This is a genomic window from Streptomyces sp. NPDC053431, from assembly GCF_044544925.1.
Lineage (GTDB): Bacteria > Actinomycetota > Actinomycetes > Streptomycetales > Streptomycetaceae > Streptomyces.
Map to the genome: position 1 here is coordinate 120,858 of NZ_JBITXX010000011.1, position 172,471 is coordinate 293,328.

Annotated in this window: 164 protein-coding genes, 4 tRNA genes and 1 pseudogene; 93 read left to right on the forward strand and 76 right to left on the reverse strand. The window is 72.2% G+C overall.

Going from position 1 to position 172,471, the window contains the following annotated elements; all coding sequences use genetic code 11:
- Positions 1 to 515: pseudogene (locus tag ACIGXE_RS24400) on the forward strand (hypothetical protein); the annotation flags it as partial.
- A 125-nt stretch (positions 516 to 640) separates the two neighbouring features.
- On the opposite strand, the gene ACIGXE_RS24405 reads toward ACIGXE_RS24400, so the two are convergent.
- Positions 641 to 1,396 (reverse strand): SIS domain-containing protein, encoded by a 756-nt coding sequence (locus tag ACIGXE_RS24405; protein WP_399750777.1) that lies wholly within the window; start codon positions 1,394 to 1,396, stop codon positions 641 to 643.
- Positions 1,397 to 1,546: 150 nt separating this feature from the next.
- Between ACIGXE_RS24405 and ACIGXE_RS24410 the strand changes: the two genes are divergently transcribed.
- Together ACIGXE_RS24410 and ACIGXE_RS24415 are read left to right on the forward strand one after the other, a co-directional pair.
- The gene (locus ACIGXE_RS24410) at positions 1,547 to 2,239 is read left to right on the forward strand and encodes a metal-dependent transcriptional regulator (protein ID WP_128983937.1); all 693 of its coding nucleotides are present in this window, start codon (positions 1,547 to 1,549) and stop codon (positions 2,237 to 2,239) included.
- Positions 2,240 to 2,679: 440 nt separating this feature from the next.
- Entirely contained in the window at positions 2,680 to 3,531 is an 852-nt protein-coding gene (locus ACIGXE_RS24415) for an alpha/beta fold hydrolase (protein ID WP_399750780.1), read from the forward strand.
- Positions 3,532 to 3,672: 141 nt separating this feature from the next.
- On the opposite strand, the gene ACIGXE_RS24420 is transcribed toward ACIGXE_RS24415, so the two are convergent.
- From ACIGXE_RS24420 to ACIGXE_RS24435, 4 genes are all read right to left on the reverse strand, one after another.
- Positions 3,673 to 4,125, reverse strand: coding sequence for a subtilase-type protease inhibitor (locus tag ACIGXE_RS24420; protein WP_399750782.1), 453 nt, complete (start codon positions 4,123 to 4,125; stop codon positions 3,673 to 3,675).
- Between the two features lie 390 nt (positions 4,126 to 4,515).
- Positions 4,516 to 6,171 carry a transporter gene (locus ACIGXE_RS24425; protein WP_399750784.1) on the reverse strand — a complete coding sequence of 552 codons (1,656 nt, stop codon included), beginning with the start codon at positions 6,169 to 6,171 and terminating at the stop codon, positions 4,516 to 4,518.
- Positions 6,168 to 7,007: an ABC transporter ATP-binding protein gene (locus ACIGXE_RS24430; RefSeq protein ID WP_399751076.1), complete on the reverse strand. Its 840-nt coding sequence runs from the start codon at positions 7,005 to 7,007 to the stop codon at positions 6,168 to 6,170. The genes ACIGXE_RS24425 and ACIGXE_RS24430 overlap by 4 nt, the downstream gene beginning before the upstream one ends.
- A 103-nt stretch (positions 7,008 to 7,110) precedes the next feature.
- Positions 7,111 to 7,788, reverse strand: coding sequence for a bifunctional DNA primase/polymerase (locus tag ACIGXE_RS24435; protein ID WP_399750785.1), 678 nt, complete (start codon positions 7,786 to 7,788; stop codon positions 7,111 to 7,113).
- A gap of 319 nt (positions 7,789 to 8,107) precedes the next feature.
- Here ACIGXE_RS24435 and ACIGXE_RS24440 point away from each other — a divergent pair, with 319 nt between their 5' ends.
- A complete protein-coding gene (locus ACIGXE_RS24440; RefSeq protein ID WP_399750786.1) occupies positions 8,108 to 9,490 on the forward strand; it encodes a transcriptional regulator in 1,383 nt (460 codons plus the stop codon).
- A gap of 136 nt (positions 9,491 to 9,626) precedes the next feature.
- Positions 9,627 to 10,925, forward strand: a complete 1,299-nt coding sequence (locus tag ACIGXE_RS24445) for a hypothetical protein (RefSeq protein ID WP_399750788.1) — start codon at positions 9,627 to 9,629, stop codon at positions 10,923 to 10,925.
- An 18-nt stretch (positions 10,926 to 10,943) separates the two neighbouring features.
- Here the strand turns inward: ACIGXE_RS24445 and ACIGXE_RS24450 are convergent, their stop codons facing one another.
- Positions 10,944 to 12,206, reverse strand: coding sequence for an ABC transporter substrate-binding protein (locus tag ACIGXE_RS24450; protein ID WP_399750790.1), 1,263 nt, complete (start codon positions 12,204 to 12,206; stop codon positions 10,944 to 10,946).
- A 133-nt stretch (positions 12,207 to 12,339) separates the two neighbouring features.
- On the opposite strand from ACIGXE_RS24450, the gene ACIGXE_RS24455 reads away from it, so the two are divergent.
- Together ACIGXE_RS24455 and purU are read left to right on the forward strand one after the other, a co-directional pair.
- On the forward strand, positions 12,340 to 12,858 hold the full coding sequence (locus ACIGXE_RS24455) for a hypothetical protein (RefSeq protein ID WP_399750792.1): 519 nt from the start codon (positions 12,340 to 12,342) through the stop codon (positions 12,856 to 12,858).
- 68 nt (positions 12,859 to 12,926) lie between these two features.
- On the forward strand, positions 12,927 to 13,778 hold the full coding sequence (gene purU, locus ACIGXE_RS24460) for a formyltetrahydrofolate deformylase (protein ID WP_399750794.1): 852 nt from the start codon (positions 12,927 to 12,929) through the stop codon (positions 13,776 to 13,778).
- Positions 13,779 to 13,884: 106 nt separating this feature from the next.
- Here the strand turns inward: purU and ACIGXE_RS24465 are convergent, their stop codons facing one another.
- Together ACIGXE_RS24465 and ACIGXE_RS24470 are read right to left on the reverse strand one after the other, a co-directional pair.
- Positions 13,885 to 15,234, reverse strand: coding sequence for a zf-HC2 domain-containing protein (locus ACIGXE_RS24465; protein WP_399750796.1), 1,350 nt, complete (start codon positions 15,232 to 15,234; stop codon positions 13,885 to 13,887).
- Positions 15,231 to 15,824, reverse strand: coding sequence for a sigma-70 family RNA polymerase sigma factor (locus ACIGXE_RS24470; protein ID WP_399750798.1), 594 nt, complete (start codon positions 15,822 to 15,824; stop codon positions 15,231 to 15,233). The genes ACIGXE_RS24465 and ACIGXE_RS24470 overlap by 4 nt, the downstream gene beginning before the upstream one ends.
- Positions 15,825 to 16,047: 223 nt before the next feature.
- Between ACIGXE_RS24470 and ACIGXE_RS24475 the strand changes: the two genes are divergently transcribed.
- Entirely contained in the window at positions 16,048 to 16,422 is a 375-nt protein-coding gene (locus ACIGXE_RS24475) for an STAS domain-containing protein (RefSeq protein WP_399750800.1), read from the forward strand.
- Between the two features lie 107 nt (positions 16,423 to 16,529).
- On the opposite strand, the gene ACIGXE_RS24480 is transcribed toward ACIGXE_RS24475, so the two are convergent.
- Complete coding sequence (locus tag ACIGXE_RS24480) at positions 16,530 to 18,041, reverse strand: class I adenylate-forming enzyme family protein (protein ID WP_399751078.1); 1,512 nt, start codon at positions 18,039 to 18,041, stop codon at positions 16,530 to 16,532.
- A gap of 184 nt (positions 18,042 to 18,225) precedes the next feature.
- Here ACIGXE_RS24480 and ACIGXE_RS24485 point away from each other — a divergent pair, with 184 nt between their 5' ends.
- The 4 genes from ACIGXE_RS24485 to ACIGXE_RS24500 all read left to right on the forward strand — a co-directional run bounded on the left by ACIGXE_RS24485 (position 18,226) and on the right by ACIGXE_RS24500 (position 22,234).
- A complete protein-coding gene (locus ACIGXE_RS24485) occupies positions 18,226 to 19,416 on the forward strand; it encodes an amidohydrolase family protein (protein ID WP_399750802.1) in 1,191 nt (396 codons plus the stop codon).
- Entirely contained in the window at positions 19,416 to 20,549 is a 1,134-nt protein-coding gene (locus ACIGXE_RS24490; RefSeq protein ID WP_399750804.1) for an acyl-CoA dehydrogenase family protein, read from the forward strand. The genes ACIGXE_RS24485 and ACIGXE_RS24490 overlap by 1 nt, the downstream gene beginning before the upstream one ends.
- A gap of 8 nt (positions 20,550 to 20,557) precedes the next feature.
- Positions 20,558 to 21,421 carry an acyl-CoA dehydrogenase family protein gene (locus tag ACIGXE_RS24495; RefSeq protein WP_399750805.1) on the forward strand — a complete coding sequence of 288 codons (864 nt, stop codon included), beginning with the start codon at positions 20,558 to 20,560 and terminating at the stop codon, positions 21,419 to 21,421.
- 378 nt (positions 21,422 to 21,799) lie between these two features.
- A complete protein-coding gene (locus tag ACIGXE_RS24500) occupies positions 21,800 to 22,234 on the forward strand; it encodes an ATP-binding protein (protein WP_399750807.1) in 435 nt (144 codons plus the stop codon).
- Positions 22,235 to 22,392: 158 nt separating this feature from the next.
- Here the strand turns inward: ACIGXE_RS24500 and ACIGXE_RS24505 are convergent, their stop codons facing one another.
- Positions 22,393 to 23,343, reverse strand: a complete 951-nt coding sequence (locus ACIGXE_RS24505; protein WP_399750809.1) for a cyclase family protein — start codon at positions 23,341 to 23,343, stop codon at positions 22,393 to 22,395.
- A gap of 102 nt (positions 23,344 to 23,445) precedes the next feature.
- On the opposite strand from ACIGXE_RS24505, the gene ACIGXE_RS24510 reads away from it, so the two are divergent.
- Positions 23,446 to 24,378: an SDR family oxidoreductase gene (locus ACIGXE_RS24510; RefSeq protein WP_399750811.1), complete on the forward strand. Its 933-nt coding sequence runs from the start codon at positions 23,446 to 23,448 to the stop codon at positions 24,376 to 24,378.
- On the forward strand, positions 24,375 to 25,424 hold the full coding sequence (locus tag ACIGXE_RS24515) for a Zn-dependent alcohol dehydrogenase (RefSeq protein WP_399750813.1): 1,050 nt from the start codon (positions 24,375 to 24,377) through the stop codon (positions 25,422 to 25,424). The genes ACIGXE_RS24510 and ACIGXE_RS24515 overlap by 4 nt, the downstream gene beginning before the upstream one ends.
- A gap of 76 nt (positions 25,425 to 25,500) precedes the next feature.
- On the opposite strand, the gene ACIGXE_RS24520 is transcribed toward ACIGXE_RS24515, so the two are convergent.
- A complete protein-coding gene (locus ACIGXE_RS24520; protein ID WP_399750815.1) occupies positions 25,501 to 26,460 on the reverse strand; it encodes an NAD-dependent epimerase/dehydratase family protein in 960 nt (319 codons plus the stop codon).
- Entirely contained in the window at positions 26,457 to 27,056 is a 600-nt protein-coding gene (locus tag ACIGXE_RS24525; protein ID WP_399750817.1) for a hypothetical protein, read from the reverse strand. The genes ACIGXE_RS24520 and ACIGXE_RS24525 overlap by 4 nt, the downstream gene beginning before the upstream one ends.
- A gap of 100 nt (positions 27,057 to 27,156) precedes the next feature.
- On the opposite strand from ACIGXE_RS24525, the gene ACIGXE_RS24530 reads away from it, so the two are divergent.
- Positions 27,157 to 27,846, forward strand: a complete 690-nt coding sequence (locus ACIGXE_RS24530; RefSeq protein WP_399750819.1) for a TetR/AcrR family transcriptional regulator — start codon at positions 27,157 to 27,159, stop codon at positions 27,844 to 27,846.
- Positions 27,847 to 27,859: 13 nt separating this feature from the next.
- Here ACIGXE_RS24530 and ACIGXE_RS24535 read toward each other — a convergent pair whose 3' ends face one another.
- Positions 27,860 to 28,855: a GlxA family transcriptional regulator gene (locus ACIGXE_RS24535; RefSeq protein ID WP_399750821.1), complete on the reverse strand. Its 996-nt coding sequence runs from the start codon at positions 28,853 to 28,855 to the stop codon at positions 27,860 to 27,862.
- A gap of 55 nt (positions 28,856 to 28,910) precedes the next feature.
- On the opposite strand from ACIGXE_RS24535, the gene ACIGXE_RS24540 reads away from it, so the two are divergent.
- Both ACIGXE_RS24540 and ACIGXE_RS24545 read left to right on the forward strand, forming a co-directional pair.
- Positions 28,911 to 30,218: an MFS transporter gene (locus tag ACIGXE_RS24540; protein WP_399751080.1), complete on the forward strand. Its 1,308-nt coding sequence runs from the start codon at positions 28,911 to 28,913 to the stop codon at positions 30,216 to 30,218.
- A 136-nt stretch (positions 30,219 to 30,354) separates the two neighbouring features.
- Complete coding sequence (locus ACIGXE_RS24545) at positions 30,355 to 31,683, forward strand: MFS transporter (RefSeq protein ID WP_399750823.1); 1,329 nt, start codon at positions 30,355 to 30,357, stop codon at positions 31,681 to 31,683.
- 29 nt (positions 31,684 to 31,712) lie between these two features.
- On the opposite strand, the gene ACIGXE_RS24550 is transcribed toward ACIGXE_RS24545, so the two are convergent.
- From ACIGXE_RS24550 to ACIGXE_RS24570, 5 genes are all read right to left on the reverse strand, one after another.
- On the reverse strand, positions 31,713 to 32,297 hold the full coding sequence (locus tag ACIGXE_RS24550; RefSeq protein WP_399751082.1) for a flavin reductase family protein: 585 nt from the start codon (positions 32,295 to 32,297) through the stop codon (positions 31,713 to 31,715).
- 80 nt (positions 32,298 to 32,377) lie between these two features.
- On the reverse strand, positions 32,378 to 33,388 hold the full coding sequence (locus ACIGXE_RS24555) for a beta-propeller fold lactonase family protein (protein ID WP_399750825.1): 1,011 nt from the start codon (positions 33,386 to 33,388) through the stop codon (positions 32,378 to 32,380).
- A gap of 130 nt (positions 33,389 to 33,518) precedes the next feature.
- Positions 33,519 to 34,316, reverse strand: a complete 798-nt coding sequence (locus ACIGXE_RS24560) for an enoyl-CoA hydratase/isomerase family protein (RefSeq protein WP_399750827.1) — start codon at positions 34,314 to 34,316, stop codon at positions 33,519 to 33,521.
- A 14-nt stretch (positions 34,317 to 34,330) separates the two neighbouring features.
- A complete protein-coding gene (locus tag ACIGXE_RS24565) occupies positions 34,331 to 36,556 on the reverse strand; it encodes an acetate--CoA ligase family protein (RefSeq protein WP_399750829.1) in 2,226 nt (741 codons plus the stop codon).
- Positions 36,557 to 36,919: 363 nt separating this feature from the next.
- Entirely contained in the window at positions 36,920 to 38,320 is a 1,401-nt protein-coding gene (locus ACIGXE_RS24570) for an MFS transporter (RefSeq protein ID WP_399750830.1), read from the reverse strand.
- A 95-nt stretch (positions 38,321 to 38,415) separates the two neighbouring features.
- Here ACIGXE_RS24570 and ACIGXE_RS24575 point away from each other — a divergent pair, with 95 nt between their 5' ends.
- The gene (locus ACIGXE_RS24575; protein ID WP_399750832.1) at positions 38,416 to 39,027 is read left to right on the forward strand and encodes a helix-turn-helix domain-containing protein; all 612 of its coding nucleotides are present in this window, start codon (positions 38,416 to 38,418) and stop codon (positions 39,025 to 39,027) included.
- On the opposite strand, the gene ACIGXE_RS24580 is transcribed toward ACIGXE_RS24575, so the two are convergent.
- On the reverse strand, positions 39,017 to 40,204 hold the full coding sequence (locus ACIGXE_RS24580; protein WP_399750834.1) for a flavin-containing monooxygenase: 1,188 nt from the start codon (positions 40,202 to 40,204) through the stop codon (positions 39,017 to 39,019). The two genes, ACIGXE_RS24575 and ACIGXE_RS24580, sit on opposite strands and share 11 nt — an antisense overlap.
- Before the next feature lie 180 nt (positions 40,205 to 40,384).
- Here ACIGXE_RS24580 and ACIGXE_RS24585 point away from each other — a divergent pair, with 180 nt between their 5' ends.
- Both ACIGXE_RS24585 and ACIGXE_RS24590 read left to right on the forward strand, forming a co-directional pair.
- Positions 40,385 to 40,834, forward strand: coding sequence for a DoxX family protein (locus ACIGXE_RS24585; RefSeq protein WP_399750836.1), 450 nt, complete (start codon positions 40,385 to 40,387; stop codon positions 40,832 to 40,834).
- A complete protein-coding gene (locus tag ACIGXE_RS24590; RefSeq protein WP_399750838.1) occupies positions 40,834 to 41,247 on the forward strand; it encodes a Zn-ribbon domain-containing OB-fold protein in 414 nt (137 codons plus the stop codon). Before ACIGXE_RS24585 ends, ACIGXE_RS24590 begins: the two co-directional genes overlap by 1 nt.
- Here the strand turns inward: ACIGXE_RS24590 and ACIGXE_RS24595 are convergent.
- A complete protein-coding gene (locus tag ACIGXE_RS24595) occupies positions 41,225 to 42,118 on the reverse strand; it encodes a GyrI-like domain-containing protein (RefSeq protein ID WP_399750840.1) in 894 nt (297 codons plus the stop codon). The two genes, ACIGXE_RS24590 and ACIGXE_RS24595, sit on opposite strands and share 23 nt — an antisense overlap.
- A 201-nt stretch (positions 42,119 to 42,319) precedes the next feature.
- Between ACIGXE_RS24595 and ACIGXE_RS24600 the strand changes: the two genes are divergently transcribed.
- Positions 42,320 to 43,096 carry a MerR family transcriptional regulator gene (locus ACIGXE_RS24600; RefSeq protein ID WP_399750842.1) on the forward strand — a complete coding sequence of 259 codons (777 nt, stop codon included), beginning with the start codon at positions 42,320 to 42,322 and terminating at the stop codon, positions 43,094 to 43,096.
- A 304-nt stretch (positions 43,097 to 43,400) separates the two neighbouring features.
- Here ACIGXE_RS24600 and ACIGXE_RS24605 read toward each other — a convergent pair whose 3' ends face one another.
- A complete protein-coding gene (locus ACIGXE_RS24605; RefSeq protein ID WP_399750844.1) occupies positions 43,401 to 44,537 on the reverse strand; it encodes an alkene reductase in 1,137 nt (378 codons plus the stop codon).
- A gap of 70 nt (positions 44,538 to 44,607) precedes the next feature.
- On the opposite strand from ACIGXE_RS24605, the gene ACIGXE_RS24610 reads away from it, so the two are divergent.
- Positions 44,608 to 44,976 (forward strand): MerR family transcriptional regulator, encoded by a 369-nt coding sequence (locus ACIGXE_RS24610; RefSeq protein WP_399750846.1) that lies wholly within the window; start codon positions 44,608 to 44,610, stop codon positions 44,974 to 44,976.
- Here the strand turns inward: ACIGXE_RS24610 and ACIGXE_RS24615 are convergent.
- Genes ACIGXE_RS24615 through ACIGXE_RS24625 form a run of 3 tightly spaced genes read right to left on the reverse strand, consistent with a single transcriptional unit; the run spans position 44,966 to position 46,634 of the window.
- Positions 44,966 to 45,592 (reverse strand): HAD family hydrolase, encoded by a 627-nt coding sequence (locus ACIGXE_RS24615; protein WP_399750848.1) that lies wholly within the window; start codon positions 45,590 to 45,592, stop codon positions 44,966 to 44,968. The genes ACIGXE_RS24610 and ACIGXE_RS24615 overlap by 11 nt on opposite strands.
- On the reverse strand, positions 45,589 to 45,774 hold the full coding sequence (locus ACIGXE_RS24620; RefSeq protein ID WP_399750850.1) for a DUF397 domain-containing protein: 186 nt from the start codon (positions 45,772 to 45,774) through the stop codon (positions 45,589 to 45,591). Before ACIGXE_RS24620 ends, ACIGXE_RS24615 begins: the two co-directional genes overlap by 4 nt.
- Entirely contained in the window at positions 45,771 to 46,634 is an 864-nt protein-coding gene (locus ACIGXE_RS24625; RefSeq protein ID WP_399750852.1) for a helix-turn-helix domain-containing protein, read from the reverse strand. The genes ACIGXE_RS24620 and ACIGXE_RS24625 overlap by 4 nt, the downstream gene beginning before the upstream one ends.
- Before the next feature lie 103 nt (positions 46,635 to 46,737).
- Here ACIGXE_RS24625 and ACIGXE_RS24630 point away from each other — a divergent pair, with 103 nt between their 5' ends.
- The 4 genes from ACIGXE_RS24630 to ACIGXE_RS24645 all read left to right on the forward strand — a co-directional run bounded on the left by ACIGXE_RS24630 (position 46,738) and on the right by ACIGXE_RS24645 (position 49,392).
- Positions 46,738 to 47,148, forward strand: a complete 411-nt coding sequence (locus ACIGXE_RS24630) for an ATP-binding protein (protein WP_399750854.1) — start codon at positions 46,738 to 46,740, stop codon at positions 47,146 to 47,148.
- Positions 47,149 to 47,278: 130 nt separating this feature from the next.
- Entirely contained in the window at positions 47,279 to 48,085 is an 807-nt protein-coding gene (locus ACIGXE_RS24635; RefSeq protein ID WP_399750856.1) for an alpha/beta fold hydrolase, read from the forward strand.
- Positions 48,086 to 48,211: 126 nt separating this feature from the next.
- Positions 48,212 to 49,084, forward strand: a complete 873-nt coding sequence (locus ACIGXE_RS24640; RefSeq protein WP_399750858.1) for an oxaloacetate decarboxylase — start codon at positions 48,212 to 48,214, stop codon at positions 49,082 to 49,084.
- Positions 49,081 to 49,392 (forward strand): hypothetical protein, encoded by a 312-nt coding sequence (locus ACIGXE_RS24645; RefSeq protein ID WP_399750860.1) that lies wholly within the window; start codon positions 49,081 to 49,083, stop codon positions 49,390 to 49,392. The genes ACIGXE_RS24640 and ACIGXE_RS24645 overlap by 4 nt, the downstream gene beginning before the upstream one ends.
- 96 nt (positions 49,393 to 49,488) lie before the next feature.
- On the opposite strand, the gene ACIGXE_RS24650 is transcribed toward ACIGXE_RS24645, so the two are convergent.
- The 6 genes from ACIGXE_RS24650 to ACIGXE_RS24675 all read right to left on the reverse strand — a co-directional run bounded on the left by ACIGXE_RS24650 (position 49,489) and on the right by ACIGXE_RS24675 (position 54,658).
- Complete coding sequence (locus tag ACIGXE_RS24650) at positions 49,489 to 49,677, reverse strand: hypothetical protein (RefSeq protein WP_399750862.1); 189 nt, start codon at positions 49,675 to 49,677, stop codon at positions 49,489 to 49,491.
- A gap of 115 nt (positions 49,678 to 49,792) precedes the next feature.
- Positions 49,793 to 51,160, reverse strand: coding sequence for an RCC1-like domain-containing protein (locus ACIGXE_RS24655; protein WP_399750864.1), 1,368 nt, complete (start codon positions 51,158 to 51,160; stop codon positions 49,793 to 49,795).
- Between the two features lie 86 nt (positions 51,161 to 51,246).
- The gene (locus ACIGXE_RS24660; RefSeq protein WP_399750866.1) at positions 51,247 to 51,756 is read right to left on the reverse strand and encodes a DUF664 domain-containing protein; all 510 of its coding nucleotides are present in this window, start codon (positions 51,754 to 51,756) and stop codon (positions 51,247 to 51,249) included.
- 63 nt (positions 51,757 to 51,819) lie between these two features.
- Entirely contained in the window at positions 51,820 to 53,745 is a 1,926-nt protein-coding gene (locus tag ACIGXE_RS24665) for a protein kinase (protein WP_399750868.1), read from the reverse strand.
- A 156-nt stretch (positions 53,746 to 53,901) separates the two neighbouring features.
- Positions 53,902 to 54,306 carry a DUF1992 domain-containing protein gene (locus ACIGXE_RS24670; RefSeq protein ID WP_399750871.1) on the reverse strand — a complete coding sequence of 135 codons (405 nt, stop codon included), beginning with the start codon at positions 54,304 to 54,306 and terminating at the stop codon, positions 53,902 to 53,904.
- A 148-nt stretch (positions 54,307 to 54,454) separates the two neighbouring features.
- Entirely contained in the window at positions 54,455 to 54,658 is a 204-nt protein-coding gene (locus ACIGXE_RS24675; protein ID WP_046908818.1) for a cold-shock protein, read from the reverse strand.
- Positions 54,659 to 54,917: 259 nt separating this feature from the next.
- Between ACIGXE_RS24675 and ACIGXE_RS24680 the strand changes: the two genes are divergently transcribed.
- The gene (locus tag ACIGXE_RS24680) at positions 54,918 to 55,787 is read left to right on the forward strand and encodes a menaquinone biosynthetic enzyme MqnA/MqnD family protein (RefSeq protein ID WP_399750872.1); all 870 of its coding nucleotides are present in this window, start codon (positions 54,918 to 54,920) and stop codon (positions 55,785 to 55,787) included.
- 2 nt (positions 55,788 to 55,789) lie between these two features.
- Here the strand turns inward: ACIGXE_RS24680 and ACIGXE_RS24685 are convergent, their stop codons facing one another.
- Entirely contained in the window at positions 55,790 to 56,857 is a 1,068-nt protein-coding gene (locus tag ACIGXE_RS24685; RefSeq protein WP_399750874.1) for an alpha/beta hydrolase, read from the reverse strand.
- A 182-nt stretch (positions 56,858 to 57,039) separates the two neighbouring features.
- Between ACIGXE_RS24685 and mqnC the strand changes: the two genes are divergently transcribed.
- The 3 genes from mqnC to ACIGXE_RS24700 all read left to right on the forward strand — a co-directional run bounded on the left by mqnC (position 57,040) and on the right by ACIGXE_RS24700 (position 59,642).
- Positions 57,040 to 58,239 (forward strand): cyclic dehypoxanthinyl futalosine synthase, encoded by a 1,200-nt coding sequence (gene mqnC, locus ACIGXE_RS24690; protein WP_399750877.1) that lies wholly within the window; start codon positions 57,040 to 57,042, stop codon positions 58,237 to 58,239.
- A gap of 17 nt (positions 58,240 to 58,256) precedes the next feature.
- A complete protein-coding gene (locus ACIGXE_RS24695) occupies positions 58,257 to 58,856 on the forward strand; it encodes an imidazolonepropionase-like domain-containing protein (RefSeq protein WP_399750879.1) in 600 nt (199 codons plus the stop codon).
- A 90-nt stretch (positions 58,857 to 58,946) separates the two neighbouring features.
- Positions 58,947 to 59,642, forward strand: coding sequence for a demethylmenaquinone methyltransferase (locus tag ACIGXE_RS24700; RefSeq protein WP_399750881.1), 696 nt, complete (start codon positions 58,947 to 58,949; stop codon positions 59,640 to 59,642).
- A gap of 18 nt (positions 59,643 to 59,660) precedes the next feature.
- On the opposite strand, the gene ACIGXE_RS24705 is transcribed toward ACIGXE_RS24700, so the two are convergent.
- Both ACIGXE_RS24705 and ACIGXE_RS24710 read right to left on the reverse strand, forming a co-directional pair.
- Entirely contained in the window at positions 59,661 to 61,118 is a 1,458-nt protein-coding gene (locus tag ACIGXE_RS24705; RefSeq protein ID WP_399750883.1) for a phosphodiester glycosidase family protein, read from the reverse strand.
- Positions 61,115 to 61,837, reverse strand: coding sequence for a peptidase inhibitor family I36 protein (locus ACIGXE_RS24710; protein ID WP_399750885.1), 723 nt, complete (start codon positions 61,835 to 61,837; stop codon positions 61,115 to 61,117). The genes ACIGXE_RS24705 and ACIGXE_RS24710 overlap by 4 nt, the downstream gene beginning before the upstream one ends.
- 144 nt (positions 61,838 to 61,981) lie before the next feature.
- On the opposite strand from ACIGXE_RS24710, the gene ACIGXE_RS24715 reads away from it, so the two are divergent.
- Positions 61,982 to 63,268, forward strand: coding sequence for a geranylgeranyl reductase family protein (locus ACIGXE_RS24715; RefSeq protein WP_399750887.1), 1,287 nt, complete (start codon positions 61,982 to 61,984; stop codon positions 63,266 to 63,268).
- On the opposite strand, the gene ACIGXE_RS24720 is transcribed toward ACIGXE_RS24715, so the two are convergent.
- On the reverse strand, positions 63,234 to 64,211 hold the full coding sequence (locus ACIGXE_RS24720; protein WP_399750889.1) for a helix-turn-helix domain-containing protein: 978 nt from the start codon (positions 64,209 to 64,211) through the stop codon (positions 63,234 to 63,236). The genes ACIGXE_RS24715 and ACIGXE_RS24720 overlap by 35 nt on opposite strands.
- An 84-nt stretch (positions 64,212 to 64,295) precedes the next feature.
- On the opposite strand from ACIGXE_RS24720, the gene ACIGXE_RS24725 reads away from it, so the two are divergent.
- The gene (locus tag ACIGXE_RS24725; RefSeq protein ID WP_399750891.1) at positions 64,296 to 65,351 is read left to right on the forward strand and encodes an NAD(P)-dependent oxidoreductase; all 1,056 of its coding nucleotides are present in this window, start codon (positions 64,296 to 64,298) and stop codon (positions 65,349 to 65,351) included.
- Positions 65,352 to 65,419: 68 nt separating this feature from the next.
- Here the strand turns inward: ACIGXE_RS24725 and ACIGXE_RS24730 are convergent, their stop codons facing one another.
- Positions 65,420 to 66,238: a C40 family peptidase gene (locus ACIGXE_RS24730; protein ID WP_399750893.1), complete on the reverse strand. Its 819-nt coding sequence runs from the start codon at positions 66,236 to 66,238 to the stop codon at positions 65,420 to 65,422.
- 670 nt (positions 66,239 to 66,908) lie between these two features.
- On the opposite strand from ACIGXE_RS24730, the gene ACIGXE_RS24735 reads away from it, so the two are divergent.
- The 16 genes from ACIGXE_RS24735 (at position 66,909) to ACIGXE_RS24810 (ending at position 84,830) form a co-directional block, all read left to right on the forward strand.
- Positions 66,909 to 67,268: an NADH-quinone oxidoreductase subunit A gene (locus tag ACIGXE_RS24735; RefSeq protein WP_030494815.1), complete on the forward strand. Its 360-nt coding sequence runs from the start codon at positions 66,909 to 66,911 to the stop codon at positions 67,266 to 67,268.
- Positions 67,269 to 67,285: 17 nt separating this feature from the next.
- Positions 67,286 to 67,840 carry a NuoB/complex I 20 kDa subunit family protein gene (locus ACIGXE_RS24740; RefSeq protein ID WP_399750895.1) on the forward strand — a complete coding sequence of 185 codons (555 nt, stop codon included), beginning with the start codon at positions 67,286 to 67,288 and terminating at the stop codon, positions 67,838 to 67,840.
- 88 nt (positions 67,841 to 67,928) lie between these two features.
- Positions 67,929 to 68,660: an NADH-quinone oxidoreductase subunit C gene (locus ACIGXE_RS24745; protein WP_399750897.1), complete on the forward strand. Its 732-nt coding sequence runs from the start codon at positions 67,929 to 67,931 to the stop codon at positions 68,658 to 68,660.
- Positions 68,657 to 69,982 (forward strand): NADH-quinone oxidoreductase subunit D, encoded by a 1,326-nt coding sequence (locus ACIGXE_RS24750; protein WP_399750899.1) that lies wholly within the window; start codon positions 68,657 to 68,659, stop codon positions 69,980 to 69,982. Before ACIGXE_RS24745 ends, ACIGXE_RS24750 begins: the two co-directional genes overlap by 4 nt.
- On the forward strand, positions 69,979 to 70,722 hold the full coding sequence (nuoE, locus tag ACIGXE_RS24755) for an NADH-quinone oxidoreductase subunit NuoE (RefSeq protein WP_399750901.1): 744 nt from the start codon (positions 69,979 to 69,981) through the stop codon (positions 70,720 to 70,722). The genes ACIGXE_RS24750 and nuoE overlap by 4 nt, the downstream gene beginning before the upstream one ends.
- On the forward strand, positions 70,722 to 72,071 hold the full coding sequence (nuoF, locus tag ACIGXE_RS24760; RefSeq protein WP_399750903.1) for an NADH-quinone oxidoreductase subunit NuoF: 1,350 nt from the start codon (positions 70,722 to 70,724) through the stop codon (positions 72,069 to 72,071). Before nuoE ends, nuoF begins: the two co-directional genes overlap by 1 nt.
- A complete protein-coding gene (locus tag ACIGXE_RS24765) occupies positions 72,068 to 74,551 on the forward strand; it encodes an NADH-quinone oxidoreductase subunit G (RefSeq protein WP_399750905.1) in 2,484 nt (827 codons plus the stop codon). The genes nuoF and ACIGXE_RS24765 overlap by 4 nt, the downstream gene beginning before the upstream one ends.
- Positions 74,548 to 75,909 carry an NADH-quinone oxidoreductase subunit NuoH gene (gene nuoH / locus ACIGXE_RS24770; protein ID WP_399750907.1) on the forward strand — a complete coding sequence of 454 codons (1,362 nt, stop codon included), beginning with the start codon at positions 74,548 to 74,550 and terminating at the stop codon, positions 75,907 to 75,909. Before ACIGXE_RS24765 ends, nuoH begins: the two co-directional genes overlap by 4 nt.
- Positions 75,902 to 76,516 (forward strand): NADH-quinone oxidoreductase subunit NuoI, encoded by a 615-nt coding sequence (gene nuoI / locus ACIGXE_RS24775; RefSeq protein ID WP_399750908.1) that lies wholly within the window; start codon positions 75,902 to 75,904, stop codon positions 76,514 to 76,516. Before nuoH ends, nuoI begins: the two co-directional genes overlap by 8 nt.
- Positions 76,513 to 77,352, forward strand: coding sequence for an NADH-quinone oxidoreductase subunit J (locus ACIGXE_RS24780; RefSeq protein WP_399750910.1), 840 nt, complete (start codon positions 76,513 to 76,515; stop codon positions 77,350 to 77,352). The genes nuoI and ACIGXE_RS24780 overlap by 4 nt, the downstream gene beginning before the upstream one ends.
- Positions 77,349 to 77,648, forward strand: a complete 300-nt coding sequence (gene nuoK / locus ACIGXE_RS24785) for an NADH-quinone oxidoreductase subunit NuoK (RefSeq protein WP_399750911.1) — start codon at positions 77,349 to 77,351, stop codon at positions 77,646 to 77,648. The genes ACIGXE_RS24780 and nuoK (ACIGXE_RS24785) overlap by 4 nt, the downstream gene beginning before the upstream one ends.
- A gap of 11 nt (positions 77,649 to 77,659) precedes the next feature.
- Complete coding sequence (gene nuoL, locus ACIGXE_RS24790; protein ID WP_399750913.1) at positions 77,660 to 79,600, forward strand: NADH-quinone oxidoreductase subunit L; 1,941 nt, start codon at positions 77,660 to 77,662, stop codon at positions 79,598 to 79,600.
- 4 nt (positions 79,601 to 79,604) lie between these two features.
- Entirely contained in the window at positions 79,605 to 81,194 is a 1,590-nt protein-coding gene (locus ACIGXE_RS24795; RefSeq protein WP_399750914.1) for an NADH-quinone oxidoreductase subunit M, read from the forward strand.
- Complete coding sequence (nuoN, locus tag ACIGXE_RS24800; protein WP_399750916.1) at positions 81,191 to 82,855, forward strand: NADH-quinone oxidoreductase subunit NuoN; 1,665 nt, start codon at positions 81,191 to 81,193, stop codon at positions 82,853 to 82,855. Before ACIGXE_RS24795 ends, nuoN begins: the two co-directional genes overlap by 4 nt.
- A gap of 161 nt (positions 82,856 to 83,016) precedes the next feature.
- The gene (locus tag ACIGXE_RS24805; RefSeq protein WP_399750918.1) at positions 83,017 to 83,961 is read left to right on the forward strand and encodes an AraC family transcriptional regulator; all 945 of its coding nucleotides are present in this window, start codon (positions 83,017 to 83,019) and stop codon (positions 83,959 to 83,961) included.
- A gap of 41 nt (positions 83,962 to 84,002) precedes the next feature.
- Positions 84,003 to 84,830, forward strand: coding sequence for a carbohydrate-binding protein (locus ACIGXE_RS24810; RefSeq protein ID WP_399750920.1), 828 nt, complete (start codon positions 84,003 to 84,005; stop codon positions 84,828 to 84,830).
- 6 nt (positions 84,831 to 84,836) lie between these two features.
- Here the strand turns inward: ACIGXE_RS24810 and fahA are convergent, their stop codons facing one another.
- Positions 84,837 to 86,069 (reverse strand): fumarylacetoacetase, encoded by a 1,233-nt coding sequence (fahA, locus tag ACIGXE_RS24815; RefSeq protein ID WP_399750922.1) that lies wholly within the window; start codon positions 86,067 to 86,069, stop codon positions 84,837 to 84,839.
- A 319-nt stretch (positions 86,070 to 86,388) separates the two neighbouring features.
- Here fahA and ACIGXE_RS24820 point away from each other — a divergent pair, with 319 nt between their 5' ends.
- Positions 86,389 to 87,645 (forward strand): LPXTG cell wall anchor domain-containing protein, encoded by a 1,257-nt coding sequence (locus ACIGXE_RS24820; protein WP_399750924.1) that lies wholly within the window; start codon positions 86,389 to 86,391, stop codon positions 87,643 to 87,645.
- 81 nt (positions 87,646 to 87,726) lie between these two features.
- Here ACIGXE_RS24820 and ACIGXE_RS24825 read toward each other — a convergent pair whose 3' ends face one another.
- The gene (locus ACIGXE_RS24825; RefSeq protein ID WP_399750926.1) at positions 87,727 to 89,745 is read right to left on the reverse strand and encodes a CocE/NonD family hydrolase; all 2,019 of its coding nucleotides are present in this window, start codon (positions 89,743 to 89,745) and stop codon (positions 87,727 to 87,729) included.
- A gap of 394 nt (positions 89,746 to 90,139) precedes the next feature.
- Between ACIGXE_RS24825 and ACIGXE_RS24830 the strand changes: the two genes are divergently transcribed.
- Together ACIGXE_RS24830 and ACIGXE_RS24835 are read left to right on the forward strand one after the other, a co-directional pair.
- Positions 90,140 to 91,150 carry a polyprenyl synthetase family protein gene (locus ACIGXE_RS24830; protein WP_399750928.1) on the forward strand — a complete coding sequence of 337 codons (1,011 nt, stop codon included), beginning with the start codon at positions 90,140 to 90,142 and terminating at the stop codon, positions 91,148 to 91,150.
- A 255-nt stretch (positions 91,151 to 91,405) separates the two neighbouring features.
- Positions 91,406 to 92,620, forward strand: coding sequence for an outer membrane lipoprotein carrier protein LolA (locus ACIGXE_RS24835; RefSeq protein WP_399750930.1), 1,215 nt, complete (start codon positions 91,406 to 91,408; stop codon positions 92,618 to 92,620).
- Between the two features lie 92 nt (positions 92,621 to 92,712).
- On the opposite strand, the gene ACIGXE_RS24840 is transcribed toward ACIGXE_RS24835, so the two are convergent.
- From ACIGXE_RS24840 to ACIGXE_RS24850, 3 genes are all read right to left on the reverse strand, one after another.
- A complete protein-coding gene (locus tag ACIGXE_RS24840) occupies positions 92,713 to 94,026 on the reverse strand; it encodes a M28 family metallopeptidase (protein WP_399750932.1) in 1,314 nt (437 codons plus the stop codon).
- A gap of 149 nt (positions 94,027 to 94,175) precedes the next feature.
- Positions 94,176 to 95,555 (reverse strand): serine hydrolase domain-containing protein, encoded by a 1,380-nt coding sequence (locus ACIGXE_RS24845; protein ID WP_399750934.1) that lies wholly within the window; start codon positions 95,553 to 95,555, stop codon positions 94,176 to 94,178.
- 38 nt (positions 95,556 to 95,593) lie between these two features.
- The gene (locus tag ACIGXE_RS24850) at positions 95,594 to 96,490 is read right to left on the reverse strand and encodes an alpha/beta hydrolase (RefSeq protein WP_399750936.1); all 897 of its coding nucleotides are present in this window, start codon (positions 96,488 to 96,490) and stop codon (positions 95,594 to 95,596) included.
- A gap of 118 nt (positions 96,491 to 96,608) precedes the next feature.
- On the opposite strand from ACIGXE_RS24850, the gene ACIGXE_RS24855 reads away from it, so the two are divergent.
- The gene (locus ACIGXE_RS24855; RefSeq protein ID WP_399750938.1) at positions 96,609 to 97,658 is read left to right on the forward strand and encodes a helix-turn-helix domain-containing protein; all 1,050 of its coding nucleotides are present in this window, start codon (positions 96,609 to 96,611) and stop codon (positions 97,656 to 97,658) included.
- A 12-nt stretch (positions 97,659 to 97,670) separates the two neighbouring features.
- On the opposite strand, the gene ACIGXE_RS24860 is transcribed toward ACIGXE_RS24855, so the two are convergent.
- Positions 97,671 to 98,012, reverse strand: a complete 342-nt coding sequence (locus tag ACIGXE_RS24860; RefSeq protein ID WP_399750940.1) for an ArsR/SmtB family transcription factor — start codon at positions 98,010 to 98,012, stop codon at positions 97,671 to 97,673.
- 93 nt (positions 98,013 to 98,105) lie between these two features.
- Here ACIGXE_RS24860 and ACIGXE_RS24865 point away from each other — a divergent pair, with 93 nt between their 5' ends.
- Positions 98,106 to 99,299 carry an MFS transporter gene (locus ACIGXE_RS24865; RefSeq protein WP_399750942.1) on the forward strand — a complete coding sequence of 398 codons (1,194 nt, stop codon included), beginning with the start codon at positions 98,106 to 98,108 and terminating at the stop codon, positions 99,297 to 99,299.
- An 18-nt stretch (positions 99,300 to 99,317) separates the two neighbouring features.
- Here ACIGXE_RS24865 and ACIGXE_RS24870 read toward each other — a convergent pair whose 3' ends face one another.
- Positions 99,318 to 99,923, reverse strand: a complete 606-nt coding sequence (locus tag ACIGXE_RS24870; RefSeq protein WP_399750944.1) for a Uma2 family endonuclease — start codon at positions 99,921 to 99,923, stop codon at positions 99,318 to 99,320.
- A gap of 10 nt (positions 99,924 to 99,933) precedes the next feature.
- Positions 99,934 to 100,788 (reverse strand): helix-turn-helix domain-containing protein, encoded by an 855-nt coding sequence (locus tag ACIGXE_RS24875; protein WP_399750945.1) that lies wholly within the window; start codon positions 100,786 to 100,788, stop codon positions 99,934 to 99,936.
- 349 nt (positions 100,789 to 101,137) lie between these two features.
- Between ACIGXE_RS24875 and ACIGXE_RS24880 the strand changes: the two genes are divergently transcribed.
- Both ACIGXE_RS24880 and ACIGXE_RS24885 read left to right on the forward strand, forming a co-directional pair.
- Complete coding sequence (locus tag ACIGXE_RS24880; protein ID WP_399750947.1) at positions 101,138 to 101,653, forward strand: DUF1203 domain-containing protein; 516 nt, start codon at positions 101,138 to 101,140, stop codon at positions 101,651 to 101,653.
- A 30-nt stretch (positions 101,654 to 101,683) separates the two neighbouring features.
- Positions 101,684 to 102,382 carry a DUF6882 domain-containing protein gene (locus ACIGXE_RS24885; protein ID WP_399750949.1) on the forward strand — a complete coding sequence of 233 codons (699 nt, stop codon included), beginning with the start codon at positions 101,684 to 101,686 and terminating at the stop codon, positions 102,380 to 102,382.
- Here ACIGXE_RS24885 and ACIGXE_RS24890 read toward each other — a convergent pair.
- The 4 genes from ACIGXE_RS24890 to ACIGXE_RS24905 form a co-directional block, all read right to left on the reverse strand.
- Positions 102,379 to 102,861, reverse strand: a complete 483-nt coding sequence (locus ACIGXE_RS24890; RefSeq protein WP_399750951.1) for a nuclear transport factor 2 family protein — start codon at positions 102,859 to 102,861, stop codon at positions 102,379 to 102,381. The two genes, ACIGXE_RS24885 and ACIGXE_RS24890, sit on opposite strands and share 4 nt — an antisense overlap.
- Positions 102,862 to 102,951: 90 nt before the next feature.
- Complete coding sequence (locus ACIGXE_RS24895) at positions 102,952 to 103,896, reverse strand: hypothetical protein (protein ID WP_399750953.1); 945 nt, start codon at positions 103,894 to 103,896, stop codon at positions 102,952 to 102,954.
- A gap of 62 nt (positions 103,897 to 103,958) precedes the next feature.
- On the reverse strand, positions 103,959 to 104,792 hold the full coding sequence (gene dapB / locus ACIGXE_RS24900; RefSeq protein WP_399750955.1) for a 4-hydroxy-tetrahydrodipicolinate reductase: 834 nt from the start codon (positions 104,790 to 104,792) through the stop codon (positions 103,959 to 103,961).
- 4 nt (positions 104,793 to 104,796) lie between these two features.
- On the reverse strand, positions 104,797 to 105,249 hold the full coding sequence (locus ACIGXE_RS24905) for a VOC family protein (RefSeq protein ID WP_399750957.1): 453 nt from the start codon (positions 105,247 to 105,249) through the stop codon (positions 104,797 to 104,799).
- A gap of 127 nt (positions 105,250 to 105,376) precedes the next feature.
- On the opposite strand from ACIGXE_RS24905, the gene ACIGXE_RS24910 reads away from it, so the two are divergent.
- Positions 105,377 to 105,694, forward strand: a complete 318-nt coding sequence (locus ACIGXE_RS24910; protein ID WP_399750959.1) for a DUF6401 family natural product biosynthesis protein — start codon at positions 105,377 to 105,379, stop codon at positions 105,692 to 105,694.
- A 33-nt stretch (positions 105,695 to 105,727) separates the two neighbouring features.
- On the opposite strand, the gene rarD is transcribed toward ACIGXE_RS24910, so the two are convergent.
- The gene (rarD, locus tag ACIGXE_RS24915) at positions 105,728 to 106,930 is read right to left on the reverse strand and encodes an EamA family transporter RarD (protein WP_399750961.1); all 1,203 of its coding nucleotides are present in this window, start codon (positions 106,928 to 106,930) and stop codon (positions 105,728 to 105,730) included.
- Between the two features lie 126 nt (positions 106,931 to 107,056).
- Entirely contained in the window at positions 107,057 to 107,923 is an 867-nt protein-coding gene (locus tag ACIGXE_RS24920; protein ID WP_399750963.1) for an NAD(P)H-binding protein, read from the reverse strand.
- Between the two features lie 138 nt (positions 107,924 to 108,061).
- Here ACIGXE_RS24920 and ACIGXE_RS24925 point away from each other — a divergent pair, with 138 nt between their 5' ends.
- The 4 genes from ACIGXE_RS24925 to ACIGXE_RS24940 all read left to right on the forward strand — a co-directional run bounded on the left by ACIGXE_RS24925 (position 108,062) and on the right by ACIGXE_RS24940 (position 113,800).
- Positions 108,062 to 108,448 (forward strand): winged helix-turn-helix transcriptional regulator, encoded by a 387-nt coding sequence (locus ACIGXE_RS24925; RefSeq protein ID WP_399751084.1) that lies wholly within the window; start codon positions 108,062 to 108,064, stop codon positions 108,446 to 108,448.
- 92 nt (positions 108,449 to 108,540) lie between these two features.
- A complete protein-coding gene (locus ACIGXE_RS24930) occupies positions 108,541 to 109,383 on the forward strand; it encodes a hypothetical protein (RefSeq protein ID WP_399750965.1) in 843 nt (280 codons plus the stop codon).
- Positions 109,384 to 109,388: 5 nt separating this feature from the next.
- Positions 109,389 to 111,629 carry a bifunctional serine/threonine-protein kinase/ABC transporter substrate-binding protein gene (locus ACIGXE_RS24935; RefSeq protein ID WP_399751086.1) on the forward strand — a complete coding sequence of 747 codons (2,241 nt, stop codon included), beginning with the start codon at positions 109,389 to 109,391 and terminating at the stop codon, positions 111,627 to 111,629.
- Between the two features lie 2 nt (positions 111,630 to 111,631).
- A complete protein-coding gene (locus ACIGXE_RS24940; protein WP_399750967.1) occupies positions 111,632 to 113,800 on the forward strand; it encodes a bifunctional serine/threonine-protein kinase/ABC transporter substrate-binding protein in 2,169 nt (722 codons plus the stop codon).
- A gap of 12 nt (positions 113,801 to 113,812) precedes the next feature.
- On the opposite strand, the gene ACIGXE_RS24945 is transcribed toward ACIGXE_RS24940, so the two are convergent.
- The 5 genes from ACIGXE_RS24945 to ACIGXE_RS24965 all read right to left on the reverse strand — a co-directional run bounded on the left by ACIGXE_RS24945 (position 113,813) and on the right by ACIGXE_RS24965 (position 120,887).
- A complete protein-coding gene (locus tag ACIGXE_RS24945) occupies positions 113,813 to 114,892 on the reverse strand; it encodes a 2-oxoacid:ferredoxin oxidoreductase subunit beta (RefSeq protein ID WP_399750969.1) in 1,080 nt (359 codons plus the stop codon).
- Positions 114,885 to 116,822, reverse strand: a complete 1,938-nt coding sequence (locus ACIGXE_RS24950) for a 2-oxoacid:acceptor oxidoreductase subunit alpha (protein WP_399750971.1) — start codon at positions 116,820 to 116,822, stop codon at positions 114,885 to 114,887. The genes ACIGXE_RS24945 and ACIGXE_RS24950 overlap by 8 nt, the downstream gene beginning before the upstream one ends.
- A 313-nt stretch (positions 116,823 to 117,135) precedes the next feature.
- On the reverse strand, positions 117,136 to 117,795 hold the full coding sequence (locus tag ACIGXE_RS24955; RefSeq protein WP_399751088.1) for a LuxR C-terminal-related transcriptional regulator: 660 nt from the start codon (positions 117,793 to 117,795) through the stop codon (positions 117,136 to 117,138).
- Positions 117,796 to 117,939: 144 nt separating this feature from the next.
- A complete protein-coding gene (locus ACIGXE_RS24960; RefSeq protein WP_399750973.1) occupies positions 117,940 to 119,226 on the reverse strand; it encodes a sensor histidine kinase in 1,287 nt (428 codons plus the stop codon).
- A gap of 440 nt (positions 119,227 to 119,666) precedes the next feature.
- Complete coding sequence (locus tag ACIGXE_RS24965) at positions 119,667 to 120,887, reverse strand: sensor histidine kinase (RefSeq protein ID WP_399750975.1); 1,221 nt, start codon at positions 120,885 to 120,887, stop codon at positions 119,667 to 119,669.
- Positions 120,888 to 121,072: 185 nt separating this feature from the next.
- On the opposite strand from ACIGXE_RS24965, the gene ACIGXE_RS24970 reads away from it, so the two are divergent.
- The 13 genes from ACIGXE_RS24970 (at position 121,073) to ACIGXE_RS25030 (ending at position 133,536) form a co-directional block, all read left to right on the forward strand.
- Entirely contained in the window at positions 121,073 to 121,516 is a 444-nt protein-coding gene (locus ACIGXE_RS24970; RefSeq protein WP_399750976.1) for an NADH-quinone oxidoreductase subunit A, read from the forward strand.
- Positions 121,507 to 122,085 carry an NADH-quinone oxidoreductase subunit B gene (locus tag ACIGXE_RS24975; protein ID WP_399750978.1) on the forward strand — a complete coding sequence of 193 codons (579 nt, stop codon included), beginning with the start codon at positions 121,507 to 121,509 and terminating at the stop codon, positions 122,083 to 122,085. The genes ACIGXE_RS24970 and ACIGXE_RS24975 overlap by 10 nt, the downstream gene beginning before the upstream one ends.
- A complete protein-coding gene (locus ACIGXE_RS24980) occupies positions 122,082 to 123,923 on the forward strand; it encodes an NADH-quinone oxidoreductase subunit C (protein ID WP_399750980.1) in 1,842 nt (613 codons plus the stop codon). Before ACIGXE_RS24975 ends, ACIGXE_RS24980 begins: the two co-directional genes overlap by 4 nt.
- Positions 123,920 to 124,888 carry an NADH-quinone oxidoreductase subunit H gene (locus tag ACIGXE_RS24985; RefSeq protein ID WP_399750982.1) on the forward strand — a complete coding sequence of 323 codons (969 nt, stop codon included), beginning with the start codon at positions 123,920 to 123,922 and terminating at the stop codon, positions 124,886 to 124,888. The genes ACIGXE_RS24980 and ACIGXE_RS24985 overlap by 4 nt, the downstream gene beginning before the upstream one ends.
- A gap of 2 nt (positions 124,889 to 124,890) precedes the next feature.
- Positions 124,891 to 125,523 (forward strand): NuoI/complex I 23 kDa subunit family protein, encoded by a 633-nt coding sequence (locus ACIGXE_RS24990; protein ID WP_399750984.1) that lies wholly within the window; start codon positions 124,891 to 124,893, stop codon positions 125,521 to 125,523.
- The gene (locus ACIGXE_RS24995; RefSeq protein ID WP_399751090.1) at positions 125,523 to 126,119 is read left to right on the forward strand and encodes an NADH-quinone oxidoreductase subunit J; all 597 of its coding nucleotides are present in this window, start codon (positions 125,523 to 125,525) and stop codon (positions 126,117 to 126,119) included. The genes ACIGXE_RS24990 and ACIGXE_RS24995 overlap by 1 nt, the downstream gene beginning before the upstream one ends.
- Entirely contained in the window at positions 126,119 to 126,475 is a 357-nt protein-coding gene (gene nuoK / locus ACIGXE_RS25000; RefSeq protein ID WP_399750986.1) for an NADH-quinone oxidoreductase subunit NuoK, read from the forward strand. Before ACIGXE_RS24995 ends, nuoK (ACIGXE_RS25000) begins: the two co-directional genes overlap by 1 nt.
- The gene (locus tag ACIGXE_RS25005) at positions 126,472 to 128,511 is read left to right on the forward strand and encodes an NADH-quinone oxidoreductase subunit L (RefSeq protein ID WP_399750988.1); all 2,040 of its coding nucleotides are present in this window, start codon (positions 126,472 to 126,474) and stop codon (positions 128,509 to 128,511) included. Before nuoK (ACIGXE_RS25000) ends, ACIGXE_RS25005 begins: the two co-directional genes overlap by 4 nt.
- 27 nt (positions 128,512 to 128,538) lie before the next feature.
- A complete protein-coding gene (locus tag ACIGXE_RS25010) occupies positions 128,539 to 130,092 on the forward strand; it encodes a NuoM family protein (protein ID WP_399751092.1) in 1,554 nt (517 codons plus the stop codon).
- Positions 130,089 to 131,627: an NADH-quinone oxidoreductase subunit N gene (locus ACIGXE_RS25015; protein WP_399750990.1), complete on the forward strand. Its 1,539-nt coding sequence runs from the start codon at positions 130,089 to 130,091 to the stop codon at positions 131,625 to 131,627. The genes ACIGXE_RS25010 and ACIGXE_RS25015 overlap by 4 nt, the downstream gene beginning before the upstream one ends.
- Positions 131,628 to 131,665: 38 nt before the next feature.
- On the forward strand, positions 131,666 to 132,136 hold the full coding sequence (gene mscL / locus ACIGXE_RS25020) for a large conductance mechanosensitive channel protein MscL (RefSeq protein ID WP_399750992.1): 471 nt from the start codon (positions 131,666 to 131,668) through the stop codon (positions 132,134 to 132,136).
- Positions 132,137 to 132,268: 132 nt separating this feature from the next.
- Positions 132,269 to 133,132, forward strand: a complete 864-nt coding sequence (htpX, locus tag ACIGXE_RS25025) for a zinc metalloprotease HtpX (RefSeq protein WP_399750994.1) — start codon at positions 132,269 to 132,271, stop codon at positions 133,130 to 133,132.
- Positions 133,129 to 133,536 (forward strand): YccF domain-containing protein, encoded by a 408-nt coding sequence (locus ACIGXE_RS25030; RefSeq protein WP_399750996.1) that lies wholly within the window; start codon positions 133,129 to 133,131, stop codon positions 133,534 to 133,536. The genes htpX and ACIGXE_RS25030 overlap by 4 nt, the downstream gene beginning before the upstream one ends.
- Before the next feature lie 105 nt (positions 133,537 to 133,641).
- Here ACIGXE_RS25030 and ACIGXE_RS25035 read toward each other — a convergent pair whose 3' ends face one another.
- A complete protein-coding gene (locus tag ACIGXE_RS25035) occupies positions 133,642 to 134,874 on the reverse strand; it encodes an APC family permease (RefSeq protein WP_399750998.1) in 1,233 nt (410 codons plus the stop codon).
- 57 nt (positions 134,875 to 134,931) lie between these two features.
- Between ACIGXE_RS25035 and ACIGXE_RS25040 the strand changes: the two genes are divergently transcribed.
- Positions 134,932 to 135,201 carry a GlsB/YeaQ/YmgE family stress response membrane protein gene (locus ACIGXE_RS25040; RefSeq protein ID WP_365337464.1) on the forward strand — a complete coding sequence of 90 codons (270 nt, stop codon included), beginning with the start codon at positions 134,932 to 134,934 and terminating at the stop codon, positions 135,199 to 135,201.
- A gap of 18 nt (positions 135,202 to 135,219) precedes the next feature.
- On the opposite strand, the gene ACIGXE_RS25045 is transcribed toward ACIGXE_RS25040, so the two are convergent.
- From ACIGXE_RS25045 to ACIGXE_RS25055, 3 genes are all read right to left on the reverse strand, one after another.
- Positions 135,220 to 135,849, reverse strand: coding sequence for an alpha-ketoglutarate-dependent dioxygenase AlkB family protein (locus ACIGXE_RS25045; protein ID WP_399751001.1), 630 nt, complete (start codon positions 135,847 to 135,849; stop codon positions 135,220 to 135,222).
- Positions 135,846 to 136,358, reverse strand: a complete 513-nt coding sequence (locus ACIGXE_RS25050; RefSeq protein ID WP_399751003.1) for a methylated-DNA--[protein]-cysteine S-methyltransferase — start codon at positions 136,356 to 136,358, stop codon at positions 135,846 to 135,848. The genes ACIGXE_RS25045 and ACIGXE_RS25050 overlap by 4 nt, the downstream gene beginning before the upstream one ends.
- A 65-nt stretch (positions 136,359 to 136,423) precedes the next feature.
- On the reverse strand, positions 136,424 to 136,915 hold the full coding sequence (locus ACIGXE_RS25055; RefSeq protein WP_399751005.1) for a YajQ family cyclic di-GMP-binding protein: 492 nt from the start codon (positions 136,913 to 136,915) through the stop codon (positions 136,424 to 136,426).
- Between the two features lie 170 nt (positions 136,916 to 137,085).
- Here ACIGXE_RS25055 and ACIGXE_RS25060 point away from each other — a divergent pair.
- Both ACIGXE_RS25060 and ACIGXE_RS25065 read left to right on the forward strand, forming a co-directional pair.
- Positions 137,086 to 137,167 (forward strand) — tRNA-Tyr (locus ACIGXE_RS25060).
- Between the two features lie 148 nt (positions 137,168 to 137,315).
- Positions 137,316 to 138,026 (forward strand): hypothetical protein, encoded by a 711-nt coding sequence (locus ACIGXE_RS25065; protein ID WP_399751007.1) that lies wholly within the window; start codon positions 137,316 to 137,318, stop codon positions 138,024 to 138,026.
- A 9-nt stretch (positions 138,027 to 138,035) separates the two neighbouring features.
- On the opposite strand, the gene ACIGXE_RS25070 is transcribed toward ACIGXE_RS25065, so the two are convergent.
- Both ACIGXE_RS25070 and ACIGXE_RS25075 read right to left on the reverse strand, forming a co-directional pair.
- Entirely contained in the window at positions 138,036 to 138,692 is a 657-nt protein-coding gene (locus tag ACIGXE_RS25070; RefSeq protein WP_399751009.1) for an NAD(P)H-binding protein, read from the reverse strand.
- A gap of 2 nt (positions 138,693 to 138,694) precedes the next feature.
- A complete protein-coding gene (locus tag ACIGXE_RS25075) occupies positions 138,695 to 139,966 on the reverse strand; it encodes an amidohydrolase family protein (RefSeq protein ID WP_399751011.1) in 1,272 nt (423 codons plus the stop codon).
- 196 nt (positions 139,967 to 140,162) lie between these two features.
- Between ACIGXE_RS25075 and ACIGXE_RS25080 the strand changes: the two genes are divergently transcribed.
- From ACIGXE_RS25080 to ACIGXE_RS25105, 6 genes are all read left to right on the forward strand, one after another.
- Positions 140,163 to 140,235 (forward strand) — tRNA-Thr (locus ACIGXE_RS25080).
- Between the two features lie 43 nt (positions 140,236 to 140,278).
- Positions 140,279 to 140,351: transfer RNA gene (locus tag ACIGXE_RS25085), tRNA-Met, on the forward strand.
- Positions 140,352 to 140,439: 88 nt separating this feature from the next.
- A complete protein-coding gene (rpmG, locus tag ACIGXE_RS25090; RefSeq protein WP_003956487.1) occupies positions 140,440 to 140,604 on the forward strand; it encodes a 50S ribosomal protein L33 in 165 nt (54 codons plus the stop codon).
- Positions 140,605 to 140,686: 82 nt separating this feature from the next.
- Positions 140,687 to 141,139 (forward strand): MaoC family dehydratase N-terminal domain-containing protein, encoded by a 453-nt coding sequence (locus ACIGXE_RS25095; protein WP_399751013.1) that lies wholly within the window; start codon positions 140,687 to 140,689, stop codon positions 141,137 to 141,139.
- A 2-nt stretch (positions 141,140 to 141,141) separates the two neighbouring features.
- Positions 141,142 to 141,570: a MaoC family dehydratase gene (locus ACIGXE_RS25100; RefSeq protein WP_399751015.1), complete on the forward strand. Its 429-nt coding sequence runs from the start codon at positions 141,142 to 141,144 to the stop codon at positions 141,568 to 141,570.
- 54 nt (positions 141,571 to 141,624) lie between these two features.
- Complete coding sequence (locus tag ACIGXE_RS25105; RefSeq protein ID WP_399751016.1) at positions 141,625 to 142,683, forward strand: UDP-N-acetylmuramate dehydrogenase; 1,059 nt, start codon at positions 141,625 to 141,627, stop codon at positions 142,681 to 142,683.
- A 211-nt stretch (positions 142,684 to 142,894) separates the two neighbouring features.
- Here the strand turns inward: ACIGXE_RS25105 and ACIGXE_RS25110 are convergent, their stop codons facing one another.
- Complete coding sequence (locus ACIGXE_RS25110) at positions 142,895 to 143,533, reverse strand: NAD(P)-dependent oxidoreductase (RefSeq protein WP_399751017.1); 639 nt, start codon at positions 143,531 to 143,533, stop codon at positions 142,895 to 142,897.
- A 122-nt stretch (positions 143,534 to 143,655) separates the two neighbouring features.
- Here ACIGXE_RS25110 and ACIGXE_RS25115 point away from each other — a divergent pair, with 122 nt between their 5' ends.
- On the forward strand, positions 143,656 to 144,252 hold the full coding sequence (locus ACIGXE_RS25115) for a TetR/AcrR family transcriptional regulator (RefSeq protein ID WP_399751019.1): 597 nt from the start codon (positions 143,656 to 143,658) through the stop codon (positions 144,250 to 144,252).
- Positions 144,253 to 144,255: 3 nt separating this feature from the next.
- Here ACIGXE_RS25115 and ACIGXE_RS25120 read toward each other — a convergent pair whose 3' ends face one another.
- Both ACIGXE_RS25120 and ACIGXE_RS25125 read right to left on the reverse strand, forming a co-directional pair.
- Positions 144,256 to 145,287, reverse strand: a complete 1,032-nt coding sequence (locus ACIGXE_RS25120; protein ID WP_399751021.1) for an adenosine deaminase — start codon at positions 145,285 to 145,287, stop codon at positions 144,256 to 144,258.
- 127 nt (positions 145,288 to 145,414) lie between these two features.
- Positions 145,415 to 146,641: a pyridoxal phosphate-dependent aminotransferase gene (locus ACIGXE_RS25125; RefSeq protein WP_399751023.1), complete on the reverse strand. Its 1,227-nt coding sequence runs from the start codon at positions 146,639 to 146,641 to the stop codon at positions 145,415 to 145,417.
- 259 nt (positions 146,642 to 146,900) lie between these two features.
- On the opposite strand from ACIGXE_RS25125, the gene ACIGXE_RS25130 reads away from it, so the two are divergent.
- From ACIGXE_RS25130 to ACIGXE_RS25175, 10 genes are all read left to right on the forward strand, one after another.
- A tRNA-Trp gene (locus ACIGXE_RS25130) sits at positions 146,901 to 146,973 on the forward strand.
- 110 nt (positions 146,974 to 147,083) lie between these two features.
- Positions 147,084 to 147,371 carry a preprotein translocase subunit SecE gene (gene secE, locus ACIGXE_RS25135; protein ID WP_399751025.1) on the forward strand — a complete coding sequence of 96 codons (288 nt, stop codon included), beginning with the start codon at positions 147,084 to 147,086 and terminating at the stop codon, positions 147,369 to 147,371.
- Between the two features lie 44 nt (positions 147,372 to 147,415).
- The gene (nusG, locus tag ACIGXE_RS25140; protein ID WP_399751027.1) at positions 147,416 to 148,315 is read left to right on the forward strand and encodes a transcription termination/antitermination protein NusG; all 900 of its coding nucleotides are present in this window, start codon (positions 147,416 to 147,418) and stop codon (positions 148,313 to 148,315) included.
- 159 nt (positions 148,316 to 148,474) lie between these two features.
- Positions 148,475 to 148,909 carry a 50S ribosomal protein L11 gene (gene rplK / locus ACIGXE_RS25145; RefSeq protein WP_128980827.1) on the forward strand — a complete coding sequence of 145 codons (435 nt, stop codon included), beginning with the start codon at positions 148,475 to 148,477 and terminating at the stop codon, positions 148,907 to 148,909.
- A 103-nt stretch (positions 148,910 to 149,012) separates the two neighbouring features.
- Positions 149,013 to 149,741, forward strand: coding sequence for a 50S ribosomal protein L1 (rplA, locus tag ACIGXE_RS25150; RefSeq protein WP_356690850.1), 729 nt, complete (start codon positions 149,013 to 149,015; stop codon positions 149,739 to 149,741).
- Between the two features lie 163 nt (positions 149,742 to 149,904).
- Positions 149,905 to 150,834: a hypothetical protein gene (locus tag ACIGXE_RS25155; RefSeq protein WP_399751029.1), complete on the forward strand. Its 930-nt coding sequence runs from the start codon at positions 149,905 to 149,907 to the stop codon at positions 150,832 to 150,834.
- A gap of 252 nt (positions 150,835 to 151,086) precedes the next feature.
- Positions 151,087 to 151,617 carry a 50S ribosomal protein L10 gene (gene rplJ / locus ACIGXE_RS25160; RefSeq protein ID WP_399751031.1) on the forward strand — a complete coding sequence of 177 codons (531 nt, stop codon included), beginning with the start codon at positions 151,087 to 151,089 and terminating at the stop codon, positions 151,615 to 151,617.
- Between the two features lie 120 nt (positions 151,618 to 151,737).
- Positions 151,738 to 152,124 (forward strand): 50S ribosomal protein L7/L12, encoded by a 387-nt coding sequence (rplL, locus tag ACIGXE_RS25165; RefSeq protein ID WP_399751033.1) that lies wholly within the window; start codon positions 151,738 to 151,740, stop codon positions 152,122 to 152,124.
- Positions 152,125 to 152,668: 544 nt separating this feature from the next.
- The gene (gene rpoB / locus ACIGXE_RS25170) at positions 152,669 to 156,151 is read left to right on the forward strand and encodes a DNA-directed RNA polymerase subunit beta (protein ID WP_399751035.1); all 3,483 of its coding nucleotides are present in this window, start codon (positions 152,669 to 152,671) and stop codon (positions 156,149 to 156,151) included.
- Between the two features lie 107 nt (positions 156,152 to 156,258).
- On the forward strand, positions 156,259 to 160,158 hold the full coding sequence (locus tag ACIGXE_RS25175) for a DNA-directed RNA polymerase subunit beta' (RefSeq protein ID WP_399751037.1): 3,900 nt from the start codon (positions 156,259 to 156,261) through the stop codon (positions 160,156 to 160,158).
- Positions 160,159 to 160,270: 112 nt separating this feature from the next.
- On the opposite strand, the gene ACIGXE_RS25180 is transcribed toward ACIGXE_RS25175, so the two are convergent.
- The 13 genes from ACIGXE_RS25180 to ACIGXE_RS25240 form a co-directional block, all read right to left on the reverse strand.
- Positions 160,271 to 160,534, reverse strand: coding sequence for a hypothetical protein (locus tag ACIGXE_RS25180; protein ID WP_399751039.1), 264 nt, complete (start codon positions 160,532 to 160,534; stop codon positions 160,271 to 160,273).
- The gene (locus ACIGXE_RS25185) at positions 160,521 to 160,814 is read right to left on the reverse strand and encodes a hypothetical protein (protein ID WP_399751041.1); all 294 of its coding nucleotides are present in this window, start codon (positions 160,812 to 160,814) and stop codon (positions 160,521 to 160,523) included. Before ACIGXE_RS25185 ends, ACIGXE_RS25180 begins: the two co-directional genes overlap by 14 nt.
- 43 nt (positions 160,815 to 160,857) lie before the next feature.
- Positions 160,858 to 161,766, reverse strand: coding sequence for a peptidoglycan-binding protein (locus tag ACIGXE_RS25190; protein WP_399751043.1), 909 nt, complete (start codon positions 161,764 to 161,766; stop codon positions 160,858 to 160,860).
- Between the two features lie 152 nt (positions 161,767 to 161,918).
- Complete coding sequence (locus ACIGXE_RS25195; RefSeq protein ID WP_399751045.1) at positions 161,919 to 162,308, reverse strand: ATP-binding protein; 390 nt, start codon at positions 162,306 to 162,308, stop codon at positions 161,919 to 161,921.
- Between the two features lie 31 nt (positions 162,309 to 162,339).
- Complete coding sequence (locus ACIGXE_RS25200) at positions 162,340 to 162,912, reverse strand: hypothetical protein (protein ID WP_399751047.1); 573 nt, start codon at positions 162,910 to 162,912, stop codon at positions 162,340 to 162,342.
- Positions 162,912 to 164,003, reverse strand: a complete 1,092-nt coding sequence (locus ACIGXE_RS25205) for a hypothetical protein (protein ID WP_399751049.1) — start codon at positions 164,001 to 164,003, stop codon at positions 162,912 to 162,914. Before ACIGXE_RS25205 ends, ACIGXE_RS25200 begins: the two co-directional genes overlap by 1 nt.
- Positions 164,004 to 164,015: 12 nt before the next feature.
- Positions 164,016 to 165,155, reverse strand: coding sequence for a hypothetical protein (locus tag ACIGXE_RS25210; RefSeq protein ID WP_399751051.1), 1,140 nt, complete (start codon positions 165,153 to 165,155; stop codon positions 164,016 to 164,018).
- Positions 165,156 to 165,201: 46 nt separating this feature from the next.
- Positions 165,202 to 166,422 (reverse strand): hypothetical protein, encoded by a 1,221-nt coding sequence (locus ACIGXE_RS25215; RefSeq protein WP_399751053.1) that lies wholly within the window; start codon positions 166,420 to 166,422, stop codon positions 165,202 to 165,204.
- A 46-nt stretch (positions 166,423 to 166,468) separates the two neighbouring features.
- Positions 166,469 to 167,659 (reverse strand): hypothetical protein, encoded by a 1,191-nt coding sequence (locus tag ACIGXE_RS25220; RefSeq protein ID WP_399751055.1) that lies wholly within the window; start codon positions 167,657 to 167,659, stop codon positions 166,469 to 166,471.
- Positions 167,660 to 167,701: 42 nt separating this feature from the next.
- Positions 167,702 to 168,634, reverse strand: a complete 933-nt coding sequence (locus tag ACIGXE_RS25225) for a phage distal tail protein (protein WP_399751057.1) — start codon at positions 168,632 to 168,634, stop codon at positions 167,702 to 167,704.
- 46 nt (positions 168,635 to 168,680) lie between these two features.
- The gene (locus ACIGXE_RS25230) at positions 168,681 to 169,931 is read right to left on the reverse strand and encodes a tape-measure protein (protein WP_399751059.1); all 1,251 of its coding nucleotides are present in this window, start codon (positions 169,929 to 169,931) and stop codon (positions 168,681 to 168,683) included.
- Positions 169,928 to 171,130, reverse strand: coding sequence for a phage tail protein (locus tag ACIGXE_RS25235; RefSeq protein ID WP_399751061.1), 1,203 nt, complete (start codon positions 171,128 to 171,130; stop codon positions 169,928 to 169,930). Before ACIGXE_RS25235 ends, ACIGXE_RS25230 begins: the two co-directional genes overlap by 4 nt.
- Positions 171,131 to 171,162: 32 nt before the next feature.
- Positions 171,163 to 172,275: a hypothetical protein gene (locus tag ACIGXE_RS25240; protein ID WP_399751063.1), complete on the reverse strand. Its 1,113-nt coding sequence runs from the start codon at positions 172,273 to 172,275 to the stop codon at positions 171,163 to 171,165.
- Between the last annotated feature and the right edge of the window lie 196 nt (positions 172,276 to 172,471).

The following is a 172,471-nucleotide window of genomic DNA, read 5'->3' on the forward strand; positions in this document are numbered from 1 at the left end:
CGAATCTCAACTTCACCGCGGGGCGGACGATCCCGAACCTGGTCGTGGTGCCGGTGTCGGCGGACGGGAAGGTGAGCTTCTACAACCACAGCGGCTCCGTCGACCTGCTCGCCGACGTGGCCGGCTACTTCACCACGGACGGCACCGGTTCGGCCTTCCGGCCGATCGCCCCGACCCGGCTGATGAACACCATGGCCGGGCTGGGCGTCGCCCAGGGGAAGGTCGGTCCGGGGCAGACGGTCACCCTGCAGGTGGCCGGCGTGTCCGGGATCCCGGCCTCCGGGGTCACCGCGGTCGTCATGAACGTGACCGCCGTGGCGCCGACGGCCACCGGGTTCGTCTCGGTGTTCCCCGACGGGACGGCTCGTCCGGCGACGTCGAACCTCAACTTCACCGCCGGGACGACCATCCCCAACCTGGTCGTGGTGCCCGTGGTGAACGGAAGGGTGAGCTTCTACAACCACGCCGGGTCCGTCGACCTGCTGGCGGACGTCGCCGGTTACTACGTCTCCTAGGACCTGACAGAGAACGCGGGGGCCGCGGCGAGAAGTCGCCGCGGCCCCCGCGTTCGTTTTCGGTCCGCGTGGCCGGATCGGCCGGGACGGCCGGGACGGATCGGCCGTGGCCGGCCCGGCGGGGGTCAGTGGCGGTAGAAGATGCGGTCGGCGTACTCCGTCATCACGCGGCCGTTCCACTCGTGCCCGCCGTCCACGTTCCCCGAGCGCAGCAGCGGCGGCTCGATGCCGCGGCGGACCAGTTCCTCGGCCGCCGCCGCCATGGTCGCCTGCATCAGGGCGCTGGTGACGACCGTCGACGCGGGCGCGAAGGGGGCCTCGATGCCCTCGTGGGTGAGCTCCGCGTCGCCGATCGGGATCCTGGAGTCGAGGACGATGTCGCAGTGGTCCTTCAGATACGTGCCCGAGGCGTGCCGGGACTTCGTCTCGGTCGCGTACGCCACCGAGGTCACGCCGATCACGGTGAGGCCCAGGGCGCGCGCGTTCATCGCCATCTCGACCGGCAGGGCGTTGCGCCCGGACAGGGAGATGATGATCAGGACGTCGCCGGCCCGGGCGGGGGAGGAGTCCAGGACCGCGCCGGCCAGGCCGTCCACGCGCTCCAGGGCCGAGCCGAGGGTCGCGGGCATCACGTCGACGCCGACCGCGCCGGGGACGGCCAGCAGGTTCATCAGGGCGAGGCCGCCCGCGCGGTAGACCACGTCCTGGGCGGCGAGCGAGGAGTGACCGGCGCCGAACGCGAACAGCCGGTTGCCGTTCGCGACCGCCTCGGCGACGGCGGTCCCGGCGGCCGCGATCTCGTCCGCGTCCTCGTCCCGCACCTTCTGGAGCAGGCCGATCGCGGCGTCGAAGAACTGTCCGGCCAGCTTGCTCTCGCCCATGGCGGCGGCTCCTTCTCGTCGTGGTCGCGGATCACGGTGCGGTCTGGACCATTGCTCTGTCAATACCGCCTCGCCCCGGCGGACCCCGGTTGTCGGTGCGATGCGTAAGAATTGGTGCAGGGCCAGCGCACGACTCATCGAGGGGCACGTATGTCCGGACTGATCGACACCACGGAGATGTATCTCCGCACCATCCTTGAGCTGGAGGAGGAAGGTGTGGTCCCCATGCGCGCCCGGATCGCCGAACGGCTCGACCAGAGCGGTCCGACCGTGAGCCAGACGGTGGCCCGCATGGAGCGCGACGGCCTGGTGGCCGTCGCGAGCGACCGCCACCTGGAGCTCACGGAGGAGGGTCGTCGCCTGGCCACCCGCGTCATGCGCAAGCACCGGCTCGCCGAGTGCCTGCTCGTGGACGTGATCGGTCTGGAGTGGGAGCAGGTCCACGCCGAGGCCTGCCGCTGGGAGCACGTGATGAGCGAGGCCGTGGAGCGCCGCGTCCTGGAGCTCCTGCGGCACCCGACGGAGTCGCCGTACGGCAACCCGATCCCGGGCCTCGAGGAGCTGGGCGAGAAGGCCGAGGCGGAGTCGTTCCTGGACGACTCGATGGTCTCGCTCGCCGACCTGGATGCCGGCGGCGAGGGCAAGACCGTGATCGTCCGCCGGATCGGCGAGCCGATCCAGACGGACGCCCAGCTGATGTACACGCTGCGCCGTGCGGGGGTGCAGCCGGGCTCCGTGGTCTCGGTGACCGAGTCCCCGGGCGGTGTCCTGGTGGGCAGCAGCGGCGAGGCGGCCGAGCTGGACTCCGAGGTCGCGGCGCACGTCTTCGTCGCCAAGCGCTAGCGGCGACTCGGCCCGCCACCCGTCCGGTCGCCCGCCCTACGGCCGGCTCCTTTCGTGCCGGGCCCGTTTTACGGCGGAATCGCCACGCCCGCGCCCCCTCCCGTGCCACGCTGGGGGGATGAGGGCCACCCTTCATACGGAGAACCCCGGCGCCTTCCGGCGCCGGGGTCCGTCCTCCCCTGTGCTGACCCGGAGCCCCGAGCTCCCAGGGTCAATCCCCTCGGACCGTTTTCCCCGAGCGGTCCGCCTCCCGCTGAAGATCTCCCCTCGGCAGCAGCCGTCAATCCTTGAGCGCTGTCACTCGAACGTGGGGTGTTGAGTGGCAGAAGCGCATTTTCGAATACAGGTTCGATAGTCTGGCGCGGTTCCACGAGGCAGTTCCACGAGGCAGTTCCACGGGGTCAACCACGGGGCCATGGAAAGAGGGGGTGCCGAGCAGCATGGTGCGACGACTCGACGTCACGGGAGCCGACGGCGTACGCCTGGCGGCCTGGGACTTCACGGAACAGACCGCCCCGCAGTCGGGGCCCGGGGTGTTACTGCTCCACGGACTGATGGGCAGCGCCTCCCACTGGGCGTCCGCCGCCGGCCGGCTCGCGCCGCGCCACCGAACCGTCGCCCTGGACCAGCGCGGTCACGGCCACAGCGAGAAGCCCGCCGCCGGCCCCTTCACGCGCGAGGCGTACGTGGCCGACGCGGCCGCCGTCGTCGAGCGGCTCGGCCTCGGCCCCGTCACCCTCGTCGGGCACTCCATGGGCGCCCTCACCGCCTGGCAGCTCGCCGCCGAGCGCCCCGACCTCGTGCGCGCCCTCGTCATCTGCGACATGCGGGCCTCCGCCCTCGGTGCGGCCTCCCAGCGTGAGTGGCAGGACTGGTTCCGCCGCTGGCCCCTCCCCTTCGCCTCGCTCGACGCCGTCCGCCGCTGGTTCGGCGAGGACGACCCCTGGGTGGAGCGCCCCCGCCCGGCGCGCGGCGCGTTCTTCGCCGAGGTGATGGCCGAGCACCCGGACGGCTGGCGGCCCGTCTTCGACCCGGAGCAGATGCTGACCTCGCGCGAGACCTGGGTCCACGACGCCCACTGGGACTCCCTCGCCCAGGTCCGCTGCCCCACCCTCGTCGTCCGCGGTCTCGACGGCGAGCTGGGCCGGGCCGAGGCCCAGGAGATGGTCCGCGTTCTCCCGCACGGCGCGTACGCGGAGATCCCGGACGCGGGCCACCTCCTCCACTACGAGCACGCGGACGCCTGGTGGGAGGCGGTGGAGCCGTTCCTGAACGGCGCCCTCACCGCCTGACCGACGAGTCCGACCACGGGCCGGAAACGGCCGGGGCCGTCCCGGACCTGTCGTCCGGGACGGCCCCCCACGGGCGGACGGGGGCGCCGCCCGGGGTCGGGACGGGAACGCTGCCCGTGTCGGAACGGGGGCGCGCCCGCGTCAGAACGCGAAGACCGCGCTCTCGCCCGTACGCGCCCGCAGCTCGCACGTGTTGCCGTACGTGGCCGACCACCGCACGCGCTTGCCCTGCCAGACGCCGTCGCCCGTGACCGTGACCGGGTCCCACTCGCGCGTACAGGGGCGGCCGCCGTCGTCCGCTAAGGCCGTCAGGCGGGCGAAGTCGCCGTCCACGGCCGCGAGTTCGCCGCACGCCGAGGCGGGGTCGGGGTGACTGCCGGCGACGGTGGGGCCGCAGGTGAGGGTGGCCGCGCGGACGATCGTGGCCGTGGCGGGGCGCTGGCCCTTGCCGATGGTGAGGACGAGCGCGGACGGCGGGTACAGGCTCGTGGGAGCGGCCTGGGCCGTACCGGTACCGGCGATCGCGGTGCCGAGGAGGGCGAGGCCGCTCGCGGTGGCGAGCGCGGTGGCGCCGAATGCGCGGAAGTAACGCACGGAATTTCCCTTTCGCTTGTGGCTGCGGGTGCTGATGTGCACGCAGATGTGCATGCGCTGAGGAGTCTTGTCGACGCGCAGAGTGATCGCACATCCGTGCGCCGGTTTCCGGCCGGTCCGCTCGACGGGTGCGTACCGACTGGTCGTTCGGCCAGCTGAGATGGGGGAACCCATACCTCCGGACCGCCTGCCGGCCGCCCGTACGCGTCGGCGGTTCAAGCGTGAACGACCGATTGACCTGCAACTTCCCGAAAATTGTTCGCATTTGGAGTACTTGGGAGTGTGCTCGATCGGCCGGAAGGACCCCCGTTCGGTACCGTGCCCGCACAGGGGTGGGGCCCGGTCCGCGATTCCCGGACCGGGCCCCACCTCGCCTCCTGCGGCCGGCGATCAGCCCTTGCTGACCGCCGCCAGGATCTCCGGCAGCCGGCCCGCCACCCGCGGCGCCGCCAGCTTCAGACCGCCCTGGATCAGCAGCGCGCCGTAGAGCACACCGCCGGGGAGCAGCACCCACAGCAGGGACTCGTGGTCCGCGAGGTGGAGGAAGAGGGCCGCGCCGATCACCGGCAGGCACAGCAGCGCCGAGGCGAGCATGCCGCCGAAGATCGAGATCCAGGCGAGACCGGCCTGGCCCGGCGCCACGTTCTTGTAGCCGCTGTCCTGCGGTATCGAGTACGGGAACCTCGCCGAGGCCAGGGCGCCACTCGCCACCATCGCGCCGAGCAGCGCGAACGCGAGGCCCAGGGCCTCCGGCAGGCTGCCCCACCGGCCGAGGACGCCGGCCGTCGCCGCCGTCACCAGGGCCGTGTACGGCACCGTGATCGTCAGCAGGGCCAGGGCACGGGCCCGGAGTTCGGCGTAGGCGTCGGCCGCCGTCGAGATGGTCTGCGCCACCATCCAGAACGCGGAGGTGTCCTGGCCGAACTGGTTGTACATCTGGATGCCGAGCATGCCCGAGGCGAAGCAGGCGAAGTAGATCGAGCCGGTGCCCTGCAGGGCGTTGAAGAGGGGGACGATCGCGCCGATGGCGAGCGAGGTCACCCACGCCGCCTTGGTCTTCGGGTCGCGCCAGACGTAGCGCAGGCTGCGCTCCATCACCGTGCCCGTACGCCCGCCCGGCAGCAGCCGGCCGAGCCGCCCGGACGAGGCCGACAGGTCCTTGGCGCCCGCGTCCGAGGACGCGCCGATCGTGGAGCCGTCCGGCTCGGTCATCAGCCGCACCAGGCTGCGCTGCCACCAGTACAGGAGCCCCACCACCGCGGCCGCGGTGAGCAGCAGTTTGACGGCGGCGATCGCGTAGTCGCCGGCACCGGCCGCGTCGATCGCGGAGACCGCGGAGGCCGGCGGCAGCCAGCCCACCACCTCGGCGGCCGGCTCCAGCGAGGAGACGCCGCCGGCCCGGCCCAGCCGCTGCGCGCCGAAGTTGACCAGCTGCATGCCGACCGCGATCACCAGGCCGGACAGCACGGCCAGGTCGCGGCCCTTGCGCGAGGTGAGGAGCCGTACGTTCGCGGCGGCCACCGAGCGCGACAGCGCCACGCAGGTCAGCACGACGAGCGGCACGGCGAGGACGGCGACGACCGTCCCCGCCGCGCCCACCGCGAGCGCCAGGCCCGCGCCGACCGCGAGGATCGTCGTGAGGAGAGGGCCGACACCGACCAGCGAGGCCACCAGCAGCGCCCGGACCAGCGGCCGGGGACGCAGCGGCAGCATCACGAGCCGCGAGGGGTCGAGCGTCTCGTCGCCGCTCGGGACGAACAGCGGCATGACCGTCCACGAGAGCGCGATGACACCGGCGAGCAGGACGGTGACGACCGGCGCGGCCGCGTGCCCGCGCATCAGGACGAAGGCCAGCAGCATTCCGACGGCGAAGACCAGGGCGACGACGATCGACGCGACGAAGGCGGCGGTGCGGCCGCCCGACTGCTTCAGGCCGTTCCGCAGCAGCGCCAGCTTGAGCCGGACGAAGACGGAGGTGAGGGAGGGCGCGGCGGCCGCGGCCCCCGTGGCGGCCGGCGCCGGGGCCGGCGGGGTCGCGGTGGTCATCGGGCCCGACCGCCCAGCCAGTCCAGGGACTCCCCGGAGTCCCGCCCGTTCGCGCCGACCAGTTCCAGGAACGCGGCCTGCAGCGACGGCGCCGAGCCGCGCACCTGCTCCAGCGGGCCCTGGGCGCGGATCTGGCCGGCCGCCATCACGGCGACCCAGTCGCACAGCGACTCCACGAGCTCCATGACATGGCTGGAGAAGACCACGGTGGCGCCGGAGGAGGTGTAGCGCTCCAGGACGCCCCGGATGGTCTGGGCGGACACCGGGTCGACGCCCTCGAACGGCTCGTCCAGGAAGAGGACTTCCGGGTTGTGCAGCAGCGCGGCGGCCAGGCCGATCTTCTTGCGCATACCGGTCGAGTAGTCCACCACCAGCTTGTGCTGGGAGCCGGCGAGGTCGAGCACGTCGAGCAGCTGCGTGGCCCGCTTGTCGACCTCGGCGCCGGGCAGTCCGCGCAACCGTCCGCTGTACGCGAGGAGTTCACGGCCCGAGAGGCGCTCGAAGAGGCGCAGCCCCTCGGGCAGGATGCCGATCCTCGCCTTGACCTGGGCGACGGACTCGGGATCGGCCCACACGTCGTGCCCGGCGACCCGGATCCGGCCGGCGTCGGGGCGGAGCAGTCCCGTGATCATCGACAGAGTGGTGGTCTTGCCGGCGCCGTTGGGCCCGACGAGACCGATGAACTTGCCCGCGGGCAGGATCAGGTCGATCCCGTTGACCGCGATCTGCTGGCCGAAGCGCTTCCACAGCCCCTCGACGTGAACGGCGGGCGCCGCACCGGATCCCGATGCCCCGCCCGCCGTTTCGAACACTCCGTCAAATGCCTGGTCAGGCATCATGTTGCGTCAACCCTTCGGTTGTCCCCGTTTGTACGGGGACCACCTTACGGCTGGGCGCCTTTCGGCCACATTGCTCGATCCCGGCAGAAAGGCGGGCCGCTCACTGCCGACGCGACCGCGCGTCCGCCGCCTCCCGCCCGCACGCGTACGCGAGCGGGCTGATCAGCTCCTCGGCGTCCGGCAGCCAGCGGTTCGCCGGCGTGGGCTTGCGGGCCCACTGCACCGCGCCGAAGGCGCCGACGCGGGTCGGCGGCGCGGCCACGTAGTGCCCTTCGCCGCGCGTGGTGAGGTCGATCGAGGACGGCACCCAGCCCAGCTTGCGTACGAGGTCGGGCACCTTGACCGCGGCGCCGGGCAGCACGAAGAAGAACATCCGGCGGTCGGGCGTGCAGGTCACCGGGCCGAGCGTCAGCTCCATGCGCTCCATCCGGGCCAGGGCGAGGAAGCCGGCCGACTCGGGGACCTCGATCGCGTCGAAGGTGCGGCCGGTGGGCAGCAGGATCGACGCCTTCGGCTGCTTCGACCACATCCGCCGGGCCCCGACGGCGCTGCCCGTCGCCTGGGTCGACCAGTCGGGCCTGGCCGGGTGGGCGCCGGGCGCCGGACAGGCCTCGGCGCCGCAGGAGCAGCGCTCCCTGCCCTCGACCGCCTCCAGCCAGGTCCCGGGGAACACGTCCCAGTGCCGCTCTTCCGCGTACCGCACGGCGCTGTCCAGCAGCAGCTCGCCTCGCTGCTTGGGAATCTGTGCGGCTTCCGTGACTCCGATGGTCTCTTCCACGTCGAACTCAACTCCCGCCGTCACCTGGGGTTACGGGCGTGGCCGCGAGCGGGGTGGCGCATCGATCCTGCATACGGGGCGCACGGGTGCACGGGCGGGGGCGCGCATGGGGCCGGTGAGCGGCGGGCGGGTATCCACAGGTGGGGGGCGTCGGCGGCGTGCCGTACCGAGGGCCGTGGCCGACGTGTCCGGTTTCGCGTGTTCACATCTGCATTGACCGGATATCTGCCGGGCAAGGTGATCAACAGTCCCGTCGATCAACGGCCGTTGAGCAGCGGGACCGACGTGATCACCGCACCGGCCTCAGGGGGTAGTCATCATGGCAGCCAGGCCACTCGTCGCCCGCCAGCCCAACGAACGGCTGCAGGCGCTCATCCAGGAGGCCGGGTGCTCCAACGCCGGCCTCGCCCGCAGGGTCAACATGGTCGGGGCGGAGCGCGGACTCGACCTGCGGTACGACAAGACCTCGGTCGCCCGCTGGCTGCGCGGGCAGCAGCCGCGCGGCCGGGCGCCCGGCATCATCGCCGAGGCCCTGGGGCGCAAGCTGGGCCGTACGGTCACCATCGACGAGGTCGGCATGGCCAACGGCCGCAACCTCGCCTCGGGCGTCGGGCTCCAGTTCGCGCCGACCGTGCTCGGCGCCATCGAGCAGGTCTGCGAGCTGTGGCGCAGCGACGTGGGCCGGCGCGACTTCCTGTCCGGCTCGACGGTCGCCGCCTCCGCGCTGGTCGAGCCGAGCCGGGACTGGCTGATCACCGGCGCCGACCCGCAGGTGGCGCGGGCCGCCGGGGCGCGGGTCGGGGCCTCGGACGTCGCCGCGGTACGGGCCATGACCACCGCCCTGGTCGACCTGGACCGGCGGTTCGGCAGCGGGCACGTGCGGCCCGTCGTCGTCCACTACCTCAACAGCGTGGTGTCGGGCATGCTCTCCGGCTCGTACCGGGAGACGGTGGGCCGCGAGCTCTTCGCGGCGGTCGCCCGGCTGACCGAGCTCGCCGGGTACATGGCCGTGGACACCGGCCAGGCCGGGCTCGCCCAGCGCTACTACATCCAGGCCCTGCGGCTGGCGCAGGCCGCCGGCGACCGGGCGTACGGCGGCTACGTGCTCGCCGCGTCCATGAGCCACCTCGCGGCCCAGCTCGGCAACCCGCGGGAGATCGCGCAGCTCGCACGGGCCGCGCAGGAGGGCGCGCGGGGCCAGGTGTCGCCGCGGGCCGAGGCGATGTTCCTGGCGGCGGAGGCCCGCGGTCACGCGCTGCTCGGCGACGCGTACGCCTTCGAGCGCGTCGCCGGCCTCGCCGAGGAGGCGCTGGAGCGGGCCGACCCGGAGGCCGGCGACGACCCCACGTGGATCGCCCACTTCGACGAGGCGTACCTCGCGGACGAGCTGGCGCACTGCCACCGCGACCTCGGACAGGCCCGGGAGGCGGCCCGGGCGGCCGAGCGCTCCCTGGCCGGCCACCCGGAGACCCGGGCCCGGCGGCGGGCGATCGGCCTGGCGCTGCTCGCCTCGGCCCAGGTCCAGCAGCGGGAGGTCGAGCAGGCCTGCCACACCGGCACCCGCGCCCTGGAACTGCTGGCGACCCTGCGTTCCTCGCGCGGCGCGGAGTACCTCGGCGACCTGCGGGAGCGCCTCGAACCGTACGCGGGTGAGGCGGTGGTGCGGGAGTTCGGAGCGCGTCTCGACCTCTACGCGGCCTAGCCGGCGTCTCGCCGACCGGGCCGGATGCCCTACGTCACACCTCTGTCACACGTGTGTGCGGGGGGTCGCACGCACCGGGTAGCGTGAGCCGACGATTCCGTAGGTTCGGTCGAGCAGTCCATCAACAGGAGTCCCGGTGACGCACAGCGGACAGGGGCCGGAGCAGCAGTATCCGGCCGCTCAGCCCCTCCCCCCTGAGGTGACCCCTGGCGGCCCCTCGGACGCCCAGGCGACGCAGTACCTGCCGCCGGTCCCGGCCCAGCCGCCGACGGCCCCGCCGCAGCCCGGGTACGGCTACCCGCAGGCCGCCCCCGCGCCGCAGCAGGGTTACGGCTACCCGCAGCAGGCCGGCCGGCCGCCGCAGCCCGGGTACGGCTACCCGGGCCCGGACTCGCAGGCGACGCAGTACATCGCGCCCGTGCCGCCGCAGGCCCCGCCGTCGCACCAGGATGCCCAGGCGACGCAGTACCTGCCGCCGGTCGCGGGCGGGCCGGCGCCCGTGGACGGGCCCGACGCCCAGGCGACCCAGTACATGGCGTCCGTGCCGCCGCAGGCCCCGGCCCCGCAGGCACCGCCGGCGCCCGCGCCGCACCTGCAGCCGGAGCGGCCGCCGCTGGCCGACTTCGACAACCTGTTCCGCAGCGAGACCCCGCGGCCGGCCCCGGCGCCCCCGGTCGTGCCGCAGCAGCAGTACCAGCCGCCGCAGCCGCCGCCCGCGCAGCAGTACGGCTACCAGGACGCGTACCAGCAGGACGCCTACCAGGACGCGTACTACGACGACGAGCCCGAGCCGTCGCGCCGCAGGTCCCCGGCCGTGCTGATCGCGGCCGTGGTCATCGGCTGCGCCGTGGTCGGCCTCGGCGCCGGCGCGCTGCTCAGCGGGGGCGACGACAAGAAGGACGACACCGCCAAGGGCGGGCAGAACGTGGCCGCGAGCTCCGCCGCGCCCACCGGCGGAGCGACCGAGAAGGCCGCCGACCCGGTGGAGGCGCAGGCGAAGGCGCTGGACAAGCTGCTCGCCGACAGCAACAACAGCCGCGGCGCGGTGATCCGGTCCGTCGAGGCGATCAAGAACTGCACCGACCTCGACCGGGCGGCGAGCGATCTGCGCGGCGCCGCCGAGCAGCGCCGCGGCCTGATCACCCGGCTCCAGGGGCTCTCCGTGGACCAGCTGCCGAACAGCTCGGCGCTGACCGGGGCGCTCACCAGGGCGTGGCAGGCCTCGGCCTCCGCCGACGACCACTACGCGGCCTGGGCGGAGCAGGCGAAGGGCAAGAAGATCTGCAAGGGCGGCCACGCCCGGTCGACCTCGCAGACGGTCGAGGCCACCAAGAAGAGCGCCGAGGCTACGGCCGCCAAGAAGGAGGCGGCCGGGCTGTGGAACCCGACCGCCGAGAAGTACGGACTGTCGAAGCGCGAGCCCACCCAGCTGTAGGAGGGGCGGGCGGCGCCGCTACGGCGCGGCCAGGACCGTGCTGCCGACGTCGACGAAGCCGGGCTTCTGCGCCACGAGCCGCCCGTTCCGCACCACCTGGAACGTCACGTCGTGGTTGACGATCCGGGGGAAGTCACGGGCGCCGAGCAGGTCGTCGTAGCGCCAGCGCAGCCGCGGCGTGAGACCGCCGGTGTCGATCTCGGCGCCCTGGTCGAGGGCGTGGCTGATCTTCAGGGCGGTGACCTCGTCGGTGTCGAGGGACTCGACGACCTGCCGGAGCACGGTGTACGCGATCCAGGTCGTCTGCACGCCCGCGTCGGTGGGGTCGACCCGGTTGTCCACGAAGGCGTGTTCCTTGATCACCTTGCGCATCGGGTCCCAGGCCCGGTTGTCGGCGTCCGGGTACCAGCCGGTGACGTAGGCGCCCTCGAAGGGGCTGTGCGCACCGCCGGAGCGGTCGATGAGGGGCTGGCCGACGCTGCCGAGGACGGAGGAGATGCGCACGGCCCGGCCGTCCTCGTCCTTCCGGTCGGGGAGGCGGCGGAAGGAGTCGAAGAAGGTCTGGGTGCGCTCGCCGAGGACGGCGGTGACGCAGCCGTTCTCGCGGCCGGCCCGTTCGCGGGCCTTGTCGGCCTGCTCCGTGTACTCGGCGGCGTCCTCGACGGCCGGGATGTCGACCGCGCCGCGGTGGCTGGCGTCGCGCAGGCCGGTGTTGAGCAGGTCCGGCAGCTTGTCGCCGGTGATGGTGTCGGGGCGGACCAGGGAGACCTTGCGGCAGCTCGCGGCGAGCTGGATGCCGTGGCCGGCGATGAGGGAGGCCTGGCCGCCGTTGACGGGATAGGAGAGCGGGCTGGTGAACTCGTCCTCGGAGATGCCGTAGCCGCCGATGTAGGGGATGCCGGCGGCCTCCAGCGGGGCCATGAACGAGCGCCCGTACTGGCTGTAGGAGCCGACGACGGCGACGGCGCCCTCGTGGACCGCCCGGCGCGCGCAGGCGGCGGCGCCGGCGTTGGTGTTCTGTTCGTTGCAGGTAAGGACGCGCAGCTCGTGGCCGTCGATGCCGCCGTTGGCGTTCACCCAGCGGGCGTAGGCCTGGGCCATCGCGGGCATTCCGGGCATGTTGGTGGCGCGGGTCTGGTCGGGGGCCCAGGTCATCACGGTGACGGGCTCCCTGGAGCCCCCCGTGGCCCCAGGGAGAACGCCGCAGCCGGTGAGCAGCGACGCTGCGGCCGCCGCTGTCGAGACGTACGCGAGAAGTGTGGTCAGTCGCCTACCGGTCATGACCATGCACAATTCCGCCCCACGGGTAACGCGGGAGTGAGCGAGATTCAACGGCGAGTGACGTCAAGGTGAATTACGGGGGCCGGCCGGGGCCGGGACAAGCGCTGTCGGTGGGGAAACGTACGATCGAGCGATGTCCGGTAGCACCCCCACCCCCACCTCCGGTTCGGTGAACTCTTCCCGTCGCGGCCGTCGCTCCTCCACCATGGGCGGCATGCCGCTCAACGACATGCCGTGGTGGCGCTGGCGCGCCAATGTGCGCTCCGCGCTGCACATGCTCTCGGACCCGGAGTTCCACGAGACGACCTGGCTCGCCGGCCAGGACGGGTTCGGCGACGTCACCGACGCCGTCTACCGACTGGTCGAGGACACCTGGCTGGACAGCTGGTCCGCCGAGAAGTACGTGGGGACGATATTCCGCGATTCCGGCGAGGCCGCGCTCGTCGACGTGGCCGTGCTGCGGGTGCTGCGCATCATGCACCAGGTCGGCGCGGACGCCCCGGTCTCCGCGTACCTGGAGCACCACGCCTGGCCGGAGGCGGTACGGGCGGCCCGCGAGGCGCACGTACGGCTCGCGACGGCGGACGGGGAGGACCCGGACGTGCCTCCGCGCTCGCTGGAGGTGCTGCGCATCATGACGGGTTCCGCCTGAAGGACGCCGGGCGTCCGTCTGACGGACGAGGCGTCGGCCGGGGCCGCCGGGTGTGGCAGGCTGTCGGGATGACCGACCAGTACGTCCTCACTCTCTCGTGCCCGGACAAACAGGGCATCGTGCACGCCGTGTCGAGCTACCTCTTCATCACGGGATGCAACATCGAGGACAGTCAGCAGTTCGGAGACCGTGACACGGGTCTCTTCTTCATGCGGGTCCACTTCTCGGCCGAGGCCCCGGTCACGGTGGAGAAGCTGCGGGCGAGCTTCGCGGCGGTGGGCGACGCCTTCGAGATGGACTGGCAGATCAACCGGGCCGACGAGCGGATGCGCGTCGTGCTGATGGTGTCGAAGTTCGGCCACTGCCTGAACGACCTGCTGTTCCGCTCCCGGATCGGCGCGCTGCCGGTCGAGATCGTGGCGGTCGTCTCCAACCACACCGACTTCGCCGAGCTGGTCGGCTCGTACGGCATCCCCTTCCGCCACATCCCGGTGACGAAGGACACCAAGCCGGCGGCGGAGGCGGAGCTGCTGGCCCTGGTGGAGGAGCAGCGCGTCGAGCTGGTCGTCCTGGCCCGCTACATGCAGGTCCTCTCCGACGACCTGTGCAAGCGGCTCTCGGGCCGGATCATCAACATCCACCACTCCTTCCTCCCGAGCTTCAAGGGCGCCAAGCCCTACCACCAGGCGCACGCCCGCGGTGTGAAGCTGATCGGCGCGACGGCCCACTACGTGACGGCCGACCTCGACGAGGGCCCGATCATCGAGCAGGAGGTCGAGCGGGTCGGCCACGAGGTGACCCCGGACCAGCTGGTCGCCATCGGCCGCGACGTCGAGTGCCAGGCGCTGGCCCGCGCGGTGAAATGGCACGCGGAGCGCCGTATCCTCCTGAACGGGCGCCGCACGGTCGTCTTCGCCTAGCCGGACATCCCCGGGGAGGGCCCGGGCCGGCGGCTGCCGGCCCGGTTCGCGACGCCGGCCGCGGCAGCCGCCTGCGACCGGCCGCGACGCCCGACGCGGCAGCCGCCTACAACCGGCTCAGCGAGGCCGCCGCGAACAGCACGTCGCGGATGGCCTCGCGGTCGCCGTCCTGGCCCGCCGCGGCCTCCTCCGGGGGGACGTGGCCCGCGACCAGCTGGCAGAACTCGACCGCGTCCATCGCCACCTGGGCCACCGCGTGGTCACGCGAGCCGAGGGCCGCGGGAGAGTCCAGGGCGATGTACCAGTGGCCGCCGCCCGCGCCCTCGATCTCCAGATGGAGCGAACGGCCGGGCGCGCCGGCCGTCACGAGCTCGCGCGCCGGGGCGGCCAGGCCCGCGCGGCGCCGGCCGGCCAGGGCGGCCGGGAGCTGCCGGGCCGCCAGGTCGATCATGCCGTGCATATGGGCGCCGGCCGGCGGTTCGTACGGATAGGCCACCGCCTGCGCGATGTCCTCCGCGTGCACCCAGCACTCGAAGGCCCGCTCCAGCAGCGAGTCCCGCAGGGGCAGGGCGAAGTCCCCGTACGTCACCGTCAGGTCCGCCACGCCCCGGCCCGCGAAGGAGACCGTACGGATCAGGGTGTGGCTCTGTTCCCGCCACGGCTCGCGGATCGTGCGGGTGGGCGGGCGCGCCGAGGAGTTCCAGTAGCTGTCCGTGCGCTCGGCCGGCGACAGCTCTTCCGCGCCCGCGCCCAGCGGGTCGTCCAGGCCGAGGGAGGCGGCCACCAGGCCGTCCACCGCGAGGAGATGCCCGATCACCCCGGCGACCGTCGTCTTGCGGTTCACCCGGCGCTCGCCCTCGAACCACTTGAGGCGCACCGGCGCGTGCCACTCCGACTCGCCGATGTCCCGCAGCAGCGCGTCGAGCCGGGCGGTCTCCGCGTCGTACGGCGTCGCCCACGTGGGCACGGGGATCCGGGCCGGGCGCCGGCCCAGACAGTTCTCCAGGACCCGGGAGCGCAGCAGCGGGTCGAGGTCGAGATCGCGCTCGGCGTGCAGCAGCCCGACGGCGTCCCGCAGCCGCAGCGCCTCGTCCGCGCAGGGGGCGCACTCGGTGAGGTGGTTCTCGACCGCGCGCGTCTCCTCCGCCGAGCAGGCCGACAGCGCCCACGCGCCGAGCAGCGACTTGAGGACCCGGTGGGGGAGTTCGAGGACGGGCTCGGCGGCCTCGGCCGGCGGCGGCTCCGCGGACGGAACGCCGTCCCCCAGGTCCCGGGGGCCCGGGACGCCCTCGGCGCCCTGGAAGCCGCCGGCACCCGGGACGTCAGGATCGTCCTTGAGGTCCTGGAAGGCGGGGAAAGGGGAGGTCAGGTCCGCGTGGTCGTCCGCGGCGGGTCGCGGGCCCGGTATCCACGGGGCGCGTGCGACCTCCTCGGGGTCGTCGTCCGCCCGGCTCACAGCGCCCGTCCGTAGCCGCCGGGGCCGGGCGGCGAAGAGCCCTCCAGGGGGCGGGTGTTCGCGGTCGACAGCAGCTGCAGCCCGAGCCGCAGCCGGCGCCGCGCCTCGTCCTCGGTCACGCCGAGGTCCACCGCCGTCTGCCGGTAGTCCCGGCGCTGGAAGTAGGCCAGCTCCAGGGCCTGCCGCAGCGGCGTGGGCATGGACGTCACGATGTAGTCGGCGCGGGCCGCGACCGAGGCCCGGCGCACCTTCTGCTCCAGCTCCTCCGCCGAGCCCTCGCCGCGCTCCGCGTACGCCACGGCCTCCGACTGGCGCAGCCGGTACACGGCCTGGCGCTGGGTCAGCCGGGCCACCCACGCGCGCATGTTGCCCTGCTTGGGGTCGTACGCGTCGGGGTTCTCCCAGATGTAGCCGAAGACCTCGCGGGTGATCTGGTCGGCGGCCTCGTCGTCGTCGAGGACCCGGTGCGCGAGGCTGTGGACGAGGGAGGCGAAGCGGTCGTAGAGCTCGCCGAGCGCGGCTGCCTCACCGCGCGCCAGCCGCTGCTGCATTCTGCGGTCCCAGCGCGGTGGTGTGTCCTTCGCCGCCATTTCGATGCCCTCCCGACAGCCCTCCCGACCCGAGTTCACGTTCCAAAGTAATGCGCCCGGACCCGGCGCACCTCTCTTTGCGGCAAGTGCGCCCTTGACGGACCGCCGGATGGTAAGGAAAGCGTCAACCACGCCGTCGGGGGTTTCGATCAGGTCGCAGCGGGCAGCGGGAGGGGACAGGAAGCACCTCCTCCGCTTGCCCCCCGTTTGAAAGGCGCCGCTGGTGACGATCCGGGTCGACGAGGACGAGCAGGAAACGTGGACCGTGTTGCGCATCAGCGGGGAGCTGGATCTGGTCACCTCCCCGACGATCCGCAGACGCGTCCACGCGGCCGTGGCCGGCGGCCGCCACGACGTGGTCCTCGACCTGTCCGCCGTCCGTTTCTGCGACTCCAGCGGCGTGGGCGTCCTGGTCGCCGCCCGGCGGCTGATGCGCTCCTGCGGCGGCCGGCTGCGGCTGATCCTGCCCGCCCGCGGCGCCGAGGACGGCGCGCACGTCAACCGGGTCCTCGCCGCGCTCGGCGTCCGCCGCCTCTTCGAGGTGTACGAGGACGTGCCGGCCGCCCTCGACGAGCCGGCCCCGCCCCTCTCGGCCTGAACACCCGGCCCCGGCAACGCGGTCGGGCCGCCCGGCACCGGCGCTCCCGTCCGGCGCTCCCGCTCGGAGCCGCCGTCCGGGCAACGACGGGAGTTCGACGACAGGACCTAGGAGTCCGCGAACCGCTCCCGCAGCTTGTACTTGAGCACCTTCCGCAGCGTGTCGTTCCGGGGCAGCGCGTCCACCACCTCCAGCTGCTCGGGCAGCTTGAAGACGGACAGACCCGCCGCGCGCAGGAAGGCCGTCACCGCCTCCAGGGTCAGCGGCTCGGCGCCCGCGGGCTGTTCGACCACCGCGCAGACCCGCTCGCCGCGCTCGGGATCGGGCAGTCCGATGACGGCCGCGTCGCCGACGCCGGGGTGTTCGTGGAGGAGGTCCTCGATCTCCTTGGCCGAGATGTTCTCGCCCTTGCGGATGATGATGTCCTTGACCCGCCCGGTCAGCACGAGGTGTCCGCTCGCGGTCAGACGCCCCACGTCGCCGGTGACGAGGAAGCCGTCCTCGTCGAAGGCGGCGGCCGTCTGCGCCGGGTCGAGGTAGCCGCGGCAGACCGCCTCGCCGCGCAGCCGGACCTCGCCGCCCTCCGCGATGCGTATCTCCATGCCGGCGGGCGGCCGGCCCTCCGTCGTGGCGAGGTTCTCGGCGGTGTCGCCGGGGTCGCCCATGGTGATCATCGGCACCTCGGTCATGCCGTAGCCGTGGGTGAGCTGGCAGCCCATCTCCCGTACGACCGCGTGGTAGATCTCCGGCGGCTTGGGCGCGCCGCCGCCCGCGAGCAGCCGGAGGGTGGGGATGACCGGCTCGCCCGGCCGCTTGCGCTGCTCGGCGAGGAACATCGAGTAGAAGGCGGTGGACCCGCCGGCCACCGTGACCCCGTGCCTGCGGTACTCGTCCAGCGCGTCCGGCAGCGCGAAGTGCTCGAACATGACGGCGGGGAATCCGTACAGCAGCAGCATGACCGTGTAGTCGGGGCCCGCGATGTGCGCGTACGGGAAGGCCATCGAGCCGACGTCGGTCTCGCTCAGGTGCAGGGCGTGGGCCAGGCAGGAGCCGCCCGCGATGAGCGAACGGTCGGTGTGCAGCACGCCCTTGGGATCGGAGGTCGTGCCCGAGGTCCAGTAGATCCAGCGCACCGCGGTCCCGTCGGACGGCGGGGGCGGCAGCACGCCCGGGTCCCCGTCGGGCAGGGCGTCCGCCTCGTACGCCTCGAAGACGCCGCGCGCGCCGAGCCGGCGGGCCATCTCGGTGTGGTCGAAGCCGCGCCACACCCCGGGCACGGCGAAGAACTCGGCGCCGGACTCGCGCAGCGCGAAGCCGACCTCCTTGTCGCGGTAGAAGGGGATGACGGGCGACTGCACGGCCCCGAGCCGGGCGAGCGCGAAGGACAGCACCGCGGTCTCGATCCGGGTCGGCAGCTGCCAGGCGACGACGGTGCCGGGGCGCACGCCCTTGCCGTACAGCCCGGCGGCGCAGCGTTCGGCGCGGTCGCGGAGCTCGCCGAAGGTGAGGGCGCGGTCGCCCTGGAGCAGGACGGGCCGGTCCGGGGTGAGCGCGGCGCGGCGCGCGACGAGCTCCCAGAGCGTCCGGGAGGCGCCCAGGGCCTGTGCGGTCGCGGTCACGGCGGCGGTTGCGGCTGCGGTCTCGGCTTCGGTCACGACGTCTCCCCTGGCTGACGACTCCCGGAACTGACTGTCCGTCAGATCGTGCGGAGAGCGTAGAGGGCCGGTCCTTGTCGGTCCAGGGGGTCGGGGCTAGCCTGATGCCGGACCCGTATCTGACGGGTCATCAGAAATCGGAGGGGTCATGACGGAACTGCCCCGCATCATCAGCGTCGACGACCACGTGATCGAGCCCGCGCATCTCTTCGAGACCTGGCTGCCGGCCAGGTACCGGGACCGGGGCCCCCGGCCCCTGACGGCCGGCATCGGCGAGCTCGCGTACATCGGCGGCAAGTACCAGATCACGATGGACCCCGACGGACCGCCCACCGACTGGTGGATCTATGAGGACCTCAGGTTCCCGTACAAGCGCAACATCGCCGCCGTCGGCTTCGACCGCGACGACATGACCCTGGAGGGGATCACCCGCGAGGAGATGCGGCGCGGCTGCTGGGACCCCGCGGCGCGGCTCGCCGACATGGACCTCAACCACGTCGAGGCCTCGCTCTGCTTCCCGACCTTCCCGCGCTTCTGCGGGCAGACCTTCGCCGAGGCGAAGGACAAGGAGGTCGCCCTCGCCTGCGTCCGCGCCTACAACGACTGGATGGTCGAGGAGTGGTGCGGCGACAGCGCCGGACGCCTCATCCCGCTCTGCATCATCCCGCTGTGGGACATCGACCTGGCCGTCGCCGAGATCCGGCGCAACGCGGCCCGGGGGGTGAAGGCCGTGACCTTCTCCGAGATCCCGACCCACCTCGGCCTGCCGTCCATCCACTCCGGCTACTGGGACCCCTTCTTCGCGGTCTGCCAGGAGACCGGGACCGTGGTCAACATGCACATCGGCTCCTCCAGTCAGATGCCGGCCGCCTCCCCCGACGCGCCGCCCGCCGTCCAGGCCTCGCTGAGCTTCAACAACGCGATGGCCTCGATGATGGACTTCCTCTTCAGCGGGGTGCTGGTGAGGTTCCCGCGGCTCAAGCTCGCCTACAGCGAGGGACAGATGGGCTGGATCCCGTACGCGCTGGAACGCGCCGACGACGTCTGGGAGGAGCACCGCGCCTGGGGCGGCGTGCGCGACCTGATCCCCGAGCCCCCGTCCACCTACTACTACCGGCAGATCTTCTGCTGCTTCTTCCGCGACAAGCACGGCATCGCCTCGCTCGACGTCGTCGGCCGCGACAACGCCACCTTCGAGACCGACTACCCGCACGTCGACTCGACCTTCCCGCACACCAAGGAGGTCGCCCTCGACCACGTGAAGGGCCTCGACGACGAGACCGTCTACAAGCTGATGCGCGGCAACGCCATCCGCATGCTCGACCTCGGAATCGTCTGATGGACCTGGCCTTCACGGAGGAAGAGGAGGAGTTCCGGGCCCGGCTGAGGGAGTGGCTGGCCGCCGAGCTGCCCAGCCTGCCGGACCGGCCCGACCCGCTCGACTGGCCGACCCGGCGCGCCTACGACTGCGGCTGGCAGCGGCGGCTGTACGACGCCGGGTACGGGCACGTCCACTGGGACGCCTCCCCGACCCAGCGGCTGATCTTCCTGGAGGAGACCGAGCGCGCCGGAGCCCCGTACGTCGGCGCCAACTTCGTCGGGCTCCTGCACGCCGGACCCACGATCGCCGCCGAGGGCACCCCCGGGCAGCGGGCGCGCTGGCTGGAGCCGGTGCTGCGCGGCGACGAGGTCTGGTGCCAGGGCTTCAGCGAGCCCGAGGCCGGCTCCGACCTGGCCTCGCTGCGCACCCGGGCGGTACGGGACGGGGACGCGTACGTCGTCACCGGCCAGAAGATCTGGACCTCGCACGCCGAGGTCGCCGACTGGTGCGAACTCCTCGTACGCACCGACCCGGACGCGCCGAAGCACCGCGGCATCACCTGGCTCGCGATGCCCATGGACGCCCCCGGCCTCACGGTGCGGCCGCTGCGGACGCTCGCCGGGTCGGCCGAGTTCGCCGAGATGTTCCTCGACGAGGTGCGGGTGCCGGTGGCGAACCGGGTGGGGGAGGAGAACGACGGCTGGCGGGTCACCATGGTGACCCTGTCCTTCGAACGCGGCACCGCCTTCGTCGGCGAGGTCGTCGCCTGCCGGCGCGTCCTCGGCGAACTCGCCCGGACCGCCCGCAAGAACGGGCGCTGGGACGACCCCGTGCTGCGCCGCCGGCTCGGCCGGCTCGGCGCCGAGTTCCAGGCACTGTGGCGGCTCACCCAGTGGAACGTCAGCGAGGCCCAGGCCACCGGCGGCGTCCCCGGCGTCGGCGGCTCCGTCTTCAAGCTGCGCTACTCGCACGCCCGCCAGGAGCTGTACGACACGGCCGCCGCCGTCCTCGGTCCCGACGCGCTCGACCTGGGACGCGACTGGACCCTGGACCGGCTGTCCTCGCTGTCGTACACGATCGCCGCGGGCACCTCGCAGATCCAGCAGAACATCGTCGCCGAGCGCATCCTCGGCCTGCCGAAGGGCCGGTGAACCGCCGCATGGACTTCCGACTCACCGAGGACCAGCGGGCGCTGCGGCGCGGGGTGCGGGAGCTGCTCGACCGCCGCTTCCCCCGGGACGCGCTGCGGGCCGCGGTCGACGCGGGCGGCGTGCTCGACCGGGCGCTGTGGCGCGAGCTCGGCGCGGCCGGCTTCTTCGCGCTGCGGCTGCCCGAGGACGAGGGCGGCGTGGGGCTCGGGCTGCCCGAGGCGGTGCTCCTCTTCGAGGAGGCGGGCCGGGCGCTGCTGCCGGGACCGCTGCTCGCCACGCACCTGGCGGCGGGGCGGGTGGCCGGGGCGGCGGAGGGGGAGGTCGTGGTCGCCGGAGCCGACGGGGAGCTCGTCGAGTGGCTGGACGCGGCGGACGTGGTGCTGGGCCCGACCGCGGGGGCCGCTCCGATCCGGTCCGTGGATCCGCTGACGCCCCTGCACCGGCTGCCCCGGGCCGCCGCGCCGCTCGGCGACGAGGCGTCCCTGCTCACCGCCGCCGAGCAGCTCGGCAGCGCGGGCCGGACCACCGAGCTGGCCGTCGCCCACGCCCGGAGCCGCGAGCAGTTCGGACAGGTGATCGGCGCTTTCCAGGCCGTCAAGCACCTGTGCGCGCAGATGCTCGTACGAACGGAAGTCGCCCGCGCCGCCGTCTACGCGGCCGCCGTCACGGGCGATCCGGCCGAGATCGCCGGGGCGCGGCTGCTCGCCGACGAGGCCGCGGTCGACGGTGCCCGCGACTGCCTCCAGGTGCACGGGGGCATGGGCTTCACCTGGGAGGCCGACGTGCACCTGCATCTGAAACGGGCGTGGGTACGGGCCGGGCGCTCCGGGTCGGGGGCGGCGGCGGAGGAGCTGGTGGCGGCCGCGTTGTAGCCGCCGGGGTGCTCGCGGGGTCACGCAGCGTCGATATCGGGTTGTGTCCTCCGGCGGGGTCGTCACGGGCCGGAGTCACCCTCCGGCTCCGGTACGCTCCGTGAGATGCGAGTGCTTGTGGGACCGGATCGCGCCGGTGCCGCCCCTGCGGCGGCTCCGCGGTCGGGAATGCCCGCCGCTCGCGCCCCCGGGCGGCCTCAGGCGCGCCTCTGTTCGACTCCCCGCAACGTGCGTCGCACAGTATGGACCATGCGTACTCCTTCGCGCTGGAATATGCCCGAAGCGCTTGTTGCGGTGACTGTACGTCAACCATGCTGTCTCACAAGGGAATCACGTTCCGTTAGGTCGTCGAGGACGCCGGTTCGGATGGTGTGAACGGTGCAGGTGCTTCAGGTTCAGTTGGAGGTCGGGCCGGACCCGGCAGAGGTGGGGCGCGCCCGGCGGTGGGCGCGGTCACGGCTGGCCGGCTCGGGGATAGAGGACGACGAGTCGCTGGCCGAGACGCTGGTGCTGCTCATCTCCGAGCTCGTGACCAACGCCGTGGTGCACACGGGCTGTCCGGCCGTGCTGCGGATGCTGTTCGGCGGTGGCGGGGTGCGGGTCGAGGTCGCCGACCGGAGCGACCGCCCGCCGCAGCCCCGGCACGCGGCCGGCGAGGACACCAACGGGCGGGGCCTGGAGCTGGTGGACGGCCTGGCGGACCGCTGGGGCTGGCAGCGCGAGGGCACGGGCAAGAGCATCTGGTGCGAGGTGGACCGCGCGCCGGGCGCGGGGCCGGTCCCGCAGGTGTCACCCTCCCGGGTGCACTGTTGACGGTTCGTGGTGAATTGATCACCCTTGGGTGAGCGATTCGTTCTGTGAGGGGAGTCGAGGGGCGTGGCCCCTCGACGAGCGCGGGTCGTGACGGGTGGCGGCGGTCGTGCCGTGCTCGGGGCGCGCGCGAGTGCGCCGCCACCCGCGGTTCCTTCCGGTCAGAGCACGGCGACGGGGGCCACCGGCGTGCCCGTGCCGCCCACGAAGGGCTCGGGCATGGCGGAGAGCAGGAAGGCGTAGCGGCGCGCTTCCGCACAGGCTGTGGACAACTCTTCCAGGTTCCAGTTCTGCCCCTGGAGCATGCCCATCTCCACCAGGTCGAGGGCGTGCACCGGCAGCCACAGGTCCGCTATCTCCGGCGGGAAGATCTCGAAGGTCAGGGTGTCGTTGGCGACCGCCGCCACGTCCCGCGCGTGGAACCACTCGGGCGTACGGACGGACAGGCCGGGTGACGGGAACGCGTAGCCGTGCTTGTCGCCGGCCAGGCAGAGCCGGATCTGCCCGGTGCGTACGAGGACGACGTCACCGGCCCGCACGGTGACCCCGCCGAACTCGGCGGCCTCGTCCAGGTCCTCGGGGGTGACGGCGTGGTCGCCGGGCAGCCGGTCGACGCCCTTGGCGGCCGCCACGTCGAGCAGGACGCCGCGGCTGACGATGTGCCGTGCGGTGTGGATGCCGCTGAACTCGGAGCGCCCGTGCGGGGTGATGCTCGCGGCGGGACGTCCGTTGTAGATCCGGCCGGAGTGCGAGACATGGGTGAGGGCGTCCCAGTGGGTGCCCGCCTGGAGGCCCATGGTGACGGCGTCGTCGCTGGTGGCGACGGTACCGGGGCCGAAGAGCTCCTGGTTGATCTGGACCATGACGTGCAGCGGGTTGACCCGGCCGGGGATCATGCCGGTCTGCACGCCGTCCTGCTGGAGGGCGACGGCGAGCGGCACGCGGCGGCCGGAGCGGACGGTCGCGGCGGCCTCCCGCACCACCTCGTCGGTGATCAGGTTGAGCGTGCCGATCTCGTCGTCCTGCCCCCAGCGGCCCCAGTTGTTGACGCGCTTGGCGATGTCGTGGAACGCGGGGTGGAGTGCCTCGGGGTGAGGGGGTGGGAATGACATCGGGCGCCTCCGAGGTCTTGTTTTCCGGTATCTGACGGGTCGTAGAATCCTGTCGACGGTTGAATCTAACGGACCGTCAGAAACCGCGGGAAGGGGCCGGGCGTGGGGAACTTCTTGGCAGGGAAGGTCGTCGCCGTGACGGGCGCGGGCCGGGGGATCGGCCGCGCGGTCGCCCTCGCCTGCGCGGCGGAGGGCGCCAAGGTCGTCGTCAACGACTACGGCGTCTCCATCGAGGGCGGCGAGCCGACGAGCGAGATCGCCGAGTCCGTCGTCAAGGAGATCGAGGCGGCGGGCGGCGCGGCCGTGGCCGTGGCCGACGACATCTCGACGATGGCGGGCGGACAGCGCGTGGTGGACGTGGCGCTCGCCGAGTACGGGCGGGTCGACGGGGTCGTCTGCGTGGCGGGCATCCTGCGCGAGCGGATGCTCTTCAACATGTCCGAGGAGGAGTGGGACCCCGTCGTCGCCACCCATCTGAAGGGCACCTTCACCCTCTTCCGGGCCGCCTCCGCCGTGATGCGCCGGCAGGGTTCCGGCACGCTCATCGGCTTCACCAGCGGCAACCACCAGGGCTCGGTCGCCCAGGCCAACTACTCGGCGGCCAAGGGCGGCATCATCTCCCTGGTCCGCAGCGCGGCGCTCGGGCTGCACAAGTACGGCGTGACGGCCAACGCCGTCGCTCCGGTGGCCCGCACCCGGATGTCGGCCAACGTCCCGATGGAGCTCAAGGAGATCGGGGAGCCCGAGGACGTCGCCGCCCTCGTCGTCTACCTCCTCTCCGACCGGGCCAGGGCGGAGCGGATCACCGGCCAGGTGTACACGATCGCCGGCCCCAAGATCGCGGTGTGGGCGCAGCCGCGCGAGCTGCGCGCCGGCTATGCGGAGGGCGGCGCCTGGACGCCGGAGCGGATCGCGGACTTCCTGCCCGGGACGGTGGGCATCGACCCGATGCCGATGCTCCGGCAGCTGGAGGAGATGGCCCGTGCGGCGGCCGCCGGCGACCGCCCCAACTCCCGTAAGGAGAACGGATCATGAGGGGCGTCGTCTTCGACGGGAAGCGGGTCCGGGTGGTCGACGACCTGGAGGTCCGCGACCCCGGCCCGGGCGAGGTGCTCGTCGGCATCGCGGCCGCGGGGCTCTGCCACAGCGACCTGTCCGTCGTCGACGGCACGATCCCCTTCCCCCCGCCGGTGGTCCTCGGGCACGAGGGCGCCGGCGTCGTGGCGGCCGTCGGGCCCGGCGTCGGCCATGTCGCCCCCGGCGACCACGTCGCCCTGTCCACGCTCGCGAACTGCGGCGCCTGCGCCGACTGCGACCGCGGCCGCCCCACCATGTGCCGCAAGGCGATCGGCATGCCGCGACAGCCGTTCTCCCGGGCCGGCACGCCGCTGTTCCAGTTCGCGTCCAACTCCTCCTTCGCCGAGCGGACCGTCGTCAAGGCCGTCCAGGCCGTGAAGATCCCCGACACCATCCCCCTCACCTCGGCCGCCCTCATGGGCTGCGGCGTCCTCACCGGGGTCGGCGCCGTGCTCAACCGCGCCAGGGTCGACCACGGCGAGACCGTCGTCGTCATCGGCACCGGCGGTATCGGCCTCAACGTGCTCCAGGGCGCCCGCATCGCCGGCGCCACCACGATCGTCGCCGTCGACACCAACCCGGCCAAGGAGGGCCCGGCCCGGCAGTTCGGCGCCACGCACTTCCTGACGTCCACCGAGGCCGTACGGGAGATCCTGCCCACCGGAGCCGACCACGTCTTCGAGTGCGTCGGACACACCGCGCTCGTCCGCGCCGCCGTCGACCTGCTCGACCGGCACGGCCAGGCGATCCTGCTCGGCATGACCGCGCCGAAGGCCGAGGCGAGCTTCCTGCCCGCCGCGATGTTCCTCGACAAGTCGATCCTGGGCTGCCGCTACGGCTCCTCCCGGCCGCAGAAGGACATCGCGCTCTACGCCGAGCTCTACCGGACCGGCCGCCTCCTCCTCGACGAACTCGTCACCACCACCTACCCGGTGGAGGACTTCGCCCGGGCGGTGGAGGACATGGAGCAGGGGAAGGTGGCCCGCGGCGTGCTCACCTTCTGAGCACCCGCCTTCCCCAGGGCCGGCCTTCCCGGGGCCGGCTCCAGAGGGCTCCCCTCCCGCGGCCGGCCCCGAGGGCTCACCTCCCGCGGGCGCGGTAGGCCGCCACCGTCCGCTCCAGCGCCTCCTCGGCCGGGGTGGCGACGGCGCCGAGCCGGTCCCGGACGAGGCCGGAGTCGACGACGAACGGCTCGGCGAACTCGTAGCGCATCTCGATGAGTTCGCGCACCGTGGGGTTCACCGCGCCCATCGCGTACAGCGCGAAGGTCGGCAGCCGGCGCAGCCGGGCGGCGCCGGTCCGGCCGGTGGCGCGGTGGGCCAGGTCGACGAGCTCGCGGGTGGTGCGGGTGTGCGGGTCGTTGGGCAGGTGCCAGACGTGGCCCGGGGCGTCGGGGTGGCTGCCCAGCAGGGCCAGCGCCTCCCCGATGTCGGGGATGAAGGTGTACGTGTGCGGCTGGTCCGGATCGCCGAGGACGGTGGCGGTGCGGCCGGCGAGGAGGGCCGGGAAGACCAGGTCGCCGAGGTTGGACTGCTTGCCGCCGCGCGGCCCGAAGTAGTCGGAGGCGCGCCCGATCGCCACCTCCACGCGCCCGGCCCGGTGCGCGTCGAGCAGGTCCCGGGCCATCCGGCCGCGGAGCCGGCCCTTGCGGGTGGTCGCGGCCTCGGGGGTCTTCTCGGTGAACGGGCGGCCGTCGGGCGCCCCGTAGCTGTAGACGTTGTCCATCGACACCATCCGGGCGCCGGCCGCCTCGGCCGCGGCGAGCACCCCGGCCTGGAGTGCCGGGAACTCCTGTGGCCAGCGGTGGTAGGGCGGGTTGAGCGCCTGGTAGACGACGGCCGCGCCGGCCGCGACGGCGGTGGCGAAGGCGGGATCGGCCGCGTCGCCGGCGGCCACCTCGACCCCGTCGGGGACGTCCGCGCGTCCGGACCGGTTGACCACCCGCACGGACTCGCCGCGGCGGACCAGCGCCTCGGCGACGGCCGTGCCCACGGCGCCGGAGCCGAAGATCACGTGACGGGGCGTGCTGGTGTGCTTCATGCGTCGACCTCGCGGAGTGAGCCCGGACCGGTGGTCCGGCCGGGACGGGTGGCGGGCAGGAGTCCGTGGAGCAGGACGCCGGAGAGGGCGGAGAAGGTGAGCGCGCCGGTGGCGCCGAAGACCGTGAACCGCGCGTCCACCCCGACTCCGGCGAGGGTGGTCACCGTCCAGCCGGCGGCCCACAGGAACGGCGTCGCCGCCGCCCATAGCCACCGTAGCCGGGTGGCCCGCGGCAGGGCGCAGGCCTGGGCCAGGCCGAGCAGGACGCCTTCGACGGCGCCCATGAGCGCCAGCGAGCCGAGGTCGGTCCGGTGGTCCACCAGGGTGGAGCCGAGCAGCAGTCCGAGCCCGCTGCCGGCGGCGGTGGCGGCGGACCAGCGCGGCGGGCTCAGCCGGCCGGACGAGACGAGCGCCTGTCCGGCGCCGATCACCGCCCCGGTCACGACCCCGCCCACCAGGGCGCTCGTCGCGCCGTCGACCGGACCGGCCGCCGCGCGGCCGGCGAGACCGGCGATCGGGAACGCCAGGAAACCGGCCGTCCACCGGATCCAGGCCCGCGGTGCGGGCCGCTGGGGGACGCGGATGAGGACGCGCATCAGGGCCACCTCCAATTTCTGTACGCCGTGCAATTAATGTACGCCGTGCAAAAATGAGCCGTCAAGGTGTCGAGGCAGGACGGACGAGGAGGCGTTACGGATGGCACAGGACACGCCGTCGGCGAAGCGGGGCCGCAAGCGGGCGGTCGGCGAGGACGAGGTGGTCGCGGCGGCCATCCGGCTGCTCGGCGGCCGCGGCGCCGACGCGGTGAGCATCCGGGGGATCGCCGCCGAACTGGGACTCGCGCCGAACGCCGTCTACACCTACTTCCCGGACCGGGCCGCGGTGGTCGGCGCGGTGGTCGAGCACCTGCTCGGCGAGACCGACCTCGCGGCGCTCGCCGACCGCGACACGCCCTGGCGGGACCGCGTCCACGCCCTCGCCGCCGACCTGCGCCGCCGCCTGCTGGCCCACCCCGGAGCGGTCACCCTGCTGCTCTCCGGCCCGATGGACGGCCCGAACGCCCTCGCGCTCGGCGAAGCGCTCCTCACGGTCCTCGCGGACGCCGGCCTCGACCCGACCGAGGCCGCCCGCGCCTCCTACCTGCTGATCGTCCAGGTCCTCGGCGCGATCGCCCTGGAGGCCGCCGAACTCCCCACCCCCGCACCGGCCCCACCGGTCGAGGAGCGGGTCGCGGCCCGCCGCGAACAACTCCGCGCCGTCCCCGCCGGCCTCTACCCGCGCACCGCCGAAGCCGCGGACACGATCGCCGCGTACGTCTCGGACGAGCAGTTCACGTGGAACCTCGACCGGGTCCTGGACGGCGTCGCGGGGCGGGCGCGGGGCTGACCCCCGCCGGTGATCAGGCCGGTGAGCCCGCCGCGCGGAAGGTGCGCCGGTAGGCCGTCGGGGTCACCCCGATGGCGGTCTGCAGGTGCACCCGCAGCGACTGGGCGGTGCCGAAGCCGGAGTCGTGGGCGATCTGGTCGACCGGCAGGTCGGTCGACTCCAGGAGGTGCCGGGCCCGTTCCACGCGCTGCTGGGTGAGCCACTGGCCGGGGCTGACGCCGACCTCCTCGCGGAAGCGGCGGGTGAAGGTCCGCACGCTCATCGACTCCCGTACCGCCAGGTCCCGCAGCTGGATCGGCTCGTGCAGGTGGGCCAGTGCCCAGGCCCGGGCCGCGGTCGTGGTCGACGTCCCCGGCTCGGGCAGCGGCCGCGCGATGTACTGCGCCTGCCCGCCGTCCCGGTGCGGGGGCACGACGGTGCGCCGGGCCACCTCGTTGGCGACGCCCGTGCCGTGGTCGCGGCGCACGATGTGCAGACACAGGTCGATGCCCGCGGCGACACCGGCGGAGGTGAGCACGTCCCCGTCGTCCACGAACAGCACGTCCGCGTCCACCCGCACCTTCGGGAAGAGCCGCTGGAAGTGGTCGGCGGAGGCCCAGTGGGTGGTGGCCGGGCGCCCGTCCAGGAAGCCGGCGGCGGCCAGCACGTACCCGCCGGTGCAGATGGACACGAGCCGCGTGCCGGGCCGCACGTGCGCGAGGGCCGCCGCCAGCTCCCCGGTGAGCCGGCCCTCCTCGTACACCGGCCCGAGCTCGTACGAGGCGGGCACCACCACCGTGTCCGCGGTGGCCAGGATCTCGGGGCCGTGCTCGACGTGCACGGCGAAGTCCGCGTCGGTCGGCACCGGCCCGGGGGCGGTCCCGCAGGTCACGATCTCGTACAGCGGCCGCCCCTCGGGGTCCTTGGCGCGGCCGAAGATCCGGTGCGGGATGCCCAGTTCGAACGGCAGGAGGCCGGGGAGGGCGAGGACGGCGACGCGATGGGGCCGCAGGGGTCGCACGGATCGCACGGTGAGATCCCTCCGTAAAACAGTGGTGGTCCAGACCACGTGCTGGTACGTGTGTCTGTTCGTGACGGACAACACGTACAAGTCTGAGGCCGCCGAGCGGATTCCCGTACCGCGGCCGGCCCCCGCGGCCACGCCGGCCCCCGCATCGGCGCCGGCCGAGCCGCCCGCCCTGTGGAGTCGCAACTTCCGGCTCTTCTTCGTCGCCCGCGCGGTCGCCGTCCTCGGCGAGGGCATGGTCCCGGTCGCCTTCGCCGCCGGACTCATCGGCGCCGGGCACCCCGGCTCCTCCGTCGGCTACGCGCTCGGACTGTGGACTGCGGCCTTCGCCTGCTTCGTGCTCTTCGGCGGGGTGCTGGCCGACCGCTTCACCGCCCGCCGCATGATGATCGCCGCCGATCTGCTCCGGCTGCCCGGCACGGTGCTCCTCGCGGTCACCTTCGCGCTCGGCAGCCCGCCGCTGTGGGCCGTGTACGTGCTGTCCGTGGTCAGCGGCGTCGGCGCCGCGCTCTTCCAGCCCGGCGTCGCCTCCACGATCCCCCGCATCGCCTCCGACGTGCAGCGCGCCAACGCCGTCCTGCGGGTCGTCGAGGCCCTGATGACCATGGCGGGCCCGGCCCTCGCCGGTCTGCTCGTCGCCGTGTGGAACGCGGGCGCGGCCTGGGCCGTCAACGCCTCCGTCTTCGCGGTCAGCGCGGTCTGCTTCCTCCTCATGCGGATCGCCCCCGTCCCCTCCGACGGCATCCGACGCGGTTCGATGACCGCCGAACTGGCCCTCGGCTGGCGTGAGTTCCGCTCCCGGAGCTGGCTGTGGGGGGTCATCGCCATCTGGACGGTCTACGGGCTGACCGTGGCGGGCCCGATGGTGCCGCTCACCGCGAGCCTGGTGACCGAGGACCACGGCTCGGCCACGTACGGCGTGCTCATGGCGGTCAACGGCGCGGGCAGCGCGGTCGGCGGCCTGCTCGCGCTGCGGCTGCGCCCGGTCCGCCCGCTCGCGGCCGGTGCGATCGCCCTGCTCGGCCTGCCGGTGAACCTGCTGCTGCTCGGGACGGGCTCGCCGGTGCCGCTGCTCGGCGCGGGCCAGTTCGTCGGCGGCGCGGCCTTCGCCTTCTGGCTGGTCATGTGGTCGACCTCGGTCCAGACGCACGTCCCGCAGGACGCGCTGAACCGGATGCACGCGTACGACGTGGCCGGATCCCTGCTGATGATGGGCGTCGGCCGGGCCCTGTCCGGGCCGGTCGCGGCCCTGGTGGGCACGGAACGGCTGTTGCTGGCGGGGGCGGGCATCGCCGTGCTCGTGGTGGCGGCGCTGCTGGCGGTGCGCCCGATCAGGACGCTCCCGAGGGCGACGGCCGGGGCGTGACGGGGGGCCGGGCCGTGGGGGTAGGCAAGGCGGGGCCAGGTGGTCCCCGCCTGGCCGGCGCGCCCGGGCGGTCCCATGGCCTGATCCGTTGGAAAGCTGTCGTTCGGGCCAATGGTGGGTGAGGGCTCCGCTCGCCATGCTGAATGACGTGACCCAGACAACCGAGACGCCCGAGACGCCCGCCTCCTCCGCCCGTCCCCCCGCCGGCCCCCTCCGGACGCCGCGCGTGCACCGCGGGTGGTTCGTCGCCGCCGTCACCTTCGTCACGATCATCGGCGCGGCGGCCTTCGCGTCCCTGCCCGGCCTGCTCATCGAGCCGCTGCACGGCGAGTTCCACTGGTCGCGCGGCGCGATCGGCTTCGCGGTGTCGGTGAACCTGGCGCTGTACGGCCTGACGGCGCCCTTCGCCGCCGCCCTCATGGACCGGTTCGGCATCCGCCGGGTCGTCGCGGTGGCGCTGAGCGTCATCGCGCTCGGCTCGCTCCTCACGGTGTGGATGACGGCCACCTGGCAGCTGGTCCTCTACTGGGGCGTCCTCGTCGGCCTCGGCAGCGGCTCCATGGCCCTCGCCTTCGCGGCGACCGTCACCAACCGCTGGTTCGTGGCGAGGCGCGGTCTGGTGACCGGCATCCTCACGGCGGCCGGCGCCTCCGGCCAGCTGATCTTCCTGCCGCTGCTGTCCTGGCTGGTCGAGCACCACGGCTGGCGCCCGGCCGCCGTGACCGTCGCCCTGGCCGCGCTCGCCGTCGTCCCGTTCGTCTGGCTGCTGCTCCGCGACCACCCGGCGGACGTCGGCCTCGCCCCGTACGGCGGGGAGTACGCGGAGAAGCCCGCGCCCGTGACCGGCGCCGCCCGCCGCGCGGTCACCGTCCTTCTCAAGGCGGCCCGCACCGGCCCCTTCTGGCTGCTCGCCGGTACCTTCGCGATCTGCGGCGCCTCGACGAACGGCCTGGTCAAGACCCACTTCGTGCCCGCGGCCCATGACCACGGCATGCCCGTCCAGGCGGCGGCCGGACTCCTCGCGGTCATCGGGGTCTTCGACGTCGTCGGCACGATCGCCTCCGGCTGGTTCACCGACCGCTTCGCGCCGCGCCGGCTGCTCGCCGTCTACTACGCCCTGCGCGGCGTCTCGCTCCTCTTCCTGCCGATGCTCCTCGCCCCGGCCGTGCACCCTCCGATGATCTTCTTCATCGTCTTCTACGGCCTCGACTGGGTCGCCACCGTCCCGCCGACCATCGCGCTGTGCCGTGAGCACTACGGCGCCGACAGCGCCATCGTCTTCGGCTGGGTCCTCGCCTCCCACCAGGTCGGCGCCGCCGTCATCGCCTTCGCGGGCGGCGTCGCCCGCGACGTCTTCGGCTCCTACGACATCGTCTGGTACGCCTCGGGCGCCCTGTGCGCGGCGGCGGCCCTGATGGCCCTGGTGATCCGCCGACCGGGGGCCCGGGCACTTCCGGCGGTGTAGGGGGCGGGCTGGGGCGTCCCGGTGTGAGGTCAGCCGGCGAACCGGCCGAAGCGGCCCCGGTGGAAGAGCAGCGGGTCCCCGTCCTCCCCGGGGGCGCCCAGTGCCTCCACCCGGCCCACCACGATGAGGTGGTCGCCGCCCGTGTGGACCGCGGCGATCACGCAGTCCACCCAGGCCGGGGCGTCAGGGAGGCGGGGTGAGCCGGTCGACGGGGCCGGGACCCAGTCCACGCCCGCGAACTTGTCGGCGCCGCTCACCGCGAACGCCCGGCACAGGCCGCCCTGTCCCGCCCCCAGGATGTTGACGCAGAAGCGCCCGGCGCGGGCGATCCGGGGCCAGGTCGTGGACGTACGGGCGACCATGAAGGCGACCAGCGGCGGGTCGAGCGACAGCGAGGCGAAGGACTGGCAGGCGAAGCCCGCCGGTCCGTCGGCGTCGAGCGCGGTCACGATCGTGACGCCGCTCGCGAAGTGCCCGAGCACGCGGCGGAACTCGGCCGGATCGACGGGCAGCCGCTCGTCGTCCCGGACCGCCCGGAGCGCGGGGCGGGGCAGGGCTTCCACGGCCGTGGGCGCTCCGGCCGACCTGAGGTATCGGACGGCGGTGGCCGCCATCCCAGCGTGTCCCATCACACCGTCATTGAAGCTGACGGGGCGTCAGATGAGAACCCCCGCGGGTCGGTCCGTCGCGCCGGTCAGAGGTCGAGCACCCGGACGGCATCACTGGAGGAGATCGTGACGTAGGCGCGGTGGCCGTCCCGGGTCAGCGCGACCCGGTCGGGGAAGCCGCCGACCCCGATCGTCCCGACCACCTTGTCGGTGCTCGTGTCGATCACGGACAGCGTCTTCGACTGGACGTTCGCGACGTAGACGCGTCCGCCGTCGGCGCTCATCACGATGTCGGTGGGCTTCAGCCCCACCGGGATCGGCCCGGCGGTCACCTTTCCGGTGCCCGTGTCGACCACGGACACGGTGCCCCCCTGGTCGGTGACGTAGAGACGCTGCCCGTCCGGCGTCACGGCCACCCCGGCCGTGAAGTTCCCGATGCGGCCCGGCCATCCGACGACCCTGTCCGTCGCCGTGTCGATCACCGACAGGGAGGCGGGCGTCCCGTAACCGTTGTTGGTGACGTACACCCGCCGCCCGTCGGGAGAGACCGCCACGTCGACGGGTGTGCTGCCGACCTTGATGTCGGCGGTCTTCCTGCCCGTCGTCGTGTCGATCACGGAGACGGAGTTCGAGAACGCGTCGGCGACATAGGCGCGCCGGCCGTCGGCGCTGATCGCCAGCCCCCGCGGTTCCTCGCCGACGCGGATGTCGGCGACCCGCGTGCCGCTCGCCGTGTCGACCACCGACACGTCGTCCGACCCGGCGTTGGAGACGTAGGCGCGCCGGCCGTCGGGCGTGAGCGCCACGTCGACCGGTCGGAGGCCGACGGGGATACGGGCGACGACCTTCCGGGCAGCCGTGTCGACCACCGTCACGCGGGCCTCCTCGTACGCGGTGACGTAGGCGTGACTCCCGTCGGACGTCAGCGCGATGCCGTACGGGCGGCCGGGGACGGTGACGTACGGCCGCGCGGGTGGGGGAGTCGGCGACGTCACGGACGTCGCCGTCGTCGGGGCCACCAGCGCGCCCGCGAGGGCGAGAAGGACGGCCGACGCGAGCCGGGCCGCACGATGCCGACGGGAAGAGCGGGTGCTCATGGCGCCTCCTGCCCCTCTCCCAGGATCGCGCGTCCGCCCCCACCCGCAACCGCGGTGCCTCCGGCCCCAAGACCGCAACCGCGGTGCCTCCGGCCCCCCACCCGCAACCGCGGCGCCCTCCGCCCCCGCCTCACCGTCCCTCGTACACCGGCGTCCGCCGTTCCACGAACGCCGCCACCCCCTCCTGCGCGTCCCGCGACGCCATGCAGATCTCCTGGGCCGTCGCCTCCGCGGCGAAGGCGGTGGCGCGGTCGGACTCCAGGGAGGCGTTGACCAGTTGCTTGGTGAGGGCCAGGGCCCGGGTCGGGCCCTGGGCGAGGCGTTCCGCCCACTCGCGGGCCGTCTTCTCCAGGTCCTCCGCCGGTACGACCCGGTTGACCAGGCCCATCGCCCGCGCCTCGGCGGCCGGGAGGGCGTCGCCGAAGAACATCAGCTCCTTCGCCCGCTGCGGCCCCACCAGGCGCGGCAGCAGATACGCCCCGCCGCCGTCCGGGACGATCCCGCGCCGCACGAAGACCTCGACGAACGTCGCCGACTCCGCCGCGAGCACCAGGTCGCACGCGAACGCCAGATGCGCCCCGATCCCGGCGGCCGTCCCGTTCACCGCCGCGATCACCGGCTTCTCGCAGTCCAGTACGGCCCCGATGAACCGCTGCGCGCCCTGCCGGATCATCCGCGCGACGTCCCCGGCGACCCTCTCCCGGCCCTCGGCCGCCGTCGGCGGGCCGCCGCGCAGGTCCGCGCCCGCGCAGAAGCCCCGCCCGGTGGCCGTGACGACCACCGCCCGTACGCCCGGGTCGGCCGAGGCGTCGGCCAGGAGCGCGATGATCCGCTCCCGCTGGTCCCAGGTGACGGCGTTCATCGCCTCCGGCCGGTTGAGCGTGATCCACGAGACGCCGTTCTCGACGGCGTGCAGGACGTCCTCCACGTACGGTCCCCTCCTCAGCGGCACACCGCGAGCGCGTCCAGGGCCACCGCCCCCTGCCCGCGCGGCAGCACCATCAGCGGATTGATGTCCAACTCGGCCAGCAGCCCGTCGAGTTCGAGCGCCATCCGCTGCACCCGCAGCACGACCTCCACGAGCGCGTCCACGTCGGCCGCCGGCGCGCCCCGCACCCCGTCGAGCAGGGCCCGGCCGCGCAGTTCGGCGAGCATGTCCCGGGCCTCCCGCTCCCCGAAGGGCGGCACGCGCACGGCCGCGTCGTTCAGGACCTCCACCAGGACGCCCCCGAGCCCGACCGTGACCGTCGGACCGAAGAGCGGGTCGTGGGTCACGCCCACCACCATCTCGACCCCGCGCCCCACCATCTGGCAGACCAGGACGCCGTCCAGGTCGATGCCCTCGTAGCGGGCGATGTCGGTCAACTCCCGGTAGGCGTCCCGGATCTGGCTCGCCGAGGTCAGGCCGACCTTCACCAGGCCCAGCTCCGTCTTGTGGGCGAGCTGCGGTCCCGAGGCCTTCATGACGACCGGATAGCCGACCAGGCCCGCCGCCCGTACGGCCGCGGCGGCGCTGGTCACCAGCTGCTCGCGCGGCACCCGTATCCCGTACGCGCGCAGCAGCTGCTTCGCCGCGTGCTCGCTGAGCCGGTGGCCGGGCCGCATCAGGGCCTGTGCCTTGCGGAAGGAGGGGGAGGGGGTGCGCGGGGCCTCGTCGAAGGGGGAGCGGTAGCCGGTGGTGAAGCGGTGGTGGTCGAGGTACGCCTTGACCGCGCCGATGCAGTTGCCGAAGGTGCGGAAGGTGGCCACCCGCGAGGAGCCGAGCAGGGTGGTCCGGTAGGCCTCCTCGGTGCCGACGGGGGAGCCCCACACCACGCAGATCAGCTTGTCGGTCCGTTCGGCCGCGTCGACGAGGTCCTGCGCGAGCTTGTCGCTCATGGGCGGGAAGGGGCCGGTGATCGGACAGATCAGCACCCCCACCTCCGGGTCGGCGAGGATCGCGTCGATGATCTTCCGGCCGCGCCAGTCGCCCACCGGGTGCCCGCCGTTGTCGACCGGGTTGGCCACGCTCAGGTAGTCCGGGATCCACTGGTGCAGCTCGTCCTGCTTGGCCTGCGAGAGCCTCGGCAGGGAGAGGCCGGCGGCGGTGGCCAGGTCGGAGAAGTGGGCGCCGGTGCCGCCGGAGATGGAGTAGACGACGACTCCTTCGGCGACCGGCCGGCGGGCCCGGGCGAGCAGCGCCGCGGTGTCCTGCAGCTGGTCGAGCCCGTCGACCCGGATCACCCCGAACTGGCGCATGGCCGCGTCGACGACCTGGTCGGCGCCGGTGAGCTTGCCGGTGTGCGAGGCGGCCATCCGGGCCCCGGCCTCGGTGCGGCCGACCTTCACGGCGACCACCGGCACCCGGCGGCGGGCGGCCTGGTCGGCGGCGAGCAGGAAGGACCGCCCGTCCTTCAGTCCCTCCACGTAGCAGGCGATGGCCCCGACCTCGGGCCGGTGGGCGAAGTACGAGATGAAGTCGGCGGTCTCCAGGTCGGCCTCGTTGCCGGTGGGCGCCCAGTGCGAGAGCCGGACGCCCAGCTCCTGCAGGGTGAAGACGGGCCGGCCCTGGTGGCCGGACTGGGTGATGAGCGCGACGGCGGGCCCGTCGAGGTCCTCGCGGAAGCGCTCGAAGGCGTTGAGGTTGGTGTTGGGGCCGAGCAGCCGGAGCCCGGACCGGCCGACGGCGGCGGCGAGCCGCTCCTGGGCCCGCGCGCCGGCCTCGCCGGTCTCGGCGAAGCCGGAGGCGAAGGCGACGGCGAACCTCACCTTGGTCGCGGCCAGTTGCTCGATCACCGGCAGCGGGTCGGCGACGAGGAGGACGGCGAGGTCGACGGAACCGTCGAGGTCCGCCACCGAGGCCACGCAGTCGATGCCGAAGACGGCGCTACGGGTCGGGTGCACCGGCACCACGCGCGCGCCGACCCGCTCGGCCCAGTCGAGCAGCTGCCGGGTGATCCCGGTGTTGGGCCGTCCCTCGGTGTCGGAGGCGCCGACCACGGCGACCACCTCGGGCCGGAAGAAGCGGTCGAGATCGGGGACCGGCGCGTGCAGCGGGCGCCCGCTGACGTCCGTATCGCCCTCGAGGGCGGCGACGCCGTGCACGACGGCCCGGGCGGGCTGCTCGCCGCAGGCGTCGACGCGGGCGCGGAGGTCTGTGGTGAAGGTGCCGTGAGTCGATCCAAGCATCGTGTCGCTCCGCCCGTCCGTTCCGATTCCCGTCCGATTCCTTTCTCTGACGCTCAGTCAGATTACAGAACTGACGGGCTGTCAGGAATGGCCGTGACGCGGCACCTTCGGCGTCGGCGCGTGGCGATTCTGTGTGCGCAGGGCGCCCGCTGCCCAGAAAAGCGCGCGGCGACCGCGTCCGGGCACCCGATTTCAGGCCTTCTGCCGTGCCTCTCGGCCCCAGCCCCGTGCCTCTCGGCCCCAGCCCCGTGCCTCTCGGCCCCAGGCCCGTGCCTCCCGGCCCCAGGCCCGTGCCTCCCGGCCCCAGCCCCGAGCCTCCCGGCCTCTGCCCGAGCCCGCCGGCCCCGGGCCGACCGCCCCCGCTCAGGCCTTCGGCGCCGCCGGTCGAGCCACCCGCGCCGCCACGAGCAGGAACAGCCCGCAGGCCGCCACCAGCCACCACCCGGCGCGGGAGGCGCCGGGGAGCTCCACCGGGGCGACGCCCGTGACGAGCGCGCCCGCGACCGCGATGCCGACCGCCGAGCCGACCTGGCGCGCGGTCGAGGTGATCGCCCCGGCCACGCCCGCCCGGGAGGGCGGAAGGCCGCCCACCGCCGTGTTGGTCAGCGGCGCGTTGGCGAAGCCGAAGCCGATGCCGATCAGCAGGTACGCGGTCAGGAGCAGCGGCAGCCCGGTGTCACGGCCGAGACCCACGAGACAGAGGCCGCCCGCCGTGGTGAACGCGCCCGCGAGGAGCAGCGGTCGGCGCGCCCCGTACCGCCCGACGAGATGGCCCGACCACGGCGCGCAGACGGTGGCGCCGAGCGCCATCGGCAGGGTCGCGAGGCCCGAGGCCAGCGGGGTCAGGCCGCGGGTGTGCTGGAGGTAGAGCGTGGTGAGCAGCAGGCTCACGTTCAGCGCGACGAACACCGCCGTGGCGCCGAGGACCGCCGTCGCGAACGCGGGCCGCCGGAAGAGGCCCAGGTCCATCAGGGGCTCCGGCCGGCGCCGCTCGACGAGCACGAACCCGCCCGCGGCGAGTCCCGCCAGGGCGTAGCCGGCCAGCGCGGCGGGCGAGCCCCAGCCGAGGCGCGGCCCTTCGATGAGCACGCCCACGGTGAGGCCGAGCGTCACGGTGAGCAGCGCCTGCCCCGGCAGGTCGAGCCGCCGGGCGCGCTGCCCGCGGGACTCCGGCACGAAGAGCGCGACCAGGACGAGGGCGAGGACGACGACCGGCGCGTTGATCCAGAACACCGAGCGCCAGCCGAACGCCGCGATCAGCGCCCCGCCGGTCACCGGCCCCGCCGCCATGCTGAGCCCGAAGACCGCCGCCCACACCCCGATCGCGCGGGCCCGCTCGCGCGGGTCGGGCATCGCGCCGACGACGATCGCCAGCGCCACCGGGCTCAGCATCGAGGCCCCGATCCCCTGGACCGCGCGGGCGGCGACGAGCGCGCCGAGCGAGGGGGCGAGGGCGCAGGCGAGCGAGGACAGACCGAAGACCACGAGGCCGGTGCGGAAGACCCGGCGGCGCCCGAAGCGGTCGGCGAGCGCGCCGGACACGACGAGCAGGGCGGCCAGGACGACGGTGTACGCGTCCACGACCCACTCGAGGCCGCGGGTGCCCACGCCGAGCCCGCGCCCGATCTCGGGCAGCCCGACGTTGACGATGGTGGTGTCCACGCCGACCAGGAACATGCTCAGCGCGCAGACGGCGAGCACCGTCCAGCGCCGCCGGGGGCTCAGCCCGACCGTGGTGGGTGTGGTCATGACATTGGTGGCCATGGGGGTCCTTCCCTACGGGGACGACGGATGCGCCCATGCTCGGAGCGGCCCCCTCCGCCCGCCCAGGAAGTTTGCGAACATCGCAAAATGGCCCCATGGACCCTGAGACCGCGGAGATCCTCGACGGCATCGGACCCCGGCTGCGCGCCCTGCGCCACGACCGCGGGCTCACGCTCGAAGCGCTCGCCGAGGAGACCGGCATCTCGGTGAGCACCCTCTCGCGCGTCGAGTCGGGCGTGCGCCGCCCGACCCTCGACCTGCTCATCCCGCTCGCCCGCGCCCACCGCGTCGCGCTCGACCAGCTGGTGGCGGCCCCGGCCACCGGGGACCCGCGGGTCCATCTCCGGCCCCGCAGCCGGGGGCGCGGCAGCGTTCTGGTGCCGCTGACGCAGTACCCCGGCCGGGTCCAGGTCTTCAAGCAGGTCCTCGCCCACCGCGAACCGAAACTGGTGACCCACGGGGGCTACGAGTGGCTGTACGTCCTCGCGGGCGAGCTCCGCCTCGTCCTCGGCGACCGCGAGGTCACCCTCCGCCCCGGCGAGGTCGCGGAGTTCGACACCGCCGAACCCCACTGGTTCGGCCCGGCGGGCGCCGAGGCGGTGGAGATCCTCCACCTCTTCGGCCCGCACGGCGACCAGGCGGTGGTCCGGACGGCACCGGAGCACGCACCGGAGCCCCGAGGGGGTGACTCGTCCCCTAGGAAGTGACCACCCGCGCCGCGGCCGTCCGCCGCGCGATCCGCCGGGCTATCCGCTCCGCGTCGATCGCCATCTCGCGGAACATCCCGCTGATCGGGTTGGTGAAGCCGGTGAAGTAGAGGCCGGGCGCGTCGGCGGGGCAGCGGGCGCCGCGGGTCACGGGCCGGCCGTCGGCGTCCAGGACGCCGAGGTGTCCGAGCAGGGGTTCCAGGGCGCGCCGGTAGCCGGTCGCGGCGATGACCGCGTCGGGGGTGATGCGGGAGCCGTCGGCGAGGACGACCTCGGCGCCGTCGAAGGAGTCGACGGCGGCCACCGGTTCGACCTTGCCGGCCCGTACGGCGGCGACCAGGCCCACGTCCTGCACCGGGACCGCGCCCTGGAGCACGCGCGTGTAGAGGCCGCCGGTGGGCCGGGGCAGTCCGTGCTCCGAGAGGTCGGCGGCGAGGAACCGCCCGAGCAGCCCGGTCAGTCGGTCCACCAGGCCGGTCGGAAGCCGCCGCACCAGGATGCCGCTGCGCTGGGAGGGCCAGCCGAGCGTGGCACGGCGCACGATGTACGGCGCGGTGCGCACCGCGAGCCGTACCCGGGCGGCGCCGCCCTCGGCGAGGTCGGCGGCGATCTCGGCGCCGGTGTTGCCGGCGCCGACGACGAGCACGTCCCGGCCCTGGTACGGCGTGGGGTTGCGGTACGTGCCGGCGTGCACGAGCTCGCGGCCGGGCGTCCCGGCGTAGGCATCGGCACCCGGCCAGCTCGGGACGCGGGGCGTGTGGTTGTAGCCGGTGGCGACGACGACGGCGCTGCCGACGAGACGCCGTCCGCCGGTCGCGTGCAGCACCCAGAGGTTCTCGGCCCGGGACTCCGCGCGCTCGACGCGGGTCACCTCCACGCCGGTGACGATCTCCAGGTCGTGGAACTCGGCGTACGTCTCCAGGTAGCGCACCACGTCCGCGCGGGCGACCCAACGGCCGAAGGAGCGGGGCATCTTCAGGCCGGGCAGGGCGGAGAGCCGGCGGGTGGTGTGCAGCCGCAGCCGGTCGTAGTGGTGGCGCCAGGAGTGGCCGACGGCGTCGGACTTCTCCAGGACGACGGCCCGTACGCCCCGCGCGCGCAGGGCGGCGGCGACGGCGAGCCCGCCGGGTCCGCCGCCGATGACGTAGACGGGGTGGGGCTGGGGGGTGACGGTCATGACTTCTGAGCGTAATGACGCGTACACGTCGTGGGTCTCGGTCAAGAGGGAGTTCGGTTGCGAATCGGTCACGCCTGCAGAGGTTCGGCAGAGGTCTTGCGGAGAGGGGTCCCCATCCGCTGAACTGACGGCTTAACTGACGACCCATCAGATCTGCTTCCCGAAGGGCGGGCGGGGCACATGCGGACGATCTGGCTCACCGGCGCCGAATGGCTCGCCGTCCTCCGTATCGGTCTCGGCCTGTGGTGGCTGGAGAGCTGGCGCCACAAGGACCGCGAGGGCTGGTTCGAGCGCGGGACCGGCATCGCCTGGGCGGCCGACGTCGCGTCCCGGCACAGGTGGGCGGCCGTGCGGAACGGCTTCGACACGATCGTCGCCCCGCGCCCCAAGCTCATGGCGTACGTGGTCGTCTACGCCGAACTCGCCCTCGGCCTCGGCCTGGTCACCGGCCTGCTGACCCCCGTCGCCCTCGTCGGCGGCCTGCTCCTCAACCTGCTCTACCTCACCCTGATGATCCACGACTGGGCCGAACAGGGGCAGAACGCGATGATGGCGCTGATCTCCCTCGTCGCCCTCTTCGCGATGTCCTGGCAGACCTGGTCCCTCGACCACGCGATCGGACTCTTCTGATGACGGGCACCCCCGCGAGCGTCCCGGACGTCGACGCCTTCACCCGCCCCTACTGGGACGCCGCCGCCGAAGGGCGCCTGCTGCTGCGCCACTGCACCGCCTGCGACCGGCCCCACCACTACCCGCGCGAGTTCTGCCCGCACTGCTGGAGCGAGGCCGTCGAATGGCGGCGGGCGAGCGGCCGGGCCGTGCTCTACACGTGGTCCGTGGTGCACCGGAACGACCTCCCGCCCTTCGGCGAGCGCGTCCCCTACGTGGCGGCGGTCGTCGACCTCGCCGAGGGACCCCGGATGATGACCGAGATCGTGGACTGTCCGGAGTCCGCGCTGCGCGTCGGCATGGACCTGGAGGTCGCCTTCCGGGCGGAAGGCGACCTCCAGGTCCCGGTGTTCACGCCCCCGCGCTCCCGCTGACCCGCTCGACCGGGATCCACAGCTGGGAGTCCGTCTCCGCGCCGATCTCCACCGGCCGCGTCCGCAGCAGCTCCGGACCCGGCCGGCTCACGTACGGGTTCGAGGGGAACCACTGCGTGAACACGTCCCGCCACAGCTCCTGCAGGGCGCTCGGATAGGGCCCGTGGTCGTCGAAGACCGCCCAGGTCCCGGCCGGCACGTCGAGGGCGTCGAGCTCCTCGGCCGTCGCGTCGGGGCCGGTGGCCACGCCGATCCAGTAGTCCACCTCGGCCCCCTCCTCCCGGCTGTCGGTCAGGTGCACCACCGCCGAGAGGACCCCCTCGGGCTCCCCGTCGGCCAGCTCCTTCATCCGGACGATCGCCTGCTCGTCCAGGCTCTCCACGTGCGCCGCGGCGGCCGCGTTGACCCCCTTGTGCACGAGCGGGACGGTGGCCTTCCGGCCGACGACCCGGAACGCTTCCTTCTCGACGATCCGGTACCGCATGGTCGTACTCCCTTCGACGACGACACGGAAGGACATGCGCGGCTGTGCCGTGAGCTCCGCACCCGTGCGCCGGGCCTCGCCCGGTCCGATGCCGTGCACCGACCGGAACGCCCGGGCGAACGCCTCGCCCGAGCCGTAGCCGTGGCGCACGGCCACGTCGAGCAGCGTCCGCTCCCCGTCCAGCACCTCGGCCCCGGCGAGCGTCATGCGCCGGCGCCGCACGTACACGGAGAGCGGCATCCCGGCGAGCGCCGAGAACAGGCGCCGGAAGTGGTACTCCGACGTCATCGCGATCCTCGCGACCTCGGCGACGTCGACCTCCCGGTCCGCCTCCGCCTCCAGGCAGCGCTCGATGTGGTCGAGCGCCTGGTTGAGCTGCTCCAGCACGGGTGCGTGTCCTTCCCTCTGGTGCCTTCACCGTAGGAATCACCAGCCTCCCAGGACCCGACGATCCGTGCCCGGAACGGTCGGGTGGCCGGGCCGGGGGACGCCCGCCCGCGCCGGACTTGCGGTTGCCGCTGCGTCAACTCCTACGGTCTTCGTGTGGGGGCCGGAAGGGCCGGCCCCGGCGACGGAAGGACACCGCCGATGACGGCCTGGTCGATCGCGGACGTGGCCCGGATGTCCGGGGTGACGTCCCGGACCCTGCGGCACTACGACGAGATCGGCCTGCTGCCACCGGCGTACGTCGCGGCCGGCGGGCACCGCTACTACGCGGAGCCCCAGCTGCTGCGGCTCCAGCAGATCCTGCTGATGCGGGAGCTGGACGTGGGCCTGCGGGAGATCCAGGCCGTCCTGGACAGCCGGGCCGACCGGGTCTCCGTGCTGCGCGAGCACCACGCACGACTGCTCGCGGAGCGGGACCGGATCGGGACCCTGGCCCGGACGGTGGCCCGCACCATCGCCGATCTGGAGGAACACGAGGAAAGCGAGGACGAGGAGAGCATGGTGAGGATCAACCGACCGGAGAACCTCTTCGAGGGTTTCCGGCCCGACCCCGAGATGGAGGCCGAGGTCCGGGAGCGCTGGCCGGCGGCGTACGAGGAGTCCCGGCAGGCCGTCGAGGCCCTGGACGCGGCGACCACCGAGGAGTGGCAGCGCGAGGTGACCGCGCAGATGATCCGCTTCGCGGAGTTCATGGCCGCCGGCACCCCGGTCGCCGACCCGGCGGTCCAGGCCGAGGTGGACGTGCACTACCGGGGCGTCGCGCGCTTCTGGACCCCGAACGCCGAGGCGTACCGGGGCCTGGCGGCGACCTACGTCGAGGACCCGCGCTTCCGCGAGAACTTCGACCGGATCGCCGACGGTCTCGCCGCGTATCTGCGCGACGCGATGGCCGTCTACGCGGACGCCCGGCTGAGCTGACGCCCGGCTGAGCCGACGCCGGCCGCGCCGACGCCGGCCGGAGCGGGCACACGCCGGCCGGAGCGGGCGCCTGCCGACGGGCTGCAGACCGTCGGCGGCGTCATCGGAGGACGGCCCGGACCGGCGCCCGGCAGGCGCCGAAGCAGTTGCCGACGAGCCCGTGCGTCACCCGCCTCGTTCCCGTCCCGGACGTGTCCCTCCCTGTGGGCATGGCGGCCGACGCCGTGTCGACCACCATGCCGACAGGGAGGGACGTTTCGGCCGAAGGCCGCCGCGTTCGCGCCGGTTCCCTTCGCGCCGGCCGTCACACCGCCGCCGCGAGGGCGGGCGTCCCGGCGAGCGTGGGGTAGTCGTTGTAGCCCTCCTCCCCGCCGGTGTACATCAGGTACTGGTCCCGTACGGGATTGAGCGGCGCGCCGATCCGCAGGCGTTCCACCAGGTCGGGGTTGGCCAGGAAGCCGCGCCCGAGCGAGATCAGGTCGGCCCCGGCGGCCAGCAGCCGCTCACCGGCCGCGCGGCCGCCGTCGGCGGGCAGCGGCACGCCCCAGCCCAGGTTCGGGTTGGCGATCAGCGTGCCCGGCCAGGCCTTCCGGACGGCCTGGAACAGCGGCTGGTCCGGGTCGGCGAAGATGATGTGCAGGTAGGCCAGGCCCTCGTCGGCCAGGGCGGCGACCAGCGCCGTGTAGATCGCCTCCGTCTCGCCGCCCTCGTCGACGCCGTTGATTCCGATCCCGGGCGAGATCCGCAGTCCGACCCGCTCCGGCCCGATCTCCTCGGCCACGGCGCGGACGATCTCGACCAGGAACCGGAGCCGGTGGGCGATCGGCCCGCCGTACGCGTCGGTCCGCCGGTTCGTGTTCGGCGCGAGGAACTGGTGCGGCAGCATCCCGTTGGCCGAGTGCACCTCGACGCCCTCGAAGCCCGCCTCGACCGCCCGCCGCGCGGCGGCGGCGTAGTCGGCGACGGTCGCCCGGATCTCGTCCCGGCTCAGCTTGTGCGGCACGACGGACGGGGTGTGCCCGGCGCGGGTGTGGATCCCGTCGGGCAGCGGCAGCGGCGACGGCGCGACCGGCGTGAGCCCGCTGTTGTCGGGGTGCCCGATCCGGCCGCCGTGCTGCAGCTGCAGGAACATCCGCCCGCCCGCCGCCCGTACGGCCCCGGTCACCGCGCGCCACCCGTCGACCTGCTCCGGGGTGTGGATGCCCGGGATGTCGGGGTAGGTCTGGCCGACGGCGTTCGGCGTCGTGCCCTCGGCGATGATCAGCCCGGCGGAGGCGCGCTGGGCGTAGTGCGTGGCCATGATGGGGGTCGGGACGCCGTCGGCCGAGGCCCGGTTACGGGTCAGCGGGGCCATCACCAGCCGGTTCGGCAGGGAGAGCGGGCCGAGGCGGGTGGGCTCGAAGAGGCGGGAATCTGCGGGGGAGTTCGCGGTGTTCGTCATGCCGGTACCGTAGAAGTTGACACCGGTGTCAGATTCAAGCCTCTTCGGACGGCGAAGTGGAGGACGGGCGATGCGGATCGGTGAACTGGCGAGCCGGAGCGGTGTCAGCGAACGCTCCCTGCGCTACTACGAGAAGCAGGGCATCCTCCGCTCCGAACGCACGCCCGGCGGCCACCGCGACTACGGCGACTGGGCCGTCGACCGCGTCATCCGCATCCAGTCGCTCTACGCGGCCGGCCTCAACAGCCAGAAGATCGCCCAACTCCTGCCGTGCATGCGGGACGTGGACGCCGGTCCGACCGCGCTGACCGACGAGAAGCTCGTCACCGAGCTGACCGCCGAACGCGAACGCATCGACCGCCTCATCGCGGACCTCCTCCGCTCCCGCGAGGTCCTGGACGAGTTCATCGACACCGCGTCGGCGGCCGTCACCCGCTGACGTGCGCCAGGATCTCGGGCGCGGCCTGGGCCAGGGTGTCGAAGTGCCGGTGCGAACCGTCCGCCGGGGTCGGCGTGTTGACGGTCCAGACCGTCATCCCGGCCGCGCGCCCGGAACGCACGCCGGAGGGCGCGTCCTCGATCACGAGGCAGTCGGCCGGGTCCGCGCCCAGCTTCTCGGCGGCCAGGAGGTACGGCACCGGTGACGGCTTCCCCTCGCTGACGCAGGCCGCGTCCACGACCAGTCCGGGCATCGGCAGCCCCGTCCGCTCGAACCGCCCGCGCACCCGGTGCTCGTAGTTCGACGTCACGAGCGCCCACCGGTCGGCCGGCAGCGCGCCCAGCAGCTCGGCGGCACCCTCGAAGGCCGCGTACGTCCCCGTCCGCACGTCCTCGTCCTCCAGCGCGTGCAGGAGGGCGAGGCACGCGTCCGGGTCCGCCCCCGGCGCCACGGCCGCGAACGTCTCCACCGGCCGCGTCCGCAGCGCGACGGCGTACACCTCGGCCCCGTCGAGCCCATGACGGTCCGCCCAGGCGTGCCAGACGCGCCGCTGGTTCTCGACGGCGTCCATGAGGGTGCCGTCGACGTCGAAGAGTACGAAGTTCCTCCCGGTCACACGCCAGAGGCTACGCCCACGAACGCGGCCCAGGCGGAGGGGGTGACGGCGAGCTGGGGGCCGTCGGGGTTCTTGGAGTCACGGATGTGGACGGTGCTGGGGGACTTGGCGACTTCGATGCAGTTGCCGCCCGAGGCGTCGCTGTAGCTGCTCTTGAACCAGGCCAGATCAGCGGTATTCATCGTTCTCCCAGCCGTTTCTCGATCCAGTCCAGGGACTCCCGCTTGGTGAGTGCCTGTGATCGCAGGATCCCATAGCGCTCGGAGTAATGTCGCACCTCTTCCGGGTCGGTGATCAGCCGCGCATGACCGTAGATCTCGGTGTATGCGACCTCGCGCCGCCCCTTGGGCGTCAGCAGGGTGAACGGGCCACCCAGGTAGGGATGTTCCTCGCCGTCCTGGGGGAGGATCTGGAGCTCCACGGTGCGCCGCTGGGCCACTTCGAGGATGCGCAGGAGTTGCTCGCGGTGGACCTTCGGCCCGCCGAACGGTCGGAGCAGGACCGCAGCCTCAAGGACGAAGCTGATCGTCGGGACGGGCCACCTGTCGAAGAGCGCCTGCCGGGAGATCCGGTCGGCCACTCGCTTCTCGATGGTCGCCTCGTCCAGCATGGGGCGGCTGCGCTCGAAGAGTGAGCGCGCGTAGGCAGGTGTCTGCAGGATGCCCGGCACTGCCTGGACCTCGTAGTAGTGGTTGGCGACCGCCTCCGCCTCCTCCTTCGCGAAGCTGCGGAACCAATCCGGATGCCTCACCCGCGCCCGCGCCAACGCCTCCCGCACGTCGTCCACCGCCGCGATCAGGACCCCCTCCGCCCCCAGCACCGGATCCGCCCGGAGCAGGAAGTCCGGCTGCGGGGTCCGTACCCCGCGTTCCACCGCCGAGATCAGGTCCTCGCTACAGTGCGTGGCCTCCGCGAGCTCCGCCTGGCTCAGGCCCGCGTTCCTGCGCAGCACCTTGATGATCTTGCCCAGCGCCCGGAACAGGTGCGCCGTACCGTCGACTTCGGACGGCCGTTCCGGCCGCTCCTCCTCGTTGCCCGACATCCGTACCGCCCTCTTGGCGTGCTCGTACCGCTACTCAGAGTCGTCGTGCCGCCCCTGGTCAGCGTACGACCGGCGGCCCAGTCTCGGGACCATGAAGACGGAAATGACCACCCCAACCGGTGAGTTCGTCGGCGAGTTCACGCAACGGCTCTCGTCCACGCGCCGGGGCGCGCGGCTGGCGCGGCTGCTGGCCGTGCAGCAGATGCGGGACTGGGGGCTGACGGACACCGGCGCCGCCGAGCTCGTCGTCGCGGAGCTCGCGAGCAACGCGGTGACGCACGGTCGGGTACCCGGCCGGGACTTCGAGGTGCGGCTGGCGCTGGACGCGGGCCGGCTCCGGATCGAGGTCTCCGACACCCGTACCGAGACCGAGCCGCCGTCGGCGGCCGTCGTCCCCGGCTATCCGTACGAACACGGCTACGGCCTGCCGTTGGTCGCGGCCCTGTCGACGGCCTGGGGGGTGAAGAGCCGCTCGGTCGGCAAGACGGTCTGGGCGACGGTCACGGCCCGGTGACACCGGACGGCGGGCCCGGAAGGCGTGTACGGGTGTCGGCCACCGCCGTCCGGTCCGTCCGGCACCGATGAGTTTCCGGCGCGCCCACGGTCCACCCCTCGTACCGCACGCGAGCCGAGGAGCCGGACCCATGCCCTACGCCGATGTCAACGGAGTGTCCCTGTACTTCGAGGAGTACGGCCCCGCCACCGCCGAGCCGCCGCTCGTCCTGCTGCACGGCGGGTTCGGGGCGGGGGAGATGTTCCGGCCGCTGCTGGACTCCGGTGTGGGGGAGGGACGGCAGGTGATCACCGTGGACCTCCAGGGGCACGGCCGCACGCCCGACGCGGCGGGCCGGCCGCTGACGCACGAGGCGATGGGGGACGACGTCGCCGCGCTGCTCGAGCACCTGGGGACCGGCCCGGCCGACGTCCTCGGTTACTCGCTCGGCGCCGGTGCCGCCGCCCGGCTCGCCGTCCAGCACCCGGAGCTGGTCCACCGGCTGGTCCTGGTGTCGATGCCCGCGCGGCGGAGCGGCTGGTTCCCCGAGGTCACGGCGCAGATGGACCAGATGAGTGAGGCCGCGGCCGAGCCGCTGAAGCAGTCGCCGATGTACGACCTGTACGAGCGGATCGCGCCGCGCGTCGAGGACTGGCCCGTCCTGGTCGGCAAGGTCGCCGCGCTCAACCAGCGGGACTACGACTGGAGCGAGGAGCTCGCCGGGCTCACCGTCCCGGTGCTGCTCGTCTTCGCGGACGCGGACGGCATCAGCCCGCGGCACATGGTGGAGTTCTTCGGCCTGCTCGGCGGCGGGCAGGGCGACCCCGGCTGGGACGGCGGCGGCCGCCCCGCCTCCCGGCTGAGCGTGATCCCCGGCGCCACGCACTACGACCTGATGTTCTCGCCGCTGCTGGCGCCCACGGTGCGGTCGTTCCTGGACGCCGTAAGCGCCCGGTGACGTTTCTGCGGGTGAAAGAGGTCCGCCTGGAGAGTGAGTAAAGCACTCGTATGGCAAAGTTCGCGCTTGTCTCCAGAAAACATCTTGTTTTGGCAAAGTGCCAGCGTGTTGATGAGGAGTCAGGCGATGAGCCACACCAGTTACGGCAACGACCTGCGGGCGCGGATCGCCGCGCCCGGCACCACCCCCCTGATCGGCGTCTACGACATGTACTCGGCGTCGGTCGCCGCAGAGCACTACGACGGGATGTTCGTGTCCGGCTTCGGCTTCGCGGCCTCGTACTACGGGCTGCCGGACATCGGCTTCATCGCGTGGCCGGACATGGTCGCCTTCGTGCAGCGGCTGCGCGGCGCGTTCCCCCGGCACCACCTGCTCGTGGACATCGACGACGGCTACGTCGACCCCGAGGTGGCCTGTCATGTGGTGGAGGGCCTGGAGCGGATCGGCGCCTCCGGAGTGATCCTGGAGGACCAGAAGCGGCCCCGGCGCTGCGGCCACGCGGACGGGAAGCAGGTGCTGCCGCTCGACGAGTACCTGGCCAAGCTGGAGATGGTGCTGCAGACCCGGCGGGACTTGGTGGTCGTGGCCCGCACCGACGCCACGGACGAGGACGACATCCTGCGGCGGGCCAAGTGCCTGGCGGCCACCGACGCGGACGTCGTCCTCGTGGACGGCGTACGGAGCGTGGACTGGATCCGCCGGATCCGTGACGTGGTGGACGGCAAGCCGCTCCTCTTCAACCAGATCGCGGGCGGCAAGTCCCCGCGTCTCTCCCTCTCCGAGCTGTCCGACCTGGGCGTGGACGTGGCCATCTACTCCACCCCCTGCCTCTTCGCCGCGCACTCGGCGATGGACTCGGCCCTCGCCGAACTGAAGGCGGCCGACGGGCGCCTGCCCTCCTTCGACCCGGAGAGCGGCGTCGGCGTCGCCGCCTCGACGCGCCTGCTGGAACGCAACATCGCCCGCCACCACGAGGCCCGCGAAGAGGTGGGCGCGTGAGCCGCCCGACCCTTCCCGTGCCCGTGATTCCGCGTCAGCGCGCCCTTCGCACGCCCCGCGCGACGCGAACCGCGCTCCCGCTCCTCGGCGCGGTCATGCTCGCGGCCGCCGGCGCGGCGCCCGCCGCGGCGGGCGGCAGCCTTGTCACCGTCATCGACAACTCGCACGCCGACTCCGTCCTGGAGGTCGACCGCGCGGCCAACGTCCAGTACGGCAGTGGCGGCACGGCCGGCAGCGACCACGACGGCAGCGCGGTAGAGGCGATCCAGGCCCTGCTGGGCCGGGTCGGCGCGCCGGACGACGACTAGGAACCGCCCCCGTACACGCCGAACGGCCGGACACCGCCCTCGTGGTGTCCGGCCGCTGCGCGTGCCGTGTGTGCCCGTCCGGCCGCCCCCGGCGGGTCAGTCCTCCTGCAGGTCCGGCAGGCCCGCCTCGTTGAGCTCGACGGGCTCCGGGCCTTCCTCGTGGGCGACGGCGCTCGCGGTGGCCGCGGCGGGGGTGGCGGCCTGGGCCGCCGAGGCGAAGCCGGCGACGGCGCCGGTCAGGGCGAGGGCGGCGAGGAGGGCGCGGGAGGTGGTGGAGAGGTTCATGCACCGAGAACGAGCCGGTCGGCGGCCTGGTCACGGAGTGTGACGCGGAAGAGGGAGAGGCGCGCGAGCCGGCCCGCGCGCCCCTCCCCTGCCCACGGTGCGGGCGGGTCGGGCCTCAGTGATGGGTGGCCAGGCTGTGGCTGATCCCCGCCGCGACCGTGATCACGTCGGTCAGCGGCTGCGCGCAGGGGTTGGGGCGCCGCCCCGAACAGACCCGGACGGGGGTGTTCCGGTCGACCGTCGTGCCGTCGCCGAGCTCGCCGACGCCGTTGGATCCCCAGCCCGCCGCCGTGAGGTCTCCCAGCACCGCGAGGGTGTGGTCGCCACCCGCGGAGATCTTGTACACCCCGGTGAGGAAGCCGGTGCAGGGAGCGGTCTGCCCCGGCGCGCACACCCGGACCGGGACCGGGTTCTGCTGGTGGCCGAAGGTGCCGTCGCCGAGCTGCCCGAAGCGGTTGTCCCCCCAGGCGACGGCCGTCTGGTCGAAGCGCCACGCGGCGCTGTGGGAGCCGCCCGCCGCGATCTCGTTCACCTCGTCGAGGAAGTCGGTGCACGGTGCGGTCTGCCCCGGCGCGCACACCTGGACCGGATGGTTGTACGTGGTGGTGGTCGTGCCGTCGCCGGCCTGGCCGAAGAAGTTGTGGCCCCAGCCGCGCACGGTGCTGTCCCTCATGAGCGCGAGGCTGTGGGAGCCTCCGCCCGCCACGCTGCCGGCCTCGCCGGTGAGGGCGACCTGGACCGGCGTCTCGCGCTGGAACACGTCGCTGCCGTCGCCGAGCTGGCCGGAGGAGTTCAGCCCCCAGCTGCTGACGCTGCCGTCGAGGTGCACGGCCAGGCTGTGCCAGGAGCCGGCGTCCAGGCTGGTGACATCGGTGAGGAAGGCGGTGCAGGGCGCGCTCCCGGCCCGCGCGCACACCTGGACCGGCGTGGTGCGGTTGGTGAGGGTGCCGTCGCCGAGCTGCCCGTACTCGTTGTCGCCCCAGGCGACGACGCTCCCGTCGGACCGCAGCGCCAGGTTGTGGTGCGCGCCGGCGGAGACGGCGACCACGTCGGTGAGGGGGTTCGCGCAGGGCGCGGTCTCGCCGGGGGCGCACACCTGGACGGGGCGTTGGCTGGAGGTGGTCGTGCCGTCGCCGAGCTGGCCCAGGGTGTTGAGCCCCCAGGTCCAGACCGTGCCGTCGGTGCGGAGGGACACGCTGTGGTTGGCCCCGCCGTCGATGCCGATGGTCCGGCGGCTCTGCAGGGTGCGGACGGGGGTGGTGCTGTCGTCGGTGCGCCCGTTGCCCAGCTGGCCGGTGCTGCCGGCGCCCCAGGCGACCACGGGGCCGGGCAGGATGGCGGCTGCCGCCCGCCCGCCGTCGGCGGGGGCGGCGGGTGCGGCGGCCGCGGACAGGGCGCCGCTCGCCAGGAGTGCGGCGACGCAGAGGGCCGCGGCGCGTCCGCGGGCCTTCCGTGCGGGGCCGCCAGGGCGTGGGAATCGCATGGACCGTCCTCCGGTGGGTGTCGTGGCCCCCCGGCCACGAGCATGGCCCGGCGCCGCGGGGGGACGGCCCCGACACGCGGTGCGGTTCAGCCGCGCCGCTCGACCACGCCCCGTACGTACGCCGCCTGGCCCGCGTGCTGGTTGTCGTCGGTGATCACGCTGATCAGCCGGACGCCGAGGGTGACGTGCGGGGTCCAGCGGGTGTCGACCACCCGGTCGAGGTCGGCGTCGCCGAGCCCGCCGAGGTGCTCCAGGGTGCGGGCGTGGACCGCGTCGTAATAGCCGAGGAGGAGGTCCGCGGGGGCGCGGACGGCGGCGACCTGCTTGCTGCTGTGGCCGTAGCCGGTGGCGTCCTCGGGGAAGGGGAGGCCGAAGCGGCCGGACCAGCCCTCGGCCGTCCACACCTGCTCGGTGCCGAACGCGTCGGCGACGTGGTCGTCCTGGATGCGGGTCAGGTGCCAGACGAGCCAGGCGATCGAGTTGGCGTCGGGATCGATCCGTACCGCCAGCTCGTCCTCCGACAGGCCCTCGACGGCCTCGTGGACGGCCTCCTGGACCCGGCCGAAGGCGTCGAGGAGAAGCTCCGCGCTCTTCATGGCCCCACCGTACGCCGGGGAGGGCGGCCCTCCCCGGCCGTGCGCCGCCGTTCGGGGGAGGCGTCAGACGCGGTGGTAGTGGTAGCCCTCGCCGTGCGAGGGCCCCACGTCGTGGAGGATCCCGCTCGGTACGGCGAGCTTGAACGCCGACGTGTCGCCGTTCGCGCAGTAGGGGTACGAACCGGAACGCGCCTGGTCGACGGTCGTGGTGCCCAGGTTGATGCGCGCGCCGCCGTCGGTGACCGAGACCAGCGTGGCCACGTACTCGCAGTGGGCGCCGTTGATGTCGGTGATCATCCGGGCGGCGATCTGGCCGGGGGCGACCCGGTAGATGGAGACCGTCTCGGGCTGTCCGATGTTGTACGCGGCCGTGTACTTCCAGGTGCCGACGAAGGCCGACGGGACACGGTTGTCGCTGGTCGCGGGCGGCTTGGGCGCCGTCGTCGTGGCGGGCGGCCGCGGCGCCGTCCCGCCCGAGGACGAGGAACCGCCGCCGGACGCGGTCGTCGACGACCCGCCGCCGGCGTCGGTACCCCCGCCGCTCGCCGGAAGGCCCCCGCCGGAGCCGCCGCCGGCGACCGCGGCGCCGCCCGCGCCGCCCGTGCCCCCCGGCGGCGGCACGGCGGCCGTCGTCGGGGCCTGGCCGGGCGCCTTGGTCGGGGTGCCGGACGGGGGAGCGGACGAGGGGCCGGTGGTGCCGGCCGGCGGCGCGGTGCTGGCCGTGGCGCCGGGGGCGCCCTGGAGCTCGCGTTCCCGGGCCCCGTCGTCGATCAGCTTCACGACCGTGCCGCTGATGCCGAGGACCATGAACACGGCCGCCACGACCGCCCACACCCGGGAGACCCGGCGCGGCCCGTGGCGGGCGTCGCCGGCGGTGGCCGGAGTGCCCGGGGCGGGCGGCGTCCGCGCCCCGCCCTCGGCGCCGGCCCCCGGGCGCAGGCCCATCGTGCCGGTGTCCGGGGCCTTGGCCGCCTCCGCTTCGGCCGCCTCCCGCTCCAGCTCCTCCGACAGCGCCTCGGCGTCGAGCAGCCGGGCCGCCTGCCGGGCCAGCCGGGCCACCAGCTCCGGCGGGAGCCAGGCCCCGGCGGTCGCGCCGCGGCCCGACTCCTCGCCCGGCAGGGCCGGGTCGGCGAGCAGGGCGGCGATGCCCGGCCGCTGCTCGGGGTCCTTGGTCAGGCAGCGTCCGATGAAGGCGCGCAGCTCCTCGGACTCCACCCGGTCGAGCTCCGGCTCGGCCTCCACGATCTGGAACATGATCGCGTGCTGGTTGCTGGCCCCGTGCCCGAACGGCAGCCGCCCGGTCGCCGCGTACATGAGCACGCAGCCGAGCGCGAAGACGTCGGCCGCCGGGCCGAGGGTCTCGCCCCGGACCTGCTCGGGGGCCATGAAGCCGGGGGAGCCGACCACCATGCCGGTGCTGGTCAGCAGCGACTCCACGGAGGGCTCCAGGGCCCGCGCGATGCCGAAGTCGATCACCCGGGGGCCCTCGACGGTGAGCATCACGTTGGACGGCTTGAGGTCCCGGTGCAGGATCCCGGCGCCGTGGATGCCCTGGAGGGCCCGGAGCAGGCCGAGCGCGAGCGCCAGGATCGAGTCGGCGGGCAGCGGCCCGTGCTCCCGGACCACCTGCTCCAGGGAGGGGCCGGGCACGAAGCCGGTGACCACCCAGGGCCGCTCCGCCTCGGGGTCGGCGTCCAGGACCGGCGCGGTGTAGTGCTCGCCGACCCTGCGTACGGCGTCGATCTCGCGGCGGAACCGGGCCCGGAACTGCGGATCCTGCGCGTGCTCCGCGTGCACGACCTTCACGGCCACGGTGCGCCCGCTCTCGGAGCGGGCCAGGAAGACCCGGCCCATGCCGCCGGAGCCGAGCCGGCCGAGCAGCCGGTACGGGCCGATCAGGCGCGGGTCCCCGGCCGCGAGCGGCTCCAGCCCGCTGCCGCCCGCCCCCGTCGCCCTGCGCTGCCGTTCGTCGTTCCCGCCGCCGCTCATGCCGGTCTGGTCCCCCTGGTCGTCCCTGCCCCGTGGTCGGTCGAACGCGCACAGCGTAGATGAGTACGCGTCAAGTGGACGCGGGGGAACGGCGCTTGGGTTCCTCCGCCGCCTTCCCCCTTCGGAGCGTGGAGGCGGCGGCGCCCGGGGTCGGGCTCAGGGGCGTGGTCTCCGTCGCCTCCACTCGGCCACCGCCGCCTCCACGTCGAACAACGTCAGGTTCAGCGGCGGCCCGGCCGGCGGGCGGGCCAGGGCTTCGGCGATCTTCGTGTTGATCTCGCCGAGGACGCGGCGCAGCTGGGCCTCGGAGACGGCCGTCCGCGCGGCCTCGGCCGCGTCCTCGGCCTCCTTGCGCAGGGCCAGGGCGGGCGGCAGCACCGAAGCGCCCTCGCGGTGCATCTTCCGCTTGATCCACCACAGCTCGTCGTAGGGCGCGGCCTCGTCGGCCAGCGGCTTGCCGAAGCCCTCCAGCCGGGAGAACTCGCCGCGCTCGGTCGCCTCGCGGATCTGCTTGTCGACGAACGACTCGAAGCTGACCCCGGGTGGTTTCCGTTCGGTCATGTGTCCAGCGTACGGAGCCGCTCACCCGGACGGCGGCGGTCCGGACGGGTGGAAGAAACGGCAGGAGCCCCGCACCGTGCGCTCGGCGCGCACGGAGCGGGGCTCCTTGGGTACAGCTCTAGAGATCGCGATCGTCGACCCGGGTCACTTAGACCGGGGTGACGTTCTCCGCCTGCGGACCCTTCGGGCCCTGCGTGACGTCGAAGTTCACCTGCTGGTTCTCCTCGAGGGAGCGGAAGCCAGAGGCGTTGATCGCGGAGTAGTGGACGAAGACATCCGGGCCGCCGCCTTCCTGGGCGATGAAGCCAAAGCCCTTTTCAGCGTTGAACCACTTCACGGTTCCGGTAGCCATGAGCCCTCCTATGGGCCAAAGGGTCGCCCTGCTCCAGAACCTGCATACCAAGTCTGAAAACTACAAAAGCCTGCGGGTCACATGCTCCGCAGGCTCTGTACTGCAAGGGAAACCAAACTGCAACTTGCGTCGAGCGTAGCACGCAGCGTGCTCGAAGCGGTAGAGGGAAAGATCACGTCACCCACATGTTTGATCCGCGCATACGCGCTGACGCGCCCCCGGCGATGTCCACCGTACGAGACGGGTCTAGCCTCGCGATGTGGACAATGCAACCGACGACCACCAGCGCAGCCGGCCCCGCGTCGGACACATCCAGTTCCTGAACTGCCTCCCGCTCTACTGGGGCCTCGCCAGGACCGGCACGCTTCTCGATCTGGACCTCACGAAGGACACCCCGGAGAAGCTCAGCGAGCGGCTCGTCCGGGGTGATCTCGACATCGGTCCGGTCACCCTCGTGGAATACCTCCGCCACGCCGACGAGCTCGTCGCCCTCCCCGACATCGCCGTCGGCTGCGACGGCCCCGTCATGTCCTGCGTGATCGTCTCCCAGCGCCCGCTGGAGCGGCTGGACGGGGCGCGGGTGGCGCTCGGCTCCACCTCGCGCACCTCCGTGCGGCTCGCGCAGCTGCTGCTCGCCGAGCGGTACGGCGTGGCGCCCGACTACTACACGTGCCCGCCCGACCTGGGTCTGATGATGCAGGAGGCCGACGCGGCGGTGCTCATCGGCGACGCGGCGCTGCGGGCCTCCCTGCACGACGCGCCGCGGCTCGGGCTGCAGGTCCACGACCTGGGCCTGATGTGGAAGGACTGGACGGGCCTGCCCTTCGTCTTCGCCGTGTGGGCGGTCCGCAAGGACTTCCTGGCCCGCGAGCCGGAGACCGTCCGCGAGGTGCACCAGGCCTTCCTGGCCTCCCGGGACCTGTCCCTGGAGGAGGTCGCCAAGGTCGCCGAGCAGGCGGCGCGCTGGGAGGCCTTCGACGCGGAGCTCCTGGAGCGGTACTTCCGTACCCTCGACTTCCGCTTCGGGCCGGAGCAGCTCGCCGGCGTGCGGGAGTTCGCCCGCCGGACCGGCCCGACCACCGGTTTCCCGGCGGACGTGCGGGTGGAGCTGCTCGGCGCCCGGGCCTGAGCTCAGGACGAGGGGATCGGCGGCTGGAGCTGCTTGCTGATCCAGGCGATGGTGCCCTCGTCCATCCCCTTGATGTAGCTGCGCGCGTTGTGCCCGCCGTTCTGGATGACCTGGAGGTGGGCCTTCACGGGGCCCTTGTTGGTGTACGCCCGCATGAAGGCGTTCAGCTTGCCCCGGCTGGTCTCCTTGGTGCCGATCTGGAAGCCCAGGTACACCCGGTTCCCGGGCGTGTCGGGCTTCTTGTTCAGGGCGGCGGCCAGCTTCTCCGGGTTGTTCGCCTGCTGCTCCTTCCCGTGCCCCTGCCACAGCGGGGAGTCCGGGACGTAGTCCGGGCCGGAGGCGATGGCGGCCTTGAACTTGTCCGGCTTCTGCAGCACGGACTTGAGCGCGACGAAGCCGCCCGAGGACGAGCCCATGAACGCCCAGCCGTCCCGGGACTTGAAGGTCCGGAAATTGGCCCGGACGAAATCAGGCACGTCCTCGGTCAGCCAGGTGCCCATTTTCGGCTGGCCCGGAATATCACTGCCGTCGTAGTAGTGCTTGTCGTCCGGGTTGAGGACAGGCATCACCAGAATGAACGGAAGGCTCTTTCCCTCCTCCGACCACCGGGCCACGCTCGACTGGAGTTTGAGGTCCGTGCCCATCCAGTAATTCGTCGGATAGCCGACGCCGCCGGGCAGGGAGATGAGGACCGGGAAGCCGCTGTCCGCGTACTTCGGGTCGAAATACTGCTTGGGGGCCCACACCCACACCTTGCCCGTGAACCCGGACTTCGCGCCGTGGACCTCGGTGACACCGATCTTGGTGCCGTCCTCGACGGTGTTGGCGGTGGTGAACTCCGCCTTCGGTCCGGTGGGGAACAGGGTCTCGGGCACCTTGGTGCCCTCCCCGGCCTCGCCCTTGCCCCGGTGCTGCTGCGCGACCTGGTGGTCGGCGGCCCGGCCGCCGCGCGGCGTGTCGAAGGAGACCGGCTCGTCCTCGTCCTTCGAGCAGCCGGTCACCACGGCCAGGGTGGTGCCGAGGGCGAGGGTGGCCGCGAGGGTCCGGGCGAGCGGGCGGCGACGTTTCATGACGGGTCTCCGGGTGCGGTTCGACATGCGTTTCGGGTAATACGGCGGATTCCGGAGAAGGAGAGGGATCCCGGCGCCGTTCGGTTGGCTCGGGACCGGGACGAATCCGCGCGGAGGCCCTGGCGTAGGCTGGCTCGGTCCGTTCAGTACGCGTCCGCACCCCTCCGAAAGGGACACACCCGGTGACCGAGAAGGCCGATCTCCAGTCCGTTCTCGACCGCGCCGCCGCCGGTGGCCGGATCACCCCCGAGGAGGCGCTCGACCTCTACCGCTCGGCGCCGCTGCACGCCCTCGGCGCCGCCGCCGACGCCGTGCGCCGCCGCCGGTACGCGGGGACCGAGCACATCGCGACGTACATCATCGAGCGCAACATCAACTACACGAACGTCTGTGTGACGGCGTGCAAGTTCTGCGCCTTCTACGCGGCGCCCAAGGACACCAAGAAGGGCTGGACCCGCGACCTCGACGACATCCTGCGCCGCTGCGCGGAGACCGTCGAGCTCGGCGGCACCCAGATCATGTTCCAGGGCGGCCACCACCCGGACTTCGGCGTCGAGTACTACGAGAAGAACTTCGCGGCCATCAAGGCGGAGTTCCCCCAGCTGGTCATCCACTCCCTCGGCGCGTCCGAGGTCGAGCACATGGCCCGGATCTCCGGCGTCTCGGTCGAGGAGGCCATCACCCGGATCCACGCCGCCGGCCTCGACTCCTTCGCCGGCGCCGGCGCGGAGCTGCTGCCCGAGCGCCCCCGCAAGGCCATCGCGCCGCTCAAGGAGTCCGGCGAGCGCTGGCTGGAGATCATGGAGATCGCCCACAAGCTGGGCGTCGAGTCCACCTCCACGATGCTCATGGGCACCGGCGAGACCAACGCCGAGCGCATCGAGCACCTGCGGATGATCCGCGACACGCAGGACCGGACGGGCGGCTTCCGGGCCTTCATCCCGTACCTGTACCAGCCCGAGAACAACCACCTGAAGGGCCGCACGCAGGCCACGATCTTCGAGTACCTGCGGATGATCGCCATCGGGCGCCTCTTCATGGACAACATCGCCCACATCCAGGGCTCCTGGCTGACCACCGGCAAGGAGATCGGCCAGCTCACCCTGCACTACGGCGCCGACGACCTCGGCTCGATCATGCTGGAGGAGAACGTCGTCTCCTCGGCCGGTGCCAAGCACCGCTCCAACCTGCGCGAGATGATCGACATGATCCGCACGGCCGACCGCGTCCCGGCCCAGCGCTCCACCACGTACGAGCACCTGGTCGTCCACGACGACCCGGCGAACGACCCGGTCGACGAGCGCGTGGCCTCCCACATCTCGTCCATCGCGATCGAGGGCGGCACGGCCCACCCCGAGCTGAAGCTGCTCGACGCGAACTGACCGGGACGGACGCCCCCATGCTGACGCTGCACGTCGCCGACGCGTCGCCCGAGAACGCGGTCCTCGTCGACGGCGCGCTCGTCGCGGCCGTCGGCCCGTACGAGGAACTGGCCGCCGCCCACGAGGACGCCCGGCTGCGCCGCTGGCCCGGCATCCTCACGCCCGGCCTGCTCAACCCGTACGGCCCGGAACTCCTCGAACAGACCTACCACCCCGACCCGCGCGAGGCCGACACCTACGGCACCGAGCCGATCACCGGGGAGCGGGCGCGGGAGATCTTCCGCGCCGACCCCGCGCGGCTCGGCGCCAGCGCGCGGCGCGGCGTGCAGCGGCTCCTCGCGCACGGCACGGTCGCCGTCGCCGGCGAGCTGCGCGGACGGGCCGCCCAGGACGCGGTGCGCCGGGCCGGGCTCGCCGTGGGGCAGCGCCCGCCGAACCTGCCGGGGCCGCCGTCCCTGGCGCCGACGCCGCTCGTGCTGCTGCCCCGCCTGGCGGCGGGCGGCCCGGCCCGGTTCGCCGTCTTCGACGTGCCCGACCGGGCGGCCCTGGTGCGCCGGGGTCCCGCCACCTGCGTGGCCACCGTGGTGGGCGGCCGGCTGGTCTACCGCGCCCGCTGACCGGGCCCGGCGACCGACGTGCCCGCGGTGCCCTGCGACAATGCGGGCGTAACGTCAGCCGGCAGTACGACACAAGTGAGGCGAACGCCAGTGACCCGCGCCACCCTGGACAAGCAGCCGCACGAAGTCGCCTCCATGTTCGACGACGTGGCGGCGAACTACGACCTCACCAACGACGTGCTGTCCCTCGGGCAGGACCGCCGGTGGCGCAAGGAGGTCGCCAAGGCGGTCGAGGCGCGGCCCGCGCAGAAGATCCTGGACCTCGCCGCCGGCACCGCGACCTCCTCGCAGCCCTTCGCGCGGGCCGGCGCGTACGTCGTGCCCTGCGACTTCTCGCTCGGCATGCTGCGGGTCGGCAAGAAGAACCACCCCTGGATGCCGTTCACGGCCGGCGACGGCACCAAGCTGCCCTTCAAGGACGACGTCTTCGACGCCGTCACCATCTCCTTCGGGCTGCGCAACATCCAGGACACCGACCAGGCGCTGCGCGAGCTGTACCGGGTGACGAAGCCCGGCGGCCGGGTCGTCATCTGCGAGTTCTCGCACGCCACCTGGGCGCCCTTCCGCACCGTGTACGAGGAGTACCTGATGCGCGCCCTGCCGCCGGTCGCGCGCGCCGTGTCGTCCAACCCCGACGCGTACGTCTACCTCGCCGAGTCCATCCGGTCCTGGCCCGACCAGCCGACCCTCGCGGGAATGATGCGGAAGGCCGGCTGGGAGCGGGTGGCCTGGCGGAACCTGACGGGCGGGATCGTGGCCCTGCACCGGGGGTTCAAGGCCGCCTAGGCCCTGGACGGCTCCGGGCTACTTCTTGTACATGCCGTAGCCGCTGATCCCGGCGTACACGGCGTCGGCGACGGCCCGGTGCACGTACACGCCGTTCACCCGGTCCGTCGGCGGGGTGCGCACGGTGGTGCCGGTCATCAGGGTCGCCGAGCCGCCGCCGTCCAGGTTGAGCGCGTCGATCAGGCCGAGCTCCTCGGAGTCCAGGAGCTCGCCCCACGCGTGCAGCCACGCGCCGTCCTCGTGGGTCGTGGTGTTGTCGGGCTGCAGCTGTCCCGTCAGCGTGACGAAGACCGTGTGGCCGCGCACGTTGGTGCCGAGGGCCACCCGCGAGTCGGTGCAGATCGCGGTGCCGTCAGCGCCGGTGTCCGTGTCTCCGCAGGTGTTGACCAGCTCGGGCACGACGGCGCCGTCCCGCAGGAGCTGGTGGAAGGAGCTCACCACGTCGACCGACGGGTCCAGCGGGATCTCCCGGCCGAACCGGTCGGTCAGCTTCTGGGAGACCTTGAGCGTGGTGCCGAGGAGCGCGTGGTCGCGCAGCCAGGCGGCGCCGGTGCCGACCCCCTGGAGGATGCGGCCGCCGGACGGCACCCTGACCTGGACGGTGCTGCCCTTGCCGCCGCCACGGCCGGCGCGGGCCGCCGTCACCTTGCCCGTGGAGTCGAGGACGACCTCGAAGCCGGGGTCGTCGTCCGTGGTGACGGTCGCGTCCAGGTCGGGCTTGGGCACCGGGTACTTGTAGTCGGAGGTGAACAGGACGATCTCGTCGGGGTCGGTGTAGACACCCTTCTGCCCGGTGACCGACTCGGCGACGAGCCTGTCCTCGGTGTCCCGGGCGCAGCCCCGGGCGCGCCCGGGGTCCCGGTTGATGTCGTCGAGGCGCGCGGGCGCCCCGTCGGCCGCCGTCAGGCCGAGGTCGGTGCGCAGCTTGGTGATGTAGGGGACGCCGTACTGGATCACGGCACCCGACGTGCCCTGGCCACCGCCCCAGCAACTGGCGCCGTGCAGTACGCCGTCGGTGACCGAGACGCCCAGGTGCTGGAGGGTGACGGGTGCCGCGTCCACCAGGTCGGGGTGCGGCTTCTCCGACTTGAACAGGCTGCCGTTGACACCGGCCACGGGGTGCCGGGAGGCCACCGAGCTGACTCCGGCGAGCTGTTCGGCGACCGTCTCGGCCAGGCCGTCGCCCGCGCCGACGGTGCTCGACAGGTCGAGCGGCGCGGCGGTGGGGTCGATCTCCACGAGCTGGAGGAGGCGGGGTCTGGTCCGGTTGTCGAGGTTCTTCTCGGTCCACTGCGTGACCGTGACACCGGGCGGAAGCGTGTCGGCGTCCGGCACCGCGGTCTGCACCCAGTTCGCGGCGAGCGGGCTCACCACGGCGTCCGCCGCGCCGGCGGCGGGGGCGGTCGAGGCGGTCAGGGCGAGGGTCGCGGCGAGGGCGGCGGTGACGGCGAGGGCGGGGCGAAGGGGCGTGGTCACTGGCACTCCGAGGTTCCGTTGACGAGCTCGTGGGAGCGGAACGTGCCCGCGAACGGGGCGGGGACGGTCACGCTCTGGCCGCGCAGCACGACGTACGCGCCGTAGACCGTGGTGCCCTGGGTCCAGCTGCCGCTGTAGTCGGCGTTCGGGTAGAGGCAGAGGTGCTTGGCGGTGCGGTTGAACACGGACGCGGGGGCGACCTCGGGGCCGTAGCTGTCGCCGAGGTTCTGCGTCGCGGGGTCGACGGCCGCGACGTGGACGGTCATCGCGCCGCGGCCGTTGCGCTCGGCGAAGGTGCAGACCTTGCCGTTCTCGCAGCGCTCGTAGCCGGTGAAGCACAGGGCGCGGGAGGGCACGAGCTTGTACGAGCCGACCACCCAGCGGACGCCGGCGGTGACGTACTCGTCGTCGTTGCCCGGCTTGACGGTCTGGAGGCCGCCGCCGTACTCGGGCTTGCCGTACATGCACGCCCACATGCCGGTGTTGTTCTTGACGGACAGGACGGTGCCGGCGTCCCGTTCGGCCTTGGCGCCCTCGGGGGCGTCGCTGCGGGTGCCGGTGCCCCCGCTGCCGTCGTAGAGACAGAACTGCCCCGTGGGACAGTCCTCGAAGGGGAGCGGCTCGGCGTTCGCGGGCAGCACGAGGAACGCCGAGCAGAGCAGGGCGAGGAGGGCCGCGAGCAGCGAGCCCCGGCGTATCTGTGGACGAGTGGTGATCACGTTCCATGATCTTGCCCGCACGGTGCGTGCGCGGCGAGGGGTTTACGCCCGGGGCGGACGGTCCGCGCCCGGCGACGACGGGCATGACCGGCCCCCATAGACTGCGAGGCGTCCTGAACCGCCGCATCCCCGGGAGACCCCGCCGTGACCGAGCAGCCCCTCTCCGAGCACACCGCAGATGTGATCGTCGTCGGGGCGGGCCCGGCGGGCTCGACCACCGCGTACTACCTGGCCAAGGCCGGACTCGACGTCCTGCTCCTGGAGAAGACCGCGTTCCCCCGCGAGAAGGTCTGCGGCGACGGCCTCACCCCGCGCGCCACCAAGCAGCTCGTCGCCATGGGCATCGACATCTCCGAAGAGGCCGGCTGGCTGCGCAACAAGGGCCTGCGGATCATCGGCGGCGGCGTCCGGCTCCAGCTCGACTGGCCGGATCTCGCCTCTTACCCGGACTACGGTCTGGTCCGCAAGCGCGACGACTTCGACGAGATGCTGGCCCGTCAGGCGCAGAAGGCCGGCGCCCGGCTGTACGAGCGCTGCAACGTCGGCGCCCCGATCATCGACGACCGCACCGGCCGGATCACCGGCGTCCACGCCAAGCTCGGCGAGGAGAAGCGCGAGGTCACCTTCCACGCCCCGCTCGTCGTCGCCGCCGACGGCAACTCCACCCGTCTCTCCCTGGCGATGGGCCTGCACCGGCGCGAGGACCGCCCGATGGGCGTCGCCGTCCGGACGTACTTCACGACCCCCCGCCACCAGGACGACTACCTGGAGTCCTGGCTGGAGCTGTGGGACCGGCGCGGCCCGCAGGACCGCCTGCTCCCCGGCTACGGCTGGATCTTCGGCATGGGTGACGGCACCTCCAACGTCGGCCTCGGCATCCTCGACTCCTCCTCCGCCTTCCGCGAGCTGGACTGGCGCGAGGTCCTCAAGGCCTGGTGCGCGTCCATGCCGGAGGACTGGGGCTTCACCCCGGAGAACATGACCACCCCGATCCGCGGCGCCGCCCTCCCGATGGCCTTCAACCGCCAGCCGCACTACACCAAGGGCCTGCTGCTCGTCGGCGACGCCGGCGGCCTGGTCAACCCGTTCAACGGCGAGGGCATCGCCTACGCGATGGAGTCCGGCCAGATCGCCGCCGACGTGATCGTCCAGGCCCACGCCCGGCAGACCCCCGCCCAGCGGGAACTGGCCCTGCACCACTACCCGAAGATCCTCAAGGACACCTACGGCGGCTACTACACGCTGGGCCGCGCCTTCGTGAAGCTCATCGGCAACCCGAAGGTCATGAAGATCGCCACCCAGCGCGGTCTGACCCACCCCGTCCTGATGAAGTTCACCCTGAAGATGCTGGCCAACCTCACCGACCCGACGGGCGGCGACGCGATGGACCGCATCATCAACGGCCTGTCGAAGGTCGCTCCGAAGGCCTGAACCGGGCCCGGTAGGCGGTCGGGGGCACCCCGACCGCCTGGGTGAAGTGGCGGCGCAGATTGGCCGCCGTGCCCAGTCCGCTGCGCTCGCCGACCTGCTCGACGGGCAGGTCGGTGGTCTCGAGCAGCGTCTGGGCCCTTGCCACCCGCCGGCCGAGCAGCCACTGCAGCGGCGTGGTGCCGTGCGTCTCGCGGACCCGGCGGTAGAAGGTGCGCGGGCTCATGTGGGCGCGGCGGGCCAGCTCGTCGACGGTCAGCGGCTCGTCCAGGTGTTCCACGGCCCACCGGAGGGCCGGGCCGAGGGTGTCCGGCCCGTCCGCCGGCGGCAGCGGGGCGGCCACGAACTGCGGCAGGTCGCCTGCCCGCTGGGCCGGGACCACGAGGCGGCCCGCGAGCGCGCCGGCGACTCCCGCGCCGAGGTCCTTCCGGACGAGATGCAGGCACAGGTCCAGGCCGGCGGCGGCGCCCGCGCTCGTCAGGACCGTCTCCTCGTCCGTGTAGAGGACGGACGCGTCGACCGTCACCTCCGGATGGCGGGCCGCGAGTTCGGTCGCGTACGCGTGGTGGAGCGTGGCCCGGCGCCCGTCGAGCAGGCCCGCCGCGGCGAGCGCGAACGCCCCGCTGCACATCGACACCATCCGCGCCCCGGCCTCCGCCGCCGCCCGCAGCGCCTCGACCACGTCGGCCGGCAGCTCCTGGCGGCCCTCGACCACCGCGTCCGGCACCGACGGCACGACGACGGTGTCCGCGTCCGCGAGGCCCTCCAGGCCGTGGGTGGCGTGCGGGGCCGGGCCGCAGACCCGCAGCGTGTACCAGGGGTCGGCCAGATCGGTGTGCGGGATGCCGAAGACCATGGACGCGACGGACAGTTCGTACAGGTCCCAGGGGGAGACCCCGCCCCGCTCGTCCGGCACGAGGGCGACGGCCACTGCTCCTGCGCTCATGTCCGCGACCCTATGGCAGGAAGCGTGCGCCGGGCGTCAGTCCTTCCCCTGTCGGCCGGTTTCCGCCGCTGCGAGCGTGGAGCCATGACCACGAACAACCCCGCCACCGCCACCGCGTCCACCGCCGACACCGCTTCCGCCGCCTCTGCCGCTTCCTCCGCCGCCGCGCCCGCCTCCGCCGCCGCGCCCGCCTCCGCCGCCGCGCCCGCCACCGCCTCCACCACCGCTCCCGCCGGCGCGGCTGTCGGCACCTCCGCCGGCACCTCCGCCGGCACCCCCGCCCGGCAGCCCGTCACCGTCATCGGCCTCGGTCAGATGGGCAGTGCCCTCGCCGCCGCCTTCCTCGACGCCGGTCACCCCACCACCGTCTTCAACCGCAGCCCCGGGAAGGCCGCCCCGCTCGTGGCCCGCGGCGCCGTCCTCGCGGCCGGCGTCGCCGAGGCGGTCGCGGCGAGCGAGCTCGTCGTGGTCTGCGTCCTCGACTACCCGGCGGTCCGCGCCCTTCTCGACCCCGTCGCCGCCGAGCTGCGCGGCCGGGTCCTGGTGAACCTCACCTCCGGCTCGCCGGAACAGGCTCGCGCCGAGGCCGAGTGGGCCGCCGGGCACGGCATCGGCTACCTCGACGGCGGCGTCATGACCACCCCGCCCGGCGTCGGCGACAGCGCCAACATGATCCTTTACGCGGGCGGTCCCGAGCTCCTGGCCGCGCACCGCCCCACCCTCGCCGCCCTGGGCGACCCGGTGGACCTGGGCGCGGACGCGGGTCTGGCCTCGCTGTACGACGCCGGGCTGCTCGGCCTGATGTGGTCGGTGTTCGGCGGCTGGCTGCACGCCACCGCGCTCGTGGGGGCGGACGGGGTGCCGGCCGAGGAGTTCACGGCGGTGGCGGTGCGCTGGCTGCGCACGGTGTCCTGGTTCCTCACCTCGTACGCCGACCAGATCGACGCCGGGGAGTACCCGGGCGACGACGCCACCATCGACATCCAGGTCGCCGCCGTCGGACACCTGCTGCACGCGGGCGAGGAGCGCGGGATCGACGGGCGGCTGCCCCGGCTGCACCTGGCGATGATGCGGGAGGCGGTGGCGGCCGGCCACGGGGGCGACAGCTACGCCAGGATCATCGAGTCGTTCCGGAAGTAGCGCCTGAGACGGACGAAGGGCCGTCGCTCCCCCGAGGAGTGACGGCCCTTCGTCGTGAACGGGTGGGATCAGAGGATCCGCACGGCGCCCGACGGCGGGTCCCAGTCCAGGTCGCGCTCGACGACACCGGTGGACGGGTTCTGCGCGCCGACGTACTTGCCGCCGCCGACGTAGATGGCGACGTGGTACGAGCCGCTGCGGCTGCCCCAGTACAGGACGTCGCCCGGCTGCAGGTCGCTCAGGGAGACGGAGGTGCCCATGCTCGACTGGTCGCTGGAGATGCGCGGCAGGTCGATGCCGGCCTGGCGGTAGGCGGCCTGCACGAGGCCGGAGCAGTCCCAGGAGTTGGGGCCGGTGCCGCCGGAGACGTAGGCGTCGCCGATCTGCGCCTTGGCGAAGGCCACGATCGCGGCGGCGGAGCCGGTGGCGACCTGCGAGCCGGCGGAGTCGCCCGCGGAGGCGGAGGTGGAGGCGGCGGAGAGCGAGGTGCGCGTGGCGGTGCGGGAGGCGCGCTCCTGGGCCTCGGCGCGGGCCTTCTCGGCCCGCTCGGCCTCGGCCTTGCGGTCGGCCTCGGCCTTGGCCTTCTTGGCGTCCGCGGCGGCCTTCTTCAGCGCCGTGTTCTCCTGGGCCGCGAGGCTCTGGTCCAGGGCCTCCTGCTGGCTCGCCTCGGCGGAGGCGGAGACGGCGCTCGCGAGGTCGGCGTCGAGGGAGCCCAGCGTGGGCATCTCGAGGGTCTTCTCGGTCACCGGCTCGGCGTTCGCCGGCGCGGCGGCACCGGCCACCGCGATGGTGCTGAAGACGCCACCGGCAACTCCGGCCCGGAACGCGAGCTTCGAGGCGCTGCGGCGGGGCTTCCGGTGGCTGGGTATGTGAGCGGTCTGGGACATGAGTACAACCGCTATCAGGGCTTCACGGTTCCCTTCAAGAAACGTGGGTTGCGCCACAGTTACGTTCGGAACCTTCGAATCCGCTTCTCCCGCGCCCTTATTGACGCCGTAACGGGCAAATCGGGCGCGGCTCATTCGGGCCTTGATCACGGGTTTTCAAGGAAAGGTCCGAATTGCCCGTCGCTTACCACCTCTTCACCTCGATGGCCAAGCCCCGTTCTTTCCTCCCCCTCTCCCGTGTGGCGCAGGTCACAGCGGAGCTCGTGAACGCGCGCACGTGTCCACCTCGGTACGCCGGACCCCTCGACCGGGCGACGGCCGGTTCCTTTATCACCCGTCCGCATCCATCGCCAATTTGCCTGTAGTGCCCATGGCTTGATAGTGCAACACCCCTCCGACCAGCGTTTTCCGATCCGGATGTCACATCTGGTGATCACCTGGGCGCTTCGAGTGGCAAGATCACCGCTCATCCGACTTCATGATCCTTCGTCAGGTGGTGGAGATCACAAAGTCCTTGGTGTACCCCGTGTCGCAGATCACAGAGGGGCGGGCTTAAGATACGCGGCAGTCGGGCTTGTGAACTGCCTCACATGTTGGCGATCTTTCGCGAGGCCCCCACGAGCCGACGGTGCGGTCCAACGGTCAAGGACGACTGGAAGGAGCGAGGAGCGTGAATGCGTACGCGCCCATCCTCGTGCTCGGTGCCCTGGGAGCGGGGTTTGCGATCTTCTCCGTGGTCATGGCCACGCTTATCGGGCCAAAGCGGTACAACAGGGCAAAACTTGAGGCGTACGAGTGCGGCATCGAGCCGACGCCTACGCCGGCCGGAGGCGGTCGCTTCCCGATCAAGTACTACCTGACGGCGATGCTCTTCATCGTCTTCGACATCGAGATCGTCTTCCTCTACCCCTGGGCCGTCACCTTCGACGCCCTGGGGCTTTTCGGGCTCGTGGAGATGCTGCTCTTCGTGCTCACCGTCTTCGTCGCCTACGCGTACGTGTGGCGGCGCGGCGGCCTGGAATGGGACTGAGGGGCTGAGGAGCACCCATGGGACTCGAAGAGAAGCTGCCGAGCGGTTTTCTGCTGACGACCGTCGAACAGGCCGCGGGGTGGGTCCGAAAGGCCTCCGTCTTCCCCGCGACCTTCGGCCTCGCGTGCTGCGCCATCGAGATGATGACCACCGGCGCCGGCCGCTACGACCTGGCCCGCTTCGGCATGGAGGTCTTCCGGGGCTCCCCGCGCCAGGCCGACCTCATGATCGTCGCGGGCCGCGTCAGCCAGAAGATGGCGCCCGTCCTGCGGCAGGTCTACGACCAGATGCCGAACCCCAAGTGGGTCATCTCCATGGGGGTCTGCGCGTCCTCGGGCGGAATGTTCAACAACTACGCGATCGTGCAGGGAGTCGACCACATCGTCCCGGTCGACATCTATTTGCCGGGCTGCCCGCCGCGCCCGGAGATGCTGATGGACGCGATTCTCAAGCTCCACCAGAAGATCCAGGGCTCCAAGCTCGGCGTGAACGCCGCGGAAGCGGCCCGCGAGGCGGAGGAGGCGGCGCTCAAGGCGCTGCCGACCATCGAGATGAAGGGTCTGCTGAGGTGACCGACGCACGCCCGGCCGCCGGGCCGCAGACGACAACGAAAGCCGCGCCTCTGCGCCGCGCGGGCGGAGAAGGGAACGGGACAACACGATGAGCGACGAAACCCCGAACCCCGACAAGGAGCTCAGCGCGCAGAACCTGCCCGGCCAGCGCGGCGACCACGGGGAGGAGGTCCGCGTCCAGCGCGGCATGTTCGGCGCCAACAACGGCGGCGACACCTCCGGCTACGGCGGCCTGGTCCGCTCCGTGCGCCTGCCCGGGCCGGCCACCCGCCCGTACGGCGGCTGGTTCGACGAGGTCGCCGACGAGCTGGAGGGCGCCCTGGAGGAGCAGGGCCTGGTCCCTGAGAACGCCATCGGGAAGACGGTGGTCGACCGCGGGGAGCTCACCTTCCACGTCGAGCGCGAGCACCTCGTCCGGGTCGCCCGCACCCTGCGCGACGACCCCGCCCTGCGCTTCGAGCTGTGTACCGGCGTCTCCGGCGTCCACTACCCCGGCGACAAGGGCCGCGAGCTGCACGCCGTCTACCACCTGCGCTCGCTGACCCACGGCCGGCTGATCCGCCTGGAGGTCTCGGCGCCCGACGCCGACCCGCGCATCCCGTCGCTCGTCCCGGTCTATCCGACCAACGACTGGCACGAGCGCGAGACGTACGACTTCTTCGGCATCGTCTTCGACGGCCACCCCGCCCTCACCCGGATCATGATGCCGGACGACTGGCAGGGCCACCCGCAGCGCAAGGACTACCCCCTCGGCGGCATCGCCGTCGAGTACAAGGGCGCCCAGATCCCGGCTCCGGACCAGCGGAGGTCGTACTCGTGACCAGCCCCAACGCGTCGTCCGCACGCGAGACCACCGAGGGGACCGTCTACACGGTCACCGGCGGCGACTGGGACGAGGTCGTCCAGTCCGCCGCCAAGGCCGACGACGAGCGCATCGTCGTCAACATGGGCCCCCAGCACCCGTCCACCCACGGCGTGCTCCGGCTCATCCTGGAGATCGACGGCGAGACCGTCACCGAGGCCCGCTGCGGCATCGGCTACCTCCACACCGGCATCGAGAAGAACCTCGAGTACCGGACCTGGACGCAGGGCACCACCTTCGTCACGCGCATGGACTACCTCACCTCGTTCTACAACGAGACGGCGTACTGCCTCGGCGTGGAGAAGCTGCTCGGCATCACCGACCAGGTCCCGGACCGGGCGAGCGTCATCCGGGTGCTCCTCATGGAGCTCAACCGGCTCTCCTCGCACCTGGTCTGCATCGCCACCGGCGGCATGGAGCTCGGCGCCACCACGATCATGATCTACGGCTTCCGGGACCGCGAGATGATCCTGGACCTGTACGAGCTGATCACCGGCCTGCGCATGAACCACGCGTTCATCCGCCCCGGCGGCCTGGCCCAGGACCTCCCGCCGGGCGCCGTCGACGCGGTGCGCGAGTTCGTGAAGACCATGAAGAAGAACCTGCCGGAGTACGACAAGCTCGCCACCGGCAACCCCATCTTCAAGGCCCGCATGCAGGACGTCGGCTACCTGGACCTCACCGGCTGCATGGCGCTGGGAGCCACCGGCCCGATCCTGCGCTCCGCGGGCCTCCCGCACGACCTGCGCAAGACCGACCCGTACTGCGGCTACGAGAACTACGACTTCGAGGTCCCGACCGCCGACAGCTGCGACGCCTACGGGCGCTTCCTGGTCCGCCTGGAGGAGATGCGCCAGTCCCTGCGGATCGTCGAGCAGTGCCTCGACCGCCTGCAGCCCGGCCCGGTCATGGTCGGCGACAAGAAGATCGCCTGGCCCGCCCAGCTCGCGCTCGGCCCCGACGGACTCGGCAACTCCCTCGACCACATCAAGAAGATCATGGGCACCTCGATGGAGGCCCTGATCCACCACTTCAAGCTGGTCACCGAGGGCTTCCGGGTCCCCGCCGGACAGGCCTACGCGGCGGTCGAGTCCCCCAAGGGCGAACTCGGCGTCCACGTCGTCTCCGACGGCGGCACCCGCCCCTACCGGGTCCACTTCCGCGACCCGTCCTTCACCAACCTCCAGGCCATGGCCGCGATGTGCGAAGGCGGCCAGGTCGCCGACGTCATCGTCGCCGTCGCGTCCATCGACCCCGTGATGGGAGGCGTCGACCGATGACGGACGGACACACCAGTCTCGGGATGCCCCAGCTGCCCGCCCCCGACTACCCGGCCGAGGTGCGCGCCCGGCTGGAGGCGGACGCGAAGGAGATCATCGCCCGCTACCCGGGGTCCCGCTCCGCGCTCCTGCCGATGCTGCACCTCGTGCAGTCGGAGGAGGGGCACGTGACGCGGACGGGCATGCGGTTCTGCGCCGATCTGCTCGGGCTGACCACCGCCGAGGTCACCGCCGTCGCCACCTTCTACTCCATGTACCGGCGCAAGCCGTCCGGCGACTACCAGGTCGGCGTCTGCACCAACACCCTGTGCGCGGTCATGGGCGGCGACGCCATCTTCGAGGAGCTCAAGGAACACCTGGGCGTCGGCAACGACGAGACCACCGCCGACGGCAAGGTCACCCTGGAGCACATCGAGTGCAACGCGGCCTGCGACTTCGCGCCCGTGGTGATGGTCAACTGGGAGTTCTTCGACAACCAGACGCCCGAGTCCGCCAAGCGGCTCGTCGACGACCTGCGGTCCGGGCGCCCCGTCGCGCCCACCCGCGGCGCGCCCCTGTGCACCTTCAAGGAGACCGCGCGCATCCTGGCCGGCTTCCCCGACGAGCGCGAGGGGGCCGTCGAGGCCACCGGAGGGGCCGGGCCGGCCTCGCTCGTCGGGCTGCGGCTGGCCAAGGGCGAGACCCCGCACCACAAGATCGTCCACCCGCGCGGCGAATCGGCCAGTGGGGAGGGGGAGTGATGACCTTGGCAGCCGAGATCAACAACAGCAGCCCCGAGAAGCTGCTCTCACCCGTCCTGTCGGCCTTCTGGGACCAGCCCGAATCCTGGACCCTGGAGACCTACCGGCGGCACGACGGCTACGAGGGCCTGCGCAAGGCCCTCGCGATGTCGCCCGACGACCTCATCGCGTACGTCAAGGACTCCGGCCTCCGTGGCCGCGGCGGCGCCGGCTTCCCGACCGGGATGAAGTGGCAGTTCATCCCGCAGGGCGACGGCAAGCCGCACTACCTCGTCGTCAACGCCGACGAGTCCGAGCCCGGGACCTGCAAGGACATCCCCCTCCTCTTCGCCAACCCGCACTCGCTCATCGAGGGCATCGTGATCGCCTGCTACGCGATCCGCTCCTCGCACGCCTTCGTCTACCTGCGCGGCGAGGTCGTCCCGGTGCTGCGCCGGCTGCACCACGCGGTGCGGGAGGCGTACGACGCGGGCTACCTCGGCCGGAACATCCTGGGCAGCGGTCTCGACCTGGAACTCACCGTGCACGCCGGCGCCGGCGCGTACATCTGCGGCGAGGAGACCGCCCTGCTCGACTCGCTCGAAGGGCGCCGCGGCCAGCCCCGGCTGCGTCCCCCCTTCCCCGCGGTCGCCGGTCTGTACGCCTGCCCCACCGTCGTGAACAACGTCGAGTCCATCGCCTCGGTTCCCGCGATCCTGCACCGGGGCAAGGACTGGTTCACGTCCATGGGGACCGAGAAGTCCCCCGGCTTCACGCTCTACTCGCTCAGCGGCCACGTCGCCTCGCCGGGCCAGTACGAGGCCCCGCTCGGCATCACGCTGCGCCAGCTCCTCGACATGAGCGGCGGGATGCGGCCCGGCCACCGCCTCAAGTTCTGGACCCCCGGCGGCTCCTCGACCCCGATGTTCACCGAGGAGCACCTCGACGTCCCGCTCGACTACGAGGGCGTCGGCGCCGCCGGCTCCATGCTCGGCACCAAGGCGCTGCAGTGCTTCGACGAGACCACCTGCGTCGTCCGGGCCGTCACCCGCTGGACCGAGTTCTACGCCCACGAGTCCTGCGGCAAGTGCACCCCCTGCCGCGAGGGCACCTACTGGCTCGTCCAGCTGCTCCGCGACATCGAGGCCGGCAAGGGCGTCATGTCCGACCTCGACAAGCTGAACGACATCGCCGACAACATCAACGGCAAGTCCTTCTGCGCCCTCGGCGACGGCGCCGCCTCGCCGATCTTCTCGTCCCTGAAGTACTTCCGCGACGAGTACGAGCAGCACATCACGGGCAAGGGCTGCCCCTTCGACCCCGCCAAGTCGACGGCCTGGGCGGACAAGCACCGGGAGGTGAACGCATGACCGTCACCACGTCCGCCCCCGGAGGGGGAGGTGCGGCGGTGCCGCCGGAGGACCTCGTCACCCTGACGATCGACGGCATCGAGGTCTCCGTCCCCAAGGGGACCCTGGTGATCCGGGCCGCCGAGCAGCTCGGCATCGAGATCCCGCGCTTCTGCGACCACCCGCTCCTCGACCCGGCCGGCGCCTGCCGCCAGTGCATCGTCGAGGTCGAGGGCCAGCGCAAGCCGATGGCCTCCTGCACCATCACCTGCACCGACGGCATGGTGGTGAAGTCGCAGCTGACCTCGCCGGTCGCCGAGAAGGCCCAGCACGGCGTGATGGAGCTGCTGCTCATCAACCACCCGCTGGACTGCCCGGTCTGCGACAAGGGCGGCGAGTGCCCGCTGCAGAACCAGGCCATGTCCCACGGGCAGGCCGAGTCCCGCTTCGAGGGCGTCAAGCGGACCTACGAGAAGCCGATCCCGCTCTCCACCCAGGTGCTCCTGGACCGCGAGCGCTGCGTGCTGTGCGCGCGCTGCACCCGCTTCTCCAACCAGGTGGCCGGCGATCCGATGATCGAGCTGATCGAGCGCGGTGCGCTCCAGCAGGTCGGCCTCGGCAACGGCGACCCCTTCGAGTCGTACTTCTCCGGCAACACCATCCAGATCTGTCCGGTCGGCGCGCTCACCTCGGCCGCGTACCGGTTCCGCTCCCGCCCCTTCGACCTGGTGTCGTCGCCGAGCGTCTGCGAGCTCTGCGCCGGCGGCTGCGCGACCCGCACCGACCACCGGCGCGGCAAGGTCATGCGGCGGCTCGCCGCCGAGGACCCCGAGGTCAACGAGGAGTGGATCTGCGACAAGGGGCGGTTCGGGTTCCGGTACGCGCAGCAGCGCGACCGGCTCACCACCCCGCTGGTCCGCGACCCGGAGACCGGCCGGCTGGAGCAGGCGTCCTGGCCGGAGGCGCTGGAGGCCGCGGCCCGCGGTCTGGTCCGCGGCCGCACCGGCGTCCTGGCCGGCGGCCGGCTGACCGTCGAGGACTCCTACGCGTACGCCAAGTTCGCCCGGGTCGCCCTCGACACCAACGACGTCGACTTCCGGGCCCGCGTCCACTCCGGCGAGGAGGCCGACTTCCTGGCCTCCGTCGTCGCGGGGCGCGGTCGCGACCTGGACGGCAGCGGGGTCACGTACACCTCGCTGGAAGCCGCCCCGGCCGTGCTCCTGGTCGGCCTGGAGTCCGAGGAGGAGGCCCCCGGCGTCTTCCTGCGGCTGCGCAAGGCCTGGCGGAAGAAGGGCCAGCGGACGTTCGCGGTCGCCGCGTTCGCCACCCGCGGCCTGGAGAAGACCGGGGGCACGCTGCTGCCCGCCGCGCCCGGCACCGAGAGCGAGTGGCTCGACGCCCTCACCTCCCGCGCCGGCCTCTCCGCGGACGGACTCGCCGCCGCCGAGGCGCTGCGCCAGGAGGGCGCCGTCATCGCCGTCGGCGAGCGGCTCGCCGGGGTGCCCGGCGCGCTCACCGCCGCCGTACGGGCCGCCACCGCCACCGGCGCCCGACTGGTGTGGATCCCGCGCCGGGCCGGCGAGCGCGGCGCCGTCGAGGCGGGCGCCATCCCGGCGCTGCTGCCCGGCGGCCGGCCCGCGACCGATCCCCGCGCACGTGACGAGGTCGCCGCCGTCTGGGGCGTCCGCGAACTCCCGCACGGCTACGGCCGCGACACCGGCCAGATCGTCGAGGCCGCCGCCACCGGCGAACTCGCCGCGCTGCTCGTCGGCGGCGTCGACGTCGACGACCTGCCGGACCCGGCGCGCGCCCTCGAGGCGCTCGACGCGGCCTTCGTCGTCTCCCTGGAGCTGCGTCCCGGCGCGGTCACCGAGCGGGCCGACGTCGTCCTGCCGGTCGCCGCCGTCGCCGAGAAGCCCGGCACCTTCCTCAACTGGGAGGGCAGGGCCCGGCTGTTCGAGGCCGCGCTCAAGCCGGAGCAGATGACCCGGCCGGCGGCCCCGACCGACGCCCGCGTGCTGCACATGCTGGCCGACGCCATGGACGCCCACCTCGGCCTGCCGGACCTGCGGTCCGTGCGGCGCGAGCTGGACCGGCTCGGCGGCTGGACCGGCGAGCGGGCCACCGAGCCGGCCGAGCCCGGCCAGGTCGCGGCCCGCCCCGGCGACGGCGAGGCCGTGCTCGCCGGGCACCGGCTGCTGCTCGACCTGGGCCGCCTCCAGGAGGGCGACGAGGCCCTGGCCGGCACCCGGCACGCCGCCGTGGCCCGGCTGTCGGCGACGACCGCCGCCGACACCGGCGTCAAGGACGGCGACCTGCTCGACGTCTCCGGCCCGGCCGGCTCGGTCGCCCTCCCGCTGGCCGTCACCGAGATGCCCGACCGGGTGGTCTGGCTCCCGCTGAACTCCACGGGCCACGGCGTCCTCGCCGGCACCGGCGCCCGCCCCGGCGACCTGGTCCGCATCGGCCCGGCCACCCCTTCGACGGAGGTGCAGGCGTGAACACGCTGCTCGCCGCGGAAGACCTGTCCCTGTTCGGGCGCGACCCCTGGTGGCTCGTCGCGATCAAGGCGGTGTTCTGCTTCGCGTTCCTCATGGTGACCGTGCTCTTCTCCATCGTGTGGGAGCGCAAGGTCGTCGCCTGGATGCAGCTGCGCATCGGTCCCAACCGGCACGGCCCCTGGGGCCTGCTCCAGTCGCTCGCCGACGGCGTCAAGCTGATGCTGAAGGAGGACGTGATCGTCCGGCGGGCCGACAAGGTCGTCTACGTGCTCGCCCCGATCATCGCCGCCATCCCGGCGTTCATGGCGATCGCGGTGATCCCGTTCGGCCCGGCCGGCAACGAGGTGTCGATCTTCGGACAGCGCACCACGATGCAGCTCACCGACCTGCCGATCGCGATGCTGTACGTCCTCGCGGTCGCGTCCGTCGGCATCTACGGCATCGTCCTCGCCGGCTGGTCCTCCGGCTCGACGTACCCGCTCCTCGGCGGTCTGCGCTCCTGCGCGCAGATGATCTCCTACGAGATCGCCATGGGCGCCGCCTTCGCCTCCGTCTTCCTCTACTCCGGGTCGATGTCGACCTCGAAGATCGTGGAGGCGCAGGCCGACCGCTGGTACATCGTGCTGCTGCCGGTCTCCTTCATCATCTACATCGTCACCATGGTGGGCGAGACCAACCGCGCCCCCTTCGACATGCCGGAGTCCGAGGGCGACCTGGTCGGCGGCTTCAACACCGAGTACTCGTCCATCAAGTTCGCGCTGTTCATGCTCGCCGAGTACGTGAACATGGTGACCGTCTCCGCCGTGTCGGTGACCCTCTTCCTCGGCGGCTGGCGCGCCCCCTGGCCGGTCAGCACCTTCTGGGAGGGCGCGAACCACGGCTGGTGGCCGATGCTCTGGTTCGTCCTCAAGGTCCAGCTGCTGCTGTTCTTCTTCATCTGGCTGCGCGGCACGCTGCCCCGCGTCCGCTACGACCAGCTGATGAAGCTGGGCTGGAAGGTGCTCATCCCGGTCTCCGTGGTCTGGCTGATGCTGGTCGCGACCGTCCGGGCGCTGCGCAACGAGAACTACGACTTCCAGACCATCGTGCTCTACGTCGCCGGGGCCGTCCTCGCGGTGCTGCTGCTCTCCTTCGTCGCGGACGTCTTCCGCGACAAGAAGGCCAAGGGGCAGGCGCCTTCGGCCGAGGACACCCGTCCGTTCGACCCGATGGCCGGCGGGTTCCCCGTACCGCCCAAGCCCGGCCAGTCCCTGCCGCCCGTACCGCGGCGTCGGTCCCGCAGCGAGCGGGAGCTGATTGTCAGTGGTGGCCCCGATACTGCTACTGCGAGTGATGGAAAGGAGACGGACGGTGTCTGATTTCCAGAATCCGGTGGCCGGCTTCGGCGTGACCTTCAAGGCCATGTTCAAGAAGCGGCTGACCGAGCAGTACCCGGAGCAGCAGAAGACGACGGCGCCCCGCTTCCACGGCCGGCACCAGCTCAACCGTCACCCCGACGGTCTGGAGAAGTGCGTCGGCTGCGAGCTGTGCGCCTGGGCCTGCCCCGCCGACGCCATCTACGTGGAGGGCGCCGACAACACCGACGAGGAGCGCTACTCGCCGGGCGAGCGGTACGGCCGCGTCTACCAGATCAACTACGCCCGCTGCATCCTGTGCGGACTGTGCATCGAGGCCTGCCCCACGCGCGCGCTGACGATGACCAACGAGTTCGAGCTGGCCGACTCCTCCCGCGAGAACCTGATCTACACCAAGGAGCAGCTGCTCGCGGGCCTGGACGAGGGCATGGTGGACACCCCGCACGCCATCTTCCCCGGCACGGACGAGCAGGACTACTACCGCGGCCGGGTCACCGAGGCGGCGCCCGGCACCGTCCGGCAGGTGGCCGTCTCCAAGGGCGAGACGCAGGAGGGCGAGTCGACCTTCGGCGAGTCCGAGCCGGCGTCGGGGAAGGTGGTCGGCCGATGAGCGCGCTCGCCTCGACCGTGCCGCTCGCCGCCGGCACCTCCACCGGTGAGGCCGTCCAGTTCTGGGTGCTCGGCACCGTCGCCGTCATCGGCGCGCTGTGCACGATCCTCATGAGGAAGGCCGTCCACTCGGCGCTCTGCCTCGCCGGGACCATGATCGTCCTGGCGGTCTTCTACCTCGCGAACGGCGCGTACTTCCTGGGCATCGTCCAGATCGTCGTCTACACCGGCGCGATCATGATGCTGTTCCTCTTCGTGGTCATGCTGGTCGGCGTCACCGCCGCCGACTCGCTGAAGGAGACCATCAAGGGCCAGCGCTGGTGGGCCGCCGCCTGCGGGCTCGGCTTCGGCGTCCTGCTGATCGCCGGCCTCGGCCACGCCTCGCTGAGCCGGTTCAACGGGCTCGGTACGGCCAACACGGCCAACGGCGGGAACGTGGAGGGCCTCGCCGCCCTCATCTTCACCAAGTACGTCTTCGCCTTCGAGATCACCGGCGCCCTGCTCATCACCGCGGCGGTCGGCGCGATGGTCCTCACCCACCGCGAGCGCACCGAACGCGCCCGCACCCAGCGCGAGCTGGCCGAGCAGCGCGTCCGGGAAGGCAAGCACCTCCCGCCGCTCCCGGCACCCGGCGTCTACGCCCGGCACAACGCGGTGGACGTCGCCGGCCTGCTGCCCGACGGCACCCCGGCCGAGCTGACCGTCATCTCGACCCTGCGCAAGCGGGGCCAGATCCGTGACGTGTCCGGTGAGGCGCTCGCGGACCTCAAGGCCCTGGAGCGGCGCTCCGAGGAGCGCCTGGGCCGGACGCGGGACGAAGAGGAGGCCTCCCGGTGAACCCCGTCAACTACCTGTACCTGGCCGCCCTGCTGTTCGGCATCGGCGCGGTCGGGGTGCTGATCCGGCGGAACGCGATCGTGCTCTTCATGTGCGTCGAGCTGATGCTCAACGCCTGCAACCTCGCGTTCGTCACCTTCTCCCGTATGCACGGCAATCTCGACGGCCAGATCATCGCCTTCTTCACGATGGTCGTGGCCGCCGCGGAGGTCGTCGTCGGACTCGCGATCATCGTGTCCGTCTTCCGTGCCCGTCACTCGGCCTCGGTCGACGACGCCAGCCTGATGAAGCTGTGAGGGGCTGACCTGTGGACAACCTCATTGCGCTGCTCGTCGGCGCGCCCCTGCTCGGAGCGGCGGTCCTGCTGTGCGGCGGGCGGCGGCTCGACCGGACCGGGCACTGGCTCGGCACCCTGCTGGCCGCCGTCTCCTTCGGGATCGGCCTGGCCCTGTTCGCCGACATGCTCTCCAGGAGCCCGGACGACCGGACCCTGCACCAGCACCTGTTCACCTGGATCCCGGTGGAGAGCTTCCAGGCGGACATCGCCTTCCAGCTCGACCAGCTGTCGATGACCTTCGTGCTCCTGATCACCGGCGTCGGCACGCTCATCCACCTGTACTCCGTCGGCTACATGGAGCACGACGAGCGGCGCCGCCGCTTCTTCGGCTACCTCAACCTGTTCGTCGCGGCGATGCTGCTGCTCGTCCTCGCCGACAACTACCTGCTGCTGTACTTCGGCTGGGAGGGCGTCGGCCTCGCCTCGTACCTCCTGATCGGCTTCTGGCAGCACAAGCCCACCGCGGCCACCGCCGCCAAGAAGGCCTTCCTGGTCAACCGGGTCGGCGACATGGGCCTGTCGATCGCGATCATGCTGATGTTCACCACCTTCGGCACCTTCGCCTTCGGCCCGGTCCTGGGCGCGACGGACGAGGCCTCCGAGGGCAAGCTGACCGCGATCGCGCTGATGCTGCTCCTCGCCGCCTGCGGCAAGTCGGCCCAGGTGCCGCTGCAGTCCTGGCTCGGGGACGCGATGGAGGGCCCGACCCCGGTCTCGGCCCTCATCCACGCGGCCACCATGGTGACCGCCGGCGTCTATCTGATCGTCCGCTCCGGCGAGATCTTCAACGCCGCCCCCGACGCGCAGCTGGTCGTCACCGTGGTCGGCGCCGTCACGCTCCTCTTCGGTGCGATCGTCGGTTGCGCGAAGGACGACATCAAGAAGGCGCTGGCCGGCTCGACGATGTCGCAGATCGGCTACATGGTCCTCGCGGCCGGCCTCGGCCCGATCGGCTACGCCTTCGCGATCATGCACCTGGTCACCCACGGCTTCTTCAAGGCCGGGCTGTTCCTCGGTGCCGGTTCGGTCATGCACGGCATGAACGACGAGGTCGACATGCGCAAGTACGGCGGCCTGCGGAAGTACATGCCGGTCACCTTCGTGACCTTCGGCCTCGGTTACCTCGCGATCATCGGCTTCCCCGGCCTGTCCGGCTTCTTCTCCAAGGACAAGATCATCGAGGCGGCCTTCGCCAAGGGCGGTACCGAGGGCTGGATCCTCGGCGCCTGCGCCCTCCTCGGCGCCGCCGTCACCGCGTACTACATGACCCGCGTGATGATCATGACCTTCTTCGGCGAGAAGCGCTGGCAGCCCGCGCCGGACGCCGACAAGGCGCCCAGCGCCGAACCGGCCGCCGAGCACGCCGCGGGAGAGCTGCCGCACCCGCACGAGTCGCCGAAGACCATGACGATCCCGATGATCCTGCTCGCCTTCGGATCGGTCTTCGCCGGTGCCTTCTTCAGCATCGGGGAGCGCTTCGTGAAGTGGCTGGAGCCGGTCACCGGCTTCGAGCACGGACACCCGCCGATCGGCGCCGGCGCGATCACCACCGCCACCGTCGCCGTCATGCTCCTCGGCGTCGGCGTCGCGTACCTCCAGTACGGGCGCCGCCCGGTCCCGGTGGTCGCCCCGCGCGGCTCGCTGCTCACCCGGGCCGCCCGCCGCGACCTGCTCCAGGACGACTTCAACCACGTCGTCTTCGTCCGTGGCGGCACGCACCTGACCCGCTCCCTCGTCTACGTCGACCACAGCCTCGTCGACGGGGTGGTCAACGGCACCGCGGCCTCGGTCGGCGGGTTCTCCGGCCGGCTGCGCAAGCTCCAGAACGGCTACGCCCGGTCGTACGCGGTCTCCATGTTCGGAGGTACGGCGGTGCTCGTCGCCGTCACCCTGCTGATGAGGGCGGTGTAACACCATGTCCCAAGTGGTCAACGCGGGCTTCCCGCTCCTTACGGCGACAGCGGCTGTGCCGGCGGCCGGCGCGGTCCTCACCGCCGCCGTGCCCGCCGCCCGCCGCACCGCCGCCAAGTGGCTCGCGCTGCTCGTCTCGCTCGTCACGCTCGTGCTCGCCGCCGTCGTCTTCGTACGGTTCGAGCCCGGCGGCGACCGCTACCAGCTCGTCGAATCGCACGCCTGGATCAAGGACTTCGGCGTCCGCTACGAGCTGGGCGTGGACGGCATCGGGGTGGCGCTCATCGCGCTCACCGCGCTGCTCATCCCGTTCATCGTCCTGGCCGGCTGGCACGACGCCGACCCCTTGGAGACCTCCTCCAAGCGGTGGCGGCCCACCCAGGGCTTCTTCGCCCTGATCCTCATGGTCGAGGCGATGGTGATCCTCTCCTTCGAGGCCACCGACGTCTTCCTCTTCTACATCCTGTTCGAAGCCATGCTCATCCCGATGTACTTCCTCATCGGCGGCTTCGGCGACCGCGCCCACTCCGGCACGGACGAGAACGCGGCCGCGCAGCGCTCCTACGCGGCGGTCAAGTTCCTGCTCTACAACCTGGTCGGCGGCCTGATCATGCTGGCCGCGGTCATCGGGCTCTACGTGGTCGCCGGCGACTTCTCGCTGACGGAGATCGCCGCGGCGCGGGCCAACGGCTCGCTGGAGATGGCCACCAGCACCGAGCGGTGGCTGTTCCTCGGCTTCTTCTTCGCCTTCGCCGTGAAGGCGCCGCTGTGGCCGCTGCACACCTGGCTGCCCAACGCGATGGGGGAGGCCACCGCTCCGGTCGCCGTCCTCATCACCGCCGTCGTCGACAAGGTCGGCACCTTCGCGATGCTCCGCTTCTGCCTCGGCCTCTTCCCCGAGGCCTCGAAGTGGGCCACCCCCGCGATCGTCGCCCTCGCCCTCGTCAGCATCGTCTACGGGGCGCTGCTCGCCGTCGGCCAGCGGGACATCAAGCGCCTGGTCGCGTACGCGTCGATCTCCCACTTCGGCTTCATCATCATGGGCATCTTCGCGATGACCAGCCAGGGCCAGTCCGGCGCCACGCTGTACATGGTCAACCACGGGATCTCGACGGCCGCGCTGATGCTGGTCGCCGGCTTCCTGATCTCCCGGCGCGGCTCGCGGCTCATCGCCGACTACGGCGGTGTGCAGAAGGTCGCCCCGGTGCTCGCCGGCACCTTCCTGATCGGCGGTCTCGCCACCCTGTCGCTGCCCGGACTCGCCCCGTTCGTCAGCGAGTTCCTGGTCCTGGTCGGCACCTTCTCGCGCTACCCGGTGGCCGGGATCGTCGCCACCACCGGCATCGTCCTCGCCGCGCTCTACGTCCTCGTCCTCTACCAGCGGACGATGACCGGGCCGGTGAAGGAGGAGGTGCGCGGGCTGCCCGACCTGCGGGTGCGCGAGCTCGCGGTGGTCGCCCCGCTGATCGCGGTGCTGATCTTCCTCGGGGTCTTCCCGAAGCCGCTGACGGACGTCGTCAACCCGGCGGTGCAGCACACCATGTCCGATGTCCAGCAGAAGGACCCGAGCCCCGAAGTGGAGGCGGCCAAGTGAGCGCTTCAGCCGTCGCACCCGCTGTCCACACCCTGTGGACGACGGCGGCCGCCGGACCGATCGACAAGATCCCGGCACCCCACATCGAGTACACCCAGCTGTCGCCCGTGCTCATCGTGGTGGGCGCGGCCGTCCTCGGCGTCCTCGTCGAGGCCTTCGTGCCGCGCAAGGCCCGCCACCACACCCAGGTGTTCCTGAGCGTCCTGGCCCTCGCCGCCGCCTTCGCCGCGGTGGTCGGTCTCGCCGCCGGCGGCTACGGCTCCACCAAGGCCCACATCGCGGCCATGGGCGCCGTCGCCGTCGACGGACCGGCGCTCTTCCTGCAGGGCACGATCCTGCTGGCCGCGATCGTCTCGATCCTCACCTTCGCGGAGCGCAGGCTCGACCCGGCCGACCACGGCCACCGGGTCGACTCGTTCGCCGCCGAGGCCGCCGCGGTCCCCGGCAGCGAGCAGGAGAAGGCGGCGGTCAAGGCCGGCTTCACCACCACCGAGGTCTTCCCGCTCGCCCTGTTCGCCGTCTCCGGCATGCTGGTCTTCCCGGCCGCCAACGACCTCCTGACCCTCTTCGTCGCCCTGGAGGTCTTCTCCCTCCCGCTCTACCTCCTCTGCGCCGTCGCCCGCCGCAAGCGCCTGCTGTCGCAGGAGGCCGCGGTCAAGTACTTCCTGCTCGGCGCCTTCTCCTCGGCCTTCCTGCTCTTCGGGATCGCCCTGCTCTACGGCTACGCGGGCTCCGTCTCGTACGCCACCATCGCCGACGTCGTCGGCGGCGACGTCACCGCGATCGACCCGGCGCTCGCCGACACCATGGGCAACGACGTGCTGCTGCTCATCGGCTTCGCCATGGTGATGACGGGCCTGCTCTTCAAGGTCGGCGCCGTCCCGTTCCACATGTGGACCCCGGACGTCTACCAGGGCGCCCCGACCCCCGTCACCGGCTTCATGGCCGCCGCGACGAAGGTCGCCGCTTTCGGCGCGATGCTGCGCCTGCTGTACGTGGTGCTGCCGGGCCTCACCTGGGACTGGCGGCCGGTCATGTGGGCCGTCGCCATCGTCACCATGCTGGGCGGTGCGATCGTCGCCATCACCCAGACCGACATCAAGCGCCTGCTCGCGTACTCGTCGATCGCGCACGCCGGCTTCATCCTGGCCGGTGTCATCGCCGCCACGCCCAGCGGCGTCTCGTCGGTGCTGTTCTACCTCGGCGCCTACTCCTTCGTGACGATCGGCGCCTTCGCCGTCGTCACGCTGGTGCGGGACGCGGGCGGCGAGGCCACCCACCTCTCCAAGTGGGCGGGCCTGGGCCGTCGTTCGCCGCTGGTCGCGGCGGTCTTCGCGGTCTTCCTGCTCGCCTTCGCCGGCATCCCGCTCACCTCCGGCTTCTCCGGGAAGTTCGCCGTCTTCAAGGCGGCGGCGGAGGGCGGCGCGGGCGGCCTCGTCGTGGTCGGTGTCATCTCCTCGGCGGTCGCCGCGTTCTTCTACATCCGGGTGATCGTTCTGATGTTCTTCAGCGAGCCGAAGCCCGACGGCCCCACGGTCGCCGTGCCCTCGGGCCTCACCTCGATCGCCATCACGGCCGGTGTCGTGGTCACGCTGGTGCTCGGCTTCGCGCCGCAGTACTTCCTCGACCTGGCCGGGCAGGCGGGCGTGTTCGTGCGATAGCGCCCCTGAGCCCCCGAGGGCCCGGTCCCCGCGTGTGCGGAGACCGGGCCCTCGGCATGTGCGGGAGCCGGTGCGGCGACGCGGGGGTGACCGGGCGGGGCAGCCGTGTCATCGTGAGAAACCGCCGGATTGGTCTCGACCAGTTGAGGAGGGCCGCAAGCATGCGTGGCACCACCACGTCGCCCGACACACCCTGTGCCGCGCCCCGGCGCGGGGAACCGCCCGTGCACCGCCTGGAGGTGCGGCTGCCCGACGACGTGCCGTTCGCCGTCGGCACCTTCGACACCATCGGCCCCCTGTCCCGGGCCGCCTTCCCGCACCGGCACACCTTCTACGAGATCGTGCACGTCACCCACGGCACCGGCACCCATGTCGTCGACCTGAACCGCTGGGAGCTCCGCCCGCCGCACCTCGGCCTGATCCTGCCCGGGCAGCTCCACCACTGGGAGGACGTCCACGGCCTCGACGGCTCCGTCCTCCTCTTCACACCCGAGTTCCTCCTCGACCACCCCGGCGACCAGGACCTCCTGCGCCGCATCGGGGCACGCCCGTGGCTGTGCCTCGACCCGGCCGCGCACCGCCGCACCGCGCGCCTGATCGCCGAACTCAGCGAGGAGTACGGGCACGGCGACGCCGGATTCGCCGGCGTGCTGCGCTCGCTGCTGCACGTGCTGCTGGTCCGGACGGCCCGGCTCGGCGGCCCTGCCGAGCCGGCGGCGCCGCCCGGGCGCACCTCGGCCGTCGCCGACGCGTTCGCCCGGCTGATCGCCCGTACCGACGCGGACGGCGCCGTGGCCGGACTCCGCTCCGTACGGGAGTGCGCCGAGCGGCTCGGGGTCACCCCCGGCTATCTCACCGAGGCGGTACGGGCGGCCCTCGGCCGCACCCCGGCCGGCCTGCTCCGCGAGGCCCGCACCAGGGAGGCCCAACGCCTCCTCGCCCGCACGTCCCTGTCGGTGCGCCAGGTCGCCGCCAGGACCGGCTTCGACGACCCCGCGTACTTCTGCCGCTTCTTCCGCCGGGAGACCGGCATGAGCCCCGGCGACTTCCGAAAGCACCACGACCACCGTGCTGCGTCCATCGAAGCCGAACCCGGGCCCGCCTAGGTTTCTGGTCGATCGTTCCGCCCCCCCACAGAGGAGCAGGCATGGACCGAGAGACCTCGACCGGACACGTCACCCGCAAGGCCGTGCTGCGCGCCGCGCTCGCGGCCGGCATGGCCGCCCCCGCGGTGCTGATAGGCGTCCCCGCGCTCGCCCGCACCCTCGACGCCGGCACCGTCGCGCTTCCGCTGACCCCGGCGTGCGACGACGGCGACGACCCCACACCGGCCCAGACGGAGGGCCCCTACTTCAAGCCGAACTCACCCCTGCGCACCAGCCTGGCGGAGCCGGGAACGCCCGGCGTGCGGCTGACCGTGAGCGGCTACGTCTTCGGACGGGCCTGCCGGCCGGTCGCCGGCGCCCTGCTCGACTTCTGGCAGGCCGACACCAACGGCGCCTACGACAACACCGGATTCCGCTTCCGCGGCCACCAGTTCAGCGGCGCGGACGGCTCCTTCGTGCTCTCCACGATCGTGCCGGGCCTCTACCCCGGCCGCACCCGGCACCTCCACGTCAAGGTGCAGGCGCCGGGCCGCCCGGTGCTCACCACCCAGCTGTACTTCCCGGGCGAACCCCGCAACAACACGGACTCGATCTTCGACGCCCGGCTGCTGATGAGCGTGCGGGACGTGGGCGGCGGGGCGAAGGAGGCGGCCTTCGACTTCGTCCTGGACGTGCCGCAGGACCCGGGTCCGAGCCCGACACCGACCCCCACGGCGACCGCCCCGGGGGGCACCTGGGCGGCCGGGACCGCGTACCGGGCCGGGGACGCGGTCACCTACGCCGGGCGGGGCTATGTGTGCCTCCAGGCCCACACGGCCCAGCCCGGCTGGGAGCCGCCTGCCGTGCCCGCCCTGTGGCGGGCGGCCTGAGCAGGCTCAGGCGGCGCTGTTCGGCGCGATCCGGCCGGTGACCTCGCCGAGGGCGACGCGGACGCCGTCCGGGCCCGGGGCCCAGGCGGTCAGCGTGACCTCGTCGCCGTCCTCCAGGAACGTGCGCTTGCCGCCGGTGAGTTCGAGGGCGTCGCGCCCGTTCCAGGTGAGTTCGAGCAGCGAGCCGCGCTGACCCACCTCGGGGCCGGAGACGGTGCCGGAGCCGTACAGGTCGCCGGTGCGCAGCGAGGCGCCGTTGACGGTCATGTGGGCGAGCTGCTGGGCGGCCGTCCAGTACATGGTGGAGAACGGCGGCTCGGCCACGACCTCGCCGTTGATGGCGACGGTGATCCGCAGGTCGAAGCCGCCGGGCTCCTCCTCGCCGGAGTCGTCCAGGTACGGCAGCAGCGGGAAGTCCCGCGCCGGCGGGGCGACCCGGGCCGCGTCCAGGGCCTCCAGGGGGGTCACCCAGGCCGAGACGGAGGTCTGGAAGGACTTGCCGAGGAACGGGCCGAGCGGCACGTACTCCCAGGCCTGGATGTCCCGCGCCGACCAGTCGTTGAGCAGCGTCAGACCGAAGACGTGCTCCCGGAAGTCGGCGAGCGGGACCGGCGTGCCGAGCGCGGACGGGGTGCCGACGAGGAAGCCGACCTCGGCCTCGATGTCCAGCTTGACCGAGGGCCCGAAGACGGGCGCCGCGTCGGCCGGCGTCTTGCGCTGGCCGGCCGGCCGGACCACGTCCGTGCCGGAGACCACGACGGTGCCGGAGCGCCCGTGGTAACCGATCGGCAGGTGCTTCCAGTTCGGCGTGAGCGGCTCGCCGTCCGGACGGAAGATATGTCCGACATTCGTGGCATGGTGCTCGCTCGCGTAGAAGTCGACGTAGTCGGCGACCTCGTACGGCAGGTGCAGGGTGACCGCGTCCAGCGGGTGCAGCAGCGGCTCCACGACCGGCCGGTGCGCGGGCACGGTCACCCAGCCGGTCAGCGCGCGCCGCACGTCGCGCCAGGCGGTGCGGCCGGCCGCGAGCAGCGGGTTGAGGCTGGGCTGCGCGAGCAGCGCCGCGTACGGCGACCCGAGCGCGTGCGCCGCGGCCCCCGCGTCGAGCACGTGCCCGCCGATCCGGACGCCGAGCCGACGCCGGTCGGGCTCGTCGGCGGTGGAGAAGACGCCGTACGGAAGGTTGTGCGGGCCGAAGGGGTCGCCCTCGGCCAGATCGAGCGGGCTCTGCTCGGGCATCGGTGCTTGCCTCGCTTTCCAGGTGTGTGGGGGACACGTTACGGGGCGGGCGTCGAGCGGCGGATGACATGTGTCACACAGAAACTGAGGCCTCCGTGGGCAACTGTCCGTATTCGCGGGTTTTATGACGCCTATGAAGCGCCTGTGTCGACAAAGCGCCTGTCGCGGACTCGTCAATCTGGCTATTGCCGGGCCTTATTCCGGTCATACGATCGCTGCTATGTCGCGCCGCGTGAGGTATCCGCGGGCGCGGCTCCCACAACTCTGTTTCATTTCATCTTCGTCCGACCAGAAAAGGTCCACCTTGAAGATTCGCCGTATGGTGGCGACCGCCGTGGCCGCCGCCGTGACCACCCCGGTCGTGCTCCTTTCCGCCGTCCCCGCGTTCGCCGACACCAAGCCGGCCGCGCAGACGCAGGACCAGAAGACCGACATCGACGCGCTCCGCCGCGCGGTGACCAAGGCGCAGGCCGCGTACGACGCCGCCGTCGTCGCGTACGCGAAGGCCGGGGAGGCCGTCGACGCCCTCGGCAAGTCCGACAACCCGCTGGTCGTCGCCGCCGCCGACGCGAAGAAGGCCTCCGCCGAGGCTGCCGACGCGAAGAAGGCCGCCGACGCGAAGCTGGACGCCGCCAAGAAGGCCCTGGCCGAGCTGCCCGCCGACGCCACGCAGGAGCAGAAGGACGCGGCTCAGACGGCCGTGAACGAGGCCCAGGCCGCCGCCGACGCCGCCAAGACCACCGCCGAGACCAAGGCCGCCGCCGCCACCCAGGCGCAGACCGCCCTGGACGACGCCCGCGTCGCCGCCGTCCGCGAGGTCGAGAAGGCCCGGCAGGCCAAGGAGAAGGCCGCCAAGGAGCTCGAGGCCGCCAAGAAGGCGCTCGCCGACGCCCTGGAGGAGGAGCCGGGCGAGGAGTGCGAGATCACCAAGGATCTCGTCACCTCCGTGACCGGCCCGAAGAAGATCACCGCCGGCACCAGCGGCGTCTTCACCTTCCGCGTCACCAACAAGGGCAAGGTCGAGCTGGGCGAGGTCGGCGGCTACGCCGAGGCCTTCAACATGAGCGACGACCTCGACAAGTACCTGCACCTCACCTGGTCCTCCGCGACCAGCCCGAAGTGGCAGGCGGTCGACGAGGAGGAGGGCTTCTCCAGCCTCTCCTCCCTCAAGCCGGGCAAGTCCTTCGACTTCAAGCTGAAGGTCGCGGTGGACGCCAAGGCCCCCGCCGGTGACGGCGTCGTCGTCGCGGGCGGCGCGTACATCAACGAGGACGGCTCCTGCGGCTGGGAGGAGAAGGGCTCCTACGCGGAGTTCGGCATCGTCAAGGCCGCCAAGCCCGGCAAGCCCGGCACGGGCAACGGCTCCACCGGTGGCAACGGCAACACCTCGCAGCAGGGCGGCCAGTCCACCACCCCGGTGAACAACGGCACCTCCGGCTCCACCGGCGGTTCGCTGGCCAAGACCGGTGCGGGCTCCTCCACGATGCCGATCGCCCTCGCGGGCGGCGCGGCCGTGGTCCTGGGTGCCGGCGCCATGGTCGTCGTGCGCCGCCGCAAGGCCGGCGCGGACGCCTGACACGCAGCGCGATAAAGGGCCCGCATTCCGTCACGGAATGCGGGCCCTTTGCTTGTCGGTTCTCCTGCCGACCAGCGGAATTCACCCCGCCGTACGCGGAATGCGTTTCTCCCAGGTGCGGTGGAAGACGACCTCCCCGCCCTCCTTGCAGATCACCTCGTCCGACGTGAGAAACGCGTCCGCGTCGCACGAGATCTCCGAGCGGGTGACGACGGTGACGTCCCAGGCGAGCTCCGGGCGGTGCAGCCGGATCGACCAGTCCGAGCGGGTGCGGGCGGAGAGGGGGTCGGATGCGGAGATCGTGTAGGTCTCCAGGGCGTCCTCGGTGTATTCGAGGCCGTCCGGATAGACCCGGGTGCCGCCGTACCGGGGGTCCACCTCCAGCCGCCACTCGCCCTTGGCCACGTCCCGGACCACCACCCGCTCCGGGCGCGGCTCCTCCAGCGTGTGGGGGTGGCTGACGCCGAGCGGCTCGGACTGCTCCGGCTCCTCGAACTCGACGGCGTCGGTGGTGCGGGCGCGGACCGGGAGGGTCAGCGAGGAGCCGGCCGGGTCCAGGGTGAAGCCGGCCGCGTCGGGCTGGGGCCAGATCCAGGGCCAGTACGCGGAGGAGACGGCGAGCCGGACCCGGTGGCCGGGCCGGAAGGAGTGCCCGATGCCGTTGAGTTCGAACGCGTACGACTCCCACTCGCCGACCTGCGCCTCGACCGCCCGGTCCCGCCCGTAGCGGGCGGAGAAGTTCAGCACGCCCCGGGTGACCAGGGTGGAGGAGCCGTCCGGGGCGATGTCGCAGAGCCGGGCGACGACCTGGCCGGTGGGCGCGGGCGTCGTCAGGTGGAGCCGGACGGAGGGTCTGCCCAGGATCTCGACCGGGACGCCGCCCTCGGAGGACTCCGGGACCGGGAAGTCGAAGCAGGCCGAGTGCGCGTCCTCCTCGCGCTGGTCGGGCGGCAGGTCGGCGTCGTTGCCGAACGGGAAGAAACGGCCCGCGTCGAGGCCGGTCTGCTGGGGCGAGTCGACGACGACGGGCACGCCCTGGAAGGCGTACGTGACGGGGGTGACGTGCGGCGACGGCCAGGCCGGGTCGGCGACCCAGCGGCCCGGCAGTTCCTCGTACACCGTGGCCGGCGGGTGCGAGTCGCTGATCCAGGAGCGCAGCAGCGGCTCGGCCATCACGTCGTTCTCGAGCCCCTTGAGGTGGTGGTCCCACCAGCGCAGGGTCTCCTGGAGGAAGCCGATCGCCGGACCCGGTGGCCGCCCGCGGTCCGGGTACTGGTGCGACCAGGGGCCGATGATGCCGCGGATCCGGTCCTGGGGGAGGTGTTCGACGAGCCGGAGCACGGTGTCCCGGTACGGGTCGTGCCAGCCGCCGACGGCGAGGACGGCGGAGCGGACGGCCTGGTAGTCCTCGCAGACGCTGCCGTGCCGCCAGTAGGCGTCGCGGGTCTGGTGGGACAGCCAGGTGTGGACGAACGGCTCCACGCCCTCCAGGCGCTTCAGCCACGTCTCGCGCCACTCGTCGCCCACGTGGCGCGGGTCGGGCGGGCGGCACACGAAGGCGAGCATGGTGGCGGCCCAGGCGTGCATGTCGACGGCGAGCACGGAGCCGCCCATGTAGTGCACGTCGTTGTCGTAGCGGTCGTCGGTGGAGCAGACGGTGACGACGGCCTTCAGCGGTTCGGGGGCGAGCGCGGCGATCTGGAGGGAGTTGCAGCCGCCCCAGGAGATGCCGAACATCCCGACCTTGCCGGTGCACCAGGGCTGCTCGGCGAGCCAGTGCACCACGGCCACGCCGTCGGCGAGCTCGGTGGCGTCGTACTCGTCGCCCGGCAGGCCCTCGCTGTTGCCGTGGCCGCGGACGTCGACGCGTACGGAGGCGTAGCCGTGGCCCGCGTACCAGGGGTGGCGCTGCCAGTCGCGGGGCGCGGTCCAGTCGGTGAGCCGGTAGGGCAGGTACTCCAGCAGGGCGGGCACGGGCTCGTCGGTGAGCGGGCGCCAGATCCGGGCGTAGAGCCGCGTCCCGTCCGGCATCGGGATGCGGACGTCCTCGTGGCGGGTCCGGTACGGGAAGTCGGTGCGGATCTTCGGCTTCGGGTCCATCGGGTCACCTCAGTGGACGGGGTGCGTGGTGCGGCGCGGCCACGGCGTGAGGGCGGTCACGGCCCTGCGTCCCGCGGCACGGGAACCGGTCCCGGACCGCCGGGCCCGGGAGAGTGAGCCAACCCCCTCGGCCGGCCGAAGAACACGCGGGCGCCGACGGGCGGCGGCCGCTCGCCGTTCGTGCCGGTGTCGCTCGCTGTTCGGGACAAAACGCCTACTCCTGGTCGTATGAGCTGATCACGAACATACCGGGGGTGACGGGAAGGCGCCCACGGTGATCGAAACGTGACCGGATACGCTGGCTTGAGTGAGTGGACCGACACATCGACAATCCGAGTGATCGGCGTGCGGTCCGGACAGCGTCAGCAGGCGTCAGCAGACAGGAGATCCCCTCGTGACCGTCGTCGGGCCGTTCGGTCTTAGCGTGCGGGACCAGGCTCTCGAAGCCGATGTCCAGACCGGTCTTGCCGCCGTGGAGGCCGGCCTCCTCGACGCCACCAAGAGCGACGTACCGTTCATCACGGAGGCCGCCCAGCACCTGGTGCTCGCCGGCGGCAAGCGCTTCCGGCCGCTGCTCGTGATGCTCGCCGCCCAGTTCGGCGACCCGTACGCGCCGGGCGTCGTGCCCTCGGCCGTCGTCGTCGAACTCACCCACCTCGCCACCCTCTACCACGACGACGTCATGGACGAGGCGGCCGTGCGGCGCGGTGTCGACAGCGCGAACACCCGCTGGGGCAACTCGCTCGCCGTCCTCACGGGTGACTTCCTCTTCGCCCGCGCCTCGCACACGCTCGCGGACCTCGGACCCGAGGCCGTACGCATCCAGTCCGAGGCGTTCGAACGGCTCGTCACCGGCCAGATCCTGGAGACCGCGGGTCCCCAGGAGGGCCGCGACCCCGTCGACCACTACCTCGACGTCCTCGGCGGCAAGACCGGCTCGCTCGTCGCCGTCTCCTGCCGCTTCGGCGCCATGATGTCCGGCGCCGACGACTCCGTCGTCGACACCCTCACCCAGTACGGCGAGCGGCTCGGCGTCGCCTTCCAGCTCGCCGACGACGTCCTAGACATCGCCTCCGACTCGCACGAGTCCGGCAAGACCCCGGGCACCGACCTCCGCGAGGGCGTCCCCACCCTGCCCGTGCTCTACCTGCGGGCCGCCGCGGCCGCCCACGGCCGCCCCGAGGACCTGGAGCTGCTCGCCCTCGTCGACGGCGACCTCAGCGACGACGAGCGGCACGCCGAGGCCCTGCGCCGGCTGCGCGTGCACCCCGCCCTGGAGCAGGCCCGCCGGGACACCGTGCGGTACGCGGAGGAGGCGCGGGCGATGCTGGCGCCGCTGCCCGACGGGTACGCGAAGGCGGCCCTGGAGGAGCTGTGCGACGCGGTGGTCCACCGGGCGGGCTAGGTCCCCCGTCCGGCCAGGCCCCGTCCGGCCAGGCCCCGTCCGGCCAGGCCCCCGCACGGCCAAGTCCCCGTGCGGCGTGACAGGGCCAGAGCCAGGGCCAAAGCCATAGCCAGGGCCGAGGCCGGGTCCGCGACGCCTCGCACGGCGCCCGGCCCGGGCAGCCGAACGGGTTACCGCCCTAAGGGCCTGTCATCCCCGAGAGGTATACGAGGTTGATCCCGGGGGCTGACGATTCCGCGCCGCCGCCCTGGTGAGATGGACCCATCGAGCACGGTCCACGAGGGCACGGAGGGAACGCAGACCATGGCAGGACAGCGCAAGGCGAGCCGATACGTCGTCCCGGTCGCGGTGGCCGGAGTGGCCGCGGCGACCATCGGGCTCGTCCCGGCGCTCGCGGCGTCGGGCGACCCGGATCTGCCGGAGATCACGGCGCAGCAGCTCATCGAGAAGATCGCCGCGTCGGACACCCAGACCCTGTCCGGCACCTTCAAGATCGACACCGACCTGGGTCTGCCGTCCTTCGCCGGCCTGCTCCCGTCGGCCCCGGCCGGCGGGTCCTCCTCGGCGGACCCGACGGAGAAGCTGACCCAGCTCGTCTCCGGCTCGCACACCCTGCGGGTGGCGGCCGACGGCCCGGAGCGGCAGAAGCTGACGCTGCTGGACGGCTCCGACGAGTACAGCCTGGTCCACAACGGCAAGGACGTCTGGGCCTACGACAGCAAGTCGAACGAGGTCTTCCACGAGAAGGACGCCCAGGGCCGGGCGCCCGAGAAGGAGAAGCTGCCGGCCACGCCGAAGGAGCTCGCGGACGAGGTCCTCAAGGCGGCCGGCGACACGACCTCGATCACCGTGGGCGGCACGGCCAAGGTGGCCGGCCGGGACGCGTACCAGCTCGTCATCAAGCCGAAGCAGTCCGGCTCGACGGTCGAGTCGGTCAAGATCGCGGTGGACGCGGCCAACGGTACCCCGCTGAAGTTCACCCTCTCCTCCGTCAGCGGCGGCAAGCCGGTCGTCGACGCGGGCTTCACCAAGGTCGACTTCGGCAGGCCGGACGCCGGCACCTTCGACTTCAAGGCGCCGAAGGGCGCGAAGGTGACGGAGGGCGCGGCGGAGAAGGAGGCCGGCAAGGCCCCCGAGGACCTGGACAGGATGTTCGGCGGCCTCGGCGACCTCGGCGGCCTGGAGAAGGGCGGCAAGGGCGCGGAGGGTGGCGGCTTCGACGTCGTCGGCGAGGGCTGGACCGCCATCGCGAAGCTGGACTCCGGTGCCCCGGCGCCGAAGACCGACGAGGCGCCGAAGGAGGTCCAGGGCTTCCTGGACGCCCTCGGCGACAAGGTGAGCGGCAAGTTCGGCTCGGGCACCGTCTTCAAGACGAAGCTGGTGAACGCCCTGATGACGGACGACGGCAAGGTCTACGTCGGCGCGGTCACCCCGCAGGCGCTGGTGGACGCGGCCGACTCCGGTCGCTGACAAGCCGATTGGGACCCCGGGTGGGTCGGGGCGATGGTCACCGACCCACCCGGGCGTTTCTGTGCGCGCCGCGCGGCGGCCCGCCTCGCGGCTTACGGGAAGGTCAGCTTGAAGCTGTTGATGTAGCCGGTGTCGATCGCGGCCTTGTCCTGGACGCGGAGCTTCCAGACGCCGTTGGCGACCTCGGAGGAGGCGTTCACGGTGTAGGTCTGGTTTATGTTGTCCGCGCTGCCGCCGGAGCGGTTGTGCAGGTTGTAGACCGAGCCGTCGGGGGCGACGAGGTCGACGACGAGGTCACCGATGTAGGTGTGGACGATGTTCACACCGACGGAGAGGTTGCTCGGGGCGTTGCCGCTGATGCCCGAGACGGTGACGGAGGACGTCACCGCGGCGCCGTTGTCCGGGACGGAGACGTCGGCGGTGTTCTCGAAGACGGTGCCGGTCGGCGGGGTGGTCGTCCCGCTCGCCAGGTTCCAGATCGCGTACGCGATGGCGTCGGCGTTGCGGTCCAGGGCGGTGTCGTTGATGTTCGCCGTGGTGTCGCACGAGGAGTGGTAGCAGCGGTCGAAGGCCTGGCCGGCCGTGCCGCCCCACTTCTGCGCCTGGGCGCTGGTCTTGGTGTAGTCGGCGCCGGAGAAGAGCCCGCCGACGGGGACGCCCGCGTTCTTGAACGGGGCGTGGTCGGAGCGGCCGTCGCCCTCGGTCTCGATCTCCGTCGGGATGCCGAGGCCCGCGAAGTAGTTCTTGAAGGTCTGCTCGATCGTCGGGTCGTCGTCGTAGACGAAGTAGCCCGGGTTCGGCGAGCCGATCATGTCGAAGTTCAGATAGCCGCTGATCTTCGCGCGCTCGGTGGCGGGCAGGTTGTTCACGTAGTACTTCGAGCCGACCAGGCCGAGTTCCTCGGCGCCCCACCAGCCGAAGCGCAGGTGCTTCGTGGGCTGGAACTGGGCGCGGGAGACGGCGAGCGCGGTCTCCAGGATGGCGGCGGAGCCCGAGCCGTTGTCGTTGATGCCGGGCCCGGAGGTGACCGAGTCGAGGTGCGAGCCGGACATGACGACCTGGTTGGGGTCGCCGCCCGGCCAGTCGGCTATGAGGTTGTAGCCGGTGGCGCCGTTGTACGTGAACTGCTGGAGCGTGGTGGTGTAGCCGGCCGCGTCCAGCTTGGCCTTCACGAAGTCGATGGAGGCCTTGTAGCCCGTGCGGCCGTGGGCGCGGTTGCCGCCGTTGTTGGTGGCGATCGTCTGGAGGTCGGCGAGGTGCTGCTTGACGTTGGTCACCGAGATGTCGGGCGGGGTGACGGCGGCGGTGCCGACCGGCGCGGCGTTGGCCGGGACGGCGCCGGCGAAGGCGCCGAGGACGAGCGCCGTGGCGCCGGCCAGGGTGGACAGTCTCGCGGAGAGTTTCATGTGGGGGCTCCGGATTCCGAACTGGGGATGGGACGGAACGTGCGAGCGCCTCGCACCGTGGGTGGTGCGAGGCGTTGGAGCTGTGCGGCTGCGCTGTGTGTGACGAATGTTCAGTGAGAGTTTGACATCCCGTCAAGAGCAGAAACCGGTCACGGGTGTTCGCTCACCGGACAGCCGAAGGCCCGCGTCTTCAGCGTCGACAGCGCGCCGTCGACGGGATGGGGCTGCGGCTGCCCCGGACCGTTCCACCGCATGAGGTTGATGGCGAAGGAGAACTGGCGCCTGCCGTCCTCCCGGGTCATCGAGACCGTGCCGGCTCCCCAGACCGTCCCCTCGTTGCCCCAGAAGGTGCCGCAGCCCGGGATCTCGACCCGGTGCAGCCCGAGCCCGTACTCGATCGTCGACCCGTCGAGGGCGACCACGGGGACCGTGCGGCGCATCTCCGTCAGCGACGCCGGGGTGATGATCCGGCCCGCGAACAGCCGGTCGAAGAACCGGTTCAGATCCTCCATGGTGGACACCATGCCGGCCCCGGTCATCACCCACGACATGTCGTAGACGCTGTAGTCGCGCGGCGGGTCGAGCACGCCCCACAGCGCCTCGTACATCTTCGAGTGCGTTCCCTGGATGCGCGGCCCGGTGGGGAACGCGGTGTGCCGCAGCCCGGCGCGCTCGATGACGTTCCGGGTGATGTACTCCTCGGCGGTGGTGCCGGTCACCCGCTCCAACAGCTGCCCGAGAAGGAGGTAGTTGGTGTTGGAGTACACCCCGGGGGTGGCGCCGGGCGCGCCGGACGGCGGGGCCGCGAGCCCGAGCGCGATGAGCTCGGCCGGGCGGAACCGCCGGAACCGGTTGTCGTCCAGACTCTGGGCGGATACGCCCGAAGGTCCGCCCTGGATGGACGGAAAGGCGTAGGGGATGTACTCGGCGATACCGCTGGTGTGGTTGAGCAGCATGCGCACCGTGACCGTGCGGCCGCGTTCGCCCGGTACCAGATCGGGCAGGTAGTCGCCGATCGGCGCGTCCAGGCGGACCCGGCCCGCCTCGACCTGCTGCAGGACGGCGGCGGCGACGAAGGTCTTGGTGAGGCTGCCGACCCGGTGCCGCATGCCGGGGGTGACGGGCCTCCCGGTGGCCAGGTCCGCGACCCCGGCGGCGCCGCGCCAGGTCCGCCCCGAGTCCCGCACCTCGGCGAACACCCCCGGCATGCCGGCCTCGTGGAGGGCGTCCAGGGCGGCCTGCAGCTCCGGGCCGTCGAGCCGGCCCGGCGCGGCGGGCGCGCCGTCGGCGGAGCGTGTGCCGTCGGGCGCGGGGGGCGCGCCGTCGGGGCGCGTGCCGTCCGCCGTGGACACGGCGCCGGCAGGGGTCGCCTGGCCGGCCGGGGCCGTCCCGCCCGCAGGGTGCGCCGTACCACCGGGGGGCGCCCCACCGGCCCCGCCCGCCCCGTCGGGCGCGGCGGCCGCCGTGATCGTGCCGGTGCCGAGGGTCAGTGCGGCCATACCGCCGCACAACGCCAGGCGCATCTTCATGAGTCGGTCCTCTCGTGGGGGTGGGCAGGTGGAGGCGCTCAGCCGGCGAGGGCGCGCCGGAGCGCCGCGCCCAGCTCGGCGTTCTGCCGCTGGGAGACGTCGGCCGAGACGATCGCCTGCGAGCCGTGGAAGGTGCCGGGCCACTGGTGCAGCTCGACGGACACGCCCGCCCGCATGAGGCGCAGCGCGTAGTCGATGTCCTCGTCGCGATTCGGGCAGAGCTCGGCCGTGGCGATGTACGCGGGCGGCAGCCCGCCCAGGTCCTCGGCCCGCGCGGGCGCCGCGTACGGGGTGGCGGGCCGCCCTCCGAGGTAGTGCCGCCAGGACGCGGCCGTCTTGTCGCGGGTGATCCAGGGCGTGTCGGTGAAGTGGCGCTGCGACCAGGTCTCCTGCCGGTCGTCGAGCTGGGGCTGGTTGAGCAGCTGGAAGCGGATCGCCGGCCCTCCTTCGTCCCGCGCCCGCAACGCCACCGCCGCCGCGAGCCCGCCGCCGGCGCTGTGCCCGCCGACGGCGATCCGGTCGGGGTCGACGCCGAGTGCGGCGGCGTGGGCGACGGTCCACTCCAGTACGGCGTAGGCGTCGTCCAGGGCGGCCGGGTAGGGGTGCTCGGGGGCCAGCCGGTAGCCCACCGAGACCACGACCGCCCCGGATCCGGCCGCGATCCGGGTCGCCCACGGATGCTCGGTGTGCGGGTCCCCCATGACGTACCCGCCGCCGTGCAGCCAGACCACGGCGCCGCGCGCCCCGCGCGGACGGTAGACACGCACCGGTACGTCGGGGTCGGCCGGCACCGTGAGGTCCTCGACCTCCAGGCCCGGGGTCTCGGGCGACGGGATCGCGGCGGCCAGCGCGGCGAGACCCTGTCGCGCGGTGGCGGGGTCGCCGAGTTCCGCCTGGGGGAACAGCGGGACGAACACTTCGAGTTCGGGATCCATGACGCCCATCCTCGGCCCGGGCCGCCCGGCGGATCATCCGCCGACCGTCGCGCATCGGCCCCCCGTCACGCGCCGTTCGGCGCCCCGGCCCGGGACCCGCCCTCCGTATCCTGCTGTCATGGAGGCACTGGCCTTACGGCTGTCGGGACTTGACCCGTACGTGGACGGCGCGATCCGCATCGTCGCGTTCTACGACACGCTGATGCGCCGCCGTGTGGACCTCCCGGCGCTCGCCCGCGCCTCGGCCGGCCTCGCCGAGTGCGTGGCCGGAATCCGCCTCCACGGAACGGAGCGGGCGACCCGGGTCTCGGCGCTGGGCACGGAGGCGACCACGGAGCCGTTCGCGCCCTCGTCCACCCTTCCGGTCATCCTCGACGACGAGGAGATCGGCGCGGTGTGGCTGGAGCGCCCCGGCCCGCCGAACGCCCTCGACGACGTCCTCCTCGACCGGCTCGCGATCGCCGTCGCGGCGGCCGTGGAACGTTACGGGCCGGCCCGTACGACCATGGCCGACCCGGCGCTGGTCGAACTCGCGATCGCCGCCGGGGCGGACGACGTGGCCCGGGCGCGCGCGTTGCGGCTGCTGGGCTTCGCGGCCGGCCTCCCCGTCCACGTGGTCGCCGTACGCTCCCCGGTCCCGCTCGACAGGGTCGGCGCCCGGGTCTGCCCGTCCGGTCTGGTGAAGGCGGCGCCGCTCGACGACGTGGGCGTGCTGCTGACCGCCACCGCGGTCGACCCAGGCCGTTTTCCCCCGGGCGTCCGCGCGGGCCTGGCCGCACCCGGCCGCCCCGACCACTCCTGGCGCCAGGCCCGCACCGCCCTGCGCTTCACCACCCCCCGCGAACCGGTGGTCCACCACGCCGACCTGGGCGCCCTGGCCCTGCTGGCGGAGATCCCGGAGGAGTCGGCGCGGGCGAACCCGGACGTGGCGGCGCTCGCCCGGCTCGCCGGCAGCGCGGAGGACCTGGACACCCTGGACGCCTACTGCGCCACCGGTTCGCTGCGCCGCGCGGCCGACCTCCTCCACCTCCACCACAGCAGCGTGGCCCGCCGCCTGGACCAGCTCGGCAGGGCCCTGTCCCTGGACCTCACCACCCCGTCGGGGCTGACGAGGGCCCGGCTGGCCCTGGCGGCGTGGCGGCTGCTGGTGGACGAGCGCGGGCTCTGAGGCCGGCCGGCCTCAGAGCCCGGCGTCGATGACGGCGTCGAGCAGACCGGGGAAGCGGGCGTCGAGTTCGGCGCGGCGCAGCCGGACGAAGCGGTTGCGGCCGACGACGCGGGTCGAGGTGACGCCCGCCTCGCGGAGGATCCGCATGTGGTGCGAGACGGTCGACTTGTGCAGATGGCCGATGCCGAGGGTGTCGGGCGCGCAGCTGTACTGCTCGCCGCTGGCGTAGACGCCGAGCAGGTGGAGCCGTACCGGATCACCGAGCGCGTGCAGCACCTTCACCAGCTCGATGTCGGCGGCGTCGGGCTGGGGCAGCCACTCGCCTTCCTGCGTCTCGTCGATGTCGATGCCCATACCGGCACCCTCCCTTGACCCCGAATCGTTTGACAAGCATCAAACGGTCTCTATTGTTTGGCGTACATCAAACAATACTGGAGGGGACCACTCATGCGGCTGCGCCTGCTTCTGCTCGCCCTCGGGACCTTCGCCGTCGGCACCGACGGCATGGTCATCGCGGGAATCCTCGGCCTGATCGCCGGCGACCTGGACGTCTCCGTCCCGGCCGCCGGGCAGATGATCACCGTCTTCGCCCTCGCCTACGCGCTCCTCGCGCCCGTCCTGGCCACCGCCACCGCGCACTGGGCCCGGCGCCGCGCGCTGCTCACCGGGCTGGCCGTCTTCACCGCCGCCAACGCGCTGACGGCGCTCGCCCCCGACTACTCCACGCTGTTGCTCACCCGCGTCCTCGCGGCCGCGGGCGCCGCGCTCTACACCCCCACGGCGAGCGCCGCCGCCGCCGCGCTCGTGCCGCCGGAGCGCCGCGGCCGGGCGCTCGCCACCGTCATGGGCGGCATGACCTTCGCCACCGCGCTCGGCGTTCCCGTCGGCACCTGGATCGGACGCAGCGACTGGCGCCTCACCATGTGGCTCGTGACCGCCCTCGGGGCGGCGGCCCTCGCGGGCCTCGCCCTCCTCCTGCGCGAACTCCCGGCCCCCGCGCCCGCGCTCGCCCTGCGCGCCCGCCTCGCCCCGCTCGCCGACCGCCGGGTCCTGGCGGCGGCCGCCACGACCTTCCTGGTCTTCCTCGCGTTCCAGACCGTCTTCATCTACTACTCGGTCGCCGCGGCCCCGGCCACCGGCGGCGACCAGGGCAGGCTCACCCTGCTGCTCCTCGTCTCCGGCGTCGTCTCGGTCCTCGGCAGCACCCTCGGCGGCCGGGTCGTCGACCGCTGGGGCCCGCGCACCGTCCTGCTCGCGGGCGGGGCCGTCTCCACCCTCGTCTCCCTCGCCCTCCCGTGGCTGATGCAGTCGATGCCCACCGCGCTCCTCGCCGCCGCCGTCAACCCGCTCGCCGGCTGGGCGGTCGCCGTCGCCCTGCCCGCCCGCCTGGTCTCCCTCGACCCGCCCAACGCGCCGCTGCTGCTCTCCCTCAACAGCACCGCCCTGTATCTCGGCATCGCGGCCGCCGGCGGCGCGGGCAGCGCGGCCATCGCCCTCCTGGGCCCCCGCTGGTTCCCCTTCGCCTCCACGGCCCTGACGGTGCTCGCGCTCGTCGTCGGCACCCTCACGACCCGCCCGGCACCCCCGAAGCCCGGGATCCGCCGCCCGGCGGACGGCGTGCGCGCGACACCGGCCGCGTGAGGCGGCCACCTGACGGCGCTACGGGTAGCGGGGCAGGCCGTCGGTCGGGATCGTCCAGTGGGCGATGGTGACGTCCTCGCCGTAGACGAAGTCCTTGCGGGTCGCGTAGCGCGGGCCCTCGGGGGTTGCGTGGATGTCGGAGAACACCGCTCCCGTGCCGTTACGGGGATCGAAGATCGCGAACACCGGAATTCCGATCAGGGGATAGTCCCGCAGCTTGCCGACCCAGTCGTTGTCCGGGTTGGAGCGGGACGTGATCTCGATGGCGGCGATGAGCGTGCGGGGGTCGAAGGAGCCGTCCCCTTCCATGTCCGCCCACGGGATCACCATGACGTCGGGTCGGCGCATGACGCCCCCTGGTTCGTCCTCCACGTCGGGCTCGCCGGTGTGGGCGAGGAGGTCGTCCGGCATGACACGTTCGAGGCGTCGGCTGACCTGCGCGGCGGTGAGCTCATGGGGACGACGCGGAGCCATCATGTCGTGAACGATTCCTTCTGCGGTGATCTCGAACTTGCCGGGGACGCTTTCGTCCAGGCTCTCCAGCGCGTCGCGCATGCTGCGGTAGAGGGGGGAGGCGGTGTTCATGGCGCTGGCTCCTCGTCCGTGCCCTGGGGCCCGAGTCATCAGCTTCATGCTAGGCGGCTTCTCTCTGGTGGGAGCGGCAGTCGCCGCACTGGCCGGGGTGGCGTGAGCGGAAGGCTCGATCGCAGCTGTCGCAGGTCTGGAAGGGGTCGGGGGCAAGGGGGCGGGCGGGCAGGGGTGGCGGGATGAGCGTGGCGAGACGGTGGGCGAGGAGGCCGGCCGGGTGGACGAGGTCGTGGGGGAGGCATGCCGAGAGGGTGCGTACGACCGCGTCGGGAGAAGCACCGCGTTCGAGCCAGGTGGTGACGGCCGGGGCGAGGCGTCGGATGTCGCGTTCGGCGAGGAGGAGCCGGGGCGTATGGAGACGGAGACCGGCGAGGAGCGCGGCGGCGGGGCGGTCGTGCTCCGAAAGCACGGCGGGCGGTGGCGGGGGTGGGGCCTTCGGGCGGGCGTTCGCCGGCGGGGGTGGGGCCGGGGGAGGTGGCTCCGGCGGTGTCCGCGGGGCCGGAGACTCCAGGGTCGGTGTCCGCGGGGCCGGAGACTCCAGGGTCGGTGTCCGCGGGGCCGGAGTCTCCCTTGCCCGTTCCGGTTCAGCCCCCGGACGGTTGTACGAGATCGTGCGCGGCACGATCCGGCCGTCGGGCAGGCGCTCCCGGACGCGGGCCAGGTAGCCGTGTGCCTCCAGCTCCCGCATGGCGCGGGCGACCCGCAGCTCGCTCTCGGGGACCCGGGCGGCGATGGCCTTGATGCCGACGGAAGTCCCGGCGGGCAGCGACTGGAGGTACAGGGCCAGTCCTCGCGCGACGAGGGTGAGCTCGCGGTGCTGGGCGAGGTGGTTTCCGACGACCGTGTACTGGGTCGTGTGAGGGACGTTCCGGTGAATCAGTCCTGCGGCGTGCGAGGGCACGCTAGGGTTCGATGAAGCCATCGGGAAGTTGCGACCTTCCTCGGTGGTCAGGCCCTCGATCGGGATCGCCATCCCGGCCGGGGGCCGACGCATGTCCGGGGTTTGTGACACGAGCATATGCCAGGCAACCCGCCCTGAATCCAGCCCAGTTGGGGCAGATCACCCGAGTGGGTGACGGACGTGTGCGGGGAGGCTGGAGGGTTGGGTGGGTGTTTTCCCTGGTACTCAAGTCTTTTACGGCGTGGGCCACCGCGTCGCGAGTCCTCGCGGCGCGGCAGCTCGCGGCGGGGTGAGCTCCACGTCCGAATAGCGCCGGTGTCCGCCCCGCGCGCGCGTGAGGATGACGGGCATGACCACCACCTACACCGCACGACCCGTCCCGCCCGCCGTCCTCGCCGAGCTGCGGCTCCGTGACGACGCCGGGCGGCCGTGCCGGGCGTTCACGGCGGACGCCGAGACCGCCGGAAACCCGCTCCGCTGCTGTCTGCGCGCCTCGCGCGAAGGCGAGCGGATCGCGCTCGTCACGTACGCGCCGCTGCGGCGCTGGGCCGCCGAGAGCGGCGCGGAGCCCGGGGCGTACGACGAGCAGGGACCCGTCTTCGTCCACGCCGAGGAGTGCGGCGGTCCGGACGGCGCCGACCCCGGGCGCTACCCCTTCGACCGGCCCGGCGCGCTGCGCACCCTGCGCCGGTACGACGCCGCCGGGCGGATCGTCGGCGGGCGGCTCCTGGAGATCCCCGAGGCGGCGACCGAGGGCTTCGACCGGGCCTTCGACGAGGCCTTCGCCGATCCGGAGGTCGCCCTCGTCCACGTCAGGGCGGTCGAGTACGGCTGCTTCCAGTTCGAGGTGCGGCGCCCGAACTGACGTATGGGGGCGGGCGTTAGGGTCGGTCCCATGGTGAGTTCATTCAGCGACGCGTTCCTGCTCGAGGCCGAACGGCACGCCGCCTGGGGCGCGGCCCAGCTCGAAGCCCTGACGGCGTTCCTGCCGGAAGGGGACTGGACCGCCGACCTCGCGGCCTGCCACTACCACCAGGGCGGCCTGGACCTGCGGGTCGCCGTCCTCGGCACGTACGACATGGACGAGCGGTCCTGGATGTGGGGCTGGGCGAACCCCGGGCTGCGAGGCACCGAGGTGGTCGCCCTGACCGCCGCGGTCGAGCGCTACGGGCGGGCGCACGGCATCGCCGAACTCACCCAGGAGGTCCTGGACCTGTCCGGCTTCGACGACCCCCGGCGGGCGGCGGAGACGCTCGCCTTCACCGGCATGGGGGTCGCCGAGGCGCCCGGCTACATCGGCGTGCCGGCGGGGCCCGCCACCCAGGTGTACTTCCTGCCCGACGACCCGCGGGTGCCGCGCGCCACCCTGGACCCGGTCTCCCTGCCGCGCACGCTGCTCACCGGCGCCGGCCTCATCGGCCACTCGGCCCGGCAGGTCGTCGACGGCTACCTCGACCACCACCGGCTGCCCCGCCGCACCGAGGGCGACGACCGGATCGTCGCCGAACTCCCGGGCGGCAGCACGGTCGAGATCGCCTTCGACCCGCTCGGCCGCATCGCGGGCGTCCAACTCACGGCACTGCCCAGGGCCTAGGCCGAGGAGCCGGCCGCCTCAAGACGCTCGGTCGGCCCCGCGAAGGCCAGGAACAGGGTGCGGGAGCCGAGCAGCCACCGGCCGTCGACCTTGCGGAACGTGTCCTCGTAGTGGCCGACCTGGGTCGGCGCCCGCGGGGGGACGAAACCGCCCGCGTAGCCGTCGACCCGGTAGGTCGTGAAGTACGTGGTCGCCGTCGCCGTGCTTCCGGACGTGAGGGTCACGAGGATGTTCGTGCAGATCCGGCGCGAGAGCCGGTCCGCGGGACGGCCGGCGAAATAGGACCGGAGCGCCTCCCGGCCCTGGATCCGCCGCTCACCCTCCGGCCACTCCCAGAACCCGTCGTCCGTGAACAGCTCGGCCACGTCACCCGGCTCGCCGAGGTCGAGCTTGTGGACGAAGTCGACGACCAGACGCTCACACGCCCGCTCTGCGATCAACCGGGCGATGTCGTCGAGGTGTTCGGCACGCGTGTCCATCCCCCCTTCCTAGCAGCACGGCGAACGGCGCCGCGACCGTGTTTCGGCTCGCACGCGGCGGGTCGACCGGAGGAACGGGCCTGCCGGCGGTCACGCCGACGGGTCGGATTCCGTGCCCCACTCCCCACCGGTCACCTCGCGGGCGACCCGACGCCACTCGGCCCGGCCGCCCGGCAGCGGCCACGCCCAGGTGGGCCGGGCTGCCGTCCGCAGTTCCTCCAGCCGGCGGGCCAAGGACGCACCCGCGGTCCCGGCGCCGTCGGGGACGGCGGCGCCATGGCGGTCCCGTAGCGCGGCGAAACGCTCCAGTTCGGCCTCGTAGGACCGCACCGCACGCCGCGTGCCCGTGGCCACCTCGTCCTCCGGTGCGGTGCGGTGCAGTTGCAGCAGAGGGGGCGTGGTCGACTCGGCGATCGAGGCGACGAGCCGCGCGTGGCCGTCGAGGATCACATGGCAGTCCAGGCCGCTGACCCACCACAGCAGGACCGGCGGCAGGGTGCCGGCGCGGGCCTGCTTGCGGTACGCCTTCACCCGGGCGTCGTGGCGGTCGGGCATGCGGCGCAGCGGGAGGATCTCCCAGGAGCCGGAGTGGACGTGCCAGTCGATGTATCCGTCGGGGTGACCTTCGACGATCATCTCGCCCCAGTACGCGGACGCCGGCAGGTGGTGGTGGTTGTGCCCGAGGAGGGGGCTCTCGCGCGAGAGCAGCCACCGCCCGTCGTGCAGCGGACCGCCCGGCGCCGTCGCCAGGTGCTCGGCGAAACGGTACGCCCAGCGGTCCGGCCGGCCGGTCAGGTCCCGGCCGGCAGCGGCCCGCTGGGGCGGGACGACGGAACGGTAGGTGTCGGTACGCCGGAACTCGACCCCACCGTGGTCGTCGTCGACGGAGGCGAGGAGCACGGGCCGCCCCTCCTGGGCGAGCAGGAGCCGTCCCTCGGCGCTGAAAAGGCACAGGCCAGGCCGGGGACGTGCCTCCACTTCGAGGGACAGGCCCGACCAGGTGCCGTCGTCCCGGTTGATGGCCGTGCGTCGCATGCCGAGAACCCTAGGTCCTCTCGTCTCATGCCCGGGGGCAGGCGGGAGTTCGACGTCAGGGCCTAGGCGCCACGAGTCGTGCCGTCCCCGTCGAAGAGCAGCGAGTCCAGGCCCCGTCGTACGCCCACCGTCCCGCCCACCCGCCGGACCGCGAGCAGGGTGCCCGCCGTGTACGGGTCCGGGGTGGCGCCCGCGTCGTGGCGGAGGGTGAGGCGCTCGCCGTCGCCGCCGAAGACGACCTCCGTGCTGACGACGAAGCTCGGCAGGCGTACCGAATGCACCCGGCTGCCCGCCACGTCCGCCCCGCGCGCCTCCGGCGGGCCGATCAACTCGGCCGGCGGCACGCCCTGTTCGGGCGAGCGGATCCTGCCGAGGGACTCGGCGAGCTCGCGGGCGGTGCCGCTCGGCACGTCCGGCTTGCCCGCGCTCGCGTAGTCGGTGATCTCCCAGTGGTCCAGGTGCTCCGCCGCGAGCGCCGCCGCGCGGGAGAGGACGGCGGCCATGACGGAGAAGTTGCCCGCCGCGATCACTCCGACGCCCGCCGCCCGGGCGAGGGAGTCGAGTTCGGCGTAGTCCTCGGCGGTCAGGCCGCTGGACCCCACGACGACGTGCGCGCCCGCCTCGATCCCGGCCCGGACGTTCGGCCCGACGGCGGCCGCGCTCGTGTAGTCGACGAGCACGTCCGCCGGCGCCGCCGCGAGCGCCTCCGCGACCGAGCCGTACACCTTGCCCTCCGCCCGGGACCCGACCGCCTCGGCCAGGGACCGTCCGGCGGAGGACCGGGAGACCCCGGAGACCAGGGTGAGGTCCTCGGCCCGGTCGAGGGCGGCGACGATCGGCGGCGCGGTCCAGCCGGTGATCCCGGCGAAGCAGACTCGGATCATGCTGGTCGTCATGGGGTCAATGTACGCAGAACTCGTTCCCCTCCGGGTCCGCCATGACCGTCCACGAGCCGCCCGGTTCCGCCACCTGGCGGAGGACCTTCGCGCCCAGCCCCTCCAGCCGCGCCACCTCGGTGTCGCGGCTGCCCGGCTCCGGGTGGAGGTCGAGGTGGAGACGGTTCTTCACCGTCTTCGACTCGGGTACGCGCTGGAAGAGGATGCGACGGCCCAGGCCCGTGTCGGACGCCGGGTCGAACGGCTCGTCCGGATGCCGTACGGCCGCCAGGTCGCGCCAGGCGAGCCGGTCCTGGACGGTGAGGGTGGCCTCGCGCGGGACGGCGCCGGCGGCGAGCAGCCGGTCGACGAGGGCGCTGTGGTCCTCCTGCCGGTAGTGGAGGGCGGCGGCCCAGAAGGCGGCCTGGGCGTGCGGATCCGCCGCGTCGATGACGAGCTTCCAGTGAAGTGCGGTCATGTGACCTTTTATAGGGGGCGCCACCGACAACGGCCTTCGGGCCGACCCGGCCGGCCGCCCCACCCCACCGGCCGGCTGCGACCAAGCTCACGGCTTCGGTCGCGCGTTCCGCGCCTAATGTGGAGGGATGAACGATTCGCCCGGCTGCCCCCTGGTCGGCGTCGCCGCCGCGTACATGCCCCGGCTCTCGGAGTTCTCCTTCGAGCCGGGGCTCGTGGCCGCCGTCGACCAGCACGCGGCGGCCGTGTGCGACGCGCTCGTCCCCGCCCAGCGGAGCCCGCAGGCCCGGACCGTCCAGCGGGAGGACCTCGCGGACTACGTGCTGGGCTTCACCGACCGGCTCGCCGAGGTCTCCTGGGTCGAGCCGGCCGGTCACGACTTCGCCACCCTGCGGCTGACCGCCGTCTGCTGGCTCATCCGCGAACACGACCTGCTGGCGGTCTGAGCCGCCCGCCGCCGCGCGCGGGCGGTGTCCCGGCTAGGCCGACGGAGCGGAGAGCGGCGCGGTGCCGGCCTCGCCGTCGGCCTGCCCGGCCGCGGTGACGAGACCGCCCGCAGGCACGTCCGCCGCAGGCACGGTCGGCTCGGGCGCGGTCGCCGCAGACATGGCCGCCGCAGGCACACCCGCCGCAGCCACAGCAGCCTCGGGCACACCCGCCCCGGGCACAGCACCTTCGGGCACACCCGCCCCGGGCACAGCACCTTCGGGCGCGGTCGCCGCTGCGGGTGCCGTCGCCGCCTGATTCGCAGCCGCAGCCGCAGCCGCCGCCGCGGCAAGGGCCTCCCGGCTGCGCCGGGCCGTGCGCAGGCCGTCCCAGGTCAGGACCGAGAGGGCCAGCCACACCAGCGAGAAGCCCGCCCAGCGCTCGGGCGGCATCGACTCGTGGAAGTAGAGGACGCCGAGCAGGAACTGGAAGACCGGCGCCAGGTACTGCAGCAGGCCGAGGGTGGAGAGCGGGACGCGGATCGCCGCCGCCCCGAAGCAGACCAGCGGGACCGCCGTGATCACACCCGTCGTCGCGAGCAGCGCGGCGTGGCCGCCGCCCCCCGAGGTGAAGGTGGACTCGCCCTGTGTCCCGAGCCAGACGAGATAGCCCATCGCCGGCAGGAACTGGACGGCGGTCTCGGCGGCGAGCGACTCCAGACCGCCGATGTTCACCTTCTTCTTCACCAGGCCGTACGTGCCGAAGGAGCAGGCCAGGACCAGCGAGATCCACGGCAGCCGGCCGTAGCCGACCGCGAGCACGACGACGGCGGCGAGGGCGATCCCGACGGCCGCCCACTGCGCCGGCCGAAGCCGCTCCTTGAGGACGAGGACGCCGAGGGCGATGCTGACGAGCGGGTTGATGAAGTAGCCGAGCGAGGACTCGACGACGTGGCCGGCGTTCACGGCCCAGATGTAGACGCCCCAGTTGACCGTGATGAGGCCCGCCGCGAGGGCGATCAGGGCCAGTCGGCGCGGGGTGCGGACCAGCTCGCGCACCCAGGCCCAGCGGCGCAGCGCCAGCAGGGCGAGGGCGACGACGACGAGCGACCAGACCATGCGGTGGGCGAGGATCTCGACCGCGCCGGCGGGCTGGAGGAGGGGCCAGTAGAGGGGGAAGAGACCCCAGATGCCATAGGCGGCGATTCCGTAGATCAGTCCTGATCGTTCGGCTCGTTCCTCGTGCTCCGTCTTCACCGGACCTCCTGCCCCTGCCGGCCCTGCGCCGCGCGTCCACTCGAAGGTAGCGCCGCGAAGGGCCGGCTGTCATGCCCGTATCGCCATACGGTCCTGACGGATGAGGGGGAGGGTCGGCGCGCCGGCTCAGGAGGCGGCGAGCGCCGCCTCGATCGTCTGCGCGACGGGCGTCGTCGGGCGCCCGATCAGCCGCGAGAGGTCGTCGCCGCGCGCGGCCAGCGCGCCGCGCGCCACGGCCTCGTCCACCTCGACGAGGATGTCGGCGAAGGGACCGGGGACGCCGGCGCCGACGAGGATCTCCCGGTGGGTCGCGGCGGGCACGTTCGAGTACGTGATCTCCCGGCCGGACAGGCGGGCCACTTCCGCCGCGTACTCGGCGAACGACCACGACACGTCGCCGCTCAGCTCGTACGCGCGCCCCAGGTGCTCGGTGAGCGGGCCGGTCAGCACGGCGGCGGCCGCGGCGGCGTAGTCGGCGCGGGAGGCGGAGGCGACCCGGCCCTCGCCGGCGTTGGCGACGACGGCTCCGTGGGCGAGCACGGGCGCCAGGTTGGCCGTGTAGTTCTCGGTGTACCAGCCGTTGCGGAGGAAGGTGTACGGCAGGCCGGAGTCGAGGATCGCCTGCTCGGTCGCCTTGTGCTCGTCGGCCAGGCTGAAGTCCGCCGCGGGGCCGCCGAGAATGCCGGTGTAGGCGAGCTGGGCGACCCCCGCGGCCTTGGCGGCGGCGATGACGGCGGCGTGCTGCGCCACCCGCTGCCCGACCTCGCTGCCGGAGATCAGCAGCACCCGGTCGCCGGCCCCGAAGGCGTCCGCGAGCGTCTCGGGCCGGCTGTAGTCGGCGACGCGCAGCTCGACCCCGCGCTCGGCCAGGTCGGCGGCCTTCGCCTTGTCGCGGACGACGGCGGCGACGGACCCGGCCGGGACGGCGGCGAGGAGGGCGTCGACGACGAGACGGCCAAGCTGTCCGGTGGCTCCGGTGACGACGATGCTCATGGGGGTTCTCCGGTTCTCCGAGGTGATCGTGGGCAACGCACTCACCGTACGACTGGCGCTAACCTTTCGTAAGTACCCACTTTGAAGTAAGGTACTGGTGTGCAGGTAAGTGCGAAGAAGCCCGACATCAACGACGCGATGTGCCCCTCGCGCCTCGTCCTGGAGCACGTCACCAGCCGCTGGGGCGTCCTGATCCTCATCGCCCTCCTCGACCGCTCGTACCGCTTCAGCGAGCTGCGCCGGAAGATCGGCGGGGTCAGCGAGAAGATGCTCACCCAGACCCTCCAGACCCTGGAGCGGGACGGGTTCGTCCACCGCGACGCCAAGCCGGTCATCCCGCCCCGCGTCGACTACAGCCTCACCGGCCTCGGCCGCGAGGCCGCCCTACTGGTCTCGGAGCTGGGGCGCTGGACGGAACACCGGCTCGCCGCGGTCGAGGAGGCGCGGGTGCGTTACGACGAGACCCGCGAGCGTCACGACGAGACCCGCGAGCGTCACGACGAGGCCCGCGTATCGTCCCAATGATGTTGTAGTCAGGCCTCGTTGGGGCCGCCCGGCGTACGATCGCTCACCTACGGGGGATTCCATGACCGTTTGTGGGGGGAATCGTGGCGCACGTGAGGCGAAGACTGCTGCGCGCTTGCGGGGTGATGACGGCGGGCGCGGCGCTGCTGCTGGCCGGATGTTCCGGAGGGGACGGAGGAGCCGGCGGAGGCAAGGGCGCCGGCACCGGTGACGGCAAGGGTGCCGGAGAGGGCGGGACGAGCGCGTCGGCGACCGCGACCGTGAGCCCCACACCCCGCCCCACCCCGACCGGCGTCGCCACCCTCGACCCCTCGCGCGCGCCGAAGACCGCGGCCGAGGCCGAGCGACTGGCCCTCGCGGTCGTCGCCGGCCCCGACAGCTGGGGCCCCGACTACGTCAAGCGCACCCCGTACCTCAGTGCTCCCGGCTCCTGGGCGGTGCTCGACAAGGACTGCACCTGGGAGGGCGGCGCCCTCCCCCGCTCGGTGCTGGCCAGCGTCACCGCCTACAGCGAGATCCCGGCCACCGGAGGCAAGGGCCCGCTACGGGTCGCCGCCACCGTCACCGTGCACCGCACCGAGTCCGACGCCGACTGGGAGTTGGCCGAGACGCTGGAGGAGGCGCTGCGCTGCCCCGACCAGCGGCTGCGGGAGAACGAACGCATCTCCGGACTCATGTCCCTCGGCACGCCCTACGGCGTGAACGGCAACGCCACGACGGCCGACTCCGTCCTCGAACGCGGCGACTACCTCAACGACGCCTTCAAGGGGCGGCAGTTCTACACCTGGTACCAGACCCGCATCGGACAGGTCACCCTCGCCACCGTCATCAAGGGAGCCCCCGGCTACACCGAGGCGGTCACCAACTCCGACCAGGTGCGCGCCAACGTCCTCATGCAGGATCGCATCAAGGTGCAGTGGGGAGCCCAGTCGTGAGCCCGATGACCCAGCCCGCCGCGTCCGGCGCCCCCGAGCCCGGCGCCCTCCAGCCGCTGCTCCCCTCCGACCCGTCCCAGCTCGCCGGCTACCGGCTCCTCGGGCGCCTCGGCGCCGGCGGCATGGGCGTCGTCTACCTCGGCCGTACGGACAACGGCGAACTCGCCGCCGTGAAGGTCACCCACGCCGACCAGGCCGACCAGGCCGACTTCCGGGCCCGCTTCCGCCGCGAGGTCGAGGCCGCCCGCCGGGTCGTCAGCCCCTGGGCGGTCCCGGTGCTCGGCGCCGACCCCGACGCCCCCGAGCCGTGGATGGCCACCGCCTTCGTGCCCGGCCCGTCCCTCGGCGAGGCGGTCCGCGGGCACGGTCCGCTGCCCGAGCGGAGCGTACGGATCCTCGGCGGCGCCGTCGCCCGCGCGCTGGCCGCCGTGCACGCGGCCGGACTCGTCCACCGGGACGTGAAGCCCGGCAACATCCTGCTCGCCGTCGACGGCCCCCGGCTGATCGACTTCGGCATCGCGCGCGTCACCGGCGAGACCGGGCTGACCTCGGCCGACATGGTCGTCGGCACCCCCGGCTTCCTCGCCCCCGAGCAGGCCGAGGCCCGCGCCGCCGAGATCGGACCCGCCGCCGACGTCTTCGCCCTCGGCTGCCTCCTCGCCTTCGCGACCACGGGCCGGCCGCCGTTCGGCAGCGGCAGCCTGGACGCCCTGCTGTACCGGACGGTGCACGACGAGCCCGACCTCGCCGGCGTACCGGAGGCGCTGCTCGACCTCGTACGGCAGTGCGTCGCCAAGCGGCCGGCCGAGCGGCCCACCGCCGAGGAGGTCGCCGCCCGGCTCACCGAGGACACCCCCGGCGCCGCCGCCGACTGGCTGCCCGCGCCCGTCGTCACCACCATCGCCGCCCGCTCGGCCGCGATGCTCGCCCTCCCCGCCATCGACGCGACCGCCCCCGGCGTCGCCCCCGCCGCGCCCCCGAAGCCCAGCCGACGCGGCTTCCTGCTGCTCGGCGCCGGAGCCGCCGTGCTCGCGGCCGGCGGCGGCGCCTACGCCCTCGTCGACTCCCGGCGCGACGATGCCAAGGGCGACGGCAAGGCCCCCGCGCCGAAGGTCCCGGACACCTGGGCGATCGGCCTCCTCGCCGACCTGTCCGGGCCCGCCAAGGAGATCGGACAGGCCCAGGAGCGCGGCGCCCGCCTCGCCGTCGAGCAGTTCAACGCGATCCACAAGGGGAAGCCCTTCACCCTCGAACTGAAGGTCTCCGACGACCGGGGGGACCGCGGCGCCGCCCTCGCCGCCGCCCGCAGGCTGACCACCGACCCCGCCGTGGTCGCGGTCCTCGGCCCCACCTCGGACGACACCGGCCAGGCCGCGCTGCCCGCCTTCGACGAGGCCGGCCTGCCGCTCCTGACCGTCTCGGCCGGCTACAACATGCTCACCCTGCGGGACGCCAACACCACCGTGCTGCGCGCCATCCCGAACCACATCATGGCGGGCACCTACCTCTCCTTCGCCACCACGCTGCTGCCGCAGGTCCGCCGCCCCGGCGTCCTCCAGGAGCGCACCGACGACCAGTACAGCTGGCAGTACACCGGCGGCGTCCGCTTCGGGTTCAAGCAGGCCGGCATCACCCCGCACTTCCGGGTGGTCCCCGGCCGGGCCACCGACTACCGCAGGATCATCGGGGAGATGATCGACGCCGGCATCGACGCGTACATCCACTGCGGCGTCCGCTCCACGGCCGTGCTCGCCGCCCGTGCGCTGGCGGAACTCGGCTTCACCGGACCGAAGTTCACCGGACAGCACGTCTTCGGCCCGGCCTTCCTCAAGGAGGCCGGCGCAGCCGCCGAGGGCTGGTTCGTGTGCGCGCCGGTCGCCGACCCCGTCCAGCGGGCCGCCGACGAGAAGCAGAAGCCCGCGGACCGCAAGGCGGTGCAGGACTTCCTCGCCGCGTACCGCAAGCGCTACGGCACCGACCCCGCCTTCTACACGGGCGAGTCCTTCGACGTCGTCAACATGGTCACCGCCTGGCTCGCCACCAGCGCGGGCAAGGGCCCGCTCACCCGCAAGGGCCTGTGGGCGGCCCTGCGCGCGCAGAAGTACGCCGGGGCGATGGGCGGTTACGAGTTCGAACAGAACGGTGAGCTCAAGGGCGTCGGCACCTTCATCTACGGCGTGGAGAACGGCGCCTACAAGTTCATCGGCGGCGCGCCGGGCTACCCCAACAAGCCCAAGAAGAGCTGACGGTGCAGCCCCTCAAGAAGGCCGATCCCTCCACGATCGCCGGCTACCGGCTGCTCGGGCGGCTCGGCGCCGGCGGCATGGGCGTGGTCTACCTCGCCCGTTCCGCCGGCGGCGCCCTCGCCGCGCTCAAGCTGATCCGGGCCGAGCACGCCGCCGACCCCGGCTTCCGCGCCCGCTTCCGCCGCGAGGCGGCCACCGCCGAGCGGATCACCGGCCGCTGGGTCGTCCGGGTGCTCGGCGCCGACCCGGAGGCCCGCGAACCGTGGCTGGCCACCGAGTTCGTCCCCGGGCCCTCCCTCGTCGAGGCCGTCGACGCCCACGGAGCCCTGCCCGAGCCGGCCGTCCGGGCCCTCGGCGCCCGGCTCGCCGACGCCCTCCACGACATGCACGAGGCCGGGCTCGTCCACCGCGACGTCAAGCCCGGGAACGTCCTGCTCGCCCTCGACGGGCCCCGGCTCATCGACTTCGGCATCGCGCGGGTCAGCGGGGCGACCGCCCTCACCGCCACCGACGCGATGATCGGCACGCCCGGCTTCCTCGCCCCCGAACAGGCGCGGGTCATAGGCGGCGGCGAGGTCGGCCCGGCCGCCGACGTCTTCTCGCTCGGCTGCGTCCTCGCGTACGCGCTGACCGGCCGCCGCCCCTTCGGTACGGGCGCGGTGGCCGCGGTGGTCTACCGCACCGTCCACGAGGATCCCGACCTCGACGGCCTGCCCGCGTCCCTGCTGCCGCTGGTGACGGCCTGCCTCGCCAAGGACGCCGCCGACCGGCCCACCGCGGCGGAGGTACGGGCCGCCCTGGGCGCGGCCGACGTCCCGGCCGGCGACTGGCTGCCGCCCGGCCTGCCCGCGCTCATCGCCCAGCGCTCGTCCCGCGTCCTGGACCTGCCGGTCGCCGACCCCACGATGCTGAATCCCGAGGAGCCGAAGGGGACTTCGCGGCGCCGGCTGCTCGTCCTCGGCTCGGCCGGGGCCGTCGCCGCGGCCGGCGGCCTCACCGCCTGGCTGCTCGGCCGCGACCCCGCCACCGGAACGGGCGGCGGCACCGGAACCCCGCGGGCCGCGTACACGCTCGGCGTGGTGACCGACCTCAGCGGCCCGAGGAAGGCGGACGGGCGCGCCCAGGAACGCGGCCTGCGCCTCGCCGCGGAGACCTTCAACGCCCAGGCGGACCGGCCCTTCGATCTGGTGCTCAAGGTGACGGACGACGGAGGAGACCCCCGGCGGGCCACGACCGGAGCCCGCTCCCTGCTCAAGGACCCCGCCCTGGTCGCCGTCCTCGGTCCGACGACCACGGAGACCACCGTGGCGACCGCGGAGGTGCTGGGCGAGGCGAAGGTGACGGTGATGGGCCTGGTGGCGTCCGTCCCCGCGGGCATGATCCAGGGCGGGTCGGCGGAAGTCCGTACCTACTACGAGGTGCGGCCCCACCCCGACACCATGATCGTGCCCTTCGCCCGCTATCTCAGCGAGCACCGGCTCGGCCGCACCGCGGTCGTCCACGACCGGGCGGGCGGCACCTACAGCTGGTCCGCCGTCCGCAGCATGAAGGCCACGCCGCCGGCCGGTGGCACGGTCACCTCGCACGAGGTCGCCGCGGACAGCGAGGACTTCGGCCCGGCGGTCCGCGCCGCGCTCGCCACCTCCCCGCAGGGCGTGATGTACGCGGGGACCTCGCCGCGCCGGGCCGCCCTGTGCGCCAAGGCACTGAAGGAGCAGGGGTACCGGGGCCCGTGCGGAAGCGTCGAGTACGTGCTGGAGCCCGAGTTCCTGACCCTGGCGGGGACCGCCGCCGAGGGCTGGTACTTCGGCGCGGGGTACCTCGATCCCGACACCGTCCCGGCCGCGAAGGAGTTCACGGCCGCGTACCGCAAGCGCTTCGGGCTCGCGGCCACGGACCGGGTCGACCGGTTCGCCGTCGAGACCTACGACGTCCTGTACTGGCTGGGGCAGGCGCTGCGCACCGCGGTCGGCAGGAACGCCGGCGTCACGGGCGCGGCGCTCGCGAACGCGCTGATGACGGACAACGTGCTCTACAAGGGGGTGGCCAGGTCGTACAACGCCCGGGGCACCGACAACTCGACGTCCGCCCTCGAAGGGCTCACCCTCTGGCAGATCAGGTCCGGAAAGCCGCGCTGCCTCGGCCCGTTCGCCGAGGCAGCGCAACGCTGATCGAGGGCGGCGCTAGCCCACCACCGTCCAGGTGTCCCTGCCGGTGAGCAGCTGCGCCAGGTCGCCCTTGCCCTGCTGCTCCACCGCCTTCTCCAGCTGCTCGGCCATCAGCGTGTCGTACACCGGGCGGTCCACCGAGCGGAACACCCCGATGGGGGTCTGGTGCAGGGTGTCCGGGTCGGCGAGCCGGGAGAGGGCGAAGGCGGTGGTCGGCGACGCGGAGTGGGCGTCGTGCACGAGCACCTGGGCCTCGTTCGACGGCGTGACCGTGACGACCTTGAGGTCGCCGGTGGCCGGGTCGCGGACGACGCCCTTGTCGAGCTCGGCGCCGAAGCGGATCGGCTGCCCGTGCTCCAGGCGGATGACGGCCTCCTTGGCCTGGTCCTTGTCCTTGAGGACCTCGAAGGCGCCGTCGTTGAAGATGTTGCAGTTCTGGTAGATCTCCACCAGCGCCGTGCCGTTGTGCTCGGCGGCCTGGCGCAGCACCTCGGTGAGGTGCTTCCGGTCGGAGTCGACGGTCCGGGCGACGAAGGAGGCCTCGGCGCCGAGGGCGAGGGACACCGGGTTGAAGGGGGCGTCCAGGGAGCCCATCGGGGTCGACTTGGTGATCTTGCCGAGCTCCGAGGTGGGGCTGTACTGGCCCTTGGTGAGGCCGTAGATCCGGTTGTTGAAGAGCAGGATCTTCAGGTTGACGTTGCGGCGCAGCGCGTGGATGAGGTGGTTGCCGCCGATGGACAGCGCGTCGCCGTCACCGGTGACGACCCACACCGACAGGTCGCGGCGCGAGGTGGCCAGGCCGGTGGCGATGGCAGGGGCGCGGCCGTGGATGGAGTGCATCCCGTAGGTGTTCATGTAGTACGGGAAGCGGGACGAGCAGCCGATGCCGGAGACGAAGACGATGTTCTCCTTCGCCAGGCCGAGTTCGGGCAGGAAGCCCTGCACCGCGGCGAGGACGGCGTAGTCGCCGCAGCCGGGGCACCAGCGGACCTCCTGGTCGGACTTGAAGTCCTTCATCGTCTGGGCGGCCTCGGACCTGGGCACCAGCTGCAGAAGGGACTCCGAGAGATCCGTGGACCGGACCGGCTCACTCATCGATGGCCTCCTTGAGAGCGGCGGCGAGCTGCTCGGCCTTGAACGGCATGCCGTTGACCTGGGTGTGGCTCCGGGCGTCGACGAGGTACCTGGCGCGGACGAGGGTGGCGAGCTGGCCGAGGTTCATCTCGGGCACGACCACCTTCTCGTAGCGCCCGAGGACGTCGCCGAGGTTCTTCGGGAAGGGGTTGAGGTGGCGCAGGTGGGCCTGGGCGATGGGGTGTCCGGCCGCCCGCAGCCGGCGCACGGCGGCGGTGATCGGGCCGTACGTGGAGCCCCAGCCGAGCACGAGGGTGCCGGCGCCGTCCGGGTCGTCGACCTCGACGTCGGGCACCTCGATGCCGTCGATCTTGGCCTGCCGGGTGCGGACCATGAAGTCGTGGTTGGCCGGGTCGTACGAGATGTTGCCGCTGCCGTCCTGCTTCTCGATGCCGCCGATGCGGTGTTCGAGGCCGGGGGTGCCGGGCAGCGCCCAGGGCCGGGCCAGGGTCTCGGGGTCGCGCTTGTACGGCCAGAAGACCTCGGTGCCGTCGGCCAGGGTGTGGTTCGGGCCGGTGGCGAACGTCGTGGTGAGGTCCGGCAGTTCGTCGACCTCGGGGATCCGCCAGGGCTCGGAGCCGTTGGCCAGGTAGCCGTCGGAGAGCAGCAGGACCGGGGTGCGGTAGGTGAGCGCGATCCGGGCCGCGTCGAGCGCGGCGTCGAAGCAGTCGGCGGGCGTGCGCGGGGCGACGACCGGCACCGGCGCCTCGCCGTTGCGCCCGTACATGGCCTGCAGCAGGTCGGCCTGCTCGGTCTTGGTGGGCAGGCCGGTGGACGGACCGCCGCGCTGGATGTCGACGATCAGCAGCGGCAGTTCGAGGGAGACGGCGAGTCCGATGGTCTCCGACTTGAGCGCCACGCCCGGGCCGGAGGTCGTGGTCACGGCGAGCGAGCCGCCGAAGGCGGCGCCGAGCGCGGCGCCGATGCCGGCGATCTCGTCCTCGGCCTGGAAGGTCCGCACGCCGAAGTTCTTGTGCTTGCTCAGCTCGTGCAGGATGTCCGAGGCCGGGGTGATCGGGTACGAGCCGAGGTAGAGCGGCAGGTCCGCCTGGCGGGAGGCGGCGACCAGCCCGTACGAGAGGGCCAGGTTCCCGGAGATGTTGCGGTACGTGCCGGTCGGGAAGGCCTTGGTCGCGGGGGCGACCTCGTAGGAGACGGCGAAGTCCTCGGTGGTCTCGCCGAAGTTCCAGCCGGCCCGGAACGCGGCCACGTTCGCCTCGGCGATCTGCGGCTTCTTCGCGAACTTCTGGCGCAGGAAGGTCTCGGTGCCCTCGGTCGGCCGGTGGTACATCCAGGACAGCAGCCCGAGCGCGAACATGTTCTTGCTCCGCTCGGCCTCCTTCCTGGGCAGGCCGAACTCCTTCAGCGCCTCGACCGTGAGGGTGGTCAGCGGCACGGGGTGCACGTGGTACCCGGCCAGCGACCCGTCCTCCAGCGGGGAGGTCTCGTAGCCGACCTTGGCCATGGCGCGCTTGGCGAACTCGTCGGTGTTGACGATGATCTCGCCGCCGCGCGGCACGTCCCCGATGTTCGCCTTCAGCGCGGCCGGGTTCATCGCGACCAGCACGTTCGGGGCGTCGCCCGGGGTCAGGATGTCGTGGTCGGCGAAGTGCAGCTGGAACGAGGACACGCCCGGCAGGGTGCCGGCGGGCGCCCGGATCTCCGCCGGGAAGTTGGGCAGCGTCGACAGGTCGTTCCCGAAGGACGCCGTCTCCGACGTGAACCGGTCTCCCGTGAGCTGCATACCGTCACCGGAGTCACCCGCGAAGCGGATGATCACCCGGTCGAGCCGGCGGACTTCCTTCGCGGAGCCGTGGTCGGCCGTCGCCGGGGCGCTGCGCTGCTCCCCGACCAGGGCCTCACCGGCCTCGCTACTGACCTGGCTGGTCACTGAACTGGACCTCCCTCGCGGCAAGGGGCTCTCCGACGCGGCTGGCACCCGCGGAGAAGGCTCGGGAGACGACCGGCTTCCCCGGCCGTCCCGTGGCCCACCCTACGACTGTGAGGGGGGCCTTCCCGGGACTTCTCGCATGGTGGACCTCGTTTTGAGACGCCCACGACGCCCTTTTCGAGTCAATTGTCGCTCTCTGTGAACCCCCGAGTCCACTCGGGGGTGACGCTCCGCTCATTCTCGGTCACGGAACGGGATCCCGCCCTGTTCCGCGCCTCACCGGCCAGAAGTCACCTGACAAGGTGTCAGATATTTACGAATTGAGGTAGGTCAGCACGGCGAGTACCCGGCGGTGATCCCCGTCACTCGGAGACAGCCCGAGCTTCAGGAAGATGTTGCTGATGTGCTTCTCCACCGCGCCGTCGCTCACCACCAGCTGCTTCGCGATGGCCGAATTCGTACGCCCCTCGGCCATCAGCCCCAGGACCTCCCGCTCGCGCGGGGTCAGCGCCGCGAGCACGTCCTGCTTACGGCTCCGGCCGAGCAGCTGCGCCACCACCTCCGGATCCAGCGCCGTGCCGCCCCGGGCCACCCGTACCACCGCGTCCACGAACTCCCGGACCTCGGCCACCCGGTCCTTCAGCAGATAGCCCACGCCCGTGCTGGACCCGGCCAGCAGCTCCGTGGCGTACTGCTCCTCCACGTACTGCGACAGCACGAGCACCCCGATCCCCGGATGCTCCTTCCGCAGCCGCACCGCCGCCCGGACGCCCTCGTCGGTGTGCGTCGGGGGCATCCGCACGTCCGCCACGACCACGTCCGGCAGGGCGCCCTCGCCGGCGAGATCGGACACGGTCTTCACCAGCGCCTCACCGTCGCCGACCCCGGCGACCACCTCGTGCCCGAGATCGGTGAGAAGGCGGGTCAGACCCTCGCGCAGCAGCACCGAGTCCTCGGCGATGACCACCCGCACCCTGTCCGTCCCCAAGTCCGTCACGTCCCCTGCCTTCCCCGAATGAACTGAGCGGTCCCCAGCATCGCAGCAGAAGGGACGCCGTGGGCGGCGCAGGGGTTCAACCGGGCCACGGACCGAGCGAGGGGCAGGGCCCGCTCCGGGTCACGTCCGCCAGGGCAGTTGCGCCGTGACCGTCGTCGGGCCGCCCGGCGGCGAGTCGACGGCCAGGACGCCGTCGACGGCGCCGAGGCGTTCCGTCAGGCCCGCCAGGCCGTGCCCGGCCGCCGGGCCGGCGCCGCCGACTCCGTCGTCGCGGACCTGGAGCATCAGGCGGTCCTCCGTCCGCCACACGTCGACCCAGGCCCGCCGGGCCTTCGCGTGCTCGGACACGTTCCGGAGCAGCTCCGAGACGGTGAAGTACGCGATGCCCTCGATGGCCGGCGTCGGCCGGGCGGGCAGGTCCACGACCACCGAGACCGGGACGGCGCAGCGGGCGGCGACCGCCGAGAGGGCGGCGTCCAGGCCGCGGTTGGTGAGGACCGCCGGGTGGATGCCGCGGGCCAGGTCCCGCAGCTCCCGCAGGGCGAGCTTCACCTCGCCGTGCGCCTCGTCGACCATCGCCGCCGCGGCCTCCGGGTCCTTCGCGAGCCGGTCCTTCGCCAGGCCCAGGTCCATGGCGAGCGCCACGAGCCGCGCCTGGGGGCCGTCGTGCAGGTCGCGCTCGATGCGCCGCAGGTCGGCCGCCGCGGTGTCCACGACCACGCCCCGGTCGGACTCCAGCTCGGTCACGCGCGAGGCCAGCCGGGACGGCCCGAGCAGCCCCGACACCATCAGCCGGTCGACCGCGACCACGCCCCGCAGGACCCACGGCCCGAGCAGGACGAAGGCCAGGCCCACCGCCGAGGTGAACGCGATCTCGAACGGCGAGTCGAGGTAGAAGGCGTGGGTGTCGTCGCCGTACACCTGGAGGCCGTCCTGACCCGCGTACAGGGGGAGGACCCAGTGCCACAGCGGATACGTGAACAGGCCCCAGCCCCAGGCCGTCAGGGCGAACGTCACGGAGAACGAGAACACCGCCCACGGCAGGTGCAGCAGGGCGTACAGAAGGTGCCGCCAGGACGCCCCGCTCTTCAGCGTCGCCCCCATCCACGACAGCGCCCCGCCGGTCCGCCCCCGGGCGGGCTCCGGCGCCCGCACGTCCAGCCCGAGCATCCCGCGCGCCCGGGCCCGCTCCATCACGCCGAACCCCCGGCACAGCGCGAGCGCCCCGGCCAGCACCGGGATCCCGAGGAAGGTGACGAGCAGCCCCGCACCGGCGGACACCAGGGCCACGGCGAAGCAGAAGGACACGACGCTCAGCGGCAGACCGGTCAGGACGTAGCCGAACTCGCGCCAGGTGCGCCCTGCGATCGGCGCGCGAACGGCGGCGGGGAGACGGTGGGAGGCCATCGGGGGTCCGTTTCTCAGGCGGTGGTGGTCGCTTCCAGCCTCCCGGCCGGGGAGGCACGGGACCATGAGGCGAGTGGGCGTCTACGGAGGGGGGATTTCCCTACCGACGGCTACCGACGGCGAGGGGGGCGGCGGATCGGGCGGGCTGGGCGGCGGGCTGTCGGCCGCGAGGGGCGGCTTCCGGGCGTCCGGCGGGCCGCCGGCCGCACTGCCCTACGGGCGGCACCGCCCTGCCGGCCGCGAGGGGCGGCTTCCGGCGTCCGGCGTCCTGCCGGCGGCACCGTCCTGCCGGCGGCACCGCCCTGCCGGCGGCACCGTCCTGCCGGCGGCACCGCCCTGCCGGCCGCGAGGGGCGGCTTCCGGCGTCCGGCGCCCTGCCGGCGGCACCGCCCTGCGGCCGCGCCCTCCCCTGCCCGCCGGCCCTCGCCGGCCGCGCCCTCCTACCGGCCGCGGGCCCCGTCACGCGCCCTGCGGCGGGCGGGGTCGCCGGCCGGGCCGCGCGGGGTGTCGAGGGCGCGGTCCCGCCACGGGAGCTCCGCCGTGATCACCGTCGGGCCGCCCTCCGGCGAGTCCACGACGAAGACGCCGTCGACCGCGCCGAGCCGTTCCGCGAGGCCCGCCATGCCCGTACCGGCGCCGTCGAGACGGGCCCCGCCCACACCGTCGTCGCGCACCTGCAGCATCAGGCGGTCCTTCGTCCGCCAGACCTCCACCGCGGCCGAGCGGGCGCGGGAGTGCTTGGAGACGTTCTGGAGCAGCTCGGAGACGGTGAAGTACGCGATGCCCTCGATCGCCGCCGCGGGCCGTTCGGCCAGGTCGACCGAGACCTTCACGGGCACGGTGCAGCGGGCGGAGACGGCCGACAGGGCGGCGTCGAGGCCGCGGTCGGTGAGGACCGCCGGGTGGATGCCGCGGGCCAGGTCGCGCAGCTCCTGGAGGGCGAGCTTCACCTCGCCGTGGGCCTCGTCGACCATCGCCGCCGCGGCCTCCGGGTCGTCGAGCAGCTTCTCCTTGGCGAGCCCGAGCCCCATGGCGAGGGCGACGAGCCGGGCCTGGGCGCCGTCGTGCAGGTCGCGCTCGATGCGCCGCAGATCCGCGGCCGCGGTGTCCACGACGACACCCCGGTCCGACTCCAGCTCGGCGATCCGCCGCTCCAGCTCGTCGGACGGCGAGAGCAGCCCCCGCACCATGCCCCGGTCGGCGTTCGCGAGTCCGCGCGCCAGGAACGGCAGCACGGGCCACAGCACGAGCAGCGACACCGTCGTCAGGGCGAAGGTCAGGACGCCCCACGGCAGCCGGACGAATCCGTACAGCTGGCTGCGCCACGCCACCGGGTCCTTCAGCTGCGCCCACAGCCACGGGAAGAACCCGTCCCGCCGCGGCAGCCGGCTCGGCTCGTCGATCCGCACCCCGAGCAGCTTCCGGGCCCGCGCCCGTTCCGCCCGCGCGATGCCGCGCGCCCCGGCGAGCCCGAGGGCGAGCAGCGGGAGCCCGATGACGGTGACGGACAGGCCCACGCCGATCGCGACGGTCGCGACGGCGTAGAGGAAACCGGCGAGCGCGCACGGCAGATCCGCCAGGAGGTGCGCGACCTCCTTCCAGGTGTGCCGACCGTAGGCGAAGCGTGCGGGCGGCGGCGGGGTGTCGGTGTGGTCGCTCATGAGCGCAAGCCTGCCGGGCGGGGGCCGGGACACGCCATGGGGGAGGTCGGTGAGCCGCAGGGGGGATATCCCCACCGGGCCACGGCCGGGGCCCCCGCCCGGGCGGGCGTCCGGAACCCCCGGCGCCTGCTTACACCCTCTTTAACAGGGCCTAGACTCGCGTGCGTAAACGAAACACGTAAAAGATGAGACACCGAGACCGAGGGGCGGACGTGCGGGAACCGACCGTTGTCGCGGCGGACCAAACGGCGGGTCACGCGGCGGACTATTTCCAGACGTATTCCGTCGTCGGACTGCTCGCCGTCATCGGCGTGCTCTTCGTGGCGGTCGCGTTCGGCGCGGCCCGGCTGCTGCGGCCCGTCGTACCGACCCCCGAGAAGCTCCTCACCTACGAATGCGGTGTCGATCCGGTGGGAGAGGGCTGGGCCCACACGCAGGTCCGCTACTACGTGTACGCCTTCCTCTACGTGATCTTCGCCGTCGACTCGATCTTCCTCTTCCCCTGGGCGACGGTCTTCGCCGCGCCAGGCTTCGGGGCGACCACGCTGGTCGAGATGTTCATCTTCCTCGGCTTCCTGGCCGTCGGACTGCTGTACGCGTACAAGAAGGGCGTCCTGGCATGGCTGTGACCCCCCTGCCCGCCCCCCGGCTCGGCCCGCTCGCCCGCCTGGCGCCCGAGCCGATGAAGGTGGTCCTTAACTGGGGCCGCCGCTACAGCCTGTGGGTGTTCAACTTCGGCCTCGCCTGCTGCGCGATCGAGTTCATCGCCGCGTCGATGGCCCGCCACGACTTCATCCGGCTCGGCGTGATCCCCTTCGCGCCCGGCCCGCGCCAGGCCGACCTGATGATCGTCTCCGGCACGGTGACCGACAAGATGGCGCCGGCCGTGAAGCGTCTGTACGAGCAGATGCCCGAGCCGAAGTACGTCATCTCCTTCGGCGCCTGTTCGAACTGCGGCGGCCCCTACTGGGACTCGTACTCGGTGACCAAGGGCGTGGACCAGATCATCCCGGTCGACGTGTACGTACCGGGCTGCCCGCCGCGCCCGGAGGCCCTGCTCCAGGGCATCCTCAAGCTCCAGGAGAAGATCGCCAAGGAGAGCCTGGGGGAGCGGTACGGAGCGGGGGAGCCGTCCGTGGCGCAGCTGACCAGCGGCCTGGTCGAGCCCCCGCAGCCGGCGGGAGGCGAGGTCCGGTGAACGAGTACGACACGAACGCCTACGACGCGCTGCCGGACTCCGTCACGGAGGTCTTCGGCGAGGAGGCGACGGCGGAGCGGGCGTACGGCCTGCTGACGGTCGACGTCCCGACGGCGTCGTGGATCGCGGCGCTGGAGATCGCGCGGGACAAGCTGGGGCTGACGTACTTCGACTGGCTGAGCGCGGTCGACGAGCCGGGCACCGGCTTCCGCGTGTGCGCGCACGTCGCGTCGGTGGACCGGGGCAACGTGCGCCGGCTCCTGCTGCGCACGACCGTCCCGCACGCCGCCGCGACGCTGCCGTCGGCGGTGGAGGTGTACGCGGGCGCGGCGTGGCACGAGCGCGAGACGTTCGAGATGTTCGGCGTGACCTTCACGGACCACCCGCACCTGGTCCACCTCCTCCTGCCGGAGAACTTCGAGGGCCACCCGCTGCGCAAGGACTTCGTCCTCGCCGCGCGCGTGGCGAAGGCGTGGCCGGGCGCGAAGGAGCCGGGCGAGTCCCACGACCCCAACGCCCCCAAGCGCCGCCAGATGCTGCCGCCGGGCGTCCCGGACCCCAACGAGTGGGGCCCCCTGAAGGGCCAGCTCCCGCCGGCCCCCGCCCGCCCCACCCGCGCCGCGGCCGCCGACCGCCCGGCCCGCCGCACCCGCACGGCGGCCGAGGGCTCCACCACCCAGCCGGAGCCCCCGACCCGCCGCGCCCGTACGGCGGCGGAGGGTTCGGCGAGCCAGACGCCCGGTCCGGAAGCGACGCCTCCGGCCCGCCGCGCCCGTACGGCGGCGGAGGGTTCGGCAAGCCAGACGCCCGCTCCCGAGGCGACGCCCGCGACCGGCCCCGCCCGCCCGGCGGGCGAGGGCTCCCCGAGCGGGCGCCCCGAGACACCGCCGTCTCCCGACGCCGCAGCCGGCCCGGCGCCCGCCGCCGCTCCTGAGACGACTGGCGGGGCTTCGGCCGCCGCCGCTTCCGAGGCGACTGGCACGCCTTCGGCCGCCGCCGCTCCTGAGACGGCAGGGGGGCCCGCGCCCGCCGCGGCTGCCGAGACCGCGGAGGGCCCTGCGCCCGCTGCCGGCCCGCGTCGCTCCCGCAGCGCGAGCGCCGGTTCGGCGAGCCAGCGCGCGGAGGCGCCCGCGCAGCCCGGCGCCGCCGAGCCGACGCCGCCGGCCGGCCCGCGCCGCAACCGCAGCGCGAGCGCGGGCTCGGCGAGCCGGCGGGAGGACGCCGCGACGCCGCAGGCGCCCGCCCCGACCCCCCGTACGCGCAGCTCGGACGCCCCGTGGCACCACGCCCGCCCGGCCTTCGACGAGGAGCCCCCGGCGCCGAAGGCGCCACCCGCCGCGAGCGAGCCCGCGGGCCCGGAGAAGGGTGCGGCCGAGGCCTCGTCCGCCGAGGCCGAGGGCACCCCGACTCCGCCGGCCCAGAGCGATGCGGAAGCCGATGCCAAGGTGACGCCCACCGAGGCCGAAGCCGAGGCGCCACCCCAGGCCCCGCCCGTCCCGGGCGATGCGAACCCCGACGCCGGCACCCCGCCCGCCGAGGGCGATGCGGACCCCGACGCCGGCACCCCGCCCGCCGAGGGCGAAGCCGACGCCGACGCGCCGCCCGCCCAGGGCGAAGCCGACGCCGGCGCCCCGCGCGCCCAGGGCGAAGCCGACGCCGGCGCCCCGCCCGCCCAGGGCGAAGCCGACGCCGACGCGCCGCCCGCCGAGGGCAACAGCGCCCCGCCCGCCCAGGGCAGCAGCGCCCCGCCCGCCCACGGCGAAAGCGTCCCGCCCGCCCCGGGCGGCGGCGCCCCCGCACCATCCACCACCGACCCCGACGGAGGCGATCCCGCGTGAACGACGTACTCGACGTCGCCCTCCGGCTGCTCGTCGTCTTCGGGTGTTTCCTCGTGCTGCCGCTCGTCGTGGGGCAGACCGAGCACAAGGTCATGGCGCACATGCAGGGCCGGCTCGGGCCCATGTACGCCGGCGGGTTCCACGGGTGGGCGCAGCTCGTCGCGGACGGGGTGAAGTTCGCGCAGAAGGAGGACGTCGTACCGAAGGACGCCGACCGGCGGGTGTTCCAGCTCGCGCCGGCCGTCGCGCTCCTGCCGTACCTGCTCGTCCTCCTCGCGATCCCGATCGGCCCCGGCGAGGGCGCCGTCGGGCAGGTCGTCGACGCCGGCGTGTTCTTCGTGCTCGCCGTGATGGGCGTCGGCGTGCTCGGCTCGCTCATGGCCGGCTGGGCGTCCGCCAACAAGTTCTCGCTGCTCGGCGCCCTCCGTACCGCCGCCCAGCTGCTCGCGTACGAGCTGCCGATGCTGCTCGCCGCCGCGTCCGTCGCCATGGCGGCCGGCACCGTCTCGATCCCCGGCATCCTGAACGCCTTCGCCTGGTGGTGGGTGCCGTGGCAGATCGTCGGCGCGCTCGTCTTCTTCGTCGCCGGCCTGGCCGAGCTCCAGCGCCCGCCGTTCGACATGCCCATCGCCGACTCGGAGATCATCTTCGGCGCGTACACCGAGTACACCGGTCTCCGCTTCGCGCTGTTCCTGCTCGCCGAGTACGCCGGCATCGTCGTCCTCTGCGGCCTCACCACCGTCCTCTTCCTCGGCGGCTGGCACGGCCCGTTCGGCGCCGACGGTCTCGGCTGGGTGTGGACCCTGCTCAAGACCGCCGTCCTGGCCTTCGTCGTGATCTGGCTGCGCGTGAGCTACCCCCGGCTCCGCGAGGACCAGCTGCAGAAGCTGGCCTGGACGACCCTCGTCCCGCTCGCCCTCGCGCAGATCGCGCTCACCGGCATCGTGAAGGTGGCGATCCAGTAACCATGGCTCCGATCTTCGGCTCCGGCCTCGCCAAGGGCCTCGCCGTCACCCTCCGCACGATGACCCGCAAGAGCGTCACCGCGCAGTACCCGGACGCTCAGCCCGAGCTGCCGCCCCGCACCCGCGGGGTCATCGGGCTGTTCGAGGAGAACTGCACGGTGTGCATGCTGTGCGCCCGCGAGTGCCCCGACTGGTGCATCTACATCGACTCCCACAAGGAGACGGTCCCTCCGGCCGCCCCCGGCGGACGCGAGCGCAGCCGTAACGTCCTCGACCGCTTCGCGATCGACTTCTCGCTGTGCATGTACTGCGGTATCTGCATCGAGGTGTGCCCCTTCGACGCGCTCTTCTGGTCGCCCGAGTTCGAGTACGCCGAGACGGACATCCACGAGCTCACCCACGAGCGCGACAAGCTCCGCGAGTGGATGTGGACCGTGCCCGAGCCGCCCGCGCTCGACCCGCGCGCGGAGGAGCCGAAGGAGTTCGGCGCGGCCCGCAAGGCGGCGGAGAAGGCCGCGGCCCAGGCCGCCGCCGAGCAGCAGGCCGCCGAGCAGCAGGCCGCCGAGCAGCAGGCCGCCGAGCAGCAGGCCGCCGAGCAGCGGCCCGGCGCCGAGGACGGGGGTGCGCAGCAGTGATCGCGACCGCCCCGCTCGCGGCCCCCCTCGCCGCTCAGCTCGCCGCCCCGCCCAGCCACGGCTTCCTCTCGCCCACCGGCGTCGAGATCGCCTTCCTCCTCGTCGGTCTCGTCACCCTCGGCGCCGCCGTCGTCACCGTCACCACCAAGCAGCTCGTGCACGCCGCCCTCTGGCTGGTGGTCGCCCTCGGCGGGATCGCCGTCGAGTACCTCCTGCTCACCGCCGAGTTCATCGCCTGGGTCCAGGTGCTGATCTACGTCGGCTCGGTCGTCGTCCTGCTCCTCTTCGGCCTCATGCTCACCAGGGCCCCCATCGGCCGCTCGCCGGACTCCGACTCCGGCAACCGGCCGGTCGCCCTCGCCGTGGCGCTGGCCGCCGCGGCGGCCCTGGTGTGGGTGGTCCTGGACGCGTTCCGCACCACCTGGATCGACCTCGACGGGCCCGCCCAGGGCTCCACCGAGGTGTCCGGCGAGATCCTCTTCCGGCACTGGGTGCTGCCCTTCGAGGCGCTGTCCGTGCTGCTGCTCGCGGCCCTGGTCGGAGCCATCGTCCTGTCCCGCAAGAAGGCCCCCGAGGACGCGGAGGAGACGCGCTGATGCACCTCGCCTACCCCGCCGTCCTCGCCGTCCTCCTCTTCTCCGTCGGTCTGTACGGCGTCCTCGCCCGCCGCAACGCGATCCTGGTCCTGATGTCCGTCGAGCTCATGCTCAACGCCGTCAACCTCAACCTGGTCGCCTTCGACGTCTGGCTCCACGACACCCTGCACGCGGGCCAGGCGCTCACCCTCTTCACCATCGCCATCGCCGCCGCGGAGATCGGCATCGGTCTCGCCATCGTCCTGATGGTCTACCGCAACCGCGGCACCTCGGACGTCGACCGCCTCCGTGACACGAAGGAAGCGCCCGCCGCCGAGCAGCCGTCCGCCGACGAGAAGGCCGAGGCCACCGCGTGACCACCACGACCCTCGCCGTCCTCGTCCCCCTGCTTCCCTTCCTCGGCTCCGCCGCCGGCCTGCTCCTCGGCCGGACCGCGCCCGGTTTCGTCCGCCCGCTCGCCGTGCTGCCCACGCTCGCCGCCGCCGTCCTGGCGGCCGTCGTGGCCTCCCGGCAGGGCGGCGGGAAGGCGATCGACGCCGCCACCCAGCTCACCCCGACCGGCTCGGTGCCGATCGACCTGGCGCTGCACATCGACGGCTTCGCCGCGCTCGTCGCCGTCCTGGTCGGCGTGGTCGCCACCTGTGTCCAGGTCTACTCGACCGGATACCTGCGCGAGGACCCGCGCTATCCCTCGTACGCCGCGCTGGTCTCCCTCTTCACCTCCGCGATGCTGCTGGTCGTCTACTCGGGCGACCTGATGGTGCTCCTGGTCGGCTGGGAGATCATGGGCATCTGCTCGTACTTCCTCGTCGGGCACTACTGGGAGACCCCCGAGGCCCGCTCGGCCTCCCTCAAGGCCTTCCTCGTCACCAAGCTGGGTGACGTGCCCTTCCTCTTCGGCCTGTTCGCGCTGGCCGCCGACGCGGGCACCTTCCGGATCACCGGCGTGCTCGGCGCCGTCGCGAGCGGCGGCCTCGACCACCCGACCCTGGTGGCGCTGCTGCTGCTCGCCGGTGTGGCCGGCAAGTCCGCCCAATTCCCGCTGCACACGTGGCTCCCGGACGCGATGGCCGGCCCGACCCCGGTCTCCGCGCTCATCCACGCGGCGACGATGGTCGCCGCCGGCATCTACTTCGTGGCCCGGCTGCTGCCCGTCTTCGCCGCCTCCGCCGCCGCGATGACCGTGCTCGCCGTGGCGGCCGCCGTCACCATGGTCGGCTCGGCGCTCGCCGCGCTCGCCCAGGACGACATCAAGCGGGTCCTCGCCTACTCGACGATCGGCCAGCTGGGCTACATGTCCGGCGCCCTCGCCGTCGGCAACCGCGGGGCCGCCGTCTTCCACCTCCTGTCGCACGGCGCCTTCAAGGCGCTGCTGTTCCTCGCCGCCGGCGCGGTCATCCACGCCGCCGGCACCAACTCGCTCGCGGCCATGTCCCGCATGGGCGGACTGACCAAGCGCGTCCCGGACGCCTACTGGACGATGACCGTCGGCCTGCTCGCGCTCGCCGCGATCCCGCCCTTCGCCGGCTTCTTCTCCAAGGAGGCCGTCCTCGTCGCCGCCGAGCACACCGCCACCGGCGAGGGGACCCCGGCGCCCGCGGGTGCGGGCTGGATCGTCCTCGTCGCCGGACTGCTCACGGCCCTGCTCACCGCCGCCTACGCGATGCGCCTGTGGCTCCTCGCCTTCCGCGGCCGTGGCGCCGAGGCCCCGGCACTTCCCCAAGCTCTCGGCTCCGCTCGAGCAGGGGAGACCCCATTCCGCCAGCCGATCGCCATGACCACCGTCCTGTGGGTGCTCGCGGTCCCCTCCCTCGGCTTCGGACTGACCGCCGCCTACCTCGACGACTGGTTCGACGGGAAGCCGCTGACCCCGACCGTCACCACCGCCGTCCTCGGCACCGGCCTCGCCGTCGTCGGCGCCGCCGTCCTGTACGCGGTCTGGCAGCGCACCCGCGCCGTCGCGGCCCGTGTCCCGCTCGGCGCCGTCGCCGCCCATCCCGAGGGCGACGCCGGTCTCGTCGAGGCCGAGGCCATCGCCGCCCACGCCCCCGCCTACGGGGACGTGGCCGCCGCCCCGGACCCGGCCGACCCTGGCCGTGCCCTGCTCGGCCCGCTGCACCGGCCCGCGGCCGCCGGCTTCCACCTGGACGCCGTCTACCGCGCCGTCTTCGTCCGCCCCGTGCTCGCCGCCGCCTCTCTGGTCCAGTTCCTGGACCGCGAGGTCGTCGACACCTACGTACGCGGCGCGGGCGACAGTGCCAAGGGCCTCGGCTGGCTCGTGCGCCGCGCCCAGACCGGCAACGTGCAGACCTACCTCAGCGCACTGCTCGCCGGCTCCGTCGTCCTGGCGATCGTCGCCGTCGTCCTCGCCAACGTCGCCGCCGGAGCGTGAGCCGTGATCGATATCAGCGAATCCGTGATGCAGTTCCTTCTCGCGTTGATCGTGGGCGGCCCGCTCGTCGGCGCCGCGGCCGCGCTCCTGCCGGCCCCGCCCGGACTGAAGGGGAAGTCGCCCGACCAGGCCGTGCTCCGCCACGGCGTCGTCGTCACCGGCGTGATCCTGCTCGCCGCGATCGTCCTCGCGCTCGGCTTCGACCACGACCACCCGTCGAAGATGCAGGCCACCACGGACGTCACCTGGATCCAGGCACTGGACGTGCGGATCCACATCGGTGTCGACGGCATCTCCCTCCCCCTTCTGGTCCTGACCGCGCTGCTGACCTTCCTCTGCGCGCTCTACAGCTACTTCAAGCTGCCCACGGGCCCGTCCCCGAAGGCCTTCGTCGCCCTGCTGCTCGTCCTCGAGTCCGGCACCCTGGCGACCTTCGCCGTCCTCGACCTCGTCCTGTTCTTCCTGGCCTTCGAGATGGTCCTCATCCCGATGTACTTCCTCATCGCCCGCTGGGGCGGCGAGGGCAGGCAGGCCGCCGCCTGGAAGTTCATCCTCTACACGCTGCTCGGCTCCGTCGTCATGCTGCTCGGCCTCCTCCTCATCGGCGTCAAGGCGGGCACGTTCGACATGGTGGCACTGGCCACTGACAACGGCCGGGGACTCACCACGTCCGTGCAGGTCACGGCCGTCCTCGCGATCGGCCTCGGGCTCGCCGTGAAGACCCCGATGTGGCCGCTGCACAGCTGGCTCCCGGACGCCCACACCGCCGCCCCGACCGTCGGCTCGGTGCTCCTCGCCGGCGTGCTGCTGAAGATGGGCACGTACGGTTTCGTGCGCATCGTGCTGCCGATCACCCCGGACGGCATGCGCACCTTCGCCCCGTACCTCGCCGCCTTCGCCGTCGCGGGGATCATCTACGGATCGCTCGCCTGCCTCGCCCTCGCGAAGCCCGGCAACAAGGGCGACCTCAAGCGCCTGATCGCGTACTCCTCCGTCGGGCACATGGGCTTCGTCCTCCTCGGCATCGCCACCATGACCCCCACCGGGGTCAACGGCGCCCTCTTCGCCAACGTCGCCCACGGCCTCATCACCGGCCTGCTCTTCTTCCTGGTCGGCGCGCTCAAGGACCGCTACGGCACCGCCGACCTCGACACCCTCGCCGGGGCCACCGGCGCCGCCCTCTACGGCCGCGCCCCCCGCCTCGGCGCCCTGCTCGCCTTCGCCGCCGTCGCCTCCCTCGGCCTGCCCGGCCTCGCCGGTTTCTGGGGCGAGATGCTGGCCCTGTTCGGCGCCTTCGACCCGGCCGCGGGACTGAGCCGCCCCGCCTTCCTCACCTTCATGGCGATCGGCGGCCTCGGCACCCTCCTCACCGCCGCCTACCTCCTCGTCGTCGTCCGGCGCGTCTGCATGGGCGGCCCCCGCCCGGCCGGCGAGGCCGTCCTCGCCGACGTCCAGGGATACGAGCTCGCCGCCTGGACCCCGCTCGTCGCCCTCACCGTCCTCGCCGGACTGTGGCCCGCGGTCCTCCTCGGCCTCACCGACCCGGCCGTCCAGCAGCTCCTCGCGGGAGGCACCCAGTGACCGCCACGGCCGCAGCGCCCAGCCTCGTCCAGTCCGTCGACTGGCTCGCGATCGCGCCGCCCACCCTCACCGCGGCGGTCGCCCTCGCCGTGCTCGTCGCCGACCTCTTCGTGCCGGCCGCGCGCAAGCAGCTCCTCGGCTGGACCTCCGTCGCCGGCCTGGCCGTCTCACTGCTGCTGCTGGTGCCGCTGCGCGCCGGCGACCGCTCGACCTTCTGCCTCACCGCCGACACCCAGCTGCGGGCCTGCAGCTACACCGCCGACCAGTTCACCCTGGTCATCCAGTTCCTGGTGCTGGCCGGCGCGCTCGTCACTGCGCTGCTGTCGCTCGCCGACACCCGCGACAGGCTGCCGGCCGGCGAGTACTGGTTCCTGCTGCTCTCCTCCGCGGCCGGCGCGGCCCTGATGCCCGCCTCCCGCGACCTGGCCACCCTCGTCGTCGCCCTCGAAGTGGCCTCGCTGCCGGCGTTCGCGCTGGTCGGCCTCCGGCGCGGCGACCGTATGTCCAGCGAGTCCGCGCTCAAGTTCTTCCTGTCGTCGGTGACCGCCACCGCCGTCACCCTGCTCGGGGTCAGCTTCGTCTACGCGGCCACCGGCACCCTCCACCTCACCGAGATCGCGCAGCGGCTCGGCGACGTGCCGGACCAGCTGCAGACCCTCGCGCAGGCGGGCGTGGCGCTCACCCTGGTCGGCTTCGCCTTCAAGACGGCCGCCGTGCCCTTCCACTTCTGGGTGCCCGACACCTACGTCGGCGCCCCGCTGCCCGTCGCCGCCTACCTCTCCGTGGTCGGCAAGGCCGTCGGCTTCACCGGCCTCATCCTGGTGACCGTCGTCGCCTTCCCCTCGTACGCGGACGTCTGGGGCCCGGCGCTGGCCGTGCTCGCCGCCCTCACCATGACCGTCGGCAACGTGGCCGCCCTCCGGCAGGTCTCCACGCGCGCGTGGAGCGCGGTACGCCTCCTCGCCTGGTCGTCCGTCGCGCAGGCCGGCTACCTCCTGGTGCCGATCGCGGCCGCCGCCTACTCCAGCGACGACCAGATCGGCGCGACCGTCGCCTACGCCCTGATGTACGCCGCCGTGAACCTGGGCGCCTTCGCGGTCGTCGCCGTCGTCGCCCGGACCCGTCCGGAGGCCCGGATCGCCGACTTCCGCGGCCTGTACGCGGCGAGCCCGGCCGCCGCGCTCGCCCTCGGCTTCTTCCTGCTCAATCTGGCCGGACTGCCCCCGGGTATCATCGGCCTCTTCGCGAAGGTGACCGTCTTCTCGACGGCCGTCGACGCGGGCCTCGGATGGCTCGCCGTGATCATGGGTGTCAACGTCGTGATCGCCCTCTACTACTACCTGCGGTGGACGGCGCTCCTCTTCCGCGCGCCCGAGACCGCGCCCGGGTCCGCGCCCGAGGGCGAGCCGCGCACGCTCGGCGCCGGGGTCCCCGCCCCGATCACGCTGGCCGTCGCGCTCACCGCCGTCGCGGGCGTCGTGCTGTCGGGCTATCCGGAGTTCGCCCTCCGCTTCGCGGCGAACAGCCTCTTCTGACCCCCCCACACAGCAGACCCCACAAGGAGCGGACACCGGTGCTGAACGGTTTCAAGGACTTCATACTTCGCGGGAACGTCGTCTCGATGGCCATCGGTCTGGCCGTCGGCTCGGCGTTCACGGCCGTCGTCACCGGCTTCAGCAAGGCGTTCATCACCCCGCTCATCGGTCTCGCCACCGGCTCGGTCGGTGACTTCAGCGAGGCCAAATTCACCGTGGGCAAGACCGTCTTCCCGTACGGTCTGGCGATCGCCGCCGCCATAGCGTTCGTGATCACCGCGGCCGTCCTCTACTTCCTGATCGTCGTCCCCATGACGAAGATCCAGGCGCGGTTCGCCAAGGAGGAGGCGGCCGACCCGAAGTCGGAGAAGCGCGACTGCCCCCGCTGCTTCAGCGAGATCCCGGCCATCGCCTCCCGCTGCGGCCACTGCACCAGCGAGGTCGAGCCCGTCGCCGGGGTCCTGACGAAGGGCGACCTGGACGAACTCGCGGTGCCCGCGCAGCGCTGATCACCCGTACGGCCCACCCGGCACGCCCCGCGGCCCGGGGAACCCGAGCTTCTCGCCTGGCGTTGACCAGGAGGGAAGGGTCCACTGGACAGAACGAAGGGTTCCCCTGCCGCACCACTTGGAGGGCGTACCGTGCACCGCCGGCACAACGGGCTGAGGACCGCCGTACTCCTCGGAGGGCTCTCCGCCCTCATCATCGTCATCGGCAGCTTCTTCGGGCGTACGGGGCTGATCGTCGCGGTGCTCGTCGCGCTCGGCACCAACGCGTACGCGTACTGGAACAGCGACAAGCTCGCGCTCCGCGCCATGCGCGCCCGCCCGGTGAGCGAGTTCGAGGCCCCGGCCCTCTACCGGATGGTCCGCGAGCTCTCCACCCAGGCCCGCCAGCCCATGCCGCGGCTCTACATCTCACCCACCCAGGCGCCCAACGCCTTCGCGACCGGGCGCAATCCGCGCAACGCGGCCGTGTGCTGCACCGAGGGCATCCTCGCGATCCTCGACGAGCGCGAGCTGCGCGGGGTCATCGGCCACGAGCTGAGCCACGTCTACAACCGGGACATCCTGATCTCCTCGGTCGCCGGCGCCCTCGCCTCGGTGATCATGTTCCTGGTGAACTTCGCCTGGCTGATCCCGGTCGGCCGGTCCGACGACGACGACGGCCCCGGCATCCTCGGCTATCTGCTGGTCCTCATCCTGGGGCCCCTCGCCGCCTCGGTCATCCAGCTCGCCATCTCCCGCTCCCGCGAGTACGAGGCGGACGCCTCCGGCGCCCAGCTCACCGGTGACCCGCTCGCCCTCGCCAGTGCCCTGCGCAAGCTGGAGGCGGGCACCAGGCAGCTTCCGCTGCCCCCGGAGCCGAAGATCGAGACCGCGAGCCACATGATGATCGCGAACCCCTTCCGTCCGGGACAGGGGATCTCGAAGATGTTCTCCACCCACCCGCCGATGGCCGAGCGCATCGCCCGGCTCGAACAGATGGCAGGCCGACGCCCGTGAAAACGATCCTGAACGTCATTTGGCTGATCCTGTGCGGACTCTGGATGTTCCTCGGCTACGTGCTGGCCGGGCTCCTGCTCTGCATCACGATCATCGGCATCCCCTTCGGGCTCGCCGCCTTCCGCATCGGCGTCTACGCCCTGTGGCCCTTCGGCCACACGGTCGTCGACCGCCCGGGCGCGGGCGCGCCCTCCTGCGTGGGCAACGTGCTGTGGCTGATCCTGGCCGGCTGGTGGCTGGCCCTCGGCCACATCACCACCGGCATCGCCCTCTGCCTGACGATCATCGGCATCCCGCTGGGCCTCGCGAACTTCAAGCTGATCCCGGTCTCGCTGCTGCCGCTGGGCAAGGAGATCGTCCGCACGGACGACGCCGCCGCGATGTACGGCTTCGCGGCCCGCTGACCACGGGGCCGGGCCGGCAGCTGTACGGACCGCCCCCGGCCATGCGTCGGCCCGGCCGCCGCCCGGGCCGCCTCCGCCTTCCGGCCCCAGCAGCCCTCGGCGGCCTCAGGAACGCGGGGCGGCCGGCCGGCCCCGGCTGACCGCGTACGCCACCACGCCGACCGCCAGGACGCCCGTCCCGGCGACCACGGCGGTCGGCGGGAGCGAGAACGCGAGCGCCCCGCAGCCGACGAGCCCGAGCAGCGCCAGCGGCCGTTCCCGGCGGCCCAGGGTCCAGGCCGAGGCGTTGGCGATCGCGTAGTAGACCAGGACGCCGAACGACGAGAAGCCGATCGCGCCCCGCACGTCCGCCGTGGCCGCCACCACGGCCACCACCGCGCCCACCGCGAGCTCCGCGCGGTGCGGCACCCGGAAGCGCGGGTGCACGGCCGCCAGCGGGGCCGGCAGATAGCCGTCCCTGGCCATCGCCAGGGTCGTCCGGGACACCCCGAGGATCAGCGACAGGAGCGAGCCGAGCGCCGCCACCGCCGCGCCGACGGTGACGACCGGCACCAGCCAGTCCGCGTCCGCGGCCCGCGCCGCGTCCGCGAGCGGGGCGGCGGAGGCCGCGAGCGCGGTGGGCCCGAGGACGGCGAGCACGCACACGGCGACGGCCGCGTAGACGACGAGCGCGAGGCCGAGGGCGAGCGGCACGGCCCGCGGGATGGTCCGCTCCGGGTCGCGGACCTCCTCGCCGAGCGTCGCGATCCGCGCGTACCCGGCGAAGGCGAAGAACAGCAGCCCCGCCGCCTGCAGCACCCCGCCCGCCGGGACGTCACCGGCGAGCCCGAGCCGCGCCACCTGTCCGGAGCCCGCGGTCGCGACCACGACGGCGGCCAGCACGGCCAGGACGACCGCCACGATCGCCCGGGTGAGCAGCGCCGACTTCTGCACGCCCCCGTAGTTGACGGCCGTCAGCGCCACCACGGCGGCGACCGCCACCGCGTGCGCGTGCGCGGGCCACACGTACGCCCCCACGGTCAGCGCCATCGCCGCGCACGAGGACGTCTTGCCGACGACGAACGCCCAGCCCGCCAGGTGGCCCCAGAACGAGCCCAGACGCTCCCGGCCGTAGACATAGGTGCCGCCGGAGGCCGGATAGCGGGCCGCGAGCCGTGCGGAGGCCATGGCGTTGCAGTAGGCGACGATCGCGGCCACCCCGAGCGCGGGGAGCAGCCCCGCTCCGGCCGCGTCGGCCGCGGGCCCGAGCGCCGCGAAGATCCCGGCCCCGACCATCGAGCCGAGCCCGATGACGACGGCGTCGAACACCCCGAGGGTGCGGCGCAGTTCCTGTGTCATGTGCCGCACATTAGGGGGTCCGGCAACCGGGCGGCACCGCCGGGCGTCCTCCAGGGCATGAGCATCATCGGATGGATCGTTCTCGGCCTGCTCGCCGGCGTCATCGCCAAGATCCTGCTGCCGGGCCGCGACCCGGGCGGCCTGATCGGCACGACGGTCATCGGCGTCGTCGGCGCGTTCCTCGGCGGCTGGCTGTCGGCCCGCTTCCTGGACCGCCCGATCACCGCCGACTTCTACGACGGGGCCACCTGGCTCTCGGCGATCGGCGGCTCGCTCGTCCTGCTCATCGCGTACCGGATCGTTTTCGGCCACTCGCGCGAGCGCTGAGGCCGGGCCGGCGCCCGCTCAGAGCCCGGTCTCCCGCAGCGTGATGTTCAGCCTGCCGTCGAGCCCGAGACCGGGCTCCGCGGTGCCCGGGTACACCTTCGGCACCCCGTGGTACGCGAAGCGGGACGGCCCGCCGAAGACGAACAGGTCGCCGGAGGCCAACTCCACGTCGGTCCACGGGCGTCCGCGGTTCTCGGTGTTCCCGAGCCGGAACACGCACGTGTCGCCGAGACTCAGGGACACGACGGGAGCGGGGGAGCGCTCCTCCTTGTCCTGGTGCATGCCCATCCGGGCGCCGTCCGCGTAGAAGTTCACGAGCGCGGTGTCCGGCGCGAAACCACCGTGCTCCCCGTACGCCTCGACGAGCGCCGCCCGCCCGATCTCCGCGAGCCAGGAGGGCAGTTCGAGCGCCGTCTCGTCCGCGTCGAGATACCGGTACGGCTCCCAGCGGCGCCCGAGACAGAGCGAGCGCACCGACATCACCCCGCCGCCCGGCAGGACGGTGTGCGCGTACGGGACCGGGCCGCGCCCGAACTCCCGGCAGGCGGCGACCAGTTCCCGCTGCCGCTCGAACGGGAGCCAGCCGGGCACGTGCACCGCGCCCGGCGCCGGCGTGGTCCGCTCGCGCGGAAACAGCCCCTCGGTCACCCGAAGGCCCCCTCCAGGGCCCCTTCGAGCCCGAGCAGCCGCTCCTTGCGGTCGAGGCCGGCGGCGTAGCCGCGCAGGGCCCCGTCGGCCCCGATCACGCGGTGGCAGGGCCGCACCACGAGCAGCGGATTCCGCCCGATGGCGGTGCCCACGGCCCGCACCCCGGCCCCGGAGGAGCCGACCCGGCGGGCGATGTCCCCGTAGGAGACGGTCGTCCCGTAGGGGATCTCGTCCAGGGCTGCCCACACCCGCCGCTGGAAGGCCGTGCCGGTCTCCTCGTACGGGATGTCGAATCCCTGGCGCCGCCCGGCGAAGTACGCGTCGAGCTGCTCGGCGATCCCGGCGAAGGCCGCCTCCGCGCGGACCCAGCCGTCCTCGACGGCGGCGCCGCCCTTCTGGCCCTCCAGGGACAGCGACCGCAGCACGACATGGCCCCCGTCGGCAGCCTGCCCCACCAGGAGCACGGTGCCGAGGGGGCTGTTCACGTGGGTGTAGAGAGTGCTCGTCATGCGTTCCAGTGTGCGAGCCCGGAGGGGGACGGGGCTGGCGGTTTTCGGACGCGAGCTTCGACGGACTAGCGGTAGTTCACGAACTGCAGCGCGAAGTCGAAGTCCTTGCCCTTGAGTAGCGCGATGACCTCCTGCAGGTCGTCCCGGCTCTTCGAGCTGACGCGCAGCTCGTCGCCCTGCACCTGCGCCTTGACGCCCTTGGGGCCCTCGTCGCGGATGACCTTGGCGACCTTCTTCGCGTTCTCCTGGGAGATGCCCTCCTGGATGGACGCGAAGAGCTTGTACTCCTTGCCGGACAGCTGCGGCTCGCCCTCCACGTCCAGCGACTTCAGCGAGATGCCCCGCTTGATCAGCTTGGACTGGAAGATGTCGAGGATCGCCTTGACCCGCTCCTCGCCGTTGGCCTGCATCAGGATCTTCTCGCCCGACCAGGAGATCGAGGCGTTGGTGCCCTTGAAGTCGTAGCGCTGCGTGATCTCCTTCGCGGCCTGGTTGAGGGCGTTGTCGACCTCCTGCCGCTCGACCTTGGAGACGATGTCGAAACTGGAGTCGGCCATGAGGTGAGGCTCCTTGCTCGGATCCGTATGGGTGCAGCACAAAGCGTAGCCACCCGCACCGCCGCCGACCCGTGATCAATCCGGTGGCGAAGCACCCCTGGGGATCAGGTATTGTTTACGTCGTTGCCAGGGAGCACCGCCGAAAAGCGGCTCCGAGGCAGCGATCCCATGGCGGTGTGCCCGAGTGGCCAATGGGAGCGGACTGTAAATCCGTCGGCTTAGCCTACCCAGGTTCGAATCCTGGCGCCGCCACGCGATAGAGACGGCCCCTGATCTGCGGAAACGCGATCAGGGGCCGTTTTCGTTCGCCGTCCCCCCGCGCGCGGCCGCGGGACTCGTTCGGGCCAGTCGTGGGCGTGGGTGCGTGTCGGTGGATCCCGGCTGCTCCAGCATGAGCGGGGTGAACGAGCTGGGTGGCGACGAGCGCGGGGCTTCGCCGGGCGAGATCCAGACCAGGATCGGGAAGCGGCGGCTGGACGACGTCGCCAAGATCCTCGCCGGCGCCCTGGTCACGGTCGCCGGGATCATGACCGCGCTGGGGCTGACGAGCGACGTCGTGTTCGTCGCGCTCAACAACGAGTCGTGGCCCATCTTCGTCGCCGCGCTCTGCGCCATCCTCGCCATCGTGTGCAGCATCGTGGCCCTGCTCATGCACCCGACGCGGCGGGGCAACGTGTGGGAGACGGTCACGCTGGTGATCGGTGTGATCTTCTACATGGTCGCGCTGAGCGTGGCGGTCGTGGGCGCGAGCAAGGCGGCGGGCGGGAACGGGCGGCCGACCATCACCAACGTCACGGTCACGGGGCCGAGGACCGCGGGCCGCCTCGGCTTCGACGTCCACGGGGACGGCGTGGACACATGGGCGACCATCGAGGTCTCCGCGGACGCCGTGGACGTCGACCGGGATCCGGTCAAAGGCAACGAGGACTTCTACCGCAGCAGCCTCCGGCCCGACGACAGGGGCGACGTCGAGCAGCACGTCAGCGTGCCCCTCTCGGTTCCCGAGGGGGCTTGGGGCATCCAGATCATCGCCGTCACCGCCGGCGGTGACGAGGAGTGCGACGTCCGGTCGACGCGGGGGCCCGCCTGCGTGGAGGTGCAACTTCCCTGACGGCCGGGGTCAGTTGCCCGCGATGTCCTTCACCGCGACCGAGACCGGGACCGAGCCCGAGACCAGTTCCAGGGTCAGGCCGGCCGTCGCCGGGGTCTCCAGGAGTTCGGCGAGGACCGCCGCCACGTCGTCGCGGGGGATCGGGCCGCGGCCGGTGGAGGCCTCCAGGCGGACCAGGCCCGTGCCCGCGTCGTCGGTGAGCATGCCGGGGCGCAGGATCGTCCAGTCGAGGCCCGGGCGGGCGCGGACGGCGTCGTCCGCGGCCCCCTTGGCGCGCCGGTAGGCGTCGAAGACCTCGTCGCCCTGGTGCCGCGCGTCCGCGCCCATCGAGGAGACGATCAGGAAGCGCCGTACGCGCGCCGCTTCCGCCGCTTCCGCGAAGAGGACCGCCGCCGCGCGGTCCACCGAGTCCTTGCGGGCCGCCCCGCTGCCCGGGCCGGCGCCGGCCGCGAAGACGGCCGCGTCGGCGCCCTCCAGGGCCGCCGCGACCTCGCCGACGGAGGCCGACTCCAGGTCCAGGACGACCGCCTGGGCGCCGGCCGCCCGCAGGTCCGCCTCCTGTTCGGGGCGGCGGATGATCCCCACCGGCTCGTGTCCGCCCGCGGCGAGCAGCCGCTCCAGACGCAGGGCGATCTTTCCGTGTCCTCCAGCGATGACTACGCGCATACTCACGACCGTACGGCTCCGGGCGCGGCCGGGCCTCCCGAATCCGGCCGCGCCTGCCGGGGCAGGTCCAGGGCGGCCGCCGAGTCGCAGTACTCGCGCACCGCGCTCGTCCGGGCGACCACCCGGCCCCGGTGCACCACGATCCGGCTGTACGCGAGCGAGAGGACGCCCGCGAGGCGTTCGCCCCGTACGGCGAGCAGCTCCGCCGGGAAGCCGGCCTCCACCCGTACCTCCGGAAGCCCCATCGCCGCGCGCGCGTCGGCGCTCACCGCCCCGTACGCCTCCTCGGCCGGCAGCCCGGAGAGCGAGGCGAGCAGGTAGGCGGCCTCCAGAGGGTCGCCGCGCCCCACCGGGTTGGACACGTCCCGCAGCGCCCCGCCGCCCGCCGCGACCCGCACCCCGGCGGCCCGCAGCAGCCGTACCGGGGCCGTGCCGCGCCGTTCGGTGGCCCCGCAGCCGCCCTGCGGCAGGCAGACGACGGTGACCCCGGCAGCCGCCAGCTGGTCCGCGGCCCGGCGGGCCTGGTCGGAGGGCAGCCGGCCGAGTCCCGCGCACGGTCCGATCGTCACGCCGGGCCGCAGGCCGCCGGCCATCGCGGCGAGCCGGGCGAGCCGGGCCGGGTCGTCGCCGTCGGTGTGCAGGTCCACCGGGCAGCCGTGCTCGGCGGCGATCTCCAGGACCGCCTCCACGTACCCCGTGGGGTCCGGGTCGAGGTCGGGGCAGCCGCCGACCACTCCGGCGCCCATCTTGACCGCGTCCCGCAGCATCCCGAGGCCGTCGGCGCCGGCGACGCCGGTGAGCAGCCGGGGCGCCGCCACCGCCGTCACGTCGGCCAGGCCGCGCAGCGACCGCCGGGCCTGGAGGACGGCTTCGAGCGGGCCGAGGCCGTGCACGTCGCCGATCCGCACCTGGGCGCGCAGCGCGGTCGCGCCGTGCCCGAGCTGCAGCAGCGCGGCCTCGGTGGCCCGGCGCTGGACCTCCTCGGTCGTGTACGGGACCGGGCCCGGCGAGTCGGCGGTGAGCGCGGTGTCGGCGTGCGCGTGGGGCTCGGCGGGGGCGGGGAGCAGCAGGTAGCCGGCGAGGTCGACGCGGGCGCCCACGGCCGCGAGGCTGCCGGCGGTGCCGACGGCCTCGATCCGGCCGCCGCCGAGCCGCACGTCGACCGTGCGCCCGTCGGTGAGCCGCGCGTTCGAGAGCAGCAGCGACGTGGTGTCGGCGGCAGGGGCCGCGGCCCGGTCGTCGGGCGGCTGGGGCTGCTTGCTGTCGGCGGACATCGGGCTCCTCACGGCTCGCCTGGACCAAGATCACGCAGCGTGGGCCCCGAGCCTAGGGGCGGCCGCATCAGCCTTCGAGGAGGAGCGCAATAGTCGTACTGATGAGTGCACGAGTGGCCTAGGAGGGGGCTGGGGTGGACCCCCGGGAAACGGATTTGGGCGATGGGCGGAGGAGCGTGTAATGTCTTCCTCGCTCGCCCCAATAGCTCAGTCGGCAGAGCGTCTCCATGGTAAGGAGAAGGTCTACGGTTCGATTCCGTATTGGGGCTCTGGTGAGAAGGACCCGCCTTCGGGCGGGATCCCGACCATCAAAGCGGTGTAGCTCAGTCGGTAGAGCAAGCGGCTCATAATCGCTGTGTCACCGGTTCAAGTCCGGTCACCGCTACACACAGTAGCCGATTGTGGGGTCGGTCCTGCGATCGGCTACTCTTTCATGCGTTCATCCGTCCATCCGTCCGTCAAGGAGCACTCACGTGGCTGCCACCGACGTCCGCCCGAAGATCACGCTGGCCTGCGTGGAGTGCAAGGAGCGGAACTACATCACCAAGAAGAACCGGCGTAACAACCCGGACCGTCTTGAGATGAAGAAGCACTGCCCCCGCTGCAACTCGCACACCGCGCACCGCGAGACGCGCTAAACAGGCTCGAACACGAGGCCGTCCCCTCCCGGGGACGGCCTCGCGTCGTTTGTACGCAAGAGATCCAGGAGGTATCGAGGCCATGGCGCTCGACCAGTCCTTCGTGGGCCGGACCTACCCGCCCACCGCTCCGTACGAGGTCGGCCGCGAGAAGATCCGCGAATTCGCCGAGGCGATCGGGGACGCCAATCCCGCGTACACCGACCAGGAGGCCGCCAAGGCCCTCGGCCACCCGGATGTCGTCGCACCGCCGACCTTCGTCTTCGCGATCGCCTTCAAGGCCGCGGGCCAGGTGATCGAGGACCCGCAGCTCGGCCTGGACTACAGCCGCGTCGTGCACGGCGACCAGAAGTTCGTCTACACCCGCCCGGTGCGCGCCGGCGACCGCCTCTCGGTCACCAGCACCATCGAGGCCATCAAGTCGCTCGCCGGCAACGACATCATGGACATCCGCGGCGAGGTGCACGACGAGACCGGCGAGCACGTCGTGACCACGTGGATCAAGCTCGTCGCCCGCGCCCCCGAGGAGGCCTGACCATGACCGCGAAGATCGCCTACGACGAGGTCGAGGTCGGCACCGAGCTCCCCGCGCAGTCCTTCCCCGTGACCCGCGCCACACTGGTCCGCTACGCGGGCGCCTCCGGTGACTTCAACCCGATCCACTGGAACGAGAAGTTCGCCAAGGAGGTCGGCCTCCCCGACGTCATCGCCCACGGCATGTTCACCATGGCCGAGGCGATCCGCGTCGTGACCGACTGGGCCGGCGACCCGGCCGCCGTCGTCGAGTACGGCGTCCGCTTCACCAAGCCGGTCGTCGTCCCCAACGACGACGAGGGCGCCCTCATCGAGGTCTCCGCGAAGGTCGCCGCCAAGCTGGACGACGGCCAGGTGCGCGTCGACCTCACCGCGACGAGCGCCGGGCAGAAGGTGCTCGGCATGTCCCGGGCCGTGGTCCGGCTCGCCTGAGCCCACCGAGCCGCGGGCCCCTTCCGTACGGGAGGGGCCCGTACTCTTGAGCCCGTGCACGTACTCCACGACGCCCCCCTCGCCCCCCTGACCACCTTCCGGCTCGGCGGGCCCGCAGCCCGGCTCGTCACGGCCACCACCGACGACGAGGTGATCGCCGCGGTCCGCGAGGCCGACGCGGCCGGGACCCCGCTGCTCGTCATCGGCGGCGGCTCCAACCTGGTTATCGGCGACAAGGGCTTCGACGGCACCGCCCTGCACATCGCGACCCGAGGCTTCTCCCTGGACGGGACCCGCCTGGAGCTCGCCGCGGGCGAGGTCTGGACGGACGCCGTCGCGCGGACCGTGGAGGCCGGGCTCGCGGGGATCGAATGCCTGGCCGGCATCCCCGGCTCGGCGGGCGCCACCCCGATCCAGAACGTCGGCGCCTACGGACAGGACGTCTCCGCGACGATCACCGAGGTCGTCGCGTACGACCGCCGGGCCGAGGAGACGGTCACCCTGACCAACGCCGAGTGCGCCTTCTCGTACCGGCACAGCCGCTTCAAGGACCAGCCCGACCGTTACGTGGTGCTCCGCGTCCGCTTCGAGCTGGCGGACGCCGACGGGATGTCGGCGCCGATCGCCTACCCGGAGACGGCCCGGGCCCTCGGGGTCGAGGCGGGCGACCGGGTGCCGCTGGCGCGCGCCCGGGAGACCGTCCTGAAGCTGCGCGGCGGCAAGGGCATGGTCCTGGACCCGGAGGACCACGACACCTGGTCGGCGGGCTCCTTCTTCACCAACCCGATCCTGACCGCGGGGGAGTACGAGGCCTTCGTCGCGCGCGTGGCCGAGCGGCTCGGCCCGGACGTCGCCGCGCCGGCCTACCCGGCGGGCGAGGACGGCGCCGTGAAGACCTCCGCGGCCTGGCTGATCGACAAGGCCGGCTTCGTGAAGGGCTACGGCTCCGGGCCGGCCCGGATCTCCACCAAGCACACCCTCGCCCTCACCAACCGGGGCGAGGCGACCACCGAGGACCTGCTCGCGCTCGCGCGCGAGGTGGTCGCCGGGGTCCGGGACGCCTTCGGGATCACCCTCGTCAACGAGCCGGTGACGGTCGGCGTCGAGATCTGAGCCCCGCCCGCCCGGCGCGCTCCTGGCCCTGCGCGCTCCCGGCCCGGCGCTCCCGCCCGCCTCGCTCCCGGCCCGCCTCGCTCCTGGCCCGGCGCGCTCCCGGCCCGGCGCTCTTGGCCCTGCGCGCTCCCGGCCGCCTCGCTCCCGGCCCGGCGCGCTCCTCGCCCTGGTGCCCGGCCGCGCGGCGCTCCCGCCCCGGTCCCCGCCCGGCTCAGTAGGCGACGCCCACGCCCTGTCCGACCGTTCGCCGGTCGTCGACCATCGCGAGCATCGCGTGGGCCACGTCCGCGCGGGCCAGCGTGCGGCCCCTGGGCGGATTGCCGCCGACGACCGTGCGGTAGCGGCCGGTGAGCGGCTTGTTCGTCAGCTTGGGCGGGCGGACCGAGGTCCAGTCGGTGCCGCTCGCGGCCAGCTCGGACTCCATCACCCGCAGATCGGTGTAGACGTCCTTCAGGACGTTGTTGATCACCGCGAGGACCGCCTTGTCGAGCAGGCCGTCGCCCTCCGGGACGGGGCCCAGAGGGGCGGCGCTGACCACGACGAGCCGCCGTACGCCCTCGGCGTCCATCGCCGCGAGCACCGGGCGCGTCAGCCGGGCCGCGATGCCCGTGGCCGCGTCCGCCCGGTTGCGGGCGCCCAGGCCCGAGAGGACCGCGTCCCGGCCGGCCACCGCGCCGCGCAGGGCCGCCGGGTCGGCGAGGTCGGAGCGGAAGACCTCCAGGCGCTCCCCGGTGACGGAGAACCGCGCGGGGTCCCGGACGACCGCCGTCACCTCGTGGCCCGCGTCGAGGGCCTGGCGGACGATCTCCTGGCCGATCCCCCCGGTCGCACCGAAGACAGTGAGCTTCATGTCGCACCTCTCCAGGTCTGAGTTCCTGAGCTCCGGGTGGTGAGTAAGTAATCACTCACCCCGTCTCGCCACTAGGGTGGGTGTGCACTCACTCACCCGTCAAGCGCTTCCCGGGAGTTCCTGTGGACCAGAGGCCGACCCGCACCCGGATCATCGACGCCGCCCGCGACCTCATGCGCACGGCCGGCCTGGCCCGCACCACCACCAAGGAGATCGCCAAGGCCGCCGGCTGCTCGGAGGCCGCGCTCTACAAGTACTTCCCGAGCAAGGAGGAGCTGTTCGTCACGGTCCTCGACGAGCGGCTGCCGAAGCTGGGCAACCTCCTCGGCACCCTCGCCGTCGACCCCCAGGGCCGCGGCGTGGAGGAGAACCTCACCGAGATCGCCCGCCGGGCCGCGCTCTTCTACGAGGAGACGTTCCCCATGGCCGCCTCCCTCTACGCCGAACCCCAGCTCAAGGCCCGCCACGAGGAGGTCATGCGGGAGCTCGGCGCCGGCCCGCACAAGCCCATCGAGGGCCTCGCCGACTACCTCCGCGCCGAACAGGCGCACGGCCGCGTCCGCGCCGACGCCGACCCCGAGGCGGCCGCCGCGCTGCTCCTGGGGGCCTGCGCGCAGCGCGCGTTCGCCTACGAGATGACCCCCGACCGCAGGCCGCCGCGGTCCCTCGACGACTTCGCGCGATCGATCGCCCGCACCCTCATGCGCGGGATCGGCTGACCGTCAGCCGACCGGGGCCGCCAGCCAGGCGTCCACCCCGGAGAGCAGCTTCTGCCTGACGTCCTCGGGGGCCGCCGAGCCCCGCACCGACTGCCGGGCCAGCTCCGCCAGCTCCGCGTCCGTGAAGCCGTGGTGCTCGCGGGCGATCTCGTACTGCGCCGCGAGCCGCGAGCCGAACAGCAGCGGGTCGTCGGCGCCGAGGGCCATCGGGACGCCCGCGTCGAAGAGCGTGCGCAGCGGCACGTCCTCGGGCTTCTCGTACACCCCGAGCGCCACGTTGGACGCCGGGCACACCTCGCAGGTCACCCCGCGCTCCGCGAGCTTGCGCAGCAGCCGCGGGTCCTCCGCGGCCCGGACGCCGTGCCCGACGCGGGCCGCCCGCAGGTCGTCCAGGCAGTCCCGTACCGACGAGGGGCCGGTCAGCTCGCCGCCGTGCGGGGCCGCCAGCAGACCGCCCTCACGGGCGATGGCGAAGGCCCGGTCGAAGTCGCGGGCCATGCCCCGGCGCTCGTCGTTGGACAGCCCGAAGCCCACCACGCCCCGGTCCGCGTACCGCACCGCGAGCCGGGCCAGCGTGCGCGCGTCCAGGGGGTGCTTCATCCGGTTCGCCGCGACGAGGACCCGCATCCCGAGTCCCGTCTCGCGGGAGGCCGCCGCCACCGCGTCCAGGATGATCTCCAGGGCCGGGATCAGCCCGCCGAGCAGCGGCGCGTACGAGGTGGGGTCGACCTGGATCTCCAGCCAGCCCGAGCCGTCCCTGACGTCCTCCTGGGCGGCCTCCCGCACCAGGCGCTGGATGTCCTCGGGCTCGCGCAGGCAGGAGCGGGCGATGTCGTAGAGCCGCTGGAAACGGAACCAGCCGCGCTCGTCCGTGGCCCGCAGCTTCGGCGGCGTACCGCTCTTGAGCGCTTCGGGGAGGTGCACCCCGTACTTGTCGGCCAGTTCGAGCAGGGTCGAGGGCCGCATCGAGCCGGTGAAGTGCAGGTGCAGGTGCGCCTTCGGAAGGGTCCTGAGATCGCGGTAAACGTGCTCCATTGGCTGATCCTGCCGCACCCGAATGGACGAATACAGTCCGTTTCCCCGATCGGGACCTTGCTCGAACGTGAAAACGGGCCCCCGCTTCCGGAGAAGCGGAGGCCCACACCTCGATGTCCAGGGGTGCTCAGTCGCGCGCCTCGGCGAGGAGCTTCTGGATCCGGGACACGCCCTCCACCAGGTCCTCGTCGCCCAGCGCGTACGACAGGCGCAGGTAGCCCGGCGTGCCGAAGGCCTCGCCCGGGACGACCGCGACCTCGGCCTCGTCCAGGATCAGCGCGGCCAGCTCGACCGAGTCCTGCGGGCGCTTGCCGCGGATCTCCTTGCCGAGCAGCGCCTTCACGGACGGGTACACGTAGAACGCGCCCTCCGGGGTCGGGCAGTACACGCCGTCGATGTCGTTGAGCATCCGCACGATCGTCTGGCGGCGCCGGTCGAAGGCCACCTTCATCTCGTCGACGGCCGTCAGGTCACCGGAGACGGCGGCGATCGCGGCCGCCTGCGCCACGTTGGAGACGTTGGAGGTGGCGTGCGACTGCAGGTTGGTCGCGGCCTTCACGACGTCCTTGGGGCCGATGATCCAGCCCACGCGCCAGCCCGTCATGGCGTACGTCTTGGCGACACCGTTGACGACGATGCACTTGTCGCGCAGCTCGGGCAGGACCGCCGGCAGCGAGACCGCGGAGGCGTCGCCGTAGACCAGGTGCTCGTAGATCTCGTCGGTCAGGACCCACAGTCCGTGCTCGACGGCCCAGCGGCCGATCGCCTCGGTCTCGGCCTCGCTGTAGACGGCGCCGGTCGGGTTCGAGGGGGAGACGAAGAGGACGACCTTGGTCCGCTCCGTGCGCGCCGCCTCCAGCTGCTCCACCGAGACCCGGTAGCCGGTGGTCTCGTCGGCCACGACCTCCACCGGGACACCGCCGGCCAGGCGGATCGACTCCGGGTACGTGGTCCAGTACGGGGCCGGGACGATGACCTCGTCGCCCGGGTCGAGGATCGCGGCGAACGCCTCGTAGATGGCCTGCTTGCCGCCGTTGGTCACCAGGACCTGGGAGGTGTCGACCTCGTAGCCGGAGTCGCGGAGCGTCTTCGCGGCGATGGCCGCCTTGAGCTCGGGCAGGCCGCCGGCCGGCGTGTAGCGGTGGTACTTGGGGTTCTTGCAGGCCTCGACGGCCGCCTCGACGATGTAGTCCGGCGTCGGGAAGTCGGGCTCACCCGCGCCGAAACCGATCACCGGACGGCCGGCGGCCTTGAGGGCCTTGGCCTTGGCGTCGACGGCGAGGGTGGCGGACTCGGAGATCGCACCGATCCGGGCGGAGACCCGACGCTCGGTGGGAGGGGTAGCAGCGCTCATGCGGCCATGGTCCCAGACCCCGTCAGGGCCCGGCACACGGGTTTCACGGAGCGGACAGGAACGGTCATTCCCGGTCGTACACGGTGTTCCACGGGCGGTGAGAGGGCGGTCGGAGGGCGGTGGGACGGGGGTGCGAGGGGGGTGACCGGCAGGTCGGGGCGTTACCTGTTCGACGTGAGGGCCCATGACCACGTACACTCACTGCTCGTTGGCCCGCACCGACCACATCTCACGATGCGGTAGGTTGGGGGAGCCACGAAGGGTCGTAGCTCAATTGGTAGAGCACCGGTCTCCAAAACCGGCGGTTGGGGGTTCAAGTCCCTCCGGCCCTGCTACACACACCGCCAGGTTGTGTGCGCATGTACGTACTTCATTGCACCGCCGTGCGGCTCCACCCACCCCGGGCGCGGCACGGCCACGACCCGGAATCAGGTGAGACATCGTGACGGATGCCGTAGGCTCCATCGACATGCCTGATGCCGACGACGCCGCTCCGGAGTCGCAGAAGAAGACCCGGAAGGGCGGCAAGCGCGGGAAGAAGGGCCCTCTGGGCCGTCTCGCCCTTTTCTACCGCCAGGTCATCGCGGAACTCCGCAAGGTCGTCTGGCCCACTCGTAGCCAGCTGACGACGTACACCACTGTGGTGATTGTCTTCGTTGTCATCATGATCGGCCTTGTGACCGTGATTGACTATGGCTTCCAGGAAGCAGTCAAGTACGTCTTCGGCTGACTTTTTGTTCCACCCCATCTGTATCGCAGGAAGAAGCAGCCACCGTGTCTGACGCGAACCTGAACGACGCCTTCGAGTCCGAGTCCGTCGAGGACGAGCTCGACATCGTCGAGGCGGCCGACGAGGACCAGGCCGAGGCTGCGGACGCCGAGGCCGGCGAGCTGGAGACCGACGAGGACGACGACGTCGAGGCCGACGCCGCGCTCGAAGTCGAGGACACCGAGGACGACGGCACCGAGGTCGCCGACGTCGAGGCCGCCGAGGAAGAGGCCGAGGAGGCCGAGGAGGCCGCCGACGAGGCGGAGGACGCCGAGCCCGCCGCTCCGGTCGACCCCGTCGCCGCGCTCCGTGACGAGCTGCGCGGTCTGCCCGGCGAGTGGTACGTGATCCACACCTACGCGGGCTACGAGAAGCGCGTGAAGGCCAACCTGGAGCAGCGCGCCGTCTCGCTGAACGTCGAGGACTTCATCTACCAGGCCGAGGTCCCCGAGGAAGAGATCGTCCAGATCAAGAACGGCGAGCGCAAGAACGTCCGGCAGAACAAGCTGCCCGGCTACGTGCTCGTCCGCATGGACCTGACGAACGAGTCGTGGGGCGTCGTCCGCAACACGCCCGGCGTCACCGGCTTCGTGGGCAACGCCTACGACCCGTACCCGCTGACCCTGGACGAGATCGTCAAGATGCTCGCCCCGGAGGCCGAGGAGAAGGCCGCCCGCGAGGCCGCCGAGGCCGAGGGCAAGCCGGCTCCGGCCCGCAAGGTCGAGGTCCAGGTCCTGGACTTCGAGGTCGGCGACTCGGTCACCGTCACCGACGGCCCCTTCGCCACGCTTCAGGCCACGATCAACGAGATCAACGCCGACTCGAAGAAGGTCAAGGGCCTCGTCGAGATCTTCGGTCGCGAGACCCCGGTCGAGCTCAGCTTCGACCAGATCCAGAAGAACTGACGCACTAAGTTTCCGGACAGGTCAGAGGGGCTTCAGCAGCCCCTCTGACCTGCTCGGTTTTTGGACGCGCAGCTATACCCGTTATCGTTGTGCGGTATGCCTCCATCCGGATGACCGGATGGATCGGCTGAAAACTCTCACTAGGACCCGGAGAGAGCTATGCCTCCCAAGAAGAAGAAGGTCACGGGGCTTATCAAGCTCCAGATCAACGCCGGTGCGGCCAACCCGGCCCCGCCGGTCGGCCCCGCGCTCGGTCAGCACGGCGTCAACATCATGGAGTTCTGCAAGGCCTACAACGCCGCGACCGAGTCGCAGCGCGGTTGGGTCATCCCGGTGGAGATCACGGTCTACGAGGACCGTTCCTTCACCTTCATCACCAAGACTCCGCCGGCCGCCAAGATGATCCTCAAGGCCGCGGGCGTGGAGAAGGGCTCCGGCGAGCCGCACAAGACCAAGGTCGCCAAGATCACCGAGGCGCAGGTCCGCGAGATCGCCACCACCAAGATGCCCGACCTCAACGCCAACGACCTGGACGCCGCCGCGAAGATCATCGCCGGCACCGCCCGTTCCATGGGCATCACGGTCGAGGGCTGATCACCCCCGTAGTCCTTCAGTGGTAGGGCCAGCGCCGGCCCGCACCACGACTCCATACCTGCCACGCGGCGAAGCCGCATGGTGTGACTGCACAGGAGCAGCAGTGAAGCGCAGCAAGTCCCTCCGCGCTGCGGACGCCAAGATCGACCGGGAGAAGCTCTACGCCCCGCTCGAGGCCGTCCGTCTCGCCAAGGAGACCTCCACCACCAAGTTCGACGGCACCGTCGAGGTGGCCTTCCGTCTGGGCGTCGACCCGCGCAAGGCCGACCAGATGGTCCGTGGCACCGTGAACCTTCCGCACGGCACCGGTAAGACCGCCCGGGTCCTGGTCTTCGCGACCGGTGACCGTGCCGAGGCCGCGATCGCCGCGGGCGCCGACATCGTCGGCTCCGACGAGCTCATCGACGAGATCTCCAAGGGCAACCGCCTGAACGAGTTCGACGCCGTCGTCGCCACCCCGGACCTCATGGGCAAGGTCGGCCGCCTCGGCCGTGTCCTCGGCCCGCGTGGTCTCATGCCGAACCCCAAGACCGGCACCGTCACCCCCGATGTCGCCAAGGCTGTCAACGACATCAAGGGCGGCAAGATCGAGTTCCGCGTCGACAAGCACTCGAACCTGCACTTCATCATCGGCAAGGTGTCCTTCGACGACACCAAGCTGGTGGAGAACTACGGCGCGGCCCTGGAGGAGATCCTCCGTCTGAAGCCGTCCGCCGCCAAGGGTCGCTACATCAAGAAGGCCGCCATCGCCACCACGATGGGCCCCGGCATTCCGGTCGACCCGAACCGCACCCGCAACCTCCTCGTCGAGGAGGACCCGGCCGCGGTCTGAGCCTGACGGCTCAGGAGCCCTCGTAGGGGCTCCAGCGTCCTGAAACCGCCCCTCGCGCCTCTCCGGAGGCGCGGGGGGCGGTTTTATTGGGTCGGGCCCGTCAGGGCCCTGCGTTACGGTGCCAGGGCAACGCGAACGGAATCAGAACAAGGGGTGGGGACTCATGAGCGTGACCGGATGGAAGCGGGCGGGCGTCGTGGTGACGGCCCTGGCCGTCGTCACGGGTGTGGCCGGCTGCCAGGACGGTGATGCCAGGAAGGCGGCGGAGGCGCCGGCGAAGGCCGCGGCGCAGGGCGTCGAGGACGTGACGAAGGCCCTGACGGCGGCGTTCCGGAAGACGGCCGAGGCCAAGTCGGCCAAGGTCGACATGCGGATCGTCGTGGCGACGCCAACGGGGGGCGAGGGGAGCGCGTCCAGCACGGTCAGCGGCGTCGTGGGCTGGAACCCCTCGGTCGCGGACCTCACGGTCTCCGACTCGACGCTGATGGGGGGCGCGTCCGGCGGCCCGCAGAAGATGCGCATGCTGATGCTCGGCGGCGTGATGTACATGGACATGGGGGCCGAGCAGGCGGCCAAGATGGACGGCAAGCGCTGGATGAAGCTCGACCTCAAGGCCGCCGCCGAGGCCAGTGGGGACAAGAACCTGCAGAAGCAGCTGACCGCCGGCCTGGACAACATGAACCAGGACCCGTCCCAGCAGGTCGCCCTGCTGGCCGAGTCGCCGCACGTCGAGCACCTCGGCGAGGAGAAGGTCAACGGCGTGACCACCCAGCACTACAAGGGTGAGCTCACCCTTGAGGAGATGGTGGCCGCCAACGAGAACTCCCCGCTGACCGCCCGGGAGCGCGCGGACCTCGTCGCGGCGGCCAGGAAGGCCGGGGTCAGCGGCTACGAGACCGAGCTGTGGGTCGGTGCGGACAACTACCCGGTCCGGATGATCGTCAAGATGGAGGCCGCCGCGGCCATGACCACGATCACCGCGAACTACACCGACTACGGCGCCGAGGCCGCCGTCCAGGCCCCGCCGGCCCAGGACACGGTCGACCTGTTCAAGATGCTCCAGCAGGCCGGCGGGGCGGCCGCTCAGGGCTGATTTGCCCCAGGACGTTTGTGTCGCGTACTCTTCCACAGAAGCCAAAGACCGCTGGTCGTCGCCGTGCCCGTGAGGGTTCGGTGGCCGAAGGATTCGCTGTATATGCGAACGACCCGCGCAGGTGACTGTGGATGAGTTCCCGGGTCCTTCGAGGTCCGGTCGAGCTGAGCCCCGTGCGCCTGCGCCCGGGGCGTTCTGTTTTGTTCAGCCCCTTCCGAGCGGTCCCATCACCCGGAAGGAGGCCGACGCTCTATGGCAAGGCCCGACAAGGCTGCCTCGGTGGCCGAGCTGGCGGACCAGTTCCGCGGCTCGAACGCCGCTGTGCTGACCGAGTACCGGGGTCTCACCGTGGCGCAGCTCAAGACGCTGCGTCGTTCGCTCGGTGAGAACGCCCAGTACGCCGTGGTGAAGAACACGCTGACCAAGATTGCGGCCAACGAGGCCGGGATCACCGCGCTGGACGAGCACTTCGCTGGTCCGACCGCGGTCGCCTTCGTCACCGGTGACCCGGTGGAGTCGGCGAAGGCTCTGCGTGACTTCGCCAAGGAGAACCCGAACCTCATCATCAAGGCCGGTGTCCTTGACGGTAAGGCTCTCTCCGCCGACGACATCAAGAAGCTTGCGGACCTCGAGTCCCGCGAGGTTCTGCTCAGCAAGCTGGCCGGTGCCTTCAAGGGCAAGCAGTCTCAGGCTGCCTCGCTCTTCCAGGCGCTGCCGTCGAAGCTCGTCCGCACCGTGGACGCGCTGCGCGCCAAGCAGGCCGAGCAGGGCGGTGCCGAGTAACTCGGCTCGCGCATTGATCCGGACCGCCCACAGGGGTGGCGCGGGTCGCAGCGGGCCGAACGTACGCCCGCCTCACATGTACATCCGGCACCTGCCGAATTAGTGGAAGGATCGCCCATCATGGCGAAGCTCTCTCAGGAAGACCTGCTCGCGCAGTTCGAGGAGATGACCCTCATCGAGCTCTCCGAGTTCGTGAAGGCGTTCGAGGACAAGTTCGACGTCACCGCTGCCGCTGCCGCCCCGGTCGTCGTCGCCGGCGGTGTCGCCGGTGGTGGCGCCGAGGCCGTCGAGGAGAAGGACGAGTTCGACGTCATCCTCACCGGCGCCGGCGACAAGAAGATCCAGGTCATCAAGGTCGTGCGTGAGCTGACCTCCCTGGGTCTGAAGGAGGCCAAGGACCTCGTCGACGGCACCCCGAAGCCGGTCCTCGAGAAGGTCAACAAGGAGGCCGCTGACAAGGCCAAGGAGGCGCTCGAGGGCGCCGGTGCCGCCGTCGAGGTCAAGTAACACCTCGTCGCGTCAGCGACTCTTCTGTTGAGCGTGTAACGCTTGCAGCGTGAAGGGCGATCATCCATCTGGGTGGTCGCCCTTCGGCGTTCCCGGGACCCGCGTGGCGGCGGTCGTCCAGGCCGCCGGAAGCGGAGTATGGTGATCTTCGCCGTGCGCCGCTCAGCGGCCGAGGCCTTGACGAACCGCACGCAGCGCGCAATTCTCAGGACGCGTCGTCACAACGATCCGTTTCCGAGGCATGGATCGACGACCGAACGGGCAGTATCGAGGTGCGCCGCACGGCGCGAGGTACCGCGGAGTTGAGAACAACGAGGGTTGCGAAGAACCGCCCTGGACATCAGTGGGCCAAGTGGCTACACTGACCCTTTGCGCTGCCTGTTAGCTGCCCCCTGCCCGTCACCTGGGGCATACCCTCGCATCCGCTTCGCTGGTCGACCCACTCTGACCTGGTCTTTTGGCCATATCGGGAATCGTCTTCCACGGGGCTCCGCAAGGGACCGGTACGCGCGTAGTGAGTCCGAGCCCTCGGAAGGACCCCCTCTTGGCCGCCTCGCGCAACGCCTCGACCAATACGAACAACGGCGCCAGCACCGCCCCGCTGCGCATCTCCTTTGCAAAGATCAAGGAGCCCCTCGAGGTTCCGAACCTCCTCGCGCTCCAGACCGAGAGCTTCGACTGGCTGCTCGGCAACGCCGCGTGGAAGGCTCGCGTCGAGGCCGCCCTTGAGTCGGGACAGGACGTCCCCACGAAGTCGGGTCTGGAGGAGATCTTCGAGGAGATCTCCCCGATCGAGGACTTCTCCGGGTCGATGTCGCTGACCTTCCGCGACCACCGCTTCGAGCCGCCGAAGAACTCGATCGACGAGTGCAAGGACCGTGACTTCACCTACGGTGCCCCGCTCTTCGTGACCGCCGAGTTCACGAACAACGAGACCGGCGAGATCAAGTCCCAGACGGTCTTCATGGGCGACTTCCCGCTGATGACCAACAAGGGCACCTTCGTCATCAACGGCACCGAGCGTGTCGTCGTGTCGCAGCTGGTGCGTTCGCCCGGCGTCTACTTCGACTCCTCCATCGACAAGACGTCCGACAAGGACATCTTCTCCGCCAAGATCATCCCGTCCCGGGGTGCCTGGCTGGAGATGGAGATCGACAAGCGCGACATGGTCGGTGTGCGCATCGACCGCAAGCGCAAGCAGTCCGTCACCGTCCTCCTCAAGGCGCTCGGCTGGACCACCGAGCAGATCCTGCAGGAGTTCGGCGAGTACGAGTCCATGCGCGCCACCCTGGAGAAGGACCACACCCAGGGTCAGGACGACGCACTGCTCGACATCTACCGCAAGCTCCGTCCGGGCGAGCCGCCGACGCGCGAGGCCGCCCAGACGCTGCTCGAGAACCTGTACTTCAACCCGAAGCGCTACGACCTGGCGAAGGTCGGCCGCTACAAGGTCAACAAGAAGCTCGGCGCCGACGAGCCGCTGGACGCGGGTGTCCTCACCACGGACGACATCATCGCGACCATCAAGTACCTGGTGAAGCTGCACGCCGGCGAGACCGAGACGATCGGCGAGAACGGCTCGGAGATCGTCGTCGAGACCGACGACATCGACCACTTCGGCAACCGCCGTCTGCGCAACGTCGGCGAGCTCATCCAGAACCAGGTCCGCACGGGTCTGGCGCGCATGGAGCGCGTCGTCCGCGAGCGCATGACCACGCAGGACGTCGAGGCGATCACGCCGCAGACCCTGATCAACATCCGGCCGGTCGTCGCCTCCATCAAGGAGTTCTTCGGCACCAGCCAGCTGTCGCAGTTCATGGACCAGAACAACCCGCTGTCGGGTCTGACGCACAAGCGTCGTCTCTCGGCGCTGGGTCCCGGTGGTCTGTCCCGTGAGCGGGCCGGCTTCGAGGTCCGTGACGTGCACCCGTCGCACTACGGCCGCATGTGCCCGATCGAGACGCCCGAAGGCCCGAACATCGGTCTGATCGGTTCGCTCGCCTCGTACGGCCGCGTCAACGCGTTCGGTTTCGTCGAGACGCCGTACCGCAAGGTCGTCGAGGGCCAGGTCACCGACGAGGTCGACTACCTGACCGCCGACGAGGAGGACCGCTTCGTCATCGCCCAGGCGAACGCGACCCTGAACGACGAGCTCCAGTTCACCGAGCCCCGCGTTCTGGTCCGCCGCCGTGGTGGCGAGGTCGACTACGTCCCGCCGACCGACGTCGACTACATGGACGTCTCGCCGCGCCAGATGGTGTCGGTCGCGACCGCCATGATCCCGTTCCTCGAGCACGACGACGCCAACCGTGCCCTCATGGGCGCGAACATGATGCGTCAGGCCGTTCCGCTGATTAAGTCGGAGGCCCCGCTCGTCGGCACCGGCATGGAGTACCGCTGCGCCACCGACGCCGGCGACGTGCTCAAGGCCGAGAAGGACGGTGTCATCCAGGAGCTGTCCGCGGACTACATCACCGTGGCCAACGACGACGGCACCTACATCACCTACCGCCTGGCCAAGTTCTCCCGCTCGAACCAGGGCACCTCGGTCAACCAGAAGGTCGTCGTCTCCGAGGGCGACCGCGTGATCGAGGGCCAGGTCCTCGCCGACGGCCCCGCCACCGAGAACGGTGAGATGGCGCTCGGCAAGAACCTGCTCGTCGCGTTCATGCCGTGGGAGGGTCACAACTACGAGGACGCGATCATCCTGTCGCAGCGCCTCGTGCAGGACGACGTCCTCTCCTCGATCCACATCGAGGAGCACGAGGTCGACGCCCGTGACACCAAGCTCGGCCCCGAGGAGATCACCCGGGACATCCCGAACGTCTCCGAGGAGGTCCTGGCCGACCTCGACGAGCGCGGCATCATCCGCATCGGTGCCGAGGTCGTCGCCGGCGACATCCTGGTCGGCAAGGTCACCCCGAAGGGTGAGACCGAGCTGACCCCGGAGGAGCGCCTGCTCCGCGCGATCTTCGGTGAGAAGGCCCGTGAGGTCCGTGACACCTCGCTGAAGGTCCCGCACGGCGAGACCGGCAAGGTCATCGGCGTCCGCGTCTTCGACCGCGAGGAGGGCGACGAGCTTCCCCCGGGCGTGAACCAGCTGGTCCGCGTCTACGTCGCCCAGAAGCGCAAGATCACCGACGGTGACAAGCTCGCCGGCCGTCACGGCAACAAGGGTGTCATCTCCAAGATCCTCCCGATCGAGGACATGCCGTTCCTCGAGGACGGCACCCCGGTCGACATCATCCTCAACCCGCTCGGTGTCCCGTCCCGAATGAACCCGGGACAGGTCCTGGAGATCCACCTCGGCTGGCTCGCCAGCCGCGGCTGGGACGTCTCCGGCCTCGCCGACGAGTGGGCGCAGCGCCTCCAGGCCATCGGCGCCGACCAGGTCGCCCCCGGCACCAACGTCGCCACCCCGGTCTTCGACGGTGCGCGTGAGGACGAGCTCGCGGGTCTGCTCCAGCACACCATCCCGAACCGCGACGGCGAGCGCATGGTGCTCCCGTCCGGCAAGGCGCGCCTGTTCGACGGCCGCTCCGGCGAGCCGTTCCCGGACCCGATCTCGGTCGGGTACATGTACATCCTCAAGCTCCACCACCTGGTCGACGACAAGCTGCACGCCCGCTCGACCGGCCCGTACTCGATGATCACCCAGCAGCCGCTGGGTGGTAAGGCCCAGTTCGGTGGTCAGCGCTTCGGTGAGATGGAGGTGTGGGCGCTCGAGGCGTACGGCGCCGCCTACGCCCTCCAGGAGCTGCTGACGATCAAGTCCGACGACGTGACCGGCCGCGTGAAGGTCTACGAGGCCATCGTCAAGGGCGAGAACATCCCTGAGCCCGGCATCCCCGAGTCCTTCAAGGTGCTCATCAAGGAGATGCAGTCCCTGTGCCTCAACGTGGAGGTGCTGTCCTCGGACGGCATGTCCATCGAGATGCGCGACACCGACGAGGACGTCTTCCGCGCTGCGGAGGAGCTCGGTATCGACCTGTCCCGGCGCGAGCCGAGCAGCGTCGAAGAGGTCTGACGGGAGTCCGGTCGGGGACTCGGCGCAACACCGCTGAGTCCCCGGCCGGCCCCAGGACCCCCGTATCAGACCCACAGCCTTACAACCCTGAGAGGGATTGACGCATAGTGCTCGACGTCAACTTCTTCGACGAGCTCCGGATCGGTCTGGCCACCGCTGACGACATCCGTCAGTGGAGCCACGGCGAGGTCAAGAAGCCGGAGACCATCAACTACCGCACCCTGAAGCCCGAGAAGGACGGACTCTTCTGCGAGAAGATCTTCGGTCCGACCCGGGACTGGGAGTGCTACTGCGGCAAGTACAAGCGTGTCCGCTTCAAGGGCATCATCTGTGAGCGGTGTGGCGTCGAGGTCACCCGCGCCAAGGTGCGCCGTGAGCGGATGGGCCACATCGAGCTGGCCGCCCCCGTCACGCACATCTGGTACTTCAAGGGCGTTCCGTCGCGTCTGGGCTACCTGCTCGACCTCGCCCCGAAGGACCTGGAGAAGGTCATCTACTTCGCGGCGTACATGATCACGTACGTCGACGAGGAGCGCCGCACGCGCGACCTGCCCTCGCTGGAGGCCCACGTCTCCGTCGAGCGTCAGCAGATCGAGAACCGTCGCGACTCCGACCTGGAGAACCGCGCCAAGAAGCTCGAGTCCGACCTGGCCGAGCTCGAGGCCGAGGGCGCCAAGGCCGACGTGCGCCGCAAGGTGCGCGAGGGTGCAGAGCGCGAGATGAAGCAGCTGCGCGACCGCGCGCAGCGCGAGATCGACCGTCTCGACGAGGTCTGGACCCGCTTCAAGAACCTCAAGGTCCAGGACCTGGAGGGCGACGAGCTCCTCTACCGCGAGCTGCGTGACCGCTTCGGCACGTACTTCGACGGCTCGATGGGTGCCGCGGCGCTGCAGAAGCGCCTGGAGTCCTTCGACCTCGATGAGGAGGCCGAGAAGCTCCGCGAGATCATCCGCACCGGCAAGGGCCAGAAGAAGACCCGTGCGCTCAAGCGCCTCAAGGTCGTCTCCGCGTTCCTGCAGACCGCGAACAGCCCCAAGGGCATGGTTCTCGACTGCGTGCCGGTCATCCCGCCGGACCTGCGTCCGATGGTGCAGCTCGACGGTGGCCGCTTCGCGACCTCCGACCTGAACGACCTGTACCGCCGTGTGATCAACCGCAACAACCGTCTGAAGCGTCTGCTCGACCTCGGTGCCCCCGAGATCATCGTGAACAACGAGAAGCGGATGCTCCAGGAGGCGGTCGACGCCCTCTTCGACAACGGCCGTCGCGGTCGCCCGGTCACGGGCCCCGGCAACCGTCCGCTGAAGTCCCTCAGCGACATGCTGAAGGGTAAGCAGGGTCGATTCCGTCAGAACCTGCTCGGCAAGCGTGTGGACTACTCCGCGCGTTCCGTCATCGTCGTCGGCCCGCAGCTCAAGCTGCACCAGTGCGGTCTGCCGAAGGCCATGGCGCTGGAGCTCTTCAAGCCGTTCGTGATGAAGCGCCTGGTCGACCTGAACCACGCGCAGAACATCAAGTCGGCGAAGCGCATGGTCGAGCGCGGCCGCACGGTCGTGTACGACGTCCTCGAAGAGGTCATCGCCGAGCACCCGGTGCTGCTGAACCGTGCGCCCACGCTGCACCGCCTCGGCATCCAGGCCTTCGAGCCGCAGCTGGTCGAGGGCAAGGCCATCCAGATCCACCCGCTCGTCTGCACCGCGTTCAACGCGGACTTCGACGGTGACCAGATGGCCGTCCACCTGCCGCTCTCCGCGGAGGCGCAGGCCGAGGCCCGCATCCTGATGCTGTCCTCGAACAACATCCTCAAGCCCGCCGACGGCCGTCCGGTGACGATGCCGACCCAGGACATGGTCCTCGGTCTGTTCTTCCTCACCACCGACGGTGAGCTCCGTGACACCAAGGGCGAGGGCCGCGCGTTCGGCTCCACGGCCGAGGCGATCATGGCGTTCGACGCCGGCGAGCTGGCGCTGCAGTCCCCGATCGACATCCGCTTCCCGATCGGCACCGTCCCGCCGCGCGGCTGGGTTCCCCCGGTCGCCGAGGAGGGTGAGCCGGAGTGGCAGCAGGGCGACTCGTTCCGCATCCGGACGACCCTGGGCCGCGCGCTCTTCAACGAGCTGCTGCCCGAGGACTACCCGTTCGTCGACTACTCGGTGGGCAAGAAGCAGCTCTCCGAGATCGTCAACGACCTGGCCGAGCGCTACCCCAAGGTCATCGTGGCGGCGACGCTCGACAACCTGAAGGCGGCCGGCTTCTACTGGGCGACCCGTTCCGGCGTCACCGTGGCCATCTCCGACGTCGTCGTTCCCGAGGCGAAGAAGGAGATCGTCAAGGGTTACGAGGCGCAGGACGAGAAGGTCCAGAAGCAGTACGAGCGCGGTCTGATCACCAAGGAAGAGCGCACGCAGGAGCTCATCGCGATCTGGACCAAGGCGACCAACGAGGTCGCCGAGGCGATGAACGCGAACTTCCCCAAGACGAACCCCATCTTCATGATGGTTGACTCGGGTGCCCGAGGAAACATGATGCAGATGCGGCAGATCGCCGGTATGCGTGGTCTGGTGTCGAACGCCAAGAACGAGACGATCCCGCGTCCCATCAAGGCGTCCTTCCGCGAGGGCCTCTCCGTGCTCGAGTACTTCATCTCGACCCACGGTGCCCGTAAGGGTCTCGCCGACACCGCGCTGCGTACCGCCGACTCGGGTTACCTGACCCGTCGTCTGGTGGACGTCTCGCAGGACGTGATCATCCGCGAGGAGGACTGTGGCACCGACCGCGGTCTGAAGCTGCGGATCGCGGCCAAGGACGAGGCGGGCGTGCTCCGCAAGGCCGACGACGTCGAGACCTCCGTGTACGCGCGGATGCTCGCCGAGGACGTCGTCGTGGACGGCAAGGTCATCGCGCCGGCCAACGTCGACCTGGGTGACGTGCTCATCGACGCCCTCGTCAAGGCGGGCGTCGAGGAGGTCAAGACCCGCTCGGTCCTGACCTGTGAGTCCGCCGTCGGCACCTGTGCCTTCTGCTACGGCCGTTCGCTGGCCACCGGCAAGCTGGTCGACATCGGTGAGGCGGTCGGCATCATCGCCGCCCAGTCCATCGGTGAGCCCGGTACCCAGCTGACGATGCGTACCTTCCACACCGGTGGTGTGGCCGGTGACGACATCACCCAGGGTCTGCCCCGTGTCGTCGAGCTCTTCGAGGCCCGGCAGCCGAAGGGTGTCGCCCCGATCTCGGAGGCGGCCGGCCGCGTCCGCATCGAGGAGACCGAGAAGACCAAGAAGATCGTCATCACGCCGGACGACGGCACCGACGAGACGGCGTTCCCGATCTCGAAGCGTGCCCGTCTGCTGGTCGGCGAGGGCGACCACGTCGAGGTGGGCCAGAAGCTCACCGTGGGTGCCACCAACCCGCACGACGTGCTGCGCATCCTCGGTCAGCGCGCGGTCCAGGTCCACCTGGTCGGCGAGGTCCAGAAGGTCTACAACTCGCAGGGTGTGTCGATCCACGACAAGCACATCGAGATCATCATCCGGCAGATGCTGCGCCGCGTGACGATCATCGAGTCCGGCGACGCGGAGCTGCTGCCGGGTGAGCTCGTGGAGCGCTCGCGCTTCGAGCAGGAGAACCGTCGTGTGGTCCAGGAAGGTGGCCACCCGGCCTCCGGCCGTCCGCAGCTGATGGGTATCACCAAGGCCTCGCTGGCGACGGAGTCCTGGCTGTCGGCCGCCTCCTTCCAGGAGACGACCCGAGTGCTGACGGACGCGGCGATCAACGCCAAGTCCGACAGCCTCATCGGCCTCAAGGAGAACGTCATCATCGGTAAGCTCATCCCGGCCGGTACGGGTCTGTCCCGCTACCGCAACATCCGGGTCGAGCCGACCGAGGAGGCCAAGGCCGCGATGTACTCGGCCGTCGGCTACGACGACATCGACTACTCGCCGTTCGGCACCGGCTCCGGCCAGGCCGTTCCGCTGGAGGACTACGACTACGGTCCGTACAACCAGTAAGGCGTACTAGCGCGAAAGAAGGGCGGCACCCCGGTGGGGGTGCCGCCCTTCGGCGTTCGCTCCGGCGGAGGCAGCGGAGGTAGCGGAGGCAGCGGAGGCTGCGGCCGCGGGGTCAGCGCGCGGTCAGCTCCCAGGCGGCGACGGCGACGGTCGCCACCGCGGCCAGGGCGCCGATGCTGGCCAGCGGCCAGCGGGAGCGCTCCAGCTCGTCGAGCCGGGCCTCGTGGTCGGCGAGCTGCTTGTCGGTCTGGTCGCTGCGCTGTACGAGCAGGGCGAGCGAGCCGTCGACACGGGCGAAGCCGGCCTCCAGGGTGCCGCGCAGTCGCTCCAGTTCGAGGGCGACGGCGACCGGGTCGTTCGGGTCAGACTCGGTCATCGGCCGCCGCCTCCGGGAGGTCCTCCGGGACGAGGGCCGATACCGGGGCGAGCGCCGGCGCCTGGGTCTCCGGGGCGGTGCGCAGCCAGGAGGGCAGCAGCGCCTGGAAGGCCGGGAAGGCCATGACCCGGGTGAGGGCGCCGGCCACGGCGAGAGCCCCCGCGACCCAGGGCAGGGTCTCGGGGATGCCGGAGGCGTCGACCAGCGCCGGCAGCACGACGGCGATGCCGACGGCGGTCTGCAGCACGGTGCGGAGCGTGCGCTTGGCGGCTTCGGACATGGGTGGTTCTCCTTGCGTGGGGGAGCTGTGGCGAAGGTGGGGGCTACTGCGTGAACGGAACCTTGAGCGCGTTCCAGGAGGCGGCGCCCGGCCAGCCGTCGGCGTCGGAGCCGCGGAAGCCGAGCTTGTGCTGCCAGGCGGCGTACGACTGGCGGTCGGCCTCGGACCAGCGCGGCCCCGGACCGACCCGGTAGCGGCCGCAGCCCTCGGCGACCAGCCGGCGGCCCATCGCGGTGACGATGGCGGAGCTCGGGGTGGTCTTGAAGAAGGCGGTCCCGGGGAACGGCTGGTAGCGCGGGGCGGCCGGCTTGGGGGCGGCGGGCTTGGTGGCGGGGGCGGCGCCGAGCCGCTTCTGCACCCGGTCGCGCATCCCCGGCATCCCGAAGCCGCGCGGGTCGTTCTTCCAGTCGGACCACTCGGAGTGGCCGATGACGGACTTGGCGCCCCAGCCGTGCGCGCGGCAGAGCGCCGCGGACACCCGCTCGATGGCGTCGAGCTGGGCGGCCGGCCAGGGGTCGCTGCCGTTGCCGAGGTTGATGCACTCGAAGCCGTAGAAGCGGGAGTTGCCGTCGACGGCGCCCGCGCTGCCCTGGTGCTCCCGGGGGAGCGGCGGCCGCACCCCGTACGTCTCGCTGATCACGGCCTGGAGGACGGACGGGTCGCCACCGCCGGCGTGGTTGGCGCGTCCGCTGGAGACCAGGTGGACCGTGCCGTCCTTGGCGATGACGCCGTGGCACAGCGGGCCGGGCAGACCCTCGTAGCCGTTGTAGCAGAGCTCGACGGTGTTGGCGGTGCCGCTGGAGACGGTGTGGTGGATCACCACACCGACCACGGGGCCCCAGGCGCCGTGCTCGTTGCGGTTGTGGGAGCGCCAGCCGTCGTGCTCGACGACGGTGACGCCTTCGGCGCGAAGCGCGGCGACCAACCGGTCCGCGGAGAGGGGAGTGGCCATCTGTTCCTCCGAGGCGTGGATTCTGGGATTCCGGAAGGCCCGGGACTCCGGAATCCCGGAGTCCCGGGCCTTCCGGGCATGAGAAAACCCCGGCCGGTGCGTCGGCTCGGGGCGGCGGTGTACGGGGTGGGGCGAGGGTGGGGGCGGGGGTGTTACGGGGCGGGGGCGGGGGTCGGCGGCGCGGCCGGGGCCCAGGTGGCGCAGAGCGCGGCGTAGGCGGTGCGGCGGTCCTCGAAGTCGGCGAGGGCGGCCGCGACGGCGCGCTGGACGGCGGTCGGGTCGGGGACGACCGGGTTGCCGTTCTGGCCGCTCACCACGACGAGCCCGTTGCCGCGCAGGACGGCGTCGCCGGCGCCGTTCTCGGCGAAGGCGGCGTTGACGAGGACCGGCGGGTACTGGCCCGTCACCGGGTCCTTCTCCAGGGCACCGCCGAAGCTGTTGTCGTAGACGCGGATGCTGAGGGTGTGGCCGTTCTCGATGACGGTGGCGCGGCCCGCGTAGTCGATGGCCACGCCCCACGGCTGGGTGGGGTCGATGTTCATGGGTGTGCTCCTCGTGCGGTCGGAGGGCCGGTCAGGTCTGGGTGCCGTAGATCAGGATCGGCTGCGCGGCGACCGTGCCGCCGGTGGCCAGGGCCTGGATCTCGATCTTCATGGTCTGGCCGAACCTGGTCTTCATCACGCCCGGCACCAGACCGGTGTAGTCGTAGGTGGTGCCGGCGTTGACGGTCGGGCCGAACTGGGTGTCGTCGACCATGATCCGTACCTGGCCGGTCGCGCCGGAGGACGCCCATGTGCTCACGGACAGGCGCAGCTTGGGCTGCCAGATCGGGTTGAAGGACCGGGCGATGGTGACGAAGGAGGCGCTGGTGGTCTGGGGCCACCGGGCCGTGCTGGTGTCCTTCGGCGGCATCAGCGCGAGCCAGGGCCGGGCGAGGCCGCCGGTCACGCAGTCGTCCGAGAAGATCTCGTGGCCGTAGCCGTCGTAGATCCGGATGATCGGCCGGGTGGGGACGGCCGTCGCGTCCGGGTTCTCCGGGCCGATCTCCTTGACCGGGGGACGCGTGTTGACGGCGGTGGACAGCGCCTTGATCCGGCGCTCCATCTGGTTGAGCCGGTCGATGATGTCCTCGGGCAGCTGGGGCATCAGGCCTCCTCAAGGTAGAGCTCGGCGGTGTCGGGGCGGCCGCGCTCCGGGGGAGTGACCTTGACGCCGATGATGCGGTAGCGGGCGTCGAGGCCCGTGGAGAACCACTCGTCGGTGATCCGGATCCGGGCCACCCGGCCGAGCAGCGCCGGCGGGACGATCCCGCCGAGGTGGATGCTGATCGCGGGGATCAGCACGGCGCCCAGGGCCCCGTCGAGTTCCGCCTTGGCCAGCTGGTTGAGCGTGGTCTGGTCGGAGATCTCGTTGTGGTCCGAGGACAGGTCGATCAGCGGCCAGCCGTCGTGGAGCAGGCCGGTGTCGATCTGCTCGTCGGAGTACAGCGGGCGGGACTCGGCACCGGCGTTGGGGTTCACCGACGCGCCGCGGGCCATCGAGGTGGTGCCGCCGCGGGTCGCGTCGTACGGGAAGGAGTACGACAGGATCACGCCGGGCCGGTCGAAGAGCATGTCGGTGGCGCCGGTACGGATCTTGGGGGCGCCGAGCCGGAGCTCCCTGACCCGCCGGCCGTCCTCCGGGTCCCGGTAGACCAGGATCTGGTACTCGAAACCGTTCTGCATGGCGGCCAGTTGGTCCAGGGCCTCCTGGTAGACGGTCTCGTCACCGACGCGGTAGTTGACCGTCCGCTGGGTGCCGGAGAGCTCCTCGCCGGTCACGATCTCGAAGCACGGGGCCTTGGTGAGCTCGGTCCACAGCCTGCGGGCGATCGCGAGCTGGTCGTCGGTGAGCTGGATGTTCGTACGGATACGGCGCCGGGACGCGTACGAGTCGAAGGTGGCGGCCTGCAGCGACAGGGTCAGCACCCCGCGGCCGCTGGACTGCAGCGTGGTGGTCCAGACGATGCCGCCCCACCACAGGTCGCCGCCGCGCTCCAGGTAGATCGCCGTGCGGCCCTCGCGGACCTTCTTGACCCGGTCGGCGATGTCCTTGTTGGGGATGGGGATGGTGCCGGACAGGGAGCCGGCCTTGCCGATGTAGTCGTCGAAGGAGACGTCCCTCAGCGGCAGGATGTCGATGGTCTGGTCGGTGGTCAGGTCGCAGAAGATGGCCCGGTAGGGCGTGTCGATGGCCATGCTCGGGCCTCCTTACAGGACGTAGGTGGAGGAGATGCGGATGTGCCGGCCGGAGGTCAGGACCGCGTTGGGGAACCAGGTACGCAGGTCGATCTGACCGTTGGTGTTGATGTTGGCGCCGCCCGACGCGAAGCCGTCGCAGGCGACCGCCTCGACGGAGATGGCAGGGCGCCAGCCGGCGGGCAGGACGCACAGCGGCTCGTCGGCGATCTGGCCCTGGTTGTCGGCGGTGACGGTGGAGCCGGTGCGGCTGACGGTGATCGTCATGGTGCACAGGCCGCTCTTGGTCCTGCGGCCGTAGAACGACGTCAGGGACCAGTTGGTCAGGGCCGCGGCGCCGCTGGTGGTGGTCTCGTTCTCCAGCGGGGGCTGGTAGTTGACCCAGGCGGTGCCGTTCCAGCGCTGCAGGTTGCCGTAGTTGTCCCGGTACTGGCCGCTGTAGCTGCCGGTGGAGATGGCGCCGCTGGGCGCGACGCCGCCGATCTCCTTGGGGTAGGCGACCCAGGCGGTGCCGTCCCAGCGCTGCAGGAAGTGCGCGTTGTCGTTGTCCTGGTACTGGCCCGGGTAGGCGCCCGGCACACCCGCGTTGTTGTAGACGGGCAGGATGCCGCCCGCCGAGACGAGGGTGGTGCGCAGGTCGGTGGCCGCGCCGCCCGCCCAGTCGATGCCGCCGGTGCCGGCGGAGGCACCCTTCTTGACCGCCACCGAGAACAGCACCAGCGAGCGCGCCGGGGCGGCCGGGGCGACCGGGGTGGCCGCCGGGGTGCCCGGGATGATCTCGACTCGGGCGTCGAACTTGCCGAGGGCGTCCACGTCGTTGTCGTAGACGCGCAGCACGACCAGGTCGACCCGCGGGTTGAGCGGGTCGCCGTCGGCGAAGGTGATGGTGATGTCCTCGTCGAGGGCGACCGGGTAGGCGCCGTCGGTGGTGCCGCCCTGGATGACGGCCTTGCCGTGGTAGACGGTGGCCGTCATCGGGCCGGAGCCGCTCAGCCACAGGCCGCCGACCCGGTACTTGCCGTCGTACGTGCCGGGCAGGATGCCCGAGCGGGACGCGAGCGGGTTGGCGGGCGTGGTGGCGCCGATGTTGGTGATGCGGGTGTTCTGGCGGGTCTGTCCGTTGGGCAGCAGCCAGCCGGAGCGTACGGGCATGGGGTTCTCCTGGTGGAAGGGGCGGTCGGGCGGCGGCCGTGGCGGCTCAGTACTGCGGCGTGACCTGGATGAAGGTGTTGTCGAACCAGGCCTTCACGTTGGCGTTCGTCGTCCGGTAGTAGGCGGTGACCGTGTAGACCGCGCCGGGCGTCAGGCCCGAGAGGCGCTGGGTGGTCGACGCGGACACGGCGTCCGTCGGGTCGGCGGACTTGGACGCGACGCAGGCGAGCTCGTCCTCGAGCTCGCGGACGACGGTGGTGCCCTGGAGGATGCGCAGCGCCATCCAGGCCGAGCTGGCGATGCCCGTGGTGCCGGAGGCCAGGCTCAGCTCCATCCGCGAACCGAAGGTGAGGATGACCTGCTTGGACTGCGGCGCGGTGAAGGTCACCGTCAGCGGGTTCTCGGCCCGCTCGATCAGCGTGTTCACGTACGTCGTGGACTGCGTGTAGCCCGCGTCCAGCGAGTCGTTGAAGTACGGCCCCGGGTAGGCGGGCGCCCAGGCCGAGCCGGTCCAGCGCTGCAGCGGACCGTCCGAGACGCCGCGGTACTGACCGACGTAGCTGGCCGCGGTGCCCGCGGCGGCGGAGGCGGGGATGATGCCGCCGACGCCCGCCGGGTACGCGACCCACTTGCCGCCGTCCCAGCGCTGGAACTGCCCGTCCGTGGTGTCCTGGTACTGGCCCGGGTAGGTGCCGCGCTGCGTCGGGCCCTCCAGGGGCAGGATGCCGCCGGCCGAGACGATCGGGGTGCGCAGGTCCTTCAGGGCCGTCGCCCACGGGATGCCGCCGTTGCCCGCGCTGGCGCCGGCCGGGACCGTCACCTCCCACAGGGGCAGGCTGAGCGGCGGGGCGGCCGGGGCGACCGGCGTCTGGGCGGGGGTGCCCTTGACGATCTCGATCTTGGCCTCGTTCTTGCCGCTGCCGTCGTAGAGGTTGTCGTAGACCTTGATGATCACCAGGTCGATCCGGGCGTACTGCGCGTCGCCGGCGGTGAAGGTGACGGGCTCCTCGGTGGTGAGCGAGACCGGGTAGGCGCCCTGGGAGATCGAGCCCTGGACGACGGCGCGGCCCTCGTGGACGGTGGCCGTCATGGCGGCCTTGCCGTCCATCCACAGGCCGGAGAGCCGGTACTGGCCGTCGTAGGAGCCCGGCAGGATGCCGGAGCGGACCTGGACGGTGTTGAGCGGGGTGGTCGCGCCGGTCTGCGTGACCCGGGTGTCCTCGCGGGTCTGGCCGGTCTCGGCGACCCAGCTGCTGCGCAGGTTCATGGGGTTTCTCCGTTCGGGATGACGAGTGGGGCTTTGTTAGGCGGGGTCAGGACCGGATCCACTGGGCGGAGAGGTTGCAGGAGTAGCCGGAGCCGCCGAGGGTGCGTACCGCCGCCGTGTGGTTGTGGTAGCCCGCCAGCTGCAGCACGTTGCCCGCGGTGAGCTTGATCAGACCGTCGCCGCCGACGGTGACGGCGCCGCTGGAGGCCTGGGTCAGCCAGGTCATCCGGGGCACACCGGCGCCGCCGACGTGGATACGGGCGCCGCGCACGCCCGTGGTGGAGTCGCCGGTCCAGGCGACGTGGCCGGACACCCGCCACCAGCCGGTGCGCGGCACGACGAAGCTGTCGCTGCCGTTCCAGCCGGTGAAGTCGTCGATGTCGACGGTCTGGAGGGTGATCGGCGTCCAGGTGCCGGCCGGCACGCTCTGCATCGCGGTCTGCGAGGCGCTGAACAGGATGGTGGCCTTGCCCTCGGCGTACTGCCAGTTCGCGCCGTCCCAGCGCTGCAGGATGCCGGCGTTGTCGCGGTACTGGCCGGTGTAGGAGCCGACGGTCAGGGTCCCGTTCGGGGCGATGCCGCCGATCGGCTTCGGGTACGAGATCCAGGCCGTGCCGTCCCAGCGCTGCAGCAGGCCCGAGACGTCGCGGTACTGGCCGACGTAGGCGCCGTTGAAACCGCTGGTCGGCATGATGCCGCCGAGTGCCGTCATCGGGTAGTGCTTGGTGGTGACGGCGCCGGACGTCCAGCTGATGCCGCCGGTGCCGGCGGAGGTCCCGGCCGGCACCGAGATGGTGTAGAGCGGGAAGACGCTGCCGGGACCGGAGGGCGGGACCGCCGGGGTGGCCGCGGGCGTTCCCTTGACCAGCCGGATCACGGCCTCGGTGGCGCCGCTCTTGTCGTAGGCGTCGTCCAGTACGGCCAGTTCGACGACGTCGATCCGGCCGTACTGGGGGTCGCCGTCGGGAATGGTGAGCGTCTCGGGGGCGGTCACCGCGATCATGTAGGCGCCCTGGGCGGTCTCGTCGCCCTGGATGACGGCCCTGCCGGTGCCGATGGTGCACTGCATCGGGGACGTGCCGGTCAGCGCGAAGCCGCCTGGCACGATGCCGGGCCGCGAGCGCAGGCCGGGCGTGGTGGCGCTCGCGCTGCTGGGAGTGAGCAGCGCGGAGAGCGCGATCCGGGTGTCCTCGCGGGTCTGTCCGGTGGACTGGAGCCAGGCGGCCCGTACGGTCATGGGTTCACCTCTTCTTCGAGTCGGATGGGCGGCGGGGGGCTGTTACCAGTCGGCGCTGCGCCAGCGGACCGTCATCACGGCCTGGGGGGTCGAGGCGTCGGGCCGGAAGGACAGCTCGGTGCGGCCCGGTTCGAGGAGGAACAGCTCCTCGGGGCTGGAGTCGGCCATCGCCGTGTGGCGGCGGGACGCGGTGTTGTTGAGCATCACCGTGCCGTTGGCGGTGTCGATGACGAGCTCGTCGCCGGCGGCCAGGTCGATCGCGTAGCGCAGCCGGCGCTTGCTGACCCGCTCCGTCACGGTCGGCATGGAGCACGGGCCGCGGAAGACGATCACGGGGCTGGTCGGGGCGGAGCCGGTGTTGTCCACCACGGCGTCGCCGGTGGACTTGGCCTCGCCCCAGTTGAGCGGCCAGGTCAGCCCGTTCGGCAGCCAGTTGAGGCCGGTCTCGGGCTGCGGGGCGGTGGTGGACGCGGACTGCTCGTTGACGGTGTAGCGGCGCGGGTCGGAGGCCAGCCACTGGACCGACATCTTCGAGCTGCCCTGGGTGGCGAAGCCCTGGTCGGCCGGGACCACCCGCTGGGCGATCCGGGCGCGTACGGCGAGCAGTTCGCCGTGCAGGCGCACGGTGAGCCAGCGCTCCTCGTCGAGCAGGGCGAGCGCCTGGCGCAGCGCGCGGATGGCCTCGGGGACGCCGTTGAACTCCGGCACCAGGACGATCGTGCCGCCGATCTTGCGCGGCTTGGCGTACCGGGAGCCGGGCCAGGCGCCGTGCGAGGTGGGCCGCTCGGCGTCGGAGGCGTCGTACTCCGGCAGGTCCTCCCAGCCGGTCAGACCCGACCGGTCGATGTTGAACGGCGTGCCGGGGCCGATGAGAAGCCCGGCCCACTGGATCTGCCCGTCCTGGGTGATCAGTGAGCCGGGCGCGAGGTCGGCGGTGTAGGTGTTTCCGGCGTATGCGGTTGTGGTCTCGGCCATGGGGCCGTCACCTCACTTCTGAGGAGGGCGGGTTGGCGGGGGGCGATCAGGTGTGGGCGACCATGAGGAAGAGCAGGTCCTCGGCGGTCGACCGGGGTCCGGCGCCCGGCTCCTCGTGGAAGTCCCGGATGCGGTAGGGCGCCGGGGGAGGCTCGGTGAGGGCCGGCACGCGGCGGTTCTCCAGGACGGTGAGCGGGTCGATGCGCGGCGCGTTCTCGGCGCCGGGGAAGACGACGCCGCCGTCGGCGAGCATCGGGATCTTGTCGATGTCGACGCCGAAGTGCTTGCCGAGGAAGTCGAAGCTCAGCTTGTTGAGCCCGTCGATGATCCAGTTGGCGAAGGCGATGAGGCCGTTGATCGGCCCCTTGACGACGCCGATGACGGCGGTCAGGGCGCCCTTGACCAGCTCACCCATGCCGTGCAGGGCGTTGCCGACCGCGTCCTTGGCGTGGCGGAAGAAGCCGGGGATCTTGTCGGTGAAGAAGGACAGGAAGGGGTGGATGGCGCTCTTGATGCCGCCGACGGTGCGGGAGGCGATGCCGCGCAGGGCGTTGGAGGCGGAGGTGACGGAGGAGCGGACGCGGGAGAACCCGTTGATGGCCGCGCCGATGAGCTTCAGGGCGGTCTTGAACAGGGTCAGGTAGGCCTTGAAGTAGGTCCCCACGGCGTTGCCGATGAGCTTCATGACCGGCTGCAGGAACTTCCAGGCGGCCTGGAAGCCCTTGAGCGCCTGCTGCATGACCTGCTTGATGATCCGCTGGCCGGTCTCGCTGTTCACCGCGTACTCGATGAGCCAGGAGATGACCGGCATCAGGATGCCCAGGATGAAGCCGAGCGGGTTGCTGCGCATGGCGAGGTTGATGCCGGTCATGGCGACCGAGGCGATCTCCATGACCGTGCCGTAGGTGTCCATCAGCTTGGTGAGGGTGCCGACGAACGGCAGCAGCGGGAGGAGCATCTCCAGGAGCATGCCGATGGCGGGACCGCCGAGGACCCCGGCCACGGTCCCGGCCTTGCCGGCGGCGGTGCCGATCTTCTTGATGCCGGCGACCGCCTTGGACTGCTGGATCCGGCGTACGGAGCCGGCGGCGCCGGAGGCCCCGGTGCCGAGGGTCCGTACGGAGGTTCCGGCGGCCCGCACGGCGGAGGCGAACTTGTCCATGCCTCCGGACGCCCGCAGGGCGTCCTGTCCGAGTTTCTTCAGCGAGTCGCCCGCCTGACCGACACTCCGCTTCAGTGAGGTCATCACCGGAACGGCACCCTTGAAGGGGTTCGGGAAGGCTGCGGCGGCACTCATCCGCGTGCCTTCGCCAGGTACATCAGAGCGTCCGCGGTGGACTGCGGGTCACTGTTGCGGGCCGCGTGGTAGTGCTCGATGTGCAGACCGCCGCCGGCGCCTCCGCCGGCCTGCATCTGCTGGTGCATGCGGGCGCGGCGGGCGGTCATGGCGAGCAGTCGGTCCAGCTTGGAGAGCGGGAGCACGGCCTCGGCCTCGCCGGCCTCGGCGATGATCGCCGGGACACCGCCGCTGCGCGGCATGACGACACCACCGGTGGCGAGCATCGGGATGGTCGGGATGTGCACGCCGAAGGTCTTGCCGCCGACGAGCGGCACCCAGCCGGGGACGCTCACCTTGACGCCGTTGACGGCGCTGATCATCCGGTTGATCAGGCCGATGACGGCGTTGATCGGGCCGGACACACCGCTCTTGATGCCGTTGAACGCCCGGGAGGCGATGTCCTTGAGGCCGTTCCAGATGGACGACATCTTGTCCTTGACGGCGCTGAAGGCGTTCGGGATCGCGCTCTTGATCCAGTTCACCACCGGCGTGATGACGGACTTGATGCCGTTCCAGACGGTGCTGATGACCGCCTTGATCGCCTTCATGACGGTCGTGATGACCGTCTTCCAGATGTTCACGTAGGTCTTGATGACGGTGGCGACCGCCTTGACCACGGTGGAGATGGCCTTCTTGATGCCGTTCCAGACCGTCTTGATGAGCGCGCCGGCCTGCTTCATGATCGGGCCGACGGCCTTCATGACGGCGCTGATCACGACCTTGATGCCGTCGAAGGCCTTCTTGAGGATCTTCTGCATCGTCTTCGATTGCATCGCCATCTCGACGACCTTCTCGATGAGAGGCATGAAGAGCTCGATGAGGCGGGCGAGGAAGTTGCCCTTCATCGACTTGTTGAGCTTGTCCTGGCCCTTGGACGCCTTTCCGGCGCCGGACTCGTACTTGCCCATCTTGGTGCCGGCGGACTCGGCGGTCTTGCCGGCCTTGGTCATGGACTTCTCGGCGTTGTCCGAGGCCGTCTTGAGGTTCTTGAGCTGGGTGCCGGAACCCTGGGCGTTGGTCTTGAGGTTCTTGAGCTGACCGGACGCGCTGTTGCCGGCGTCCCCGACCTTCTTGACCGAGGTCGAGGCGCCGGAGGCCTGCGTCTTGAAATTGCGCAGGGTGTCGGACGCCTTCTTCATGGAGCTGGTGAGAGACATGGGTTACCTCCTTTCGGGGTGGGACGGGGTCGTCAGATCGCCTGCTCGGTGCGTCGGGCCGCGGTCCTGAGGTCGTTGAACGCCGACCTCACCTCGCCGCCCGCCCTGGCGAGGTCCCGCGCGGCGCGGGCGGCCGTCCGCATCTGGCCGGGGTCGGGGAGCTCTCCCGGCTGGAAGCGCTGCGCGGCGCCCACGAGCTTGCCGATCGACTTGGCGAGGTCCCGGATCTTGTCGGGATCGGACTTGCCGACGGCCTTGTTGAGCTTCTGGATCTTGCCGACGTCCGGCATGTTCGTGGAGTCGAACTTGTTGATCGCGTCGGCGACCTTCTTGATCTTGTTGTTGTTGATGCCGTTGATGGCGTTCTTGAGCTTCTCGATGGCACCGGCCGTCTTGGTGATGCTCCGCGCGCTCGGCAGCTTGCGAACCTCGGCGTTGAAGGGGCCGATCTGTCCGTTGAGCTCGACGAGCTTCAGGCGCAGGGGCTCCAGCGTCGTCGGGTCCGGGACGTTGCCCAGGCCGGCGAGGCCGGCGGTGCGAGCCTGCTCCCGGGCCTCGACGACCGCGCGGTTCTGGGGGCGGGGGATGGTCTGACCCTCGTTCAGGGCCAGGATGAGACCGCGCGGGATACGGCCGCGACTGATGATCGAGGCGAGGTTGAAAAGGGCGCCCTGGATCATCCTCTGCAGGTTGGTGAAGTTGGAGATGAACAGGAGGGCGATCACGCCGCCCACCATGGGAATGAACAGACCTGCGATGGCCGAGTAGAGCCAGTCCTTCCAGTCCGCGTTCTTCTCGTAGAACTTCTCGTGCGCGGCGGCGAAGCCGTCCAGGCCCATGGCCTCCAGGTACTCGGTCCAGGGCTCCTTCTGGAGTTCCTCGTACATTTCCGCGAACCGCGTGACGAAGTTGTACGGCAGCATGTCGTCCGTGACGACCCTGGGCTGGTTCTTGATCAGGGCGTTCTTGAACTCGGAGACCTTGAAGGTCTCCGGGTTCTCCTTCTTCGCCGGATCCTTGACGCTGTCGAACTGGTCCATCGGGTCTTTGGGGTAGGTGACCGTGACCTCGATGTCACCCTTGGTGAGACGCTCGTGGAGATCGTTGAGCTGCTTGCTGAGCTCCTCGTTCGTTACTTCTGCCATGAGTTACTCCGCTTCCGGCCAGCGACTGGCCAAGCGCCGAAAAACCCCTGCCGACTGGAAACTTCGGCAGGGGCTTGTGCGTAGAGGGGGCGGTCGGGCGGCTAGGGTCTGTTGCGAAAGTGGATCTTGTTCGTTCATGATCACGTCTCGTGGGACGTGGAGATCTGACGAATGGCCAGTGGGCCCGGCTTGAGCC

What these genes read in the sequence shown, in the direction of transcription:
- ACIGXE_RS25095 (WP_399751013.1), top strand. Translation starts at nt 140,687, where the DNA reads ATGGCGCTCGACCAGTCCTTCGTGGGCCGGACCTACCCGCCCACCGCT.
- ACIGXE_RS25050 (WP_399751003.1), bottom strand. Translation starts at nt 136,358, where the DNA reads ATGACGAGCACTCTCTACACCCACGTGAACAGCCCCCTCGGCACCGTG.
- ACIGXE_RS24840 (WP_399750932.1), bottom strand. Translation starts at nt 94,026, where the DNA reads ATGAAACTCTCCGCGAGACTGTCCACCCTGGCCGGCGCCACGGCGCTC.
- ACIGXE_RS24450 (WP_399750790.1), bottom strand. Translation starts at nt 12,206, where the DNA reads ATGACCGGTAGGCGACTGACCACACTTCTCGCGTACGTCTCGACAGCG.
- ACIGXE_RS24530 (WP_399750819.1), top strand. Translation starts at nt 27,157, where the DNA reads ATGGCACAGGACACGCCGTCGGCGAAGCGGGGCCGCAAGCGGGCGGTC.
- ACIGXE_RS24635 (WP_399750856.1), top strand. Translation starts at nt 47,279, where the DNA reads ATGCCCTACGCCGATGTCAACGGAGTGTCCCTGTACTTCGAGGAGTAC.
- dapB (WP_399750955.1), bottom strand. Translation starts at nt 104,792, where the DNA reads ATGACGACCAGCATGATCCGAGTCTGCTTCGCCGGGATCACCGGCTGG.
- ACIGXE_RS25075 (WP_399751011.1), bottom strand. Translation starts at nt 139,966, where the DNA reads ATGTCCGCCGACAGCAAGCAGCCCCAGCCGCCCGACGACCGGGCCGCG.
- ACIGXE_RS24430 (WP_399751076.1), bottom strand. Translation starts at nt 7,007, where the DNA reads ATGCCTGACCAGGCATTTGACGGAGTGTTCGAAACGGCGGGCGGGGCA.
- ACIGXE_RS24825 (WP_399750926.1), bottom strand. Translation starts at nt 89,745, where the DNA reads ATGGACCCGAAGCCGAAGATCCGCACCGACTTCCCGTACCGGACCCGC.
- ACIGXE_RS24675 (WP_046908818.1), bottom strand. Translation starts at nt 54,658, where the DNA reads ATGGCTACCGGAACCGTGAAGTGGTTCAACGCTGAAAAGGGCTTTGGC.
- ACIGXE_RS24585 (WP_399750836.1), top strand. Translation starts at nt 40,385, where the DNA reads ATGCGGACGATCTGGCTCACCGGCGCCGAATGGCTCGCCGTCCTCCGT.
- ACIGXE_RS24455 (WP_399750792.1), top strand. Translation starts at nt 12,340, where the DNA reads ATGTCCGGTAGCACCCCCACCCCCACCTCCGGTTCGGTGAACTCTTCC.
- ACIGXE_RS24485 (WP_399750802.1), top strand. Translation starts at nt 18,226, where the DNA reads ATGACGGAACTGCCCCGCATCATCAGCGTCGACGACCACGTGATCGAG.
- ACIGXE_RS24975 (WP_399750978.1), top strand. Translation starts at nt 121,507, where the DNA reads ATGGCTGTGACCCCCCTGCCCGCCCCCCGGCTCGGCCCGCTCGCCCGC.
- ACIGXE_RS24550 (WP_399751082.1), bottom strand. Translation starts at nt 32,297, where the DNA reads ATGGCGGCCACCGCCGTCCGATACCTCAGGTCGGCCGGAGCGCCCACG.
- ACIGXE_RS25205 (WP_399751049.1), bottom strand. Translation starts at nt 164,003, where the DNA reads ATGGCCATCGACACGCCCTACCGGGCCATCTTCTGCGACCTGACCACC.
- ACIGXE_RS24685 (WP_399750874.1), bottom strand. Translation starts at nt 56,857, where the DNA reads ATGAAACGTCGCCGCCCGCTCGCCCGGACCCTCGCGGCCACCCTCGCC.
- ACIGXE_RS24870 (WP_399750944.1), bottom strand. Translation starts at nt 99,923, where the DNA reads ATGACTCGGGCCCCAGGGCACGGACGAGGAGCCAGCGCCATGAACACC.
- ACIGXE_RS24990 (WP_399750984.1), top strand. Translation starts at nt 124,891, where the DNA reads ATGGCTCCGATCTTCGGCTCCGGCCTCGCCAAGGGCCTCGCCGTCACC.
- ACIGXE_RS25110 (WP_399751017.1), bottom strand. Translation starts at nt 143,533, where the DNA reads ATGAAGCTCACTGTCTTCGGTGCGACCGGGGGGATCGGCCAGGAGATC.
- ACIGXE_RS24470 (WP_399750798.1), bottom strand. Translation starts at nt 15,824, where the DNA reads ATGGCGGCGAAGGACACACCACCGCGCTGGGACCGCAGAATGCAGCAG.
- ACIGXE_RS25235 (WP_399751061.1), bottom strand. Translation starts at nt 171,130, where the DNA reads ATGTCTCTCACCAGCTCCATGAAGAAGGCGTCCGACACCCTGCGCAAT.
- ACIGXE_RS25185 (WP_399751041.1), bottom strand. Translation starts at nt 160,814, where the DNA reads ATGTCCGAAGCCGCCAAGCGCACGCTCCGCACCGTGCTGCAGACCGCC.
- ACIGXE_RS24855 (WP_399750938.1), top strand. Translation starts at nt 96,609, where the DNA reads ATGGAGGCACTGGCCTTACGGCTGTCGGGACTTGACCCGTACGTGGAC.
- ACIGXE_RS25200 (WP_399751047.1), bottom strand. Translation starts at nt 162,912, where the DNA reads ATGCCCCAGCTGCCCGAGGACATCATCGACCGGCTCAACCAGATGGAG.
- ACIGXE_RS24575 (WP_399750832.1), top strand. Translation starts at nt 38,416, where the DNA reads ATGGACCCTGAGACCGCGGAGATCCTCGACGGCATCGGACCCCGGCTG.
- ACIGXE_RS24555 (WP_399750825.1), bottom strand. Translation starts at nt 33,388, where the DNA reads ATGAGCACCCGCTCTTCCCGTCGGCATCGTGCGGCCCGGCTCGCGTCG.
- ACIGXE_RS24960 (WP_399750973.1), bottom strand. Translation starts at nt 119,226, where the DNA reads ATGGCCTCCCACCGTCTCCCCGCCGCCGTTCGCGCGCCGATCGCAGGG.
- ACIGXE_RS24730 (WP_399750893.1), bottom strand. Translation starts at nt 66,238, where the DNA reads ATGTCCCAGACCGCTCACATACCCAGCCACCGGAAGCCCCGCCGCAGC.
- rplK (WP_128980827.1), top strand. Translation starts at nt 148,475, where the DNA reads ATGCCTCCCAAGAAGAAGAAGGTCACGGGGCTTATCAAGCTCCAGATC.
- ACIGXE_RS24845 (WP_399750934.1), bottom strand. Translation starts at nt 95,555, where the DNA reads ATGAAGATGCGCCTGGCGTTGTGCGGCGGTATGGCCGCACTGACCCTC.
- ACIGXE_RS24640 (WP_399750858.1), top strand. Translation starts at nt 48,212, where the DNA reads ATGAGCCACACCAGTTACGGCAACGACCTGCGGGCGCGGATCGCCGCG.
- ACIGXE_RS24405 (WP_399750777.1), bottom strand. Translation starts at nt 1,396, where the DNA reads ATGGGCGAGAGCAAGCTGGCCGGACAGTTCTTCGACGCCGCGATCGGC.
- nuoE (WP_399750901.1), top strand. Translation starts at nt 69,979, where the DNA reads ATGACGGACGGACACACCAGTCTCGGGATGCCCCAGCTGCCCGCCCCC.
- ACIGXE_RS24860 (WP_399750940.1), bottom strand. Translation starts at nt 98,012, where the DNA reads ATGGGCATCGACATCGACGAGACGCAGGAAGGCGAGTGGCTGCCCCAG.
- ACIGXE_RS24865 (WP_399750942.1), top strand. Translation starts at nt 98,106, where the DNA reads ATGCGGCTGCGCCTGCTTCTGCTCGCCCTCGGGACCTTCGCCGTCGGC.
- ACIGXE_RS24970 (WP_399750976.1), top strand. Translation starts at nt 121,073, where the DNA reads ATGAGACACCGAGACCGAGGGGCGGACGTGCGGGAACCGACCGTTGTC.
- ACIGXE_RS24625 (WP_399750852.1), bottom strand. Translation starts at nt 46,634, where the DNA reads ATGTCGGGCAACGAGGAGGAGCGGCCGGAACGGCCGTCCGAAGTCGAC.
- ACIGXE_RS24850 (WP_399750936.1), bottom strand. Translation starts at nt 96,490, where the DNA reads ATGGATCCCGAACTCGAAGTGTTCGTCCCGCTGTTCCCCCAGGCGGAA.
- ACIGXE_RS24805 (WP_399750918.1), top strand. Translation starts at nt 83,017, where the DNA reads ATGCGTGGCACCACCACGTCGCCCGACACACCCTGTGCCGCGCCCCGG.
- fahA (WP_399750922.1), bottom strand. Translation starts at nt 86,069, where the DNA reads ATGCCCGAGCAGAGCCCGCTCGATCTGGCCGAGGGCGACCCCTTCGGC.
- ACIGXE_RS24490 (WP_399750804.1), top strand. Translation starts at nt 19,416, where the DNA reads ATGGACCTGGCCTTCACGGAGGAAGAGGAGGAGTTCCGGGCCCGGCTG.
- ACIGXE_RS24910 (WP_399750959.1), top strand. Translation starts at nt 105,377, where the DNA reads ATGAACGATTCGCCCGGCTGCCCCCTGGTCGGCGTCGCCGCCGCGTAC.
- ACIGXE_RS25190 (WP_399751043.1), bottom strand. Translation starts at nt 161,766, where the DNA reads ATGGCCACTCCCCTCTCCGCGGACCGGTTGGTCGCCGCGCTTCGCGCC.
- ACIGXE_RS24590 (WP_399750838.1), top strand. Translation starts at nt 40,834, where the DNA reads ATGACGGGCACCCCCGCGAGCGTCCCGGACGTCGACGCCTTCACCCGC.
- ACIGXE_RS24780 (WP_399750910.1), top strand. Translation starts at nt 76,513, where the DNA reads ATGAGCGCGCTCGCCTCGACCGTGCCGCTCGCCGCCGGCACCTCCACC.
- ACIGXE_RS24895 (WP_399750953.1), bottom strand. Translation starts at nt 103,896, where the DNA reads ATGCGACGCACGGCCATCAACCGGGACGACGGCACCTGGTCGGGCCTG.
- ACIGXE_RS24620 (WP_399750850.1), bottom strand. Translation starts at nt 45,774, where the DNA reads ATGAATACCGCTGATCTGGCCTGGTTCAAGAGCAGCTACAGCGACGCC.
- ACIGXE_RS24525 (WP_399750817.1), bottom strand. Translation starts at nt 27,056, where the DNA reads ATGCGCGTCCTCATCCGCGTCCCCCAGCGGCCCGCACCGCGGGCCTGG.
- ACIGXE_RS25055 (WP_399751005.1), bottom strand. Translation starts at nt 136,915, where the DNA reads ATGGCCGACTCCAGTTTCGACATCGTCTCCAAGGTCGAGCGGCAGGAG.
- ACIGXE_RS24880 (WP_399750947.1), top strand. Translation starts at nt 101,138, where the DNA reads ATGACCACCACCTACACCGCACGACCCGTCCCGCCCGCCGTCCTCGCC.
- ACIGXE_RS24650 (WP_399750862.1), bottom strand. Translation starts at nt 49,677, where the DNA reads ATGAACCTCTCCACCACCTCCCGCGCCCTCCTCGCCGCCCTCGCCCTG.
- ACIGXE_RS25100 (WP_399751015.1), top strand. Translation starts at nt 141,142, where the DNA reads ATGACCGCGAAGATCGCCTACGACGAGGTCGAGGTCGGCACCGAGCTC.
- ACIGXE_RS25220 (WP_399751055.1), bottom strand. Translation starts at nt 167,659, where the DNA reads ATGACCGTACGGGCCGCCTGGCTCCAGTCCACCGGACAGACCCGCGAG.
- ACIGXE_RS24725 (WP_399750891.1), top strand. Translation starts at nt 64,296, where the DNA reads ATGACCACGAACAACCCCGCCACCGCCACCGCGTCCACCGCCGACACC.
- rplL (WP_399751033.1), top strand. Translation starts at nt 151,738, where the DNA reads ATGGCGAAGCTCTCTCAGGAAGACCTGCTCGCGCAGTTCGAGGAGATG.
- ACIGXE_RS24415 (WP_399750780.1), top strand. Translation starts at nt 2,680, where the DNA reads ATGGTGCGACGACTCGACGTCACGGGAGCCGACGGCGTACGCCTGGCG.
- ACIGXE_RS24605 (WP_399750844.1), bottom strand. Translation starts at nt 44,537, where the DNA reads ATGACGAACACCGCGAACTCCCCCGCAGATTCCCGCCTCTTCGAGCCC.
- nuoF (WP_399750903.1), top strand. Translation starts at nt 70,722, where the DNA reads ATGACCTTGGCAGCCGAGATCAACAACAGCAGCCCCGAGAAGCTGCTC.
- ACIGXE_RS24925 (WP_399751084.1), top strand. Translation starts at nt 108,062, where the DNA reads ATGTGCCCCTCGCGCCTCGTCCTGGAGCACGTCACCAGCCGCTGGGGC.
- ACIGXE_RS24630 (WP_399750854.1), top strand. Translation starts at nt 46,738, where the DNA reads ATGACCACCCCAACCGGTGAGTTCGTCGGCGAGTTCACGCAACGGCTC.
- ACIGXE_RS24965 (WP_399750975.1), bottom strand. Translation starts at nt 120,887, where the DNA reads ATGAGCGACCACACCGACACCCCGCCGCCGCCCGCACGCTTCGCCTAC.
- ACIGXE_RS24520 (WP_399750815.1), bottom strand. Translation starts at nt 26,460, where the DNA reads ATGAAGCACACCAGCACGCCCCGTCACGTGATCTTCGGCTCCGGCGCC.
- ACIGXE_RS24570 (WP_399750830.1), bottom strand. Translation starts at nt 38,320, where the DNA reads ATGGCCACCAATGTCATGACCACACCCACCACGGTCGGGCTGAGCCCC.
- ACIGXE_RS24810 (WP_399750920.1), top strand. Translation starts at nt 84,003, where the DNA reads ATGGACCGAGAGACCTCGACCGGACACGTCACCCGCAAGGCCGTGCTG.
- ACIGXE_RS25040 (WP_365337464.1), top strand. Translation starts at nt 134,932, where the DNA reads ATGAGCATCATCGGATGGATCGTTCTCGGCCTGCTCGCCGGCGTCATC.
- ACIGXE_RS24765 (WP_399750905.1), top strand. Translation starts at nt 72,068, where the DNA reads ATGACCGTCACCACGTCCGCCCCCGGAGGGGGAGGTGCGGCGGTGCCG.
- ACIGXE_RS24935 (WP_399751086.1), top strand. Translation starts at nt 109,389, where the DNA reads ATGACCCAGCCCGCCGCGTCCGGCGCCCCCGAGCCCGGCGCCCTCCAG.
- ACIGXE_RS24795 (WP_399750914.1), top strand. Translation starts at nt 79,605, where the DNA reads ATGTCCCAAGTGGTCAACGCGGGCTTCCCGCTCCTTACGGCGACAGCG.
- ACIGXE_RS25225 (WP_399751057.1), bottom strand. Translation starts at nt 168,634, where the DNA reads ATGGCCGAGACCACAACCGCATACGCCGGAAACACCTACACCGCCGAC.
- ACIGXE_RS24835 (WP_399750930.1), top strand. Translation starts at nt 91,406, where the DNA reads ATGGACCCATCGAGCACGGTCCACGAGGGCACGGAGGGAACGCAGACC.
- nuoK (WP_399750986.1), top strand. Translation starts at nt 126,119, where the DNA reads ATGCACCTCGCCTACCCCGCCGTCCTCGCCGTCCTCCTCTTCTCCGTC.
- ACIGXE_RS24740 (WP_399750895.1), top strand. Translation starts at nt 67,286, where the DNA reads ATGGGACTCGAAGAGAAGCTGCCGAGCGGTTTTCTGCTGACGACCGTC.
- ACIGXE_RS24920 (WP_399750963.1), bottom strand. Translation starts at nt 107,923, where the DNA reads ATGAGCATCGTCGTCACCGGAGCCACCGGACAGCTTGGCCGTCTCGTC.
- ACIGXE_RS25035 (WP_399750998.1), bottom strand. Translation starts at nt 134,874, where the DNA reads ATGACACAGGAACTGCGCCGCACCCTCGGGGTGTTCGACGCCGTCGTC.
- ACIGXE_RS24695 (WP_399750879.1), top strand. Translation starts at nt 58,257, where the DNA reads ATGCTGACGCTGCACGTCGCCGACGCGTCGCCCGAGAACGCGGTCCTC.
- ACIGXE_RS24665 (WP_399750868.1), bottom strand. Translation starts at nt 53,745, where the DNA reads ATGAGCGGCGGCGGGAACGACGAACGGCAGCGCAGGGCGACGGGGGCG.
- ACIGXE_RS24745 (WP_399750897.1), top strand. Translation starts at nt 67,929, where the DNA reads ATGAGCGACGAAACCCCGAACCCCGACAAGGAGCTCAGCGCGCAGAAC.
- ACIGXE_RS24580 (WP_399750834.1), bottom strand. Translation starts at nt 40,204, where the DNA reads ATGACCGTCACCCCCCAGCCCCACCCCGTCTACGTCATCGGCGGCGGA.
- ACIGXE_RS24545 (WP_399750823.1), top strand. Translation starts at nt 30,355, where the DNA reads ATGCTGAATGACGTGACCCAGACAACCGAGACGCCCGAGACGCCCGCC.
- ACIGXE_RS24670 (WP_399750871.1), bottom strand. Translation starts at nt 54,306, where the DNA reads ATGACCGAACGGAAACCACCCGGGGTCAGCTTCGAGTCGTTCGTCGAC.
- ACIGXE_RS25180 (WP_399751039.1), bottom strand. Translation starts at nt 160,534, where the DNA reads ATGACCGAGTCTGACCCGAACGACCCGGTCGCCGTCGCCCTCGAACTG.
- ACIGXE_RS24885 (WP_399750949.1), top strand. Translation starts at nt 101,684, where the DNA reads ATGGTGAGTTCATTCAGCGACGCGTTCCTGCTCGAGGCCGAACGGCAC.
- ACIGXE_RS25070 (WP_399751009.1), bottom strand. Translation starts at nt 138,692, where the DNA reads ATGCGCGTAGTCATCGCTGGAGGACACGGAAAGATCGCCCTGCGTCTG.
- ACIGXE_RS24440 (WP_399750786.1), top strand. Translation starts at nt 8,108, where the DNA reads ATGGCAGCCAGGCCACTCGTCGCCCGCCAGCCCAACGAACGGCTGCAG.
- ACIGXE_RS24610 (WP_399750846.1), top strand. Translation starts at nt 44,608, where the DNA reads ATGCGGATCGGTGAACTGGCGAGCCGGAGCGGTGTCAGCGAACGCTCC.
- ACIGXE_RS24660 (WP_399750866.1), bottom strand. Translation starts at nt 51,756, where the DNA reads ATGAAGAGCGCGGAGCTTCTCCTCGACGCCTTCGGCCGGGTCCAGGAG.
- ACIGXE_RS24655 (WP_399750864.1), bottom strand. Translation starts at nt 51,160, where the DNA reads ATGCGATTCCCACGCCCTGGCGGCCCCGCACGGAAGGCCCGCGGACGC.
- ACIGXE_RS25215 (WP_399751053.1), bottom strand. Translation starts at nt 166,422, where the DNA reads ATGAACCTGCGCAGCAGCTGGGTCGCCGAGACCGGCCAGACCCGCGAG.
- ACIGXE_RS25155 (WP_399751029.1), top strand. Translation starts at nt 149,905, where the DNA reads ATGAGCGTGACCGGATGGAAGCGGGCGGGCGTCGTGGTGACGGCCCTG.
- ACIGXE_RS24515 (WP_399750813.1), top strand. Translation starts at nt 24,375, where the DNA reads ATGAGGGGCGTCGTCTTCGACGGGAAGCGGGTCCGGGTGGTCGACGAC.
- ACIGXE_RS24425 (WP_399750784.1), bottom strand. Translation starts at nt 6,171, where the DNA reads ATGACCACCGCGACCCCGCCGGCCCCGGCGCCGGCCGCCACGGGGGCC.
- ACIGXE_RS25240 (WP_399751063.1), bottom strand. Translation starts at nt 172,275, where the DNA reads ATGGCAGAAGTAACGAACGAGGAGCTCAGCAAGCAGCTCAACGATCTC.
- ACIGXE_RS24820 (WP_399750924.1), top strand. Translation starts at nt 86,389, where the DNA reads ATGGTGGCGACCGCCGTGGCCGCCGCCGTGACCACCCCGGTCGTGCTC.
- ACIGXE_RS25120 (WP_399751021.1), bottom strand. Translation starts at nt 145,287, where the DNA reads ATGGAGCACGTTTACCGCGATCTCAGGACCCTTCCGAAGGCGCACCTG.
- ACIGXE_RS24410 (WP_128983937.1), top strand. Translation starts at nt 1,547, where the DNA reads ATGTCCGGACTGATCGACACCACGGAGATGTATCTCCGCACCATCCTT.
- ACIGXE_RS24600 (WP_399750842.1), top strand. Translation starts at nt 42,320, where the DNA reads ATGACGGCCTGGTCGATCGCGGACGTGGCCCGGATGTCCGGGGTGACG.
- ACIGXE_RS24720 (WP_399750889.1), bottom strand. Translation starts at nt 64,211, where the DNA reads ATGAGCGCAGGAGCAGTGGCCGTCGCCCTCGTGCCGGACGAGCGGGGC.
- ACIGXE_RS25210 (WP_399751051.1), bottom strand. Translation starts at nt 165,155, where the DNA reads ATGCCCGTACGCTCCGGCTGGCTGCTGCCCAACGGACAGACCCGCCAG.
- ACIGXE_RS24945 (WP_399750969.1), bottom strand. Translation starts at nt 114,892, where the DNA reads ATGAGTGAGCCGGTCCGGTCCACGGATCTCTCGGAGTCCCTTCTGCAG.
- ACIGXE_RS25010 (WP_399751092.1), top strand. Translation starts at nt 128,539, where the DNA reads ATGCAGTTCCTTCTCGCGTTGATCGTGGGCGGCCCGCTCGTCGGCGCC.
- ACIGXE_RS24905 (WP_399750957.1), bottom strand. Translation starts at nt 105,249, where the DNA reads ATGACCGCACTTCACTGGAAGCTCGTCATCGACGCGGCGGATCCGCAC.
- ACIGXE_RS25195 (WP_399751045.1), bottom strand. Translation starts at nt 162,308, where the DNA reads ATGAACATCGACCCCACCCAGCCGTGGGGCGTGGCCATCGACTACGCG.
- ACIGXE_RS24495 (WP_399750805.1), top strand. Translation starts at nt 20,558, where the DNA reads ATGGACTTCCGACTCACCGAGGACCAGCGGGCGCTGCGGCGCGGGGTG.
- ACIGXE_RS24565 (WP_399750829.1), bottom strand. Translation starts at nt 36,556, where the DNA reads ATGCTTGGATCGACTCACGGCACCTTCACCACAGACCTCCGCGCCCGC.
- rplJ (WP_399751031.1), top strand. Translation starts at nt 151,087, where the DNA reads ATGGCAAGGCCCGACAAGGCTGCCTCGGTGGCCGAGCTGGCGGACCAG.
- ACIGXE_RS24890 (WP_399750951.1), bottom strand. Translation starts at nt 102,861, where the DNA reads ATGGACACGCGTGCCGAACACCTCGACGACATCGCCCGGTTGATCGCA.
- ACIGXE_RS24505 (WP_399750809.1), bottom strand. Translation starts at nt 23,343, where the DNA reads ATGTCATTCCCACCCCCTCACCCCGAGGCACTCCACCCCGCGTTCCAC.
- ACIGXE_RS25230 (WP_399751059.1), bottom strand. Translation starts at nt 169,931, where the DNA reads ATGAGTGCCGCCGCAGCCTTCCCGAACCCCTTCAAGGGTGCCGTTCCG.
- purU (WP_399750794.1), top strand. Translation starts at nt 12,927, where the DNA reads ATGACCGACCAGTACGTCCTCACTCTCTCGTGCCCGGACAAACAGGGC.
- ACIGXE_RS25125 (WP_399751023.1), bottom strand. Translation starts at nt 146,641, where the DNA reads ATGAGCGCTGCTACCCCTCCCACCGAGCGTCGGGTCTCCGCCCGGATC.